The 175,766-nt window shown below is 39.5% G+C and carries 159 protein-coding genes, 1 tRNA gene and 2 pseudogenes (1 of these 162 running past the window's edge); 80 read left to right on the forward strand and 82 right to left on the reverse strand.

What is annotated here, in order from left to right:
- The 5 genes from VB715_RS02290 to VB715_RS02310 form a co-directional block, all read left to right on the forward strand.
- A protein-coding gene (locus VB715_RS02290; RefSeq protein WP_323299571.1) for a TatD family hydrolase crosses the window boundary here: on the forward strand, positions 1–292 show its 3' portion. Its footprint begins 494 nt before the window's first position; the window shows 292 of its 786 coding nt (coding positions 495–786); the start codon falls outside the window, past its left edge; the stop codon is at positions 290–292.
- A gap of 33 nt (positions 293–325) precedes the next feature.
- The gene (gene rpoB / locus VB715_RS02295; protein WP_323299572.1) at positions 326–3,637 is read left to right on the forward strand and encodes a DNA-directed RNA polymerase subunit beta; all 3,312 of its coding nucleotides are present in this window, start codon (positions 326–328) and stop codon (positions 3,635–3,637) included.
- 162 nt (positions 3,638–3,799) lie between these two features.
- Positions 3,800–7,732: a DNA-directed RNA polymerase subunit beta' gene (locus VB715_RS02300; RefSeq protein WP_323299573.1), complete on the forward strand. Its 3,933-nt coding sequence runs from the start codon at positions 3,800–3,802 to the stop codon at positions 7,730–7,732.
- Positions 7,733–7,806: 74 nt separating this feature from the next.
- On the forward strand, positions 7,807–8,628 hold the full coding sequence (locus VB715_RS02305; protein ID WP_323299734.1) for a TlyA family RNA methyltransferase: 822 nt from the start codon (positions 7,807–7,809) through the stop codon (positions 8,626–8,628).
- Positions 8,629–9,007: 379 nt separating this feature from the next.
- A complete protein-coding gene (locus VB715_RS02310; protein WP_323299574.1) occupies positions 9,008–12,244 on the forward strand; it encodes a M10 family metallopeptidase in 3,237 nt (1,078 codons plus the stop codon).
- Between the two features lie 84 nt (positions 12,245–12,328).
- Here VB715_RS02310 and mraY read toward each other — a convergent pair whose 3' ends face one another.
- Positions 12,329–13,426, reverse strand: a complete 1,098-nt coding sequence (gene mraY / locus VB715_RS02315) for a phospho-N-acetylmuramoyl-pentapeptide-transferase (RefSeq protein WP_323299575.1) — start codon at positions 13,424–13,426, stop codon at positions 12,329–12,331.
- 111 nt (positions 13,427–13,537) lie between these two features.
- Positions 13,538–13,777 (reverse strand): DUF3134 domain-containing protein, encoded by a 240-nt coding sequence (locus VB715_RS02320; RefSeq protein WP_323299576.1) that lies wholly within the window; start codon positions 13,775–13,777, stop codon positions 13,538–13,540.
- Positions 13,778–13,958: 181 nt separating this feature from the next.
- On the opposite strand from VB715_RS02320, the gene VB715_RS02325 reads away from it, so the two are divergent.
- Positions 13,959–14,234 carry a hypothetical protein gene (locus VB715_RS02325; protein WP_323299577.1) on the forward strand — a complete coding sequence of 92 codons (276 nt, stop codon included), beginning with the start codon at positions 13,959–13,961 and terminating at the stop codon, positions 14,232–14,234.
- Positions 14,235–14,288: 54 nt separating this feature from the next.
- Here the strand turns inward: VB715_RS02325 and VB715_RS02330 are convergent, their stop codons facing one another.
- A complete protein-coding gene (locus tag VB715_RS02330) occupies positions 14,289–15,938 on the reverse strand; it encodes an AarF/ABC1/UbiB kinase family protein (RefSeq protein ID WP_323299578.1) in 1,650 nt (549 codons plus the stop codon).
- A 45-nt stretch (positions 15,939–15,983) separates the two neighbouring features.
- A complete protein-coding gene (locus VB715_RS02335; protein ID WP_323299579.1) occupies positions 15,984–17,045 on the reverse strand; it encodes a mannose-1-phosphate guanylyltransferase in 1,062 nt (353 codons plus the stop codon).
- 89 nt (positions 17,046–17,134) lie between these two features.
- Here VB715_RS02335 and VB715_RS02340 point away from each other — a divergent pair, with 89 nt between their 5' ends.
- The 7 genes from VB715_RS02340 (at position 17,135) to VB715_RS02370 (ending at position 21,260) form a co-directional block, all read left to right on the forward strand.
- Entirely contained in the window at positions 17,135–17,914 is a 780-nt protein-coding gene (locus VB715_RS02340; protein ID WP_323299580.1) for a sirohydrochlorin chelatase, read from the forward strand.
- Positions 17,911–18,714 (forward strand): uroporphyrinogen-III C-methyltransferase, encoded by an 804-nt coding sequence (gene cobA / locus VB715_RS02345; RefSeq protein ID WP_323299581.1) that lies wholly within the window; start codon positions 17,911–17,913, stop codon positions 18,712–18,714. The genes VB715_RS02340 and cobA overlap by 4 nt, the downstream gene beginning before the upstream one ends.
- Before the next feature lie 91 nt (positions 18,715–18,805).
- Positions 18,806–19,162: an iron-sulfur cluster assembly accessory protein gene (locus tag VB715_RS02350; protein WP_323299582.1), complete on the forward strand. Its 357-nt coding sequence runs from the start codon at positions 18,806–18,808 to the stop codon at positions 19,160–19,162.
- A 99-nt stretch (positions 19,163–19,261) separates the two neighbouring features.
- Positions 19,262–19,687: a tetratricopeptide repeat protein gene (locus tag VB715_RS02355; protein ID WP_323299583.1), complete on the forward strand. Its 426-nt coding sequence runs from the start codon at positions 19,262–19,264 to the stop codon at positions 19,685–19,687.
- Positions 19,688–19,689: 2 nt separating this feature from the next.
- Entirely contained in the window at positions 19,690–20,565 is an 876-nt protein-coding gene (locus tag VB715_RS02360) for a M48 family metallopeptidase (protein ID WP_323299584.1), read from the forward strand.
- Positions 20,544–20,625: transfer RNA gene (locus VB715_RS02365), tRNA-Leu, on the forward strand. Before VB715_RS02360 ends, VB715_RS02365 begins: the two co-directional genes overlap by 22 nt.
- Before the next feature lie 197 nt (positions 20,626–20,822).
- The gene (locus VB715_RS02370) at positions 20,823–21,260 is read left to right on the forward strand and encodes a Uma2 family endonuclease (RefSeq protein WP_323299585.1); all 438 of its coding nucleotides are present in this window, start codon (positions 20,823–20,825) and stop codon (positions 21,258–21,260) included.
- Between the two features lie 22 nt (positions 21,261–21,282).
- Here the strand turns inward: VB715_RS02370 and VB715_RS02375 are convergent, their stop codons facing one another.
- From VB715_RS02375 to VB715_RS02385, 3 genes are all read right to left on the reverse strand, one after another.
- Positions 21,283–21,468: a DUF262 domain-containing protein gene (locus tag VB715_RS02375; protein WP_323299735.1), complete on the reverse strand. Its 186-nt coding sequence runs from the start codon at positions 21,466–21,468 to the stop codon at positions 21,283–21,285.
- Positions 21,449–22,339: a ParA family protein gene (locus tag VB715_RS02380; RefSeq protein ID WP_323299586.1), complete on the reverse strand. Its 891-nt coding sequence runs from the start codon at positions 22,337–22,339 to the stop codon at positions 21,449–21,451. Before VB715_RS02380 ends, VB715_RS02375 begins: the two co-directional genes overlap by 20 nt.
- Before the next feature lie 73 nt (positions 22,340–22,412).
- Positions 22,413–23,372, reverse strand: a complete 960-nt coding sequence (locus VB715_RS02385; RefSeq protein ID WP_323299587.1) for a DNA polymerase III subunit delta' — start codon at positions 23,370–23,372, stop codon at positions 22,413–22,415.
- 55 nt (positions 23,373–23,427) lie between these two features.
- Between VB715_RS02385 and VB715_RS02390 the strand changes: the two genes are divergently transcribed.
- Positions 23,428–23,775, forward strand: coding sequence for a hypothetical protein (locus VB715_RS02390; protein ID WP_323299588.1), 348 nt, complete (start codon positions 23,428–23,430; stop codon positions 23,773–23,775).
- On the opposite strand, the gene VB715_RS02395 is transcribed toward VB715_RS02390, so the two are convergent.
- Entirely contained in the window at positions 23,772–24,221 is a 450-nt protein-coding gene (locus VB715_RS02395; protein ID WP_323299589.1) for an FHA domain-containing protein, read from the reverse strand. The two genes, VB715_RS02390 and VB715_RS02395, sit on opposite strands and share 4 nt — an antisense overlap.
- A 28-nt stretch (positions 24,222–24,249) precedes the next feature.
- Positions 24,250–26,595 carry a heavy metal translocating P-type ATPase gene (locus VB715_RS02400; RefSeq protein ID WP_323299590.1) on the reverse strand — a complete coding sequence of 782 codons (2,346 nt, stop codon included), beginning with the start codon at positions 26,593–26,595 and terminating at the stop codon, positions 24,250–24,252.
- A gap of 280 nt (positions 26,596–26,875) precedes the next feature.
- On the opposite strand from VB715_RS02400, the pseudogene VB715_RS02405 reads away from it, so the two are divergent.
- Positions 26,876–27,988, forward strand: a pseudogene (locus tag VB715_RS02405) (IS630 family transposase).
- A 261-nt stretch (positions 27,989–28,249) separates the two neighbouring features.
- On the opposite strand, the gene VB715_RS02410 reads toward VB715_RS02405, so the two are convergent.
- Positions 28,250–29,398, reverse strand: a complete 1,149-nt coding sequence (locus VB715_RS02410; protein WP_323299591.1) for a SpoIID/LytB domain-containing protein — start codon at positions 29,396–29,398, stop codon at positions 28,250–28,252.
- A gap of 322 nt (positions 29,399–29,720) precedes the next feature.
- Here VB715_RS02410 and VB715_RS02415 point away from each other — a divergent pair, with 322 nt between their 5' ends.
- A complete protein-coding gene (locus VB715_RS02415) occupies positions 29,721–30,461 on the forward strand; it encodes a cytochrome c biogenesis protein CcdA (protein WP_323299592.1) in 741 nt (246 codons plus the stop codon).
- Between the two features lie 124 nt (positions 30,462–30,585).
- Positions 30,586–31,941: a cytochrome c biogenesis protein gene (locus tag VB715_RS02420; RefSeq protein WP_323299593.1), complete on the forward strand. Its 1,356-nt coding sequence runs from the start codon at positions 30,586–30,588 to the stop codon at positions 31,939–31,941.
- A gap of 28 nt (positions 31,942–31,969) precedes the next feature.
- Here VB715_RS02420 and VB715_RS02425 read toward each other — a convergent pair whose 3' ends face one another.
- From VB715_RS02425 to VB715_RS02435, 3 genes are read right to left on the reverse strand one after another with little or no spacing between them, the layout of a single operon-like run.
- Entirely contained in the window at positions 31,970–32,473 is a 504-nt protein-coding gene (locus VB715_RS02425) for a tetratricopeptide repeat protein (protein WP_323299594.1), read from the reverse strand.
- A gap of 12 nt (positions 32,474–32,485) precedes the next feature.
- The gene (locus tag VB715_RS02430; protein WP_323299595.1) at positions 32,486–33,115 is read right to left on the reverse strand and encodes an esterase/lipase family protein; all 630 of its coding nucleotides are present in this window, start codon (positions 33,113–33,115) and stop codon (positions 32,486–32,488) included.
- 18 nt (positions 33,116–33,133) lie between these two features.
- Positions 33,134–34,072, reverse strand: a complete 939-nt coding sequence (locus tag VB715_RS02435; protein WP_323299596.1) for a hydratase — start codon at positions 34,070–34,072, stop codon at positions 33,134–33,136.
- A gap of 173 nt (positions 34,073–34,245) precedes the next feature.
- Here VB715_RS02435 and VB715_RS02440 point away from each other — a divergent pair, with 173 nt between their 5' ends.
- The gene (locus tag VB715_RS02440) at positions 34,246–36,732 is read left to right on the forward strand and encodes a phospholipid carrier-dependent glycosyltransferase (RefSeq protein ID WP_323299597.1); all 2,487 of its coding nucleotides are present in this window, start codon (positions 34,246–34,248) and stop codon (positions 36,730–36,732) included.
- A 51-nt stretch (positions 36,733–36,783) separates the two neighbouring features.
- Here VB715_RS02440 and VB715_RS02445 read toward each other — a convergent pair whose 3' ends face one another.
- The 11 genes from VB715_RS02445 to VB715_RS02495 form a co-directional block, all read right to left on the reverse strand.
- A complete protein-coding gene (locus VB715_RS02445; protein ID WP_323299598.1) occupies positions 36,784–37,077 on the reverse strand; it encodes an acylphosphatase in 294 nt (97 codons plus the stop codon).
- A 22-nt stretch (positions 37,078–37,099) separates the two neighbouring features.
- Positions 37,100–37,486: a cyclic nucleotide-binding domain-containing protein gene (locus tag VB715_RS02450; protein ID WP_323299599.1), complete on the reverse strand. Its 387-nt coding sequence runs from the start codon at positions 37,484–37,486 to the stop codon at positions 37,100–37,102.
- Between the two features lie 84 nt (positions 37,487–37,570).
- Positions 37,571–38,215, reverse strand: coding sequence for a histidine phosphatase family protein (locus VB715_RS02455; RefSeq protein WP_323299600.1), 645 nt, complete (start codon positions 38,213–38,215; stop codon positions 37,571–37,573).
- 209 nt (positions 38,216–38,424) lie between these two features.
- Positions 38,425–38,835: an ATP synthase F1 subunit epsilon gene (gene atpC / locus VB715_RS02460; RefSeq protein ID WP_323291217.1), complete on the reverse strand. Its 411-nt coding sequence runs from the start codon at positions 38,833–38,835 to the stop codon at positions 38,425–38,427.
- Between the two features lie 119 nt (positions 38,836–38,954).
- On the reverse strand, positions 38,955–40,406 hold the full coding sequence (gene atpD, locus VB715_RS02465) for a F0F1 ATP synthase subunit beta (RefSeq protein ID WP_323299601.1): 1,452 nt from the start codon (positions 40,404–40,406) through the stop codon (positions 38,955–38,957).
- A 71-nt stretch (positions 40,407–40,477) separates the two neighbouring features.
- Entirely contained in the window at positions 40,478–40,672 is a 195-nt protein-coding gene (locus tag VB715_RS02470) for a DUF5615 family PIN-like protein (RefSeq protein WP_323299602.1), read from the reverse strand.
- Positions 40,669–40,899 carry a DUF433 domain-containing protein gene (locus VB715_RS02475; RefSeq protein ID WP_323299603.1) on the reverse strand — a complete coding sequence of 77 codons (231 nt, stop codon included), beginning with the start codon at positions 40,897–40,899 and terminating at the stop codon, positions 40,669–40,671. Before VB715_RS02475 ends, VB715_RS02470 begins: the two co-directional genes overlap by 4 nt.
- Before the next feature lie 203 nt (positions 40,900–41,102).
- A complete protein-coding gene (locus VB715_RS02480; RefSeq protein WP_323299604.1) occupies positions 41,103–41,318 on the reverse strand; it encodes a type II toxin-antitoxin system HicA family toxin in 216 nt (71 codons plus the stop codon).
- Positions 41,315–41,524 carry a type II toxin-antitoxin system HicB family antitoxin gene (locus tag VB715_RS02485; protein WP_323299605.1) on the reverse strand — a complete coding sequence of 70 codons (210 nt, stop codon included), beginning with the start codon at positions 41,522–41,524 and terminating at the stop codon, positions 41,315–41,317. Before VB715_RS02485 ends, VB715_RS02480 begins: the two co-directional genes overlap by 4 nt.
- Positions 41,525–41,628: 104 nt before the next feature.
- Positions 41,629–42,162, reverse strand: coding sequence for a hypothetical protein (locus tag VB715_RS02490; protein ID WP_323299606.1), 534 nt, complete (start codon positions 42,160–42,162; stop codon positions 41,629–41,631).
- A 127-nt stretch (positions 42,163–42,289) separates the two neighbouring features.
- Positions 42,290–43,582: a D-alanyl-D-alanine carboxypeptidase gene (locus VB715_RS02495; protein WP_323299607.1), complete on the reverse strand. Its 1,293-nt coding sequence runs from the start codon at positions 43,580–43,582 to the stop codon at positions 42,290–42,292.
- A gap of 163 nt (positions 43,583–43,745) precedes the next feature.
- Between VB715_RS02495 and plsX the strand changes: the two genes are divergently transcribed.
- The 14 genes from plsX to VB715_RS02565 all read left to right on the forward strand — a co-directional run bounded on the left by plsX (position 43,746) and on the right by VB715_RS02565 (position 58,406).
- Entirely contained in the window at positions 43,746–44,792 is a 1,047-nt protein-coding gene (gene plsX, locus VB715_RS02500) for a phosphate acyltransferase PlsX (RefSeq protein WP_323299608.1), read from the forward strand.
- A gap of 75 nt (positions 44,793–44,867) precedes the next feature.
- The gene (locus VB715_RS02505; protein ID WP_323299609.1) at positions 44,868–45,869 is read left to right on the forward strand and encodes a beta-ketoacyl-ACP synthase III; all 1,002 of its coding nucleotides are present in this window, start codon (positions 44,868–44,870) and stop codon (positions 45,867–45,869) included.
- A gap of 51 nt (positions 45,870–45,920) precedes the next feature.
- Complete coding sequence (gene fabD, locus VB715_RS02510) at positions 45,921–46,793, forward strand: ACP S-malonyltransferase (RefSeq protein WP_323299610.1); 873 nt, start codon at positions 45,921–45,923, stop codon at positions 46,791–46,793.
- 569 nt (positions 46,794–47,362) lie between these two features.
- Positions 47,363–48,022, forward strand: a complete 660-nt coding sequence (locus VB715_RS02515) for a DUF3120 domain-containing protein (RefSeq protein ID WP_323299736.1) — start codon at positions 47,363–47,365, stop codon at positions 48,020–48,022.
- Between the two features lie 57 nt (positions 48,023–48,079).
- Positions 48,080–49,069, forward strand: coding sequence for an adenylate/guanylate cyclase domain-containing protein (locus VB715_RS02520; RefSeq protein WP_323299611.1), 990 nt, complete (start codon positions 48,080–48,082; stop codon positions 49,067–49,069).
- Positions 49,070–49,848: 779 nt separating this feature from the next.
- Positions 49,849–51,681 carry a hypothetical protein gene (locus VB715_RS02525; protein ID WP_323299612.1) on the forward strand — a complete coding sequence of 611 codons (1,833 nt, stop codon included), beginning with the start codon at positions 49,849–49,851 and terminating at the stop codon, positions 51,679–51,681.
- An 80-nt stretch (positions 51,682–51,761) separates the two neighbouring features.
- The gene (locus tag VB715_RS02530; RefSeq protein WP_323299613.1) at positions 51,762–53,153 is read left to right on the forward strand and encodes a hypothetical protein; all 1,392 of its coding nucleotides are present in this window, start codon (positions 51,762–51,764) and stop codon (positions 53,151–53,153) included.
- Between the two features lie 3 nt (positions 53,154–53,156).
- The gene (locus tag VB715_RS02535) at positions 53,157–53,948 is read left to right on the forward strand and encodes a prepilin-type N-terminal cleavage/methylation domain-containing protein (protein WP_323299614.1); all 792 of its coding nucleotides are present in this window, start codon (positions 53,157–53,159) and stop codon (positions 53,946–53,948) included.
- Positions 53,929–54,453, forward strand: coding sequence for a prepilin-type N-terminal cleavage/methylation domain-containing protein (locus VB715_RS02540; protein WP_323299615.1), 525 nt, complete (start codon positions 53,929–53,931; stop codon positions 54,451–54,453). The genes VB715_RS02535 and VB715_RS02540 overlap by 20 nt, the downstream gene beginning before the upstream one ends.
- An 18-nt stretch (positions 54,454–54,471) precedes the next feature.
- Positions 54,472–55,887 (forward strand): hypothetical protein, encoded by a 1,416-nt coding sequence (locus VB715_RS02545; RefSeq protein ID WP_323299616.1) that lies wholly within the window; start codon positions 54,472–54,474, stop codon positions 55,885–55,887.
- 102 nt (positions 55,888–55,989) lie between these two features.
- Positions 55,990–57,102, forward strand: a complete 1,113-nt coding sequence (locus tag VB715_RS02550; protein ID WP_323299617.1) for an ABC transporter permease — start codon at positions 55,990–55,992, stop codon at positions 57,100–57,102.
- Positions 57,103–57,328: 226 nt separating this feature from the next.
- Complete coding sequence (locus VB715_RS02555) at positions 57,329–57,544, forward strand: DUF2997 domain-containing protein (RefSeq protein WP_323299618.1); 216 nt, start codon at positions 57,329–57,331, stop codon at positions 57,542–57,544.
- A gap of 53 nt (positions 57,545–57,597) precedes the next feature.
- Positions 57,598–57,984 carry a DUF1257 domain-containing protein gene (locus tag VB715_RS02560; RefSeq protein ID WP_323299619.1) on the forward strand — a complete coding sequence of 129 codons (387 nt, stop codon included), beginning with the start codon at positions 57,598–57,600 and terminating at the stop codon, positions 57,982–57,984.
- Entirely contained in the window at positions 57,984–58,406 is a 423-nt protein-coding gene (locus tag VB715_RS02565) for a ferredoxin (protein ID WP_323299620.1), read from the forward strand. The genes VB715_RS02560 and VB715_RS02565 overlap by 1 nt, the downstream gene beginning before the upstream one ends.
- A 60-nt stretch (positions 58,407–58,466) precedes the next feature.
- Here VB715_RS02565 and VB715_RS02570 read toward each other — a convergent pair whose 3' ends face one another.
- Both VB715_RS02570 and VB715_RS02575 read right to left on the reverse strand, forming a co-directional pair.
- Entirely contained in the window at positions 58,467–58,760 is a 294-nt protein-coding gene (locus VB715_RS02570) for a hypothetical protein (RefSeq protein WP_323299621.1), read from the reverse strand.
- 238 nt (positions 58,761–58,998) lie between these two features.
- On the reverse strand, positions 58,999–61,236 hold the full coding sequence (locus VB715_RS02575; RefSeq protein WP_323299622.1) for a ComEC/Rec2 family competence protein: 2,238 nt from the start codon (positions 61,234–61,236) through the stop codon (positions 58,999–59,001).
- Between the two features lie 243 nt (positions 61,237–61,479).
- Between VB715_RS02575 and VB715_RS02580 the strand changes: the two genes are divergently transcribed.
- The 4 genes from VB715_RS02580 (at position 61,480) to VB715_RS02595 (ending at position 65,722) form a co-directional block, all read left to right on the forward strand.
- Entirely contained in the window at positions 61,480–62,889 is a 1,410-nt protein-coding gene (locus VB715_RS02580) for a DICT sensory domain-containing protein (protein ID WP_323299623.1), read from the forward strand.
- Between the two features lie 31 nt (positions 62,890–62,920).
- Positions 62,921–63,727 (forward strand): creatininase family protein, encoded by an 807-nt coding sequence (locus VB715_RS02585; protein WP_323299624.1) that lies wholly within the window; start codon positions 62,921–62,923, stop codon positions 63,725–63,727.
- Between the two features lie 473 nt (positions 63,728–64,200).
- The gene (locus tag VB715_RS02590; protein WP_323299625.1) at positions 64,201–65,253 is read left to right on the forward strand and encodes a DUF1194 domain-containing protein; all 1,053 of its coding nucleotides are present in this window, start codon (positions 64,201–64,203) and stop codon (positions 65,251–65,253) included.
- A 139-nt stretch (positions 65,254–65,392) separates the two neighbouring features.
- On the forward strand, positions 65,393–65,722 hold the full coding sequence (locus tag VB715_RS02595; RefSeq protein ID WP_323299626.1) for an MgPME-cyclase complex family protein: 330 nt from the start codon (positions 65,393–65,395) through the stop codon (positions 65,720–65,722).
- Between the two features lie 108 nt (positions 65,723–65,830).
- Here the strand turns inward: VB715_RS02595 and VB715_RS02600 are convergent, their stop codons facing one another.
- The 4 genes from VB715_RS02600 to panD form a co-directional block, all read right to left on the reverse strand.
- Positions 65,831–66,922 carry a RodZ domain-containing protein gene (locus VB715_RS02600; protein ID WP_323299627.1) on the reverse strand — a complete coding sequence of 364 codons (1,092 nt, stop codon included), beginning with the start codon at positions 66,920–66,922 and terminating at the stop codon, positions 65,831–65,833.
- A gap of 65 nt (positions 66,923–66,987) precedes the next feature.
- Positions 66,988–67,872 (reverse strand): hypothetical protein, encoded by an 885-nt coding sequence (locus VB715_RS02605; protein WP_323299628.1) that lies wholly within the window; start codon positions 67,870–67,872, stop codon positions 66,988–66,990.
- 41 nt (positions 67,873–67,913) lie between these two features.
- Positions 67,914–68,606 (reverse strand): HAD family phosphatase, encoded by a 693-nt coding sequence (locus VB715_RS02610; RefSeq protein ID WP_323299629.1) that lies wholly within the window; start codon positions 68,604–68,606, stop codon positions 67,914–67,916.
- Between the two features lie 88 nt (positions 68,607–68,694).
- The gene (gene panD, locus VB715_RS02615) at positions 68,695–69,159 is read right to left on the reverse strand and encodes an aspartate 1-decarboxylase (RefSeq protein WP_323299630.1); all 465 of its coding nucleotides are present in this window, start codon (positions 69,157–69,159) and stop codon (positions 68,695–68,697) included.
- An 864-nt stretch (positions 69,160–70,023) separates the two neighbouring features.
- On the opposite strand from panD, the gene VB715_RS02620 reads away from it, so the two are divergent.
- On the forward strand, positions 70,024–70,332 hold the full coding sequence (locus VB715_RS02620) for a hypothetical protein (protein WP_323299631.1): 309 nt from the start codon (positions 70,024–70,026) through the stop codon (positions 70,330–70,332).
- A 69-nt stretch (positions 70,333–70,401) separates the two neighbouring features.
- Here the strand turns inward: VB715_RS02620 and VB715_RS02625 are convergent, their stop codons facing one another.
- The gene (locus VB715_RS02625) at positions 70,402–71,202 is read right to left on the reverse strand and encodes a fasciclin domain-containing protein (protein ID WP_323299632.1); all 801 of its coding nucleotides are present in this window, start codon (positions 71,200–71,202) and stop codon (positions 70,402–70,404) included.
- Between the two features lie 208 nt (positions 71,203–71,410).
- Here VB715_RS02625 and lipA point away from each other — a divergent pair, with 208 nt between their 5' ends.
- On the forward strand, positions 71,411–72,310 hold the full coding sequence (gene lipA / locus VB715_RS02630; protein WP_323299633.1) for a lipoyl synthase: 900 nt from the start codon (positions 71,411–71,413) through the stop codon (positions 72,308–72,310).
- 35 nt (positions 72,311–72,345) lie between these two features.
- Positions 72,346–72,825, forward strand: coding sequence for a ribonuclease HI (gene rnhA / locus VB715_RS02635; RefSeq protein WP_323299634.1), 480 nt, complete (start codon positions 72,346–72,348; stop codon positions 72,823–72,825).
- 106 nt (positions 72,826–72,931) lie between these two features.
- On the opposite strand, the gene bchH is transcribed toward rnhA, so the two are convergent.
- From bchH to VB715_RS02650, 3 genes are all read right to left on the reverse strand, one after another.
- Positions 72,932–76,669, reverse strand: a complete 3,738-nt coding sequence (bchH, locus tag VB715_RS02640; RefSeq protein ID WP_323299635.1) for a magnesium chelatase subunit H — start codon at positions 76,667–76,669, stop codon at positions 72,932–72,934.
- 66 nt (positions 76,670–76,735) lie between these two features.
- Positions 76,736–77,329, reverse strand: a complete 594-nt coding sequence (locus VB715_RS02645; RefSeq protein WP_323299636.1) for an HNH endonuclease — start codon at positions 77,327–77,329, stop codon at positions 76,736–76,738.
- Positions 77,316–77,600 (reverse strand): helix-turn-helix transcriptional regulator, encoded by a 285-nt coding sequence (locus VB715_RS02650; RefSeq protein WP_323299637.1) that lies wholly within the window; start codon positions 77,598–77,600, stop codon positions 77,316–77,318. The genes VB715_RS02645 and VB715_RS02650 overlap by 14 nt, the downstream gene beginning before the upstream one ends.
- A 90-nt stretch (positions 77,601–77,690) precedes the next feature.
- Between VB715_RS02650 and VB715_RS02655 the strand changes: the two genes are divergently transcribed.
- Entirely contained in the window at positions 77,691–79,931 is a 2,241-nt protein-coding gene (locus tag VB715_RS02655) for a site-specific DNA-methyltransferase (RefSeq protein WP_323299638.1), read from the forward strand.
- Positions 79,932–80,105: 174 nt separating this feature from the next.
- Here the strand turns inward: VB715_RS02655 and VB715_RS02660 are convergent, their stop codons facing one another.
- The 4 genes from VB715_RS02660 to sir all read right to left on the reverse strand — a co-directional run bounded on the left by VB715_RS02660 (position 80,106) and on the right by sir (position 84,451).
- Positions 80,106–81,095 (reverse strand): glycosyltransferase family 2 protein, encoded by a 990-nt coding sequence (locus VB715_RS02660; protein WP_323299639.1) that lies wholly within the window; start codon positions 81,093–81,095, stop codon positions 80,106–80,108.
- 6 nt (positions 81,096–81,101) lie between these two features.
- The gene (locus tag VB715_RS02665; protein ID WP_323299640.1) at positions 81,102–82,121 is read right to left on the reverse strand and encodes an Npun_R2821/Npun_R2822 family protein; all 1,020 of its coding nucleotides are present in this window, start codon (positions 82,119–82,121) and stop codon (positions 81,102–81,104) included.
- A gap of 44 nt (positions 82,122–82,165) precedes the next feature.
- Positions 82,166–82,345, reverse strand: coding sequence for a hypothetical protein (locus tag VB715_RS02670; protein WP_323299737.1), 180 nt, complete (start codon positions 82,343–82,345; stop codon positions 82,166–82,168).
- 180 nt (positions 82,346–82,525) lie between these two features.
- Complete coding sequence (sir, locus tag VB715_RS02675; protein WP_323299641.1) at positions 82,526–84,451, reverse strand: sulfite reductase, ferredoxin dependent; 1,926 nt, start codon at positions 84,449–84,451, stop codon at positions 82,526–82,528.
- Positions 84,452–84,609: 158 nt separating this feature from the next.
- On the opposite strand from sir, the gene VB715_RS02680 reads away from it, so the two are divergent.
- The 3 genes from VB715_RS02680 to VB715_RS02690 all read left to right on the forward strand — a co-directional run bounded on the left by VB715_RS02680 (position 84,610) and on the right by VB715_RS02690 (position 88,964).
- A complete protein-coding gene (locus VB715_RS02680) occupies positions 84,610–87,006 on the forward strand; it encodes an ATP-binding cassette domain-containing protein (RefSeq protein WP_323299642.1) in 2,397 nt (798 codons plus the stop codon).
- A 79-nt stretch (positions 87,007–87,085) separates the two neighbouring features.
- On the forward strand, positions 87,086–88,186 hold the full coding sequence (aroC, locus tag VB715_RS02685) for a chorismate synthase (RefSeq protein ID WP_323299643.1): 1,101 nt from the start codon (positions 87,086–87,088) through the stop codon (positions 88,184–88,186).
- A complete protein-coding gene (locus tag VB715_RS02690; protein WP_323299644.1) occupies positions 88,179–88,964 on the forward strand; it encodes a class I SAM-dependent methyltransferase in 786 nt (261 codons plus the stop codon). Before aroC ends, VB715_RS02690 begins: the two co-directional genes overlap by 8 nt.
- A gap of 97 nt (positions 88,965–89,061) precedes the next feature.
- Here the strand turns inward: VB715_RS02690 and VB715_RS02695 are convergent, their stop codons facing one another.
- The 3 genes from VB715_RS02695 to VB715_RS02705 form a co-directional block, all read right to left on the reverse strand.
- Positions 89,062–89,502 (reverse strand): helix-turn-helix transcriptional regulator, encoded by a 441-nt coding sequence (locus VB715_RS02695; RefSeq protein ID WP_323290694.1) that lies wholly within the window; start codon positions 89,500–89,502, stop codon positions 89,062–89,064.
- Positions 89,503–89,544: 42 nt separating this feature from the next.
- The gene (locus VB715_RS02700; RefSeq protein ID WP_323299645.1) at positions 89,545–89,982 is read right to left on the reverse strand and encodes a DUF6932 family protein; all 438 of its coding nucleotides are present in this window, start codon (positions 89,980–89,982) and stop codon (positions 89,545–89,547) included.
- Positions 89,983–90,205: 223 nt separating this feature from the next.
- The gene (locus tag VB715_RS02705; RefSeq protein ID WP_323299646.1) at positions 90,206–92,053 is read right to left on the reverse strand and encodes a polysaccharide deacetylase family protein; all 1,848 of its coding nucleotides are present in this window, start codon (positions 92,051–92,053) and stop codon (positions 90,206–90,208) included.
- A 424-nt stretch (positions 92,054–92,477) separates the two neighbouring features.
- On the opposite strand from VB715_RS02705, the gene VB715_RS02710 reads away from it, so the two are divergent.
- Positions 92,478–92,771: a hypothetical protein gene (locus VB715_RS02710; protein WP_416336897.1), complete on the forward strand. Its 294-nt coding sequence runs from the start codon at positions 92,478–92,480 to the stop codon at positions 92,769–92,771.
- Positions 92,772–92,873: 102 nt separating this feature from the next.
- Here VB715_RS02710 and rpiA read toward each other — a convergent pair whose 3' ends face one another.
- Complete coding sequence (gene rpiA, locus VB715_RS02715; RefSeq protein WP_323299648.1) at positions 92,874–93,581, reverse strand: ribose-5-phosphate isomerase RpiA; 708 nt, start codon at positions 93,579–93,581, stop codon at positions 92,874–92,876.
- Positions 93,582–93,703: 122 nt separating this feature from the next.
- Positions 93,704–94,183, reverse strand: coding sequence for an RNA-binding protein (locus VB715_RS02720; RefSeq protein WP_323299649.1), 480 nt, complete (start codon positions 94,181–94,183; stop codon positions 93,704–93,706).
- Between the two features lie 594 nt (positions 94,184–94,777).
- Here VB715_RS02720 and VB715_RS02725 point away from each other — a divergent pair.
- Both VB715_RS02725 and VB715_RS02730 read left to right on the forward strand, forming a co-directional pair.
- The gene (locus VB715_RS02725; protein ID WP_323299650.1) at positions 94,778–94,942 is read left to right on the forward strand and encodes an NblA/ycf18 family protein; all 165 of its coding nucleotides are present in this window, start codon (positions 94,778–94,780) and stop codon (positions 94,940–94,942) included.
- A gap of 53 nt (positions 94,943–94,995) precedes the next feature.
- The gene (locus tag VB715_RS02730; RefSeq protein WP_323299651.1) at positions 94,996–95,172 is read left to right on the forward strand and encodes an NblA/ycf18 family protein; all 177 of its coding nucleotides are present in this window, start codon (positions 94,996–94,998) and stop codon (positions 95,170–95,172) included.
- Between the two features lie 116 nt (positions 95,173–95,288).
- On the opposite strand, the gene VB715_RS02735 is transcribed toward VB715_RS02730, so the two are convergent.
- Complete coding sequence (locus tag VB715_RS02735; RefSeq protein ID WP_323299652.1) at positions 95,289–95,615, reverse strand: hypothetical protein; 327 nt, start codon at positions 95,613–95,615, stop codon at positions 95,289–95,291.
- Between the two features lie 72 nt (positions 95,616–95,687).
- Between VB715_RS02735 and VB715_RS02740 the strand changes: the two genes are divergently transcribed.
- Positions 95,688–96,305: a molybdenum cofactor guanylyltransferase gene (locus VB715_RS02740; protein ID WP_323299653.1), complete on the forward strand. Its 618-nt coding sequence runs from the start codon at positions 95,688–95,690 to the stop codon at positions 96,303–96,305.
- On the opposite strand, the gene VB715_RS02745 is transcribed toward VB715_RS02740, so the two are convergent.
- The gene (locus VB715_RS02745) at positions 96,302–96,625 is read right to left on the reverse strand and encodes a hypothetical protein (RefSeq protein ID WP_323299654.1); all 324 of its coding nucleotides are present in this window, start codon (positions 96,623–96,625) and stop codon (positions 96,302–96,304) included. The genes VB715_RS02740 and VB715_RS02745 overlap by 4 nt on opposite strands.
- Before the next feature lie 162 nt (positions 96,626–96,787).
- Here VB715_RS02745 and VB715_RS02750 point away from each other — a divergent pair, with 162 nt between their 5' ends.
- Positions 96,788–97,102: a DUF3067 family protein gene (locus VB715_RS02750; protein ID WP_323299655.1), complete on the forward strand. Its 315-nt coding sequence runs from the start codon at positions 96,788–96,790 to the stop codon at positions 97,100–97,102.
- A 5-nt stretch (positions 97,103–97,107) separates the two neighbouring features.
- Here VB715_RS02750 and tatC read toward each other — a convergent pair whose 3' ends face one another.
- Positions 97,108–97,872 (reverse strand): twin-arginine translocase subunit TatC, encoded by a 765-nt coding sequence (tatC, locus tag VB715_RS02755; protein ID WP_323299738.1) that lies wholly within the window; start codon positions 97,870–97,872, stop codon positions 97,108–97,110.
- 57 nt (positions 97,873–97,929) lie between these two features.
- The gene (locus VB715_RS02760) at positions 97,930–98,400 is read right to left on the reverse strand and encodes a photosystem I reaction center subunit XI (RefSeq protein WP_323299656.1); all 471 of its coding nucleotides are present in this window, start codon (positions 98,398–98,400) and stop codon (positions 97,930–97,932) included.
- Positions 98,401–98,625: 225 nt separating this feature from the next.
- Here VB715_RS02760 and VB715_RS02765 point away from each other — a divergent pair, with 225 nt between their 5' ends.
- The 5 genes from VB715_RS02765 (at position 98,626) to VB715_RS02785 (ending at position 103,568) form a co-directional block, all read left to right on the forward strand.
- Positions 98,626–99,117 (forward strand): photosystem I reaction center protein subunit XI, encoded by a 492-nt coding sequence (locus VB715_RS02765; RefSeq protein WP_323299657.1) that lies wholly within the window; start codon positions 98,626–98,628, stop codon positions 99,115–99,117.
- Positions 99,118–99,213: 96 nt separating this feature from the next.
- Entirely contained in the window at positions 99,214–99,330 is a 117-nt protein-coding gene (locus VB715_RS02770; protein ID WP_323290677.1) for a photosystem I reaction center subunit VIII, read from the forward strand.
- A gap of 219 nt (positions 99,331–99,549) precedes the next feature.
- On the forward strand, positions 99,550–99,792 hold the full coding sequence (locus VB715_RS02775) for a HypC/HybG/HupF family hydrogenase formation chaperone (RefSeq protein ID WP_323299739.1): 243 nt from the start codon (positions 99,550–99,552) through the stop codon (positions 99,790–99,792).
- A gap of 31 nt (positions 99,793–99,823) precedes the next feature.
- Positions 99,824–102,511 carry a CHAT domain-containing protein gene (locus VB715_RS02780; RefSeq protein WP_323299658.1) on the forward strand — a complete coding sequence of 896 codons (2,688 nt, stop codon included), beginning with the start codon at positions 99,824–99,826 and terminating at the stop codon, positions 102,509–102,511.
- A gap of 382 nt (positions 102,512–102,893) precedes the next feature.
- Positions 102,894–103,568 carry an S-layer homology domain-containing protein gene (locus VB715_RS02785; protein WP_323299659.1) on the forward strand — a complete coding sequence of 225 codons (675 nt, stop codon included), beginning with the start codon at positions 102,894–102,896 and terminating at the stop codon, positions 103,566–103,568.
- A 178-nt stretch (positions 103,569–103,746) separates the two neighbouring features.
- Here VB715_RS02785 and VB715_RS02790 read toward each other — a convergent pair whose 3' ends face one another.
- On the reverse strand, positions 103,747–104,274 hold the full coding sequence (locus VB715_RS02790; protein WP_323299660.1) for a GNAT family N-acetyltransferase: 528 nt from the start codon (positions 104,272–104,274) through the stop codon (positions 103,747–103,749).
- A 102-nt stretch (positions 104,275–104,376) separates the two neighbouring features.
- On the reverse strand, positions 104,377–105,735 hold the full coding sequence (locus tag VB715_RS02795; RefSeq protein ID WP_323299661.1) for an NAD(P)/FAD-dependent oxidoreductase: 1,359 nt from the start codon (positions 105,733–105,735) through the stop codon (positions 104,377–104,379).
- A 195-nt stretch (positions 105,736–105,930) separates the two neighbouring features.
- Here VB715_RS02795 and VB715_RS02800 point away from each other — a divergent pair, with 195 nt between their 5' ends.
- The gene (locus VB715_RS02800) at positions 105,931–108,087 is read left to right on the forward strand and encodes a polyribonucleotide nucleotidyltransferase (RefSeq protein WP_323299662.1); all 2,157 of its coding nucleotides are present in this window, start codon (positions 105,931–105,933) and stop codon (positions 108,085–108,087) included.
- A 201-nt stretch (positions 108,088–108,288) separates the two neighbouring features.
- Positions 108,289–109,503 (forward strand): homocysteine biosynthesis protein, encoded by a 1,215-nt coding sequence (locus tag VB715_RS02805; protein WP_323299663.1) that lies wholly within the window; start codon positions 108,289–108,291, stop codon positions 109,501–109,503.
- A gap of 54 nt (positions 109,504–109,557) precedes the next feature.
- Here VB715_RS02805 and VB715_RS02810 read toward each other — a convergent pair whose 3' ends face one another.
- From VB715_RS02810 to VB715_RS02835, 6 genes are all read right to left on the reverse strand, one after another.
- Positions 109,558–110,349: an MlaE family lipid ABC transporter permease subunit gene (locus VB715_RS02810; RefSeq protein WP_323299664.1), complete on the reverse strand. Its 792-nt coding sequence runs from the start codon at positions 110,347–110,349 to the stop codon at positions 109,558–109,560.
- A 258-nt stretch (positions 110,350–110,607) separates the two neighbouring features.
- Positions 110,608–110,763, reverse strand: a complete 156-nt coding sequence (locus VB715_RS02815; RefSeq protein ID WP_323299665.1) for a DUF433 domain-containing protein — start codon at positions 110,761–110,763, stop codon at positions 110,608–110,610.
- A 329-nt stretch (positions 110,764–111,092) separates the two neighbouring features.
- Entirely contained in the window at positions 111,093–113,864 is a 2,772-nt protein-coding gene (locus tag VB715_RS02820) for a methyl-accepting chemotaxis protein (protein WP_323299666.1), read from the reverse strand.
- 93 nt (positions 113,865–113,957) lie between these two features.
- Positions 113,958–114,488: a chemotaxis protein CheW gene (locus VB715_RS02825; RefSeq protein ID WP_323299667.1), complete on the reverse strand. Its 531-nt coding sequence runs from the start codon at positions 114,486–114,488 to the stop codon at positions 113,958–113,960.
- Positions 114,489–114,520: 32 nt separating this feature from the next.
- Positions 114,521–114,886: a response regulator transcription factor gene (locus tag VB715_RS02830; protein ID WP_323299668.1), complete on the reverse strand. Its 366-nt coding sequence runs from the start codon at positions 114,884–114,886 to the stop codon at positions 114,521–114,523.
- 277 nt (positions 114,887–115,163) lie between these two features.
- Positions 115,164–116,381: a response regulator gene (locus VB715_RS02835; RefSeq protein ID WP_323299669.1), complete on the reverse strand. Its 1,218-nt coding sequence runs from the start codon at positions 116,379–116,381 to the stop codon at positions 115,164–115,166.
- A gap of 507 nt (positions 116,382–116,888) precedes the next feature.
- Between VB715_RS02835 and hmpF the strand changes: the two genes are divergently transcribed.
- Together hmpF and ilvB are read left to right on the forward strand one after the other, a co-directional pair.
- Entirely contained in the window at positions 116,889–118,496 is a 1,608-nt protein-coding gene (gene hmpF, locus VB715_RS02840; protein ID WP_323299670.1) for a pilus motility taxis protein HmpF, read from the forward strand.
- Positions 118,497–118,649: 153 nt separating this feature from the next.
- Entirely contained in the window at positions 118,650–120,509 is a 1,860-nt protein-coding gene (gene ilvB, locus VB715_RS02845; protein ID WP_323299671.1) for a biosynthetic-type acetolactate synthase large subunit, read from the forward strand.
- Between the two features lie 87 nt (positions 120,510–120,596).
- Here ilvB and VB715_RS02850 read toward each other — a convergent pair whose 3' ends face one another.
- Together VB715_RS02850 and VB715_RS02855 are read right to left on the reverse strand one after the other, a co-directional pair.
- The gene (locus VB715_RS02850; protein ID WP_323299672.1) at positions 120,597–120,833 is read right to left on the reverse strand and encodes a hypothetical protein; all 237 of its coding nucleotides are present in this window, start codon (positions 120,831–120,833) and stop codon (positions 120,597–120,599) included.
- 129 nt (positions 120,834–120,962) lie between these two features.
- Entirely contained in the window at positions 120,963–121,961 is a 999-nt protein-coding gene (locus VB715_RS02855) for a phosphoribulokinase (RefSeq protein ID WP_323299673.1), read from the reverse strand.
- A gap of 543 nt (positions 121,962–122,504) precedes the next feature.
- On the opposite strand from VB715_RS02855, the gene petH reads away from it, so the two are divergent.
- A complete protein-coding gene (petH, locus tag VB715_RS02860; RefSeq protein ID WP_323299674.1) occupies positions 122,505–123,725 on the forward strand; it encodes a ferredoxin--NADP reductase in 1,221 nt (406 codons plus the stop codon).
- A gap of 84 nt (positions 123,726–123,809) precedes the next feature.
- On the opposite strand, the gene dapB is transcribed toward petH, so the two are convergent.
- Entirely contained in the window at positions 123,810–124,637 is an 828-nt protein-coding gene (gene dapB / locus VB715_RS02865) for a 4-hydroxy-tetrahydrodipicolinate reductase (protein ID WP_323299675.1), read from the reverse strand.
- 109 nt (positions 124,638–124,746) lie between these two features.
- Here dapB and VB715_RS02870 point away from each other — a divergent pair, with 109 nt between their 5' ends.
- Complete coding sequence (locus tag VB715_RS02870; RefSeq protein WP_323299676.1) at positions 124,747–125,133, forward strand: hypothetical protein; 387 nt, start codon at positions 124,747–124,749, stop codon at positions 125,131–125,133.
- A 36-nt stretch (positions 125,134–125,169) separates the two neighbouring features.
- Here VB715_RS02870 and pckA read toward each other — a convergent pair whose 3' ends face one another.
- Complete coding sequence (gene pckA / locus VB715_RS02875) at positions 125,170–126,885, reverse strand: phosphoenolpyruvate carboxykinase (ATP) (RefSeq protein WP_323299677.1); 1,716 nt, start codon at positions 126,883–126,885, stop codon at positions 125,170–125,172.
- Positions 126,886–127,348: 463 nt separating this feature from the next.
- On the opposite strand from pckA, the gene VB715_RS02880 reads away from it, so the two are divergent.
- Positions 127,349–127,810 carry an SRPBCC family protein gene (locus tag VB715_RS02880; protein ID WP_323299678.1) on the forward strand — a complete coding sequence of 154 codons (462 nt, stop codon included), beginning with the start codon at positions 127,349–127,351 and terminating at the stop codon, positions 127,808–127,810.
- On the opposite strand, the gene VB715_RS02885 is transcribed toward VB715_RS02880, so the two are convergent.
- The 8 genes from VB715_RS02885 to VB715_RS02920 all read right to left on the reverse strand — a co-directional run bounded on the left by VB715_RS02885 (position 127,807) and on the right by VB715_RS02920 (position 138,607).
- Positions 127,807–130,548: a hybrid sensor histidine kinase/response regulator gene (locus VB715_RS02885; RefSeq protein WP_323299679.1), complete on the reverse strand. Its 2,742-nt coding sequence runs from the start codon at positions 130,546–130,548 to the stop codon at positions 127,807–127,809. The two genes, VB715_RS02880 and VB715_RS02885, sit on opposite strands and share 4 nt — an antisense overlap.
- Positions 130,549–130,588: 40 nt before the next feature.
- Positions 130,589–133,153: a methyl-accepting chemotaxis protein gene (locus VB715_RS02890; RefSeq protein ID WP_323299680.1), complete on the reverse strand. Its 2,565-nt coding sequence runs from the start codon at positions 133,151–133,153 to the stop codon at positions 130,589–130,591.
- 77 nt (positions 133,154–133,230) lie between these two features.
- Positions 133,231–133,698, reverse strand: coding sequence for a chemotaxis protein CheW (locus VB715_RS02895; protein WP_323299681.1), 468 nt, complete (start codon positions 133,696–133,698; stop codon positions 133,231–133,233).
- 8 nt (positions 133,699–133,706) lie between these two features.
- Complete coding sequence (locus VB715_RS02900; RefSeq protein WP_323299682.1) at positions 133,707–134,075, reverse strand: response regulator; 369 nt, start codon at positions 134,073–134,075, stop codon at positions 133,707–133,709.
- Positions 134,076–134,128: 53 nt separating this feature from the next.
- Complete coding sequence (locus VB715_RS02905) at positions 134,129–135,343, reverse strand: response regulator (RefSeq protein WP_323299683.1); 1,215 nt, start codon at positions 135,341–135,343, stop codon at positions 134,129–134,131.
- Between the two features lie 279 nt (positions 135,344–135,622).
- Positions 135,623–136,723, reverse strand: a complete 1,101-nt coding sequence (hppD, locus tag VB715_RS02910) for a 4-hydroxyphenylpyruvate dioxygenase (protein ID WP_323299684.1) — start codon at positions 136,721–136,723, stop codon at positions 135,623–135,625.
- A 49-nt stretch (positions 136,724–136,772) separates the two neighbouring features.
- The gene (locus VB715_RS02915; RefSeq protein WP_323299685.1) at positions 136,773–137,483 is read right to left on the reverse strand and encodes an SDR family oxidoreductase; all 711 of its coding nucleotides are present in this window, start codon (positions 137,481–137,483) and stop codon (positions 136,773–136,775) included.
- 467 nt (positions 137,484–137,950) lie between these two features.
- Positions 137,951–138,607: a PEP-CTERM sorting domain-containing protein gene (locus VB715_RS02920; RefSeq protein ID WP_323299686.1), complete on the reverse strand. Its 657-nt coding sequence runs from the start codon at positions 138,605–138,607 to the stop codon at positions 137,951–137,953.
- A gap of 936 nt (positions 138,608–139,543) precedes the next feature.
- Between VB715_RS02920 and VB715_RS02925 the strand changes: the two genes are divergently transcribed.
- Together VB715_RS02925 and VB715_RS02930 are read left to right on the forward strand one after the other, a co-directional pair.
- Positions 139,544–142,069: a mannose-1-phosphate guanyltransferase gene (locus tag VB715_RS02925; RefSeq protein ID WP_323299687.1), complete on the forward strand. Its 2,526-nt coding sequence runs from the start codon at positions 139,544–139,546 to the stop codon at positions 142,067–142,069.
- A 69-nt stretch (positions 142,070–142,138) separates the two neighbouring features.
- Positions 142,139–142,615 carry a single-stranded DNA-binding protein gene (locus VB715_RS02930; RefSeq protein ID WP_323299688.1) on the forward strand — a complete coding sequence of 159 codons (477 nt, stop codon included), beginning with the start codon at positions 142,139–142,141 and terminating at the stop codon, positions 142,613–142,615.
- A 170-nt stretch (positions 142,616–142,785) separates the two neighbouring features.
- Here VB715_RS02930 and psaB read toward each other — a convergent pair whose 3' ends face one another.
- The 10 genes and pseudogenes from psaB to bchD all read right to left on the reverse strand — a co-directional run bounded on the left by psaB (position 142,786) and on the right by bchD (position 153,714).
- Positions 142,786–144,999 carry a photosystem I core protein PsaB gene (gene psaB, locus VB715_RS02935; RefSeq protein ID WP_323299689.1) on the reverse strand — a complete coding sequence of 738 codons (2,214 nt, stop codon included), beginning with the start codon at positions 144,997–144,999 and terminating at the stop codon, positions 142,786–142,788.
- Positions 145,000–145,179: 180 nt separating this feature from the next.
- A complete protein-coding gene (gene psaA, locus VB715_RS02940; protein WP_323299690.1) occupies positions 145,180–147,426 on the reverse strand; it encodes a photosystem I core protein PsaA in 2,247 nt (748 codons plus the stop codon).
- A 423-nt stretch (positions 147,427–147,849) separates the two neighbouring features.
- The gene (locus VB715_RS02945) at positions 147,850–147,972 is read right to left on the reverse strand and encodes a hypothetical protein (RefSeq protein ID WP_323299691.1); all 123 of its coding nucleotides are present in this window, start codon (positions 147,970–147,972) and stop codon (positions 147,850–147,852) included.
- Positions 147,973–148,169: 197 nt separating this feature from the next.
- Positions 148,170–148,673 carry a PIN domain-containing protein gene (locus VB715_RS02950; RefSeq protein WP_323299692.1) on the reverse strand — a complete coding sequence of 168 codons (504 nt, stop codon included), beginning with the start codon at positions 148,671–148,673 and terminating at the stop codon, positions 148,170–148,172.
- Positions 148,673–148,984 carry a hypothetical protein gene (locus tag VB715_RS02955; RefSeq protein ID WP_323299693.1) on the reverse strand — a complete coding sequence of 104 codons (312 nt, stop codon included), beginning with the start codon at positions 148,982–148,984 and terminating at the stop codon, positions 148,673–148,675. The genes VB715_RS02950 and VB715_RS02955 overlap by 1 nt, the downstream gene beginning before the upstream one ends.
- 131 nt (positions 148,985–149,115) lie before the next feature.
- The gene (locus VB715_RS02960) at positions 149,116–149,892 is read right to left on the reverse strand and encodes a hypothetical protein (protein ID WP_323299694.1); all 777 of its coding nucleotides are present in this window, start codon (positions 149,890–149,892) and stop codon (positions 149,116–149,118) included.
- A 48-nt stretch (positions 149,893–149,940) separates the two neighbouring features.
- A pseudogene (locus VB715_RS02965) lies at positions 149,941–150,182 on the reverse strand (hypothetical protein).
- Positions 150,183–150,329: 147 nt separating this feature from the next.
- A complete protein-coding gene (locus VB715_RS02970) occupies positions 150,330–151,022 on the reverse strand; it encodes a hypothetical protein (protein WP_323299695.1) in 693 nt (230 codons plus the stop codon).
- A gap of 69 nt (positions 151,023–151,091) precedes the next feature.
- Entirely contained in the window at positions 151,092–151,391 is a 300-nt protein-coding gene (locus VB715_RS02975; protein ID WP_323299696.1) for a hemolysin XhlA family protein, read from the reverse strand.
- A gap of 307 nt (positions 151,392–151,698) precedes the next feature.
- The gene (gene bchD, locus VB715_RS02980) at positions 151,699–153,714 is read right to left on the reverse strand and encodes a magnesium chelatase ATPase subunit D (RefSeq protein WP_323299697.1); all 2,016 of its coding nucleotides are present in this window, start codon (positions 153,712–153,714) and stop codon (positions 151,699–151,701) included.
- A gap of 237 nt (positions 153,715–153,951) precedes the next feature.
- Between bchD and VB715_RS02985 the strand changes: the two genes are divergently transcribed.
- The 8 genes from VB715_RS02985 to VB715_RS03020 all read left to right on the forward strand — a co-directional run bounded on the left by VB715_RS02985 (position 153,952) and on the right by VB715_RS03020 (position 161,803).
- Positions 153,952–154,188, forward strand: coding sequence for a ribbon-helix-helix domain-containing protein (locus tag VB715_RS02985; RefSeq protein WP_323299698.1), 237 nt, complete (start codon positions 153,952–153,954; stop codon positions 154,186–154,188).
- The gene (locus VB715_RS02990; RefSeq protein WP_323299699.1) at positions 154,188–154,589 is read left to right on the forward strand and encodes a type II toxin-antitoxin system VapC family toxin; all 402 of its coding nucleotides are present in this window, start codon (positions 154,188–154,190) and stop codon (positions 154,587–154,589) included. Before VB715_RS02985 ends, VB715_RS02990 begins: the two co-directional genes overlap by 1 nt.
- A gap of 38 nt (positions 154,590–154,627) precedes the next feature.
- The gene (locus VB715_RS02995) at positions 154,628–155,404 is read left to right on the forward strand and encodes an HAD-IA family hydrolase (protein ID WP_323299700.1); all 777 of its coding nucleotides are present in this window, start codon (positions 154,628–154,630) and stop codon (positions 155,402–155,404) included.
- Between the two features lie 27 nt (positions 155,405–155,431).
- Positions 155,432–156,043, forward strand: coding sequence for a class I SAM-dependent methyltransferase (locus VB715_RS03000; RefSeq protein WP_323299701.1), 612 nt, complete (start codon positions 155,432–155,434; stop codon positions 156,041–156,043).
- Positions 156,044–156,084: 41 nt separating this feature from the next.
- Positions 156,085–157,530 (forward strand): ABC transporter substrate-binding protein, encoded by a 1,446-nt coding sequence (locus VB715_RS03005; protein ID WP_323299702.1) that lies wholly within the window; start codon positions 156,085–156,087, stop codon positions 157,528–157,530.
- Between the two features lie 3 nt (positions 157,531–157,533).
- Positions 157,534–159,492, forward strand: coding sequence for a hypothetical protein (locus VB715_RS03010; protein WP_323299703.1), 1,959 nt, complete (start codon positions 157,534–157,536; stop codon positions 159,490–159,492).
- Between the two features lie 409 nt (positions 159,493–159,901).
- On the forward strand, positions 159,902–161,401 hold the full coding sequence (locus tag VB715_RS03015; protein ID WP_323299704.1) for a hydroxysqualene dehydroxylase: 1,500 nt from the start codon (positions 159,902–159,904) through the stop codon (positions 161,399–161,401).
- Between the two features lie 36 nt (positions 161,402–161,437).
- A complete protein-coding gene (locus tag VB715_RS03020; RefSeq protein WP_323299705.1) occupies positions 161,438–161,803 on the forward strand; it encodes a hypothetical protein in 366 nt (121 codons plus the stop codon).
- A gap of 194 nt (positions 161,804–161,997) precedes the next feature.
- Here VB715_RS03020 and VB715_RS03025 read toward each other — a convergent pair whose 3' ends face one another.
- Positions 161,998–163,179 carry an SUMF1/EgtB/PvdO family nonheme iron enzyme gene (locus tag VB715_RS03025; RefSeq protein WP_323299706.1) on the reverse strand — a complete coding sequence of 394 codons (1,182 nt, stop codon included), beginning with the start codon at positions 163,177–163,179 and terminating at the stop codon, positions 161,998–162,000.
- 298 nt (positions 163,180–163,477) lie between these two features.
- Here VB715_RS03025 and VB715_RS03030 point away from each other — a divergent pair, with 298 nt between their 5' ends.
- From VB715_RS03030 to VB715_RS03045, 4 genes are all read left to right on the forward strand, one after another.
- Entirely contained in the window at positions 163,478–164,356 is an 879-nt protein-coding gene (locus VB715_RS03030) for an undecaprenyl-diphosphate phosphatase (RefSeq protein ID WP_416336902.1), read from the forward strand.
- A 196-nt stretch (positions 164,357–164,552) separates the two neighbouring features.
- The gene (locus VB715_RS03035) at positions 164,553–165,338 is read left to right on the forward strand and encodes an endonuclease I family protein (protein WP_323299708.1); all 786 of its coding nucleotides are present in this window, start codon (positions 164,553–164,555) and stop codon (positions 165,336–165,338) included.
- Between the two features lie 194 nt (positions 165,339–165,532).
- Positions 165,533–166,126, forward strand: coding sequence for a DUF3611 family protein (locus tag VB715_RS03040; RefSeq protein WP_323299709.1), 594 nt, complete (start codon positions 165,533–165,535; stop codon positions 166,124–166,126).
- 11 nt (positions 166,127–166,137) lie between these two features.
- Positions 166,138–166,653, forward strand: coding sequence for a GNAT family N-acetyltransferase (locus VB715_RS03045; RefSeq protein WP_323299710.1), 516 nt, complete (start codon positions 166,138–166,140; stop codon positions 166,651–166,653).
- A 153-nt stretch (positions 166,654–166,806) separates the two neighbouring features.
- On the opposite strand, the gene VB715_RS03050 is transcribed toward VB715_RS03045, so the two are convergent.
- Genes VB715_RS03050 through VB715_RS03060 form a run of 3 tightly spaced genes read right to left on the reverse strand, consistent with a single transcriptional unit; the run spans position 166,807 to position 169,900 of the window.
- Positions 166,807–167,016 carry a DNA cytosine methyltransferase gene (locus VB715_RS03050; RefSeq protein ID WP_323299711.1) on the reverse strand — a complete coding sequence of 70 codons (210 nt, stop codon included), beginning with the start codon at positions 167,014–167,016 and terminating at the stop codon, positions 166,807–166,809.
- Positions 167,017–167,055: 39 nt separating this feature from the next.
- On the reverse strand, positions 167,056–168,447 hold the full coding sequence (locus tag VB715_RS03055) for an anthranilate synthase component I (protein ID WP_416336898.1): 1,392 nt from the start codon (positions 168,445–168,447) through the stop codon (positions 167,056–167,058).
- A gap of 13 nt (positions 168,448–168,460) precedes the next feature.
- Positions 168,461–169,900, reverse strand: a complete 1,440-nt coding sequence (locus VB715_RS03060) for an NAD(P)/FAD-dependent oxidoreductase (protein ID WP_323299712.1) — start codon at positions 169,898–169,900, stop codon at positions 168,461–168,463.
- A gap of 185 nt (positions 169,901–170,085) precedes the next feature.
- Between VB715_RS03060 and VB715_RS03065 the strand changes: the two genes are divergently transcribed.
- From VB715_RS03065 to VB715_RS03090, 6 genes are all read left to right on the forward strand, one after another.
- Positions 170,086–170,580 (forward strand): DUF2231 domain-containing protein, encoded by a 495-nt coding sequence (locus VB715_RS03065; protein ID WP_323299713.1) that lies wholly within the window; start codon positions 170,086–170,088, stop codon positions 170,578–170,580.
- Positions 170,577–171,182 (forward strand): DUF2231 domain-containing protein, encoded by a 606-nt coding sequence (locus tag VB715_RS03070; RefSeq protein WP_323299714.1) that lies wholly within the window; start codon positions 170,577–170,579, stop codon positions 171,180–171,182. Before VB715_RS03065 ends, VB715_RS03070 begins: the two co-directional genes overlap by 4 nt.
- Before the next feature lie 35 nt (positions 171,183–171,217).
- Positions 171,218–172,114, forward strand: a complete 897-nt coding sequence (locus VB715_RS03075) for a cytochrome c oxidase subunit II (protein ID WP_323299715.1) — start codon at positions 171,218–171,220, stop codon at positions 172,112–172,114.
- Between the two features lie 85 nt (positions 172,115–172,199).
- Positions 172,200–173,873: a cytochrome c oxidase subunit I gene (gene ctaD / locus VB715_RS03080; protein ID WP_323299716.1), complete on the forward strand. Its 1,674-nt coding sequence runs from the start codon at positions 172,200–172,202 to the stop codon at positions 173,871–173,873.
- Between the two features lie 2 nt (positions 173,874–173,875).
- Positions 173,876–174,487, forward strand: a complete 612-nt coding sequence (locus VB715_RS03085) for a heme-copper oxidase subunit III (RefSeq protein ID WP_323299717.1) — start codon at positions 173,876–173,878, stop codon at positions 174,485–174,487.
- A 47-nt stretch (positions 174,488–174,534) separates the two neighbouring features.
- Positions 174,535–175,458: a cation diffusion facilitator family transporter gene (locus VB715_RS03090; protein ID WP_323299718.1), complete on the forward strand. Its 924-nt coding sequence runs from the start codon at positions 174,535–174,537 to the stop codon at positions 175,456–175,458.
- Positions 175,459–175,462: 4 nt separating this feature from the next.
- Here the strand turns inward: VB715_RS03090 and VB715_RS03095 are convergent, their stop codons facing one another.
- Positions 175,463–175,648 (reverse strand): YnfA family protein, encoded by a 186-nt coding sequence (locus tag VB715_RS03095; RefSeq protein WP_323299741.1) that lies wholly within the window; start codon positions 175,646–175,648, stop codon positions 175,463–175,465.
- Positions 175,649–175,766: the final 118 nt, after the last annotated feature.

A 175,766-nucleotide genomic window follows, 5' to 3' on the forward strand; every position in this document is an offset into this window, starting at 1 on the left:
CCAATGGTTTTTGGATCTAGGGTTTTATATTAGCTTCAGTGGGGTTGTCACCTTCAAAAACGCCCACCAGATACAAGAAAGTGCCAAAATTGTTCCCAGCGATCGCCTATTAGTAGAAACCGACTGTCCCTTTTTGTCCCCTGTTCCCAAGCGAGGGAAACGCAACGAACCGGCCTACGTGCGCCATGTCGCCGAATTTCTCGCCCAATTACGGAATGTACCCTTAGAAACCTTAGCAAAAGAGACTACCAGCAACGCCTGTCAACTATTTCAGTTATCAATTGACCCTTGATAAGTTTCCCTTGAGAATGGCTAAGAGATAAATATGACTAATCTGACCTATAACTATAACCTGCTCCCCGATCTGATTGAAATTCAACACGCCAGTTTTCGCTGGTTTCTCGAAGAAGGACTGATTGAAGAACTCAATAGTTTTTCTCCCATTACCGACTATACCGGAAAATTAGAACTGCATTTTTTAGGGGAAAACTATAAATTAAAACAACCAAAATATGATGTTGATGAAGCCAAACGGAGAGACAGCAGTTATTCGGTGCAGATGTATGTACCGACCCGTTTGATCAATAAAGAAACCGGAGAAATTAAAGAACAAGAAGTCTTTATCGGGGACTTACCCCTAATGACAGACCGGGGAACCTTTATTATTAACGGCGCAGAACGGGTGATTGTCAATCAAATTGTCCGTTCTCCAGGGGTATATTACAAACAAGAAGTTGATAAAAATGGACGGCGTACCTATTCCGCGTCTTTGATCCCCAACCGAGGAGCTTGGTTAAAATTTGAAACCGATAAAAACGGTTTAGTGTGGGTCAGAATTGATAAAACCCGTAAATTGTCCGCCCAAGTCCTCTTAAAAGCCATTGGGTTAAGCGACAATGAAATTTTAGACTCCTTACGTCATCCCGAATTTTATCAACGTACCTTAGATAAAGAAGGAAATCCCAGCGAAGAAGATGCCTTACTAGAGTTATATCGGAAACTGCGGCCGGGGGAACCCCCAACCGTTAGTGGAGGACAACAACTGCTAGAATCTCGGTTTTTTGATAGTAAACGCTATGATTTAGGGCGAGTCGGACGCTATAAACTCAACAAAAAATTGAGGTTAAACGCCCCTGATACCTTTAGAGTGCTGCGCCAAGAAGATATTCTATCAGCCATTGATTATCTGATTAACTTGGAATTTGACACAGGTAATATAGATGACATCGATCATTTAGGGAACCGTCGGGTGCGTTCCGTGGGAGAACTGCTGCAAAACCAGGTCAGAGTAGGGTTAAACCGCCTCGAAAGAATTATTCGGGAACGGATGACCGTTAGTGAGTCTGATAGTTTGACTCCTGCTTCCTTGGTCAACCCTAAACCCTTAGTGGCCGCCATTAAAGAATTCTTTGGGTCATCTCAACTGTCCCAATTTATGGATCAAACGAATCCTTTAGCCGAATTAACCCATAAACGGCGGATTTCCGCCCTAGGGCCAGGAGGACTCACCAGGGAACGGGCCGGCTTTGCTGTGCGAGATATTCACCCCTCTCACCATGGTCGCATCTGTCCGGTAGAAACCCCAGAAGGGCCCAATGCCGGGTTAATTGGTTCCTTGGCAACTTATGCCAGGGTCAATCAATATGGATTTATTGAAACCCCTTACTATCAAGTAGACAACGGACGGGTAAGGAGAGATTTAGACCCAGTTTACCTCACCGCCGACGAAGAAGATGATTTGCGGGTCGCCCCAGGGGATATTAGTACCGATGAAGAAGGTAATATCTTAGGAGAAGGGGTTCCCACTCGGTATCGTCAAGAATTTTCAATTACTGGCCCTGAACAGGTAGATTATGTGGCGGTTTCTCCGGTGCAAATTATCTCCGTCGCTACATCCATGATCCCTTTCTTAGAACATGATGACGCGAACAGGGCCTTAATGGGATCTAATATGCAGAGGCAAGCCGTTCCCTTATTGCGTCCTGAACGGCCTCTAGTGGGAACAGGACTAGAAGCGCAGGCCGCCAGAGATTCTGGGATGGTGATCGTATCAAGAACGGAAGGTATTGTTACCTATGTGGATGCCAGTGAAATTCGGGTCAGGGTCACGGGTCCAGAAAATCACGAGAAAATCGGCATGGAAATCATGTACACCCTGCAAAAATATCAACGGTCTAACCAAGATACCTGTTTAAATCAGCGTCCTCTGGTGTATGTAGGGGAAGATGTGGTACCTGGACAGGTTTTAGCCGATGGTTCGGCCACAGAAGGGGGAGAATTAGCCCTCGGACAGAACATTTTAGTGGCTTATATGCCCTGGGAAGGCTACAACTACGAAGATGCAATTTTAATCAGTGAACGGTTGGTTTATGACGACACATATACCAGTATTCACGTCGAAAAATTTGAAATTGAAGCCCGTCAAACCAAGTTAGGGCCAGAAGAAATTACCCGTGAAATTCCCAATGTGGGGGAAGATGCCTTAAGAAACTTGGATGAACAGGGTATTATCCGTAAAGGGGCTTGGGTAGATGCAGGAGACATCCTAGTAGGGAAAGTAACCCCCAAAGGGGAATCAGACCAACCCCCCGAAGAAAAGCTATTGCGGGCGATCTTTGGGGAAAAAGCGCGGGATGTACGGGATAATTCCTTGCGGGTTCCCAATGGAGAAAAAGGCAGGGTAGTTGATGTGCGGGTGTTTACCAGGGAACAGGGAGATGAATTACCCCCTGGGGCTAATATGGTGGTTCGGGTTTATGTGGCCCAGAAAAGGAAGATCCAAGTCGGGGATAAAATGGCCGGTCGTCATGGGAATAAGGGGATTATTTCCCGAATTTTGCCCATTGAAGATATGCCCTATTTACCTGATGGCCGTCCTGTTGACATTGTGCTTAACCCCTTGGGCGTTCCCTCACGGATGAATGTAGGCCAAGTGTTTGAATGTCTGTTAGGGTGGGCCGGTGAAAACTTAGGGGTCAGGTTTAAGATTACTCCCTTTGATGAAATGTACGGCGAAGAATCATCCCGTAAAACAGTTCATGGTTTATTGGACAGTGCCGCCAAGAAACCCCGTAAAAACTGGATTTATAATCCTGAACATCCAGGGAAAATTCATGTCTTTGACGGAAGAACAGGGGAAAAATTTGATCGGCCCGTTACCGTCGGTCAAGCTTATATGCTGAAACTGGTTCACCTGGTCGATGATAAGATTCACGCAAGATCTACCGGCCCTTATTCCTTGGTGACACAACAACCTTTAGGGGGTAAAGCACAACAAGGAGGACAAAGGTTTGGAGAAATGGAAGTATGGGCCCTGGAAGCTTATGGGGCGGCCTATATCCTGCAAGAACTGTTAACGGTTAAATCCGACGATATGCAAGGACGGAATGAAGCCCTGAATGCGATCGTCAAAGGAAAACCCATTCCTCGTCCTGGTACCCCTGAATCCTTTAAAGTGTTAATGCGAGAATTACAATCTTTGGGGTTAGATATTGCCGTTCATAAGGTAGAAACCGCAGAAGATGGCACCAGTCGAGATGTAGAAGTCGATTTGATGGTAGATACCCAACGCAGGGCCCCTAACCGTCCTACCTATGAATCTTTGTCTACTGAAGACCTGGAAGAAGAGGAAGTTTAAATCAGTCCACAGTAGGGGTCAACGGCCGTTGACCCCTATCGGCAATGTAAGGGCAGGTTTATCTGAAAATATTTGTTAAAATCATGGGATTTTGGGCAAAACCTACCCCTACCAACCATCACCTATCAACTATCAACTGACAACTGACAACTGACAACTGACATGACATTCTATAACCACATTGTTGACAAGGGTCGTTTAAAAAAATTAATTGCCTGGTCTTACCGTCATTATGGGTCGGCCCGGAGTTCTCAAATGGCGGATAATTTAAAAGATTTGGGGTTCCGCTTTGCGACAAGAGCAGGGGTTTCAATTAGTATTGATGATCTGACTATCCCACCAACTAAGCGGGGACTGCTTGAGAGTGCAGAACAAGAAATTAATATCACAGAAGCTCGATATGCCAGAGGAGAAATTACCGAAGTAGAGCGTTTCCAAAAGGTAATTGATACCTGGAATAGTACCTCAGAAGAATTGAAAGATGAGGTGATTCGTAATTTCCGAGAAACTGACCCCCTCAACTCAGTTTATATGATGGCTTTTTCTGGGGCGCGGGGAAATATGAGCCAAGTCCGTCAGTTAGTGGGAATGCGGGGCTTAATGGCTGATCCCCAAGGGCAGATTATTGACCAACCGATTAAAACTAACTTCCGAGAAGGGTTAACCGTAACAGAATATGTCATTTCTTCCTATGGGGCCCGGAAAGGTTTAGTAGACACAGCTTTGCGGACGGCAGACTCTGGCTATCTAACACGACGTTTGGTAGATGTGTCCCAAGATGTAATTGTGCGGGAAATTGACTGCGGTACCAGTCGCAGCCTCACGGTGACGGCGATGAAAGATGGCGATCGCGTAAAAATTCCTTTGGTGGATCGCTTACTCGGCAGGGTACTGGGGGAAGATGTGGTGGTAGATGGTAAAGTTTTAGCCAAGCGTAATCAAGCCATTGATTCTGACTTAGCAACTGAGATCGCCTCCCACGTGGAATCGGTGGTAGTGCGATCACCCCTAACCTGTGAAGCGGCCCGTTCCGTCTGTCAACAATGCTATGGTTGGAGTCTGGCCGTAGGTCGGCCCGTGGATCTTGGGGAAGCGGTAGGAATTATTGCGGCTCAGTCCATTGGAGAACCAGGGACACAATTAACCATGCGAACTTTCCACACAGGTGGGGTGTTTACGGGAGAAGTGGCCGAGCAAGTCAAGGCAACGGATGTGGGAGCAGTGAAGTGGGGTAAAGGACTAACTACCCGCAAGGTTCGGACTCGCCATGGGGAAGATGCCTTTCAGGTAGAAACGGCCGGAGAATTAACTTGGACACCAGCGGCCAGTGGTAAAAAAACGACTTATTCTGTAACGCCGGGGTCTTTGTTGTTCATCAATGATGGGGACAAGGTTGAAAAAGATCAGTTGCTGGCAGAGGTGACTTCGGCTAAGACGACGCGCTCAACAGAACGGGCCACAAAGGATGTGTCAACAGATTTGGCAGGGGAAGTATTCTTTGCCAATTTAGTCGCCGAAGAAAAAACCGATCGCCAGGGGAACACGACTTATATTGCTCAACGGGGTGGTTTAGTTTGGGTCTTGTCAGGAGATGTCTATAATTTGCCCCCAGGAGCAGAACCCGTTGTGAAGAATGGGGATGAGGTAATAAGAGGAACGGTGTTAGCAGAAACGAAGCTGACATCGGTAAATGGTGGGGTGGTTCGTCATCAAACCAATAGCCGTGAGATTGATATTATTACCGCTTCGGTATTGTTGGATCAGGCTGAAGTACGCAAGGAAAGTACGGGAGGGCATGAACAGTATGTGATTTATACGACGGATGACCAACGCTTTTTGTTAAAGGCTACCCCAGAGACGAAGGTGACGAATCATGCAATCATTGCTGAGTTGGTCGATGATCGTTATCAGACTTCCACCGGGGGCTTATTGCGCTATGCAGGAATTGAGGTAGCCAAAGGCAGCCGAAAAGCCGGCTATGAAGTGGTTCAAGGGGGTACATTATTATGGATTCCTGAAGAAACCCATGAAGTCAATAAGGATATTTCTTTGTTGGTGGTTGAGGATGGCCAGTATGTCGAGGCAGGAACCGAGGTGGTTAAGGATATCTTCTGTCAGTCCTCTGGGGTGGTAGAGGTGATTCAAAAGAATGATATTCTCCGGGAAATTGTGATTAAACCTGGGGAGTTTCATTTAGACGTTGATCCCGACGAGGTGAAGTTTAAAAATGAGGAGTTGATTCAACCAGGGACAGAGGTACTTCCGGGTATGGTGATCACGGATCTGCGTCAAGCGGAATGGATCGAAAGTACGGAAGGTTTGGGGTTGTTGTTGCGGCCCGTGGAAGAATATCCCGTATCTGATGAACCGGCCGCGCCGTCTCAAGGGTCGATTAATGAAGAAGAGGGCCGGCGGATTGAGTTGCGATCAGTGCAACGACTCTTTTATAAAGATGGGGAACGGGTGAAGTCAGTAGATGGCATCCATTTGTTAAGTACCCAATTGGTTCTGGAAATTGTGGTCGGGGCCAATAACCAGGGGTCGGGAACTGAGTCAACAACGGTAAATCTTTCCGCTGATATTGAATTAAAAAATGATGATGAGGCAGATTGTCAACGATTACAGTTGGTGATTTTAGAGTCTTTGATTTTGCGTCGGGATCTTGATACCGATCCCCATGGTGGTCTAATTAAAACAACTGTTTTGGTCACAGATGGTCAACAAATTGCCCCAGGGGAGGTAGTGGCAAAAACGGAAATCCAATGTAAGGAACATGGGGAAGTTCGGGGGATTAAAAGCGGCCAAGAGGCGATCCGTCGGGTTTTGGTCGTGCGGGACGAAGATGTCACCACCCTGACGATTCCTCAAAAACCAACGGTGGCTAAAAATGAGTTGATTGTGGCAGCAACGGAGTTGGCCCCTGGGGTAATTGCCCCTGAGTCGGGACGGGTGGTGGCGATTCAATCCACTGATTCGGGTTATAACATTAAATTGCGTTTAGCCCGTCCTTATCGGGTTTCTGCTGGAGCAATTTTACATATTGATGATGGGGACTTGGTGCAACGGGGTGATAATCTCGTTTTATTGGTGTATGAACGTTCTAAAACAGGGGACATCATTCAAGGTTTACCCAGAATTGAGGAACTTTTAGAAGCCCGTAAACCGAAAGAAGCTTGTGTGTTGGCCCGCAAACCAGGGGTTTGTCAGGTGGAATATCTAGAGGATGAAAGTGTTGATGTGAAGGTCATTGAAGATGATGGCACCATCAGCGAATATCCTATCTTACCGAACCAAAATGTCATGGTATCTGATAATCAACGGGTTGATGTGGGCGATCCCTTAACGGATGGACCTGCAAATCCCCATGAGATGTTAGAGGTCTTCTTTGGCTATTATGTGGAGAAGAAAGGGGTTTATGACGCGGCACTGGTTGGTTTACAGGCAGCCCAAAAATTCTTGGTGGATCAGGTACAGACGGTTTATCAGTCTCAAGGGATTGATATTTCTGATAAACATATTGAGGTGATTGTCCGTCAGATGACCGCGAAAGTACGGGTAGATGATGGGGGTGATACCACTATGTTACCTGGGGAATTGGTGGAGTTACGTCAAATTGAACAGGTTAATGAAGCCATGGCCATTACAGGGGGTGCGCCGGCCCGCTACACTCCAGTATTATTGGGGATTACAAAAGCCTCTTTAAATACGGACAGCTTTATTAGTGCAGCTTCTTTCCAAGAAACAACTCGTGTCTTAACGGAAGCTGCCATTGAAGGAAAGTCTGATTGGTTACGAGGACTAAAGGAAAATGTGATTATTGGTCGCTTAATTCCTGCGGGTACTGGCTATAATATTCATGAAGAAATGGCCATGGGAGGGGTTGACAATACTATTGAAGAAGTCCCTAAAAATCGCTATGAACGGGAGAATAATCATGACCAACCTCGCCCCACTAGGCTATTAGGGTCGAATTTAGACGAGGTGGATGAGAATATGATCTTAGATGATAATATTGCTCGCGCCTACACTGAAGCAGATTCTCCTTGGAGTTTAGAGTCTGATGATGATCTTGATGATGATTTTGATGACGATTAAAAACCGATAATTAAGGCGGGATGAACCCGCCTTTTTTTGCCGAAAAATTAGCATTTTTTTTCTTAACCCTTCCTTTGAGTAAACAACGTCTCGACACCCTATTAGTTGAACGCAACCTTTGTTCCTCCCGTCAACAGGCCCAAGGACTGATTCGGGCCGGAGAAGTCAGGGTTAATCAACGAATTATTGACAAACCTGGCACCGAAGTCGATACCTCTGCTGACATTCAACTTCAAGCAAAACCCCCTTATGTCTCTCGTGGGGGACAAAAGCTCGAAAAAGCCCTAAAAGTATTTAACGTGGCTGTAGAAGGGAGAATTTGTCTGGATGGGGGGATTTCAACAGGGGGGTTCACTGATTGTTTATTGAAGGCGGGGGCCAAACAAGTTTATGGCATTGATGTGGGTTATGGACAAGTGGCTTGGTCTTTGCGTCAAGATCAGCGAGTGATCTTAAAAGAACGGACGAATTTTCGCTATCTCACCCCTGAGCTATTATATCAAGACGACACTAGGGCAGATTTAGGGGTGATGGATGTTTCATTCATTTCTTTAACTAAAGTCTTAGAACCCTTGTGGCATCTTTTGGCACAACCAAAGGAAGTTATCTTATTGGTGAAACCCCAATTTGAAGTCGGGCGATCGCGGGTGGGTAAAAAAGGTGTGGTTCGAGATCCGAAAGATCATGCTCAGGCGATCAGCCAAGTTTTACAAACTGCTTATGATCTGGGTTGGTATTATTGTGGTTTAGTTAAGTCTCCCATCACTGGACCGGCGGGAAATATCGAATATTTACTATGGTTACGGAGCGATCACGGAACACAAGAATATCAATTAGAGATGATTGAGCAAGTTACTCAAGGAAAAAGTAGTGAAATCTTTTCGGATTTTACTTAAGTTAAATCTCTGATCGCCACAATTTTTGCTGACTGTATATCTTTTTAGCTAAGTTAACTCAAGTTCCCTATATCGGCAGATCTTCGGCTTTAATTACGTTGATGATTAGTCGCTATCTACTGGGTGGATTTTATTATCTTCTCAGTATTTTTTGGGTTAAATACATTTAATTACTTAAGTATTTATTTGATTATAAAAATGAGTTTTTTGAAATTTTTTTTATTTATGTTTTAGGTGAAACCTCGCTTATCGTTTGTAATTTTATCATCCTAGAATTGAATTATAATCAATGCTTTTGTAAGCACTATTGCCTCTAGCTGAAAAGCTAAAAAATTATATAAATATTGAAATTTGCTAAGTTAGCGAGACGGAAACCACTATGGATAACCTATTTAATATCGTCAATAATTCAACAACCAATAGTACCATACCTTCATCAACAACGACTTCAAATAATCCTCCCTTTGAAGCAGTTTTATCAGGTTATGAATGGTCAGTTCCTACCAATCGGGTGATTACCTTTAGTTTTTATGAAAATGATGTTTTTAATGGTTCATATTACGGCTTTGAAACTGGAGTAAAAGAAGTTAGTAATGCCGTTAAAAATAATGTTCGCGCTATCTTTGGTTGGCTAGAGAATGTCATTGATATTGATTTCCAAGAGGTCACAGAAATCAATACAAGCACAATTGGTCAAATCCGTTTTATGGATTCTAATACTCCTTCTTATGCCTATGCTTACTCCCCTGGGGGTTCAGGGTTAGGTACCGCAGGTGATGTTCATTTAAAAAGTAGTTATGATCGTTTAGGTGATACCAATGGCTTTCAAAATATAGCTGGAAAGCATGGTTATCTGTCTATTATTCATGAACTTGGTCATGCTTTAGGATTACAACATACCCATGATGGAGGCTTAGATGCAGCTTTAGATAATACTGATAACTCAGTAATGACCTACAATTTTACAGGGAATTCTGCGGGAACTTATATGCCCCTTGATATTAAAGCATTGCAGGATTTATATGGGGCTAAAGCTTATAATACTGGGGACAATACCTATGTTTTTACAACTAGCATTGATAAGTTTACTGTTAACGGTGTTTCACTGCTCAATACCACTAATTTAACCAAACAAGCACTTTGGGATTCAGGGGGAATTGATACCCTAGATTTTTCAGGTTTAACCTATAAAAGTGGCGGCTATCAGATGGATCTAAAGCCTGGCGGTTTATTGAGTGAAACCTTTAGTACAACCACCAGTTATACGACAGCGATCGCCTATGATGTGACGATAGAAAATGTCATCAATTCTAGCAGTAATGATAAAATTTATCTCAATAGTGGCGCGAATACTATTAGTGGATATCTGACTAATAAAGGGACAGGTAGTGATGTTATTTATGATGGTAACAGTCAAGATACACTGAAACTAGATTATGCAAGTGCTGCTGTTACTAAAACCCAAAGTGGTCAAGATCTGATTTTAGGGTTAGGGGGTAATGGCTCAATTAAGCTAGTTAATTATTATAGCGATCCTAGCAATCAAATCAAGATTCTCTATAGTGATAGTACAACGACGACGACGACTACCCCTCTCGTTATTACCAATACAGAGCTTTCCTTAGTCATCAACGGAACCACCGAAACAGGTTCTTTGCAATCCTATGGTGCTGCTTCTATCAACAATGGAAACAGTATGCCTCAAGATACAACCCAAGCTATTGTTACCTATTCTAGTGACAAAAGTGAGGTACAAATTGACAACAATGGATGGAAACAGTTTAGCCTTGGCAACTACAATATTACCGCTAATACCGTCTTAACTTTTGACTTCCGCAGCACGAAAGAAGGAGAAATTCAAGGGATTGGTTTTGATAATAATGATGATGTTTTTGATAATACGAATACTCTCTTTCAACTCAACGGCATTCAAACCTGGGGAAATCAAGCCTTTAATAATTACACGGCGGCTGATGGTTGGAAAACCTATACAATCAAAGTAGGAGACTATTTTACGGGAAACTATGATCGTTTAGCTTTCATGAATGATGATGATAGAAGCACTCCCAATGCCTCCAGTCAATTTGGTAACATTAACATCTATGAAGCTAATAACACCAATACCAATAGTGTAAACATAACTGTTAACGGAACCACCGAAACAGGTTCTTTGCAATCCTATGGTGCTGCTTCTATCAACAATGGAAACAGTGCGCCTCAAGATACAACCCAAGCAATTGTTACCTATTCTAGCAACATTCATGAGGTGCAAATTGACAATAATGGATGGAAAAAGTTTGACATTGGCAACTACAATATTACAGCCAATACCGTCTTAACCTTTGAGTTCCGCAGCACGAAAGAAGGGGAAATTCAAGGGATTGGTTTTGATAATAACGATGATGTTTTTGATAATACTAATACCCTTTTTCAACTCCACGGCATTCAAACCTGGGGAAATCAAGCCTTTAATAATTACACGGCTGCTGATGGTTGGAAAAGTTATAGTATCAAGGTAGGAGACTATTTTACGGGAAACTATGATAGTTTAGCTTTCATGAATGATGATGATAGAAGCACTCCTAATGCCTCCAGTCAATTCCGTAACATTAATATCTACGATGCTAATACCACTAATACCACTAATACCACTAATACCGATAGTGTAAACATAACTGTTAACGGAAACACCCAAACAGATTCTTTGCAATCCTATGGTGCTGCTTCTATCTTAAATGGGACAAGTCTGCCTCAAGATACAACCCAAGCAATTGTTACCTATTCTAGCGATAAAAGTGAGGTGCAAATTGACAATAATGGATGGAAAAAGTTTGACATTGGTAACTACAATATTACAGCCAATACCGTCTTAACCTTTGAGTTCCGCAGCACGAAAGAAGGGGAAATTCAAGGGATTGGTTTTGACAATAACGATGATGTTTTTGATAATACTAATACCCTCTTTCAACTCCACGGCATTCAAACCTGGGGAAATCAAGCCTTTAATAATTACACGGCTGCTGATGGTTGGAAAAGTTATAGTATCAAGGTAGGAGACTATTTTACGGGAAACTATGATAGTTTAGCTTTCATGAATGATGATGATAGAAGCACTCCTAATGCCTCCAGTCAATTCCGTAACATTAACATTCAGGAGACAACCAGCAATACTGTTCCTGCAAACAGTCTTCCTAGCAATACTAATATTTTTAGTAAACCAAGCGGTCAAAACATTATCTCCCAAGTTCTCTCTAATACAGGCATTGATTTAACGGGAGTAAAAAAAGACCAACAATTAGTAGGACAACAAGTAATGGTCAAGCATGAAATGGGAACTAAAGGAGAAGATACATTCATTTTGGGAGATGAACTCCAATCCTACTATGATCAGGCTGGATATAAAGACTTTGCAATGATTAAAGGATTTAATACCCAACAAGGGGATACAATCCAACTTCATGGCGATCAGAGTTTATATGATGTGGTTTCCTTCGGAAAAGGTGATTATCAAGCTAGTGCTATCTTCTCTAAAGCTGGTAATACCGATGACTTGATTGGCATTGTTTCCGGGGTCAATTCTCTAGATTTGAATAGTTCAGCCTTTAATTTCGTTTAAAGGAGGCAATAGAAAATAGGCACAAAGCAAAATGTTTTAAATAAAAAGGACACAGATGTTATCTAATTCTGTGTCCTTTTGACTTTAAGATAATACCAAAGCGATGATAACTAATCCGGCATTAATTAAGTAAAAAACACCGACAATTTGGGTTTCTGCCCAACCACTTAATTCTAAATGATGATGTAATGGGGCCATTTTTAACAATCGTTTTCCTTTCCCATCGGGGCCTTTTGTAGCCTTATAGTAACTAACTTGAGCAATCACAGACAGAGATTCCACAAAGAAAATACCACTAAGGATAAACAGACCCCAAAGATGACCACTGAGAATACCTACCGCAGCGAGAGAACCCCCTAAAGCAAGGGAACCAGTATCACCCATAAAAACCTTGGCCGGGTTACGATTATGAACCACAAATCCTAAACAACCCCCACTCAGACAAGCGCAAAATATCCCTAATTCTGGTGAGGTAGCAGCGAGTAAAATTCCTAATCCTAAAAAAGCTAAGGCCCCGGTTCCTCCCGCTAACCCATCCACTCCATCAGTGAGATTAGTCGCATTACTTTCTGCTACTAGAACAAATGCGGCCAGTCCCCAAAAAAAGACCCCTAGGGGAAGGATAAGATTACCAGCAAGGGTAACATTGGTGATGCGAGAAGGTTGACTCCAGAACATCCAGAGACAAAACCCAACGGCGATCGCAATTTGTAAAATTAGTTTCATGCGGGGGGTTAGGCCCTTATTCGATTGTTGCCGTAGAATTTGCCAGTCGTCAACCCAACCAATAGCCATATAAGCTAAGGTAACGAGAGAAACAGCAAGGACATTAGGGTCAAAATTTGACCAAATTAAGCCAATTATTACCGCAACAGGCACAAAAAAAATCCCCCCCATGGTCGGGGTTCCTGCTTTGGTGAGATGGGTTTGAGGGCCATCTTCTTGAATCACTTGTCCTGTTTTTAAGCGTCGTAACAAAGGGACAATAAAATAACCAAAAAGACCACTTACCGTAGCAGAAACCCCTAGAGGAAACAAGAGTAACTGACTAAAATAATTAAATTGGCCCGAGAACTGAGCAAAACTGAGAATCAGAAAACACAGAAGCAGGGTTAGTAAGATTAGCAGACTGTTTCCTGACGGTTTTTTGAGAGAGATTGAGGGAGAGAATTTTGCGTCCACGACTTAAATTACACTATCACCAAAAATCAAGATTAATTAACTCAGATGAAAGGGGAACGATCTTAAATGTTCCCCTAGTTTGACTCAACGGAGCGTCAAGACTTCTATTCTTTAGTCTTCATCAAGTTCAATCGTGTCATCATCGTCGTCATCATAGCTGTCATCGACATCAATTAAGTCGGAAATTTCCGCATCTTCTTCTACGGAACTTGTAGATTCTTCCTGTTCACGGGGAATCAAGCGATTCGTTGCTTCTAACCAATTAAGAATTGAAGAATCTTGCTTAACTGGAATGACTGCGGCCGGTTCATAGCGAGGTTCTTGACGAACGGAAGGGTTACACTTGTACATTGGTTCAGATAGTAGAGATTACGCTAATCTTTAATTCTAGCGGACAATTTGAGGTTACTGCCGACTACTGTTTAAATAAAATTAACTTAATAACGAACTGATTCACGTTCCATTTCTTGTTGAAGAGCCTTTTTTTATTCTAAAATGGCCATATTGACCAGTTTTTAAGTAAAAAGTAAAAATGAGAATTCTCAATAATTGTTTATTTATTGTTTTGCTTAATTATTTTCTATTAGGATTAACCAATACAGTTCTGGCTGATTCAAGAATTGAGATCGATAACGATAGTCATTTCACCGATAAAACCCTGAATTCTGGCCCAATTAAAGTATCTGTTACCCATACTCCTTTAGATTTGAGTCGTTCTGATTCTTCAGAGGATAAAAATTTGTTTTATCAAATTTATTACAACGATAAAAAACAAGTAGAGGCAAAAGATTATACTCAGACAGCTTGAGCTTTAATTAATGCAGGTGCAAAATATTAGATAATGAAGAATAATGGCGATTAATTATTTCAATCTTCCTGACCTTAAAATACTAATGATTAACCACATTCCTAATAAACTAGCTGCGGCAAACAAAACATTACTAATCAATGATAATTGTTGAGTTTGAGAACCTGTTGAAATAATCGCAGCACCCATAATTAGCGATCCTAACACAACACTAAAAGAAAGGCGATTTGCTGACGCATCCACACTACGACGTAAGGGTTCTAATTCTTGTAATCTTAAATTCCATTGTAGGGTTTCAGAAGATAATCTATCGAGCAGCATTTCCACTTGTCGCGGCGTTTTCAAATAAATTGATTTGAGATCTAAAACGGTTCTTAAACTGGTTTGTAGGGGGGTATCACCAATCAGTTGATGACGGAATAAATCTGCCATTAACGGCTTAATTTCATCAAAAAGATTAATTGAGGGGTTAAACTGTCTAGCTGTCCCTTCCAAATTGGCTAAACATTTAGCATATAATCCTAAATTTCCTGGAACTTTTAACTTGTTCTTTCGGGCAATTTGTAGAATTTCATAGACGACTTCACTAAAGTTAAATTGAGAGAGACTTAAATCATAATATTTGCGTAAAATCTGTTCATAGTCATTTTGTAATCTCTCTAAACTTACCCCTTTTCCTGACTCGGATAATTCAATGGTTAATTGGGTACATCCTTGAGCATCTAAATCAAAAATTGCTAACAATAATTCAGTTAAAATTTGTTGTGTTCGGGGATCGAGACGACCTACCATTCCACAATCAATAATAGCTATTCTACCATCATCTAAGTAGAAAATATTACCAGGATGAGGATCTGCATGAAAAAATCCATCGAGATAAATTTGTTGAAAAAATGCTCTAAATAATAAGGTTGTGATTTCCTGTGTACGTTTTTCGATGGGTTTATTAGTGGGTGGAATGCTTAAATCGGCCTGTAAAATTGGTTTACCGTTTAACCATTCTAAGACTAATATTTTTTCCGTTGTCATCTCCCAATATACTTGGGGAACCACTAATTCTTTAGGATCAAACCACCGACTTTCTGATAAGTTTTTGCGTATTTTATCTGTATAAAGGGCTTCTTTTGTAAAGTCTAATTCTGCTTTAATAGCTTGAGAAAATTCATCAGCAAGTTTGACAACATCATAATTTTGACCAAATTCTGTCAAAGAAACTAATTCAGCAATTCCCTTAATTAAAGTAATATCTTGATCAACAATTTTATCAATACCTGGACGTTGAACTTTAATCGCAACTTCTTGACCATTGGTTAGGGTTGCACGGTGAATTTGTCCTATAGAACCAGCGGCAATAGGTTGCTGATTAATTTTACTAAAAATTGTCTCAATGGGTTGAGGTAATTCTTGACGCAAAAGTCCTTCGATTTCGAGCCAACTAACAGGAGGAACGTTCGCTTGTAATGCTGTTAATGCTTTAATATAGTTTGGGGGTAAAATATCAGGACGAGTGCTTAAAATTTGCCCTAACTTGACATAAAATGGCCCAAGTTCTACTAAGATGTTACGGAGAACTTCTGGGGTGGGAATCTGAGGATTTTCTGCCTTTCCTCCTGTTAATAATCCCCTCATATAATCCCAGCCATTACTGAGAACTACTTCGATAATTTCTCGTTGGCGCGTACTGGTTTGTGTTAAGGAAAACATAAAAGAAGAAAGAATTAAAAAGGGACAAAGTAATAGATAGGAAGTTTAAAGTAAACTCTCAAGGTTATCGTTATTTTGTAAGAGTTTGAGGAGCTTTTTAATGTCTTGGGTGCGGTTTTTATTGACCACAAGGGTGACATTTTTATCTCGAACAATTACTACATCTTCCAATCCAATGGTGGCAATCACTTCTTGATCATCACTTGCATAAATGATCGCGCCTTCAGTATCTAATCCGACATGATTTCCTAATTCTACATTTTTACCTGTACTACTAACTAATCGTTCTAAAGAATTCCAGTCACCTAAATCATCCCAACCAAAATTAGCAGGTAAAACATAGGTTAATTGAGTTTTTTCCATTAAGGCATAATCAATACTGGTTTTTTCTAAATCAGCATAAGCATCTTTGCCATTTTTTTGAAGAGGAGTTAAGATTTGGGGCGCGTGTTTTTCTAATTCATCTAACACAATACCTGCGCGGAAAATAAACATCCCGCTATTCCAGCTAAATTTACCTGTAGCAATAAAAGATTCGGCTGTTTCTTGATTGGGTTTCTCAGTAAAACGGCTTACTTTATAAACAGGTAAACTATCAAAATTACCAAACATATCTCCCTGTTCAATATAACCGTAACCTGTTGCTGGATAATTAGGTTTAATCCCTAATGTAACAATAGCATTTTCGGTTAAAGCTAATTGCGCGGCTGCCTTTAAAGTATGTTCAAATTGATCGGTATCTTTAATCCAATGATCCGCCGGAAAAAAGCCGATTACCGCATCATTTCCATAGCGTTTGCTAATTTCTAAAGTTGCCCAAGCAACTGCTGGTGCAGTATCCTTTCCTTGGGGTTCAACTAATAAATTGCTATCGGGTAAATTGGGTAATTGTTCCCTTACCCCATCAGCAATCGGAGCCGCAGTAATCACCCAAAGATTATCCCAATTTTGTGCTAATGGTAACAGACGATTAGCAGTAGCTTGTAGTAGACTTTCCCCACTACCATCAAGGGATAAAAACTGCTTGGGACGTTGACGACGACTGAGGGGCCAAAATCGTTCCCCTTTACCACCAGCAAGGATCACAGGAATTAAAGGTTGAGTCATGATTTCAAGTTTCAATTAGGTTGTGAACCGATTGTATCCTTAATGGTTGAATTTCGTTAAGATAAATTACAAGAATTATTTCAAATACCTTGACTTTAACATCTGCCTATCTTCTTGTTTCCCACGGTAGCCGTGATCCTCGCCCCCAAATTGCCCTAGAACGGTTATCTTATTTAGTACAGCAACATCTTCAGACTACCTGCTTACAGGGAATGAGCAACCGCAAAAACACTCGTTCTGCCGTGCTTTCTCCTGTTTCCCCCATGTTCGTCGAAACAGCGTCCTTAGAACTCGCTGACCTATCCTTAGCAGAGAGAATTCAACAATTTGCTGAGAAAGCTTGTACTGTGGGTATTAATTGTCTAAAAATTGTCCCCTTATTTTTATTACCAGGGATTCATGTCAGAGAAGATATTCCCAGGGAAGTGGCGATCGCTCAACAAGCATTAGGAAACATCATTGAGTTAGAATTATGCCCCCATTTAGGAAGTTATGAAGGATTAATTAATATTCTGTCTTGTCAGTTCTCTAGTCACCCCCAAGACGCTAGAATGATTATCGCTCATGGTAGTCGTCGTCCGGGTGGTAATCAGTCCGTTGAGATGATAGCCAGTTGTTTAAACGCGACTGTTGCCTATTGGAGTATTGCACCCAGTTTACAAGACCAAATTTACGCCTTAGTTAAACAGGAAAACAAAAGTATTACAGTTGTGCCTTATTTTCTGTTTACTGGTGGCATTACAAGCATTATTGAGCAACAAGTTCACCAATTACAACAAAGTTTACCCAATATTGAGATTAAGTTAGGAAACCCTTTAGGAGCAACGTCAGAATTAGCAAAATTGATGGTAGAGGAAATAACCCGATGACTCCAATAGCAACGCAACCATGTTTAGGAAAAGTCTACTTAGTCGGCGCAGGGCCAGGTGATCCAGGGTTAATGACCTTAAAAGGCAAAACTTTGTTAGAACACGCTGATGTAGTGGTTTATGATGCGCTGGTAAGCCCTCCAATCTTGGAGATGATCAGCGATCGCGCCTTAAAAATTGATGCAGGAAAACGTCGGGGTCGTCATTCCAAATTACAGGATGAAACCACTCAAACTTTAATTGAAAAAGCCCGTCAATATCCCGTTGTTGTAAGACTTAAAGGAGGAGATCCCTTTGTTTTTGGCCGAGGAGGGGAAGAAATGCAAGACTTAGTTAATGCAGGTATTCCCGTTGAAGTAGTGCCAGGGATCACCGCAGGTATTGCGGCCCCCGCTTATGCAGCTATTCCCGTAACACATCGGGGTTATAGTTCTTCTGTTACCTTTGTGACGGGACACGAAGCAACGGGGAAATATCGGCCTAATATTAATTGGCAAGCGATCGCTCAAGGTTCAGAAACCATTGTGATTTATATGGGGGTTCATAATTTAACTAATATTATTACCCAATTACAAACAGGTGGGTTAAGTTCTGAAACCCCTATCGCTTTAGTTCGTTGGGGAACTCGGCCGGAACAGGAAGAATTAATCGGCACATTAGCCAGCATTTTAGAACAAGTGGAACGAGAAAAATTTGAAGCACCAGTGATCGCGGTTATTGGTCAGGTGGTTGCTCTTCATGATGTCTTATCATCAAAGCAGGACTTATCCACTACCCAGATGGGTGATATCGTTGCTTAACTCTGAGAAAAGGTTAAAATTCATCAGCAACTCGTTATGATAGAAGATAGAAAGCTTGACGTTCTATCGCTTTTAGGAGTCACCCTCACTGATGACACAAGCCACTCAAACTCAATCCAAAGGCATTCAACTAACAGAAACTGCCCTAAACCACGTCCTCATGTTGCGGGAACAACAGGGAAAAGATCTCTGTTTGCGCGTCGGAGTCCGTCAAGGAGGATGTTCGGGAATGTCCTATCTGATGGATTTTGAAGATATTAGCCAAATTAATGAAAAGGATGAAGTCTTCGATTACGAGGGCTTTAAAATCGTCTGCGATCGCAAAAGTATCCTCTATCTCTATGGCCTAGTCCTCGATTACAGCAACGCCATGATCGGTGGTGGTTTTCAATTTACCAATCCCAATGCTAACCAAACTTGCGGTTGTGGCAAGTCCTTTGGGGTTTAGTAACCTCAAACTCACCGTTTCACTGTATGGTAAATAATTGGGGCAGAAAAATTCTTTCTGTCTCTTTTTGTCCCAATTATCTGACCTGAAAAATTTAAAATGACTGATTCAGTGGCCACAGCCTTCGATCAAGGCTTAGAACGCTATAAACAAGGGGAGTCCGTTAATACCCTAATTCCATATTTTAAAGACATCTGCGATCGCGCTCCCAAAAATGCCACCGCTTGGGCCTGTTTAGCTTGGTTATACCTCCTGGCGGACAAACCTGATCGCGCCCTCAAAGCCGCCCAAAAAAGCGTTAAGATTGATGATAGACCCCCCCAAGCTCGGATCAACCTGGCTCTAGCCATATTAGACACCGGAGCCAAAGGAGTCCGTCCCCATATTGAAGCGGCCTTACAAATGATGTCCCTGGATCAAGATATTCATCAAGATATCATGGAAAACATCGAAGATGGATTAAGCCGTAAACCCGACTGGAAAAGTCTTCAACGGGTTAAAAATTGGTTATTATCTCCTGAATAGCAATGCAATTATCAAAAACCCAGTTAATTGGCCTCAAAGCTGACGATTTTCGTCATCCCCTCGATTTACAAGCCACCACCGCACTAAAACAACTCCCTGGCCTAGATCTGATGGTCAGGAGTTTACTGGGTTCTGTCGCTGAGCAGTTTTTCTATCTCAATAACATCGCCTCTAGTGTCTTAGTCAGTCAGCAACAACTGCCCCACCTCCACAACCTACTGCTAGAAGCCTGTCGTATCCTTGATTTAGAACCCCCTCAACTCTATCTGCAACAAAACCCTGTCCCCAATGCTTATACTTTCGCCATGCAGGGAAAACAGCCTTTTATGGTGATTCATACCTCCCTGGTGGAAATGTTGACCCCAGAAGAGATTCAAGGGGTCATGGCCCATGAACTCGGACACCTAAAATGTGAACATGGAGTTTATCTCACCTTAGCAAATCTGATGGTCTTAGGAGCTAGTTTATTGCCTACTTGGGGAGGGGCGATCGCTCAATCTTTACAAACTCAAATGTTGCAATGGGTGCGCTGTGCTGAATTTAGTTGCGATCGCGCTGCTTTACTAGCAACCCAAGATCCGAAAGTGGTGATGTCAATTCTCATGAAATTGGCTGGAGGTTCCCCTACCTTAGCTCCCCAGTTGAACCTAGAAGCATTTATCCAACAAGCGAGGGATTATGAAGCTATTAGCAACACTGTTTTAGGAGAAATGTTAAAACAGGCGCAAACGGAACAATTGACCCATCCTGTCCCTGTTTTGCGGGCTAAAGAAATTGATGACTGGGCCAGTTCTCAAGATTATCACCACTTGTTAGAAACAGGCAAAACAGAGTATAATCAAAAAGCTATGGCCAAGGGCGGATGGCGAAATTGGTAGACGCACCACACTCAAAATGTGGCGGCTTCGGTCGTGGGGGTTCGAGTCCCCCTCTGCCCATCTGATTTTTAGAAAATTTTTCTTTCTTGTTTTTCATTAATTATTGATAAATTAATGCTATGTTATGATTAATAATAGTAAGTTTTAGAATCATTAAAAATAGTAAAGCACAAAAATAATTCTTCATTCTTTATTCTCAATTATAAATTACCTTCATCAAGTCGTTTTTGAGAAAAACCTACCCACTATTGAATGCAATGTTAACCACTAAACCTCGGTTTCAAACCTTTGAAGAGTATTTACAATATGACGATAATTTAGAATTAGAAGTCAGAGGAGAACCCAAAAACCGCTATCCTGATTTAACCATTATTCGAGAAGAACATATTCAACAACTCTCAAAAAGAAATACCCTTCGTCTATTTATGTCACCTCCCTTATTAGTTATTGAAGTGGTTAGTCCTGGTGAAATTCAAAGGGAAAGAGATTATATTGCTAAAAGAATACAATACCAAGATTGTCGTATTCCTGAATACTGGATTGTTGATCCTCAAAGACAAACCATTTCAATCTTACAATTAACAGGAGATAGTTACAAAGAAGTGGGTAATTTTAGTCAGGATGATTTAATTAAATCTCCTATGTTTCAGGAACTAAGGTTAACTGTTTCGGAGGTATTTCAACTCACCTCTTAACGAAGTCAGTAGGGTATTAATATTAATTAGCGTTACTTTCTGAAGATAATAGATGTCGAAATACAGAAATCAATAAAGTTAAAGTGGTCAATCTTTGTTGTCCATCTACAACTTCTACTTGAGGCTTTTCAGACTTTTCAATGAGAATAATGCTACCTAAAAAATAAACAGGACTATCTTCATCTAGATTATGAAGCTGGCAATTTATTTAAAAATTCTTCCGTTAATTTGATAAATGCTTTTGAGCCGCTAGAATTTGGCATAGAAACCACTACAGGACTAAAATTATCGACTGCTTTTGCCACATTAACATCCATCGGAATTGAGGTATTAAAGAGGTGATGGGGGGGGAAATCTTCTTGGACTCTTCTCATAACTCGACCATAGTAACGACTTAATAAACCGCCTCCTGATGAGATAAAAACGACCCCTAATAAATTTAAGTTAAGGGGTTGATGATTTTGATGACTTTCTTTTAATTTGGCAATACGACGTTCCAATAACTGCATTCCTACCACCGATAAAGGTTCGGGACGGGCCGGTAATAAATAATAATTACTAGCAGATAATCCGCTTCTGGTTAAAAGATTATAACCAGGCGCACAGTCCATGATAATGAAGTGATAATGTTCAAGAACTGGCTCTAATATTTTCTGCATTAACACTCTTTCAAAGTGATTCCAAACCGTCTCAAAATCTGGATTTTCAATCATCTCTGCTTGTTTATGGAGCATTTCTGAGACGATATATTCATCGTAAAGCTCTAAATCTCCTGGTAATAAGTCTAAGCCTTCAATTCCACAAATATAGGGTTGAATAATATCATTAATATCCAGCTTACTATAGGGATTGGGTTGAATAAGATTATCAATTAAATAACTCAAAGTACGACGTTTTTTTCTGGTTTGAGCAAACTCATGAGGAGACATTAAACTGAGCGTTGCACTAATTTGAGCATCTAAATCTAAGACTAAAACCCGTTTTCCATGATGTTTGGCTAAACAGGTGGCTAAGTTAACGGTTAGGGTTGTTTTACCCACACCACCTTTCATGTTTACGGTACTAATAACTAATGCCATTGATGCAGTCCTTTATTGTTGATAAGTGGTGATTTTGGGACAATATATCCACATATTATTTAATTTTATCCTATTATGGGGACGAAGTTAAGGTTATTAGTTCTAATAACAAACATTCCCAGACTAAACGAGGTTGCACATAACTTAATAGTTGTTTTTTTGCACGTTCCAATTTTTGCACAATAATAGGATTTTGCCGTTTTTGCCAGTCAGAATATTGTAAGTAATTCATGACCCATAATTGTCCTGAATTATCTAACTCTTTGGTAATTATTTTTGCCAAATCAAACACTTCTAAAGGTGTGGCGGGAAATTTCTTAAATTTTTGTCTTAACTCAAAGGGAATAGCTTGTAATTGTTCCCAAGCAGTGATCCCTTCTCCGGGACTACCTTGACTTAACCCTAAAATTTCCTCATCATTGACAATTTGTTCATAACCAAGTCTTCCTAAAACTGTCTTTAAATTATCTTGAGAAAGACGATAAAAAGGAATTTTTTGACAACGGGAAACTAAGGTTGGCAATAAAGCATCAGCACTGGGAGCAATTAAAATTAGAGTGGCTTTTCCTGGCTCTTCTAAGGTTTTTAATAAGCCATTAGCCGCCGCTTCTGTCATGGTTTCTGCTGCTTCAATAACCACCACACAGCGAGACGCTTCTAAGGGAGGGCGGCTTAAAAATTGCGTGATATCTCGAATTTGTTCAATCCGAATTTGCGGAGGAGCTTTTCGTTTAACCCCCGTTTCTTCTGCTTCTTTGGCTGTCAATAATTGTCCTTGATGTTGATAAGTAGGTTCTACCCAATATAAATCAGGATGATTTCCGTCAGCCACCCGTTTTCTTAATAAGATTTGCTTTTCCTCAGCCAAATGTAACGATAATAATAATTCGCTGAAACATTTAGCAGCTAAGCCCCGTCCTACCCCTGGTGGCCCGGCAAATAAATAAGCAGGCGCAATTCGATTGTGAGCGATCGCTTGTTGTAATAATTCAACCCCTTGGGGTTGTCCTATCAGTTGTCGAAACGGGTTCATTTTTATAAGATGACAGCAGTTAATGAGTTAAGATTGCATTAGGAATTTAACATTTATGGCACGTTACACATCTTCCTTCGTAGCAAAAGCTAATTTAGAGCAGATCCCTATTTTACTCTGCGAATTAGTAGAATCTTGTGATTTTGAGGTGGTTTATCAAGCAACTGATTATCTGATGGCCCGAGAAATTCCTGGTCAAGTTCCTTTTTCTAAGTTAGTTACCGTAGAGGCACTCGTTGAAAGCACCGCTGCTCAAAATAACGAAGTTCCCGTCATTTTTGTGATTAAAAATGACGAATTACCCTTAAACCCCAACAATCATTGTCAACAACTATTTCAAAAACTTCAGCTTGCCCTTAAGCAGAGTCAAGAATGGCGTTTAATTGCTGCCGTTGCTAGTTAATCATACTCCATCGTATCCTCGTCATAATCCATCATGGCAGGATCGATCAGGGTAATATCAAAGGGATCATTACTGGGTAGAGTGGGAAATTTATCCCGCTGACGGTACTGATAAATAGCGAAGACTTGGGGACCAAAAACGATCTCATCCCCGTGTTGGAGATCGCGGGCAGATTCCTTAATGCCGTTGATCAACAGCCCATTAACACTGCGCTTACCTTCGATATCCCCATCCACAATACGATAATAACTCGATCCGTCTTCTCGGACTCGTCGATAAACCGTCGCATGGTGGCGAGAGACAAATTGAGAACGCAGGCGAATGTTACACTCTTGAGATCTACCCATAGTGTAAGTAGCATCTTGCAAGAGAATTTCTTGTCTGCCTTTATCATCCTCGATAATCAGAAAATGATCTCGTTGAGGGAGTACAGATTTTCCAGCCATCACCTTAACAGTTTAAAACAAATGACAATCACCTTGAGGGTTGCTTGGGGAACTGACGACGGAGTAACAATGAGTTAGTCACTACAGTGACAGAACTGAATGCCATCAACCCACCGGCAAAAGCAGGACTGAGAATAAATCCTAGGCTTGGCAGCAGGAAACCCGCAGCAATGGGAATCGCAAATGTATTATATCCTAAAGCCCATAACAGATTTTGACGAATTTTCCTAAAGGTGGCTAAACTGAGATCGAGGGCGGTGATCACATCAAAAAGGCGATCGCTCATTAAAACAATATCAGCGGTTTCCACTGCCACTTCTGTCGAACCCTGTAGGGACATTCCTAAATTAGCTTGAGCAAGGGCAGGGGCATCATTGATCCCATCTCCTACCATAGCCACTTTTTTCGTTTTTTGTAAGGTTTCAATGATCGCCGCTTTGCCATTGGGACGAATTTGAGCAAAGACTTGAGTAATGCCTAATTGAGTGGCGATCGCTTGGGCAACTTGAGGATGATCCCCTGTTAATAAGATAACCTCTAAGCCCCGTTTTTGTAGTTCCTTAACCGTTGTTTTAGCATCATGACGTAGGGTATCTTGGAGGGCTAAAACGCCCTGTAATGCCCCGTCAATGCCCAAATAAACGACGGTTTTACCTGCTTGGGTTAAGGGTTCGGTTAGTTGGGGTTGCTCAAAGCTGATACCGCGATCGCTTAACCAGGTTTCATTGCCTAACCAAACAGTTTTCCCGTCTATTTTGGCACTTACTCCGGTTCCCGCTTCGGTTTGGAAATGTTCAGCCGTTAATAGGGGAATTTCTTGCTGTTGGGCTGCTTCTACCATCGCTAACCCTAGGGGATGATTTGTGCCACTTTCCACCGTTGCCGCTAATTGTAACAAGGTTTGGGGGCTGATCTCCGTGAGGGGAAGACAGTCAGTGACGGTAGGATGGCCTTGGGTGAGGGTTCCGGTTTTATCAAAAACAATGGCATCCAATTGATGGACGGTTTCTAAGACATCCCCCCCTTTAATTAATAGGCCCTTTTCGGCCCCAATACCTGTCCCCACTAAAATGGCGGTGGGTGTGGCCAAACCTAACGCACAGGGACAAGCAACTACCAAAACAGCGATCGTTAATTTTAAACTGAGTAAAAGAGGAGAAGTTGACCCCATGGCCATCGAATGATGGCTTGTCATTAAGACTTGGGGATACCATTTTGTTCCCAGGCCAAACCAAAAGAGAAAGGTGAATAAAGCAACCAACATCACCCCATAGGCAAAATATCCGGCTACAGTATCAGCAAATTGTTGTATTGGGGCCTTGCGGGTTTGGGCAGCTTCTACAGAGGCAATAATCTGCGCTAAGGTGGTATTTTTCCCTACTTGTGTTACTTTGAGGGCAATTACCCCTGATTGGTTGAGAGTGCCTCCAATTACTGCATCTCCTGGTTTTTTGGCCACAGGTAAAGATTCTCCCGTTACCAAAGATTCATCAATGGCCGTCTCTCCGGTAATAATTTCCCCATCTACAGGAATTTTTTCTCCTGGAAGTACCCTTATCCATTCCCCAACTCGTACTTGTTCTACGGGAATATCAATGCTAGAACTATCTTGGGAGAAGGGATCACCAATTAAACGGGCCACGGCTGGTTGCAGGGACATTAAGGCTTCTAAGGCGGCAGAAGCTTGGTTTCTGGCTCGTTTTTCTAGGGTACGTCCCAATAAAATAAACCCTAACAGCATCACGGGTTCATCAAAAAAACATTCCCACCCCAAACTGGGCAATAATAAAGCGATACAACTGGCAAAATAGGCACTAAGGGTTCCTAACCCTACTAAGGTATTCATATTGGCCATACCGTGCCATAATCCTCGCCAACCGTCTATAATTATTTCTCTACCTGGGATTAATAAAGCGAGGGTAGCGAGTCCCCAGTGAAACCAAAGATTACTGAGTAAGGGGAGGGAAGGGCCGCCAAAATGTTCTAAATGGCCTAATCCTGAAAAAAGTAATAAAATTGCGGCGGTGATTAAACTAATTTTTTGTTGTTGTGCCTCTTGTTTGTGGCGTTGAAGCTGATTAAGATGGGTTTGTTTGGCTGTAATGGTTTCTGTGTTACGAACATCACTAGGAAAGCCAACTTTCGTTAATTTTTCGGCTAAAATTTCCGGTTGCACGGTTTCGGGGGTATATTCAATTACTGCTACTTCTGTAATTAAATTAACACAAGCTGAAACTACCCCTGATTGTTGGGTGAGTTGTCTTTCTACTGCTTTAACACAACCCGCGCATTTCATGCCTTGTACATCAAGAGTAGCGGTTTCAAGGAGAATTTGGGGGGCGGTTTCTCCAGGTTTGGGGGAAAGTTGTACCATGTTGCTATTGTTGGGTATGACTGATCCAATTTTAGAGGCGATCGCTTTTACCTTAACGAATTGAATAGGTTTACTTCAATTTTATTTTAGTCACTGCTTGAGAAAAGGCCATAGTTCGACTCATATTATAGGAATGATAAGTCAGGAAATACTAAATTTTAGATTTTCTTATTGATTTTTTCAGACTTGCTAGATTCTCATACTTTTTATAAATTGATACTAAGCTGTTAAGCATTCAAATAACGTATAATAGAAACAGGAAAAAATAAAAGACTGAGATATGCCAGCTAAAAATTATCTGAAACCAGAACAAAAAGAAAAGCTACAGAAAGCTTTAAAAGAGGAAGAAAATTATGAAATTAGAGAAAGAATTTTAATACTGTTGTTATTAAATGACGGAAAAACGCAGGAAGCAATCGCTGAATTCTTAGGCTGTGGACAAAAGAAAGTCTCTTATTGGTGCGTTCATGGGGATGAGGATAATCTTGAAAGCTTGAAAGACGGAAGAATGGAAGGAAATCATAAAAAAGCAACTCCAGAATATATATAATTATTATTAGAAACAGTTGATAAAGAGCCAGAAGAATTAGGGTATGAATTTGGAAGATGGACAGCCAATAGATTAGCCATTTACTTAGAAGAGAAGACAGGAATCAAGTTGAGTAGTTCACAAGTTAGGAGGATATTAGAAAGAAAAAAGTACGTTTATATCTGGGCAAAATACAGCCTAGAAAAAAAATGGGATAAGAAAAAAAGAAAAGCATTCAAAAAGAAATTAAAAGAGTATATAAGAATTATGAAAAAGACTCCAGAAAATCTACAATTATGGTTTTGGGATGAAAGTGGGTTTAGTTTAAGAGTCACAAGAAGAAAAAATTGGAGTAAAAAAGGGACAAGAAAAAAAGTAAGAGGAGATAGAAGAAGAGGTCGGATTAATGTGATGGGAGGGTTAAGATATTCAGATAAAAAAAGATGGGTAGAATTCATTGAGAAAGGAGATTCTGAGAATTTTTATCAAGTCATGAAAGGGTTTTATAAAGAATTGGTAAATGAATGGGTTGAGAAAGGAAATAAAGCTGAAGATTTTAAGGATAAAGGAGAGAAAGTAGTAATAATTTTGGACAATGCGAGCTTCCATAAAAAAGAAGAAATATTAAAGAAAATAGAAGCAGAAATGCCGAATATACACTTAGAGTTTCTTCCTGAATATAGTCCAGATTACAATTTAATTGAATTAGTTTGGCATTCATCAAAAGAGTATATTGCTAACCGTCTTTTCAAATCAATTGAAGAGTTAGAGTTTCTATTACATCGACTTTTAAATGAAGGAGAACTCGTTATTAAATGGAATCGTAAACTTAAAAATAAAGGGAATTCTGTTAACGTCGTTTAAATGCTTAACAGCTTACCATGTAAAACTATTAGAAATTATACGCTTAAACCCTTAAGGGTTAAGCTATAAAGACAAAACCCGCCTACGCGGGTTTAATTTAGCCTCCGAAGGGAGGCTTCGTTTATATAGCATCAGAGTTTAGTCTGTCTGTCGATGTTAATTTAACATAACAAGTTCGGTAGAACCATAAAATTAGGCAATAGAGACGTTTCATAAAACGCCTCTACCTGGCATCTGTAGCAAACATTTAGGGATTGAATATTACTTAATCGTTGTTAATTGAGCATTTTGATAATAATGACTCACAATTTGATCGTAAGGAATACCTTGTTCTGCAAGATAATGGGTTCCCCATTGACTTAACCCAATACCATGACCATAACCTCTCCCGTCAATTTCAAAGGTTCCACTACTGGCAGAAACGGTAAATAAGGTACTTTTTAACCCTAATGCTTTGCGTAACTGATCGTCCGTTACCCGACGGGAACCCCGACTGCCCACCACTTTTAAAGTAATAATTCGTCCATTAGGGGTTGTTCTTTCGGGAATTAGCGATCGCACTGCTCCCACCCCTCCCAATAAATTACCCATATCATTGGCACTAAAGGTCTTACTCCATTGAAACACGGGAGCTAATTGATCGTAATCTACTACCCCTCTCAAATAAGGTAACGGAGAACTCCAAACATCCTCAACATTCTCTGTATGTCCCCCAGAAGAAGAATGAAAGGCAGCGAGAATGATTTTGCCTTTGTAGGTTAAAACTTGTCCTGTGGTTGCTTTTACCGCGTCTTGGGTACTGACAAACTCTGTTTCTAAACCTTTATATACTTGGGTTTTGGTGGTTGTATCCAGGTCATAAAAACGGTTACTAGCCTTAGAACTTTGGTACAGGGCATAGGTACGGGCCACCACTGCTTGAGATTTTAACGCTTCTTGGGGCCAGGTAGGATAAGCTTCTGACCCCACCACACTATACAAGTATTCTTCTAAATCAACTAAATTTAGGGCGGTGACACCACTCCCTTGACGGATAATTCTCACTTTGCCCCGATACCAGCGATCGCCGATCCATACTACCCCATCTGCTGTCGGTTCAATCACTAAATAACTGGAATTCCATTGCTCAAGATTTACCCCACTGCCACGGGGTTTCACCGTAAATCCATCTAATGGGGCCAATTCTCCTAATTTTCGTCCTGCGGCATCTTTTACCAAGGCAGGGGTTGAACTGCCAATTTGCACCCCATTAACCCCTTTTTTAATGGCTATGCGTAGCTCTGTTGCTGCTTGGCCGGGAAGACTCAGGAGTATCCAGACTAAGCCAATAAGTCCGCTATATCGTCCAAGGGTGAGCCATAACCATCGGGAAACTCTTGGCGCGGAGTTTCTATGCTGTTGCGCTTTCATGGGATTCTTTTCCTCACACACATCCATAAATACGAAAATCTTATCGCATAATTTGAAGGTTGCGAGATCCTAGGAGCAAACAGCAGTTCGCTGCGACAAGTTTATTAATAATAATTCTCATTAGTATTGACAATTATTCCTGATAAGTCTATAGTTAAGTCATAAGTGTTCTCCTCTCAAGGATGGATCGCAGGTGGAGCCGCTCAGCAGACAAAGAACGGTTCCCCTATTTTTTGCCTTTATCTTTAAGGCTTGTTGATGTAAGATTTTGACGAAAAAATTGGGCTAGAATCAAAAGTAGCCATTAAAATCTTTCTCAATTATGCTAGAGAGCCTACAAAATCAAGCTTATCATCTGGAACAATTTGCTAATAAACTGGTTTCTATGCAATTAACTCATTTGAGTTGGATCAGTATTGCTATCATTTTTTTAGCAGGACTTTTAACCAGTTTAACCCCTTGTATGTTGTCAATGTTACCCCTCACAGTTGCTTATATTGGGGGTTATGAATCTCAAGGAAAATTACAAGGTGTGATTCAATCAATCTGGTTTTCTTTGGGGTTAGCGACTACGTTGGCAGGGTTGGGAATTTTAGCTGCTTCTTTAGGAAAAGTTTATGGACAAATTGGCGTAGGATTACCGATTTTTGTGAGTATTATTGCTATTTTAATGGGGCTAAATCTGTTAGAATTAATTCCCTTAAGGTTTCCCTCTTTAGGGGCAACTGATTGGATTACAGATCAACTACCAGCCGGGGTTCGTTCCTATTCTTTGGGGTTAACATTTGGACTAATTGCTTCCCCTTGTAGTACCCCAGTTTTAGCTACTTTATTGGCTTGGGTTGCCACTAAACAAGATGTGATGTTAGGGGGTGTGTTACTATTATCTTATACGGCTGGTTATGTCATGCCTTTAATTTTAGCAGGAACCTTTACGGCTACCCTAAAAAAACTGTTAGAATTGCGTCGTTGGTCGGCTTGGATTAATCCAGTTAGTGGGGTTTTATTGATTGGGTTTGGAATATTTTCTTTATTATCTCGATTGCCCTTAGGCCGATTTTAATTAAAAAGTAAAACTAAAATAAATTAGAAGTTACTCAATTCTAAAAAAATTCTTAACTCTTTGAAGAATGAGCCAATAAACAACGACAATATTGATCTAAAGAAAATCCTCCTTAAGCTAATTTATGACTGTATCTGACTCATCAAAACTTTCTGATAACTTATCCTGGCCACAACAAAGTTTACGCAAAGTAATTAAAACTGTGGCTGATTTGCGTTTGGCGATTATCCTCCTATTAACCATTGCCCTATTTAGTATTAGTGGTACGGTTATTGAACAGGGAGAAACCTTAACATTTTATCAAGAAAATTACCCAGAAAATCCAGCGTTATTTGGCTTTTTAACTTGGCAAGTTATTTTAATATTGGGGTTAAATCATGTTTATACAACCTGGTGGTTTTTATCCCTTTTAGTGTTATTTGGTACCAGTTTAACTGCTTGCACCTTTACCCGTCAATTTCCTGCTTTAAAAGCTGCCCGTCATTGGAACTTTTATCAGCAACCTCGACAGTTTGAAAAGTTAGCTTTGAGTACGGAATTAGAAATTAGTGAACTCGCTCCTATTATTCCTATTTTAGAGAAAAAAGGCTATAAAATCTTCCAGGAAAATCAAGCCATTTATGCAAGAAAAGGCATTATAGGAAAAATAGGGCCAATTGTAGTTCATGCTGCCATGTTAATCATATTAGGAGGCGCAATTTGGGGCGCATTAACGGGATTTTTCGCCCAAGAGATGGTTCCCAGTGGGGCAGCATTTAAGGTTAATAATATTATTGAAGCGGGCCCCTTATCTGCACCGCAAATTCCTAAAGATTGGGGAATTTTAGTCAATCGTTTTTGGATTGATTATACTCCTGATGGTAATATTGATCAGTTTTATTCTGATCTTTCAGTTATTAATGAACAAGGGGAAGAATTAGAGCGTAAAACCATTTATGTTAATCAACCTTTGCGTTATCATGGGGTAACTTTTTATCAAACAAATTGGGGAATTGCCGGAGTTAAAGTTCAAGTCAATAATAGCCCAATTTTTAACATTCCTGCGGCTCCATTAAATACCAATGGACAGGGCAAAATTTGGGGAACATGGATACCGACAAAACCGGATTTAAGTGAAGGGGTTTCTCTATTAACGAGGGACTTACAAGGCACCATGATGGTTTATGATACTAAGGGTAATCTTTATGGTGCCGTTCGTCCTGGAATGGCCATTAATATTAACGGTGTCACCCTAAAAATTCATGAATTAATTGGTAGTACGGGACTACAAATTAAAGCTGATCCAGGAATTCCCTTTGTCTATAGTGGGTTTGGGTTATTAATGATCGGGGTGATCATGAGTTATCTTTCTCATTCACAAATTTGGGTCTTAAAAGAAGGCGAACACTGTTATTTTGGGGGAAAAACAAATCGGGCCCAAGTTAGTTTTGAAAGGGAATTATTGGGGGTTGTAGATGAATTAAATTCAGCCAAAAATTAACTATGTAGAGACTTTGTATACAATGCCTCTATAACCAAGCCAAACATCCTAAAATAATCAATAATAATGCTAATGCTACCCAAACAAAAGCATTATCTTTAGTATTTATTTGGCTCAAATCTTCTACTTCTAAAGTGGGTTTTTCCTGGGGTTTAGATATCGGTTTTGCTTGTAAATAACGGGGGTTATCTGTTTCTTCTGGGTTGGTACTGGGAATTTTAGTCATCCAAGCATCAGGACGTTTTAATTTTGGGGCTTTAAGAATGTATAATACTCGTTTACTTTGTTGACGAACTTCTAAGTTAGGATGACGGGTTAATTCTTCACAAACTGCGATCGCATCCTCTAAACGTCCTACTCCTTGATAAGCAGTGACTAAACACATTTGTACGTCTCCTCCTAAGGATGAGGATGGGTTAATTAATGCTTTTGCTTCTTCGAGGGTTTGGACACTCAAGCGATATTGTCCCCGTTGTAATAAATCTTGTCCTGCTTGATATTTAATGTAAAATTGTTCTAACTTAGCATCCATTTTTTGCTTATTTTACCGAGTATTTAAGGATTTTTTTACCATAGTAACAGGTTGGGATAAAGACTGGGAGAGGATGTTTAAAAGTCGGGTATCTCTGACCATCCATTCATGACTAAAAACAGGGAGTTTAATTTCTGTTCCTAGATTTATTTTAGAACTATGAGCCGGAAAAATCATCAAATCATAGGGAGTCCAAATAATGGTAACATTGAGATGACTTAATGTCTCGTGAATATCTTTATTTAAGTCTTGCAAAAATTGACTATTAGGACGCATTTGCTTGATTCCTGGACGAGATAAAGCATAAGCTGTTAGAGTTCCATTATTTGGTGCAGAAATACTAATATAACGATGAACCCGATCAATTCCTCCAAGACGTTGTAAGTAGTAACGGGTGATAATTCCTCCCATACTAAACCCAATTAAATCAAGGGGTTGGTTGGGTTCAAAATTATTATTAATATAATGGTTAACCTGTTCTGCTAAGATGTCAAGATGGCCATCACCATTATTTGGTTGTAGGTTAAAACAATGGACTGACCAACCTAAATTAGTAAGATAGTTAGTCATGGTATTAAACTTATTAACTGTATTGTAAAGTCCATGAACTAATAATACAGGATTGCGTTGATTGTGACTCATTTTTTTGCTAATTTTTATTTATTCTTCAAATATAACAGATATTTCAGTTGTTTTGTTTGCCTCTAACCCTTGATATTTTGCGGTGATTGTTTTACTTGGTTTAACAGGAATTAAAGGAGTCATACTACCTAATGATAATAAATCACCTTTCTTTAAGGTTTTTCCTTGATTGTTCAAGGTTTCTTTGATCCAAAAAACTGACTTAATTGGATCACCTAATAAAGCTTTACTATCTCCTTGAGCAATAACTTTTCCTGATTCATCAATTAGGGTAATTTGAATATTACTGAGTTTATCTACTGATAAAATAACGGGTTTTCCCACAATTCCTAATCTTGCACCCACATTAATAGCGATTAACTTTTCTCCGTTTAATTGTACGTCTTTATCATAAACTAGATCAGGTAATTCAAGAAAAGGAATCACTGCATCGAGATATTTTAGAGTTTCTTCGGGGGTTTTTGCTTGATTGATCTTTTCACTGCTTACTCTGACCATTAAATCACCTTCTATCATGGGTATTGCCCCAAATTTTGCTGGAACTTTTGCCCCAGAAGGTAGCAACATTTGTTCTAACAATCTGCCTAAGACTGGTTCAGAAACTTTAAACATTTCCTGAGCTTTGGGATTAGTTAAACCTGCTTTATATCCTATAATATCACCTTGATAGGGAATCAAAAGCTGAATTAATTGCTCTTGAATTTCTTGTGCTTGCTGTAGGGTGAGAGAATAGGGGAAATTTATAATAGCTTTTTTTTCTTGATAAGCATTAGCTAGAGTTTGGGCAATTTTTTCTATATCAACTGATGATAAACTTAACCAAGGTAAATCATCTAAAAAACTCTGTTTAGTGTGAATAGGAGACTTCTTCATCTCCTCTGATTTCGGGGAAGCAACCGCAGAAAAATGATTTAATAGAAGAAATAAAAATAACAACAATAATTTGAGTTTATTCATCAGATATAATTCATGCTTAGGTTGATTAAAGATGATAAATACTGTAACATAAGCATCTTGCTTGTGACAGTCTAGAAGGCTGTGTTACTTTTCAAGAGTAAATTCTTATAAGAACTAGCCATTTGTCTAAGTTTAGGGTAATAATAATCAATTATAGAATAACAAACTGTCCTATGCCCCGTCAAAAATTTTCCTTGACTCAAACTCATATCTGGATAATTCTAGGACTAATATGGTTAGGAAGTAATCTCTGCGATCGCTTCTGGTTAATTTTAGATCATTCTATCCCTGCTTGGGATCAAAGTAATCATTTAAGCAAATCTCTGCAATATGTAAATGCTTTAAGCTCCCCTCAATTATTAGATGGAGAATGGTGGCGTAGTTTTTGGATGTTATCAACTAAATATCCTCCCATAACCTATATTTTGGGAGCATTTTTTCAAAAAATATTTGGGTTAGGTAATGATCAAGCTTTATTGACAAATTTACTTTATAGCGCAATTCTAATTATCTCAGTTTATACCCTTGGAAAAACCTTATTTAGTCCTCAAGTTGGGTTATGGGGTGCAGGGTTATCGATGTTATTTCCGCGCTTATATCAAACTCGTTTACAGTTTCTCCTTGATACCCCATTAATGACGTTTACTATTGCTTGTTTTTGCTGTCTAACTCTCTGGAAATTACAAAAAACCAAACAAAAACAGTGGTTATGGACAGTAAATTTTGGACTCGCTTGGGGACTTGCTTTGTTAACAAAACAAAGTATCATGTTTTTTCTTATTACCCCTTTGTTGTGGTTGGGAATTAGTTATATATGGCAACGAAACTGGGAAAGAATATTACAATTAATTGTGAGTTTTATTATCTCTAGTTTACTGTGGTTTCCCTGGTATCGAACTAACTGGATTTATTTATTTAGTACGGTACAAAATTCTAATGCTATTCCTGCAACTTATGAGGGAGATCCTCCTCTTAATACTTTAGCTGCTTGGACCTATTACTGGCAAGATTTACCCTTAGCAATGGGTTGGGTATTATTGATAGTTTCCTTGGTTGGTTTACTCTTACATCTCTTAGGAAAATTCCCAGGAATTAACGAAGATGTTGATAGTCAAAGAGCTATTAAAGGAATTCAATGGTTAGGTATTTATTTTGTAGGTTCCTATTTTGTTTGTTCGGCAATATTTAATAAAGATACTCGCTATATTATGTCCTATCTGCCAATCTTAGCAATAGTTTTAGGCTATTTTTTGACCCTATGGCGAGGTAAATGGGAACCTGTTAGATGGATAAGTGTTATGGTTGCTGTTATGGTAATGATTACTAATTTATTTCCTATTCCTGGTACTGAGCAGCTATCTTTATTATTAAGTCCTGGAGTTTCCTTTAGACCCTATTTAGGGCAAGAAATTCCGGTTTCTGATATTATTAAAACAGTTCAAGAAACGACCCCGCATCAAATTGCTAATTTAGGCGTAATTGCCAATACTGATTCCATTAATCATAATACCCTTAATTATTATGGTCAACTCGCTAATTTTCAAGTCTATGGACGAGAATTAGGTAATAAGGAAGATTATATTCTTCAGGATAGTAAATCCTTTGATTGGTTTGTTACTAAAACCGGAGATAATGGGTTTGCTAGAGATAATCAATTAGCCTTTGCTAAAACCTTAGAAAATAATCCCAATTTTTCAGTTATTAAAACTTGGGAAATGCCTGATAAAAGTTTAGTTAATCTCTATCAGCGCAAAGAGCAATCAATTATAGTTGAAAGTTTGCCTAAAGCAAGTGATAAGATCAGACTAGATAAAGTCATTATTCCTGATCAAGCTTCTCCTAATTATCCCATACCTATTACTTATGAATGGTCAGGAAATTGGCAAGATTTAAAAGAAGGAATTGTCTTACTCTCTTGGTATCCTAAAACAGCAAAAACATCAGAAATTGCTTGGATACATGATCATGGAATTGGTAAGGGAATGTTATATGGAGACTTAGACAATAATCAAGGAGTTAAAGTGATAGAAAATCTCGCCATGCTTCCCGACAAAAAACTTCCTAATGGTGACTATAAATTACAAGCAATGTATCTAAATCGCAAAACCCATAAAACCTACTTAATTCCTGTTCCTGATGTTACCTTAACCCTTGATAATAATGCTCCTGCTATCATATCTCCTGAATTAGACTTAGGAACTCAATTAAGAGAAATTTCTGTCAATTTAGGCCAAGGGATGTCAGGATTAGATATAATATTTAGTAAGGTAGGTCGTTTTAATCAATATGATCCCATTCAAGACTATCTCAAACAAACAGAAATTGCTCTCAAATATCGCTTAGAAAATCATCCAGGAAGCCATCAATTAAATTGGACTTATGGGTTAGTATTATCTCAGGTTTTACAAGAAGATCCCCAAGGCGCGATCGCCGCTTTAAAACAACTGATTAAACTTGACCCCAATAACCCTTATCATCATGCTTATTTAGCGTTTATTTATCTCTACAATTGGCAACCCAAGGCAGCAGAAACCGCCTTAAAACCTGCTCTTGAACAGCAACCCAAAGTTGAAGAATTTCAAGCCTTAGCGGGCATTTGTGCGGTGATGCAAGGCAATTTTATTAAAGGATGGCAAATCTTATCATCATTATTATCGTAATAAATCGTAAGGTGGGCATTGCCCACCCGACAATAAAATATAAATTTATAGCTAAGATGGGGTTTCTCTGATGTCAAACCCTTGAAATAACTGGGGTTCTAGGGGTTCTACCGTTACATCTGTTACCTGAGCATGACGAGGCCCCTGATGACACCATTGCACCATCTGTTCAATTACTGGTTTATCCCCTCCAAAAACCGCCTCTACCCGTCCATCAGCTAAATTTCTGACCCATCCCCTAATTCCCAGTTTTCTGGCCTCCTGTACCGTTCCATAGCGATATCCGACCCCTTGGACTTTGCCGTTAATTAAAATATGGACAAAAATTGTGTCACTGTTGGTCATTTTCCCTCAATTATCCCTGGTTTTAAATATTTCCTAAACTATCCATAACCCGTTTTAAACGGCGATGACGATCTGAATAACTCCGCATCACTTCTAAAGCAAACATCGGGGTTTGTTGAACTGCAAAAAGAAAATGTTCTCGATCTAAAAAAGCGAGTTTACAGTTAGTTTTTGCCACAGCAGTAGATGCTCTTAAATAATCTTCATGAACCAGGGCCCCTTGTCCAAAGACATCCCCTTGTTGAATCACTTCAATAACTTTGCCATTAATGAACATTTCGACTTCTCCTTCCACGATGCCATACATTACCTGACCTTTCTCTCCTTCCCGAAAGATGATGTCCCCGGCGGTTAAGGTTTGTTCAGGTTGAGATTCAAAAAGCTTAACGGTTTCAACGGGATTTAACACGAGTTTAAGTCCTCAAAAAATAAAGGTTAAAAAATGATAGAAAATTGAATTAATCAATCTTGTTTGTTAATGATCTTACCCTGATTAGGTATTAGGTAAAGAACGTAAATAATCATTGAGATGAGAGCGATCGCCAATAAAATGAATCAGGGGGCCACTGATGGTTAATTCTACCAAACTCAGGGCCGCAACAGGCATCAAAAAACGATCACGATAATATTTAATATCAATACCAAGTAATCCACATAACATAATGCGAATTGTGGCTTTATGGGAGACAATTAAAATGTTACCCGTTTGATAAGTTTGTTCAATTTCTTCGATGACTTTGGAACTACGACGGGCAATCTCGATTCCCCTTTCCCCTCCTGGGGGAGCATTCCAAGCAGGATCAGTTAACCATTTCACATAGAGATCATGATATTGCTGATCAATGTCTGTGGGGTGCATTCCTTCCCACTTACCATAACCAATTTCTTGTAATCCTGGTCGTAGTTGCATCCGTAACCCGATCGCTTCACACAAAGGCTTAGCTGTTTGTCTAGTGCGATATAAAGGACTAACATAAATCGCTGTCCAGGGTAAGTTAGCGTAAGTATCAGCAAAGGCTTTAGCCATTTCATCCCCTTCAGGGGTTAATCCTGGATCATTTTCCAACTTACCACAGTATCCCCCAGTCTTACTGTAGGCGGTTTGTCCATGACGCAGAAAATAAAGCATTAAACCCATAAGTACCTCAACAAAATTAATTGTAGGGTGGGCAGTGCCCACCAAAAGGCGAAAACTCTTATCAGGAAACCGTTATGGCCAGTACATCGGCCTACGGGTTTTATCCAATTAATTATGATCATCCACTTAGTTTGACTGTTTTTCCTGTCAAAAAAATAAGGACAGAGTTTAATTCTCTGTCCTGAGCTTGAGAAACGTAGGTTAGAGAATTAAACTAAACCACCAGACGCTTGAAGACGCGCTCTGGCACGTTTAAACGCGGTAGCCGCTTTAATTTGTTCCCGACGTTCTGTTCCCTTATTAGCTTCCTCTAAACGGGTCTGAGCCTCAGAAAATTCGGCTTTGGCTTCCTCTTTATCAATGGCTTCACCAACTTCAGCAGCACTAACCAACACCTTAATTTCGTCTTGTTCGACTTCAGCAAAGCCACCCATCACCACAAGACTTTTCCATTCTTTATCAGGACGAACCCGCATCACCCCAATATCCAGGGCAGTTAATAAGGGAGCATGGCCAGTTAAAATGCCCAATTGGCCAGAGGTGCTGGGTAAGATCGCTTCTTGGACATTGCCGTCCCAAACGGTCTTATCTGGGGTAATTACACGAACTGTTAATGCCATATTAGTTATTAATTATCAGTTATCAGTTATTCCTAGGGGCAAACGGCCGTTCGCCCCGACATCCTTTATTCCTAGGGGTCAACGGCCGTTGACCCCTACATCAGCGATCGCTCAATCAATTAAGCTTGCTTAAGTTTTTCAGCTTTAGCTTTAGCTTCGTTGATGTCACCTACCAGGTAGAATGCCTGTTCAGGTAGATCATCTAATTCTCCATTAAGGATCATTTGGAAGCCTTTGATAGTGTCTGCTAAAGAGACATATTTACCAGGAGATCCAGTAAAGACTTCTGCGACAAAGAAGGGTTGAGACAAGAAACGCTCAATTTTACGGGCCCGATCTACAGTCCGACGATCTTCTTCAGATAATTCATCTAAACCAAGAATGGCGATGATGTCCTGTAATTCTTTGTATCGTTGTAGGGTAGATTGTACTGCGCGGGCTGTATTATAGTGTTCTTCCCCAACAATATTGGGTTGTAACATGGTGCTGGTAGAATCTAAGGGATCAACCGCAGGATAAATCCCTTTAGAAGCCAAACCACGGGATAATACAGTGGTTCCGTCCAAGTGAGCGAAGGTTGTCGCAGGGGCGGGGTCGGTGAAATCATCCGCAGGGACGTAAACCGCTTGAATGGAAGTAATAGAGCCTTCCTTAGTGGAGGTGATCCGTTCCTGTAAGTCTCCCACGTCGGTTCCTAGGGTGGGCTGATATCCAACCGCAGAGGGCATCCGGCCTAAGAGTGCAGATACTTCAGATCCAGCTTGAATGAAGCGGAAAATATTATCAATAAACAGCAGTACGTCTTGCTTGTTGACATCGCGGAAATATTCAGCCATGGTTAAAGCAGATAGACCCACCCGCATTCTTGCTCCAGGGGGTTCGTTCATCTGTCCATAAACCAGAGCAATTTTGGATTCATTGAGGTTCTCAGCGTTAATTACGCCAGATTCGATCATTTCGTTGTAGAGGTCATTCCCTTCGCGGGTACGTTCCCCCACTCCACCAAACACGGATACACCCCCGTGTTGGATGGCGATGTTGTTGATCAACTCCATCATAATAACGGTTTTACCCACACCCGCTCCGCCAAACAGACCAATTTTTCCACCCTGACGATAAGGGGTGAGCAGATCGATCACCTTAATTCCAGTTTCAAACACCTGGGGTTTGGTTTCTAAATCAGTTAATTTAGGAGCAGGGCGGTGAATAGGAGAGGTTTCCGAGGTTCCTACTTCTCCTCTTTCGTCTACGGGTTCCCCTAAGACGTTAAAGATACGACCTAAAGTCGCTTTACCAACGGGAACACTGATGGGTGCGCCTGTATCAATAACATTCATGCCTCTGACCATGCCGTCAGTACCACTCATCGCAACGGCGCGAACTTGGTTGTCACCGAGTAATTGTTGGACTTCACAGGTGACGGAAACTATGTTCCCGGCAGGGTTTGTACCTTCTACTTTCAGGGCGTTGTAGATACGGGGTAATTTGCCACTGGGAAATTCAGCATCGACTACGGGGCCGATGATCTGGGTGATTTTACCAACGCTTGTTTGTTCTGTTGTAGCTACCATGCTTATTTGTCTGTTTGGGGATTAGCGTATAATTTGGCTGAGAGAGAATCTGTAATGTTATTTTTGCCACCCTATACATTATCACTTCTGGGCCATTGGGGGAATATGGCCGAAGTCGGAAGTCGGAAGTGATTTTTAAAATCCCAAGGAAGCTGGAAGCCACAACTATACCTTTTATAGAACTGAACATGACTAGAATTAGGAAAAATATCGGCAAGTCGAGAGACTAATTTACGGCTCAAATTTTGGTCAAACAGTAGTTTCAAGTACCACCTACCACAGCAATTAAATAACGTTCTCGGTTAGCAGCAACTTCTAAACACGCTTTAATATCTTCCTCTGTCAACTCTGGAAAATCATCTAAAATTTCCTCATGAGACATCCCTGCTGCTAACCACCCCAATACGTCATATACGGTTATTCGCATTCCCCTGATGCAAGGCTTACCCCCCCGCTTCCCTGGTTCAATCGTAATAATATTTTGATAGCTCATAACAAAATTTGGAGGTGTACTTTTTTCTAGTTTAGCTTACTTGGAACTAAAAAAAGGGGCGGTAATCATTGAAAATCTACCCCAATAATAAGATTGATAATTGATGTTTAATGGTGAATCCTTAACCTGCATTATTCATGAGAGAATCAAGAAAAAGCTTGAAATTTAGAGGACACCGCCTCAATCCAACCTACGCGATCGCACTACAGATCTTTCGGTTGCAAACCTGTATTCTTGGCAATACGAGACAGCATCTTGGGGCCAATTTCCTCTCTATCATGAAACCCAAAAACGAAGTCTGGCCAATCAGGATGTGACAAAATACGATGAGATCCCTTTGTTTCTCGTTTAATCTTCCAACCAATTTTTAGTAAAGCTGCTAATACTTGCTTAGCTTTGGTTGATCTCCATTGACTCATGCTGCCTCAAAAGATACGTTAATCAACTTTGATGAGGTCTTTTCATTTTGTTCTAGATGATCTGCTAAGACTCGTAATGCTAGTGCTTGGACTTTTGTAATTGCTTCTTCAACGGTTTGACCATAGACCAGAACACCTGGTAAATCAATTACTTCAGCTATCCAGCGTCCGTCTTCTTCTTGTTCAACTTCAATCGTTAGGTTCATGATTATTAGCTTTAGTCCTTGAAATTAGATCATACCTCGATTATAAATGGCGATCGCATCTCACAATCAATACAAATATCGCACTAAGTTTTGAAACATGATTATCACATCCAGGAAAAAAACCATTTAGCTGCTTTGCTAATTGTACGAATTGGACTAATTGGACTAGCTAGGCTATCAATTAAAATACCAGTCGTCTTTGACACAACATCAAGAGTAATTTCCCACCAAGCTTTTTTAGCTTTAGCTTTAGCACGTTTAGAAACAATTGAAGGCTCATTATTAGATTTTTTTTTATTAATAATTCTATCTACCATCACAGCTTGTTGTTCTTTAGGTAGATCATTAATCATAGCATCTACTAACTCCATCAGACCATACCGCTCGTTAGCAGACACGGGAAGAACTTTTGCCAAAGGTAGGTCAAAGAAAGCTGCAACACTTCTTCTTTTTTCTTCAATATTTTTTAGCTGATTTTCACTTGGTCTTTTATTTTGACTGTCCCATTCTCTAAATGGTTCAATTTTATCAATCTGATTAATCACAATAAAAAATGGTTTTCCTCTTTTAACATAAGGTCTAACCATCTTCTTGTAAAATTTTTCATCTGAATAAAAAGCTCGATCATCACCTTTCAAGACCCAAAAGATTGGGTATCTATAATATCAATCGTATTGATGGTGGGTTACGGTGGATAATCAATTAACAAATTAGTAATATATGTTATCGCCACCTAACCCACCCTACGCAAGTGATAATTGATTTTTAACTTTCGTTTGTGAGATTACGATTAGGATCGCCTAAAGTAACTTTTTCAGGGGTTTTTATGGGAGAAATTACTGGCATTACTTGCCAATGTTTAGCTAATCTTTGTAACAATCGATCCTGTTCCACCCGAAACCGATCCACATTCGGGCCATGATTAATAATAGCAAACCAAACTTGACCCCTTTCCTTGGTGGGGATCACACCAGCTAAGGCACTCACTTGGGCCAAAGTTCCCGTTTTCACCGCCACCCCATCAGGAATATTGCGCCATTGTACTGTTCCTGTGGTGTCTCGTCCCGCCATGGGGAATAAATCAGCTACCGTTAAGGGATTATCTTTTAATTTTTCTTCGATCGCCATTAACATTCCTACAGCGGCCTTGGGAGAGATCCGATTTTCTACCCCTAACCCTGAGCCATTAATTAACTGCACTTCATTGGGTTCAATCTTAGCCCCTTTAGCGGCCATTTGGGACACCACAGCCGCACCACCGACAGATTGAGCTAACATCTCAGCCATCGCATTATTACTATACAGATTCATTTGTTTAAGAAGTTCAGCCAAGGTTAAAGATTGATGACGAAGTAGTAATTTAGCCGTTTCTGGAAGATTATCTTGTGTTTGTACCTTGCCTTTGATGGTAATTTGAGGACGAGGGGTTTTCGGGGGTAAAGCTTGATGTTGTTGTTTAATTAGGGGAGTCCAACGATTAGAATTAAACCCTAATTGTAATAATTCCCCGGAAATTTGAGGATCATCCTTAAAATTCATATAAAAATTGTCTACGATAATTAAATTCCCTGTAACCTCCCGAATCCCTAATTGATTGAGTTTGTTACCCAAAGCGATCGCTTCTTCCCAAACAAACAAGGGATCACCACTGCCCTGAATAATTAAATCCCCGTTTAACACCCCATTGCTTAAGGTTCCCTTGCTATAAATCTTGGTTTCAAAACGATGTTTCGTTCCCCAAGTTTCCAACGCTGCTAAAGAAGTAGCAATTTTGGTCAAAGAAGCAGCAGAAAGAGGCATCTTAGCTTGATGATCCCCTAAATAGGCCCAATCTGATTGAATCCAGATCCCTTGTTGCCCAGGGGAAAATCCCAGAGACGCTAATTCTTTGAGATAATCAGCCACAATAGACTCTACCAGAGGATCGCTTTGGGTAGGGACATCAAAGACTTTGGCCTCTTGCCAAGCCACCACAGGAACTGTTTTCAGAGAGGGTTGATTTTGTCCCAAAACATTGGCCAATAAACTGCCCAAGGCAAATCCGAGTAATTCTTGCATTCTAAAACCTCCTCACAATGCGATAATCTGAATTAACATTGACCTTTATGGATCATTTCTCTTTTAGCATTATTTGCTTAGCTAATTGGAGAATTCCGAATTCCCGATTCAGAATTTTTCAAGGCTTCTGTTAAAATTTTGAAGGCTTCTATCACTTGGACCAATGGCAGCAAATCGCGCAAGAATTGCAGTAGACGCTATGGGGGGAGATCACGCCCCTGATGAAATCGTCGCCGGAGCGATCCGAGCGTCTGAAGAACTGGATGTGGAAATTTTGTTGGTCGGCGATCGCCAACAAATTGAAGCATCCCTCCAACATCACACCCAAGCTCCCAATCTCGAAATTGTCGATGCTGATGGGGCGATCGCCATGCACGAAGGAATAACTGAACTTCGGCGCAAACCCAAAGCCTCCATTAACGTCGCAATGGATTTAGTTAAACAAAACCGGGCTGATGCAGTTGTTTCTGCGGGTCACTCAGGGGCAGCTATGGGAGCCGCTACCTTGAGATTAGGTCGTCTCAAAGGAATTGACCGTCCGGCGATCGGTGCTGTTTTTCCTACCCTCTTGGCTGGTAAATCCGTGATTATTTTGGATGTAGGGGCCAATGTAGATTGTCGCCCCAAATATTTAGAACAATTTGCCCTGATGGGGACAATTTACAGTAAATATGTCATGGGGGTTGATGATCCTAAAGTGGGATTACTCAACATTGGCGAGGAATCCAGCAAAGGCAATGATCTCGCTTTACAAACATATCAACTATTAGAAGCAAACAAAACTATTCCGTTTATCGGTAATGCCGAAGGTAGAGACGTTCTCTCAGGTCGATTTGATGTCATCGTTTGTGATGGCTTTGCCGGTAATGTCCTGCTCAAATTTGCGGAAGCGGTTGGGGAAATCTTATTACAAATTATCCGGGAAGAATTGCCTCAAGGGTGGCGGGGTTTACTCGGAACGGCGATTCTCAAACCTAACCTCAAAAAACTCAAACAGCGGGTCGATCATGCTGAACATGGGGGTGCGTTGTTATTTGGGGTAGCGGGGGTCTGTATTATTAGTCATGGTAGCTCTCAAGCTCCTTCGATTTTTAATGCCGTTCGCCTGGCGAAAGAAGCGATTGATAATCAGGTCTTAGATCGGATTCAGGCCTATGGAGAGGCTATCCAACCAGATAATGTCAATCCTTCCGTAATGATCAATGAGTAAATCAGACAGTTAGCCAAGGGAAGGGGAGGACTTCCTCCCCATAGATAACTGAGATTGAACAAGGAGAGAAAGGTCTTGAAAGGATTAGGGGCGGGAATGGCAATTATAGGCTGCGGTTCAGCTACGCCTAGCCAAGTGATGACTAACAAAGATTTGAGTCAGTTGGTGGATACCTCTGATGAATGGATTCGCACCAGAACTGGAATCAGTAAGCGACATTTAGCCTCAGAAGATGTATCCTTGAGTGATTTATCGGCCCAAGCGGCAGCAGCAGCCATTAAGATGGCAGGGTTAACCCCCGCTGATATTGATTTAATTATTTTGGCGACTTCGACGGCTGATGATTTATTTGGCAGTGCGGCTAAAGTCCAGGAACTTTTAGAGGCTTCTCAGGCAGTGGCCTTTGATCTAACTGCTGCTTGTTCGGGTTTCGTCTTTGCCCTAGTAACGGCTGCCCAATTTATCCGCACAGGCACTTATCAAAGAGTAGTGGTAATTGGGGCTGATATGCTGTCCCGTTGGGTTGATTGGTCAGATCGCAGTAGCTGCATCTTATTTGGTGATGGGGCAGGGGCAGTGGTTTGTCAAGGGATAGCTGATCATGACCACTTGTTGGGCTTTGAAATGCACAGTGATGGCAAACAACATGACTCCCTCAATTTGTCTTATCAGGGAAAGGCTAAAACCTTAAAAGAGGGAATGGTCATCAGTCAAGGCAGTTATCAGCCCATTACTATGAATGGACGAGAAGTTTATCGTTTTGCTGTGGCCAAGGTGCCAGAAGTGATTGAAAAAGCCCTATTCAGAGCAGATTTAACTACCGATGACATCGATTGGTTAATTTTACATCAAGCTAATCAGCGAATTATAGAGGCGGTAGCCAGTCGCTTAAAAATTCCGGCTGAAAAAGTTATTGCTAATTTAGATGAGTATGGCAATACCTCCGCCGCTTCGATTCCCATTGCTCTTGATGAAGCAGTAAGAGAGGGAAAAATTCAACCAGGGGATATTATTGCTAGTTCTGGTTTTGGCGCAGGGTTAACCTGGGGAGCCGCTATCTTCCGTTGGGGAAACTAACAAGAATTCTTGAGCTTTGATAAACAATTAAACATTAGTTACTGATAATAAATGAAAACAGCGTGGGTATTTCCAGGACAAGGATCACAAGCCGTCGGTATGGGGGTAGATTTAGCAACAACAGCCATCGGAAAAACTAAGTTTGAAAAAGCACAAGAGATTTTAGGCTGGTCTGTGATCGAACGGTGTCAAGGGGATGAAACAGAGTTATCTCGGACGATATACACTCAACCCTGTCTTTATGTGATTGAAAGTATTTTAGTGGATTTGTTAACCGAAAAGGGTCAATTACCCGATTTAGTGGCGGGTCATAGTTTGGGAGAATATTCGGCTTTGTATGCTGCTAAAGTGTTTGATTTTGCTACAGGGTTACAGTTAGTAAAACGTCGCGCTGAGTTGATGAGTGAATCTGCTGGTGGAAAAATGGTAGCCTTGATGAAGTTTGATCGCTCACAATTGGAAAATGCGATCGCGAATATTCCTGATGTGGTTTTCGCTAATGATAACAGCGAGCAGCAGGTGGTGATTTCCGGTACTCCAGAAGCGGTTGATCAACTCTGTTCTCAAGTACAAGCAAAACGAGCGTTGCCTCTCAAGGTGTCGGGGGCTTTTCATTCTCCTTTGATGGCTACAGCAGCGGCACAGTTTCAAGAATTATTAGAAGCTGCTCACTTTATGGATGCTCAGGTTCCTATACTTTCTAATATTGACCCAACTCCTGCGACATCAGCAACCCTTTTAAAAGACCGTTTAATCAAGCAAATGACGGGTTCTGTGCGCTGGCGTGAGATTATGTTATCTTTGTCCTCGGAAGGGGTAACACAAGCGACCGAAGTTGGGCCTGGTAAAGTTTTAGCCGGACTGATTAAGCGGGCTTGTCCTGACATTACCCTAAGTAATGTGGGGTGTATCGCTGATCTCTAATTTGTGATAGGATTAAGGGTATTAGGGCGATCAGCACAGGGGTAGCGCACTTCCTTCACAGGTCAGGGGTCACTGGTTCAAATCCAGTATCGCCCATTAACTTAGCAGCTTTTCATCAAGCAAAACAGGTTTTAGCTTCCCGCCGAGAAGCCAGCAGCACATCGCCCAAGCGGTTGCTGTCGGGAGTATGTCACCTATAGTCTCTACATCAGCGTTAGGATTTGATGCCCAATATGTCCAATAGGCCACTCAAACCTTGAAAGGTACTGCTTTAATTTTTGTACCTGGATTGTCTTCAATGGTCACAATACTATCATAAATGACAACATCTGACTACATTTATGTAGAAAGTTGGCGATACTGAGATTTTGTCCTGAATTGACTAACCAGGGAGAATTCGCTAAGATTACAAATATGCCCCCCAGGGGGATATTTATTAAGAAGAAATTTTGCGATAAGTTAAGTAAAGTAAAGAAAGCACTCATAAATTCATTAAGGTTAACAAAACGTTGATTTCCTCTCCTTCCTCCGTATCCGCCAACTGTCTCACCGCCTCAGAGTCAGACTCTCTGAGTGGTATTTCCCTGACTCGTCAATCTTCTAGCTGGCTACTCTTCTTAGCCGCCGGGTTTTTAGTCTCTGTCCCCGTTTTTATTGAAGCCCCCCTAGTGCGTTTATTTCCTGAAATCAGCGTACTGATGACAGGAGGATGGTTATGGTTAAGCTTTTACCTGATGAAACAGCCTAAAACGCTAATCTGGGGAGATTTACTGTTTGGGTTTAGTTGGAGTTGGTTGGCGGGTTCTGTATATTGGGGATGGTTACGATGGGAACCCTTAATTCACCTGCCCGTCGAATCAATGGGAGTGCCGATCGCCTTGTGGTGTCTGTGGCGCGGTTGGGGTAAAGTTGGTAATTTCTTTTACTTAGGATCACTATTAGGAACGGCCATCACCGATATTTATTTTTATATCACGGGATTAATTCCCCATTGGCGACAACTGATGCAAGTCGAACCCACCTTAGCAACGCCTATTTTTCAAGCAGCCTTGGCTCAAGTACAAACCCCTTGGGGGCTAAGTTGGGCAGTAGTTTTAGTCAATGTACTTTTAGGGATGGGTTTATGGGCCATCCAGCAATCTGATCGACATTGGTGGGCATTTGCAGGGGCCGTATTGAGTACAATCTTAGTGGACAGTCTATTTTGGTTTGCTGCTGCTTTCGCCTAAGATCACAAAATATGATTAGTTCCTGATTGTTGTCATGTTGTCATCCCTGAGACACCTGTGGAAAATCTAGGAAAAACGCCCCATTTACTGTTGAATACCCCTAAAGGTCAACGCTATTTTCCTTTAGTGGGAAAGAATTATTGGACAATTGGACGGGGAAAGGACAACGATTTCACTATTTCCGATCATTGTATTTCTCGTAATCATGCTATTCTACAATCCACAGAAACTGGGGAATTTTTGTTAATTGATTTAGGCAGTCGTAACGGAACTTTTGTTAACAGTCGTCGAGTGAGTATTCCTGTCACCCTTCACAATGGGGATGAAGTAACCTTTGGCAAAACCGAGGTTAAATTTTACTGTCCCATAAGCGATCGCCAGACTGACGACGACATGATAACAGAACCCTTGGATCGGGATACCATTGTTTTACATGAACGTCGTCTTACCTCTGTGATGGTGGTGGATATGCGGAACTTTACCACCTTAACCAGACAATTAGATGAAGAGGTGTTATCCTCCTTAATTGGCAATTGGTTTCGTGAGGCAGGGGAAATTATTCGTTACTCAGGAAGTTGGGTAGATAAATATATTGGGGATGCGGTGATGGCTATTTGGTTTCATGGAGAAAATGAAGTCACTAAAGCTGATATTATGCAAATTTTTCAGGCCGTTAGTGACCTTAATACTATGACCAAAAAGTTAAGTCAGCAATATCCCGTTCCCTTTGAATTAAACATTGGGGCAGGGATTAATACAGGATATTCTATGGTGGGAAATACAGGCAGTGGGGATCATCCTGATTATACCGCGATTGGGGATACTGTTAATGCTGCATTTCGTCTTGAATCAGCCACCAAAGAATTAGGATTAGATGTTGCAGTTGGGGAACAAACTTACAAGTGTTTAACTGATTTAACACAAGCACAAAACCTATTTTATCAGTATACTGTCAGCCTTAAAGGATATGAAACACCTACAATTACCTATGGGATTAATTTTAAAGATTTACAGCAGTTTTTGCAAGCTAATATCATTCAAAGTTAAAAATTATGCCTGGGAAAAGTAAGCTAAAACGCAAAAGGCAAAAGGAAACTGGGATACATTTTTTTTATTTTATTTGACTAATACTCAGTTTGAATGCACAACAGCTTAGGCGGGCAATACTCATAAAATTCTAGATAATGACTGGAAATATATTAGGTTATTTTAATCCTAATACCAAATCCGCTTTAAAAAGTAGAGTTATTAAAACCAACAAAACCCAGTAGAGACGTTGCCTGCAACGTCTCTACTATTTTGATAACCGGATTTGGTATAAGTAACCACATAAAAACTGTAGGGTAGGCAATGCCCACCGTTCAATTAATTTTGTTTAGGCACTTATCAGTCCACTACTTAGTTGTCAATTTTGTCTTTCCTTGCCTCTCTGTATATTTACGGTTTTTTTTATAAAAAATCAGGTTCTAAAAGCAGAAAGCTAAGTAAATATACTAACAGCAAAAACAAAAATTAATGAGCTTAACAAAAAATTTACTTAATTATTTATTCTAGGTTCAAAAAATCCCATTTTTAAAGATTATATATATCGAGAAAATCCCTAGAATTACTGTTTTTATTTCTGATATAAATGGGAATAATATAAGTGTGAGTCAGATCAATATGAGTCATATCACTCAATAACTAAACTTAGGTCACGGTTGTTTGTGACACACCATTCCATAATAAGCCCGTGATCTATCTCAAAAGAGCTAGGTCTGTGTCTTGGTAGCTAATATCAAACTTGACCGTTTCAGGGACTTTATCGGAAATTTAGGCATAAACTTATGAATATACGATACACTCAAACATTTATATATCTCTCTCGTCTTTCTCGCCGCAGTAATAAAGGATTTGCCTTGGGATTGGCTTTATGTTTAGCCGTCGTTATTGCAGCCACAGCTACTGCTGTGCTACTCAATGGTAGCAGCAAAAAGGAAAAGGTTATGGCCCAACAAGCCACCGCCCAAGGAAAAAGTGCGGGTGAAGTTGCGATCGCCAGAATTCAGTTTCTGTTAGCTGAATATCCATTTTTGGCTCAGTATAATAATACTGACTGGTCAGATGTTGCCAATGAAACTACAAAAATTGGCAAAGAATTTAAAGAAACGATGGAAACTTCTTGTGACAATACATCCCTAACTGAGCAGGAGAAAACCGATATCAAAGCAGAGATTGTTAGCTATGCTACTCCAGACTGGACAGATATAGATGAGTCTAATCCAAAACTAGGACAATTTAAACTAAAGGGATATACAGGAGCTACAGCCCCAGGTTTAGGAGAATTAGAAGTTCAGGCCAAAGCAAATCCTACTGATAATCAAGAGGGTGAAGAAAAGGCAAACTTCAAAGAATCTCCTAGTCAATTAGTTGTAAAAATCCCAGTGAGTAAAAATGAAACTACAGTTGTTGATGATGATGATACTCCTGGACTCTGGACTCAGGAAGGAGATAATCTAAAAGGAGGTTCTTCAAACAAGAACTGGGCAGCCAATGTTTGGTTAAGTGATTGTGATTTAGTCAAAACGGAAAAGGATGCAGCGACTCAAACGGTTCTAGCACAAGTAACAGCGAAAACTTTCCTTGAGCTTGATGGAAGAACCTACAAACCGCCTGTCATAAAAGATATCCGTTTTCCTTCCTTACCCGATTTTCCTACTTATCTTCCCGCTAATCAGGTAAATATCACCATTTCAGGCGGTAATGGTGGTGGTAATGGCAATGGTAATGGTAATAAAAAAGCCAGTAATCCTAACAGTAGTGTTTTCTCAACCATTACTCATGCAATGGATCGGTTGGTAGATAGAGCATTAAATAATATTTTTGGGGGAGTTGCTTTAGCGGCAAAAAATGGTAATAGCGGTAATGCCCCAAGTCCAACACCGACACCAACACCGACCCCAACACCGACACCAACACCGACCCCAACACCAACACCAACACCGACCCCAACCCCAACACCAACACCGACCCCAACCAGTGATGGTGCTGGTGTATGTGGTGATAACAGTGCTAATGCTGCTGATGGAAGCGTATTTCCCAGAAATGGAGATGTTGCTAAAGTAGTAACCGAAGGAGATAAAAGCGTTTGCGTTTATGAATATATCCTTGCGGCAACACCCACTGGTGCGACCATCCAAACTGTTAGCACAGATGGCAAACGTCAGAAAGTTATTTTTTATCTTCCAGAAGGAGTCGATTTTAACCTAAAAGGAAACGACGAAATACTCAAAGAGTGTAATGGTTTTGATGGTGATGCTGCTCTTTGTAAGCCGACAGATTTTCAAATATTTGCTAAAGGCCCTGGAGACTTTTGTTTAGGTGGTGCTTCGGTTATGGACGCTTTTGTCTTTGCACCAGAACGAGATGGAGGGGTTAATGGTGGACCAAAAGGAGCATTACGAGGAACAATCTGGGTTAAAGGATGGAATACAGGCAGTTGTGGTTCTAATGGAAATCATGTCCATGTAACTCAAACCGGAAAATGGTCAGAACTGGGCGTAGGAGTTCCTGAAGGAATGCCAGAAGTCAGTATTGGTCAACCCTCCAGCGTTCAAACCTGTCAGTTTGAACCTGATGATAGTAAGAGTTGCATTCCTGAGCCTGAGCCTGAAATTTAATTAAAATCCCGTTCTACCCCTGACTTAATGCCTAAGCAGGGGTGATCCTATTCCCGTGTTATTCATTCCCAAGTATGCCCATGAACCCTAAACTCAGACTAATTTTACTCCATCGCCCCAATAATCAAGGCTTTGCCCTGCCTTTTACCCTTTGTGTGGGAGTGGTGATGATGTTAGCAGGAACCATCATGCTCGTCAAATCCCAAGCCAACCGTAGCCATGTGCAAGCCCAACAAACCACCTCAGAAGGCATTAGTGCTGCTGAAGTCGGTGTCACCCGCATTACGACCCTCATGAACGATAACCGTTACATTGCCATGTATCCCGACTGTATTGGTAGAGATAGCGGGGGCAACTGTACCGATAGCGGTACCACCGAAAGTTGGGCCAATATCTCCAATATCCCCAAATTAACCGTCTGTGAAAGTGGAGAAGCGGCAGACGTTGAGGATGTTTCCCTCAAACAAGAATGGCAGCCCATTGACCCCGATAACCCCCACCAAGGGGATTATCGATTACTCAAATATGAGTACCCTACCCCTGGAAAAGCCCCTAATGTGGGTAAATTAACCGTTGAAGGACGAGTTCGCACCAGTAACGAAAACAAAGAAGCCACTAGCCAACTTGAAGTAGATGTTCCTGTTTCCCCTGGCCCCGTTGAAAATACCAATGTGCCTGGGGTTTGGTTAGCGGATGATCCCGATGCTACAGGAGGCAATGGTATAGAAGGTGATGTCTTACTCGGTAACTGTGATTCTCCCACCGACACCGTAAACGTCAAGGGAAGTGATCCCATTACCGGAGAACCTTACGAAGCTAAACATACTAATCTAGAATTTCCTGACCTTCCTGAGATTCCTGACACTGCCATTTATCTTGGGGTGATGGGAGAAAATAAAGACGGTTCTCTGACGGCTACATCTGGTGATATTACCTTACCCAGAGCCGGAGACACTTACACCACCAAAACCATTAATGGACAAAGTGTACAGGTCTATGAATATAAGGTTGATCAAATTAACTTTAATTCTGGTTCCCACTCCTTAACCGTTACCCCAGGGAAACAAGTAAGCCTCTATCTACAAGGCAGCATGGTGGTGAAAAGTAATAGCAACATTATTCATAATTGTGATGATTCTGGGAATCCTATAAGTGGATGTAAACCCACAGACTTCAAAATTTATGGTTATGGAGACAACACTAATACCATTTGTACCGCAGGGAATAAACGCATTGAAGCCTTTATTTTTGCCCCTGAATACACCGTTGGTACGGCTGGAACCGGAGGAGGAGAAGGGGGTATAAAAGGGACAATTTGGGCTAATGAGTGGTCAAATGGCAAATCCTGCGGCTCCAATACCAGCAATACGGCCGTTGTGCAAACCGCCCGATGGGAAGATTTAGGGTTACAGCCCAAAAATACTCCCCCTGAATTATCCAGTACATCCACATGGCAACGTAACGAGAGGTAAGGTATGAATAAACTACTGTTTCATCTAATTATTCGTCAAGTCAAACCCCAAAAAAACCAAGGGTTTAGTCTCTTAGAAGTGTTGGTGGCCATTTTAGTGTCTTCGGCCTTTTTAATGGGAACCCTACAGGCCATGACCATTAACACTGTCATGCAAGTTAAAGCAGAACGACAAGCCCAGGCCGGTTTTTGGATTCAAGAAGATCTCGAAAAAGTACAAGCAGAAGCTAGTGAGATGACCTTTGATCTCACAAATCCCAACGAAAAAGGAAAATGTCGTATGTTGACTCCTAATGGCAGTTTTGGGGACCAATTAATCAAGACGTTAAATACTGAGTTAGAGAACGACGATGAAGATGATGCAAGCAATCCTGATAGCTATTCCGTAAACGTGGCAAGTTTCAAACGATACGATACGGATGATAAAGGAAATCATCAATTTGATGCTAATGGTAATGCCTCATTTGTGGCTGTAAAAGATTCTAAAAAAACTACCACTAACAAAGCGGCCACCATGCAAGTCGTTCGGAGTGGTGACACAGCCGACCTAGATGACCCCAATAATTTAGTCAGTAGACCCTATCGTTTGGTTCGCGTCACTACCCTTGACAGTGCAACTAAATATAACGTTTTACAAATTTATTATCGAGTCGGAGAACCCTATGACCCCAATAATCCACAACACAAAGACGAAGATGGAGATCAATTGGCTGATGATGCCCGTGGTAGGACTTCCATTATCGCTGAAAACTATGCGGAGATTATCCCTGCAGCAGTTGCGAAATGCAACACATAAGACGAATCAAGGGATGACTTTGATGGAAATTATGATCGTTGTTGTTATTACAGGGATTTTAGCAGTAGTCGGCGCACCTAGTCTCATGAGTATTCTACAAGGCGATCAAGTGCAACAAGGGTTAGACCAAGTTTATAGTGCATTACAAGATTCTCAAAAACAAGCGATTCGTCTGTCAAAACAATGCACTATTACCCTTAATAAAGATGCTGATCCCCCAACGATTTCTAGTTCAGATACTGCTTGTTTAGTGTCTACAAATCGAGAATTACCTGACGGTGTTGTCATGAAAATAGGAACCAAGCTTGAGAGCGGTATCACCTTTTCTTTTAAAGGGACGACAACGGCATCAGGAACTATTGTTGTTGAACGCAAGAGCAGTAAAGCAACGGACGAAAAACAATGTCTCGTTATTAGTAACGGTTTAGGAATTATGCGAAAAGGTGTTTATAAGGGGGATACTTCCTCATCAGTCACAGCAGACAATTGTCAAACATCAATATAAAATTATCCAAGGAAAATCATGGTAAAAATTTATTTACAACTTTTACAAAAAAAACGTTCTTCTGCTGGTTGGACGTTAGCAGAATTATTGATTGCTGCTGCTTTAACCTTAGTGGTTGTTATGGCGGCAGGATGGGGTTTAGTGAACATTTTACGGGAAAGTAAAGTTGCCAATGCCACCTCAGAAATGCAATATGATCTGAACCGTGCCGCTGAATTTATCACTGAAGAAGTTCGCGGAGCATCGGTAATTGAAACCAGCTTAACGGATGATGATTTTAAAACCTATGCCCCTGATTTTAATCCCACGGGTAAAACGCCAGTTCTGATGCTCAAAAATCCAGAATTGCCTCAACGGGTTGTTTATTATATTAAAGACGCTGATTCCACAATGCCTTGGCGTGGCCCGGCCGTTCTTTATCGTTGGGGGCCATCTTTTACAGACGATGGTACATACGATTCTGATACAAAATCAGACACCAGTAGCTGGCAGAATGAGGCCCTAGTTGACATGATGTTAACAGCCTTAGATCCGGAGCAAAAACAATGTAGAAACTTACCCCCTGATGTGGAAAGTCCTAACACCTATATTGCCACTGATGGTCAAGGTAAACAATGGTATCGTCTCCCTCAAAAAGAAGCTGATGTGAAAGGATTTTTTGCCTGTGTCCGAGAAGATAAACAACTGGCCCAATTAAATATTTATGGGACGACTGTATACACGAATAAAGACGGCAAGGCAAAGGGACAACTACAAACAGTTGCTTCTGGTAAAGAGAACTCTCGCTTTGATACCAGCTATGAAATCACAACTCAAGCCTTTGCTCGCTCAGAAAAGGTCGGCAGTAATGGAGAAGATATTCCCAATTATTATGTTGAACCGAACACCAATATGATTAATCCAGAAGAATATGGTAAGGCACAAATATCAGTATTAAGCTTGAATATTCCCTGTATGGATGGTTCTAATGCCGATCCGAATACAGTTACAACAATGGTCACTCAGCCTGATGTTACTAAAACAATTGGCAGTCCAGTCACAGGAACCAGTTCTAATACCCCTGGTGATTTTGAGGAGGACGAAGAACTAATGGTAGAGATCTCTGACGATGGAATTTGTACATTTGCTAATACCATTCAGCTATCTGATACATCTTTCTCACAACCTCACGTTAAATATGCTTCCAACGATAGCAAATATCTACAGTTAGATAAAATTATTACTGATGCTACTGAACGAACAAAAATCGCAACAACCTTGAGTAGTAAGGGTTTATTGCAATCAGATGGCAACACTTTAAAGTTAGCGGATAACCAAATTGTTTATTTCTTTGAATTTGAGTTTAAAGAACTTGATCCTATTGCTAAAACATATGCTTCTCAAATTGATGCAGAGTACAATGATGCCGTGATTTTGGTGAATCTGTCTAAGTAATAAGCAGATGGGGACTGGTAGGGGTCAACGGCCGTTGACCCCTACAATTGTTTCTCTGGTCTGTAATGATTGAGTAGAAAACATTTTGTTGAATACTCAATCATGAACTGGTGGCAAAAACTTCAAAATAATCCTTTAGCCCGTTTTGGGGCAATTTTACTCATAATTTTCTACATCGCAGTTATCGCAGCCGATTTTGTAGCTCCCTACGATCCCTACTCATCCCAAGCTGACGGTTCCTTACTACCCCCGACACAGATTCATTGGACAACGCCAACAGGTGAATTTATCGGCCCCCATGTTTATCCCACAACCCAAAGTCCTACCAATGTGGAAACGGGTAAACGCACCTTAAATGTTGACTTTGAGCAACCTTCTCCCCTTCGCTTTTGGCTAAAAGGGGATAGTTATCAACTTTTTCAAATTCGCCTCCCCTTACCTCCTTCTTTTCAAGAAGTGGAACTATTTAAAGGAATTCCTGTTAATCGTCATCTTTTTGGCACCGTTGGCCCCGCTAAAATCAATTTATTGGGAACGGATGAACAAGGGCGAGATCAATTTAGTCGCCTCTTATTTGGGGGCAGAATTAGCCTCTTTATTGGCTTAGTTGGCATTATTATCTCTTTCCCTCTGGGGATGATCGTTGGGGGCATTTCTGGCTATTTTGGCGGCTGGATTGATGCGGTTTTGATGCGTCTGGTGGAAGTTTTAATGACCATTCCTGGGATTTATCTCTTAGTTGCCCTGGCCGCTGTGCTTCCCCCTAGTTTAACCAGCGCACAGCGATTTTTATTAATTGTGTTGATTACTTCGTTTATTGGTTGGTCAGGACTTGCTAGGGTAATTCGGGGACAAGTTCTTTCTTTAAAGGAACAGGACTTTGTACAAGCGGCCAAAGCGATGGGGGCTACTCCTTGGCGCATTATTGTCCGTCATGTTCTTCCCCAAACGGCAACTTATATCATTATTTCTGCTACTTTAGCCGTTCCTGGTTTTATTGTTGCTGAATCAGTCTTAAGTCTGATTGGGTTAGGTATTCAACAACCTGATCCCAGTTGGGGCAATTTACTCTCTGTTTCCACTAATGCCTCAATTTTGGTGCTGCAACCCTGGTTAATTTGGCCTCCTGCCCTATTAATCATCCTGACGGTGCTATCTTTCAATTTACTGGGAGATGGCTTAAGGGATGCTCTTGATCCTCGTAGCTTGGAATAGAGGACTGTTTGTATATTTTTGTTACACTCTCCTTGTTGCTAATGATTCTCCCTTGACTTTTTAGGAAAAGTTACGCGAAACTTACAATAATTAGAGTCGTTTCTGCATTAAATGTTAATTTTTGTTAAAATTTGATTCAGATTGCTACAGTTGATCAAGATTTGTATCTTGAGTTAGGCTGGCATCATAAACCCCAAACCCCCATAAACCCATTCTAGAATCAGCCATGACCATGGAAACCCTAGAATTCATTATTTATCCTGATGGCCGTGTTAAAGAAACGGTAACAGGCATAGTCGGAGCCTCTTGTCAAGAGGTAACAGCAGCGATCGAAGCACAATTAGGGCGAGTTATTTCTCAAGAAAAGACCTCCCAATATTACGATCAACCGGTGAATCAAGCAACAAAAGCCACAAATCAGGCGACTTTTAGTGATTGGTAACTATTTCTGCTCTCTTTTGTCAAACCCTCTTTAATTGTTGAGTTACAAAGCAAATGTCACACTTTAGCAACATCAAAACCCAAATTCGTAATCTTACTTCCCTCAAAGCTGCTCTTGATGGCCTGGGAATTGACTGGAAAGAAGGGCCTCATAGCGTTAGAGGTTATCAAGGCCAAACCAAAACCGCCGAGGTAGTGGTGGAACAAGAGAACAATTATGATATTGGGTTTAGTTGGAATGGCAGCGAATACGAATTAGTCGCTGATTTACAATACTGGCAACAACCCTTATCCGTAGAAGGCTTTCTTAAGCAAGTGACTCAAGGCTATGCTTATCATACCGTCATTAATGAATCAGCTAAGCAAGGGTTTCAATTGGCGCAACAACAAAAGAATGAAGATGGTTCAATTCGCTTAGTTGTTCAACGTTGGAGTACCTAATGGCTGATTTTTCCCCTACCCCTGAACGCTCTGGTTTTGAACCGGAGTTAGGGGGCATTTTGCGAGATATCCCTGAAAGAACGGGATTTGAGCCGGAGTTAGGGGGTCAACTTCGGCAACAAGGGGTATATGTAGATGAAGTGACTTGTATTGGTTGTAAACACTGCGCCCATGTTGCCCCAAATACTTTTTATATTGAACCAGCTTATGGGCGATCGCGGGTTTACCATCAAGATGGGGACGAAGAAGACACCATCCAAGAGGCCATTGATACCTGTCCCGTTGATTGTATCCATTGGGTCGATTATACCGACTTAAAGCGGCGAGAAGAACTCAGGAAGAATCAGGAAATCAAGCCCTTGGGGTTTCCTCAAATTCATCGAGATCCTAAGAAAAAGAAAAGACAATTTAGAAAAGACTAATTGTTGAACGTTTTTCAGTTACCAAGAATGTAACGCCCTTAATTGCGGCGTTTTTTTAATCTAAAGGAAGAATACTTTCCACCCCATTAATTTTTTACCAAGGCGAAACACAATGGCATTGCCTAAGCCCAATTCTTTAACCCCTTCAATGAGCAACTGTTCTTGTTCTCGGATAGAATCAAGTAAATGAGGACATTGCACAAAGTCTAGACAAACGACGGTAGAACAGTCCCACGGTTCCCTAAAGACTTGACATTGGGATGGTAATAAATTAACGAGAGTGCGAAATCGCTGAATAGCTGCTTTTTCTAATTCAGCAGTTGTACATTCAAAGGGTAAATGTGGATTGTTCATAAAATCTTCATCATCTAGCAAGAAAGTTAACATAATCTTCAGGTGAGCTTAGCTGAAAACTATTGATTAGTAAGGGTTTGCTCATTCTTAGTAACGCCCACTATTGTCCGTTTAATCATGATCCCTGACCTAGTTATTAAGGTAACACTAATGAGCCAAAATTATTGTAATTGTTTTAACTAAGTTTGCTATTTGTTAAGATGTAATAATAATCTAAAAGTTTGTTAGAATACATTTCTTAGGTTTCTATTTCTTGATTTCCTAACAGGGGTTGTAATCCTTGTTTGGGTGTCCATTGAATTGCACCATCTTGTTGTAGCCAATAGAGTTGAATTCTGCTATTTTGCAATTTTTGTCTGAGGGTGTCTGAAATAAAAGGGGTTGAAGCGATCAGTATTTTCGGGTTAATTTTTTCTAACCAGGTTATGGATAATCTTTTTCCTGACCATAATAAAACGTCAAGAGGTTGACTAAAATCTTGGGGGGTTAAATCGTAAGAGTTGTTACCACTGTTTAGCCATAACCAAGATTGACCAGATATCTCCCATTTTAGCGTAAAGGGTTTCGTGTTTAACAGGTAAATTTTAGTTGAGTCTAGCATGATAGTTTCTGTACTAGATAGACGTTGCCCATTTTCTTGGGGTTTCCCTAAACTATAAAAAAAATGGTCAACTTTTAGATCGGGTTTAAGGGTTAACCAAGAGTTAATATCTTGAGAATTAGGAACAATTATACTTGTGATGTGATTAATTCCTTGTTGAGATAAAAAGGGTAAAAGTGTGTATTTAATGCTGTTTTCATCCCCAAGATTAATCACGGTAATGTTACCACGCTCTTGAATAATTATAATTGGTTCATATCGGCTATTTAAAATTGTGATTTGCAATTGAGTGATGTTTTTATAGATAATTGGAGTCACTATTAAAAGCACCATGAATAAGCTCAAAAACCCCCAGTTTTTTTGGCATTTTTTATTAAAACAAATTAATATTAATAATCCATAAATTAATAACAGAATTTCTAGAGAAATTTTACCGACAGCTAAAGAACTTAAACTGAGCCGAGGAAAGAATTGTCCTAGGGTTAATAATAAATCGCTTGGCCAGGAAAGTAATTGAGCAATATATCCCCCAATATCAGGGGAAATAAAAGTAACAGCAGCACTAATCATTCCCCCAATAATGATTAATGTAATCAAAGGAGTTGTGACCAGATTACAGAGAACAGCAGAAAAACTAAAACTGTAGAATATAGACATAATTAGGGGAGATGTCCAAATTGATGCTGCAACAGGAACAGCGATCATTGAGCCAATTTTTGGAGGTAAGAAATCTAATTTTTTTTGAATTGCAGGACTGGTAACAATTAAGCCAAATGTTGCCAAAAAGCTCAGTTGAAAACTCAAATCCCAAATCCATAAAGGATTGATAATTAACAGGAGAAAACCTGCCAATCCTAAAGAACCAAGAGGATTTATTCTTCTGTCTAAAGTCTCCCCAATTAGAATCATTATTCCCATAAAACTTGCCCTAAGAATTGATGGTTGTGCGCCAGTTAATCCCGTATAAAAACTTAGAATTATAATACCAATTATCAGTTTTTTACGAGGGGATAATGACTGAGTAAACCTTAAGACAAGTCCTAAGATTAATGCGACATGAAAGCCTGATGCAGCTAAAATATGAGCTAAGCCCGATTTAATAAATAAATCCCGAATATCCGGGGGCAAATCGACCGCCCGCCTTCCTAAGAGCATAGAACTAATCATAAGTCCTTTGTTTGCTCCCAAAGAATTAGTGAAAGTCTTAATAATTCGCTGTCTTAATTTTGTCCATGACCAAAATGGTTCTGGCCCTTTAAAGATAATTTTTTCTCCTTTTAAACCAGAAAATGCTCCCTCTTTCGCCAAATAATTTTTAAAATCAAAAGAACCTGGATTTTTTGGCGATCGCGGTTTATATAAACTGCCCTCAATAATAATTGTTTGGCCAGGATAAATTAACTGATTTTCAGCCAAAGGAATTGTGACATAAAGCTTACCTTCTACCAATTTAGAGGGAGTTTGTTGACGAATGATTTCAACTTTTTTGGCTTTAAACCAAAACTTATGACGCTGATTATTGGTCAGTCGTGGTTCAGATAAAACTTGACCTAATACCCTCACAATTTGAGGACGAAAATCTTCTTTAATTAGTTGACTAATATCATTAGGATGAGGTTGAGGAATACGCCATTGCAAATAGAGCGAACCCCCAAGGGCAACGAGAGCAATAATAAGCCAAAATTGACCCCTAGGACATCTACGCCAGGGTTGTTTTAAGAGGAAAAAACTGCCGTAAGTCAAAAATCCGATGCTTAAAATAACCAGTCCCCATTGTAGCCAAGACGGATGAGGGTTAGGAAAACCAAACAATCCCGTTAATAATAAACCCCCAATATAAGCTAAGGTTAAAATAACCCAATGATGGCGACTCATTTAACCTTCCCCATAGTCCCTTGTGGTTGTTTTACCCATAAAACAAATTACCAAGTTATAACCAGATGATTTTTGCTGTTCCTCCCTAAGATAGACAGCTTTGTGTTTTCTAAGTTCTAATTTATCAACATTAAACCGAAAGCTTCTCAATCCTAAAAATTGTTAACAAAATCCTTCAGATCTAAAATTACAGGAGAAGAGTGAGGTAATCTGAAAACATAAGAAAAGAGTGATCATAAAAGGATGAATCTTCCCCTTACGCCAGAAATCTCCCTGTACCAATTAACCCAAACTCTGGGAACCTCACCCTCTGCTTTAACCATCAAAGCCAGTACCTTGAGAGAACGGGTTGATAGCTTAATTCAATTTTTACTCGATCAACAGATTCGGGCAACGGTTTGGGCAAAATTGCCCACTCATCCCCGTTGGTGGGCTACCCTAGAAGCATATCAACAAGAAGGCCTCGCCGAAGAAGTCTATCGCTGTACCATTAGTCGAGGAGGGGGAACCACTCCTTCCCGCCAGACATCCCCAGAGCATTATTCCTCAAAAGATAGCATAACTCCAATTGTTCTAGAAGCGAGTTCCCAACTAAAAAGAGAGTATTTTTGTCTAATTCTCTCCCCTCAATTTTGTAGCCTGATTTTAGCCCAAGAACAAATCCCGTCGGGACAAGAACCCCCTTCAGGACTGTTAGAACCGTCTTTTCTCAAGCTAGTTTATAGTTTTGATCCCGTAGTCATTCAGCGAGTCCTAACGGGAATTAAACGAATGATTACGATTACAGATATTACACCGGTAGAACTTCTCACCGACTCGGTTTTAACTTTTCCCTTACCATCAAGCGTTGATTCGGCCTTGTTAACCCAATTATTGCATCGACAATTACGAGAAAATCAATTGGCCCAAGAGTCGTCCCAACTCAGACAAGACACCCTCCCCAAACAACCAACGGCCGTTAGCTTTCTCAACTTAGGAGAAGACTTTCTTAAAACCCTCACCAGGGAACTAAGTATACCTCTAACCAATATGAAAACGGCCTTGCGGTTGTTAGAGTCAAAACAACATAAACGAGAACTACGTCAACGCTATTTGGACTTATTGAAAGGAGAATGCGATCGCCAAAATATTCTGATTACAGGGTTACAAGAATTAATCCAACTCAACCAACCCCTTGACGAAACAGACCTCACTGTTAAACTAGAAGAGGTTGTTCCAGGGATTGTCAGCACCTATCAAGCGATCGCAGAAGAAAAGGGCATCATCTTAGGCTATACCATTCCCCCAGGGTTTCCCCATGTCACTTGTCCTGGAGTTTGGTTGCGGCGCATTTTACAAAACTTGATTCACAATAGCTTAAAATTTACCCCGGCTAACGGTAGGATTTCTGTACAAGCCGTTCTTAAACCGGAAGGGGTAGAATTATCCGTGAGTGATACGGGTATTGGCATAGAAAACAGCGATCTGCCGAGGATTTTTGACAGTTTCTATCGGGGACGAAATACCCTTCCCAATACGACAGAAGGAATCGGACTGGGTTTAGCCATTGTTCGTCACTTAGTGGAGCAATCTGGAGGCAAAATTGAGGTGGCCTCTCAGGTTGGTAAGGGAACTATCTTTAGAATACTTTTTCCAGTTGAATTATCCTCCTAAAGTTATTAGGTAATATGCCCCAAACAAACCTATGATGCACGGTTTTATTCCACCCCAACGCTTTTTTCCCTATCTGACTTGGACTGAAATTCAGGGGATGAAAGACAAAGAAAATGTCGTCATTGTGCAACCCGTTGGGGCCATTGAACAACATGGCCCCCATTTGCCAATTGTTGTGGATTCTGCCATTAGTATGGGGGTTTTGGGAAAGGCCCTAGGGCAATTAGAACCGGAAATTCCGGCTTATGCCTTACCCTGCCTTTATTATGGCAAATCCAATGAGCATTGGCATTTTCCAGGAACCATTACCCTAAACGCGACAACCTTATTAGCTGTGATCATGGAAGTCGCTGCGAGTATTTATCGTTCGGGTTTTCGTAAACTGGTTTTAATGAATTCCCATGGGGGACAACCCCAAATTATGGAAATTGCGGCTAGGGACATTCATCAACAATATTCAGACTTTTGTGTATTTCCCTTATTTACCTGGCGCGTTCCCCATATTGCCAAAGAATTACTGACACCACAAGAATTAGAATACGGCATTCACGCAGGGGACGCAGAAACCAGCATCCTTCTTTCCCTATTACCCGATCATGTGAAGATGGAAAAGGCAGTGAAGGAATATCCCCAAGGGTTGCCAGAGAATAGTTTACTGAGTATGGAAGGAAAATTACCTTTTGCTTGGTTAACCCAAGAATTAACCCAAAGTGGGGTGATGGGAGATGCAACAACGGCGACTCAAGAAAAAGGCGATCGCCTCTTAGCCTCTGTCGCTGAGGGTTGGGTACAAGTGATCAGGGATATCTACCAATTTCGTCAACCGACTTTTACTTAATCAACCCCTGTAAAAATCAATCAAGGAATAAGCTAAGTAAAATTACCGTCCATTAATGAAATAAATGGCACAATTTTTCTGTAGATTTACGGAAGATTGACGAATATTACTGATAGGGATATTTTCTATTAATTCAACTAGAATTTCAAGAGAAATTTCTGTATTTTTACTTATATATAATTGTAGCAATTAAATAAATAATCCGTATTTTTAACGAGGTTTTTTGAACTATTTTTTCCACCAAAACATCTCTCTTTATCTAAACTTTAAAATAAAATAACTTATTGATTAATTTTTCGGTTAAGAGTTGCCATAAGCTATTAATATATGCCAAGCTTAAGGTAACGGAAGATACCCTGTAGGGGCTAATAAATCTAACATATTTTTCAGATTTATCATTTCCTTATATCAACCAGACTATTTCCTATATTTAGTATCTAGAAGTCAACCTTACTTAAAATACAAAAATGATTATGAGACCTCTTACCTTACTGCCAAAAACCTTAATGGGGGCTGCCTGTGCCTTCTCTATTTTAGGCTATGGACTCGATGCCAGTGCTGCCAATTTAGTCCCAGTAGATATTGAATTAGTCTTTGCCATAGATGCTTCTGATAGTATTTCGTCAGAAGATTATAATCAACAAATTAATGCTCTCAATAATATTTTTACCAATCCGAATTTTTTTAATAAATTTGTTGATCCTTTGCCCACTAAAAGCTTAGCCGTTAGTGCTTATCAATTTGGTACAACTTCTGCAGGGACTAGCAATACTCCTGTGGTGACTAAAATTGTTGATTGGACATTGATCAACGAAGAGCATCCTTCATCAGCCGCGGACTTTGGGCAACAACTGGTAACAGGAAGTCAAACAAAAATTGGTAACTGGTCGCCAATCGGTAATGCAATCGATACGATAGTTAATGATTTACTAACCAATAATTACAAGGGTCACAAAGTTATGAATCTGTCCAGTGATGGATTTAACTTTGGTAGTACCATTCAGCCGTTTTATGCTGCTAGTGATGCTTATGTGGAAGGTATAACCATTAATGTCCTTGCCATACCTGCCTCACAGTTGGATTATGGCCCATTGACTTCTAATGAGAGCTATAAGATTGCCACATTGAGAAAAATTGTTGATCCTTATCCAAATGTTCCAGCTGACTTGAAACCGAAAAATTTTGATGGTAGTCCTGCCTTTGTGATGACAGACTATGCAGATGGACTGGTGTCCTTAGAGGTGGCATTCAGTTCAAAATTATTGAAAGAAACCGTTGGCAGTCTCACAGGTTCAGGTTCATCCACCGATTCAGGTTCATCCACCGATTCAGGTTCATCCACCGACTCAGGTTCATCCACCGACTCAGGTTCATCCACCGACTCAGGTTCATCCACCGACTCAGGTTCATCCACCGATTCAGGCATATTCACCGATGATGCTGAATCAGTTCCCGAACCCAGTTCATTATTGGGGTTACTAGGGATTACTGTATTAGGTTTACTCGGTCAACGTAAACAACGATAATCCTAGACATCATCAACCGGATTTTATATGTCGAACGAGGGACTAATATGCTGACTTCTTATCAACCCATAGGATTATTGTACCTATGGGTTACTTATTTTGGTAAAATTGCCTCTGGACAGAAAATAATCAAGAAGCAATGACCACCCACTATTACGTTTTAGCCAGTCAACGCTTTCTCTTAGAAGAAGAACCCCTAGAAGAAGTGCTTCGAGAAAGAATACGAGACTATCAAGAAAAAAACAAAGAAATTGACTTTTGGTTAGTCAAGCAACCCGCTTTTATTGAGGCTCCAGAACTCACAGAAGTTAAAGCCAAATGTCCTCAACCGAGTGCGGCCATTATTTCTACCAATTCCCAGTTTATAACCTGGTTAAAATTGCGATTAGAATATGTTGCTCAAGGAGAATTTGAGGCCCCTTCTGCCACCATACCCGAACCCTTAGCTTCTTTAGAACCAGTTTCCTAGTTGATACCACACCCTAAAGGGCGAGGTTAATTAGATAAAGCCTGCTTAGGCAGGCTATTTTCTTTGCTGTGTAGAGCCGCATAGTTTGACCTGTCGGCGTTGTTTGGCTTAACCATCTGGGGTAATTTCTTTCTCCTTAACTTCACCCAAGGTTCCTAATAATTCGGCCGGTTTATTATTAATGGATAACTTAACTGCCCCCGCATTTCCTGCCCGAATGATGAGAGTTTCTTGCGCTTTCCAAGTTTGTTGTGCGCCTTTTTCTAAAATGCCCTCATATTCCGTTTTACCATCCACTTCTACCTTTAACCAAGAATCGTCTTCTAGTTGCACGGCGGCACTCACGGGGCCGGTTGGGGCTACCCCAGGACTCACAGTCGGCTCTGGCGTTGGGGTAGCGGGGGCTTCTGGGGGCGTTTCAGAGGCAACGGAAGCGTTGTTACTGACAACCTCTGGTTGAGGGGTTTCAGGCTTTTCTATGGTGGGTGTAACCGATATTGGTGCTTCTGTTGGCGTTGCTAATAGGGGAGAGGGTTTTTCAGAAGAAATAAACTTTTCGGGGTTTGGGGCTGCAGTAGACTCAGTTATGGCTGGAGATTTTGATTGGGACTGGGTTGGGGAATTTTTGACTTGCTGCGTTGGATTATTTTTCGCTCTGGTTTCAGAAACAGGAGGGCGAGAAAATAAATAAAATAGTCCCCCAATAGCAACCCCTAAAAGGAGAAGATAGACCCAAATTAGTTTCAATTGTTTGGGTAAAGTCACCTGAGTTTTTTCCGTTGTTTCTTGAGAGAACTCAGGTAGGTTTCTGGGTTGAGAAGCCACCGTAACCGCCGATTTTTTGGGCTTATGAGTGGCTTTGGGGGGAGGTTCTTGGCCAAGACTATCTTCAATGAGAGGTGGGGCCACCAAATTAGGGGAAATTTCCGGTTTCTCCTCCCTTTGGGCCGCAATTTTGTGAGAGATGGCCTGACCATCTAATTGCACTGCCTCTCCATAACGGCGGATAAACCCTTGTACATAGATTAATTCGGGTAACTGCTCAATGTTACCCCCTTCTAAGGCCTTTAACATCGGCAACCGAATAAAGGTCATAGAGGCTAATTGTTCCAGACTCAAAGCCTGTTTAAGACGTTGTTGGCGTAAATAATTACCAATTTCTTTAATTTGTTCTGCTTGGGTAACACTATATTTGCTCATCGGTCTTTTATGATCAAGAAAGATTTTAAAAAAGAGACGCTAGAAAAGGGGCAGTAGATTCCGAATTATTGTACGGTAACATTGGTAACAGTACCTTGTTCAAGATCAACAGTGCATTCGTAATTAACTTGACTCTGTTGAAACCCAGAGGTTAAAACCGCTGAACCTCTTACCCCTTCTTGGTTGTCAGAGATGTAAAAAGTATCAGCAGAGTCTCGAAATTCGATACGGCGGCCCGTTCCTAAATTGATGCCGATAATACCACCAATATTAATTTGATTGCTAGAGATACGCTGACGAATATTGTCTTGACACAAACGAATGATTTCTTGGGTATTTGCCCTTGGGCGATTGCTGTTGCTACTATCGGGACTATAGCTAATTTTGGTTACTTTTCCTTGTCGAATATCGACGTTACAATCAAACCGATAATTTTGATTCGGTTGTCTTGACTGTTGAATGAGGGCAATACCGCGCACCCCTTCTTCCGTATTAGAAATGGAATAGGTTTCTGGATTTTGATTAAACTCTACTAACCCATCTCTATCTCGTTTGACCACATTTCGCAATTCATCCTGACAGAGACGGATGCTAGATGTTCCGACATTTTCCTCAAAAGTGTAACTCGATTGACTAATTAAGCCATCGGTGACATTAATAGTACAGTTATAGCTCAAGGGTCGTTCATTGTTGCGGCCTTGTATCCTCGCCCGACCTCGAATTGATTGTTGTCCACCAGAAAGGGGCGATTTCTCTACAGAGTCAAAGGTCATATTCACCCTATCTCGGCCTTGGTTGTTAGCTAATTTAACTTTAATTGATGTTTGACAAAGATTAACGATTAAATTATCGACAGTTTCTTGAGCTAGGGTAAGTTTTGGCGGATTAATTAAACTGAGCAGTAAGGTAGTTGTTAGACAAATACTACCCAACTTTTTAGACATAAACATGGTTTGAATCTCCGATTGCTTATCTATTAAAAATTTTATCGTTAGGCTAAAACTTTTTCAACTCGCTCTAATTCTAAATCGGAAAAATAATCAATCGCCCAATCAGAAATCCTCTGCATAAAATGATAAGGATAAGTATTGGCAATTCCCACCACTTGCATTCCTGCTTTTTTTGCGGCTGTAATGCCGATAGGAGTATCTTCAATTACTAAACAATTTTCCGGTTTTAATTGCAAAGTATGATCAATTTGGTTGAGACGGTCAACCGCTAATAAATAACCATCGGGTTCCGGTTTACTGCTGGTAATTTCATCCCCCCCCACAATCACATCAAAATAACTAATTAGCTCAGCTTTGTTTAAAATAAATTCAACTTCAGAAACCAGGGAGCCAGTAACTAACCCAATTTTCAGATTTCGTTGTTTTATTAAAATTAAAAAATCATTTAATTCAGGATAAATAGGGAGTGAGCGCAGGTTATCAATTTCTTGACGATAGTATTTAGTTTTCGTTTCAATTAATTGATCTAAATATTCATCAGAAACGACCCGTCCCCGACGAGATAAAATGTCTTTTAGACAAGCGCGATCACTTCTTCCTAAACACAATTCCTGATACTCTGAGACATCAGGACGTAAGTTTTCTCCTAATAAAAGTTCATTAATGAGATCTTGATGAATTGATTCATCATTAATAATCACACCATTAAAGTCGAAGAGAACAGCCTTTAACATCTCATGTTCCTTGCTTAAAAAAACAATTATTCTCGACTATTATATAGCGTTGACAAACATCTTGGTTGTGACCGTTTAAAGGGCGATGTTACTCTTCAAGTTTTGAAGTTATAGCCAAGGGTTTTTCAAGAGTTGATGTGTTGTGAAATTCAACGTTTTTGCCATCTCCACAGGGAGCTAAAGTTTGAAGGAAAAATTCTTGTGTTTGGTTAAGTTCATTAGCCACTAACACCCTTGCTTGATGACCATGATGCAAGACTTGAGCGCGATCGCATTCTTCGTAAGCATAGATAATCAACAGATCCCCTGGTTGACATAATAAAGCAGCCCCGCCATTGGGACAAATTTCTCCTTTTCCCGTTTCTCCTGGAATCACATAGGTCGAAAAACGATGACCATTATTAAGGTTGATAATATCAACTTCCTCAAGAGGTAAAATACCGACGAGATCCAGCAAGATAGGATCAACGGTAATACTCCCTACATAATTAACATTTGCCTCGGTTACGCGCACCCGATGCAACTTAGCGTGCATTAACCTGATGATTCCCATAGTTTTTAGTTTGCGCTCATCTTCTTTCTATCCTATCGCTCTTACAGTCACAATTGTGGGGAACATTTTTGTCAAGGTTTCGAGAAATTTCGGTGAGGGATGTGACACTTTATGTTGTCGCACCCCGTCGGGTTTATTAGGGACTGGACAGGCTATTAATAGAGTAGCTCTGTTAGCCAGTCTATCAGACCTGTGTGATGAGTGTAATTAGGTGGTGTGAGATGTTTGAGAAATTTTTTGGAGCTTGTACAATTACCTTGGGGCTTTATCTGTGCTTACGATTAAGCAATGTGATTCCTGGGTCTTCTCAAGTTCTAATGTTCAAATTATCCCAACTTGAGCATTTTTCTTGGCCGGCACTTCAAGAGTCGGTAAAGTCTAATGAGCTTTCTAAATTGAGATCTCGGACACCCCTTAGTCCGAAAGTTATCGCTTATTGATGGTTTCCGTCCCTCACCGCTTCTGGGAAGGGACTAAGCTATTGAATCATCTAAATTGTTAATTGAGACTGAGGGGGAGTAGAGACAACGGGTTTGAGAGTTTGTACCAAAACTCCAAATAAGCGTTTTAAATGCACAATAGCTTAGCAACGGGCGCAGGTTTTACCTGATCAAATAAGGGGACAAGAATTCTCAAAACATCCCAATTTACTCCTCACCAGTCCCTTAACAATAAAATAAAGTAATGGTTATTGAGACTCCCAGGAAAATTACGGAAACCACGATCCTGATGAGTGAAATTTCCCTAAAATCCCTCAAGTAAATTTTCGAGATATTTTCTAAATTAAAATCAAGACTCTTCTTATTCCGTCTCAAGTTTGCTTGTCTTAATTGATCGATTTTCTTTTTTCTAGAGAACTAACCTATGATGACTTCTCAACCCCTAGAGGCTTTCTTTACTCATATCCAGCTACAAGCAATTATTCATCAAGTAGAGGAAAGCATTGCCCTAGATTATGCTTGGCTAAACTTTCAGCGTAATAGTGGACAGATTTCTCGACAAGACTATTATGAACTTCTTTGGGAAATCACGGCTGACGCGACAACGACAGAAGATGGGTGGGAATATTACCTTACTTTTGCCGAATGGGTGACTTCTCTAACCAATGAATATTATGTCAAATATTGGTTTGAATTGGAGACTTTTCTCGATATCATCGATTTAAAAGATTGAGTTAAAACTATGATAGAGACGTTATCAATAACGTCTCTAAAAAAAACCTTAATGAAGTAGAAATAAGGTTTAGTTATTGGGGGGTAAAATGACCTGATCAATCACATGAATTACGCCATTGCTGGTCATAATATCAGGTTTAAGCACTGTCGCATCATTGGCTTTAACGGAGTCTCCTAACTCAATCCTAACCATACTACCTTCTACGGTTTTTACCTCTCCCGTTTTCAGATCTTTTGACATGACCATACCCGGTACGACATGATAGGTCAAAATCGCGGTTAATTTTGCCTTATTTTCGGGTTTGAGTAAGTCCTTAACGGTTTCTTCTCCTAGGGCAGCAAAGGCTTCATCCGTGGGTGCAAATATGGTAAATGGCCCTTCTCCTGATAAATTTTCCACTAACCCAGCGGCTTTTAGGGCTGCTACTAAGGTTTCAAACTTCCCCGCAGCGATTGCTGTTTCCACGAGATTCATCTCAGCTTTGTTGGTTTCTTTCACCTCAGAAGATTCACTAGAAGTCTCGTCTTTATTCATTTCAGGATTTCCAGTTTCCGTCATCGCCGGAGATTCATTTGTTTCTGTGGTGACGGGGGCCTCACTAGAAGTCTCATTTCCAGTTTCCGTCGTGGTCGGAGACTCACTAGGTTTGAGTTTATTTACTTCTGTTTCTGTGGTGACGGAGGAATCAATAGAAGTCTCATTTTCATTCATTTGAGGCTGTTCTGTTTCCGTCATTGTCGGAGACTCGCTCGGTTTGACTTTATCTGCCATGGCGGGAGAAAAGGAACCAACAATTGCCATTGTCAATCCTAACAAGGCAGAAAGACATTTAAGTCTGGAATTAATCAAAAAAGATGGTCTTAACATAGTTTTCCTTTCGTGAGTAAAGCATTAGGATAACTTTTCTATAAGATGATATATAAAAGTAAAAATCTCGACAAACCTTAAGCTGTTGTGAATTCAACAAATTTGAATATAGGGTTTTTCAGATGGATGAGATACACTGCATTAGGAGTAAAACCCTTATATAATGGTTTTACTCCTGAATTATCCTATAGCTTCTCATAAAACCACGATGAAAAAAAATGTAACTAATGACCATTCTCAACTCACATCAATTCCCCTTTGGTTAAAACGTCCGATTGGGAAAGCCAGTGAACTTTCTACCGTTCAAAAAATTATTAAACAACGGAATATTCATACTATTTGTGAAGAAGGCCGTTGTCCCAACCGAGGAGAATGTTACAGCAATAAAACCGCTACTTTTTTATTAATGGGGCCCATTTGCACCCGTTCTTGTGCCTTTTGCCAAGTGGATAAAGGTCATGCACCCATGGCATTAGACCCTGATGAACCCCAAAAAGTCGCAGAATCGGTTAAATTATTAGGGTTACGCTATGTGGTCTTAACAGCAGTGGCCAGGGATGATTTAGCTGATGGTGGGGCCCAATGGTTTGTTAAGGTTATGGAGGCCATTCGACAGCTAAATTCTGACACAAAAATTGAAGTGCTAACCTCTGATTTTTGGGGCGGGAAAGAAGGGAAACTTAGTCAAAAACAACGGGTTGAAACTGTCGTTAAAGCTCAACCAGCTTGTTATAATCATAATGTAGAAACGGTTCAACGTTTACAAGGACCAGTGAGACGGGGAGCTAAATATGAGCGATCACTTGATGTTCTAAAATGGGTTAAAGAACTTGAGCCAAAAATGCCAACAAAATCGGGTTTGATGTTAGGTCATGGAGAAACCGAGTCAGAAATTATAGAAACCTTAAAAGATTTAAGAAGGGTTGACTGCGATCGCCTCACTTTGGGACAATATATGCGTCCTTCTTTAGACCATCTTCCTGTGCAGAAATATTGGACTCCTGATGAGTTTGAACACTTAGGAGAAATCGCGCACTCCCTGGGATTTTCTCATGTTCGTTCTGGCCCCTTAGTTCGTAGTTCTTATCATGCAGGAGAGGAAGGATAAGTAATCAATTTCTGAATTTTTGTTGATAATTTATCATGACTAATTCTCTCAAAAAAGTTCTGATTTATACTGATGGTGCTTGTTCTGGCAACCCAGGAAAAGGCGGTTATGGGACACTTTTAATTTATAATGAACACCGCAAAGAGTTATCAGGAGGCTTTCGATTAACGACGAATAACCGCATGGAAATGATGGCAGCTATTATCGGATTAGAAGCCCTAACAATGGACTGTGCTGTTACTTTATATACTGATTCTCGTTATTTAGTGGATGCCATAACAAAAGGATGGGCAAAGAAATGGCAAGCAAATGGATGGAAACGTAATCAAAAAGAGTCAGCAAAAAATCCTGATTTGTGGCAAAAATTATTGACTTTATGTAATCAACATGACGTTGAATTTGTGTGGGTTAAAGGCCATGCTGGACACCCCGAAAACGAATATTGCGATCGCTTAGCTGTACAAGCATCACAACAACAAGATTTACCTATTGATGAAGTCTATGAGAAACAATAAATAATGTTGTATTTCTTATCGGTTCTTCAGGACATATTATTCTAAATTAGATAAAACAAAATAAGATTAGGGTTTAACCGTGTTAAACCCCTACAAATCATTATGATTATTTTTCTATTGTAACCCCCTCCAATTCTTCCTCAGTTAAATCATATAAATTCCGCAATTTTTCCAAAGTTTCCTCATCAGTATCCCAGAAACCTCTGCCATTTGCTTCGATCATTCTTCCCACAATATTACGAAAAGCTTCAGGGTTTGCTTTGCGTAATTTTTCCGCCATTTCCTGATCTAAAGCGTAAGTTTGTGCTGCTTGATCATATACCCAATTATCCTTAAAATCGGCTGTTCCTCCCCATCCTATCAATGCTGTCATGCGTTGGGAGACTTCATAGGCCCCCCCGGAACCCTGGTTAACCATTGCTTGGGCCCATTTTGGATTTAATAGTTTGGTACGATATTCTAATCTTAATAAGTCTTCTAATTTTCGGGGATTAGTATCTTTAGAAAAGCTTTCCACAAAACTCGCGGTCACTTTTTTACCACTTTGTTTTTCTGCTGCTAATTTTAATCCTCCTGTATTACCATAATATTCTTGAATATCCGTTAAACCATATTCTACAGAATCAATTTCTTGGACAATTCTTTCGCTAGTTTTTAATAGTTGATTAAGAATTTCTGGTCTTGCTTGTCCCTTATCTTTTCGTCCATAACTAAATACATTTCGTTTCTCCCAAGTATTAGCTAATTCATCTCCAGATTCCCAGTTACCGTCAACCACTTGATCATTAACTAATGAGCCAAAATCTCCCGCAGGATTAGAAAATAAACGCGCTGAAGCATTTTCTACCCCTTGTTGTTTTAACTGTAAATAATGTTTACGAATAAAATTCTTTTCTGGGGGTTCATCTGCTGTTGCTGCACGTTGGAATAAGTCATCTAATAATTCAATAATATTAACAAAAGTATCACGGAAAATACCTGATAAGTTAGCTAATACATCAATGCGGGGATGTTCTAATGTTTCTACTGATCTTAATTCATAACGAACAACCCGTCCCGTCCCTTCTTTGATGGGTTCTGCCCCAACTAATTCTAATAAGATACCCAAGGATTCACCCTTGGTCTTAATAGCATCTAAACCCCACAATAAAACAGCAATAGTTTCAGGATAATTACCATGTTCGTCTAGATGTTGTTGAATGGTTTTCTTGGCGATTTCTCGGCCTCTTTCATAAGCAGCAGGAGAAGGCATCCTGTAAGGATCTAAGGCGTGTATATTTCGTCCTGTGGGTAACACTCCTGTTCCGTCTCTGAGCAAATCTCCCCCAGGTGCAGGAGGAATATATTCTCCATTTAATCCCCGTAGTAAATTAGTTAACTCATCGGGAGTTTGTTTGAGTAAATCTCTGATATAAATGGCTTGTTTAATTGTTTCTGATCGTCCATTAGCTGACTCTAAAATATATTGTAATTCCGGTAACTCAGAGGTAATTGCTTGTCTTTCTCTTTCCGTTAATTGTTCTCCAAAATAAGCTTCTAAATAGGAATCTAATTCTTCTTGATTTGGAACTTTTCCAAGGGTATGTAACCCCGAAGAAAATAATCGTTGCTCAACGATTTGTAAGTATTCATAAACCTTGACAAAATAATCATTTAATGCGTTCTTACTAAACAATTTCGCATTTTCAACCGTGAAATCAATCCCTAATTTTCGCCCTTCTTCAAACTTACAATCAGCCGCTAAACCAGAATCAGCAATCTTCTGACAAATACCCTGTTTTAACAGATCATTTTTTTCAGGATCTTCTCTATATTCAGCAATTAATTCTCGCAGTGCCATCAATTCTTTATATAATCCTGCACGTCCGTAGGGCGGCACATTATGGGAAATTAAGACCCCATAACCTCGTCGTTTAGCTAGTATTGATTCTGATGGATTATTAGCTGCATAAATGTACAAATTAGGGAGATCACCTAACAAAATATCTGACCAAGAATACCCCGTATTTCCTAATGGTGAACCCGGCAACCATTCCACCGTCCCGTGCATCCCAAAATGTACCACAGCATCAGCACAAAAATCATTCTGCAACCACTTATAAAAAGCTGCATATTGAGGATGAGGAGTCAAATCTTTTTCAAACATTAATCGCATGGGATCACCAGAAATTCCTAACGGGGGTTGAACTCCGATCCAAACATTTCCTAACTGAATTCCCCCAATTTGAAACTCATCACCATAGGTTTTAATACCCGTATCTTTTAAGGATTTCCACTGTTTTTCTATCCGGTTAGTTAGCAAATATCCTAACCATTCTTCTAACTTTCTAACATTAACCGTTGCACCGCCATTATGTGCTATTTCTGAGTCCTTGTGCGAAATAATTGCTTCATCTGCTTCTTTGACTTTGTTGATTAATAGCTCTCCGTCTTCCGGCAATTCTCCAATACTATAACCCTGTTTTTCTAGCTCTTGTAATAACTTTAATAAACTACGAGGTACATTTAATAAAGCTGCGGTTCCCGTTGCCCCATATCCAGGAGGAAATCCATATAAAATTACAGCGATTTTTCGATCTTTAGGTGCAGTTTGACGCAAATTAATCCAATTTTTAAGCCTTCCTGTTAACCGTTTAACTCGTTCAGGAATCAAGTAAATATCATTACCGACTAATCCCCCTAAAGCAATAGTATCTATCGCCCCATCTAACTCAGGAAGTGCATATAAAACCACACTTTGTAAACCCCCTATTCCTTGTCTTGTCCAAGAATAAATATCTTGAATTAACAAGGGTGCAGCGACCAAATAAGGGATATTTTTTGCGGTTAAAATTCGCTTAGCCACCTCTACCTGTCGCCCTGCTTCCATCGAACCTGCGGGGCCTCCCACTAAAGGAAAGCCTATGGTAGAGACAATTGCATCTACTTCAATGGCATCTTTTGATAGAGAACGAATTTCTATATTGCCTAAGTTTCGTTGCTGGGTTTCGTAAGTCGTGGTTAACCAATCCCTGACAATAACATGACCTTCAACTCCGTTAATAAAAATAGGAACAGGGGTTAGTCCTTGGTCTTCAAAAAAATGAATTAATTGGGGAATATAGGGCTGTTTGGTAATAACGTGCTTACGGTATAAAAGAATTGCAACGAGAGGATTCTCTAAAGATTTTTGTTGTTTATACCAGTTTAAATAGTCGCGGGGAGAACTAAAATAACCGTCATATTCAGGATGGAGTAAACCCATATTTGGGGTTTCGATAGGTTCGGGAATTTCCCCTACTTGTAAACCTAAATATTTATCAGCTATTGTCCAACACATGGCGGCAAAATTTTCAGTACCACCCGCATTCCAATAACCATAAATAATTAACCAGTTGCGTAAATCTTGAACTTTTTTAGCAGGAATAAATTTGAGTAATTTAGGGCCAATTTTGAGAAAACTTAAATAACCTACTAATTTATCTTCTTCTTTCCCACTAGAAAATTTACTGAGAATAAATTGTATGGGTTTAGGCATTCCTTTGGGTTTATCCCCAATCACAAATTTACCCAACTGAGTCAAACTAATTAATTCTAATGCTGACTCAAAAACTAAACGAATGGGGATATTTTTTGCCCTTTCTCTTAACCAAATAACTTGATCATAATCAAAGATTAAACTAGCAAAAAAGACATCTGCATCTTTCAGGGCATTCTCAATAATTTCTGGCTCTTGAGAAAGAGAGCGATCGCTAAATATCTGTATATCTAAGTCTTGACAGCGTGACTGTGCTAACTGTGCCGCTTGACGGTACAAGTCAATGTTAAATGATTCAAACCCAGTAATGACGACGATGCGTGGCATATCCCTAACCTGTAAAGTTTTGTAACAGCCTTACTTATATTATAAAGGTTTTAACTGGTATTGTTTTTAATATCTCGATGTATCAGATATTAGGTATGTGCCTTCCTTTTCTAACCATTTTGCCATTGCCCACGCTTCTTGAAATCTAATACTTGCCATAGTCATGCCATAGTCTCTACACATCTGCTCAAATTCTTCATAGGTAGTAGGTTGATGGGTAAACAATAACCACATCAATGCTGCTTCTGCTGTTAAATCGGTTAATCCACCTTTAGTGTGAGAGGGTCGTCGTATAACATTACAGCGTCTACAGCGCAATGTCATATTTTCTAGCCGATCAGCATCGTCTCCTAACTGTTGTCTCGGTATTATATGATCAGCTTGAAGTTCAAGCCTAGTTCCGCAATCTAGACATCTGCCACTTTGTTCAAAATGCCATTGTCTGACAGCCTGCCAACATTGTCGTTTAGGAAAATGTTTTTGAAATGTTTTTTTACTAGCAATCGACGTACCGACTTGTGATGGGTTTAAGTGACCTAGCACTAGAGATGTTACTTCTTTGTAAGTTAATAAATTATTTGTGATAAGATCATCAAGTAAATTGTGCCAATCATCCTCAGACCATGTTTGACTATCTATGGGATATTTACCAATTTCCATTTTGTTTTTTTAGCTCTTTCAAAATCTCAAGAATGTCAATTTCTAAGACATGACAAATATCCAGCATTTCCATAATATCAAGTCTACGAATCCCCTTTTCATACTTAGAAACAAATGTCTGATCTTGTCCGAGTAACATCCCCAACTCAGCTTGGGATAACCCTCGCTTTTCTCGTATTTGTCTAAGCAATTCGAGCAATTGTATATACTCTCTTCGGAAGATGGTTTTTCTTTTTCCAGAAGGAGGTTGACTGTTGTTCGAGTGAGTCATGCGAATTTGGCATTACACTTGTGTGTTAAACAAAGATTGACATAATTCAGAAAATATGCGAAATTCGCATATAAAGGATTTAAAGTTGATATGCAAATAGAACAAAGAGCGAATCAATTAATCGATAATTTTAGTAAAATGACTCTGACGGAGTGGCGACCTTCTGATGAGCTAGTAAAAAAATTGCATGAATATCTCAGTCTATTTTCTGATGAGAGAATTCAGCCAATAACCACGATCAATAATTCTCTATTATTTGTTATCAATGAGAGACTTAATTTGAATAAAAAAATTTATCGTTTTTTGATAGATCGAGCCGCAGAAAAAGAAATTATTTTTAATTATCACCAAAAAATAGCAATTGAGGATACTCTTAATCACCCTGATCTTAACTTTCTGAATTGGTATTTATGCGAAATTGGAGAGCATCAGAATTTAATTGATGTCTTAAAAGAAGTTGAAGATCAAAGAAATACAACTTTTCTGAATTTAGATAAATATCTTCAGCAAGACCCCAAAAAATTATTAGTAATTGAATCTATATTTTCCTCATATATTTATCATTGTATTAATGAGGAGAAAGTACATAAAGCTCTTAATCAAGATTGTAAAACTAAATATTTTAAAAATTATTGGAGTCATTTAAAATATTTTCATGATTCACAAGTTTCTAGAGAACAAGGCTTAATAATTTTAGATATTGATAGTATTATTGAAAAAACAAACGATTATGAAGAAATACTAGATAAAGTTTTTTTACTAATTGTAGAAGCCTACAAGAATTTGACAAATCATTGTTATCTTGCTGTGATTTTAGAAAATGTTCATCCTAATAAGTGGCAATTAATTTCTGATTTGACAATTTTTAGTGAAAAATTCTTAGAACATCCAATAGATCGTACTTACTTTAAATGGCATAAAGTTGCTGATCAAACTTTTAAATATATACAAAATCTAGCCGTTGATTCTTGTGATTTTCAACTGGGAAATGAAGGTTTTGTGTATAGAGATTGCTATCTTGTCTATCAAGATGAAAGGGAAAAGTGTATCTTGCTTTTTGAGAAAAATAAAAGAGATGAAAGATCCATTCCTTGTCCAAAATGTCGAAGTTTGCAAATTCAAGGTAATTCTTATCCTATTATTGGTGTTAGAAGTTGGGAATGCAAAAACATATTTTGTGGTCATAAAAGTAAGTATAACAGAGGAAAACGATATTCTTTATCTTCAATTATTAGGCAACAAGCAATTTTAGATAATAACAATATTATTAATAAAAAAATATTGAAACAGTGGAGGAGAGATATCGTAAAAATTTCTTCATTTGTTGAAGTTTATGAATTTTTAATTAGCTTTTATTCTCTTCATGGTGATACCGTATCAATTTATGGAAATTCATTAAATTCATCTAAAAATATTTTGGGAAGATCTATTAACTATTCTCAATTAGATCAATCTAAACAAGACTGTTATATTTGGAATGATAAATATAAATCAATGAATTTTTTAAAACGTTTTTTAGTTGACAAATCTTTAAAAAAAATCCCGTCACTTTATAATTTATCTGGTATATCTGAGCTTTCTTTATATCAAGGAGATGCCTTTGAAATAGTCTCGCAGCTAGAAAGTAATTCTCTAGGTGGTGTTGTAACATCTCCACCTTACTATAATGCTAAAAATTATTCACAATGGAGCAATATATATTGTTATTTATATGATATGTACAATATTTTCAAAGAAGTTTACCGATGTTTAAAGGACGGTTCTCCGCTTTTAATTAATATTTTTGACTATTTCGATAATGAAAAAGTGATTGTTTTTTCAGATATGGGAAAAAAAAGACTGATTTTAAGTAGTTACATAAGTTTTATTTGTCGATATATTGGCTTTAAGCATCTTGGTAATATCGCTTGGGATAAAGGAGAAATAGAAGGGAACAGAAACTTTAATCAAGGCAATTATTCACCTTATTATCAAGCTCCACACAATTGTTGGGAGCATATTTTGATTTTTTCTAAAGAAAATCCTAATTTTAATATTCAGAAATTGCCAAAAATTATTAAAGAAAAACCAGTAACTAAGATGATCAAAGGGAAAAATGTTTATGGACATACTGCCCCCTTTCCTGAAAAAATTCCTGCTTTGCTTTTTCCGTTAATCGCAGACCATGAAATTATACTTGATCCATTTGCTGGAAGCATGACGACTGGTATAACGGCTCTCAAACATGGTATACAGTCAATTAATATTGAATTGCATAAAAATTACTGCGATTTAGCATTGAAGTTATTGAAAGAACAGCTTCACAATAATTTACAAGGAAGTTTATTTTAAAAGTCAACGATACTTAATCAACAATATAAAATTTAATATGTTTAAAATTAACGGTTTCAGCCACTTTAGGAATTTGATATAATTCTCTTAAATAACCCCACAAATTCGGATAGTCCCTAATATGACATTTATTACATTTAAAATGACGCACATACACCAATAATTTAACTCATTCTAAGTTGTTTGTGAGCGAACTTTTTCAGTATAATCTTTTGAGCGAACTTGCCGAAATACTTTTAAAATAAACTGACGAAGATTCAAGGGTATATAGGAAATAAGTAGTCCAAAATTGGTACGTTTAGAACTTCCTAAAACCAGTTTGGAAGCTTCTAAAAGTTTTCGTCCTTCTTTACTTTCTCCTTTTTCAATTAACCTTAATCCTAAATCTTGTTGAGTTTGTGCTAATTTAATAATTCTTTGTTTTTCTAATTCCTGATCTGTAAATTGATAGCTTTCAATACAGAACAATTTAGCCTTTAAAAAGTGGAGATTTTGCCCTAAGCTGGTTTGTCCCCCATGAAAGCGATATTCCATTAAAAACTCTGGTAAAAAATAGCCAATTTTACCGATTAAAGCTAACCTAACTAATAAATCAAAATCCTCACATCCGTCTGCTTGAGGACGCATATAATCCACTTCTTTTAAACAATTGTGACGAAATAAAGTTGATCCAACTTGTAAACTTTGATGATAAAAAGTTTGCCAATCTAAATCTTGAATAATCCCTTGTTTTATTTTATCTTTACCCCATCTCGTAACATTTTCTTTAGTTGCTGACTCTATCCGTTGATGATTTTTATTAATAATCCAATGACTGGTACAAACAAAATCAACCCTAGGATTTTCATCTAAAATTGTTACTGTTTTCTCTAAAAATTCAGGGGTTAAAGCATCATCATCATCAAATTTAATAAAATATTCCCCTTGAGACGCTTCAAAACCCGATCGCATATTACGACTTCTCCCGATGTTTTTGGGATGACGAATATAGCGAATTCTATCATCGTTAAACCCCTCAACAACTTGGGAGGTATCATCAGGAGAACCGTCATCGCAGATAATTAGTTCAAAATCTTTATAGGTTTGATTAAGAACACTATTAACGGCATAAATCAGGAAATGGGAACGATTATAAGTAGGAATACAAACAGTAACTTTAGGCATAGTTTTCTAAGAAATAGTGCGTTTAATTTTTCCAACAATGCCTTGGAATTTTCGCGTCGCTTTTGTCAATGAATTTGCCGGAACTAATTGAGTTGGTTTTTGTTCAGGATTTTTCAAGAAACGATAATGTAAAAAGATATCTTGATAGCAAATATTCACATCTTCTCCTTGACATAAACGGACGAAATCAGCAGAAGAATAATTCATATAATGAATACGATGAATAGGTTTTAATCCCTGTTCATTATAAAGCACATTATCGATGTTCACAAAAGGATCTCTATCGGCACAATTTCCGGTTCTTTCCTGTCCGTTGGGACTTTGAGTAAAGTTATAGATTGGACGTTCACAGCGTAAGGTTAGATAATTAAAGAGGAAAACATCATCCCACCACCCAATACGATTAATCCATTCGACTTCTCTTTGATTAATTAATTTATTTTCTAATTCTGCCAATTCTTGAGGAGAAAATAACCCTTTTTTGCCGCCAAAAAAACTGGCATCATGAATTTTTGGTCTAACCTCAGTATCGGTATAAAAACCACTTTTTTCAATCAGTGGAATATTTAAAGCTGCTGTTTCTGTCGGTTTACGATGTTCCCAGTCATTAAAGACAAAATCATAGTCATTTAACTTCTCAAAAACATCATCTACAGGTTTCATGGCTAAGTTGTCTGCTTCATAAAAAACAAAGTGATCAAACTCTCCATCAAAAGCTACAAATTTCCTTTGTAAATGTCCTTTATACCAACGGGGACGGGTTGCCTTACTTTCTTGATTTCTAGGGTGGGCAGCCCAAACTTTATCGGCAAATTCTTCCCACCTATTAATAGATTCTTGATTATCAAATAAGGTAAGATTGGGACGATTTTTTATTTCTGATTTAACTTTTTCTAAGCGATTATCATAGGGAATAATACAAATAGGAAGCTCTTGATTAACATTGATCTCAATGCTATTCAATAAAGCAATTAATTGATCATAAACAACATCATTGGCTAGGATATAAAATCCTTTTGTTTCCATTGCTTTTTTCTCCTTCAACCCTTTCATTAAATTTAAGTTTCTGCTTACATTTTCGCCAATAATAATTGACTTATTTGATATAACTCAAAGCTAATAAATAGGGAAAGGATAACAGTAACAAGCTTATTTAACCAAGAAACATCGCCTTTTCCTAATAAAGAAGCCACAAATTTAGCGACAACAACTCCTAAAGCCATGAAAATTAAAACTTTACCCAATATGATCATTTTTTTTCCTTAAAATGTAACTGATGATTGCTGGTTAATTTAGTGCTGAGATTAAGCTATAAACTCATCCTCTGTCAAGTCTTTCAGATTACAGGAACTTGCTCCTCAGGTTTCCCCTTTTCTGCCAGAATGAATTAGTCGGGACATGATTGATTATGCCCCGACTATTGGTTTTACCTAATCTGACTGTTTTTGTCCAAAATAAGCTTCTAAAGCCTCTTGTACAATCTGATTCATGGGCTGGTTTGCTTCTGTCGAGGCTTCCTTAAGGCGGGTAAACATTTCATCAGGAATACTTACTCGATGCTGATTTTTCCGAATCCTACGGGGTTTTTTCTTTGTTTCTGGGGTATAACTATCGGCAAAGACCCGCAAAGCGTCAAATCCTACCCGACCGCAAAATTGACCAAAACTTTCGGACTCAATCTTCTCTTGCTTAAAATACATCAACAAGGGTTCTAAAAAGCTTTCGATCTCCCGATCAGGCAGTTTTTCGACGTAGGGCTGTGCTAACTGGGTTTGATTGGGATCACCCCCTAACCAAATTTGATACATCCCTGGCGCACTGCCGACAAAGCCTAACTCTGCCATGTAGGGGCGGGCGCAACCGTTGGGACATCCGGTCATTCTGATGACGATTTCTTCGGATTCTAGTCCCAATTGATTTAATAAGCCCCGAATTCGCTCAATAATCCCTGGTAAAGCCCGTTCTGATTCGGCGATCGCTAGGCCACAGGTGGGCAAAGCGGGACAGGCCATGGAATAACGGGTTAAGGGGTCGATTTTTTGGGGATCACTGACAATCCCACAACCCGTCAAAATGCTGTTAATGGCGGCTTTGTGGTTCGGCTCAATTTCATACAGAATAATGTTATGATTCGCCGTCAGACGCATGGGGAGGCTGTACTGTTGGGTGATTTTCTGAAGGGCGGTTTTTAGTTGTAAGCTTCCCTCATCTTTGACCCGGCCATTTTCAACGGAAATGCCTAAAAATAGCTTACCGTCCCCTTGATCATGCCATCCTAAATAGTCTTGATATTGCCACTCAGGCAGGGGTTTAAAGGGGTCTAAGGGCTTGCCAAAATAGTCTTCTACCTGAGATCGGAATTTATCGAGTCCCCAGTCTTCTATGAGGTATTTCATGCGAGCGTGACGGCGTTGGGTGCGATCGCCGTAGTCCCTTTGGGTGGCCACAATGGCTTTCATGAAATCATAAACATCTTCTTTGGCCACATAGCCCAAGGGATCGGCTAATCTAGGGAAGGTTTCTTCTTTGTTGTGGGTGCGTCCCATGCCTCCCCCGGCAAAGATGTTAAACCCTTGTAGTTCCCCTGCTTCATCCGTCATCACCACTAAACTGACATCATGGGTATAGAGGTCAATGGAGTTATCCCCTGGTACGGTGACGCTACATTTGAATTTACGGGGCATATAATGCTCTCCGTAGATGGGTTCTTGTGTATCTTTAAAAGTGGTGCCTGTGCCGTTTTTTTGCCGCGCTGCGGTCACTTCTGGAGCTTCTTCTGCGCTAATAATTTTTTCCCCATCGAGCCAAATTTCGTAGTAAGCTTCGGTTTGGGGTCGCAGTAAATCGGCTATTTTATCGGCATATTCCCAAGCGTATTGGTATTCTGGGCGATTTTTATAGGGGGCTGGCGGAGCCATCACATTCCGGTTAAGATCACCACAGGCTCCCATGGTTGATCCCATGCCCTTGACAATGGCGGCGATCGCTGATTTTAAGTTTTTCTTGACAATACCATGAATCTGAAAGCCCTGACGGGTAGTGACTCTGAGAGTATGATTACCATACTCATCGCTGAGACTATCTAGGGTTGAATAGAGTTGCGCGGGAATAAACCCTCCTGGGTTACGGGTACGCAACATAAATTGATAGTCTTTTTCTTGTCCTTTTACGCGATTATCTCGGTTATCCTGTTGATAAGAGCCATGAAACTTGAGGATTTGAACGGCATCTTCTGTAAAATGGGTGCTATCTTCTAAAAGCTGGGTTGCTAGCGGCTCTCTTAAAAAGTTGCTGCTTTCCTTAATTCCTTCTAGCTTGGAAACTTTGCGGGTTGGTGAAACGGGAGTTTTGACCATTGCAATAAAATTCAATGCGGGATAAATAAATTTAGATTTTCTCGCTAATCACTCAGTCAGATTTTGAGTGATAGTTTCTATCTTAGCTTTTTTAAGTTTACCTAATCCTTTAAAAAATGTGACAGTATCTTCTTTGAGATTGACTTTTAATTCTATCTATGAATACCTCTTTAGGCTCTCGGACAGTTTTAACTCATAATCCTACAATTACTATTAGTAATCAAGGTAAAGTTTTGGGCCCGTTTGACTTGATTCGTCTGGTTCATCGTTTAGGTAGAGATCCGGATCAAGTTGATTTAATCGTACCAGATCTTGATCCTTGGCGGGTTATTGGGAGTTGTCAAGCTTCTTTCTGTCAAGAAGGGAATGAGTACCGAATTTTTGATGGAAACCAAGTTAAAGCCAGCACGAATCGTCTCTTTTTTAATAATACCCTAATTACCCCACAGACAGGACTGTTACTGCAAGATGGTATGGACATCACCATCGGACAAAATCCCGCCAATTATATTGTTATTACTTATTCTAATCCTACGGTTTCCCAAAGTATTAAACTCCCTCAAAAAAATGTAATTTCTCTCAAAAATCAGTCCGTTGAGTTAGGCAGAGATCCCGCCGCTAATTTACAATTAGATGCGCCTACTGTGTCCCGTCGCCATGCCATTATTGATAGCAATGCTCAAGGACAATACATTTTAACAGATTGTAGTACCAATGGGGTGTTTGTCAATGAGCAAAAAGTGACAGGAAAAGCCCTACTTCCTCCAGGGGCAAGGATTCGTATTGGCCCTTATACTTTGATTTTACAAGGTGATAATTTAATTGTCGCAGATCGGGGGAATAATATTCGGCTTGATGCCAAAAATCTGCAACGAATTGTTAAAGGAAAAGAAGGACAAGATATTCAGTTATTACAGGATATTTCCTTTCCCATTGAACCGGGCCAATTTGTGGCATTAGTGGGGGGAAGTGGGGCCGGAAAATCAACTTTACTTCGTACATTATTAGGCATTGAACCGATACAAAATGGAGTGGTTGAATTAAATGGCGAGGATCTACGAAAAAACTTTAATATTTATCGAACTTTGATTGGTTATGTCCCTCAATATGATATTGTACATCAAAATTTAACCGTTCAAGAAGTTTTATATTATGGAGCGAAATTACGCTTACCTCTTGATGTTGATATCACTCAAGAAGTGGAAAAAACCTTAAAACAAATTGACTTAGTTGAGCGTCAAAATACCCTAGTAAAAGCCTTAAGTGGAGGTCAACTAAAGCGGGTAAGTATTGGGGTAGAATTACTCGCTGATCCAAAACTTTTCTTTTTGGATGAACCCACATCAGGACTTGATCCAGGGTTAGATAAAAAGATGATGAAACTATTAAGCAATTTAGCAGATGAAGGGAGAACAATTATTTTAGTTACCCATACAACCCTAAATATTAATTTGTGTGATCGCTTAGCTTTTCTCGGTAAAGGAGGTTATCTTTGTTACTTTGGACCTCCCCAAGAAGCTACCCAATTTTTTAATCTCAAAAATCAAGATTTTTCTGATATTTATATTCATCTTGAAGAGCAAAATACGGTTATCCAAGAATCCCAAAGATTTAACAATAATAACAATCATTTTTATCAAACTTATATTAGCAATTATCTCCCCGACGTTCAAGCTTCAAGTATCAGTAATTCTCCCCCGAAAAAAGTTAGGCGATCGCTCTGGCAACAATTATCAATTTTGTCCCAACGTTATGTTAAATTACTATCAAGAGATCCCCTTAATTTAGTCTTATCTTTAGTAATTGCCCCTTTAGGAATTATTTTCATGAGACTCGCTTTAGCGGAAAAAATTCCCTTTATTTCTACAGATGATAATGATCCAGTTTTAGCCACATTATCCTTAAAAGTTCTCTTTGTTTTTACCTGTGCAGCAATTTGGGTAGGGTTAGGCAGTTCTTTACAAGAAATTATCAAAGAAGCAAAAATCTATCAACGGGAACGATTAGTTAATTTAGGAATCTGGGCCTATTTAGGCTCAAAAGCAACTATTTTAGGTGGCTTAGCAATTCTCCAAAGTTTATTGATCTCCCTAACAATATTAATCTTTTTTAAATCTCCAGACAATCAAGTTTTTAACTGGCTTTCTGGATTAGAAATGACAGTTTTTTTAACTCTATTTGCAACGATTAGTTTAGGTATAATGGTTTCCTCTCTAGTTAAAAATGTTACCCAAGCAAACACCTTTTTACCCCTGATACTCCTACCTCAAATTATTTTCTCAGGCGTTTTATTTAAAATGACAGGAATCGGTAAAATTTTCTCCTGGTTAATGATTAGTCGTTGGTCAGTTGGTGCCTTAGGAAGTTTAGTAAACATTGAAGCAATGATCCCTAAAATTTCTATGATTAGTCAAACTTCTGTTCCTGATATCCCGGTAGAGGTTTATGAAGCAAACTTGAAAAATTTATTACTTAATTGGGGACTATTATTATTACATAGTTTAATTTATTGGGGCGTTACTTATATTATTCAGAAACGTAAAGATATTTTATGAAAAAGAAGAATTAAATGTCAAAAATATTCCCTAAAATGCTACACTATAAGAAGATAATTATTAGGATTAACATAAAGATATGGGTAACAGCTTTGGCCATCTATTTCGTATTACCACCTTTGGGGAATCTCATGGGGGAGGAGTGGGTGTTGTTATTGATGGTTGTCCCCCCCGTTTAGAAATATCAGAAGCAGACATTCAAATAGACTTAGATCGCCGTCGTCCTGGACAAAGTAAGATTACCACACCCCGTCGAGAAACGGACACCTGTGAGATTATTTCTGGTGTCTTTGAAGGGAAAACCTTGGGAACTCCGATCGCAGTTTTAGTCCGCAATAAAGACGCGAGATCGCAAGATTATGATGAAATGGCCGTTAAATTTCGTCCTTCCCATGCAGACGCAACCTATGAGGCCAAATATGGCATCAGAAACTGGCAAGGAGGGGGGCGATCTTCTGCGAGAGAAACCATTGGTAGAGTTGCCGCAGGGGCAATTGCAAAAAAAATTCTTAAACAAGTCGCTAATGTTGAAATTATTGGCTATGTAAAACGCATCAAAGACATCGAAGGAATCATTGATCCTAATGTTGTTACCCTAGAACAAGTTGAAAGTAATATTGTTAGATGTCCTGATTCAGAAACTGCCGAAAAAATGATTGATTTTATTGATAAGATTCGACGGGATAAGGACTCGATTGGCGGTATAGTTGAATGTGTGGCCCGCAATGTTCCGAGAGGACTGGGTGAACCTGTTTTTGATAAATTAGAGGCAGATTTAGCCAAAGCAGTGATGTCTTTACCTGCTAGTAAAGGGTTTGAAATTGGCTCAGGGTTTGACGGAACACTATTAACTGGAAGTGAACATAACGACGAATTTTATATTGATGATAACGGAGAAATTCGCACTACAACGAATCGATCTGGAGGCATTCAAGGGGGTATTAGCAACGGAGAAAATATCATTATTCGTGTTGCTTTTAAACCCACGGCAACCATTGGCAAAGAACAAAAAACTGTAACTTCTGATAAAGAAGAAACTACTTTAGCGGCAAAAGGAAGACATGATCCCTGTGTTTTACCTAGAGCAGTTCCGATGGTAGAAGCAATGATTGCCTTAGTTTTATGTGATCACTTATTACGTTTGCAGGGACAATGTGGAGTTTTAGGTGTTAATGATTAATGATACCAATCAAACCACTTATCAATCCAGTCATATTGTTAATTATTATGCACAATTAAGCCAACTACAACCTGCTGAAGCAACCATTTTAAACCTTCTTAAAGGGCAATTATCCAGTATGAAAATGCTAGATATTGGAGTAGGAGGAGGACGAACAACAAAATACTTTGCTAGGTTGGTTAAGCAATATATTGGGATTGATTATTCTGCTGAAATGATTGCCGCTTGTCAGCAGAGGTTTTCTAATGATTCCTCAATTTTATTAGAAGTAGGAGATGCTAGGGATCTCAGTCGATTTAATGATAATTACTTCGACTTTATTTTATTTAGTTTTAATGGCATTGATTATATATCCCATACTGAGAGATTGCAAGTGTTTCAAGAAATTAGTAGGGTAGGGAAAACTAGGGGCTATTTCTTATTTTCTACCCATAATCTTCAAGGAATTGAACGAGAATTTAATTGGCGAAAACGCCTTAATATAAATCCTATAAGCACCTATGTTAATCTAGTTATGTTTGGGTTTCTACGTTTTTTTAATTCTTCTCTGACTTATCAACAATTACAGAATTCTCCCTATGCTATTATTCGGGATGAATCCCATAATTTTCGGCTAAAAACTTATTATATTAGACCAATAGAACAAATTAAACAACTGCAAACAGTCTTTAGTGACATCAAAGTTTATTCTTGGAAAACTGGTCAAGAAATTATGAATCAACAGGATCTCGATTCTAATATTGATATGTGGCTTTATTATTTATGTTTGATTAAGTAATTAGAAGAAATTTAAGAAAACTTTGGGAACAAGGCAATAATAAGAAGATAGTTTAACCAGAAAATTTGCTCATGCCTTGTCCCTACAAAAAATTAGACTATATCTTTTTTAAAATAATCTCCTGTTTAATTTTAATATTGAGAGCATCCATTACTTCTAAAATTCGATAAAAACTAGCACTCTCATAAAAAGTAGCTTCATAACGCTGAATTTGCTGCGGTTTAAGGTCTAAAGATTCTGCTAACTGTTCTTGGGTTAGTCCTTTAGCAATTCTCGCTTTAATCAGTGCTTCGGGTAATTTACTGAATTCATCTAAAAACAATTGTTGAATTTTTCCGCTTTTTAATGCTTCATATTCTTGTACCTCCTCTTGTAATTCTTCCAGGGTACTCTCGAAGTTATTAAGATATAATTCATAACGCAATTTTTCATTTTCATCATTATCAGAAAATGAACGACTTTTTAATTCGGCTGTTTTTAGCTCGAATTCCCTAATTCTTTTTTTTGTAATACCATATTGGCGTTCATTGCAAATCATAGAAGTACATAGCTTTTAGCCTTACGAGTATATATTTTTGGGCTAGAGATTAAACTGAATTATTCCTTTTTTGTTACCATTCCTATCTTTTTGAAAAAATTCTAGATAAGTCTGACCCAATTCATCAGCTATCATACTAGCTGGAAAAAGTTCACCACCATACTTACTTTTTTGAGCAGCGCGGTTAACTCTATTTCCCCATAAAATGGGTTCTAAACTGTTTAAAAGTACCAGGTTAACGTCTTCCTCATCCCAACAGATATCAAAATCTTGTGGCCATCTTTTACTAGTTGCAAAACTGCCACCGATATAAATTTTACGACAGCCAGCATTTTTTAAAGGTTCACAAGCCATTTTTATTCCTGCGATAAGCTTTTGACGACGTTTACCAAAGCCTAAAATATCTTCAACTTCTTGCCAGGTAGCAAGATGAATTCCGGCGGGTAAATTGCCGTTTTTCTCAAATTTTGGAATAGACATTCAAATTTACACATAGGACTAAGGGTAAAAACTAATAGTTTTGTACTGAAAAAATAACTTAAATTCCATTTTAACACAACTTTTTTGTTGTATCACTAGCATAGTTAAGTAGATTGTTATAAATAAAGGTAGGGTGGGCATTGCCCACCTACAGATTTTGTTCTATGATTTTTAGTAAATTAATGGAAAATTAATCTCTAAAATTTGCTTAATTTCTATCTACTTATTTCTTAGTTTCTAAAAGTGCAGATAAGGCGGGAAATAACACCACCACATGAGGAACAGGACGGGGAGTATATTCTACCACAGATTGTCCTTCAAAGGCCAAAGATGTACTCGCACCAGAATCTAACATAATGGCATCTCGAAACCCTAATTTCTGTAAAATTTGCCCTAATTGTATCGAATCAACGGGATCTTTTGACACACCAATCATCGGTTGTCCTGATTGATGTATGCCCCAAAAAGCGCGATGTCTGGGAACATAAAAATCAAATAAATTGCCAAAACTTTCATAAGATTGTGCCTGAGAATCTCTCACTAACCAAGCAGCCCCAACAAAGGCATCTGTGATTAATTCCCCGTCATGAGATTCCCCTTGAACCTCTTTCCAAGTGTTATGAATTTCCGCATCAAATGGCACAAATTTAACCCATTTATCAGTGATTAAAACTAATGGTCTACCATTCAATCTTGGGTTTTCACTGGCATTCCCAGGAACAAATTCTCCCCCTTGACTCATTACAGGGCCAATCATTACATTGGAATCAAGATATTTTAATGAGAAAAACGCCCCATCAACTGCTGCGATCGCCTCTGTTCCTGCCATGATTTCTGGTACTTGATAACGGCTATCTGCGTGAATAGTCCCAGGTTTTCCGCCATTAATAACCATTAAATTAATGCCATCAATGGTATGATCTCGCTTACTAATTTCCATGGTAAAATCAAATCCCCCATCTTCTTTTGGCCCAGGATAACCACCCCAAGCTTCTTGAGCAATGACGGTTAATTGTGATTGGCCAAACCGTCCAATGCTTAATAAATCAGGAGATTGGCCCGCAAAAATTTCTTGATTATCATCCATAGACAAAGCCATTTTATAACCTGCGGCCATTGTCCATTGTTTTACCCTAGCATCATACTTTCCTTCAGGATAAGTAAAATATTTAATGGGGATGCCTAATTTTTGCTCAAACGTCTCTTTAGAGGTGATGATTTCCTTAAATAATTCATCATCTGATAATTCTCGTAAATCTCTGGGATGAGTAACCGTATGAGAAGCAATGGTTACTAAGGGGTCGGCCGCCATTTCTTTTAATTGCTCCCAGGTTAAACTAGAGCGGGCAGTTTTTCCATCCATCTTAGTAACGTAAACCGAAAAAACCGCCGAATAACCGTATTTTTTGAGCAACGGATAAACATATTTATAATGTCCCCCATAGCCATCATCAAAGCTTAATAAAATAGGTTTATCGGGTAAAGGAACGCCTTTTTGTAAATGGTCTAATAATAAATCAATACTAATTGGGGTTAGTCCCTGTTCTTGAATATATTTAAAATGGGCTTCTAATTCTTCGGGGGTAACATCAAAAAAGACTTCCTTCCGAGGCAAAATATCGTGATACATGAAAATGGGAACTTTGGCCCCTCTCGCAGTCGGATGAATATTCGGAAAGGGTGTCTCAACGGTATTACTGGCAGTTGAAGCTATTTTCCACAACTCAGGAAAGGTGACGGGTGAAACAATTATTTTCTGTGTGGTTGCCCCATTTTCTAGAGGAATAACCCCGTTTAAACAGTTTTCTAGAGCTAAGGAAGGGGTTTGACCAGTATTGATCATATTTTTGACCCCTAGTCCCAAACTGCTCGCCTCAGAAGCTAATTCAACATCGGGAGACTGACATTTTATAGAACGTTTGACCTCAGTTGTCTCTAAGGTCTGGTATTCGGTGGAATTATCGCCATAAACAGATTGGACGGTAATCAGACCATAAACGGCCATAAGCACACCACTACCACAGCATAATGCTGATTTGAAATGAAGCCATTGTGAAGACGAGGAAAACATAAGCGTTGTCTGAAAGATAAGAATGAGGGAGTTAAGTAAATTGTTAAAAATTCCTAGACAATTTTAGGACTTTCAAAAATTTTTGCTATATTAGTCTTCTTCGTGAGTCTAAATGACAATATACTAAAATTCTTAATAAAATTCCTCCTGACGAATAGTTGGAGAACAATCTTTATGTAAACCATGTCAAGTTTACACTACATTGAAAAAGTTCACAAAAATTAACATTTTGTCCGAGTAGGTTGACCAAATGTAGCATTCTTGCCTTTTGTTCATATCATGTAACAGACTTTTATCAAGTTTTTTAATAAACTTTTAAGATTTTGTGACAATCGGCTCTGGACAAACGAATTGGACATATTGTAAAAGAAGAACAAGCGCGATTGATTTTATAGAAAGATCGTTCTTCTGTACTAATTGGGAGATGACCACTGTGTCTAATTTATTTCGTTCCCTATTCCTAAGCGTGTTACTGAGCTTTGTTACCCCTGTACTTTTACTAGGAGGTGTCTTAGGGACACTGCTAGCGGTTAGTTACGTTCCAGGTATTGCTTTGGTGGGCCAAATTGGAGAGGATCAAATTTTGTCCTTTCTTTCAGTCTTTGGTGATGGATACCCCGTTCAAGGAGTGTTAACCATTGGCATAACTTGTGGTATGGTTGGCGGCCTCTTTGATGTCTTTAACTTCTGTCTCTATCAAGATGTCCGTGGCCAATAGGTTTCAGGTTGAACAAGGAATCAGTCATTGGAACTTCTGACCAGACAAAAAAGAGGACAAGGAAAAAATTGTCCCCTCAGCTAAATTATTGACGAGAGATTGTTACAGTTCCCGTACAACTGGCTTATTATCAATAATTTCTCCCACTAAGACGACATCGGCAACTCCCACAAATAAGCCATTTTCCAGAACCCCAGGAATATTGTTAATGGTTTGTTCTAGACTAGCAGGATCATCAATACTGTCAAACTTCACATCAATGACAAGATTACCTTGATCCGTCACAACGGGGCCCGCTTTTCTCACCCCCATGCGTAACTCTGGTTTACCCCCCAGTTGTGCTAATTTTCGCATCACAGGCACAACCGCTTTGGGAATGACTTCTACGGGTAACAAAAAGGTTGACCCTAGCTTATCCACCAGTTTATTAGCATCTACAACCACAATAAACTGCTCAGCCAAGCTATCAACAATTTTCTCTTGAGTATGGGCCGCCCCACCCCCCTTAATTAAGTTTTTTTGGGGATCAACTTCATCGGCCCCATCAATAGCAATATCAATACGATCCACCACATCTAAAGTGCTTAAGGGAATATTATATTTTCGAGCTAATACTTCGGCCTGAAACGAGGTGGTAACACCCACAATATTCTTGAGTTCCCCTGATTGTAGACGCTCACCAATATATTGAATAGCATAGGCAGTAGTGGAGCCTGTGCCTAAGCCGACAACTGAATTAGACTTAACGCGATCGGCGGCAGCTTTTCCTACCTCTTGTTTCATAATCACAACTGGATCTGACATTCCCATGCTCCTTAATAATCAACGATTTGGTGAAATTTCACTTTCCAGAAATAAGAATAGGGGATGAGTCAGCCTTTGATCAACTATCTCTGGCTAAATAATCCATCCCTTATCTTTTTTTCCATCCCTTAGTTATTAGAAGCCGCTGTCAGCATTTCTTTCAGCTTTGTTAACTCATCCGCCCAACGGGGATCGGGTTGAAAGCCTTCGTTGCTAGAACTTTGATGGGCTTTTTGACTGCGATCGCCGCGTTTTTTGCCGCCGCTACCGCCACCTTTTTTGGCCGCTGCTGGTTTAGGGGTGGGAGCAGGTGCGGTGCTGGTTGTTGGGGTAGATTCTTCATCTTCTTTCCCTTTGGCACGAGGTAAGGCTTTTTCTATTTTTAGGGGACTCTCCATAAAAGGCTGATCATTGTATTTTGCAATAAAATCATCAGCCATTTCATCAGTGGCCACGGTGACAAAAGCAAATCCCCGACATTTGCCCGTTTTGCGATCTTTGATCACTTTGATCGACATGATTTCCCCCGCATCTACAAATAAATCTTGTAGAGCTTGGCGTTCGATGTTTTCTTTGGGTAAGTTACCAACATATAGACGAATGGGCATTAGATATACCTCCGGTAATTGAGTTGAAAAAAACTTGGTTAACCCGCCAGCAGCAAGCCATGAGTGATTGAGTTTGCTTTGCACTAGGCAAATAACCGCCCAAGGACATCATTGCTTGATCACAGATATTTGTTTTAGCAATATTGGCTGCTGCTGTCAAAATTGACTTTCCCTTAACGATGCTAGTGGCGTGAGTGTAATCATTGAGACTCGGCTTTTTCCAGTTCTGCCGATTGAGATGGATTGAACTGATACTGCCCTCTTAGATTATTACAGATTGTATAGACGATTCGTCAAATAATTATGAGGATTTTTTAATGCTTTCCCTGTATACCCCCTAACTTTTGTTCACTTTGAGCAACTTTTTCGCAAAAGACTTGCTAAAAATGATGTTATATGCTTATTCATCTCATGGATCTGGGTAATCTAAATAGTAGTGGAGAACCTTACCGGAAAGGGATTTGTTAGAATTGATTATACATAAGGTAGACATTCTGTCAAATCTTTGTTACATTACTTGATATTCAGAAACAATAGAGAAGTTAAGCCCCTCTAGAGCATCTGAAACCCTTTGTATTTCTTGAAGGAGTCATTATGGAACCGAAATCTCGTGATCTAAGCTTAGAACAACAATTTGAAATGAAACGCATGAGTGATGCTGCCATCAACATGAGTCGGGAACAAGCCATTGAACTTTTGCTTCAGGCTTCACGACTCCTGATGATTAAAACCAACGTTGTTCGTAAGTTAGCCAAATAGGGCTATTCCTGAGTTAAATATCACCACCTATCATTACAGTTACGGAGGTCATCATGGACGCAACAGTCTTTGAATTATCGTTAGAACAACAGTTTGAACTGCAATGTTTACAACAAGAGTTCCAAAATCTCGAACGGGAACAAGTCATCAACTATTTACTCGATACCATGCAGCAAATCATGGCCCGAGATAATCTTATCAGAGATTTGATGAAAAATTCCTTATTCTAATTTCTGGGGATTAGACGCTCTCCATCTCGTGCCAAGCTTCTAGACATTTTAGGCGCCAAGGAAGAGGGGCAAAGGGGTGTCGGGGGGTCAACCCATTGACTAAGTCTTCTCATGATTTAATTTTTTCTCTGCCAAACGCGAAACATGAACCCTAAACTAACCAAAACGTAGCCTGATGTCAATAAACCATTGAAATAGAGTAATCTTAAGGTTAAGGTTTCCGATGCCTGTAATGAGGCAAACCATAACAAACTATAGGCGATCGCCCAAACCAAAGTTAGTCGAATAGAGGCACGACTAGCGGATAATTCTTGACGACTTCCCTGATGACGAGATACAGTCCAGATTGCAGGTATCCAACCGACTACAGGGATGAGACAGATTATTTGTTGTAGTTTTTGTAGCTTTTGTTCTTGAAATGGGTCATGCTCGACATCGTTCATAGGTTTAACGAGATTAATTCCCCAACAGAAGTGTAACAAGGGAAATCATCGCCCCGAACATTTTTATCAAATATGGAAACATTTCTTAATCTTAGCCTGAGTGCCATTATCTTAGCTGGGGGGAAAAGTTCTCGTATGGGACAAGATAAAGCACTGCTTGAGGTTGGGGGCGTTCCCTTGCTGCAACGGACTGCAACACTGATTCAAGCCTATGCTGAGCCTATTTATATTATTACCCCTTGGAGCGATCGTTATCAATCTATCGTGCCTCGATCTTCTCATCTGTTGCAAGAAACCTTGTTATCAGGAGACACCCAAGGGCCTTTAGTGGGGTTTGCTCAAGCATTGACATACATTAGAACCGAATGGGTGTTATTGTTGGCCTGTGATTTGCCCAATTTAAACCCTTCTGAGATAGAACAATGGTTAACCTGTTTAGTAAGGGTTTCAGAAACAGCGATCGCCTGTTTACCCCGTCATGCTAAAGGGTGGGAACCCCTATCTGGTTTTTATCGCCGTTGTTGTTTAAAGGACTTAGAAACCTTTATTGACTCAGGAGGGCGATCATTTCAAAGATGGTTAAAAAATCAGTTAGTTGAAGAACTTCCTGTTAGTGATTCTAATAGTTTATTTAATTGCAACACTCCGGCTGATTTATTAAAAATAGATAACAAAATAAATAATTATTAATAATAAACTGAACCATCAGGACGTTTGTAGAACTGATAAGATGGCTTAATACTAAATAAGGTCGGTAAACCATTAGCATCAATACAGATACAAAGTGTCCCATCTTTTTGCACATTATAAACTTGCACAAAAAAGCTGATTTCTAGATGATCAGCAATTGTGATTATAATATTGTTTTCTTCACTATTTAATAGTTCTTGATAAGATTTTTGCTCATATTTTTCCCCGATTTTATTGACTTCTTCTTGTAGAATTTGATAATTTCGACGCAGTGTTTGTCGTTGTTTTCCCTTTAATGGTAATAACTCAATTAGTTTCATTTTATTGTTTTAATGTAAAAAATAAGAGTTGATCTAAGGGCAACTGATCAGCAGATAAATCAGAAATACTTTGTTGTGTATGACCAATTTTAATCGAATGAAAAAAATAGTACAATAATTTATACTATAAAGAGTTGTAACGTTTGAAATCTTAAGGGAATTATGACAGGCCAGGAATTACACGAACTTTTGTACAGTAAATGGGGAAGATCCTATGATATTCAACTACGACGAGTCAAGGGGAAAATTTTCTGTCAAGTCATGTGGAAATATCTAGAACAAGCATCTTTTCCCTTATCTGAACAAGAATACTTTGAACATCTCAATGCGATCGCTAATTATTTAACTGCTTGGGGAAGTTTAGAACAAATCAAAGCTTATTTAGAAACTACGAATGAGCGTCCCCGTTTAGGAAAAGCGGTTAGTATTCCTCTTGACTTGGGAGAAAAAAGCTCTGAATGGATTTTAGATGATTAATAATATTATTTACCGCTTAATTTTACCATACCAACGCCCCCAAAATATAATCCTAATACCGCCCCTGCTAATAAAGATTGAGTCAAGGGATCGGTTGATGGGGTTAAAACCGCTCCTAAAATAACTGCTCCTAAAACAACGATACGCCACCCCTTTAACATCTGTTCTGATGAGACAATGCCTAAATTTCCTAAGATTAATTGAACCACCGGAATTTGAAAGGCAATTCCCGTACTAAACATTAATAATAAAACAAATTCAAAATAACTATCAATCGACCAAGCTTGTTCAACAACATCAGCCCCATAAGTAATAAAAAAGTTTAACGCGGCTGGAATTAATGCCCAATAAGAAAAGCCAATTCCCGCAAAAAACAGGACACTTGAGCCTAAAACAACAGGGCCTAATAACCCACGTTCACGACGAGTTAACCCTGGTAAAACAAACTGAATAACTTGATAAAGAATGAAAGGACTAGCGATTAATAACCCACTATAACCTGCGACTTTGATCGAAACAAAAAAGAATTCCCCAGGGGCAAGTTGTAAAAATTTGACCCCTTGGGCGGGGACTTGTAACCATTTTACTAAAGGTTTGACGACAATAAAACAACCGATCATTCCTATGACAACCGCAATTAAACCATAAAAAATCCGCATTCGTAGTTCGTCGAGATGATCAAATAGAGACATCTCTAGTTCATCAGGAATTTCATCAAGAAAGGGTTCCTTGTCTTCTTGAGCGTGGGTTTCTGTCTTAGTTGTTGTCATAGGATTTGCGATCGCGTTTACCATTGACCATTGTAGGAAATTTCCCACCTGTTTTCTCTAACCCACAATCTTTGGTAATAGGTCAATTAAAGGAGTTTGGCCGAGAAAATAGGCAAAAAGTGCGCCACCACAGCCGCCAATCAAAAAACCATTGGCAAATTCACTCCAACCAATTTCAGTTCCCCAGTCTTCAGGGGGTTTCGGTGTCGTCAAAGTAGCGATCGGTTGACCAACCCCCACAGCGGCGTAAAGAGAGAGGGCAATAGTTAAAATACAGACAAGACCAATTGCTGCCAATAAACCAGCCGTATTACCATATTCTGTATGACGTAGGGGGCCTAACCAAGCAAAGGGGCCATAGAGAAAATAACCATGAGCCATACCAATTTCTAAACCACGACGGTTAGGGGATAAACCCTGACGATAGGCCGGGAGATTTCTAATATAAGCCAGAGACAACCCTGAAGCATTAACAGGGGTGGCTAGGTTGCCAACTTGAGGATCACCCCCATGTCCAATTATATCCATCGTAATAAATATCTTGATTGTGACGAGTGCTTACCAATTCTTAACTCTACCTCTTTTGTTGGGACAATTAGGGGCAAAATGTAAAGAATCTTTACTTAGATACAAATATTCATAAATTTTTTTAACGTTAAGGCTAAATTTAACATTGGCTTGCGCCTTCTTCCCTAAAATGTAATCTTACAAGTCAAGCATCCTATTCACAAAAATCAGGAGGACTCAAGAAAAATGGCAGAAACTGGATACACCCAGATGGTCAAGGCATACAATGATGACCCTTTTACTGGTCATTTATCAACCCCCATTTCTGACTCTGGCTTTACAAGAGCATTCATTTATAATCTTCCCATCTATCGCAAAGGACTCTCCCCCCTAGGGCGTGGTTTAGAAGTGGGACTTGCTCACGGTTATTTCTTGGTTGGGCCCGAAGTTGTTTTTGGGACTAATCGTGATTTTGCTGCCGATCCCTATCTTGCTGCATTATTAACCGCTATTGCGATCGTGATCATCGGTACCATTGGACTCAATGCTCATGGTTTAGTCTCTCTCAAGAGTGCCACTGAATGCGCTCCCGAAACCGATGCCATGCAAACCTCTGAAGGTTGGAATCTATTTGCCAGCGGATTTTTCCTTGGTGGTACAGGCAGTGCCTTTATGGCCTATTTCTTGCTTGACAAGTTTTCTACCATTGATGCGATTTTCCGTGGCTTAGTTAACTAAAATACCTGGAAACTGGCTAATTCGGTTGTCGTTGTTTCAAATTTTTGAAAAAGTTCTTGACCAAATTCAAAAGAAAACTCACAGGAGAATAATCACATGACTGGTGCTTATGCAGCGTCTTACTTACCTTGGATTTTAATTCCCACCATCACCTGGCTGATGCCACTTGTTGTCATGGGGCTTTTGTTTATCTACATTGAACAGGATGCTTAACTCGACAAAACATGGAGAATTAGGAATTTTTTATTCTTTAACATAATTTTCTCCATCTCTTAGATGGCTTCACTTAAGATTTTAAGTGGAGCCTTATTTTTTAAATCTTAACAACTCGTTAAAAATACAATGATAGATTCTTTTAATACAGTTTTTTTTGAAGAATTGTGTTACAAGAATAAGGTAAGACTCGGCGATAAATTTGAGGAAATAAGAAAAATGTGTTTAGCGGTTCCTGGAAAAGTCGTGAGTATTAGTGGGGATGAACCTTTGCTAAAAAAGGGGAAAGTTAGTTTTGGGGGCGTAATTAAAGAAGTGAGTTTAGCTTATGTTCCTGATGTGAAAATTGGGGATTATGTGATTGTTCATGTGGGCTTTGCTTTAAGTATTTTAGATGAAGAAGCAGCGGAACAAAGTTTGGCAGAATTTAGAGAAATGGAAGCTATCTTAAGTCAATCCTAATAAATAAATTGATTTAAGTGGAAACTGTAATATGTTAGTCCGTTTTCTTCGTTTTTTGCTGTTGCTCTGTCTCGGTTTAACCCTGACCCTTTATTCCGCTTATTTTCCTCCCTATTCTCCAGTAATAGCATCTTCTATTCAGGTTGAAGAAGAACAGGCAAAAGAATGGTATCAACGGGGACAAATCACTCAAGCTATTGATATTTGGCAAAAAAATGCGAAAAACTATGCACAACAAGGGGAAATAGTCAGTCAGGCACGAATTCTCGGTTATCTCGCTTTAGCTTATGCTCAACTAGGAGAGTGGCAAAAGGCAGAAACCGCTATTAACCAGAGTTTAGAACTATTACAGACCAAAAAAGCAGAAATAGAGGCTATACCTGTTTTAGCCGAAGCCTTAAACATTCAGGGAACATTATTCTTGGGTAGGGGAGATGGTTTATCCGCTTTATCGAGTTGGGAAGAAGCTACCAAAACCTATGAGAAAATCAAGGACAATGTGGGCATTTTACGCACCAAAATTAACCAAGGAAGAGCATTACAAGCATTAGGGCTATATCCCAGGGCTTGCCGTTATTTGTTGGATACCTTAGCTGATAGCCCCCTTAATTGTGAGGATCTCACCTCCAACAGTTTAACTCCCTTGCTTCCTAAAACCTTGACTCCCCTAGAACAAGCGGGATGGCTCAGTTTAGCTCAAACATTGCGTCAAGAGGGTAATTTAGATGGTTCTCAGACCATTTTAGAATACATATTAACCCAGTTACCAAGTGAAGAGACAAAAACTTCTATTTTGTTTAGTTTAGGTAAAATTTTGGAAGTCGATAAGGATATTCAAGGAGCGCAAGAAAATTATCAACAGGCGATCGCTCAAGCTACTACCCGTGGGACACAATTAAAAGCACAATTAGCTCAATTAAACTTATTAATTCAACAAAAATACTTTTTAGAAGCCGCCAATATTGTAGAAGAAATAGAGAAAAATTTAGCTGATTTTCCGGTTAATCAAACTAAAATTGATGCTCAACTTTATTTGCCACAACTTTTATTAAGTTGGAGTAAAATTGCTGTTTCTTCTAATAAATTACCTTCTTGGCAAAAAATAGAAGCCCTATTAAAACAAGCACAAGAAAATTCTCAATTAATTAATTATCGTCAGGGAGAAGCTTATGGGTTAGGCGATCAGGGAAAACTTTATGAAATATTAGCTTTAACCCGAACTTGTCAAAACAATATTTCTCCTTTTATAGATTGTTCAATTACCTATCATTTTTCTGATCTTAATCAATTGACTTTGAAAACAGAACAACTTAGGGAAAAAGCCCAGAAATTAACGGAACAATCTTTAATGCAATCTCAAGCTATTCAATCAGATGATATTACCTATATTTTGCAGTGGCAACTAGGGAGAATTTTAGCTGCTGCTGGCCAAAAAGAAGCTGCTATTAACGCTTATTTAGAAGCCGTTAACACTTTAAAATCTGTCACTTTTGATTTAATTAATAATAGAGATTTTCAGTTATCTTTTAGAGAAAAAGTTGAGCCACTTTACCGGGAATTACTCAGTTTATTACTGCCCCAAAATAATCAAGAATTAGTTGATCAAGACAATTTAGAAGAAGCTCGAAAACAAATAGAAGCCTTACAAGTGGCTGAATTAAATAATTTCTTTCAGGATATTTGTGTCGTTAGTCAACCGATTGATGTTAGTAACATCGATCCTTCTGCCGCTATTTTATATCCCTTAATATTACGCGATCGCCTAGTAGTTTTAACCAGTTTACCTAATCAACCATTAGAAGTTTATGTTACACAAATTACTCAAAACAAATTAGAAGAAATTGTTAAAAAATTTCGCTATCATATCGTTATTCGTAGTCAAAGGGAATTTTTTGATTATGGTCAAACCCTTTATCAATGGTTAGTTAAACCCTTGGTTGCTCATCTGGAACAATCTAAAATCAAAACCTTAGTTTTTGTGCCTGATGGAGTCTTGAGAAATATTCCGATGAGTGCTTTATATGATGGGCAAAAATATCTAATTGAAAACTATCAAGTTGCCTTAACTCCTGGCCTGACTTTATTATCCCCTCAACCCTTAAAAAATCAGCGATTAAACACCTTATTCTCCGGCTTAACAGAAACCTTCAGAGAAGAAGGCTTAATTCCTTTATTTTATGTTAAACAAGAATTAAAAGCTGTTCAATCTCAAGTTCCTACTACCGTTTTACTGAATGAAGATTTTACTGTTAATAACCTACGAAAAACCTTAGAAAATAGTTATTTTCCCATTGTTCATTTAGCCACTCACGGACAATTTAGCTCACAATTTGACAAGACATTTTTAGTTGCTTGGAATAGCTTCATTAATGTGTTAGAATTAGAGAGATTATTGAAAGAGAATGATCCCAGAGGCAATAACCCCATTGAACTATTAATCTTAAGTGCTTGTGAAACAGCATCAGGAGATAGTCGCGCTGCATTAGGGTTAGCGGGGTTTGCTGTACGGGCTGGCGCGAGAAGTACCTTAGCCACCTTATGGTCAGTAAATGATCAAGCTTCAGCAGTAATTATGAAACAATTTTATAGTCAATTATCGACTCAAAATTCATCAAAAGCAGAAGCCTTAAGACAAGCACAATTAGCTATATTAAAAAATCCTTGGTATAAGCATCCTTTTTATTGGTCAGCTTATATTTTAGTCGGTAATTGGCTTTAGAAAAACGAAACACAAAAGTAATAATTTTGCATGGTAGCGGAGGGACTTAACAAGGAGGAACGGGAACCGGATTTGACCTGATCTCGTCTTCATTTTAGGAATTAAGTCTATCAAAGGCAAATGTTAGGTTTTTTAAGAAAAATTGGCTCTACCGAACCTAGGATGTAAAACGATTAAAAATTACAGGCTTAAACCCGATCGGGTTAAGCGATAGGAACTAAGCCTGGCTGCCCAGGCTTAAAATTAGGCTGTGTAGACAGCCTTTGTTCTTATAGAATAAGGCTTTAGCCTGTATTCATTTATTAATTTTACATGGCAAGTTCGGTAGAACCGAAAAATCCTCGAATTTTTGTGTCATTAAAGCCCAAGGAGAAAATTAAAAATGTTAGCTAAAAAAATGCAACTCATAACAACCGCCGCCGGGATTTGGATGGCCTTAACAGGAGTGAGTTTAGCGCAGAAATTTACCGATATTAACGGCAATCCCTATCAATCGGAAATTGAAAAAGCAGCCAATATGCTAATTGTTTCAGGGTTTCCCGATCAAACCTTTCGCCCTCAAGATTCAGTGACGCGAGAACAAGCAATTTCTATGATCGTTGATGGACTGAATACCCTTGTTGCCATTAATATTAACGAAAAACCCAAGAACCGAGTTCAACCTTTTTTAGACGTTGAGCAATCTCGCTGGAGTGCAGCTAAAATTAATTGGGCCCAATGGAATATTCTGCCCGAAGAAACCGCCACCGGAAATTTTAGACCGACTGACTACGTTACCAGAGCAGAATTACTGGGTTTTCTCCGTCGCTCAGCCGAACTTCTTAAGGCAAAACTAGAGAAAGAAACTGTTCTCAATGCCACCAAAAAATCTATTAACTTCTCCGATGTTTCAGGCTATAATCAACAGCTAACCAGGCAAATGTCTGCCTATTGTGGTATTGCGTCCCCTGTCAACGAAGAAGGAGAAAAATTTGCTCCCGATCAGCCAGCAAATCGTGATTACACTACTGCAGCCATTTTACGAACTATCAATTGTGTTCAAAACGATCCAAAGTAGTGTCATTTGTGCAGCTAAGTTCAAACGCCTTTTAAATGCGTTTTAGTAAGTCAGAAGTCAGTAGGGGCTTAATAATATTAAGCCCCTACATAATTTTTTTAAACTAAGTTAATCACAATAAGTCGTTTAAATGCACAACAGCTTTATATACAAATTTATATATAAATGAAACCTGTTCTCACTGTTTCTTTTTATATAAAACGTGCTTGCTTAAAGGATGTCCTACGGGTAATAAAGGATGATCAAAGTAATCAAAAAATGTCATCCCAATTTTTTCCATAACCCGACGAGAACGAACATTATTAGGCACCGTAAATGAGACAATTTCTGATAATTGTAATTGATTAAATCCATAATTCAGGACAGCTTTTGCTCCTTCTGTTGCGTAACCCTTTCCCCAATATTTATAAGCTAAACGCCAGCCAATTTCTACACAGGGCGTAAAATAAGTTTGAAAACGAGGAATATATAAACCAATAAATCCGATGAAAGTATTTTCATTTAATAATTCTACCGAAAATAAACCATATCCATGCTCTTGAAAATGTATTTTAATGCGTTCAACCAAACTATTACTTTCTTCTTTCGATAATAGTTTTGGCATAAATTCCATAACTTTTGGATCAGAACTTAAGCAAAAAAAAGGTTCTTTATCTTCTTCTTTCCATTCTCTTAATTTTAATCTAGGTGTTAAAATTTCTATCATTATTTTATTTACTTTGTATTACCAAAGATTTTTTAAAATAAATAATCTGTCTCACTTAATAATTTGAGATATAAGGTGGGCAATGCCCACCCTACAGTTATTTTAGCGAATGACAGGGGTTACGGTTTCTATTGGTTCAGATGGCATTTCTTGGGGTTTAACCTTGAGTTTTCCTTCTCCTTCTCCCGTAATTAAACGGGCCCCACGGCCACGGGTGAAATAATTCCAACCCCATTGCACCATCACCACCAATTTATTATCAAATTCAATGAGATAGTAAATATGGGCCCAAACCCAAATAAACCAAGCAAGAAACCCTGAGAATTTGGTAAATCCTAAATTAACCACCGCCTTATTCATACCAATGACCGCCATATTGCCATAATCATCATAGTGAAATGGGGGTAAGGACTCCCCTTGAAGGCGTTTTTTGATTAATTTAGCGATGTATGCTCCCTGCTGCATAGCCACGGGTGCAACCCCAGGTAAAGGCCGTTCCCCTTGGTGGGGAAAATTAGCTAAATCACCCAAAACAAAGATATCAGAGTAGCCTGGTACACTTAAATCAGGTTCGACGATCACCCGTCCGGCCCGATCAAGTTCGGCCCCTGTGCGTTCAGCCAAAACTTTACCCATTTTCGACGCTTTCACCCCGGCGGCCCATAAAATGGTACGGGAAGCAATTTGTTTGATTTGTTCCCCTTGACGCACTGTCACAATGTGGTCATTGATATCCGTGACCATAGATTGAGTTTGGACTGTTACGCCTAAATTTCTCAAGTCCTCAGCCGCTTTGGCCGATAATTCAGGAGGATAGGGAGGTAAGACCCGATCTAATCCTTCAATCAACAAAATTTTGGCTTCTTTGGAATCAATACTGCGAAAATCTCCACTCATCGCACTGTGAGCAATTTCCGCGATCGCCCCCGCTAATTCGACTCCGGTGGGGCCACCACCCACAATAACAAAAGTTAACCAAGCTTGACGTTTTACGGGATCAGTTTCCTTTTCCGCAGCTTCAAAGGCCATAAAAATGCGGCGACGAATTTCGATCGCATCTTCAATCGTTTTTAAGCCAGGGGCCAAAGTAGACCACTGATCATTGCCAAAATAATGATGACTGACTCCCGTGGCCAACACCAAAATGTCATAGGGAATGGGTTCATGATCGGCTAATATAACCTGTTTATTTTGAGGATCAAGATCAACGGCATGATCTAACAAAACCTTAGTATTTTTGTGCTGACGTAACACCAAGCGCAACGGGGAAGAAATATCAGCCGGAGACAAAATTCCTGTCGCAACCTGATAAAGCAGGGGTTGAAAAAGATGGAAATTTCGCTTATCAATGAGGGTAACTTCAACAGGGGTATGGTTGAGATCTTTGGCCGCATATAAGCCGCCAAAGCCACCACCGATAATTACAATTTTTGCTTGAGTTTCCAAAGATTGACTATTCATAACTGTTTTTGACTCCTTTTCAGTAACCTAAAGCCTCACCCTAGGTAGAGATTCCCTCATAGACAGTTTAAAGGGAATCCTAATTTAAGGAAGTAACGACAGTTACGGCCATAAAACCATCGCGCCAGGTTCCTTAAAAATGTTAGGATTGCGACAGAAGGAGAAACGTGATAACAAAAAAGGAACAAACGCTACATGCAAGAGTTTGACAAGTCAATATCTTTTGACGGACGGGATATTAGGCTCAAGTTAGGGTTGTTAGCCCCCCAAGCAGGGGGAGCCGTCTTAATTCAGTCCGGCGATACGGCGGTTTTGGTGACAGCAACCAGGGCAAAAGGAAGAGAAGGCATAGATTTCCTGCCCTTAATCGTAGATTATGAAGAAAGACTCTATGCCGCAGGGCGTATTCCAGGAGGGTTTTTACGGCGAGAAGGCCGTCCCCCAGAAAGAGCCATTCTCATTAGTCGTCTGATTGATCGCCCCCTACGGCCTCTATTTCCCAACTGGTTACGGGATGATATTCAGATCATTGCGACAACTTTGTCCATGGATGAAGAAGTTCCCCCCGATGTTTTAGCGGTCACAGGAGCTTCTATTGCCGTAATTCAAGCCCAAATCCCTTTTTATGGGCCAATGGCAGCCGTAAGAGTGGGATTAGTAGGGGATGACTTTATTATTAACCCCACCTACCGAGAAGTGGAAAATGGGGATCTTGATCTCGTGGTGGCCGGCAGTCCTGACGGCGTAGTCATGGTAGAAGCCGGGGCCAACCAACTCCCCGAACAAGATGTCATTGAAGCCATTGACTTTGGTTATGAAGCCGTCAGGGATCTCATTAAAGCCCAACAGGAAGTAATGGAAGAGTTGGGTCTGGAATTAACCAAGGCCGAACCCCCAGCCATCAATGAAGTGTTAGAAGGGTTTATCCGCGATCGCACGGCTGACTCCATTAAAAAAGTCCTGGTACAATACGATTTCGACAAGGCTAAACGGGATGCAGCCCTGGATGAAATTAAAGATACAGCCATAACAAGCGCGATCGCTGAACTTCCCGAAGAAGATCCGGTTAAAGTAGCAGCCACAGAAGAACCGAAAGCGGTTGGCAACCTCTACAAAGATCTCACCAAAAAATTAATGCGCTCTCAGATTATTAATGAAGGGGTTCGGGTGGATGGTCGTAAATTGGATGATGTACGTCCCATCTCCTGTCGTGTTGGCCTCTTACCTCCACGGGTACATGGTAGCGGACTCTTTAACCGAGGACTGACTCAAGTGCTATCCTTGGCGACTTTAGGAACCCCAGGGGATGCCCAAGATTTAGGAGATGACCTCCATCCCGAAGATGAAAAACGCTATCTCCATCATTATAATTTCCCTCCCTTCTCCGTTGGGGAAACCAAGCCCATGCGTTCTCCAGGACGACGAGAAATTGGTCATGGTGCCTTAGCAGAAAGAGCTATTCTCCCTGTCTTACCCCCAAAAAGTGAGTTTCCCTATGTGCTGAGGGTTGTCTCAGAGGTTATATCGTCTAATGGTTCAACCTCTATGGGATCGGTTTGCGGTTCAACCCTCGCTTTAATGGATGCTGGAGTTCCCATTACTAAGCCTGTTAGTGGGGCAGCGATGGGGCTGATTCGAGAAGGAGATGAGGTGCGTATCCTCACCGATATTCAAGGTATTGAAGACTTTTTAGGGGATATGGACTTTAAAGTCGCTGGCACCGATACCGGAATCACGGCCTTACAGATGGATATGAAAATTACGGGACTCTCTATGGAAATAGTAGCCCAAGCCATTAGACAAGCCCTTCCCGCCCGTTTACATATTCTCGAAAAAATGCTGGCCACGATCAGCGAACCCCGTACTGAACTGTCGCCCTATGCGCCCCGTCTGTTGACCATGAAGATCGATCCAGAAATGATTGGTCTTGTCATTGGCCCTGGGGGTAAAACCATTAAGGGAATTACAGAGCAAACTGGCTCTAAAATCGATATTGCTGATGATGGAACGGTGACGATCGCTGCTATTGAAGCGGAAAAAGCTGAAAGAGCTAAACAAATTATCTACAACATGACCCGGAAACTCAATGAAGGTGAGGTTTACGTGGGCCGTGTTACCCGCATTATCCAAATTGGAGCTTTTGTGGAGGTGTTGCCTGGCAAAGAGGGCATGATCCACATTTCCCAATTAGCCGAGGGCCGTGTGGGTAAAGTAGAGGATGAGGTAGCCGTAGGGGATGAAGTGGTGGTCAAAGTGCGCGAAATTGATAACAAAGGCCGTCTCAATTTGACCCGTTTGGGTATTCATCCTGATGAAGCAGCAGCAGCGCGTAAAGCGGCGGCTGTGGTTTAATCAGGTGATGGGGTGTAGGGGATTAGGGAAAAATTGAAAGAACAAGCACTTGTTTCTCAGCAAATAAGGGATTTCCCTCTTAAACAATGATCAGGAAATAGGGGTTTTTACCCCTATCCCCTAACACCTGACCCCTAACCCCTATCTACTCTTTAAGGGACTTGTCACCCCGTCAGCATCTTCACTCCCCGATAATTTTCTATGCGTACCATCCCAGAAATTAACGAAAAAATTCGTCAGCAAAAAGCCATTGTTTGGACAGTAGAAGAACTTAAAATCAGGGTTCAAGAAATTGGAGTTTCCCAAGCGTTTCAAGAAGTGGATGTCATCTGCACCGGAACCTTTGAACCGATGGAGTCATCAGGGGCCATGATTAACCTAGGCCATACTGACCCCCCCATCAAAATTCGTCAATGTTGGTTAGATGGGGTTCCCGCTTATGCGGGCTTTGGGGCAGTAGATTTATATATTGGAGCCACGGCCATGGTAGACTATCAGGCCGTTGGTGAGATAACCGAAAGTGATAACCGTCAGGGAAATGTCAATATAGAACGGGGTGGGGGTCATGTGATTGAGGATTTAATTGCAGGAAAACCCGTTACTCTCAAAGCCATTGGCCAAGTGACAGACTGCTATCCTAGAGCGTCTTTTGACACAAGTATTACCCGTAAAACCATTAATCAATTTTATTTATATAATCCTCGTAATCTTTATCAGAACTTTATTGTGGGGGTTAATGGTGGCGAGCGTCCCCTTTATACCTATCTCGGCCCTCTACAACCAGATTTAGGTAATGCGGTATATTCTAATCCAGGGGCGATCGCTCCGTTATTTAATGATCCTGATTTAGAATTAATTGGGATCGGGAGCCGCATTTTTTTGGGGGGTGGCATAGGTTATATTGCTTGGGAAGGGACTCAACATTTTCCTTTACAAAAACGTCTTGCTAACCGGACTCCTATTGGCCCTGCGGCAACTTTGGCCTTAATTGGAGATGCGAAAACTATGTCTTCTCAATGGGTAAGGGGTTGTTATTTTAATCATTATGGCCCCTCTTTAATGTTAGGGGTGGGAATTCCTTTTCCAGTTTTAGATCCGAAAGTAATTGAACATTGTGCTATTGGTGATCAAGAAATTGTGGCCCCGGTGGTGGATTTTTCGATTCCCCGTCGGGTACGACCTACTTTTGGATTAGTGAGTTATGCTCAATTAAAAACGGGTCGTATGACCATAGAGGGCCAAAGTGTCCGAGTTGCACCTTTAGCTAGTTTAGCCCTTTCTCGAAAGGTGGCCCAAGAACTAAAAACTTGGATAGAAAACGGACAATTTACCTTAACTGAACCCGTTGCATCTTTACCGAAAGATAGGGCATTTATGGCCCAAGATTTATGGGGATCTCAAATGACCCTTGAATAAGGATTTAATTGTTTTAAGAACATAAATTATTGGTTGATTATTAATGTTTTATCGTTAAAGAGAAGCTGTTCCTGTCCCTTGAAACATCAACCAAGATAAAAAGAAATTGACCACAAAGACGGCTAATAAAGAAGTCACAACTGCCGTTGTTGTAGACTGGCCCACACCTTTTGCTCCTCCGGTGGTTGTGAGTCCCCAACTGCAACCAATCACCGCAATTAAGCCACCAAAAGCAATCGATTTAATAATAGATGTTACCAAATCCCAAAGCTCAAGAAAGTTTTGGGCTGACGTTAAGAAAACTTGTGGAGAAATATCATATAATCCGTCAGAAATTAATAGTCCCCCGGCCATTCCCGTGAGCAAAGAAAGAATATTTAAAATAGGTAACATAACACAACAAGCGAGAACACGAGGAACCACTAAATAATCAATTGGGTCAGTTTTCAGCATATAAAGCGCGTCAATTTGTTCTGTCACCCGCATCGTCCCAATTTCCGCCGCAAAGGCCGAACCTACCCTTCCGGCCACCACCACCGCCGTTAAAACTGGTGCTAATTCCCTGGTTAATGCCAAAGCTAACACCCCTCCCACGGTAGAAGCTGCCCCAAAATGGATAAATTCCCTGGCCACTTGAATGGTAAACACCATACCGACAAATCCCGATGTCACTAAGGCAATGGTTAAAGATTCTGGCCCCACAATACTCATTTGTTCTAGGGTATTGCGTGGATGTATCCTGGTTTTAAGCAGATGAAAAAATACCTGGCCACCTAAAAGAATTGCCGCCAATAATCGCTCAAACCAGATACCAAGACCTCGTCGGGAATGGCTAGAATTTGTCATTGTGCCTCATCATCCATCAATACTCTTAGTTATATATGCCCCAAAATACTGGTTTCAAATAGACGGTTTCGCTCACGGGACTTTCTGAATTTCATCTGTCCCTCATTCTACAGCATTTGAGCTTTAATTTTGAGGGTTTGCGGGGGGGGATTGGTGCGTTATATTTCATTAACGCACCCTACAAGATCAGCGATCGCACTATCTAAATGCCTCAATTTGATCTAGATAAAGGCAGGTTTTCATCCAATAAAAATCCATTCATGCGACTTTTCGGATTTCATAATGATTTGCCATTAATTTTGTAGCAAATTGGAGACAGGCATAAATATCTTCTCTTGTTGAGAGGGAAGGATATTCTTCTAGGATTTCTTCAATGGAATCTCCTGCTGCTGGGGGGGCGACAAATAGGGTCAACAAGCTGACCGAATAATAGTTGCAGCCCTCAATACTTTAGCATAATAAGCCCGTTTTTGAGGAACTAAAGCTATCAATTGTTGAACTTCCTGGGCAAAAAATGCTAATGAATTAAGCCATGAATTAGCTTTCAAACCAATAGAAAAATTACTATTTCTTCGGTAACGGCGTTTTTCCCTGTCAACCCCTGATTATATCTGACTTCTGACTCTTGGTGTCGGCCCCCCAGGGAAATAAAAAACTTATATTTATAATAGTAGGGTAGGCAATGCCCACCCTACAGTTTTTGTAAGATTAATTTTCTGTGCTTAGCTTACTTAATAAAGAAATTATTTTTCTGCCGGTTCAATGCGAAATCTCTCCACAGAGGCCAATAAATCACGGGAAATTCCCACCAGATTTTGTAATGACCCCGCCACCCTTTGAGATTCTTGGGAGGTTTCTTGGGCAGTTAATTCCACCGACTGCATAACCTGGCCCACCGCTTTAGAATTTTCCCGTTGTTGAATAGTATCTCCTGTAATCGAACGAACGAGAGTATTAATATGGTTAGAGACTTCGATAATATCTTCAAGAGAGCGTTTTGCCTGTTCTGATTTATCCGTTACGTCAATTACCTGCTGAATTCCTTCTTCCATGGCAGTCATTACCGAACCCGTCTCACTTTGAATTTGTAGTACAATTTGTTCAATTTCCTTCAAAGATTTCGCGGAACGATCCGCTAACTGACGTACTTCATCCGCAACGATCGCAAAGCCCCGTCCCGCTTCTCCTGCTCTTGCTGCTTGGATCGAAGCATTAAGAGCGAGTAAATTGGTGCGTGAGGCAATTTGAGAGATCAAAGCCACAATTTTAGAAATTTCCTGAGATGCTTCCGCTAACCGTTTTACCTTACGGGTGGTTTCCGATACCGTTTCTCGAATTTGTAGAATACCCGCCACCGTGCGTTCAACTGCTTCACCCCCTTTAAGAGCCGTTACTGAGGAGGTATGAGCCACTTCTTCCGCTTCACGGGCATTTTCTGCCACCCGTTGAATGGATTCCGTCATCACCTGAACTGAGTTAAGGGTGACGGCCAATTCTTCAGCCATGCGTAGGGCATCACTCGAATTATTGCGGGCGAATAATTCACTATCCGTCGAACTTTGGTTAACCTGTTTCGCCGTACGTTTTACCTGGGCCACAATTTCTCGGAGATTATGAATAGTGAGGTTAAAGGCATCAGCCACTGCTCCTAATACGTCTGCTGTCACCTCCGCTTCTACGGTTAAATCCCCTCTAGCAGCCCCTTCTACATCATCCAGGAGACGAATTACTTGCCGTTGGAGATCTTCCCTGGCCTGTTCCGTTTCCGTCGCCCGTTGTTGGGCCTCACTGGTAGTAGTTAAAATAACACGAGCTAGTTGGTTAAAACTGGTAGATAACTGTCCTAATTCATCTTGGGAAATCACCGTCGCCTTAACATTGTAATCCCCCGCATACATGGCATCAAACTGAGCTTGTAAATCATCAATCGTGCGCTTGAGTTGATTGGTACTGATTAAGCCAAAAAAGAGAGTAGTTCCAAATCCAGTCAAACCACCCACTAACGCTAATAATAACCCAGGACTACCGGATTTAGACTTTTTCGGCATTGAGAGCGGTTCCGGTTCTGGGGAACCTTGAGGATTGGTTGGGTTAGTTTTGGCAGGAGTAGAAGGTTTTCCTGGTTTAGCCGATTGTTCAGAAGACTGAGGAGGAAAGACAACCTCTCCGGTTTTTGGTTTAGGAGTGGCCAGCCAAGCCAAACCACTGACCAGTAAAATCCCTAAAAACGAGACGACACCCGTGGTACCGGCCGCGATCCAAGGTTTATATTTGAGGGAGCCATTGACGAACCAGCCTAAATAGCCTGATGAGCCTTCTACCAAGGGTTTGATGAGCTTAGCGGAGCCAGTCGAAAGAGAGGTGGCAGCCATCTCATCAGGTTTCACCCAATTAACCGTGCCTGTGGTTTGTTCCCCTAAGAGATCTCCCGTTTTCAATCCCAGATCGCTACTCAGATCTCTAGTGGCCTCAGTGAACAGGTCAGAGTCTGGTAATTCAGCAGTGGCCTCAGTAAAATCAAAATTAGACAAATCCTCTAACTGATCATCCTCAAAACCCCCAAAATCATCGAACACAGGGTTTTGTTCTCGGAGTTGACTCGATGCCATCATCGGCGTTGCTTGAATGGTGGGTTCATCTTGTGAGGGATAACTTGACCAATCTTGGCCAGCTTTTGGGCCATCATTGTTATAGGATGACGAGGGTTGCCCATGGCTCAAAGGGGATTGCTTACCCAAAACTGGTTGATCTAACCCAGAGGATACCAGAAAAGTGTGGTCATCATCAGAGCCAGTATTGGCCTCAGTTTTGAGGTCTTCGTCATCGGAAAAGGAAAAATCTGGGAGATCATCTTCGTCAAGTTCGGGCCAAGCTTGATCCGTTGGCGAAGTGGGGTTAGGTTGATGGGGAAAAGGATTGATCTCGCTTAGGGTCGAAAATGGGTCTACCGCCATCTCAAAGGTCGTTTCTCCCCCATTATCAGCCGACTTACGGCCCTGAGATGCTTCTTGCCCAATGGTGGGTTCTCCTAAATCATCCTCATTAAAGACGGCACTATCCCAGTCCAGTCCATCGAGATCAAAATCATTGCCCCAGTCTGTTTGGCCTTCGTTGTTTGGCCATTCATGGCCATTCGTATCCTCAAGGGCAAGCTCTTTTTCCTCTGGGTTAAATAGGGCGGCCCCTTCATTCGTTCTGTTTTCCGTGGCTGTCTGAGTCAAGTCAGAGCCACCTGATTGGTCTAATAATTGTTCGGCTTGTGTTAGTCCTTGGTTGGCACATTCCAGTAAATCTTTACGTTCTGTTCGTTGGAGAACAGATTGATATTGTTGACAGGCGGTGTCATATTTACCGAGACTAAAATAAATGTGACCCCGTAGTAAAAGGACATCGGGATCTTCAGGAAAGGCTTCTGCCATTGGCTCCATTAAGGTCGCCGCTTCTTCATAGTTTCCCTGTCCATAAGCCACATAAGCTTCATTATATAATTTTGCGTAGTCTGTCCCTGATGCCATTGCCTCTCTCCTTTGTCGTGAATCTGGTCAGTTATGAGTTATGAGTTATGAGTTATTTGTATTGGTATCAATAAACCGTGAGTGACTGTTCCCTTAAGCTGCCCATCGGGCTGAACGTAAAATTGCTACATGGTCTAACAGCCTTAAAATTTGTTTCCTATCTTCATTGAATACCCACTCCCCTTGGACATAGGGCGCAATATGATCCGCCACATTGGTTGGGGGTTGTAACTGTTCACCATTGAGCCATTCCATATCCCCTAATTGATCGATAGCTAAGCCTAAAATGGTTTCTTGTTCCTCCACGGCAATCACGGGAATTTCTGGGCGATCGGTTCTTAATGGGGTAGGATTGCCAAGAAATTGTCCCAGATCCGCCACCCAAATCACTTGACCTCTTAAGTTAAGGGTGCCTAATAGCAAGGGGGACGCATTGGGAATGGGGGTAATGCGATCAGGGGTTTGTTGCATTACCTCCCGAATGGCAACGGCCGGTAGAGCAAATTCTTCCTGAGAGGGAAGATGAAAGCGTAAATGCAATTCTCCTTCAGGGGTTTGCAAGGCCTGAATCTCTGGGGAGATATCTTGACCGTTTCCTGTCACAAATTCTGGATTCCCAACCATGTTTTTTGTCCCTTAGCTTAATCAGTGTTTGTTTATTGACGTAGGAGTTGTTGAATCGTCCCAATGAGTTCAATATCTTCAAAGGGCTTGGCAATATAAGCATCTGCTCCCTGTTTCATGCCCCAATAGCGATCAAATTCTTCCCCTTTGGAAGAACACATCACCACGGGAACATTTTGGGTTTTGGGATCAGATTTGATCCGACGACAGACTTCATAGCCATTCATTTTGGGCATGACAATATCTAAGACAACGAGATCGGGACTCGATTGTTGAATACTTTCCAAGGCTTCTACCCCATCCCCCACCACAACGACATTCCATCCATTCTTTTTGAGGATGCCGGAAATCATTTCTTGCTGCACTGGGCTGTCTTCTACCAGTAAAACTGCTCTCATAAGGTTTTCTCTAATTGCTGAGTTAATAAAACATCAGGTTCGGCTCACTGATGAATAACGCTTTGGCGAATTCTGGTTAGGGAATTCTGAGGGTTAATCAGGCCAGTTGTTTGATAGATTGATCCCATAATTGAACCTTTGAACTCAGAGAGTTCTCAGGGTTAGATAAATTAACTAATGGTTCACTATTTCAGTCCCCAAGTGTACATACTTAATTTGCCCAAATTTTGTTGGAAAAGAACATTGTCCCTGGGGAAAAATTTTTCTCTTCATTGGCTTAACTGTCAGTTTCAAGCTGGACATATTTTTCAATGAGCAGTAATAACTCTTGTTCCCTAAAAGGTTTGGTGAGATAGTCCGTTGCCCCTACCATGCGCGCTCTAATGCGATCGGTAAATCCTTCTTTCCCTGTGAGCATAATGATCGGTGTGGCGCGAAACCGACTCGAATGTCGCAACATGGCACAAATTTCGTACCCATCTAATTTGGGCATGGCAATATCACACAAAATCAGATCGGGGTTTAACTCAAAGACTAAACTTAATCCGTCTAAAGGATCGGTAATTAAGGAAGTTCGGTAGCCGTTTTTACTTAAAATCCCTTCTACGGTTTTGCCAATGGTTAAATCATCATCAAAACAAACAATATGAGGCAACTTACGGGTTTCTTGTCCTTCCCAGTTGGTAGTCAGTTTGGGAGAGTCAGGGTTAGGAGAAGCTACCACCTGTAACCAACCCCGTTCAATGTAAGGATAAACGCCTTTGGCCAAGGTTCCTAAATCTCTTTGTAAATAACGTGAGAGTTGGCGCAGGGAGGTTTTGCCGTCGGCCCAATGTAGTAATTGTTCATAAGCTTTTTCTGGTAAGGCTTCCCGCAATTTGTCTTCATGAGCGATCGCCAGACATTGTTGAGGACTTTGCAAATGAGGATGTAATTGTTTCCATTGTTGGACTTCTTTCATCATCTCAGTGACTAAGGGGGCAATTTCTAGACTGGTTAGTAGGGGATCTAAGGCCACACCCATCTCAAAAATAAAAGCCCCTTGATGTAAGCTAAGTAAATCAAATAAGGTTTCATGTACCATCTGTTGAATGATACAGCGGCCTTGATCGGGGGTGATCAGATTGCGTTTAATTAACTGCCAAAGATAAGCATATTCGAGATCATTGTTGGTGCTGATAGTTCCTAACTCTAGCTTGGGTAGGGCAATCTCTTGTCGATAACGATATAAATATTCTTGTAAACGACGACAAGGACGATTCTCCCCATTAGTGGTATAGACAATTTGCCCATTGACGAAAAAAACGAGCCAAAATGTCCGCTGACCATCAACCTTAGGGGTTGAGCTATGGGGTTCCTGGGTTTTTTCCTGAAAATTTCTTAATTCTCCCGAAGTTGTTGGCTCCGCTTCTACTAAGAGTTCTCCCGTGCGCTGCCCTAATTCAATGAGTTGCAGGATACTACGAAGATCAATTTCATTTAACGTTCCCTGCATAATTACTTAACATGATAATTTTGAACTCTTGGGAGAAGAGCGTTACCCTGAAGCCCCAGGCATCCCCCACTTTCTTTTAGTTTAATGGAGATGGGGATAGGGACATTGTGAATAACTATTAACCGACTCACAAATTTTGGTGAGAGTCTTCTCGTAAAAACAGTTGTGATCGAGATCGCTAAATTTCCTGCTAGGATTGAGAAGTAAACATTAAGTTAATCATCGTTGACTGTTGAGAAATCAACCGCTCTAGGACTTTGATTCTCCTCATAGAAGGTGTATTGTTTGTCAACTTTAACGGCTAAAAATTTGACATGACATGAAAATTAGTCAATTTTTGCTTTTTTTTAGTTAAATTCTGCTGGTATATAAAAATGACAAGATCAGGCAAAGCAATCTTTTCAGGGACAGAAATCGAAGGATCAGGTATTCTAGGTTTTCTGAGCTCCTTCGACATCAACTTACTGTCAACCATCTAGGCAAAAGCAAACAAGAGGATTGTGGTTCGTGCTATACCTTGCAGAAGTCAAAAAGCAAACAAGAGGATTTATTGGTAGCTCTCGGACAGAACTTAAGCTTTTAGCTTGTCAACACAACGATCAAACCTGGAGTTCTGTCCCTGGAGAGGAAATTATTGCCATTGAAGAATTGGATCTGGTGGGAGAAGGGGCCCTATTGATGCTCAATTTGGGCAATAATCGTCAAATTCAAGGGGAACCTGAACGGGCCGGGCCGGAGTTGGTTCGTCAACTACAAAAGTTGTCTCGTCTCTCAGAAAAATTAAAAGAGCAGCAAGAAGAAATTGAACAATGGAAACAATCTCTGACCTATCAAAGTCAGGAGTTGACTCGCCGAGAAATGGAAATGGAGACGCGCCTAGAACAGTTGGAGGAGGTGGAAAAGGAACTCTCTCAAATTGAAAGCCGTCGTCAAGAAGCGGAATCGGCTTGGGACAGAGTGCAAGAAACTCAAGAACAATTGCAAGATTTTCAACGTCGTTTTGGGGCGGTGCTTGATCTTCCTCGACAAGAAGCGGAAAAAATTCAACAATTAATTAGTCGTTTAGCAGACAGTTCTTATGGGGTAGAATCCCTGAATCAACCCTTAACGGCGGCGTTAACTGCGATTGAGAGTCAACAGGAAATTTTGAGTCGTTTTTGGCAGCAACTTGATAGTCTTAAAGTACAATTCCAACAAAAACAACAGCAAGTTCAACAGCAGGGAGATCTACTAAGAAGTCGCTTTCAAGCTCTAGAAGAAACTCGCGCCTCCCTAGAAGGGGCGAAAATTCAGTGGCAAGTTCAGCAAAATATCCTCAGCAATAAACAAGAACGATTAAACAAAATTAATTGGGATTTACAAACAACTCAAGCTTTACAAGATACCCTAGAACGTCTAGCATCGGGGGCGGGCGATGTCTTCTCCGAGTCGAAAGTGGATGTGGTGGCTTTGGAAGATATGCCCTTAGGACAGTTAGAAACTATTGTTAATAATCTACAGGCAGATTTAGATAAGTTGGTGCGTTTTGTCAACGACCAAGAAGAAGAATTAACCTTTCAATGTCAAACTGTTCAAGAATTACAGGATAAACTCGCACAAGCGAGTGACTTTGAACGCATTGATTTTGAACCGGAATTCGCCGAAGAACTAGAAAGAAAGCAATTTTTAGACGAAACCCTTGTGGGTCAACGGCGTAATCTCAAAGAAAGACAAGAGGTACTGTTACAACATTTACGGGTGTTACGTCGCCGTCAGGGGGTTATGGACTTTAATGGAGGTTCGACCACCATTAATTTAGAACCTGTTTTCACTCAGTTGGAAGAACTGGCCAATAATACGGAACAAGAACGTCAAACATTGGAAACCGAAATTGAGCATTTACAAAACAGTGTGCAACAAATTCAGGACATGATTAAGCAACTGGATACAGAACAAGCTCAAAAAACGCAAAAACTCCATATGGAAGAAGCCAACTGGCAACAAGCTCAAACACAAGTCGCTCAACTTCAAACTCGTCTCAGTCTTTACGAAGAAGCCTTACAACCCCTACAAAATCAACTTGATGAAACAAGACATCAATTAGGGATCTTAGAACAATGGCTTAATCCTTCTTAGGGTTCACTTATCTTAATCTTAATGCTTAATTTAGAATTTAGTTTCCAGACATTAGGGACAATTGTAGGATAGGAATGTCAAGCCAATTGGTATATTAAATGACAGACAATAAACCTAAAATATAAATATAGACGTAGTGAGACGAGATGCCCTGTGGTTTCTTCAATTGAGAAAATAACTTCACCTTTAGCCGAAACTCCCCAACGCCATACCGGTGCGTTTGCCTTGATCGATAGCTTAGTTCGTCATGGTGTTAAGCACATTTTTGGCTATCCAGGGGGAGCGATCCTACCCATTTATGATGAATTATACCGGGCTGAGGCCAGGGGAGAGATTCAGCATTTCCTGGTCAGACATGAACAGGGGGCGGCCCATGCTGCTGATGGTTACGCCCGCGCCACGGGTAAAGTGGGGGTCTGTTTTGGCACCTCTGGGCCGGGGGCAACGAATTTAGTGACGGGCATTGCCACCGCCCATCTTGATTCAATTCCTATGGTCATTGTTACCGGTCAAGTGGGACGGGCCTCCATTGGTAGTGATGCCTTCCAGGAAACGGATATTTTTGGCATTACTTTACCCTTGGTCAAACATTCCTATGTGGTACGCAACGCGGAAGATATGGCCAGAATTGTGGCTGAGGCTTTCCATATTGCCAGTACTGGACGGCCAGGGCCCGTTTTAATTGATGTGCCAAAAGATGTGGGCCTCGAAGAATGTGACTATATTCCGGTCGAACCTGGCCAAGTGAGGCTGCCAGGCTATCGTCCCACGGTCAAAGGCAACCCCCGTCAAATTAATGCGGCCTTACACTTAATCGAAGAGTGTGAACGTCCTTTATTGTATGTGGGAGGGGGCGCGATCGCCGCTAATGCCTATGCTCAAGTGCAGGAAGTGGCCGAACGCTTTCAACTTCCCGTTACGACAACCTTAATGGGCCTTGGGGCCTTTGATGAACATCACTCCCTATCCGTTGGAATGTTGGGAATGCACGGAACGGCTTATGCTAACTTTGCCGTGAGTGAATGTGACTTATTAATTGCGGTTGGGGCCAGATTTGATGACCGGGTTACGGGGAAATTAGATGAATTTGCTTCCCACGCCAAAGTCATTCATATTGATATTGACCCGGCTGAGGTGGGCAAAAATCGGGTTCCTGATGTTCCGATTGTGGGAGATGTTCGTCAGGTATTAGAACAGTTATTACAACGGGCCCGAGAAATTGATCTTCCCTTGGCTACGGAAAAAACCCAACCTTGGTTAAACCGGATCAACCGTTGGCGCGAAGAATACCCCCTGACGGCTCCTCATTATGAGGGTATGATTTCTCCCCAAGAAGTTGTGGTAGAAGTGGGCCGTCAAGCTCCCCATGCTTACTATACGACCGATGTGGGACAACATCAGATGTGGGCAGCCCAATTCTTGAAGAATGGCCCCCGTCGTTGGATTTCTAGCGGTGGTTTAGGCACAATGGGTTATGGAATGCCTGCTGCTATGGGGGCAAAGGTGGCGTTACCTGAAGAAGAAGTCATCTGTATTAGTGGGGATGCCAGTTTTCAGATGAATCTCCAGGAATTAGCTACTTTGGCCCAATATGGAATCAATGCCAAGACGATTATTCTGAATAATGGTTGGCAAGGAATGGTTCGTCAATGGCAAGAAGCGTTTTACGGAGAGCGTTATTCTTCTTCTAATATGCAAACGGGAATGCCCGATTTTGAGTTATTGGCCAAAGCCTTTGGGGTCAAAGGAATTACCATTACAGAACATTCCCAACTCTCAGCAGGAATTGCTGAAATGTTAGCTCATGACGGGCCGGTGTTGGTTGATGTTCATGTCAAACGGGATGAAAATTGTTATCCAATGGTTGCTCCTGGAAAAAACAACGCTCAAATGATCGGTTTACCAGAACGGAAAACCAAGGTGTCAGCCCTGGAACTGATTTATTGTAGTCATTGTGGGGCTGAAAATCCGACAACCAATAAGTTTTGTCCGGAATGCGGTACTAAGCTTTAAGTTTGATTTTTTTCCCATCTCCTGCGCCCTTTCTCATCACAAGAAAGGGCTTTTTGGTTTGTAGTAAGCCCTTTAGGGCAACTAAGTTTATTGAGAGTCGGTCTTTGGAGTATTTTCAGTCAAACTTATCCCAGAAGATAGGGCTTGATTTTGTAGGGAGGCAGATTTTAGCAAAGTACCCAGGCCTTTTTCATAATTAGAGGCGATCGCTAAAAAAGACCCTGCTAAGACATAAATGGGTAAGGGCAAAATAAACCCCTTGATCCATTGATAAAGCTGCACGAAGACAAATAACACAAAAACGGCACTGATCCACACTCGCATGGGGAAGCCCTCTCACCAACGACGATTAAATTATAGCAAATCGTCTAAAATAGCTAAGGTTTCTTGACAAAAAAATCGTGAGAAAAAACAAATTTTCCTCACGGTTTTTAGACGAGTTCAAGTTGAGAACTAAACTTGAGCCGGAATTTTCTCAGATGCAATTAACTTTTCATAGGTTTCTCTCATTTTGAGTCCGACCAAAACTTGGAATAAACCAGTTCCATTCTCAGAACCTGGATAATCTTTATGGTGAAGTAATAGTTCGGTCATCTCACCGTAATATTTAGTTCCAGTTTTGCTCAGATGACTTTCGATATAGATCATTTCTTCAAGATTAGCGAATTGACCATCAACTTCTAAAATAGAGACTTCATTTCCCATGAAATTGTCAGGTCCGTAGTACATCTTAATACCAGGATAGGTACAAGTTAACTTACGACCACAGGGCCGCCAGTCAATGGTAGACCCTTCATCAAAGAGATAAGCGGGTTCAAAGTTAAGAACCCCTTCTTTTTGAACTAAACGAACCCGTAATAACTTGCTTTCACGATCTTCGAGCAATTGAGTGGGTAATACCTGAATTACCACATCAGCGTGTTGTTTTTGAGGTTCAATGTAGGCGGTAAAATCAGGTTTTCTGGCATTAATAGAGGCTAACACATCTTCATAGGTGTGGCCTCTTTCTGCCATATCCCGTTGAATTTTCCAGTTAATTTTGACTTCATCGCTGATGTCAAGATAGACACTGAAATCAGCTAAGCCACGAACCCGTTCATCAAACAAAGGATGTAACCCTTCAATGACCACAACTTTATTGGGTTCGATGCGTTCAGGAGGATCAAGTTCTCCTGTTTCATGATTATAAATGGGTTTATCAATGGCTTGACCTGATTTAAGAGCTTTAATTTGCTCATACATCAGATCAAAATTATTCGCTTGAGGATTCAAAGCAGTGACCCCTGCTTCTTTTCTTCCCTTACGATCTAAACTATGATAGTCATCGAGACAGATGACCGTCATAAACTCTTCACCAAATAAATCGGTTAAACGACGTAAAAAAGTTGATTTACCGCAACCGGAGTCTCCGGCAACTGCAATAAGAACCACGCGATCTGGCTGAGTGGTCATAGCTTCCCTCTAAATGCAAAACTGAAATTGTTAACCCGGTTTCGTTACCATATCATTAAAGTCTCCCACAAAGGGAGCATTAATCGTGAGCTTGCAGAGGATTCTGTCTGTGATCAAAGTGTCTTTTTTGTAGGAAAAGACGAATGAGCCGGGCAGAAACCTTTAGGCTGACAAGATCCTAGCAAGATCCAGATTAAGTATTTAATACTAAATACTGACAATGGATTTTACCAGAATGATATTCCCCTTCACAAGACTTTATACCAAAGTTGTTTAATTATCCTTGTTTTAATAGTACAGGCTTGTGGTCACAACTGTTTTTTGATTAGCTGAGAAAATTAAGAGAGATTTTTCCGAAAAAAATCTAAAACTGACGCAAGGCTAACAGATTTTTCCCTGAAAATTCGTTAGGCTCAATTCACATCCTGGTCTGAGTTATACTTTCTCTCCCTCTCTGATGACTGTGTATTGAAGATTACCACCCGATGGTAGGCTAAATAAGGCGGTCATTATATTTAATGAGAGTTAGGAGATATATAAATCATGTACAGTCCAGGCGTAGCGACAACTTCCGGCAATACAACAGCCTATGGAAACCGTTTGTTTGTCTATGAAGTGGTGGGGTTAAGTCAGAGTACGGATAACGACAGTCTCGATTATCCAATTCGCCGCAGTGGGAGTGTGTTGATCACAGTACCCTATCAGCGGATGAATCAAGAAATGCGTCGCATTACGCGCATGGGAGGTCGAATTGTCAGTATTAAGCCCCTAGAGGCTGATACACCGTTAAAAGTCGCCCCCACTCGTCAAAGTCAAGTTGAAGTCGCTCAACCACCGCAAAGCAACCCAACAGAAGAAAAACGTAAACCTATGACTCAAACAAAGGTAGAAGTTCCTGTCAATATTTACCGTCCCAAAGATCCCTATATTGGTAAATGTTTAGACAATTATCCCTTGGTGGCCGAGGGAGGAAGTGGAATTGTTCAACATTTAACCTTTGACCTTTCCCAAGGGGATTTACACTATTTGGAAGGACAAAGTATCGGCATTGTTCCCCCTGGAACCGATGAAAATGGCAAACCTCATAAATTGAGACTGTACTCTATCGCTTCGACCCGTCATGGGGATAATGGAGATGATAAGACGGTTTCTTTGTGTGTTCGTCAACTGGAATATCAACATCCTGAGACTAAAGAAACGGTTTACGGGGTTTGTTCTACCTATCTCTGTCATCTAGAAGTTGGGGCAGATGTGGCCATTACTGGGCCAGTGGGTAAAGAGATGTTACTCCCTGAAGATGAAGATGCCAATATCGTCATGCTGGCAACTGGAACTGGAATTGCGCCTTTCCGTGCTTTCCTGTGGCGGATGTTCTTTGAACAGCATGAAGGTTACAAGTTCAAAGGGAAAGCTTGGTTAATTTTTGGTGTTCCTTATACTGCTAATATTCTCTACAAAGAAAAGTTAGAGAAGATTCAAAGTGATTATCCTGATAACTTTGAGTTAACCTATGCTATCAGTCGGGAACAAAACAATGCTGAAGGTGGCCGGATGTATATTCAACATCGGGTAGCTGAACAGGCTGAAAAGTTATGGAATTTGCTACAAAATCCCAAAACTCACCTCTATATGTGTGGATTAAAAGGCATGGAAGGCGGTATTGAAGAAGGATTAAGTCCTTATGCCTCCCAAAATGGGGTTGAATGGTCTGACTTTGTTAAAAAACTGAAAAAAGAGCATCGTTGGCACGTTGAAGTTTACTAAACAGCTAACAGCTAATTCATAATGACAAAAATCCTAGGGTGAGCAGTGCTTACCCTATTATTTTTTGACCAAATTTTCTTTTTGTTAAAGAATTTTTTCTAACCCATAAACCAATGATTGTAATTGAGTAACTTTACGAATTGATAACAGCACACCCGCCATATAACAAGAGCGATCGCTGGTATCATGACGTAAAGTATAAATTTCTCCTTGGGCCCCAAAAATCACTTCTTGATGGGCAATTAATCCTGGTAAACGCACACTATGAATCCTAATATTATCTGCGACTAAACCCCCTCTCGCACCCGTTATAGTTTCTGTTTCTTCGACGGAAGGAGGATTATAGGTTTTTCCTAACCCGGATAACATTTGAGCGGTTTTTATTGCAGTGCCACTGGGAGCATCTGCTTTTTGATTATGATGGAGTTCAATAATTTCTACATGGTCGAAGTATTGGGATGCTTGTACGGCTGCTTGTTGCAACAAAACCATCCCAATAGAGAAATTAGGCACCACTAAACATCCGGTACTGGCTTTTTCAGCAAATTCTGCTAACTCTTGTAATTGCTTGTTGCTTAAACCTGTTGTTCCCACCACCGGACGCACCCCATAAGCGATCGCACTTCTGACATTTTCATAAACACCGTCAGGATGGGTAAAATCTACCATAACACCCTGTACCTTTTCTTGGGTAGCGATGACTAAAATACTTTGGAGATCATCGAGAATGGGAATCTCTAAGGGGCCACATCCAGCAATTTCTCCCACATCTTGGCCCCGATAGTTGGGGTTACGATCTACTGCCCCCACTAAGATCATATCTTCTGCTTGAGAGACGGCTTTAATGACTTCACGGCCCATTTTACCACCGGCCCCATTAACAACCACCGGAATTGGAGATTCAACTGTCATCTGTTTACTTAATCCTGATAATACGCCCAGAGTTAATTCTATCAATAAAAGCTATCATAGAAGTGAAAGATAATGAGCCAATCTATGATGATTATGCGGGAGGTTGGCAATGGAATTAATAATTGAACGAGTTGTTGCTAGTTGCCTAGTTGTAGTCGGCTTTTCCTATGGGATACAAAATAAGGTTTGGAGAGATTTGGTAAAAGAACTCCTCAAACAACCAACCTGGATAATGTTGTGGTCAATTTTGTTCTTGCCTTTAGGTTTAATTGTGATTATGGGACACAATCTTTGGGTAACTAATTGGCCGGTGATTATTACTATTTTAGGTTGGTTAGTTACTTTAAAATGTGTTCTTTATTTACTGTTTCCCCAATGGGCTAATTTTGTCCTAACATGGTCTGATCAATTCTTAGAAAGCTATATTAGGGTAAGTGGAATTGTCCTTACTCTAATTGGCTGTGTTCTTACATTTTTAACCATTTTAACACTGTAGAGACGTTGCAGAAAACGTCTCTAACTTAAGGAAAGGTCAGGAAAGAAATGGAACCGGCCCGGCGGCAATAATTTCGGGAGGAACTTCCTTAAATTGTTTAAAATTTTCTTCAAAAAGATGGGCTAATTCTAGGGCTTGTTGTTGATAAGCTTCCGGTTCAGTCCAAGTATTTTCGGGGTCAAGAATTTTATTAGGAACCCCAATAATATGTTCAGGAATTAAAACTTTAAAAATGGGATGAGAATGATAGTTAACTGTCTTTAATTGCCCATTCAAAGCAGCAGCTACCATGGCCCGCGTATGCTTAATAGAAATACGATGTCCCACTCCATAAGGGCCTCCTGACCAACCCGTATTAATTAAGAAGACTTGCGTATCCTCATGTTGTTCTAAACGTTCTCCTAACATCTTGGCATAAACTAGGGGTGATAAGGGGAAGAAACATTGACCAAAACAAGCGGAAAAAGTCGCTTGAGGTGCATTAATATCCCGTTCAGTTCCTGCTAATTTACTGGTATATCCTGCTAGAAAATGATACATTGCCTGGTCTTTGGTTAACTTAGCAATGGGAGGCAAAACCCCAAAAGCATCTGCTGTTAAGAAAAAGATAGTTTTGGGATGACTACCCACTCCCCAAGTTGAACAATTAGGAATATAAAGTAAGGGATAAGCTGCCCTAGTATTTTCCGTTAAACGACCATCATCATAGTCAGGAATTTGAGTTTCTGGCTCAAAAATAACATTTTCTAGTAAGGTTCCAAAACGAATAGCTGCCCAAATTTGTGGTTCATTTTCTTGGGATAAACGAATGGTTTTAGCGTAACATCCGCCTTCAAAATTGAAAATTCCGTTAGTTGACCAACCATGTTCATCATCCCCAATTAAACTACAATCAGGATCGGCAGAGAGGGTAGTTTTTCCTGTACCAGATAGACCAAAAAATAGGGTAGTATGGGCGTGTTTATCAATATTAGCAGCGCAGTGCATGGGCAAAACATTGCGCTTTGTCATGAAATAATTCATCATTGAAAAGACGGATTTTTTGATTTCTCCTGCATAGCGAGAACCCCCAATAATGACTAATCTTTTTTGCAGATGAACCACGATAAAAGCCTCGCTATGAATACCATCTGTTTCGGGATTTCCCTGTAATCCTGGGACAGCAATTACGGTAAAATCCGCTTGATGATTACCTAATTCTTGGGGTGAAGGCCGGATAAATAATTGATGAGCAAAGAGGTTTTGTGAGGCTAATTCATTAATGATACGAACCCCACAACGATAATTATTATCTGCCCCAACATATCCGTCGAAAATGTAGAGATCTTTCCCTTGAAGATAAGCAATTACTTTGTGATAAAGTTGGCTAAATTTGTCTTCAGAAATCGGAACATTATGTTGATTCCAGTCAATTTCATCTTGACTACTTGACTCCCGAACAATAAACCGATCTTTGGGAGAACGTCCGGTGTATTTCCCCGTTTCAACCATTAAGGCCCCATTATCAGCAAGGGTTCCTTCTCCTCGCAGGATAGCGTGTTCAATTAATTGAGGAATGGGGAGATTTCGATAGATCCAACCTACATGATAAATTCCCAAATGTTCCAGACCATAGGTGGTATGAATTAATGCTTCCTCACTGTCATTTGTTCCTCGATAATTTTCGAGAGATTCTGATCCATAAGCAAGAGGATAAGACCCTAGTAGATTATGGGAAGAAAAACTGCTTCTTTGAGAACCCAGATTAACCATTCTAAAGACCTCCATAGTGAGTCAACCTCACCGTATTTTTAGATTATTAATTATCAGCTACAATTCATCATCAATCCATTAAGTATATTTTTTGTTATCCCAATTTTGGATAGAATAACTACTTAAACTATTCTCTAAAATCGATTACAAAACCCGTGTTAATCAAGAATTAATTGAAAACAATTTCTCTTACTTAAGCTTGATTAAGATTTTTAATAGCTCCTAATTCCCTAAACACGGATGGAATTTTTAGAGTGGCTATTTGATGATTATTTTTCTTATTATTAGCCTAGTTTATTATTTAAAAAAATAACTAAATTCTTTACAAAAATTAATAGAATTTTCGTTACTATGGGTACTTTTATTATAATTGTTTTCAAGGAATTATTGAATCAATTGACAGTTAATGTTAAGCTATTTCTAGGGATATCCCCCTCTGTGATTCTCAACGACGTTATCATTTATGTCATCTTTCCAAGTATTTGAACAAACAATTATTATTAATGCAAGTGCTACAATTGTTGAACGCTGTATTACCGATCTCGACTTAATGCACCTCTGGTTAAACCCTGTATTAAAATGTGAACCAATCAGAGAATGGAGTACAAAAATTGGGGGAAGAAGTCGTTTTATTATTAAAATTCCCCTCATTAATCCTACCCTAATTAGTAATGTGATTGAACGAGAACCAGGGTTAATCGTTTGGCAATTTACTGGTTTTTTTAAGGGACGTGATCGCTGGGAATGTCAACCTACATCACAAGGGACAAAATTAATCAATCGCTTTGAATTTGAAATTCCTAATCCCTTAATTAATTGGGGATTTAATCAATTTGCTGCTCCTTGGACAAAAAGCGATATGAAAGCACAATTAAAACGATTAAAACAGGTAGCTGAAGAACTTTATCAGGTAGAATGTTCCTAGTTATCTGAGCTTGAAAGATTCAGTAAAGGTTCAATAGTATTGAGTAAAACTTTAGGAAGAATTGGTTTTCCTAAATACGCATTTGCGCCTAATTTTTGTCCTTGTTGTCGATGACGTTGGCCAGTACGAGAAGTGGCCATAACGACAGGAATATTTGACCAATTTTCATCAGAGCGAATTTTTTCTAGTAATTCAAACCCATTAAGTCGAGGCATTTCAATATCAGAAATAATTAAATCTATTCTACCTTGATGAAGTTGCAGTTTTTCTAATGCTTCTTGTCCATCTCGACAAACAATCAAATTAAACCCTAATTGATCGAGAATTCTTTCTAATAAACGTCGGGTTGCTACTGAGTCTTCAGCGATTAAAATTGTCCGATAATTTTGGGTGATTTCTGGGGAATTAGTCGGTATTTTTAAGGATTTTTTTAGACGGGATGAAACCGTAAATGCTTGAGGTAAAATTACCGGAACAATTTCCCCACCACCTAAAATTGTACAACCGACTAAATAGCTAGGAATAGCAACAGTATCATCAAAAGGCTTAACAATTAATTGCTCCTCACTAATTAACGTATCTACCATCACCATTAAAGGACTGGTAGAACTTTCTAAAACAAGACCAATTTGAGATTGAATAGAGCATTCACAGGCTTGATAATCCGATAATAAATCAGATAAATTAATGACTGGAATTGATTGATTACGCCATTTTATCATGGGAGAATCTGTATCTAACCAAGAGAAATCAGATACAGGAATTGTTTCCAAAACACTAGAAGTTGGAATGGCTAAAAGACGATATTGCCACTGCACTAAAAATAAGGAAATAAAGCTTAAATTTAGGGGAATTCTTAAAGTAAAATTTGTTCCTTGTCCTGGATTATTTGTAACATCAATCGTTCCTCTCAGTCTCTGAATCTTATTGCGAACAATATCTAAACCAACCCCTCGGCCTGACAACTCACTAACTGTTTCTACTGTGGAAAAATTAGCTTGAAAAATGAACTTTAGGATAGTTTTTTGCTCTAGTTGATCGAAGGTTATTTTCGAGGAAATTAATCCTTTATTTTTGGCCCTCTGATAAACTTTATAAACATCAATTCCTTGGCCATCATCACTCAAATTTATTTCCAATTGATGATTATTTATACTAGCTTTGAGAATGATTTTAGCTGTTTCTGATTTATAGTTAGCTAATCGTTCTGATGGAGATTCTATGCCATGATCAAAGGCATTATTAATTAAATGAGTTAAGGGGGTTTGTAACTGTTCTAATAAAACTTGATCAATTAAAATATTTTCGCCTTGAATTGATAAATCAACTAATTTACCATATCGACGATTAAGGGATTGAATTTGAGGAATAAATCGTTTAGCCATCAGTCCAAAGGGAACCATTCTCGATTCTGTCACATTGCTATAGAGGGCATCAACATTAGTGTCAACAGTATCTAAATTATCCGAAAAATCTTGATTAATCAAATTCAAATCAGCATAATTTTCTTGGAATTGCAACATTAATTCTTGAAAACTTTGTAAGCTACTATGAATTTCTGTATAATTATCTAATTCTAATGAATCAAAAGTTTGATTTGAGTTTGATGAAGTAGAAACATTGGTAATCGCTAATTGATTATAAAAAGTTTGTACTTGTTCTTGAATAGGTTCAAGTTGACGAGAAATTTGTCTAATTTTTCGCGTTACTTGAGTTAACTGTTGTTGCCGAAGACGTAGTCTTTCTCTGGTTACTAATAATTCTTCAACTTGATTTGTCATTGTCTCTAATTTTTCTAGAGGAATCCGTAATTGAGAAAAAGAAATTGACGCTTCTTCAATGACATTTATCGGGGTATTTTGCGACAATTTTATTTCATCCTGAAAACTTAATTCTTCTGATTTTACAATTATTTTTGGTTTTACTAAAACATCATCTATTTCCTGATTAAAGTCAGATAATAAGGATATATTATCATTTTCTAAAGGGATTTCATCAAGGGGAAAAACGACTGGAAATAAATTATGATAATCCATTCGCAATTCAATAATTATCTGTTTAACAATTTCTAAGATGTAAAGGCAGGAAACTTTGTCTAAAATGTTTTCTAATGGTTCAATTTTTTCTAAAAGCCAAGGAAGCTCTAAGGTTTCTCCTAAGAGCAAACATTCATTATAGAAATTAATTAAACTCTCCTGAATTTCTTCTGGTGAATTTTGAGAAGATAATTGCTCAATTCGAGAAAAGCAAGCCTCTAAATCCTGTTCTAAAGCTAATTTTAGAAAAGAACTTTTATCAACAATTTTTTGAAGGTCTTCTGTCCCATTATTGTGACCAGGTAAAGCCAAAAAATCCCTTAAGCTTTCTAAGAGTTGAGGATCAGTAAAAACTTCTTGAACAGTGCGAGCTTTATTTAATAAAAGTGCGATTTCGTTGACTACCCATTCTAACAGCAACCAGCCTTCTTTATGATGAGAATTTACTTTTTCTTTAAGCACTTCAAGTAGATCTTCTAACTGATGAGCTAACTCCCTTAAACTGGATAATTGAGATATACCCGCACCCCCTTTTAATGAATGAGCGGCTCTTAATAGCTGGTTAAAGTCAGCATTTTTATAGCCTTTTTTTATCTCTTCTTCTAAAAGTTGTAAATATTCAGAAGACTCCTCATCTAAAAAGCACTGACGGGCTTCTTGAGTCATAGCAGCAAGAGTAATTTCGTCTAACTCAAAATTCATATTTTCACCTATTTTAATGCCAATAATAATCAAAAACAAATTAAGACTGCAAGCGAAACTGAGCCACAGAAGCTTGTAGAACTGTAATTTTTTCTACTAAGCTTTGAAGAGAAGTCACCATATTTTCAGATTGAATAGAAGTCTGTTGAGAAATCAGAGCAACGCCTTTAATTTTGTGATTAATTTGTTGAGAAGCATCGGTTTGAGCCGTGGTATTACTGGTAATATTCTGTAAATATTCATCAATATCTTCGCTCGTAATTGCTAAACTTTGAAGAATTTCTTGAGTTTGATGAATCAATTGCGTCCCAGTGACAACTTCTGCGGTACTATTTTCCATCTCTTCTAACACCTTGGATGTGTCTTCTTGAATAGTTTCAACTAGATGTTGAATATCTTGAGTTGCATCAGTTACTTTCACCGCTAAACGGCTTACTTCTTCAGCAACTGCACGAAATCCATCTCCATGTTCTCCAGCACGGGCTGCTTCAATAGAGGCATTAAAAGCTAAGACATTTGTCTTTTCAGAAATTGAAGAAATAATAGTAACAATTTGGGAAATTTCTTGAGAAGATTCTGCTAATTGTTTCAGTTTTTTAGCTGTTCCTGCTACTGATGAACGAATTTTTTGAATACTATTAACCGTATGGATCATAGCAATATCACCTTCCTGTGCTTGTTGACGAGCAACTTGAGCAATTTTAGCGGCTTCTTGGGTCGAATTTGCAACATTTTGAATCGAAGTATTAATGTCAGCAACATCTTGAAAAACTTGGTTAATTTCTTGTGCTTGATTAATAGCTGCTTGAGAAAGATTCTTAATTTCTGTTTCTTCTTCTAAGACAAGACAATTCACTTGGGAGGACACTATTTCTACCTGGGAAACTAATTGACGAAGACTGCGAATTGTGGTGTTAAAAGCATCTGCGACTGAACCCACAACCCCATCAGTTACTTTAGCTTCAACCGTTAAATTACCTTTCTGTGCTTCTTCAATATCTAAGAGCATTTGGATAACTTCATGTTGAAGATTTTCTCGTGCTTTTCGCTGTTTTTCTGCCTCAGCTTCTTGTTGTTGAGCATAGTTAGCTAATTCCGCTTCAGAAGCAACAATACTATCAGCCATATTATTAAAAGTGTTGGCTAATTCTCCCATTTCATCATTAGCAAAGTTTTCTGCTCTTATCTGACGATTACCTGAAGAAAACTCTGCCGTTATTTGTCTTAAATTTTTCAGGGGATTAAGAATTGCTTTTCCTAACAATTTAGCTAAGATAATACTAACACATATTGCCAATAATGCACTGATAGTTTGAAGCCCTAAACTCTGCATAATGAGACTATTTAAAGCATGATGAGAGGTTCCTCTTAGTAAGACTCCAATCGGTTCACCCACTGCATTAAGTAATGCTTTAGCTGCGATTGTATATTCTTGATTATCAATATTAATATTACCAGTTATTACTTGTCCTTGAGCATCAATCGCTTTTTGAAGTAACTTATTATTGGGTAAGATGGGATTTTCTCTGAGCTTTCCTTGAGGGCTGATCAATTGAGATGTTGCTAAACTAAAGTTACCATTTTTTTGGTATAAATAAACCCCACTATAACCACTATTAAAAGCAGTTACGGTGTTGTTAACAATTGGCAGTTTAACAATATCTCCAGAGATTAAAGCTCCAACAATCTCCGCTTTTCCATTCCGAACTGGAGTGATTGTATAACGAATTAAAAAATTAGGTTTACTGCTAGGATTTAGACCAAGATCTTGGGCAAGCATTTTTGCAAAATAATCATTTTCTTTGGCTAATTCGTCATAAGAAATACTTTCTGTTATTTTACTTTGTCTTCCTGATTTTAAAGCTTGAGTTACTAATCCTTGGGGGTCAAAGGAACGTTGATTAACCTTAATATTTCCGGTTGCAATTGTCATCCCTTGGCGATTAACTAAGGTAGAAAATTCTATTTTTTGCTTCCAAATTTCATTGGCTAAAATATTAAGAACTGTCCCATCAGCTTTTCCTTTTTCTGCTGCTTCTATAATGGCGATATTATTAGCTTGACCATTAAATGAAAGCTCCATCTGATCTAATTTTAAGTTATAATTGATTTCAGCAACTTTTAATTCAGATTTAGCTTGGTTTATCAGTTGAAATTGCCCATTAGTAACAATTAAAATACTGCCAACTCCGACTAATCCAACAATTGCTACGATTTCTGATGTCAATAAAACAGCTAACTGTTTTGTTTGAATTGGTAGGTCATAAAATCTCTTTAATAGGCGTTGATAAAATGGGATAGTCTTGATTGTTTTTAGGGAACTATTTTTAGGAATATGCTCTGTATTACTAACTAAGCTTTTGCTTTCCTTCAGGGTTCCTAATGCCTTTTCTGCTATAGCTTTATAAGTGCCATTTGTATCGGTTTTAATGACTTCTTGATAAAGAGATATTGCCCCAATAATATCTCCTGATTTTTCTAAATTACTGGCAGATAAAATTTTATTAAGGCAGTCATCAGTATTAGTAATTTTAGATGAGTCTAAAGCGTCAATATTGGGTAATTCTTTAGAAGAAGACGACGAAAATTTGTGAAAATCTAGCATAATTTGTATCCATTTTTTGCGACATATGTTGCTAAGAATTTAAGAAGAATAGCAAGATTAAAGTTTTAAAATTGCCATTATTGATTAATAGGTGTTTGCAGCAATTGAAACATAATCTCAGAATCTAAAACTCCAATTGGGGTGTTATTCTCAATCATTATTTTTTTGAGAAAAGATTGACATTTAAAAAGTAAATGATCCGATGATAATGACTCTGATTTCGTCTTTAATGTTAAAACTCCTTGCAATTTTTTGACCACTAAAGCAACTTTTTTACGAGTTCCTGTAATGGGGGATTTTAAAATAATTGCTGTTAAGGATTTTGGGAAACTACAGAAGTCTGATTCTAGGTTTAAAAATCGATGAGTATCTAAGATCCAGAGTAATGATCCTTGATGATTAATAACCCCCAATAAATAAGGAGAAACCCCAGGAACTAAACAGATATTATCTGGGTTAATTTGTATTACTGTACCAATATTTTCTAACGGTAGTGCTAATTGAACAGACTGGGATAATTCTACTCCGAAATAATCTTGTTTCATGGTGTTATCTAAGCCTGAACATAATGGGAAACTGTATTAATTAAATGCTGAGGAGCAAAAGGTTTAGTAATGTAGTCATTACCCCCTTGGCGTAAAGCCCAAAACCGATCAAAATCTTCTGATTTGGAGCTACAAAATACAATAGGAATATTCTTCCAATGGGGATTATTACGAATTTTTCGACAAAGTTCTAAACCCGTTTCTTCAGGCATAATAATGTCTAACAAAATTAAATCAGGAAAAGCATTATTTTCTAGCCATTCCCAAGCGAATTTTGCATTAGAAGCGACAGCTGTTGTGAATCCTGCATGAGTTAATAATGCAGAAATAAGTTGTCTTTCGGAATGAGCATCTTCAACGACTAAAATGGTTTTCATGGAATTACCTTTTTGATAAAAAACTCAGGAAAATACTAACTATACGGATTCATCTAATTTTTTATTAAAGTATAGTTAGTATTAGTTTGCATCGGTGTATTGGCTGATTTTTGAAGTGCTAAATGCTGAATAACTTCAATTAATTCTTTGGGATCACATGGTTTGGTTAAGTAATGATCTACTCCAATTAATTTAGCTCTAACTCTATCAATGATTCCTTCTCTCCCTGTTAACATTATGATAGGAATATCTCGTAATTTACTTGATTTTTGCAAGATTTGACAGAGTTCATAGCCACTAATTTGAGGCATATTAATATCCATTAAAATCAAAACGGGTTGATAGCGTCCTAAGGTTGCTAAACACAAGGTAGGATCGGTTAGACTCAAGGTTTTATAACCCGCAAACTCTAGAGTTCTTTGTATATGTTTCTGTACGGTACGACTATCATCAATACAAGCAATAAGAGGAGGAGATGATGATTTTTTTTTGGTTTTAATTGATGACAGTTGACTTTGATAATTTAAAGAATCATCGTTATTTTCAGTAAAGGGCAAAATCTCAATAATGTTTTCTTGCAAAAGCTCATGAAAATCTTCCAAAAAAGTCAACGGTAAAATTCCTCTTTCTTTGGCTAATTCATAAATACACTTCTTTTGAGCAAAATTAAGTAACCAAAAAGAAATTCTAGGAATTTGATGCTGTTTTGATTTTTTTTGCTCTCTCCAAAATTGATAAAATTTACAAGTTTTATCAGGATTAAGATAAAGTCGATTAAAGGGAGTAATGGAATTAATCGATAATTGTTGCCAAGCTTGACTTCTAATGTTAGCACTTTCTAAAATTGTCTCCCAAGAAAAATGAGTCATGGGAGAGATAATTTGATGATCTGGCAAAAATTCAATGATCGGTTTATCAATAGCTAAAACTTGAGCTAAAGCTTCTTCACTCAATTGAAAAATAAGATGCTTTAATTGAGAAAAGGGTAATTGTTTTAACTGCCACCAATGAGTAATTTTTTCATAGTCTGCTACCCCAAATAATGAAGTAGGAGGTGAAAAATCTCGAATATAATAATTCCAGAGACAGACTAATCTATCTTTTTGGCCAGTTTTACTGGTTGCATAATATAGCTTATTTCCCTGAAAATACAATTCCCAGGTGATAGAATGATCTTGAGGATGAGTGACTCTTAAACAACCTGAATGATTACCTGATTTTATGATTTTTTGTAACCATTCGGTTTTGGCATAAAGACTCTTTCTCATAAAATTTGAAAGAAATAAAGAGAACAACTTGTGGGTTAGTTATAGTTTACAAAAATTAAGTGATTAGTTGCCTCATGATATTTCTGTAAATTTATCTAAGTGCATTTATGCTTTTCCTTAAATTTTCTGATTGACGAGAGAAGATATTAGTGGTGATAATCGGAGATGCTAAGACAGTTTGGTTAATTTAAGCTACATTTAAAAAAAGCTTAACTATAACTTAATATTACTGTGTATATAAATTTCCTGTCTATTCATTGATTTATCAAGTTATTTTTCTCAAGAAATGTTCAAGCTTCCTCGTTTTATTTGTTCTCTTTCAATAGCTTCAAATAAAGCCCTAAAATTCCCTTCACCAAATCCTTTAGCTTGTTTTCTCCGTTCAATAATCTCAAAAAAGAAAGTCGGGTTTTCAAAAATTGGTTCTGTAAAAATTTGCAGTAATAGAGGAATATCTAAGTTATTATTTCTCAAGTTTGTTTCTTGATCTAATAAGATATTTTGTTTCATTATATTGTGCCATTCATCGGTGGAGAAATGAAAATCTAATTGTTTATTTAACAAATTCTGATAGTAGGTATTCGGTACTTTTAAAAATTTTAGTCCTGCTGATCGTAATTGATTGGTAACTTGGATGATTTTATTAGTTCTTAGAGCAATATGCTGAATACCTGAGCCATTATTAATGTCTAAAAACTCTTTAATTTGAGAATTATTAGATAACGGTTCATTAATGGGTATCTTAACATCACTCATCGGATGAACCATGACTTGAGAATATAAACCAGACTGTGGAGTTTCAATGGTAAAAGCCTGTTTTTTTTGAAATCCTAAGATACTTTCATACCAATTAGCGGTTATTTGCAACTCCCCAGATGACACATTTAAAACTAAATGATCAATGGCTATAAAATCCCTTTGCTGAGGTAATATTTCACAATGTTCTTTGATACAAGATGCAGGAAGAATGGGGGTTTTTCCCTGACGTTCAACTAGGGTATGAACTAACCCAGAATGACTAATAATTTCACTCCATTTTAAAGAACCTTGGGAGAATTTTTTTTCTTGAATCGGTTGTTGAATAATCCCACCATAACCCTTTACTCTTTCTATAATAGTAGCTAAATTATTGACCCTGAAAGCAACATCAGCAACCCCAGAAGGATGTTTTTCTAAAAATTGAGCGACGGGACTACTCTTTAATAAAGCAGAAGAAAGGATAAAAATGATTGAATTACTCCGGTTACTACTGCCTACAATTTCTGTGTGAGTATGATCATTTTTACCCGTGGCAATGGAAGAAAACCCCATTACTGTGATAAACCAATTTTTCCATTGATTCGCATCTTCTACGTAAAAATGAACGTGGTCGATACGCATATTATTTATAAATTTGAAGGTTTGATTAATAACATTTTAGCGTAATCAACTAAAAGAAGAGATGACTATCTGGTTGGATATTAATTTCCATAGGTACTGCTTGAGGTTCAGCATTGAGCGCATAGTAAACAGCCTCAGCAGCAGTTTGGGCAGATAACATTTTATTGCGATCAACTTTGAGGCTAACATTGTCCCAAAACCCAGTATCAACACCACCAAAATAAAACAGCGTCATCTTAATACCATAGCGTTTTAATTCATCAGCGAAACATTTACTAAACCCCACTACTCCATATTTAGAGGCACAATAAGCAGAGGCCATGGCCATAGAATGCTTCCCCAAAATACCCACAATATTACAAATATGACCAGACCGTTTTTCTTTCATCATATTAGCAGCCGCTTGGGTGGTATAAAAACTTCCTTTCAAATTCAAATCTAGCATCAAATCTAAATCTTCAGGGGTAATTTTATTCCATTGTTTCATCACTCCTGCACCCGCAGCATTGACTAAGACATCAATTTGACCAAAATGACTGACGGTTTTTTCCATCAGGGTTTCTACCTGCTGGGGGTTGGTAATATCCGTAGGAATGGCGATCGCCGTTGCAGTGGTTGATAATTGAGCAGCTAATTCCTCTAATTTTTCAGGGTTACGGGATGCTAACATGAGCTTATTGCCCTCCCTGGCGAGTTTTTGAGCTAAGGTTGTGCCAATGCCTCCTGTTGCTCCCACAATCACAATAACTTTATCTTTCATTTTTCTTTACGTTTCTTTACATTTTCTAGTTTAGCTGAAATTGATAAATTTTTTAGTCCAGAGCAAATCCGGTATATTGTAAAGTTTCAAGACAAATATAGTTAAATGCGGCCATTTATGTCATAAATAGATGTGAGGGGTTAAGAATATTGACGTTTATGGAAGCGTGACAGGCTAAAGCGATCTCTTTTGGGAACACCCTATTCTACTAATTCGTTGGTAAAGTCGATTTGTGTCCCATCAGGTTGTATCAAAATTTTGTCATTGCGAATATTAATTTCCTAGGCACAATCTCTCACAGGTTCATTGAAACTACCGACAAAAAAAACGCCCCCTCTTATAAAACTCAGAGGAGACATGGTAGTAATCTAAATAACAGACTTGATAAAATAAAAACAGTGAAAAGTGTTAGGGAAACCAAGGTCTAAGGCTCAAGAAATATTATCTTGCTCAACGATCTCCAAATCCTAGGCTTTGGCAGACCCTTTTTTGTTAAGTTGGCGTTTGAAAGCACCACCAAATAAAACGGCAGTACCTGCACCTAACATGGTAAGAGGTTCGGGAACGGCGTAACCACTACCAGAATAGGTTAGCATTTCAACGGTGCCACCATTGTTCAGTATTGTGTTAAACCCAGCTAAGGTTCCACGCTTCTGTAAAGTGAAGAACACTTCACCTTCAGAAAGTTCTCCAGTTGAACTCAGGAAAAAACCGGTTGTTAATACTTCGACGGAAACAAAGCGACCCATTTCGGAGAGTGTGAAGCTGGAACCAGTTGCTGTAAAAGTATTCATGCCATCTTGGATAGTAGCAGAATCATTACCGAAATCAAGCCAACCAGCAACAACATTATTGCCAGTGAAACTAAGAGGGCCTTTTACTCCACCTTGAGTGAAGCCACCAAAAGAACCGGTACTAGAATCACCGCTCAGATTAAAAGTGGTTGGAGCATTAAAGGTCAGTTGATCAAGTGACAAATTAACACTGCCTGCGCCAGAAAAACTAAAATCACCTTGGATGGCAGCCGCTTCAGCAGAAGCAGTAAAAGTCATGACACCGGCTGCAGCAAAAGGAATTACTGCAACTGCGCCTAAAACACCAGGTTTAAAACTAAAAATAGACATGAGTGTAACCTCCTTAAAGTGCATACTAAGGATTCTAGAATGGGCAAACAGTTCACTCAGAATCGCTCTTCTTATTGTAATAACAAGGTTTCTGATGACTGTTTAACCACAATACTAAAACCACCACTAAACGGTTAAGTTATAACCTTACGTTGTTATTATGTCTCAATTTGTGAAATCTGGTGTATAAGATAATGTATAACTTCAGATCTTATACATTATTTTTTTTAAACAAAATTTCAGTATTTTAGATAAGTTCAGACAATATTAGACAATATTAGACAACGTTAAAGGATCTTTAGATTATTTTGGAGTTATTACTTGAAAACAGGCAGGAGAGAGACTAAAGGGTGTAGGAGGCCATAGCCGATACACAGTTTAAATACAAAAAAGCCTATATAGGAATCTTCAATGATTTTTACCACTTCTTAACATCTAACCCCTATTATGATGGTTTGTTTTCACAACTGCAATAAGACTACAATAGTTGAAGCCTCTAGATTGATTGGGGATTAGGTCTAAAAAGCAAGAATATCAGATAATTCCCTTCAAGTTTGATGTTAGCATTATATTTTTTGGGAAAAACTCCTCCAGACATTTTGTTAAATCAATACTTACCCTGCCCTGTATAATTAACTTTGTTTAGAGACGAAGAAAAATTACAACTTAATGGATTAAAAGGGGGACAATATATTTAAGTTTAAGAAAATCTAAAATTTCCATATTTTCCCCTTAAACAAATCATTCCTGATTATTGAAAACCAAGTAAAATCGAAGGACAAAGTAAGACAATGAAAGCATTCTGTACTTAGCTTAGGCAACAAATAGGTTAATTGCTTGATTTATGAGAGAGTTATCAAAAGCCAAAAAAACCTCAATTCAATGCTTTAATAAGATCAATAATAAATAATCACCAAAAAGCATTAAGGAGGATTTATGCGTGCAGTGCTAATGGCTGGGGGGTCTGGAACTCGGTTACGCCCATTAACCTGCGATTTACCTAAGCCAATGGTTCCCATCTTAAATCGGCCCATTGCAGAACATATCGTAAATTTACTGAAACGACATAATATTACAGAAATTATCGCCACCTTATATTATCTTCCTGATGTCATGCGGGACTACTTCCAGGATGGGCGAGATTTTGGGGTAGAAATGACCTACGCAGTGGAAGATGAACAACCCCTAGGAACCGCAGGTTGTGTTAAAAATATCGAAGAACTCCTTGATGATACTTTTGTGGTGATCAGTGGGGATAGTATTACAGACTTTGACTTACAAGGGGCGATCGCCTTCCATAAACAAAAAAAATCTAAAGCAACCCTTGTCCTCACCCGTGTTCCCAACCCGGTAGAATTTGGGGTCGTTATTACGGATAAAGACCAACGGATCAGCCGTTTTTTGGAAAAACCCTCCACCAGTGAAATTTTCTCCGATACCGTCAACACCGGAACCTACATTCTCGAACCCGAAGTTCTGCAATATCTCCCTGAAAACGAAGAAAGCGACTTTTCCAAAGATTTATTTCCCCTACTTTTAGCCAAAGAAGAACCCATGTATGGTTATATTGCCGAGGGTTATTGGTGTGATGTAGGCCATTTAGATGCTTACCGGGAAGCGCAATATGACGGACTGGATAGTAAGGTAAAGTTAGATTTCCCCTACCAAGAAAAATCCCCTGGCCTGTGGTTAGGACAAAACACCTATATTGATTCTAGTGCTAAAATTGAACCCCCTGTCCTCATTGGAGATAATTGTCGCATTGGCCCAGGGGTGATCATTGAAAAAGGAACAGTGATCGGGGATAACGTCACCATTGGAACTGGAGCCGACTTAAAACGTCCCATTATTTGGAATGGGGCAACTATTGGAGATGAGTGTTATCTGGCTGCCTGTATTATTGCCAGAGGAACGAGGGTAGATCGCCGGGCCCAAGTCCTAGAAGGGGCAGTTATCGGACCCTTATCTACTGTTGGGGAAGAAGCCCAAATTAGCCCTAATGTCCGCGTCTGGCCGAGCAAACGCATTGAATCGGGGGCAATCTTGAACATCAATTTGATTTGGGGAAATACTGCCCATCGGAATCTGTTTGGTCAACGGGGGGTTACAGGCCTGGCCAATATTGATATTACCCCAGAATTTGCCGTGAAATTAGGGGCGGCCTATGGTTCAACCTTAAAAGCAGGGTCACAAGTGGTTGTTTCACGGGATCAACGGGGATTTTCTCGCATGATCAGCCGTTCTTTGATTGCAGGATTGATGTCTGTGGGGGTCAATATCCAAAACCTAGAAGCCACTGCCATTCCTATCTCCCGTACCATGACTCCCAAGTTAGGGGTTTACGGTGGGGTGCATCTACGGGCCCATCCTGATCGCCCGGATCACATTCTGATCGAATTTTTTGATGAACAGGGGATTAATATTTCTAAGTCCCAAGAGAAGAAAATCGAGGGGGCCTATTTTAAGGAAGATTTACGACGGGTGGGAATTCCTGATATCGGTAATATGTCCTATCCGGCCCAAATTATTGAAACCTATCGTCAAACCTTTGAAACTCAACTAGATGTTGAGGCGATTCACAATAGCGAGTCAAAAATTGTCATTGACTATGTTTATGGGGTGTCTGGCGCAATTTTACCGCAACTTCTGACTAAGTTTGGTTGTGATGCCATTGTGCTTAATGCCAGTTTACGACAAACGACCATATCCACGGAAGAACGAGAATCTTTGTTACATCAACTGGGCCAGGTGGTGGAAGCTGTGAAAGCCAATTTAGGGGTACAAGTTTCAGCCAATGGGGAACAGTTTATTTTGGTAGATGAATCAGGATTACCCATCAGGGGAGAATGGTTAACGGCCTTGATGGTTAATACCATTTTTACGGCCTATCCCAGAAGTACGGTAGTGGTTCCCGTGGAAGCATCGAGTGCAGTAGAACAAATTGCCCGTCGTCATGATGGTAATGTGATTCGGACAAAAGCTAATCCTACGGCCTTGATGGAAGCGGCCCAAACTAATCCTAATGTTTCCCTAGGGGGAAGTGGGGATATCGGGTTTATTTTCCCGCAGCTACACCCTGGATTTGATGCGATGTTTAGCATTGCTAAATTGTTAGAAATGCTCACCTCTCAAGGGCGATCGCTGGTACAAATTCAAGCTGAGTTACCCCGTGTTTGTCATAAATCCTATTCCTTACGCTGTCCCTGGAAGGTTAAAGGGGCTTTAATGCGCTATTTGGTGGAAACTCATAGTCCCGAACAATTAGAGTTAATTGATGGGGTCAAAATTGTGAATCCCCAAAATGATAACTGGGTCTTGATTTTACCTGATGCGGGAGAACCTCTTGTTCATATTGTAGCCAACAGTGATGATCGAGAATGGGTTGATCACAGTCTCAAAGCTTATCGTCAAAAAGTACAAAAGTTTATTGAACAAGAACAAGGGGATATGGTTAGTATGTAAAAATGGGTGTTGAGGGTGAGGAAAGGTCTGTTAAAAGTTCATTTTTGAGAAAAATTGGGAGTTTAGTTGATGAATAGTTTTGTGTTAATGGCTAAGGTAATTCGTAGTCCTGAATTACGTTATACCCAAGATAGTCAAAAGGAAGTAGCTCAAATGTTGGTGGAATTTGAGGGAAGACGGACGGAAGATCCTTCTGCTACCCTGAAAGTCGTGGGATGGGGAAATTTAGCTACACAAATGAAAGAGACTTGTCATGAAGGCGATCGCGTTATTATTGAAGGCCGTTTATCTATGAATACCTTTGAACGCAAGGAAGGATTTAAAGAAAAACGGGCCGAATTAGTCGTTTCCCATATCTATCCCCTGGATAGTCATTCAGTCACTGCTCCTGTTGATAATGTGATACCGTTTGATACCTCAAAATCTTCCGCCAAGACTGATAGTCTTTATACCAGCGACTTTGAGGAAGAAGAAGGCCTAGAAAGCAGTTCAACAGTGATCGATTCTGATTCTAGCAATGGTGGTTCAGATCCGATTCCTTTTTAATATCGGTTTTAAGTACCTAAACAAAATTAATTGTAGGGTGGCCATTGCCCACTCCTATTAATAGATGTTTATTGAGATGTAATCAATTAAACAAATCCAACAAACAAAAATCCCCTACCCGAAGATAGGGGATTTATTTATTTTATTGACTTAACATGAGGGGTTTAGAGTTAACCAAACTTACCCGCAGTTGAAGCAATAAGGAACGCCGCATAAGTCAGGATATAACCCACCGTAAAGTGAGCTAAACCAACCACACGAGCTTGTACGATAGAAAGAGCCACAGGCTTATCTTTCCAACGAACTAAGTTCGCTAAAGGTGTGCGTTCGTGGGCCCAGACAATAGTTTCGATCAACTCTTGCCAATAACCACGCCAAGAGATGAGGAACATGAACCCAGTTGCCCAAACCAAGTGTCCAAAGAGGAACATCCAGGCCCAGACAGATAAGTTATTAACACCGTAGGGGTTATAACCGTTGATCAACTGAGCAGAGTTTGCCCAGAGATAATCCCGGAACCAACCCATTAAGTAGGTCGAGTTTTCGTTGAACTGAGCAACGTTACCAGACCATACCCCTAGATGCTTCCAGTGCCAGTAGAACGTCAACCATCCTAATGTGTTGAGCATCCAGAACATGGCAAGGTAGAAAGAATCCCAAGCGGAAATATCACAAGTACCACCGCGGCCAGGGCCATCACAAGGGAAGGCATAACCGAAGTCTTTCTTATCGGGCATCAATTTAGATCCCCGTGCATCTAAAGCACCCTTAACCAAGATTAAGGTAGTGGTATGTAACCCAAGGGCGATCGCATGGTGAACTAAGAAGTCACCAGGCCCAATGGTTAAGAACAGGGAGTTAGTACCGCTGTTGATGGCATCTAACCAGCCAGGTAACCAAACATTGGCATAGTTAGGATAGGCAGTGGTAGCGATACTATCAGGATTAGACAAAAGTACGTCAAATCCATATAACGCTTTACCATGAGCCGCTTGAATCCATTGAGCAAACACAGGCTCAATAAGGATTTGCTTTTCAGGTGTGCCGAAAGCTACAACTACGTCATTGTGGACATATAACCCTAGGGTGTGGAAACCGAGGAACAAGGACACCCAACTTAAGTGGGAGATAATTGCCTCTTTATGTTCCAACATCCGGGCTAACACATTATTTTTGTTAGCTTCGGGGTCATAATCACGAACGAAGAAGATCGCGCCGTGAGCAAAAGCACCCACCATTAAGAATCCAGCAATGTACTGGTGATGGGTATAGAGAGCCGCTTGAGTGGTGTAATCCTTCGCAATAAAGGCGTAGGAAGGCAAAGAATACATATGTTGTGCCACCAAGGAAGTCACAACCCCTAAACAAGCCAACGCTAAACCGAGTTGGAAGTGGAGAGAGTTGTTAACGGTGTCATACATATTCTTATGACCGTCACCTAATTTGCCACTGGGAGGTCTGTGAGCATTCAAGATTTCCTTGATGCTGTGACCAATGCCCCAGTTGGTGCGGTACATATGGCCCGCAATGATGAAGATTACCGCGATCGCCAAATGGTGATGGGCAATATCCGTCAGCCACAAGGACTCGGTTTGAGGATGGAAGCCACCTAAGAAGGTTAAGATAGCGGTTCCAGCCCCTTCGGATGTGCTAAAGACATGGCCAGCCGTATCAGGATTTTGAGCATAAACTCCCCAATTTCCGGTAAAGAAGGGTAATAACCCAGCGGGATGAGGGGGAGTAGACAGGAAGTTATCCCAACCGACGTGCTGTCCGCGAGATTCGGGGATGGCAACGTGAACCAAGTGACCCGTCCAAGCTAAGGAGCTAACCCCAAACAAACCAGCTAAGTGGTGGTTGAGGCGAGATTCAGCATTTTTGAACCAAGCTAAATTAGGACGGAACTTAGGTTGTAAGTGTAACCAACCAGCGAACAGGAACAAAGAAGACAGAATCAAGAGGAAAATAGACCCTTGATACAGTTCTCCATTGGTTCTCATGCCGATGGTATAGAACCAGTGGTACACCCCAGAATAGGAGATGTTAACTGGATAGGAAGCACCTGCTTGGGTAAAGGCATCAATCGCGCCTTGACCGAATTGAGGGTCCCAGATCGCATGGGCGATGGGACGGATGTTGAGGGGATCTTTAATCCACTGCTCGAAGTTACCTTGCCAGGCTACGTGGAAGAGGGTGCCGGAGGTCCACAGAAAGATGATGGCGATGTGACCGAAATGAGAAGCAAAAATCTTTTGATAAAGATTCTCCTCAGTCATTCCATCATGGGTTTCAAAATCGTGGGCCGTGGCTATCCCATACCAGATCCGACGGGTAGTGGGATCTTGAGCGAGATCCTGGCTAAATTTGGGAAATTTAGTTGCCATAGCTTTTTAGGAAATTCTCCTCTCTAAAACAATGAGGCTCATGCAGAATTGCTGCTCATTTCCTGATGTCATGATTCCTTGTAGCCAACAGACTACAGGAGGGGAAAAACGGCTAGGATGCCGTCTTTATTTTAAAGGTAGAGGATAAAGGACAAAGAAAATTTGTCCTTTTCCCCTAGATTAGCCAATCGATAGGCTTCGTGCCAGGAAGAAGGCCCAAGTGGTAACAATTCCTCCTAACAGGTAGTGAGCGACACCCACAGCCCGACCCTGAATAATACTCAGTGCGCGAGGTTGAATAGCAGGTGCAACATTCAACTTGTTATGAGCCCAAACAATGGACTCGATCAGTTCTTGCCAGTAGCCGCGACCGCTGAACAGGAACATCAAACTGAAGGCGAAGATGAAGTGACCGGCTAAGAACATGATGCCATAAGCCGATAAAGCTGAGCCATAGGAGTTAATCACATTGGCTGCTTGCGCCCAGAGGAAGTCCCGTAACCAACCGTTAATGGTAATGGCACTTTGAGCAAAGTTACCCCCGGTTACGTGACTAACGGTACCATCAGGGTCAACGGTTCCCCAAACATCAGACTGCATCTTCCAACTGAAGTGGAAAATCACAATGGATAGGGAATTGTACATCCAGAACAAGCCTAGGAAGACATGATCCCAACCAGAAACTTGACAGGTACCACCCCGTCCAGGGCCATCACAGGGGAAGCGGAAGCCTAGTTCACTCTTGTCAGGAACGAGACGAGAGTTACGGGCGTAAAGTACCCCTTTCAGGAGAATTAGGACGGTTACGTGGATGGTGAAAGCATGGATATGGTGAACCATGAAATCAGCCGTACCCAGGCTAATAGGCATCATAGCTACTTTGCCAGCTACCGCAATGGTTTCGCCACCAAAGGCATAACTAGCGGTTGCTAGAGCATGGGGCGCAGTGCCACCAGGAGCCAGGGTGTGAATATTCTGTACCCACTGAGCAAAGATAGGCTGCAATTGAATCCCCGTGTCCGAGAACATATCTTGGGGACGACCGAAGGCTCGCATCGTGTCATTGTGGACGTACAGTCCGAAGCTATGGAAGCCAAGGAAAATACAAACCCAGTTGAGATGGGAAATAATAGCATCTCGATGACGAAGCATCCGATCCAGCAGGTTGTTGACGTTCTTGGCGGGATCGTAATCCCGAACCATAAAGATTGCCCCGTGCGCTCCCGCACCGACGATCAAGAAGCCACCAATCCAAACATGGTGAGTAAACAGGGATAACTGGGTTCCGTAGTCGATTGCCTGGTAAGGATAGGGAGGCATAGCATACATATGGTGCGCCACAATGATGCTTAATGATCCCATCAGTGCCAAGTTAATCGCTAACTGAGCGTGCCAAGAGGTGGTCAGGATTTCATATAATCCTTTGTGACCTTCTCCGGTGAAGGGCCCCTTATGAGCTTCGAGAATTTCCTTCATGCTATGGCCAATGCCCCAGTTGGTGCGGTACATATGACCAGCAATGATGAACAAGACTGCGATCGCCAAGTGGTGATGAGCTTGGTCGGATAGCCACAGACCGCCTGTAACGGGGTTTAAGCCACCCTTAAAGGTCAGGAAGTCAGAATAAGCTGCCCAATTTAGGGTAAAGAAGGGGGTCAGCCCTTGAGCAAAACTGGGGTACAGTTCCGCCATTTTGCTGGGTTCCAGAATAAACTCATGAGGCAAGGGGATGTCTTTGGGAGCTACCCCTGCATCTAAGAGTTTATTAATGGGCATAGAAACGTGAATCTGATGACCTGCCCATCCCAATGAGCCACAGCCCAGAAGAACGGATAAATGGTGGTTCATCATGGATTCTACGTTTTGGAACCATTCCAGCTTGGGAGCTTTTTTGTGGTAATGGAACCATCCAGCAAACAGCATCAGGCCAGCCATGACTAACCCACCAATGGCAGTGCAGTATAGCTGGTAGCTATTGGTGAAACCTGACGCTCTCCACAGATAAAACAGACCAGAGGTGATCTGGATTCCGTGGAAGCCACCTCCCATATCCCCGTTCAAAATGCCTTGACCCACAATGGGCCAAACCACTTGCGCGCTGGGTTTGATGGCGGTGGGATTCGCTAACCAAGACTCGTAATTAGAAAACTTTGCGCCATGATAATACATGCCGCTCAGCCAGACAAAGATAACGGCTAAATGACCGAAGTGCGCGCTGAAAATCTTCCGCGAGACATCTTCTAAGTCGCTGGTTTGACTATCAAAATCGTGTGCATCGGCGTGGAGGTTCCAAATCCAGGTTGTGGTTTTTGGGCCTCTGGCCAAGGTTCGGTCGAAGTGTCCGGGTTGTCCCCACTTCTCAAAGGAAGTTGGGACGGGATCGCTATCTACCATGACCTTAGCTTTCGCCTCAGGACCTTTTGTCATGAGGGTTCTCCTCTCTGGACAATAAACTTTAGGGTTTTCCTATTGAGGACAGTGTAATAGAAGATGGGCAAAAATAGGAGCTTTTGCTTCTCTTTTGATTGCGCTTGATATGCCCGTTTTTATTAAGTTCCAGGCCAAAGCATCAATAGTAGATGATAAGTCTTTGGCTTCTTTTCTGTTAGGGACGCTTAACAATAATTAAAATTAGGCTAATTCTTGACCGCATCTGGGTTATACTGGAACCAAATCTGGACAGAAAGTCAAGTAAATTTTTACTTTATTTACAAAAAGTAATATTAAAAAATATCGATTCGATCCATTGTTATTTCTCTATCTCTGATTAGGGATAAATCTAGTATCTCTCCCAATCGTTGATATCAAAGTAACGACACTCGATTGATATTGGTGTTGGTTAATTAAGTTTTATTGATATGTGGCGATTGGAGTATCTTCTAATATTTCTGTGCCTAATACTTCAATGTAGCAAGCGATCGCAGATTTTACGTCGGATAAGGCTTGATTTTGTTGCCGATAAGCTGCGATCATTTCATGACGCTAATTTTAGTGTAGGCAATAGTAAAGGTTGTCAGCATAATAATCTTCAATTTAATCAATGTCTTTATTTTACCCTCTTCAATATCGCTTATTCATCAGATACAAAACAAAGTTATGATCCTTGGGTTTCGTCCCTCAACCCAACCTACAAGATCGGCGTTGCCGAAGGCACTGCGAAGCAGACCGCACTATTGCCATAAGTAAACTCGAAGATGATTAAAATTAATAGAATCAATCCCTAACTTTTGTAGATAATTAAACAATTTAAAATCATCGGTTAAAACTAAATATTGATTCTTAGATAGTTCTATAATTCCACAGTCGGTTAATCCAAATTTGATAAATCCATTATCATTATTCTTAATAATATCTTGACTAGATAAAGAAAATTCTTCTATTTCAGAAATGAGTTGAGCAAATATAGCAAAGCATTTTGATCGTTCTGGTTCACCTATTTGATTCGTTAAACTATTAACTTCAGTTAAAATATTAGGGGTTGTGATTATTTTAGGAAATAGATTAACAAGTTTGATTAATAAATCATAGTCTTCAGGTACAAATTGTTCCGTTCGCTTAAATTGAGAAATTCGCTTACGATTAGAAGACCCTACAATTAAAAGTAATAAAATATTAGTATCAATTAGGATTCCTTTATTTCGATATCTATTCAAAAGCTTCTGAATATCATCCATTATAATTCTCTGATTTTTATCGATTTAAGCTCCCCTGTTTCTGCATCTATTTCAATAACTTTATATTCTCGTTCTTTTGGGTTCAGTAAATTAGCTAAATTAGGAATACCTGTTTCCTTTTTTAGTGAATTTTTCTGCTTATCTATTGGTGAATCAAATAAATGGAAACCCAAGGTAATAAACCAAGATTTTTTGTCTGATGATAGTTCGATTTCTTCTAATCTTATATCATCGATATAGCCAAAAAGGTCGATAATTTGATTCAAATGATTTTTCGCACTACTAACCGCTTGTCTAACATCTATAGTCATTACTTCCTTACCTCCATAACCAGCCTACTATCTTATCATATAAATCAAGAAGCATAAATTAGGTGCGTTACATTTCATTAACGCACCCTACAAGATCGGCGTTGCCGAAGGCACTGCGAAGCAGACCGCACTTATTGTATACTTTTTAAAGTTTCTACAAGTACCTTATCGCCTGTGTCAATTCTTACCACTCCAAGTCGAGGATTTTCTAAATCAATAATGATATAAGTGATTCCAGATATAGTTAAGCAGAATATAACCATATACAATAACGGCCTCTTTTCATTGACGGACATATCTTGGCCAATCAAAAAAGCTGAAGCCAGGGCAAGAGTGAATAATAAAATGTAAACAATTATCGGTGGATGGGTACGGGTCGCTTGTAGCCGTTCATTGGCAATATCAATCACGTCATTGGTGGAGCTTAGAACCAGAGTAATGATTCCAGGGTTTTTATCTACTAGAACAGAAGCATTAGCAATTTCCCAGATTTGACCTTGTAATTTTAGACTTTGGCGGAAGTGAGTATTAGATAGCTCCCGATCTTTATAATATTCAAATACATTGATGCGAGATTGAACATACTCTCTGTAAAGTGGGCGCAACTTATCTTGAGCATCCTTTGGTAGTAAATCAAGCCTGAGGTAGGCAGTACCAATGGCGTTTGCCTCTTGTAAAACCAGCTTGACTCGATGCTCATAGCGGGATAACGTTCCCGTAAAAGTAAAAGCCAAAATTAAACCTAAAATAGCAAAAACAGAACTCTCAACTGCACCAGCACCTTCGGATTTGCTTTCTGGATACTTTTTTAGTCTGTGCTTACCCACCCTATAGCCAGCTTCAATGCTTCCAGCCATACCCAAGGAGAGTAATATTGTCGATATGAGTGCTACAGCTACAAATTCCATAATTTATCAAAATAAATGATACTGATTGTAACTTAGATCTGGTCATAGCTAAGGATTACCGGAAAATGCACTAATAACAAATCGAATCACTGTTCCTATAACTGCCGTTCCCAAAATTCCAATTAATGTCCAAATTTGTGCTTTACTAAATCCTTTAAAGCGTCATTGCGTAAGTCCTGTTTAAGTTCTTCGACATCTTCTTTTAAGGTATTAACATCAGATTCTAATTGAGCTTGTCCTATCTTCAAATCGGTAACATCTTTATGAAGATTATCTAACTTTTGATTAATTTGTCCTGATTATTTATTAGTATTTTATTATATAAATGAATCAATAAGCATAAATTAGGTGCGTTACATTTCATTAACACACCCTACAAGATCGGCTATTTTATCCTTATCCGTCTTTGAATCAATCAGAGTTGGTACGTTACATAATTACTGATTCTTGGGATTTTTCTTGTCAATTATTCCATCCCATCTTTGTTGTACTTGTTTATCTGAGAACCACCACCCGCAGAACCCCATCCCGCAAATAAAAATTAGGTACAATACAAAGATCACAACGGTTATAGCCTCACCCCATTTAGTTCCTTCATCCCATGGAAGTGATATATCATTCAAAAAACAGAACAAAAAAGATAATAGTCCTAAAACAAGAAATACAATACTTACTAATCTCGTTTGGCTTATGTAAGGATTATCTTTTGTATACTTTTTGTAATCAACCTCCCAATAAGACCAACCTCTTGTTCGCAAATAAGCTGCCAATGTAGCGAGCAAATTTTTTAATTGTTGTGACCACAAGAACAAGATAAAAAGTATAGTTAGCAACAAGGATTCTAGTAAGAAGTGTACAGACCTAACATCTTTTGTCCCTGACAGTGGTGAATCTGCTTTAATGATCCAGCTTGTGACAACACCGAATATAGTTAAACCAGCAGTAGTAATTAGAAATTGCTGATTACGAAGTTGGCGCATTTCAGCCTGTATATGATTGACATCTCTCTTGACAATTTCTAGGTCTATTTCATCTTGTATTGTATTCATATCCATACCACTTTGTTTTAGTTTAGGAATTTCATAGAATGTAAGTTGTTGATCTTTTCTCCAATTACGGTTTGATGTCATTATTAAAGCTAATCTATTTTAAATCAGCGATCGCCCCTCTTGCCATTTGTGCGATCGCCTTTTCAAAAGTCAAGGATTACTTGGAAATGCAGTAATAACAAAGCGAATCACTGTTCCTATAACTGCCGTTCCCAAAATTCCGATTAATGTCCAAATTTGCGCTTTACTAGAACCCTTAATTTCTTTGACATCTTCTTTTAAGGTACTCACATCAGATTCTAATCGAGCTTGTGCTACCTCTATTTTAGTAAGTCTCTCTGCTATTTTTTCTAGTTTCTGATTCGTCTCCTTGCGAAAGTCGTTAAGATTTCCATCAATACGATCTAGAATTTTACTCAGGTCTGTCGTAACGGTAATTGGTTCGCTCATGGGTTAAACTCATAAAAGTTTTATCTACCTTCTAGGTATTATTTTAACTTTCTTCCGTAAGAAGTCCCCCGATTTATCGGAGGGATGAATCATGGGCAAGATTTGTGTATAATGAAACAAATGCTGAAATACGAGAACTAACGGCAAAAACCAAGCCAAAAAAATTCTGGTATTGTACTCCTTGGGACACAGGGAGTCTGCCTGTGGACGCTGTGTAAGACCAAAACTAAGATGGCTTAGTAGCGGCAGCGGCGGTTGAATCAGGAAGCCCCCGATTTATCGGTGGGTATGTCACACCTAATTATCTCTATCTTAAATCAGCGATCGCGCCTCTTGCCATCTGAGCGATCGCCTGATCAGTCGCCCTTGGTAACTGATAATAAGTCCCTCCTGCGGTTTGGGCCAACTCCTTGCCAAACCCCGTAGAAACAAATTTTTTCTCTGTATCTATCACCAATAATTTAATACCTAAAGCCCGAATTTTTTTGGCAATATCTAATAGTTCGCCCTTAATATCTGGCTTTTCTCCTTCGGGTGTAGGTTCCCCTAAAGAACGAGATAAAGAAATATTCCCCCGTCCATCCGTAATAGCGACGATCACCACCTGACCAATATCCCCCGACATCTTGGCATTCACCCCCACATGAACCGCTTGGGTTAACCCGTGTGCCAACGGTGAACCACCCCCACAAGGCAAGGTTTCTAAGCGTCTGCGGGCTAAAGATATAGAACGGGTAGGTGGTAACAAAACGTCTGCTTGTTCCCCTCTGAAGGGTATTAATGCCACCTGGTCGCGGTTTTCATAGGCTTCTGTCAATAAACGCATCACTGCACCCTTAGCAGACTGCATCCGGTTTAAGGCCATAGACCCCGAAGCATCCACCACAAAGACGATTAAAGCCCCTGCTTTGCGTGCTAAACGCTTAGAACGGATGTCACCCTGTTCTACGATAACATTACGTCCAGGATGCCTTAAACGTCGGGCTTTTTGATAGGGGGCGGCGGCCCGTAACGTCGCATCAACCGCAATACGTTTGCTTTTGCCTTTGGGTATCATCGGTTTAATGTAGCGTCCCCGATCTTCTGAAAAGATTAGACTACGACTGCCTGACTTACCCTGATTTTGAGCCATTTGGGCAAAATAAAGCACACTGGGGTCTAATATAACCCCTTCAATATCAAATACAAATTCTTCGGGAATACCTGGGGGTTCTTGTTCCGGTTCTTCCTTGTCTTCTTCTTCTTCCTGTTCCTCTTGGTCTTGGTTAGACTCATCTTGAGGTTGTTGGGGTGGGGGAGGAGGAGGGGGTTGGGGTGCATCTTCTGGAGGGGGTTGCATCATGGTAGAACGGGGAACTATCACCAGTTCTACAGCCCTTCTCAGGTCGTCTGGGGTGATAATATTACGTCCATCTAAGGCAGCAGAAGCTTTAGCGACTCTGACAGCGAAAATTTCGGCCCGATGTCCTTCTACTCCTCCTCTGAGTGCTTCTTCGACTAAATATTGAATCTGATCATGGGTAATAGTAACTTCTTTTAACCATTCTCTGGCTAAAATGATCTGAGTCTTAATATCGTCTATTTCGTCGTTATATTGACTCAGAAATGCTTGAGGAGAGTTAGCATAGTCAATAGCTTGGTTAACTGCGTTTACCCGTTGATCGAGTGCCAATACACCATCCGCAGAAAGGGCGATCGCAATACGATCTAATAAATGCCGTCTTAATGGCCCTTCTTCGGGGTTATAAGTAGCAATTAAAATAGGTTTACAGGGATGTTGAAAACTGATCCCTTCCCGTTCTATTTGGTTGCGTCCATCGGTCAAAACGCTTAACAGTTGGTTGGAAATTTGCTCATCTAATAAGTTTACTTCATCTACATATAATACGCCTCGATTTGCCTGTGCTAATAACCCTGGTTGAAAAATAGCTTCTCCCTGTTTAACCGACTCCTCTACATCTACGGAACCTAATAATCTATCTTCTGTTACTCCGATGGGAACTTGTATGAAGGGGGCCGGGACTATTTCTGTGAGAATATCTTCGGGGCGAATATTTATGTATTGTTCTTGAGTGTTGTCGTCCCATTCATTGGGAATATTGCGATCGCAGTTAAAGGGATTATCTTGTATTCTTTCAATAGGGGGCAAAAGGGCGTGTATTCCCCTAGCTAAGACGGATTTTGCCGTTCCCCGTCTGCCAGCAATGACTACTCCCCCTAAACCTGGGTCTACTGCTGCTAATAATAAGGCTAATTTAATGGCTTCTTGTCCGACAACGGCAGTTAAGGGAAAATTGATAGGGGTGAGGGTAGGAGTAGGCATTCGAGAAAATTTTTAACTATTAATGCCAATGTATCACGAACCTTGACGGTAAATATACTGTGTGTAGGGGTTTAATACCATTAAACCTTTGGTCAATTTTATATAACCTGTTATAACCTGTTATACATATTCGCATTTAAACTATAGCACTAGGGTTTTTATTAGGCGATCGCAGCAACATCGCAACAGTTATTTTTCTAACCTGTTATAATATGTTATAAATTTGGCGATGTAACCATGAACTTTAATATCTATATCGAAGATGAACTAGGGGAGAAATTGCAGCAAGTCTGTCAAGTGACGGGAAAAAAGCGAAATGCCATCATTCGTGAGGCATTGGTATCCTGGTTATCTCAACATCAATCACCAACTTGGCCGAAATCCATTCAAAATTTTGAAGGAGATAAGAATATCATTCCCTTTGAATCATATCGCTCCGAATTACTCCCCCCAACAGAAGAAGACTTAATCTAATGACTTATCTGTTAGATACTTGTACCGTAAGCGACTTTGCGAAAGGAGAACGTAACACATTGCGACATATCAAGTTAATGACTCCCAGTGATATCTTTATTTCTTCCATTACATTGATGGAAATTCACTATGGAATGCTCCTTAATCCAGACAGTAACCAGAAAATTCGTTATGTGATAGAAGATTTTCTAGATGTTATCACGATTTCACCCTTTACTGAGACTGAAGCCACCGAAGCAGGCAAAATTCGCAGTATCTTGAAAGCGCAGGGTTCTCCTATTAGTGCTTATAATTTGTTGATTGCAGCAACAGCCAAAGTTCATTATCTGACGATTGTTACCTCGAATGTTAAAGAATTTGAGCGAGTGCCAGACTTAAGGGTTATTAACTGGAGAGGATGATACTACAATAAACATGAAATTTTAAGTTTAAGGTACTTATGACTCAATTGAAAGCGTTGATTTTTGATGTGGATGGAACTCTTGCAGAAACGGAAAGAGATGGCCACCGTGTTGCTTTTAATCGTGCTTTTTCTGAGGCCGGTTTAGATTGGAACTGGTCGATTGATATCTATGGTGAATTATTAGAAATTTCGGGGGGAAAAGAAAGAATTAATTATTATTTACAACAATATTTTTCTGATGTAAATGAAGATTTATATAAATTAATCCCCCAATTGCATCAAGCAAAAACTCATCATTATCTTGAATTATTATCATCAGGAGAAATTGAGTTAAGGTTAGGGGTTAAAAGATTAATTGAAGAATCTTATAATAAAGGAATTAGACTAGCGATCGCAACAACTAGCGCGTTACCTAATGCTTTAGCTTTGTTAGAAAAACACCTTAATCCTGATTGGTTTGAAGTCATTGCTGCGGGAGATATTGTTACTAATAAAAAACCATCGCCTGAGATTTATAATTATGTTTTAGATAAGCTCAATTTAGAATCTGATGACTGTTTAGTGTTTGAAGACTCTTATCAGGGTTTACAAGCTGCTTCTCAAGCTAATTTAACAACAGTCATTACTGTTAATAATTATACTAAACATCAGGATTTTTCCCAAGCTACTCTAGTATTAGAACATTTAGGGGAAGCAGACCAACCTTTTACCGTGATTCAGGGAGATGTGGCAGAAAAGCAATATTTTGATCTAGAATTAGCTCATGACTTATTAAATTTAGGTGGGCATTGCCCACCCTACAAATGGGATTAAAAATTAACATATTTAGGAGTTGTTAACATGGGGTTTTATTCTAATTTTATTTTTCCTTGGGGAATTGAATGGATGATGTCTCAATCTCCCTTTCCTGAGTATCGCCAAGAATTATTAAAAGATGTTTCAGGAGATGTTTTAGAAATTGGCTTTGGTACAGGTTTAAATCTTGCTTATTATCCTGAAACTGTTAAAAAATTAACTGTTATTGATCCAAATTCAGGTATGAATAGATTTGCTAAAAAGCGTCTTGAAACTTCTCAAATTCCTGTTGAGAGTAAAGTATTAGGGGGTGAAAATTTGCCGATGGATAGTGAGAGTTTTGATACGGTAGTTAGTACCTGGACATTGTGTAGTATTCCCAATGTTGATCAAGCATTATCAGAAATTTATCGCGTCCTAAAACCAGGAGGAAAGTTCTATTTTATTGAACATGGGTTAAGTCGTGATCCTAATATTCAAGTTTGGCAAAATAGACTAACTCCTCTACAAAAAGTCATGGCTGATGGTTGTCATTTGAATCGAGATATCAAACAATTAGTTGAAACTTATTTTAATCAGGTAATTGTAGAAGAATTTTATTGCTTAGATTTTCCGAAGCTTTCAGGGTATATGTATCGAGGTGTTGCAACTAAATAAATTTTGGTAAGATTAAGAATGATCAGAAATCATTAGGATTAATGAACAAAATATTAAAAATCATCTTTGCTGTCTTAAGTACCATTGGAACTCTAACTATCATTGTTGTTCTTTGGGAATTTACTGTTAAACCAATTCTTATGGACGACAACTCAAATAATAATCCTAATCCTAATCCTACTGTAACTCAAACCCCTCTATCAACACCACCACCAACTAATCCTAGTATATCTTTAGAAGAGAGATTTAGTAGCGGCGATCGCCGTTTATTTATTAATAAACCCAACCCCCAGGTTGATCAAGGAATAGCAGCATTTAAAGCGGGAAATTATGATGAGGCTAAACAATTTTTTACTGACGGGATCAAAGCTGATCAAAAAGATCCAGAAGTACAAATATATCTCAATAATTCAGAGGCAAGAAAAAAGGGAAATCCTTTTGTTTTAGCTGCCGTTGTTCCTGTAGATACAAAAGCAACTAATGCCGAAGAAATGTTAAGGGGTGTGGCTGATGCACAGACAAAATTTAATAAGCAAGGATTAAATAATCGCTTACTAGAAATTATGATAGTTAATGATAGTAATGAACCAGATATTGCTCAAAAAGTTGCTCAAAAATTAGCTAATAACTCCGCTATTTTAGGAGTAATTGGTCATAATTCTAGTAGTGCCAGTGCCAGCGCATTAATACAATATGAAAAAGCAGGAATTCCGATGATTTCTCCTACCAGTACCAGCACCAGTTTATTTAGTAATGTATTTTTTAGAACCGTTCCTTCTGATGCTAAAGCAGGAGAAATTTTAGCCCGATATGCCATTGATGATAATATCAATAAAGTGGCTATTTTTTATACGTCAGCGAGTAATTATAGTACAAGTTTAAAAGATGCTTTTATTAAGTATTTTGAGCAGTTAGGTAAGGTTAGCATTTTTGATCTTAGCTTAACTAACTTTAATGCTAAAAATACTGTTGAGGTATTGCAAAATCAAGTTGATAGTTTTGTTTTGTTACCAAATACTGAACAAGATATCACTAATCTTTCTTTACAAGTTGCGAAAGCAAATTATCAGTTATCTACTCCGATGAAACTATTAGGAGGGGATGCCTTATATAACCCTGCAACCTTAACATTTGGTGGTGATGCAGTCGAGGGTTTAGTATTAGCGGTTCCTTGGTTTGCTAAAGATACTTATTTCTATACAAATACAGCAGCAAAAAGATGGGGAGGAAGGGTAAGTTGGCGCACAGCAACCAGTTATGATGCTACCCAAGCTTTAATTAATGCTTTATCGACCGATGCTACCAGAAATACAGTCTTAAATCAATTAAAACAAACTAATTTATCAAGAGAAGATACTTCAGGAGAAACCTTACAATTTTTGAGGAATGGCGATCGCAATACTGATCCAATTTTAGTTAAAGTCATTAAAGGGCTAAAAAATGCCCCTGAAGGATCACATTATTCTTTTGAAATCATTAATGAGTAAGTCATGAAAATGAACAATAAAAAAAGATACTATCAATTATTTATATTATTTATATTTACTGGTTCATTAATTAGTTGTCTTGCCAGTAATCCTTTAATAATAGCACAAGAAACGATTTATCCTAGTCAAAATTTTCCCCTTAATTTAGCTCAAGTAGAGCCAAGATTTCGTAATCAATGGACAAAAGAATTAGAAAAAAAATTTCAAGAAAGAGCAAAGACAATCATTGATTTTTATGCCAATTGGGAGAGTTATGGTAATGGTTATGGAGAGAATGAGAAAAGGTCTTATCCCCGTGCAATGTTTGACTTTTTAGCAGGAAATGAAGAAAAAGCGATCACTTTTTTAGAAAAAGAAGATCCTGAAGCAAAAAAACATCAACATACTGATGGCATTGATTATTATTATTGTTTTACGTTAAAAGGTCAAATTCGCAAATATTTTCTCTATGGAAAATATCTTGATCCTGCTTATAAAAAACGGATGTTTGAAGGTGCAAAAAAATGGACAGAAGAAGATCCATTAACTCGTCCTCATCCTATTTATGGGTTAGGAAATAATGAGGGAAGAGACTGGGATATTAGTCGCAGAGGGAGATGGGTAGATGGACGAAATACAGATAATTTAAGGGCAATGAGAGAGACATCTGTATACTTAATGGCCGAAGAAACAGGGAATGAAAAAACACGCCTAATTTATAAAGAAAAAATCCAAAGATATGTCTGGGCATTATATCATATTGGCATGGGAGAATGGGACTCTGAAGTATATCATGGACATACTTTTGCACCCTATTTAAACCTCTATGATTTTGCCAAAGATCCTGAAGTTAAATTATCAGCAAAAGCGGCATTAGATTGGTTGTCTAGTGCTGCTGCGATTAAATATTATCGAGGAGGTTGGGGTGGCCCCGTAAAACGAGATTATGGAGGAGGAAATGTTGCTTTAGCTTCATCTTCTGCCCGAACTTTTTGGTTATATTTTGGGGATACTCCCTTACCAAATAATCACCCTGAAGAAGATACTTTGTTTTTTGTTACCAGTACCTATCGTCCCCCATTAGCAGTAATGAATTTAGCACATAAAAAGTTTAATAAACCAGTAGAAATTCTCAGCAGTAAACCTTTATATGAAAATTGGAAACTTGGCAATGATCTTGAACCTGGTTACTGGGAAACTCAATTTATTGGCAATAGTTATCAGATGGGAAGTTTGGCGGGAAAATTCGCTGATGGAGATGTTGCACCGTTTAAATTAATGGCTTATAATAGTCAAAGAGGCATTGATTATTTTGTGGTTAATACAGAGAAAAAAATTGTAAGACCTGGTAAAAATGCGGGGGATGAAATTGGACAGTATCGTAATCTTTTAATTTGGTTACGCCCTCCATCTCAAGCATCTTTTAATTTTCAAATACCGAAAACTTCTCAAGCAGAAATTGAAGATAATATTTGGTTTTTCAAGTTAGAAAAAACTTGGTTAGCAGTTCATCCGATTAATTTACAAAATTATCAAGAAGTTATCAATAACAATAAAAGAATAGAAGAAAAATATTCAGAAGAAAGATTTTTAAGTGCAGCGATGAGAGATAATAATGTTTATGGGTTTGCTTTAGAAGTTGGGGAAAAAGAATCTCATGGGAGTTATGAAAACTTTAAAAAGAATGTTAAGAAAAATAGTCAGCTTAATTTACAAAAACTAAACCAAGGAATTGTTAGTTATCAAGGAAGTAACCAACAAACACTACAATTAATCTATAATACCCTCAATCTTTTACCGATGATTATTCGCAATGGAGACTTACATCAATGGTCAGAAAATTTTGCACTTTATAATAGTCAAACAAAAGATAAATCACCTGTCTTTTTAGGGTATAAAGAAGGTAAATTAAAAATCAAAGCAGGAGAATATGAGTTTATGACTCAAGTTAACAATGATAGAAAGGTTGTTGTTTCTCCCTAGTATTAGAGTGATAAAAATTGTCTCGTTAACTCAATAAATACTGTTAAGGGGTTTCTGGTTGATAACTTAATAACCAAACCAAAATTGGTGATATGATGGCACAAGCAACGCTAATTAATCCAATGACGGTTAACGCTTGTGTAAAGTCAGTAGACATATATTTTCCCTCCTAGGGGTGTTAATAATATTTTGTACTATCACTCCTCAAACCAATCTATTTTTCTGATTGCACTTAATAATTCCAAGTTACTCAAATGAACTACATATTTTAAGGTGCTTCTACCACAATTTTAACAAATTTTCAAACTAAAGAGAGTCATCATAAAGTATTATATTGTTTCTTAAAGTTTTAATACAAGTTGTCAGCCTATAATCAAGAGAGAGTCTAAAAAACAGTTAAATTCATAAAATGTCAGAACAAAAAAAAGTCGTTGTTGTGGGTGCAGGTTGGGCAGGTTTAGGGGCAACTTATCAGTTAGCTAAACAAGGATATGAGGTGACTTTATTAGAAGCTTCCCCCTATCCTGGGGGGTTAGTTGCGGGTTGGAAAACTGATGATGGACGTTCCATAGAAGCAGGAATTCATGGGTTTTGGTATCCTTATAAAAACATCTTTAATTTAGTTAAAGAATTAGGCTTAAATCCCTTTACCCCTTTTACTCGTTCCTCTCAATATTCCCCCGCAGGGTTAGAGGTTGAATCACCAATTTTTCAAAATGAACCTCTTTTACCAACCCCCTTAGGGACTTTTCTTTATACCAAGTTTCAACGTCTTCCTTTAATCGATAGACTGTCAGCATTACCCTTACTTTATACCCTAATTGACTTTGATAATTCCGATGAGGCTTGGCAACGCTATGATAAGGTAACAGCTAGGGAATTATTTAAACAATTTGGCGTATCTTCAATACTCTATAAAGAAGCATTTGAACCCATGTTATTAGTGGGATTATTTGCTCCTGGGGAACAATGTAGTGCAGCTGCAACCATTGGAATGCTTTACTATTTCATCTTAGCTCATCAACCCGATTTTGATGTGGTTTGGTGTCGGGGAACTGTGGGAGAAATTATCTTTAAACCTTGGGTGAATAAAATTGAAAGCTTAGGGGGAAAAGTTTTGACCAATAAGCGGGTAAATGATATTATTCTAGATAACAAAGGAAAAGCGAAAGGAGTAATATGTGGAGAAGAAATCTTTGAAGCAGATGCGGTTATTTTTGGCGTTAGTGTTAATGGCATTAAAAAAATAGTGGCAGAAAGTACGGTTTTAAATAATTATCCAGAATTTTGTAATTTATCTAATTTAGGGGGAATTGATGTTTTAGCAACTCGCCTATGGTTTGATAAAAAAGTGAGTATTCCTTTGCCATCTAATGCTTGTTTTGGCTTTGATAAAACTACTGGATGGACATTTTTTGATCTTAATACTCTTCATGATGAATATAAGGAATTATCAGGCACTGTAATCGAAGCAGATTTTTACCATGCCAACCAATTATTAAGTATGACTGATGAACAAATTATTACCAAAGTTCATCAAGATTTGACAACTTGTATTGCTAGTTTTGCTGATGCTAAAATTATTGATTATCGAGTGATCAAAGTTCGTCAAGGAGTGACTCATTTTGCCCCTGGTAGTTATCAGTATTTATTAACGGCCAAGTCTCCCATTCCTAATCTATACTTAAGTGGAGATTGGGTCATTACTCGTCATGGTTCCTGGTCCCAGGAAAAAGCTTATGTAACGGGGTTAGAAGCGGCGAATTTAGTGATTGAACAACTGGGAGGAAAACCTGCTACAATTATTCCGGTGGAACCCGATGAACCCCATATTCAGATTGGAAGACTCCTCAATCAAAATTTCCGTACATTTTTTAATGATTTTTTGCCCAATTTTTGGCTACCATAGAGAAGAATTTATTAGTTAAAAATGGAGAGATTAAATATGTTTGGTAGACAACCCAAAGATAACAAACCAGCAGAAAATACTGAAATTCCTGATATTATGTTTCCTTCAGAATCAGAAATAGAAGATGCAGCACAAGAAGATACGGAATTAAGCAAAATTCAAGTTAATTTTCAGCCTCAATCGGAATTAGATAATCCCGAAGTGGTGAATGTTGTCGAAAAAATTAGTGGTATTGTTTCCCCCTATTTTATTGTCGTGGTTGGTTTAGTGCTTTATGAAGACAATTTTTGGTTGGGGCTACTATTAATTACCGTGGGAATTTTATCTTTGCTTAAAATTTCTTGGGGAGATATTACGGGATTTTTTCGTGAGATTAAAGACGTATTTAGTTCTGATAATTAATATAACTTTCTCCATTCTAAACCCCCTCTATACTGTTATATGTATTAATTTTTACGATACATATAACAGCATTAATAACCTTTAAAATAACAACAAAAAATGAAACGATTATTTCAACTAATTTTCCTCTAATCAAATTAACCGTCACACAGGTTTTAACAGTAGGGGAAGTTTCAGAAGATACCCCTGGAAAATTATCCACCTAAATTGCACATCACCCGAAATCCAATTTGATTGACAGGTACCGCTTGAGGATGATAACTATAACGAGACGCACAACGACATTTAGGGGCATCATTATCCCAGGACCCCCCCCTTAAAACGCGACATTTATCATGTTCAAGAGACATCCAAGGAACTTCTGATATCGGTGCATCTTGATAATTAGAATGCCAAGTATCAGCACACCATTCCCAAACATTGCCATGGACATCATATAACCCAAAAGTATTCGGAAAAAATTGGCCGACTGGGGTAGTTTCTTGACGATAAATTCCTAATTTTTCCCCTGCATAAAGATGTTTAGCCATATAATTAGCAAGATCTCCCGTTAAGGTGGGGCCAAAACTAAATGGTGTGGTTGTCCCTGCCCGACAAGCATATTCCCATTGTGCCTCACTCGGCACCTTATAGGGGCGTTGACTATGTTGAGAAAGGCGATCACAGAATTCCACTGCATCTTCCCAAGAAATGCGTTCTACGGGGCGATCGCTTCCTTTAAAGAAAGCGGGGTCAAGGTTAAGATCCCGTTTAACTTTAGGATAATGGGCAACCACTTGCCATTGAGCTTGGGTAATAGGAAATTGTCCCAAAAAGAACCCTTTCAAGGTAATAGAATGTTGAGGTCTTTCAGAAAGTTGAGATCCCATCTCTGTTTCTGGTGATCCCATCAAGAAGGTTCCTCCAGGAATATAGATCATATCCAATTCAACTCCGTCCCCTAATTCTTCTTTAAAGGATTTAACTTGATGGGAAACCCGTTCAATAATTTCTCCGTTCTCATTAACTGTTGGGACTTCTACAGTTAATTGTTGGAGAGATGGTATCTTCAGTAAGGGTAAGGGTTTCGGTGAGATCTCATCAGCTTTTTTGAGCGGTTCTGTTTCTGGAGAGGTGGACTCTAGACTGATCAGTCGTTGTTCCAGTTGCATCATCCTATCTTCGAGGGATGAGGGTTTAGGATCATCCGCCTCTAAATAGTTCGACAAAGCTTGGGCTATCACTTTAGACTTAGAAAGACCAAGGGTGTTAGTATGAGCTAATAATTTTTCATACAAATGGGGCGGAATTCTCACACTAACTTGAATATTACTCATGACGATGAAGGGCAATGATTTATTTTTAACAGTTCTCAGTATTGCTAAGGATTGTAGCATAAAATCCCTCAAAATGCCTTTAATTACTTCCTAGCCAATAATCAAGGTTATTATGTAAAATATCTCAGCAATAATCTTCGGAAAACTGGTTAATTTTCAGAAAATATTAGCGTGTTTTAAGGGAGTCAATTAAGCATTTTTAGAACAAGTTACAATCAAAGGGCCAATTTTAGGATAAAATTCTGAAAACTTTAACCCAAATATTCCAAACTCTATGACTAAACTCAAACACCCAAAACTAAGCTTAATTAGTCTGTTTGCTTTCAGTAGCGGGTTAACTTTTGCTTTGTCCCCCTTCATGTTTGCTCAGGCAGCAACCCCAAATACTTCCGATCATGCCATTGCCAAATTTAACTGGTTTCAAGCGATTATTTTAGGTATGGTACAGGGATTAACGGAATTTTTACCGATTAGTAGTACAGCCCATTTAAAGGTGGTTCCTGTCGCTTTAGGATGGGGTGATCCAGGGGTAGCATTTACGGCTGTTATTCAATTAGGAAGTATTGCTGCTGTTTTGTGGTATTTTTGGTCAGATTTAAGTCAAATTATTAGAGGAATGATCAAAGCCATTCGTCAATCTGATTATAAATCCCATGACTTTCGGCTAGGGTTAGGAATTGCTTTAGGAACTTTACCCATTGTGTTTTTTGGACTATTAATGAAAGTGTTAATTCCTGATTTAGATAATTCACCCATGCGAAGTCTTAATGTGATTGCAATCGCGTCTATTGTGATGGCACTATTATTAGCATTAGCAGAAAAATTAGGAACCCACAAACGTAATTTTAATCAGTTAGGTTGGCGAGATGGAGTGGTGATGGGATTTGCTCAATCTTTAGCTTTAATTCCTGGGGTTTCCCGTTCTGGTTCAACGATTACATCGGGATTATTTATTAATTTAGAACGAGCAACTGCGGCGAGATTTTCTTTTTTATTAGGGATTCCTGCCATTACTTTAGCGGGTATTGTAGAATTAAAAGATGTAGCAGAAATGGGACTTTCTAGCGATATTATTTTTCCCGTAATTGTTGGAGTAATTTCTTCAGCCGTGTTTTCTTATTTAGCGATCGCTTGGTTAATTCGTTATTTACAAAAACGGGATACTTGGATTTTTGTTTGGTATCGTTTGGGGTTTGGTTTATTAATTTTAGGTTCCCTTTTATTTTCCCCAAAATAAAGTAGTAGGGTGGGCAATGCCCACCTTATTTTGCTGGTTATATAATTTAAAAGATCCTTAATAAATACTTAACCTAATCTGAGATAAAATTTAAGTTAATCAATGTAACTTTATCTAAAGTTTTATAAAAAATTCAGGAAATTACCCTAACGTTGTTGATAGTAACAAAAGAATCAAAGGAGTTTTCCTGAAAGCCATGAAAAAAATTATCGCATTTTTAATCACCTTTCTCTGCTTATTTTGCTATCCTCAAAGGAATAGTTTCGCCCAAACTAATGTGATTTTTCCTGATGCAACAGGAGAGACTTTATTAAATCAAGTCATCGAAGATTATACCCCAGATAAAACCCTTAGTTATGATCGGGCTAGAGATATTATGTATAGTCAAATTGACAATGATAATGGGGTAGTTACCGGGGTTTATACCAATTATCAAATTGCCCTTGATCCTGACGAAGATCCTAGTAAAGATGCAGGAAAAAAAGATATTAATGCAGAACACGTTTGGCCACAATCAAGGGGTGCAGAAAAGGAACCTGCGAGAAGCGATTTACATCACCTATTTCCGGCCAGAGATAATGTTAATAGTGCCAGAGGAAATAAAGCCTTTGCAGAAATTCCTGATCCCAGAACTAACGACTGGTATCGTAACACTGAAAAGCTAGAATTTATCCCCATGACTAATATTGATCAGTACAGCGAATCTAATTCAAACAACTTTGAACCCAGAGAAGTAAAAAAAGGAGATATTGCTCGCGCTATTTTCTATTTTTACACCATATATCGTGAGCAAGCTAATCAGGAATCACCAGAGTTTTTTAGGGAACAACAAAAGGATTTGTGTCAATGGCATCAACTTGATCCTGTGGATACAATAGAATCTGAAAGAAGCAAAAAAATTGCTAAAGTTCAGGGTAATGAAAACCCCTTTATTGTTGATGCAACTTTGGCGGATCGACTCTATTGTTTAAATAATCCTTAAGGGTTAAGATACTACCTAAATCAACACCTAACGACAGACTAAAGCCTGATAATATACAAACAAAGCCGTCCTTGGGCAGTTAAATTCAACCCGCGTAGGCGGGTTTTGTCTGTATAGCTTAATCCTTAAGGATTTAAGCCTATAATATCTAATTGTTTTCCATAATAAGTTTGATACTCACGATGTTTAATTTCTTGAAGTCTGAAACAAGTAGTCCTACTCCCCTACAGATTGCCCGTTCCCTTCTCTGGTTGGGGCGAATTGGTTTGATCTTACAAGTTTTACTAGGGTTTATTCCTCTCCTCGTTGTGGTTACTTATGTTTTATCCCAATCGGGACAACAACAGACAGGCGGATTTTCCTTGGGTTTATGGCTGGCGATCGCCTGTTTAATTATTCTCATTTTCAGTATTTATTGGTGTTTTCGTTACACTCAACTGGCCAAAAAACTCAAAAGTTCAGAAACAAGACCTTCTAAGTCTCAGATTATCCGAGATCTCCAGTTAGGGTTATTTGCTAATATTGGGATTATGGTTTTCGCTGTGCTAATTGCCCTTTTGCGGGTTGGTGAATTAACCTTTAAATTGTTAACCTTGCCCCAAGGTGCAACAGTGATTGCCCCGAATCAAATCGGCACAACCTTCCCATCTCAAGGGGCATTAATTGCCCCATCGAATATGATTGCCATTCAAGCAATGCTTAATGTGATCGCGGCTGGATTAGTAGGCGTTATTGTCGCTTTACTACTACTTTATCAAGTCGGACAACATCGAAATACAATTGATTGATCGTATTAGGTATGTCCAAACAAATTAAGACTGTTAATCTTACTCCTTTTTTACCAGAAAAGCATCGAGAAATTTTAGACAAATGGTTATATTGTCCCCATGTTTCTCAATGGTGGATTCATCCTGAAAATCATCTTCAACAGGCGTTAAACCTTTCTATTGATAATCATGCCATTATTGTCGCTGATGATGTTTCTGTGGGTTATATTCGCTGGCAAAAAGTGAATCAGAAAGAATTAAATTTAGTAGGAATTAAAACTATTCCTGATGGATCGGTAGATATTGATATTTTTATCGGAGAAGTTGATTATCTGGGGTGTGGAATTGGGCCAATCGTGTTAAAAATTTTAGTCGATAAGTTATTAAAAGATCTCACTATTCCTGTAATTATAATAAGTACCTCAGTTAATAATCATTTTGCAATTAAAGCTTATCAAAAAGCAGGATTTAATTGTATGTTTCAATTTGATAGTCCGACTTATGGAAGATGTTGGATTATGGGATTAGAACCTGCGATCGCAGATTAATAATAAACATTCTGAGGTTATCTGACTTATTCTTCTAACTTTAAATTAAGAAAAGCTTCTTTTACTTGAATTGCTAATTCTTTAAACAAGGGAATACAGATCGAATTTCCGATTTTCTTATAAGCCTCTGAAAGACTTTGATGAATGATAAAATTATGGAAATCCTGCTGTTAAAACATCAAAATCTGGGAGATTACTAGAAAAAATTTTTGTAATATCATTATCAGGCAATTCCCCAAAATTATGATAATAAACTTTTTGACAAGCTTCATTAATTTCACAAGAATAAACACATTGATATCCCACTGGCTCAAAAGCAAGTCTAAATCCACCAATACCAGCAAATAACTCAATAAATTTCAAAAGCTTACTTGTCCTTTACAGTTTCAATTATACAGGAAATTATTCTAAACTACAGTTTAAAGCTGTTAATTGTGCTTTGGCTTTTTGTAGAGACTCAAACCACTCTTTTTCTGGATCACTATCTGCTACAATACCCGCCCCAACTTGCCCCCAAACACTGGATAAATTAGCGGATAAAGGTGTATATAATAAAGTACGAATTAATATATTTAAGTCTAGATTTCCCCTCTGATCTAAATATCCACATGATCCATAAAATAAACTCCGTCTAACAGGTTCTAATTCTTCAATAATTTCTAGACATCTCACTTTAGGACATCCTGTAATAGTTCCCCCAGGAAATAAAGCTTTAATCAGATCAATTGAGGTTTTATCCTGACGTAATTTTCCCCTGACATTACTCACTAAATGTATGACATGACTATATCTTTCTATGGTTAACAATTCATCAACTTCTACCGTTCCCCATTGACAAACTCTTCCTAAATCATTACGTTCTAAATCAACTAACATAATATGTTCTGCCCTTTCTTTGATATCAGAAGAAAGTTCCTGTAACATCGCCGTTTCTTGTTGAAAATTACGACCACGGGGACGAGTTCCCGCAATCGGACGAGTTTGAGCAATATTATTAGATAAACTCACTAATCTTTCTGGAGAACAACTAATAATATCTCCCCAAGGCGATCGCCAATAACTAGCAAAGGGAGAAGGATTAATTGTCTGTAACGTTCGGTACAATGTCCAACTATCTAACTGAGTCGTGGTCTGAAATCTTAGGGATAAATTAGCTTGAAAAATATCCCCCGCTTCAATATATTTTTTTGCCTGACGGACAGCATTTTCATACTCTTTTTTGCTGGTATAAAAAGACAGGTTATGAGGTGAAGGGATGAGAGGTTGAGGAGGTAAGGAGGTTTTTGTTTCTAGTTTATCTTGTAAAATATCTAAGTCCTTTGGATTAGTTGTTGCTAACCACAAAGTTTGTTCTAGATGATCTAAAATAGCAAAAGATTTAGGTTCATACCAATAAGCAACAGGAAAAGAAAGAGGATCGTGATTATATTGCGGTAATGTTTCAATTTCCCAAGCTAAATCATACCCTAACCATCCTAACCATCCCCCCATAAAAGGTAAGTGATCTGGCTGTTTATTTATGAGATTATTCTGTTGTAATAATTGATTTAAAAAAGGCAAAATCTCCCCAACTTTAGGAGTCCATAAACGAGGTTTTCCTTGAATAATTCGCGGTTCTCCTGCACAAATAGAATAACGGGAAAGAAAAGGATAATCCGTTGGCGTTGGATAAGGACTTTCTAAAAGGGTAGCAATATTTGAAGTAGAAGCAAATAACTTTTCAAAAACTGCTGAACCTGTTAACTGTTTAAGAGGAAGCGATCGCCAATACCAGAGTAATAAATTAGTCACCATCTAAATTGATTAATTATAAACTTTTGAATGGGTAAAGTTTAGATGAAACAGGTTTTTGATCGGGTTGTTGTTGAGGGGAAGGTTTATTGGTGCGCCAGATTACAATATAACCAGTCACTAAAGCGATCGCAACCAACAAACCCCAAATCCAAAGAGGTGTTTTCTGTTTTTCGGGAGGATGGGTAACAGATTTGGGTAAATGATGACGATGGAAAATCTCATCGGTTAGCCAATTTGTCGTTGCTTTAAAGTTATGAATAGGAGTAGGTAGTAACTCCAAATAAGTCCCGTTGCGGATCAGATCCCCTGTTTTTCCTGTTACCTGTATTTTATCAAATAAATCAGCCACCCCGTTATTAATTCCCAACTTCATCAAGGTTCCCCGTAGGGTTGGGTTGATGGGTTGGATATTTTTCCCTTGAGATAAAGCTATCAAATTATCAGCAATCTCCCCCCCCTGTTGATAAGCGATTTGAGCAACAGGGGGAAAGGGATGGTCTTTAACAACCGCACAATCTCCTGCTGCAAAGACTTTAGGAAAATCGGGAAGCTGCAAAGTAGGTGTTACTAAAGGCAAACCATGTTTATCTTTGTTTTCTGCTAAAAACTGTCCTAAAGATTCAATTAAAGGATTGGTTGCTGTTCCCGCTGTCCAAATTGTTGTGTGAGTCGATAATGTCTCGATCGCTTCTTGATCTTTTTGTTGATATTTTAAACCGTTGCCCTCGACTTCTATCACTTTAACCCCTAAGCATAATTCGACGGTAACGGTACGACTTTTTAACGCTTCTAGGGCAGTTTCTTGGAGGTGGGCATTAATATCCCCTGACAAAATTTCTGTGCCATGATTAATTAAAACAATACGAATATCTCGAATATTGCCCCCTAACTTGTCATACCAACTCGGTAATAAATCGGCTAAAGTGGCCGCCATTTCTACCCCTGAAGGGCCGGCCCCAACTACGGCAATCGTCAATAAACTATGATAGTCCTGAGAATTTTCGGTTTGACAAGCTTGTTGTAAACATTCCCTAAGATGACCTTCCAAACTGATGGCATCTTCTTGAGTCCGAAAAGCGAAGGCATTTTCTTTAGCTCCTTTCGTTCCAAAATAGCCCTGAATACTACCGACTCCTAATACTAAATAGCGGTAATCGTAGTGTAAACCTGAAGCCAATTGTATCCGACTTTGTGGTAAATCGATAGTAGTTACTTGGTCTTGTATAAAAGTTAGACTAGTACCTTCTAATAGTTCTTCGTAGCGGGGGAAAACTTGTTCATCCTGCATCTCCCCTGTGAGATATTCAAACAGTAAGGGTTTAAAGACAAAACGTTCTTGGGAATCAATCAATATTATTGGTTCGGAATAATGACGATGACTCAAGTGTAATGCGGTAAAAAGTCCGACGAAACCTCCGCCAACAATGATTGTGGGAGCAGTTGAGTTATTCATTCTGTTAGTCCTGTTAAAAAGCTTATGTTTTCTTTAATGAGAATATTCTTAATTTTTTCAGCAAGTTTTAATTGGGATATTGGCAATTTAAACAATATTAATGTCAATTTTATGACAAATTGTTGTCAATGGTATGAAAATTTGTGTAATTGCTACAATAAAATTTGTTGTGAAGTCTCTAAGCAATGTTTAATCTGCTTTTAAACAGCCGTAATTTACCCTATCCCGATCCACTTCATCCCATTATCGTCCACTTTGTCATTGCGATGATTTTTTTCTCGTTCTTTTGCGATGTGGTGGGATACGTTACTGGTAATATTAAGATGTTCGAGGTTAGCTTTTGGAATTTGTTTGTTGCCTCAGTCTCAATTTTTCTGGCGATTATTGCTGGTCAATTTGAAGCAGGGTTATCACAACCTTATGAAGCCGTTAAACCTGTTTTAAATTTACATACTATCATTGGTTGGTCTTTAGCTGGATTTGTTGCTACGATCACGGCATGGCGGTTTGTGATTCGGATTCATCATTTTAAAAAAATCCCCCCTGCCTATTTAGGTGTTGCCACAGTATTAATTATTTTAGTCAGTTTTCAAGTCTATCTCGGTACTCGTTTAGTTTGGGTGTACGGACTACACATTGAACCTGTGGTACAGGCAGCCAAAGAGGGTATTTTACAGTGAACGAGGCGTTAATCAAACAATTAGGCTTAAATTTGGGGGCCAATGGTTTACCCTACGAGTTTCCTTTTCACCCGATTTTAGTTCACTTTACTTTAGGACTATTTATTATTGCGGTGATTTTTGATTGGGCAGCAACCATGTTTTTTTTGGCCAAACCAGTCTTAAGATTTCTGGGTTTGCGGGCAAGAAGAGCTAATTTTTATGATTTAGGTTGGTATAACTTAGTTGCGGCTGCCGTTATTACCTTTTTTACGGTGACAGCAGGTTTTTTTGAAATGATGCTGGCCCAACCCTCTGTTTCTCAAAAAAGTAGTTGGGGTTTGGGAGCAGGGACAACCATGATTTTACATGGGGTAGGGGGGGTTTTATTGTTGGCTGCGATCGCAATTTTAACGGTATGGCGAGGTTATCAGCGTTATCATTGGCGTAAAAATCAAATTAGACAGGTGCAGTGGAGTTATTTATGGATAGGATTGTTGATGTTGTTTATACTCTTTATTCATGGAACCCTAGGAGCGCAATTGGGGGATGAGTTTGCCTTTCATAACACAGCAGCAGGTTTGTTGCGAAACGGTCAAAATCCTAATCAATTTCTTCAATAATTATTGTAAAATTTCCTTGCAATTTTGGTTGTATTATGATGACTCCAATTCTAGAAAAAATTGCCCTATTTATTAGTGTAGCCTTAATGATTGTTATTAGCTATTGGTTAGGACAACAATCATATAATTGGATGCCAGTTGCAGCAACAGCAGAAGCGAAACACGTTGATGATTTATTTAGCTTTTTAGTAGCTTTAGGTTCCTTTATTTTTTTAGGTGTTGTCGGGATGATTGTTTTCTCAATTATTACCTGTCGAGCCGATGAGAATGATTACACCGAAGGACATCCCTCTAGAGGCAATAATAAGCTAGAATTTTTCTGGACTGCTACTCCGACGATTTTGGTCTTGTGGATTGGTTGGCAAAGCTTTAATATTTATCAGCAGTTAGATATTGAAGGACTGAATAAAATAATCGATCTAAAGGCTTCAGAATCAGGGAATAAGTCAATGTTAATTGCTCAAAAAATACCTAATCAAATAGAAGAGATTGAAGTCATTGCTAAACAGTGGGACTGGACATTTCGCTATCCCCAGTCAAATATTACAACGTCTGAACTACATCTACCCCAGAATAAACGGGTGCGACTGATTTTAGAATCAGAGGATGTCATTCATGGTTTCTATGTGCCTGAATTTCGCTTTAAACAAGATATGATTCCTAATCATAGGCTCAATTTCACCTTTACACCTTTAAAAGAGGGAAAATATAAGCTTCATGATTCTCAATTTAGTGGAACTTATTTTGCGCTAATGGAAGCAGATGTTTATATAGATTCCCCTGAAGCTTATGGTCAATGGTTGCAGTCGGCTCATAATAACATCCTAAAACCTAGTTTAGCCGCAACAGAACACGCTCATCAACCTCGGCAACTTATTAGAAGTGATTGGCCAACAATAGAACCTGCAACCCCTTTCGTTGCTCAACAATAATTAAGTTCGTAGTGAGAGCTTTAGCTCTTAATTTTAGCCCTAAAGAGCTTACGACAAGCCACAATTTTAACTAATAATCAAAATCATGACACATTCGAGTGCAACTAATCTTAAAGAATCTCAAATAAAACAACAAGCATGGAAACGTTATTTTACATTTAATACCGATCATAAAGTTATTGGCATTCAATATTTAGTCACAACCTTTATTTTTTTCTTAATTGCTGGCATTCTGTCAATGATCCTGCGGGGTGAATTAATTACTCCTCCCTCGGATTTAGTCGATCGCTCTCTCTATAATGGTTTATTTACCCTACACGGGACGGTAATGATCTTTTTGTGGATTATTCCCTCTTTAGTAGGTTTGGCTAATTATCTAATTCCTCTGATGATTGGGGCTAAAGATATGGCATTTCCTAAGCTAAATGCGATCGCTTTTTGGCTAATTCCCATTGGGGGCATTCTCTTATTATCTAGCTTTTTACTGCCAAGCGGATCAGCACAAGCGGGTTGGTGGTCCTATCCTCCTGTTAGTATTCAAAATCCGACGGGTTATCCGATTAACGGCCAAACTATCTGGTTATTGAGCATTATTGTCTTGGGTATCTCTTCCATTATGGGGGGTGTAAATTTTCTGACCACGATTTTAAGGATGCGTGCGCCAGGAATGCACTTTTTTCGGATGCCTATTTTTGTTTGGACGGTACTCAGCGCGCAGTTATTACAATTATTTTGCTTACCTGCGTTAACAGGAGCAGCCATTATGCTACTTTTCGATCTTTCTTTTGGCACTAATTTTTTTAATCCCACATCAGGAGGTGATCCGGTTCTTTATCAACATTTATTTTGGTTTTACTCCCATCCTGCGGTTTATGTGATGGTATTACCAGCCTTTGGCGTATTTTCGGAAGTTATACCCGCTTTTACTCGTAATCCCTTATTTGGCTATAAATCCGTTGCTGTTGCTTCCTTTGGCATCTCTTTAGTCAGTATCTTTGTCTGGGTACATCATATGTTTGCCAGTGGGACTCCTAGCTGGATGCGGATTTTATTTATGTTTTCCACGATGCTTGTGGCTATCCCCACAGGGGTTAAGGTATTTGCTTGGACTGCTACGGTATGGAGGAGTAAACTACATCTAGATACACCCATGTTATTTGCTCTTGGTGGGGTGGTAATGTTTATCATTGGTGGGATTACAGGGGTGATGTTGGGGGCAGTTGCTTTTGATCTCCACGTCAACAATACTTATTTTGTGGTCGGACATTTTCATTATGTCGTTTACAACACGATCACCATGGCATTGTTTGCGGCAATTTATTTCTGGTTTCCGAAAATGACAGGGCGAATGTATCACGAAGGCTGGGGTAAAATTCACTTTTGGCTGACTTTTATTGGAGCAAATCTGACGTTTTTTCCCATGTTGCCTGTAGGTTTACAGGGAATGGTACGTCGTATTTCTTCTTATGATCCTCAATATGCAGGTTGGAATATTCTCGCTAGTTTGGGCGCATTTTTATTAGGAATGGCTACTTTACCTTTTATGGCCAATCTGGTTGTTTCCTGTTTAATTGGTATTCAAGCACCTAATAACCCTTGGTACGCAACGGGGTTAGAATGGGCAACAACTTCACCCCCACCGACAGAAAACTTTGAAACGATTCCAACTGTTACTTTAGCTCCCTATAGTTATGGTTTGCCACAATATTCTACAGTGGATACTACGGATGAAGAAGCCATTAAAAGACATGGTAATTAATTATGACAAATTTTATTGATAACGTTTTGGGGACACCAGCAAGGGATACAAGGGAAGGAAAAAAAGGTAATCTTTTATTTGGCGTTACTGTCTTTCTTCTGTCGGAAAGTATGGTTTTTGTGAGTTTTTTCCTAACCTATATTATCTTGCGCTTGTCTACTAAACAATGGTTGCCCTCTGGTGTTTTGGGGCCGCAATTGTCTATTACTATTATTATTAATACCATTGTTTTATTATCTAGCAGTCTGGTTATTTATCTCGCTGAACGCGCCATCAAAAAATACAAATTAGTGAGATTTCGCTTACTGTGGCTAACGACTTCAGTTATGGGAACCTATTTTTTAGTGGGTACTTTTAAAGAATGGCAGGGGCTAGATTTTGGGTTGTCTACGGGGTTAGTTGGGGCAACGTTTTATCTGTTCACAGGTTTTCACGCTTTACACATTATAGTCGGGATTTTTTTACAAATGTTAATGTTAGTTCGTTCTTTTGTTCGCGGTAACTATAATAGAGGTCATTATGGCGTTATCTCGGTTTCCTTATTCTGGCATTTTGTAGACGGAATTTGGATAATTTTATTCTCCCTACTTTATCTCTGGCAAGCCAAACATTAGTTATCCTTTACTGTTTCCTTTGTTAACCATCACACCTAACTTTGATTATGACTCATTCCCATTCCCATGATCATCACCACCATCATCACCCCGTTTCTAATTATACTCGCGCCTTTCTGATCGGAACTCTCTTAAATGTAGGATTTGTGGCGATAGAATTTTCCTTTGGTTTTTGGACTCAGTCCCTTTCTTTATTAGCTGACGCAGGTCATAATTTAAGTGACGTATTCGGGTTACTTTTAGCTTGGAGTGGTAACTTTTTATCCCAATATCCCCCCACCCAACGTTATACCTATGGCCTCCGTCGTTCTTCGATTTTAGCTGCTTTATTAAACGCTTTGGTCTTACTTTTGGTCATGGGAGGTATTGCTTGGGAAGCAGTTCAACGGATATTTTCTCCGAGTCCTATTCCCGGTATTACTATCATGATTGTTGCTTTGGTTGGGGTTATTATTAATACAATTACTGCCTTGTTATTTATGTCGGGTCGAAATCAGGATTTAAACATTCGTGGGGCTTTTCTCCACATGGCAGCAGATGCAGTGGTTTCTTTTGGGGTAATTCTCACTGGTTTAGCCATTTTACTGACGGGTTGGTTATGGTTTGATCCGGTGGTAAGTTTGATTATTGTTGCCGTTATTGTGGTGGGAACTTGGCAATTATTAAAAGATTCCGTCAATTTAGCTTTAGATGCAGTTCCCGTCGCTATTGAACCCAAAGCTGTTCGGACTTATTTAACGGAACTTCCTGGAGTGACTCAAATTCATGATCTTCATATTTGGGCCATGAGTACCCGTGAAACAGCTTTAACGGTTCATTTAGTGATGCCTAATGGTTTTCCTGGGGATGCTTTTTTAACCGAAACTTGTCATCAATTACATGATTTATTTGGCATAGAACATCCTACCTTACAAATTGAAACAGGCGATCCTAATTATCCTTGTAATCTTGCCCCTGATCATCGAGTTTGATTGATTAATTTCGTGGAAAATACATCATAATGATTACTCCCAACATAATAATAGTACCGCCAATGATATCAAAACGATCAGGGGTAATACGCTCTACTTTCCAACCCCAAAAAATTGATAAGATCGTAAAAACTCCGCCATAAGCGGCATAAACTCTACCAAAATTTGCTGGTTGTAAGGTGGGAATGATGCCTTGACACTCCCACCGTCAAGCTGACGCTGTGACGGGGGATTCTTGGTTCACAGACTCGCCATCACCTGACAGGATTTCTCCAACCAAGCCAGAGGGCAAATCTCCCCAAGCTTTA

This window comes from Crocosphaera sp. UHCC 0190, assembly GCF_034932065.1.
GTDB lineage: Bacteria > Cyanobacteriota > Cyanobacteriia > Cyanobacteriales > Microcystaceae > UHCC-0190.

What these genes read in the sequence shown, in the direction of transcription:
- cobA (WP_323299581.1), top strand. Translation starts at nt 17,911, where the DNA reads ATGACTCCAATAGCAACGCAACCATGTTTAGGAAAAGTCTACTTAGTC.
- VB715_RS02535 (WP_323299614.1), top strand. Translation starts at nt 53,157, where the DNA reads ATGAATAAACTACTGTTTCATCTAATTATTCGTCAAGTCAAACCCCAA.
- VB715_RS02495 (WP_323299607.1), bottom strand. Translation starts at nt 43,582, where the DNA reads ATGCAAGAATTACTCGGATTTGCCTTGGGCAGTTTATTGGCCAATGTT.
- aroC (WP_323299643.1), top strand. Translation starts at nt 87,086, where the DNA reads ATGGGTAACAGCTTTGGCCATCTATTTCGTATTACCACCTTTGGGGAA.
- VB715_RS02770 (WP_323290677.1), top strand. Translation starts at nt 99,214, where the DNA reads ATGACTGGTGCTTATGCAGCGTCTTACTTACCTTGGATTTTAATTCCC.
- pckA (WP_323299677.1), bottom strand. Translation starts at nt 126,885, where the DNA reads ATGGTTAATCTGGGTTCTCAAAGAAGCAGTTTTTCTTCCCATAATCTA.
- VB715_RS02870 (WP_323299676.1), top strand. Translation starts at nt 124,747, where the DNA reads ATGGAATTAATAATTGAACGAGTTGTTGCTAGTTGCCTAGTTGTAGTC.
- VB715_RS02945 (WP_323299691.1), bottom strand. Translation starts at nt 147,972, where the DNA reads ATGATCGCAGCTTATCGGCAACAAAATCAAGCCTTATCCGACGTAAAA.
- VB715_RS03065 (WP_323299713.1), top strand. Translation starts at nt 170,086, where the DNA reads ATGTTTAATCTGCTTTTAAACAGCCGTAATTTACCCTATCCCGATCCA.
- VB715_RS02475 (WP_323299603.1), bottom strand. Translation starts at nt 40,899, where the DNA reads ATGAGCTATCAAAATATTATTACGATTGAACCAGGGAAGCGGGGGGGT.
- VB715_RS03010 (WP_323299703.1), top strand. Translation starts at nt 157,534, where the DNA reads ATGAAAATGAACAATAAAAAAAGATACTATCAATTATTTATATTATTT.
- VB715_RS02575 (WP_323299622.1), bottom strand. Translation starts at nt 61,236, where the DNA reads ATGAGTCGCCATCATTGGGTTATTTTAACCTTAGCTTATATTGGGGGT.
- rpoB (WP_323299572.1), top strand. Translation starts at nt 326, where the DNA reads ATGACTAATCTGACCTATAACTATAACCTGCTCCCCGATCTGATTGAA.
- VB715_RS02380 (WP_323299586.1), bottom strand. Translation starts at nt 22,339, where the DNA reads ATGGCATTAGTTATTAGTACCGTAAACATGAAAGGTGGTGTGGGTAAA.
- panD (WP_323299630.1), bottom strand. Translation starts at nt 69,159, where the DNA reads ATGGGAATCATCAGGTTAATGCACGCTAAGTTGCATCGGGTGCGCGTA.
- lipA (WP_323299633.1), top strand. Translation starts at nt 71,411, where the DNA reads ATGAAAAAAAATGTAACTAATGACCATTCTCAACTCACATCAATTCCC.
- VB715_RS02555 (WP_323299618.1), top strand. Translation starts at nt 57,329, where the DNA reads ATGACCATGGAAACCCTAGAATTCATTATTTATCCTGATGGCCGTGTT.
- VB715_RS02855 (WP_323299673.1), bottom strand. Translation starts at nt 121,961, where the DNA reads ATGACCACTCAGCCAGATCGCGTGGTTCTTATTGCAGTTGCCGGAGAC.
- VB715_RS03060 (WP_323299712.1), bottom strand. Translation starts at nt 169,900, where the DNA reads ATGAATAACTCAACTGCTCCCACAATCATTGTTGGCGGAGGTTTCGTC.
- petH (WP_323299674.1), top strand. Translation starts at nt 122,505, where the DNA reads ATGTACAGTCCAGGCGTAGCGACAACTTCCGGCAATACAACAGCCTAT.
- VB715_RS02395 (WP_323299589.1), bottom strand. Translation starts at nt 24,221, where the DNA reads ATGGCTGGAAAATCTGTACTCCCTCAACGAGATCATTTTCTGATTATC.
- VB715_RS02650 (WP_323299637.1), bottom strand. Translation starts at nt 77,600, where the DNA reads ATGACTCACTCGAACAACAGTCAACCTCCTTCTGGAAAAAGAAAAACC.
- VB715_RS02445 (WP_323299598.1), bottom strand. Translation starts at nt 37,077, where the DNA reads ATGACCAACAGTGACACAATTTTTGTCCATATTTTAATTAACGGCAAA.
- VB715_RS02795 (WP_323299661.1), bottom strand. Translation starts at nt 105,735, where the DNA reads ATGAATAGTCAATCTTTGGAAACTCAAGCAAAAATTGTAATTATCGGT.
- VB715_RS02750 (WP_323299655.1), top strand. Translation starts at nt 96,788, where the DNA reads ATGACAGGCCAGGAATTACACGAACTTTTGTACAGTAAATGGGGAAGA.
- VB715_RS02915 (WP_323299685.1), bottom strand. Translation starts at nt 137,483, where the DNA reads ATGAAAGATAAAGTTATTGTGATTGTGGGAGCAACAGGAGGCATTGGC.
- VB715_RS02725 (WP_323299650.1), top strand. Translation starts at nt 94,778, where the DNA reads ATGGAACCGAAATCTCGTGATCTAAGCTTAGAACAACAATTTGAAATG.
- VB715_RS03025 (WP_323299706.1), bottom strand. Translation starts at nt 163,179, where the DNA reads ATGCTACAATCCTTAGCAATACTGAGAACTGTTAAAAATAAATCATTG.
- VB715_RS02625 (WP_323299632.1), bottom strand. Translation starts at nt 71,202, where the DNA reads ATGTTAAGACCATCTTTTTTGATTAATTCCAGACTTAAATGTCTTTCT.
- VB715_RS02570 (WP_323299621.1), bottom strand. Translation starts at nt 58,760, where the DNA reads ATGAACAATCCACATTTACCCTTTGAATGTACAACTGCTGAATTAGAA.
- VB715_RS02740 (WP_323299653.1), top strand. Translation starts at nt 95,688, where the DNA reads ATGGAAACATTTCTTAATCTTAGCCTGAGTGCCATTATCTTAGCTGGG.
- VB715_RS02920 (WP_323299686.1), bottom strand. Translation starts at nt 138,607, where the DNA reads ATGTCTATTTTTAGTTTTAAACCTGGTGTTTTAGGCGCAGTTGCAGTA.
- VB715_RS02985 (WP_323299698.1), top strand. Translation starts at nt 153,952, where the DNA reads ATGAACTTTAATATCTATATCGAAGATGAACTAGGGGAGAAATTGCAG.
- VB715_RS02800 (WP_323299662.1), top strand. Translation starts at nt 105,931, where the DNA reads ATGCAAGAGTTTGACAAGTCAATATCTTTTGACGGACGGGATATTAGG.
- VB715_RS02660 (WP_323299639.1), bottom strand. Translation starts at nt 81,095, where the DNA reads ATGCCTAAAGTTACTGTTTGTATTCCTACTTATAATCGTTCCCATTTC.
- psaA (WP_323299690.1), bottom strand. Translation starts at nt 147,426, where the DNA reads ATGACAAAAGGTCCTGAGGCGAAAGCTAAGGTCATGGTAGATAGCGAT.
- VB715_RS02970 (WP_323299695.1), bottom strand. Translation starts at nt 151,022, where the DNA reads ATGACATCAAACCGTAATTGGAGAAAAGATCAACAACTTACATTCTAT.
- VB715_RS03035 (WP_323299708.1), top strand. Translation starts at nt 164,553, where the DNA reads ATGAAAAAAATTATCGCATTTTTAATCACCTTTCTCTGCTTATTTTGC.
- VB715_RS02775 (WP_323299739.1), top strand. Translation starts at nt 99,550, where the DNA reads ATGTGTTTAGCGGTTCCTGGAAAAGTCGTGAGTATTAGTGGGGATGAA.
- VB715_RS02370 (WP_323299585.1), top strand. Translation starts at nt 20,823, where the DNA reads ATGTTAACCACTAAACCTCGGTTTCAAACCTTTGAAGAGTATTTACAA.
- VB715_RS02695 (WP_323290694.1), bottom strand. Translation starts at nt 89,502, where the DNA reads ATGATTTGCAATGAACGCCAATATGGTATTACAAAAAAAAGAATTAGG.
- VB715_RS02760 (WP_323299656.1), bottom strand. Translation starts at nt 98,400, where the DNA reads ATGGATATAATTGGACATGGGGGTGATCCTCAAGTTGGCAACCTAGCC.
- VB715_RS02455 (WP_323299600.1), bottom strand. Translation starts at nt 38,215, where the DNA reads ATGGGTTTAATGCTTTATTTTCTGCGTCATGGACAAACCGCCTACAGT.
- VB715_RS02620 (WP_323299631.1), top strand. Translation starts at nt 70,024, where the DNA reads ATGATGACTTCTCAACCCCTAGAGGCTTTCTTTACTCATATCCAGCTA.
- VB715_RS02300 (WP_323299573.1), top strand. Translation starts at nt 3,800, where the DNA reads ATGACATTCTATAACCACATTGTTGACAAGGGTCGTTTAAAAAAATTA.
- VB715_RS02720 (WP_323299649.1), bottom strand. Translation starts at nt 94,183, where the DNA reads ATGCCCATTCGTCTATATGTTGGTAACTTACCCAAAGAAAACATCGAA.
- VB715_RS02810 (WP_323299664.1), bottom strand. Translation starts at nt 110,349, where the DNA reads ATGACAAATTCTAGCCATTCCCGACGAGGTCTTGGTATCTGGTTTGAG.
- ctaD (WP_323299716.1), top strand. Translation starts at nt 172,200, where the DNA reads ATGACACATTCGAGTGCAACTAATCTTAAAGAATCTCAAATAAAACAA.
- VB715_RS02765 (WP_323299657.1), top strand. Translation starts at nt 98,626, where the DNA reads ATGGCAGAAACTGGATACACCCAGATGGTCAAGGCATACAATGATGAC.
- psaB (WP_323299689.1), bottom strand. Translation starts at nt 144,999, where the DNA reads ATGGCAACTAAATTTCCCAAATTTAGCCAGGATCTCGCTCAAGATCCC.
- VB715_RS02690 (WP_323299644.1), top strand. Translation starts at nt 88,179, where the DNA reads ATGATTAATGATACCAATCAAACCACTTATCAATCCAGTCATATTGTT.
- hppD (WP_323299684.1), bottom strand. Translation starts at nt 136,723, where the DNA reads ATGCGTATCGACCACGTTCATTTTTACGTAGAAGATGCGAATCAATGG.
- bchH (WP_323299635.1), bottom strand. Translation starts at nt 76,669, where the DNA reads ATGCCACGCATCGTCGTCATTACTGGGTTTGAATCATTTAACATTGAC.
- VB715_RS02730 (WP_323299651.1), top strand. Translation starts at nt 94,996, where the DNA reads ATGGACGCAACAGTCTTTGAATTATCGTTAGAACAACAGTTTGAACTG.
- VB715_RS02430 (WP_323299595.1), bottom strand. Translation starts at nt 33,115, where the DNA reads ATGAGTCACAATCAACGCAATCCTGTATTATTAGTTCATGGACTTTAC.
- rnhA (WP_323299634.1), top strand. Translation starts at nt 72,346, where the DNA reads ATGACTAATTCTCTCAAAAAAGTTCTGATTTATACTGATGGTGCTTGT.
- VB715_RS02335 (WP_323299579.1), bottom strand. Translation starts at nt 17,045, where the DNA reads ATGACTCAACCTTTAATTCCTGTGATCCTTGCTGGTGGTAAAGGGGAA.
- VB715_RS02700 (WP_323299645.1), bottom strand. Translation starts at nt 89,982, where the DNA reads ATGTCTATTCCAAAATTTGAGAAAAACGGCAATTTACCCGCCGGAATT.
- VB715_RS03005 (WP_323299702.1), top strand. Translation starts at nt 156,085, where the DNA reads ATGAACAAAATATTAAAAATCATCTTTGCTGTCTTAAGTACCATTGGA.
- VB715_RS03055 (WP_416336898.1), bottom strand. Translation starts at nt 168,447, where the DNA reads ATGGTGACTAATTTATTACTCTGGTATTGGCGATCGCTTCCTCTTAAA.
- plsX (WP_323299608.1), top strand. Translation starts at nt 43,746, where the DNA reads ATGGCAGCAAATCGCGCAAGAATTGCAGTAGACGCTATGGGGGGAGAT.
- VB715_RS02960 (WP_323299694.1), bottom strand. Translation starts at nt 149,892, where the DNA reads ATGGAATTTGTAGCTGTAGCACTCATATCGACAATATTACTCTCCTTG.
- VB715_RS02645 (WP_323299636.1), bottom strand. Translation starts at nt 77,329, where the DNA reads ATGGAAATTGGTAAATATCCCATAGATAGTCAAACATGGTCTGAGGAT.
- VB715_RS02930 (WP_323299688.1), top strand. Translation starts at nt 142,139, where the DNA reads ATGAATAGTTTTGTGTTAATGGCTAAGGTAATTCGTAGTCCTGAATTA.
- VB715_RS02330 (WP_323299578.1), bottom strand. Translation starts at nt 15,938, where the DNA reads ATGTTTTCCTTAACACAAACCAGTACGCGCCAACGAGAAATTATCGAA.
- VB715_RS02550 (WP_323299617.1), top strand. Translation starts at nt 55,990, where the DNA reads ATGAACTGGTGGCAAAAACTTCAAAATAATCCTTTAGCCCGTTTTGGG.
- atpD (WP_323299601.1), bottom strand. Translation starts at nt 40,406, where the DNA reads ATGGTAGCTACAACAGAACAAACAAGCGTTGGTAAAATCACCCAGATC.
- VB715_RS02745 (WP_323299654.1), bottom strand. Translation starts at nt 96,625, where the DNA reads ATGAAACTAATTGAGTTATTACCATTAAAGGGAAAACAACGACAAACA.
- VB715_RS03020 (WP_323299705.1), top strand. Translation starts at nt 161,438, where the DNA reads ATGTTTGGTAGACAACCCAAAGATAACAAACCAGCAGAAAATACTGAA.
- VB715_RS02390 (WP_323299588.1), top strand. Translation starts at nt 23,428, where the DNA reads ATGGCACGTTACACATCTTCCTTCGTAGCAAAAGCTAATTTAGAGCAG.
- VB715_RS02790 (WP_323299660.1), bottom strand. Translation starts at nt 104,274, where the DNA reads ATGATAGAAATTTTAACACCTAGATTAAAATTAAGAGAATGGAAAGAA.
- VB715_RS02400 (WP_323299590.1), bottom strand. Translation starts at nt 26,595, where the DNA reads ATGGTACAACTTTCCCCCAAACCTGGAGAAACCGCCCCCCAAATTCTC.
- VB715_RS02955 (WP_323299693.1), bottom strand. Translation starts at nt 148,984, where the DNA reads ATGACTATAGATGTTAGACAAGCGGTTAGTAGTGCGAAAAATCATTTG.
- VB715_RS02435 (WP_323299596.1), bottom strand. Translation starts at nt 34,072, where the DNA reads ATGAATAAACTCAAATTATTGTTGTTATTTTTATTTCTTCTATTAAAT.
- VB715_RS02560 (WP_323299619.1), top strand. Translation starts at nt 57,598, where the DNA reads ATGTCACACTTTAGCAACATCAAAACCCAAATTCGTAATCTTACTTCC.
- VB715_RS02485 (WP_323299605.1), bottom strand. Translation starts at nt 41,524, where the DNA reads ATGAACCTAACGATTGAAGTTGAACAAGAAGAAGACGGACGCTGGATA.
- sir (WP_323299641.1), bottom strand. Translation starts at nt 84,451, where the DNA reads ATGGTCAAAACTCCCGTTTCACCAACCCGCAAAGTTTCCAAGCTAGAA.
- VB715_RS02610 (WP_323299629.1), bottom strand. Translation starts at nt 68,606, where the DNA reads ATGTTAAAGGCTGTTCTCTTCGACTTTAATGGTGTGATTATTAATGAT.
- VB715_RS02600 (WP_323299627.1), bottom strand. Translation starts at nt 66,922, where the DNA reads ATGAGCAAATATAGTGTTACCCAAGCAGAACAAATTAAAGAAATTGGT.
- bchD (WP_323299697.1), bottom strand. Translation starts at nt 153,714, where the DNA reads ATGCCTACTCCTACCCTCACCCCTATCAATTTTCCCTTAACTGCCGTT.
- VB715_RS02565 (WP_323299620.1), top strand. Translation starts at nt 57,984, where the DNA reads ATGGCTGATTTTTCCCCTACCCCTGAACGCTCTGGTTTTGAACCGGAG.
- VB715_RS02425 (WP_323299594.1), bottom strand. Translation starts at nt 32,473, where the DNA reads ATGGATGCTAAGTTAGAACAATTTTACATTAAATATCAAGCAGGACAA.
- VB715_RS02830 (WP_323299668.1), bottom strand. Translation starts at nt 114,886, where the DNA reads ATGAGAGCAGTTTTACTGGTAGAAGACAGCCCAGTGCAGCAAGAAATG.
- VB715_RS02545 (WP_323299616.1), top strand. Translation starts at nt 54,472, where the DNA reads ATGGTAAAAATTTATTTACAACTTTTACAAAAAAAACGTTCTTCTGCT.
- VB715_RS02655 (WP_323299638.1), top strand. Translation starts at nt 77,691, where the DNA reads ATGCAAATAGAACAAAGAGCGAATCAATTAATCGATAATTTTAGTAAA.
- VB715_RS02480 (WP_323299604.1), bottom strand. Translation starts at nt 41,318, where the DNA reads ATGAGTCAATGGAGATCAACCAAAGCTAAGCAAGTATTAGCAGCTTTA.
- VB715_RS02995 (WP_323299700.1), top strand. Translation starts at nt 154,628, where the DNA reads ATGACTCAATTGAAAGCGTTGATTTTTGATGTGGATGGAACTCTTGCA.
- VB715_RS03000 (WP_323299701.1), top strand. Translation starts at nt 155,432, where the DNA reads ATGGGGTTTTATTCTAATTTTATTTTTCCTTGGGGAATTGAATGGATG.
- VB715_RS02360 (WP_323299584.1), top strand. Translation starts at nt 19,690, where the DNA reads ATGCAATTATCAAAAACCCAGTTAATTGGCCTCAAAGCTGACGATTTT.
- VB715_RS02320 (WP_323299576.1), bottom strand. Translation starts at nt 13,777, where the DNA reads ATGTACAAGTGTAACCCTTCCGTTCGTCAAGAACCTCGCTATGAACCG.
- VB715_RS02780 (WP_323299658.1), top strand. Translation starts at nt 99,824, where the DNA reads ATGTTAGTCCGTTTTCTTCGTTTTTTGCTGTTGCTCTGTCTCGGTTTA.
- VB715_RS02710 (WP_416336897.1), top strand. Translation starts at nt 92,478, where the DNA reads ATGACCACTGTGTCTAATTTATTTCGTTCCCTATTCCTAAGCGTGTTA.
- VB715_RS02420 (WP_323299593.1), top strand. Translation starts at nt 30,586, where the DNA reads ATGACTGTATCTGACTCATCAAAACTTTCTGATAACTTATCCTGGCCA.
- tatC (WP_323299738.1), bottom strand. Translation starts at nt 97,872, where the DNA reads ATGACAACAACTAAGACAGAAACCCACGCTCAAGAAGACAAGGAACCC.
- VB715_RS03075 (WP_323299715.1), top strand. Translation starts at nt 171,218, where the DNA reads ATGATGACTCCAATTCTAGAAAAAATTGCCCTATTTATTAGTGTAGCC.
- VB715_RS02990 (WP_323299699.1), top strand. Translation starts at nt 154,188, where the DNA reads ATGACTTATCTGTTAGATACTTGTACCGTAAGCGACTTTGCGAAAGGA.
- VB715_RS02665 (WP_323299640.1), bottom strand. Translation starts at nt 82,121, where the DNA reads ATGGAAACAAAAGGATTTTATATCCTAGCCAATGATGTTGTTTATGAT.
- VB715_RS02895 (WP_323299681.1), bottom strand. Translation starts at nt 133,698, where the DNA reads ATGAAACAAGATTATTTCGGAGTAGAATTATCCCAGTCTGTTCAATTA.
- VB715_RS02355 (WP_323299583.1), top strand. Translation starts at nt 19,262, where the DNA reads ATGACTGATTCAGTGGCCACAGCCTTCGATCAAGGCTTAGAACGCTAT.
- VB715_RS02680 (WP_323299642.1), top strand. Translation starts at nt 84,610, where the DNA reads ATGAATACCTCTTTAGGCTCTCGGACAGTTTTAACTCATAATCCTACA.
- VB715_RS02885 (WP_323299679.1), bottom strand. Translation starts at nt 130,548, where the DNA reads ATGAATTTTGAGTTAGACGAAATTACTCTTGCTGCTATGACTCAAGAA.
- VB715_RS02925 (WP_323299687.1), top strand. Translation starts at nt 139,544, where the DNA reads ATGCGTGCAGTGCTAATGGCTGGGGGGTCTGGAACTCGGTTACGCCCA.
- VB715_RS02805 (WP_323299663.1), top strand. Translation starts at nt 108,289, where the DNA reads ATGCGTACCATCCCAGAAATTAACGAAAAAATTCGTCAGCAAAAAGCC.
- VB715_RS02580 (WP_323299623.1), top strand. Translation starts at nt 61,480, where the DNA reads ATGAATCTTCCCCTTACGCCAGAAATCTCCCTGTACCAATTAACCCAA.
- VB715_RS02325 (WP_323299577.1), top strand. Translation starts at nt 13,959, where the DNA reads ATGAGAATTCTCAATAATTGTTTATTTATTGTTTTGCTTAATTATTTT.
- VB715_RS02530 (WP_323299613.1), top strand. Translation starts at nt 51,762, where the DNA reads ATGAACCCTAAACTCAGACTAATTTTACTCCATCGCCCCAATAATCAA.
- VB715_RS02950 (WP_323299692.1), bottom strand. Translation starts at nt 148,673, where the DNA reads ATGGATGATATTCAGAAGCTTTTGAATAGATATCGAAATAAAGGAATC.
- VB715_RS02880 (WP_323299678.1), top strand. Translation starts at nt 127,349, where the DNA reads ATGTCATCTTTCCAAGTATTTGAACAAACAATTATTATTAATGCAAGT.
- VB715_RS02975 (WP_323299696.1), bottom strand. Translation starts at nt 151,391, where the DNA reads ATGAGCGAACCAATTACCGTTACGACAGACCTGAGTAAAATTCTAGAT.
- VB715_RS02585 (WP_323299624.1), top strand. Translation starts at nt 62,921, where the DNA reads ATGATGCACGGTTTTATTCCACCCCAACGCTTTTTTCCCTATCTGACT.
- VB715_RS02440 (WP_323299597.1), top strand. Translation starts at nt 34,246, where the DNA reads ATGCCCCGTCAAAAATTTTCCTTGACTCAAACTCATATCTGGATAATT.
- VB715_RS02835 (WP_323299669.1), bottom strand. Translation starts at nt 116,381, where the DNA reads ATGCAGGGAACGTTAAATGAAATTGATCTTCGTAGTATCCTGCAACTC.
- VB715_RS02820 (WP_323299666.1), bottom strand. Translation starts at nt 113,864, where the DNA reads ATGGCATCAGGGACAGACTACGCAAAATTATATAATGAAGCTTATGTG.
- dapB (WP_323299675.1), bottom strand. Translation starts at nt 124,637, where the DNA reads ATGACAGTTGAATCTCCAATTCCGGTGGTTGTTAATGGGGCCGGTGGT.
- atpC (WP_323291217.1), bottom strand. Translation starts at nt 38,835, where the DNA reads ATGGCATTAACAGTTCGTGTAATTACCCCAGATAAGACCGTTTGGGAC.
- VB715_RS03015 (WP_323299704.1), top strand. Translation starts at nt 159,902, where the DNA reads ATGTCAGAACAAAAAAAAGTCGTTGTTGTGGGTGCAGGTTGGGCAGGT.
- VB715_RS03045 (WP_323299710.1), top strand. Translation starts at nt 166,138, where the DNA reads ATGTCCAAACAAATTAAGACTGTTAATCTTACTCCTTTTTTACCAGAA.
- VB715_RS02735 (WP_323299652.1), bottom strand. Translation starts at nt 95,615, where the DNA reads ATGAACGATGTCGAGCATGACCCATTTCAAGAACAAAAGCTACAAAAA.
- VB715_RS02350 (WP_323299582.1), top strand. Translation starts at nt 18,806, where the DNA reads ATGACACAAGCCACTCAAACTCAATCCAAAGGCATTCAACTAACAGAA.
- VB715_RS02890 (WP_323299680.1), bottom strand. Translation starts at nt 133,153, where the DNA reads ATGCTAGATTTTCACAAATTTTCGTCGTCTTCTTCTAAAGAATTACCC.
- VB715_RS02605 (WP_323299628.1), bottom strand. Translation starts at nt 67,872, where the DNA reads ATGTTTATGTCTAAAAAGTTGGGTAGTATTTGTCTAACAACTACCTTA.
- VB715_RS03030 (WP_416336902.1), top strand. Translation starts at nt 163,478, where the DNA reads ATGTTTGCTCAGGCAGCAACCCCAAATACTTCCGATCATGCCATTGCC.
- VB715_RS02385 (WP_323299587.1), bottom strand. Translation starts at nt 23,372, where the DNA reads ATGAACCCGTTTCGACAACTGATAGGACAACCCCAAGGGGTTGAATTA.
- VB715_RS02310 (WP_323299574.1), top strand. Translation starts at nt 9,008, where the DNA reads ATGGATAACCTATTTAATATCGTCAATAATTCAACAACCAATAGTACC.
- VB715_RS02595 (WP_323299626.1), top strand. Translation starts at nt 65,393, where the DNA reads ATGACCACCCACTATTACGTTTTAGCCAGTCAACGCTTTCTCTTAGAA.
- fabD (WP_323299610.1), top strand. Translation starts at nt 45,921, where the DNA reads ATGAAAACAGCGTGGGTATTTCCAGGACAAGGATCACAAGCCGTCGGT.
- VB715_RS02905 (WP_323299683.1), bottom strand. Translation starts at nt 135,343, where the DNA reads ATGAGAAAGAGTCTTTATGCCAAAACCGAATGGTTACAAAAAATCATA.
- VB715_RS02705 (WP_323299646.1), bottom strand. Translation starts at nt 92,053, where the DNA reads ATGTTTTCCTCGTCTTCACAATGGCTTCATTTCAAATCAGCATTATGC.
- VB715_RS02410 (WP_323299591.1), bottom strand. Translation starts at nt 29,398, where the DNA reads ATGAAAGCGCAACAGCATAGAAACTCCGCGCCAAGAGTTTCCCGATGG.
- VB715_RS03085 (WP_323299717.1), top strand. Translation starts at nt 173,876, where the DNA reads ATGACAAATTTTATTGATAACGTTTTGGGGACACCAGCAAGGGATACA.
- VB715_RS03090 (WP_323299718.1), top strand. Translation starts at nt 174,535, where the DNA reads ATGACTCATTCCCATTCCCATGATCATCACCACCATCATCACCCCGTT.
- VB715_RS02785 (WP_323299659.1), top strand. Translation starts at nt 102,894, where the DNA reads ATGTTAGCTAAAAAAATGCAACTCATAACAACCGCCGCCGGGATTTGG.
- VB715_RS02900 (WP_323299682.1), bottom strand. Translation starts at nt 134,075, where the DNA reads ATGAAAACCATTTTAGTCGTTGAAGATGCTCATTCCGAAAGACAACTT.
- VB715_RS02825 (WP_323299667.1), bottom strand. Translation starts at nt 114,488, where the DNA reads ATGGTTGGGAATCCAGAATTTGTGACAGGAAACGGTCAAGATATCTCC.
- VB715_RS02590 (WP_323299625.1), top strand. Translation starts at nt 64,201, where the DNA reads ATGAGACCTCTTACCTTACTGCCAAAAACCTTAATGGGGGCTGCCTGT.
- VB715_RS02415 (WP_323299592.1), top strand. Translation starts at nt 29,721, where the DNA reads ATGCTAGAGAGCCTACAAAATCAAGCTTATCATCTGGAACAATTTGCT.
- rpiA (WP_323299648.1), bottom strand. Translation starts at nt 93,581, where the DNA reads ATGGGAATGTCAGATCCAGTTGTGATTATGAAACAAGAGGTAGGAAAA.
- VB715_RS02525 (WP_323299612.1), top strand. Translation starts at nt 49,849, where the DNA reads ATGAATATACGATACACTCAAACATTTATATATCTCTCTCGTCTTTCT.
- VB715_RS02850 (WP_323299672.1), bottom strand. Translation starts at nt 120,833, where the DNA reads ATGCGAGTGTGGATCAGTGCCGTTTTTGTGTTATTTGTCTTCGTGCAG.